212 protein-coding genes, 1 tRNA gene and 1 riboswitch (2 of these 214 cut by a window edge) are annotated in these 226,042 nt (G+C 68.4%); of the genes, 151 read left to right on the plus strand and 62 right to left on the minus strand.

Features of this window, described 5'->3' with window-relative positions; all coding sequences use genetic code 11:
- Positions 1–1,046: the 3' portion of an amidohydrolase gene (locus tag ACQPYH_RS16825; RefSeq protein ID WP_432892344.1), read on the plus strand. It extends 205 nt beyond the left edge of the window; 1,046 of the gene's 1,251 nt are visible here — the last part of the coding sequence; its start codon lies off the left edge, out of view; its stop codon occupies positions 1,044–1,046.
- A 34-nt stretch (positions 1,047–1,080) separates the two neighbouring features.
- Positions 1,081–1,452, plus strand: coding sequence for a VOC family protein (locus ACQPYH_RS16830; protein ID WP_432892346.1), 372 nt, complete (start codon positions 1,081–1,083; stop codon positions 1,450–1,452).
- A gap of 1 nt (position 1,453) precedes the next feature.
- Here the strand turns inward: ACQPYH_RS16830 and ACQPYH_RS16835 are convergent, their stop codons facing one another.
- Positions 1,454–2,155 (minus strand): SDR family oxidoreductase, encoded by a 702-nt coding sequence (locus ACQPYH_RS16835; protein WP_432892348.1) that lies wholly within the window; start codon positions 2,153–2,155, stop codon positions 1,454–1,456.
- Positions 2,156–2,255: 100 nt separating this feature from the next.
- Here ACQPYH_RS16835 and ACQPYH_RS16840 point away from each other — a divergent pair, with 100 nt between their 5' ends.
- Positions 2,256–3,125: a LysR family transcriptional regulator gene (locus ACQPYH_RS16840; RefSeq protein WP_432892350.1), complete on the plus strand. Its 870-nt coding sequence runs from the start codon at positions 2,256–2,258 to the stop codon at positions 3,123–3,125.
- Between the two features lie 31 nt (positions 3,126–3,156).
- Positions 3,157–4,305, plus strand: coding sequence for a serine hydrolase domain-containing protein (locus ACQPYH_RS16845; protein WP_432892352.1), 1,149 nt, complete (start codon positions 3,157–3,159; stop codon positions 4,303–4,305).
- On the opposite strand, the gene ACQPYH_RS16850 is transcribed toward ACQPYH_RS16845, so the two are convergent.
- From ACQPYH_RS16850 to ACQPYH_RS16860, 3 genes are all read right to left on the minus strand, one after another.
- Positions 4,302–4,874, minus strand: coding sequence for a dihydrofolate reductase family protein (locus tag ACQPYH_RS16850; protein ID WP_432892354.1), 573 nt, complete (start codon positions 4,872–4,874; stop codon positions 4,302–4,304). The genes ACQPYH_RS16845 and ACQPYH_RS16850 overlap by 4 nt on opposite strands.
- Before the next feature lie 81 nt (positions 4,875–4,955).
- Positions 4,956–6,788, minus strand: coding sequence for a DNA helicase RecQ (gene recQ / locus ACQPYH_RS16855; RefSeq protein WP_432892356.1), 1,833 nt, complete (start codon positions 6,786–6,788; stop codon positions 4,956–4,958).
- A 59-nt stretch (positions 6,789–6,847) separates the two neighbouring features.
- Positions 6,848–7,666 carry a helix-turn-helix domain-containing protein gene (locus ACQPYH_RS16860; RefSeq protein WP_432892358.1) on the minus strand — a complete coding sequence of 273 codons (819 nt, stop codon included), beginning with the start codon at positions 7,664–7,666 and terminating at the stop codon, positions 6,848–6,850.
- A 122-nt stretch (positions 7,667–7,788) separates the two neighbouring features.
- On the opposite strand from ACQPYH_RS16860, the gene ilvD reads away from it, so the two are divergent.
- A complete protein-coding gene (ilvD, locus tag ACQPYH_RS16865) occupies positions 7,789–9,639 on the plus strand; it encodes a dihydroxy-acid dehydratase (RefSeq protein WP_432892360.1) in 1,851 nt (616 codons plus the stop codon).
- Positions 9,640–9,662: 23 nt separating this feature from the next.
- Here ilvD and ACQPYH_RS16870 read toward each other — a convergent pair whose 3' ends face one another.
- From ACQPYH_RS16870 to ACQPYH_RS16880, 3 genes are read right to left on the minus strand one after another with little or no spacing between them, the layout of a single operon-like run.
- Positions 9,663–9,965 carry a type II toxin-antitoxin system PemK/MazF family toxin gene (locus ACQPYH_RS16870; RefSeq protein ID WP_130446637.1) on the minus strand — a complete coding sequence of 101 codons (303 nt, stop codon included), beginning with the start codon at positions 9,963–9,965 and terminating at the stop codon, positions 9,663–9,665.
- Complete coding sequence (locus ACQPYH_RS16875) at positions 9,965–10,201, minus strand: ribbon-helix-helix domain-containing protein (protein WP_130446636.1); 237 nt, start codon at positions 10,199–10,201, stop codon at positions 9,965–9,967. The genes ACQPYH_RS16870 and ACQPYH_RS16875 overlap by 1 nt, the downstream gene beginning before the upstream one ends.
- 24 nt (positions 10,202–10,225) lie before the next feature.
- Entirely contained in the window at positions 10,226–11,056 is an 831-nt protein-coding gene (locus ACQPYH_RS16880) for an SDR family NAD(P)-dependent oxidoreductase (protein WP_432892363.1), read from the minus strand.
- A gap of 95 nt (positions 11,057–11,151) precedes the next feature.
- Here ACQPYH_RS16880 and ACQPYH_RS16885 point away from each other — a divergent pair, with 95 nt between their 5' ends.
- Positions 11,152–11,523: a hypothetical protein gene (locus tag ACQPYH_RS16885; RefSeq protein WP_432892364.1), complete on the plus strand. Its 372-nt coding sequence runs from the start codon at positions 11,152–11,154 to the stop codon at positions 11,521–11,523.
- A gap of 1 nt (position 11,524) precedes the next feature.
- On the opposite strand, the gene ACQPYH_RS16890 is transcribed toward ACQPYH_RS16885, so the two are convergent.
- A complete protein-coding gene (locus ACQPYH_RS16890; RefSeq protein WP_432892366.1) occupies positions 11,525–12,196 on the minus strand; it encodes an LON peptidase substrate-binding domain-containing protein in 672 nt (223 codons plus the stop codon).
- A gap of 101 nt (positions 12,197–12,297) precedes the next feature.
- Here ACQPYH_RS16890 and hisD point away from each other — a divergent pair, with 101 nt between their 5' ends.
- The 5 genes from hisD (at position 12,298) to ACQPYH_RS16915 (ending at position 17,492) form a co-directional block, all read left to right on the plus strand.
- Entirely contained in the window at positions 12,298–13,656 is a 1,359-nt protein-coding gene (gene hisD / locus ACQPYH_RS16895; RefSeq protein WP_432892367.1) for a histidinol dehydrogenase, read from the plus strand.
- Complete coding sequence (locus ACQPYH_RS16900) at positions 13,656–14,774, plus strand: histidinol-phosphate transaminase (RefSeq protein ID WP_432892369.1); 1,119 nt, start codon at positions 13,656–13,658, stop codon at positions 14,772–14,774. Before hisD ends, ACQPYH_RS16900 begins: the two co-directional genes overlap by 1 nt.
- Entirely contained in the window at positions 14,771–15,370 is a 600-nt protein-coding gene (gene hisB, locus ACQPYH_RS16905; protein WP_432892371.1) for an imidazoleglycerol-phosphate dehydratase HisB, read from the plus strand. Before ACQPYH_RS16900 ends, hisB begins: the two co-directional genes overlap by 4 nt.
- Positions 15,367–16,008 carry an imidazole glycerol phosphate synthase subunit HisH gene (gene hisH / locus ACQPYH_RS16910; protein WP_432892373.1) on the plus strand — a complete coding sequence of 214 codons (642 nt, stop codon included), beginning with the start codon at positions 15,367–15,369 and terminating at the stop codon, positions 16,006–16,008. The genes hisB and hisH overlap by 4 nt, the downstream gene beginning before the upstream one ends.
- Positions 16,009–16,100: 92 nt before the next feature.
- Complete coding sequence (locus ACQPYH_RS16915; protein WP_432892374.1) at positions 16,101–17,492, plus strand: alkaline phosphatase PhoX; 1,392 nt, start codon at positions 16,101–16,103, stop codon at positions 17,490–17,492.
- Here the strand turns inward: ACQPYH_RS16915 and ACQPYH_RS16920 are convergent.
- Together ACQPYH_RS16920 and ACQPYH_RS16925 are read right to left on the minus strand one after the other, a co-directional pair.
- Positions 17,489–17,902, minus strand: a complete 414-nt coding sequence (locus ACQPYH_RS16920) for a ferritin-like domain-containing protein (protein WP_432892376.1) — start codon at positions 17,900–17,902, stop codon at positions 17,489–17,491. The two genes, ACQPYH_RS16915 and ACQPYH_RS16920, sit on opposite strands and share 4 nt — an antisense overlap.
- Positions 17,899–18,447, minus strand: coding sequence for a cell division protein FtsK (locus ACQPYH_RS16925; RefSeq protein WP_432892377.1), 549 nt, complete (start codon positions 18,445–18,447; stop codon positions 17,899–17,901). The genes ACQPYH_RS16920 and ACQPYH_RS16925 overlap by 4 nt, the downstream gene beginning before the upstream one ends.
- 152 nt (positions 18,448–18,599) lie before the next feature.
- Between ACQPYH_RS16925 and rimP the strand changes: the two genes are divergently transcribed.
- The 8 genes from rimP to ACQPYH_RS16965 all read left to right on the plus strand — a co-directional run bounded on the left by rimP (position 18,600) and on the right by ACQPYH_RS16965 (position 27,125).
- The gene (gene rimP / locus ACQPYH_RS16930; protein ID WP_432892379.1) at positions 18,600–19,121 is read left to right on the plus strand and encodes a ribosome maturation factor RimP; all 522 of its coding nucleotides are present in this window, start codon (positions 18,600–18,602) and stop codon (positions 19,119–19,121) included.
- Between the two features lies 1 nt (position 19,122).
- Positions 19,123–20,115, plus strand: a complete 993-nt coding sequence (gene nusA / locus ACQPYH_RS16935) for a transcription termination factor NusA (RefSeq protein ID WP_134098372.1) — start codon at positions 19,123–19,125, stop codon at positions 20,113–20,115.
- 129 nt (positions 20,116–20,244) lie between these two features.
- Complete coding sequence (locus tag ACQPYH_RS16940) at positions 20,245–20,454, plus strand: YlxR family protein (protein ID WP_432892382.1); 210 nt, start codon at positions 20,245–20,247, stop codon at positions 20,452–20,454.
- A 135-nt stretch (positions 20,455–20,589) separates the two neighbouring features.
- Positions 20,590–23,811 carry a translation initiation factor IF-2 gene (infB, locus tag ACQPYH_RS16945; protein WP_432892384.1) on the plus strand — a complete coding sequence of 1,074 codons (3,222 nt, stop codon included), beginning with the start codon at positions 20,590–20,592 and terminating at the stop codon, positions 23,809–23,811.
- A gap of 112 nt (positions 23,812–23,923) precedes the next feature.
- Positions 23,924–24,361, plus strand: coding sequence for a 30S ribosome-binding factor RbfA (gene rbfA / locus ACQPYH_RS16950; protein WP_432892386.1), 438 nt, complete (start codon positions 23,924–23,926; stop codon positions 24,359–24,361).
- A 68-nt stretch (positions 24,362–24,429) separates the two neighbouring features.
- Positions 24,430–25,260 carry a tRNA pseudouridine(55) synthase TruB gene (gene truB / locus ACQPYH_RS16955; RefSeq protein WP_432894418.1) on the plus strand — a complete coding sequence of 277 codons (831 nt, stop codon included), beginning with the start codon at positions 24,430–24,432 and terminating at the stop codon, positions 25,258–25,260.
- Between the two features lie 34 nt (positions 25,261–25,294).
- Complete coding sequence (locus tag ACQPYH_RS16960) at positions 25,295–26,137, plus strand: LLM class flavin-dependent oxidoreductase (RefSeq protein WP_432892388.1); 843 nt, start codon at positions 25,295–25,297, stop codon at positions 26,135–26,137.
- A 91-nt stretch (positions 26,138–26,228) separates the two neighbouring features.
- Entirely contained in the window at positions 26,229–27,125 is an 897-nt protein-coding gene (locus tag ACQPYH_RS16965; protein WP_432892389.1) for an NAD-dependent protein deacetylase, read from the plus strand.
- Positions 27,126–27,165: 40 nt separating this feature from the next.
- Here the strand turns inward: ACQPYH_RS16965 and ACQPYH_RS16970 are convergent, their stop codons facing one another.
- On the minus strand, positions 27,166–28,167 hold the full coding sequence (locus ACQPYH_RS16970) for an SGNH/GDSL hydrolase family protein (RefSeq protein WP_432892390.1): 1,002 nt from the start codon (positions 28,165–28,167) through the stop codon (positions 27,166–27,168).
- A gap of 117 nt (positions 28,168–28,284) precedes the next feature.
- Here ACQPYH_RS16970 and ACQPYH_RS16975 point away from each other — a divergent pair, with 117 nt between their 5' ends.
- The 5 genes from ACQPYH_RS16975 (at position 28,285) to ACQPYH_RS16995 (ending at position 34,856) form a co-directional block, all read left to right on the plus strand.
- Positions 28,285–29,247: a bifunctional riboflavin kinase/FAD synthetase gene (locus ACQPYH_RS16975; protein WP_432892392.1), complete on the plus strand. Its 963-nt coding sequence runs from the start codon at positions 28,285–28,287 to the stop codon at positions 29,245–29,247.
- 152 nt (positions 29,248–29,399) lie between these two features.
- Positions 29,400–29,636, plus strand: coding sequence for a 30S ribosomal protein S15 (rpsO, locus tag ACQPYH_RS16980; protein ID WP_233714800.1), 237 nt, complete (start codon positions 29,400–29,402; stop codon positions 29,634–29,636).
- Between the two features lie 273 nt (positions 29,637–29,909).
- A complete protein-coding gene (locus ACQPYH_RS16985) occupies positions 29,910–32,135 on the plus strand; it encodes a polyribonucleotide nucleotidyltransferase (protein ID WP_432892394.1) in 2,226 nt (741 codons plus the stop codon).
- A 113-nt stretch (positions 32,136–32,248) separates the two neighbouring features.
- Positions 32,249–33,445, plus strand: a complete 1,197-nt coding sequence (locus ACQPYH_RS16990; protein ID WP_432892396.1) for a M16 family metallopeptidase — start codon at positions 32,249–32,251, stop codon at positions 33,443–33,445.
- Between the two features lie 52 nt (positions 33,446–33,497).
- On the plus strand, positions 33,498–34,856 hold the full coding sequence (locus ACQPYH_RS16995) for an FAD-binding oxidoreductase (protein WP_432892397.1): 1,359 nt from the start codon (positions 33,498–33,500) through the stop codon (positions 34,854–34,856).
- Here ACQPYH_RS16995 and ACQPYH_RS17000 read toward each other — a convergent pair.
- Positions 34,795–35,976, minus strand: a complete 1,182-nt coding sequence (locus tag ACQPYH_RS17000) for a cytochrome P450 (protein WP_432892398.1) — start codon at positions 35,974–35,976, stop codon at positions 34,795–34,797. The two genes, ACQPYH_RS16995 and ACQPYH_RS17000, sit on opposite strands and share 62 nt — an antisense overlap.
- On the minus strand, positions 35,973–36,605 hold the full coding sequence (locus ACQPYH_RS17005; protein ID WP_432892400.1) for a hypothetical protein: 633 nt from the start codon (positions 36,603–36,605) through the stop codon (positions 35,973–35,975). The genes ACQPYH_RS17000 and ACQPYH_RS17005 overlap by 4 nt, the downstream gene beginning before the upstream one ends.
- Positions 36,606–36,682: 77 nt before the next feature.
- Here ACQPYH_RS17005 and ACQPYH_RS17010 point away from each other — a divergent pair, with 77 nt between their 5' ends.
- From ACQPYH_RS17010 to ACQPYH_RS17060, 11 genes are all read left to right on the plus strand, one after another.
- Positions 36,683–37,300 (plus strand): TetR/AcrR family transcriptional regulator, encoded by a 618-nt coding sequence (locus tag ACQPYH_RS17010; protein ID WP_432892401.1) that lies wholly within the window; start codon positions 36,683–36,685, stop codon positions 37,298–37,300.
- A 146-nt stretch (positions 37,301–37,446) separates the two neighbouring features.
- Positions 37,447–39,129 carry an ATP-binding cassette domain-containing protein gene (locus ACQPYH_RS17015; protein WP_432892402.1) on the plus strand — a complete coding sequence of 561 codons (1,683 nt, stop codon included), beginning with the start codon at positions 37,447–37,449 and terminating at the stop codon, positions 39,127–39,129.
- A gap of 297 nt (positions 39,130–39,426) precedes the next feature.
- Positions 39,427–41,037 (plus strand): peptide ABC transporter substrate-binding protein, encoded by a 1,611-nt coding sequence (locus tag ACQPYH_RS17020; protein ID WP_432892404.1) that lies wholly within the window; start codon positions 39,427–39,429, stop codon positions 41,035–41,037.
- Positions 41,034–41,960, plus strand: a complete 927-nt coding sequence (locus tag ACQPYH_RS17025) for an ABC transporter permease (protein WP_432892406.1) — start codon at positions 41,034–41,036, stop codon at positions 41,958–41,960. The genes ACQPYH_RS17020 and ACQPYH_RS17025 overlap by 4 nt, the downstream gene beginning before the upstream one ends.
- The gene (locus ACQPYH_RS17030; RefSeq protein WP_432892408.1) at positions 41,953–42,858 is read left to right on the plus strand and encodes an ABC transporter permease; all 906 of its coding nucleotides are present in this window, start codon (positions 41,953–41,955) and stop codon (positions 42,856–42,858) included. Before ACQPYH_RS17025 ends, ACQPYH_RS17030 begins: the two co-directional genes overlap by 8 nt.
- Positions 42,855–43,862 carry an ABC transporter ATP-binding protein gene (locus tag ACQPYH_RS17035; RefSeq protein WP_432892410.1) on the plus strand — a complete coding sequence of 336 codons (1,008 nt, stop codon included), beginning with the start codon at positions 42,855–42,857 and terminating at the stop codon, positions 43,860–43,862. The genes ACQPYH_RS17030 and ACQPYH_RS17035 overlap by 4 nt, the downstream gene beginning before the upstream one ends.
- Entirely contained in the window at positions 43,862–44,857 is a 996-nt protein-coding gene (locus ACQPYH_RS17040) for an ABC transporter ATP-binding protein (protein ID WP_432892412.1), read from the plus strand. Before ACQPYH_RS17035 ends, ACQPYH_RS17040 begins: the two co-directional genes overlap by 1 nt.
- Positions 44,858–44,923: 66 nt before the next feature.
- On the plus strand, positions 44,924–46,711 hold the full coding sequence (locus ACQPYH_RS17045) for a hypothetical protein (protein ID WP_432892414.1): 1,788 nt from the start codon (positions 44,924–44,926) through the stop codon (positions 46,709–46,711).
- Positions 46,712–46,759: 48 nt separating this feature from the next.
- Complete coding sequence (gene dapB, locus ACQPYH_RS17050; RefSeq protein WP_432892416.1) at positions 46,760–47,506, plus strand: 4-hydroxy-tetrahydrodipicolinate reductase; 747 nt, start codon at positions 46,760–46,762, stop codon at positions 47,504–47,506.
- On the plus strand, positions 47,507–47,950 hold the full coding sequence (locus ACQPYH_RS17055) for a hypothetical protein (protein WP_432892418.1): 444 nt from the start codon (positions 47,507–47,509) through the stop codon (positions 47,948–47,950).
- A gap of 122 nt (positions 47,951–48,072) precedes the next feature.
- Positions 48,073–50,583 (plus strand): ATP-binding protein, encoded by a 2,511-nt coding sequence (locus ACQPYH_RS17060; RefSeq protein WP_432892420.1) that lies wholly within the window; start codon positions 48,073–48,075, stop codon positions 50,581–50,583.
- 356 nt (positions 50,584–50,939) lie between these two features.
- Here the strand turns inward: ACQPYH_RS17060 and ACQPYH_RS17065 are convergent, their stop codons facing one another.
- The 3 genes from ACQPYH_RS17065 to ACQPYH_RS17075 form a co-directional block, all read right to left on the minus strand.
- Positions 50,940–52,661, minus strand: a complete 1,722-nt coding sequence (locus ACQPYH_RS17065; RefSeq protein WP_432892421.1) for an alpha/beta hydrolase — start codon at positions 52,659–52,661, stop codon at positions 50,940–50,942.
- A 105-nt stretch (positions 52,662–52,766) separates the two neighbouring features.
- A complete protein-coding gene (locus ACQPYH_RS17070) occupies positions 52,767–53,378 on the minus strand; it encodes an N-acetyltransferase family protein (RefSeq protein ID WP_432892423.1) in 612 nt (203 codons plus the stop codon).
- An 18-nt stretch (positions 53,379–53,396) separates the two neighbouring features.
- Complete coding sequence (locus ACQPYH_RS17075; protein ID WP_432892425.1) at positions 53,397–54,581, minus strand: DUF418 domain-containing protein; 1,185 nt, start codon at positions 54,579–54,581, stop codon at positions 53,397–53,399.
- Positions 54,582–54,745: 164 nt separating this feature from the next.
- Here ACQPYH_RS17075 and paaA point away from each other — a divergent pair, with 164 nt between their 5' ends.
- Genes paaA through ACQPYH_RS17105 form a run of 6 tightly spaced genes read left to right on the plus strand, consistent with a single transcriptional unit; the run spans position 54,746 to position 58,848 of the window.
- Positions 54,746–55,654, plus strand: a complete 909-nt coding sequence (gene paaA, locus ACQPYH_RS17080) for a 1,2-phenylacetyl-CoA epoxidase subunit PaaA (RefSeq protein WP_432892426.1) — start codon at positions 54,746–54,748, stop codon at positions 55,652–55,654.
- On the plus strand, positions 55,651–55,929 hold the full coding sequence (gene paaB / locus ACQPYH_RS17085; protein ID WP_130446600.1) for a 1,2-phenylacetyl-CoA epoxidase subunit PaaB: 279 nt from the start codon (positions 55,651–55,653) through the stop codon (positions 55,927–55,929). The genes paaA and paaB overlap by 4 nt, the downstream gene beginning before the upstream one ends.
- The gene (gene paaC, locus ACQPYH_RS17090; RefSeq protein ID WP_432892428.1) at positions 55,926–56,660 is read left to right on the plus strand and encodes a 1,2-phenylacetyl-CoA epoxidase subunit PaaC; all 735 of its coding nucleotides are present in this window, start codon (positions 55,926–55,928) and stop codon (positions 56,658–56,660) included. The genes paaB and paaC overlap by 4 nt, the downstream gene beginning before the upstream one ends.
- Complete coding sequence (paaD, locus tag ACQPYH_RS17095) at positions 56,654–57,121, plus strand: 1,2-phenylacetyl-CoA epoxidase subunit PaaD (RefSeq protein WP_432892430.1); 468 nt, start codon at positions 56,654–56,656, stop codon at positions 57,119–57,121. The genes paaC and paaD overlap by 7 nt, the downstream gene beginning before the upstream one ends.
- Positions 57,121–58,209, plus strand: a complete 1,089-nt coding sequence (paaE, locus tag ACQPYH_RS17100) for a 1,2-phenylacetyl-CoA epoxidase subunit PaaE (RefSeq protein ID WP_432892432.1) — start codon at positions 57,121–57,123, stop codon at positions 58,207–58,209. The genes paaD and paaE overlap by 1 nt, the downstream gene beginning before the upstream one ends.
- Before the next feature lie 27 nt (positions 58,210–58,236).
- Positions 58,237–58,848 carry a hypothetical protein gene (locus tag ACQPYH_RS17105; protein ID WP_432892433.1) on the plus strand — a complete coding sequence of 204 codons (612 nt, stop codon included), beginning with the start codon at positions 58,237–58,239 and terminating at the stop codon, positions 58,846–58,848.
- Positions 58,849–58,970: 122 nt separating this feature from the next.
- Here ACQPYH_RS17105 and argG read toward each other — a convergent pair whose 3' ends face one another.
- Both argG and ACQPYH_RS17115 read right to left on the minus strand, forming a co-directional pair.
- Entirely contained in the window at positions 58,971–60,404 is a 1,434-nt protein-coding gene (gene argG / locus ACQPYH_RS17110) for an argininosuccinate synthase (RefSeq protein WP_432892435.1), read from the minus strand.
- A 47-nt stretch (positions 60,405–60,451) separates the two neighbouring features.
- Entirely contained in the window at positions 60,452–60,949 is a 498-nt protein-coding gene (locus tag ACQPYH_RS17115; protein ID WP_432892437.1) for a hypothetical protein, read from the minus strand.
- A gap of 313 nt (positions 60,950–61,262) precedes the next feature.
- Between ACQPYH_RS17115 and ACQPYH_RS17120 the strand changes: the two genes are divergently transcribed.
- Complete coding sequence (locus ACQPYH_RS17120) at positions 61,263–62,057, plus strand: metal-dependent hydrolase (protein WP_432892439.1); 795 nt, start codon at positions 61,263–61,265, stop codon at positions 62,055–62,057.
- Here ACQPYH_RS17120 and ACQPYH_RS17125 read toward each other — a convergent pair.
- On the minus strand, positions 62,048–62,494 hold the full coding sequence (locus ACQPYH_RS17125) for a hypothetical protein (protein ID WP_432892441.1): 447 nt from the start codon (positions 62,492–62,494) through the stop codon (positions 62,048–62,050). The two genes, ACQPYH_RS17120 and ACQPYH_RS17125, sit on opposite strands and share 10 nt — an antisense overlap.
- Positions 62,495–62,775: 281 nt before the next feature.
- Between ACQPYH_RS17125 and dapA the strand changes: the two genes are divergently transcribed.
- The 3 genes from dapA to ACQPYH_RS17140 are packed head-to-tail and all read left to right on the plus strand — an operon-like array spanning position 62,776 to position 66,457.
- Positions 62,776–63,690 (plus strand): 4-hydroxy-tetrahydrodipicolinate synthase, encoded by a 915-nt coding sequence (gene dapA, locus ACQPYH_RS17130; RefSeq protein ID WP_432892443.1) that lies wholly within the window; start codon positions 62,776–62,778, stop codon positions 63,688–63,690.
- Positions 63,687–65,381 (plus strand): ribonuclease J, encoded by a 1,695-nt coding sequence (locus ACQPYH_RS17135; protein WP_432892445.1) that lies wholly within the window; start codon positions 63,687–63,689, stop codon positions 65,379–65,381. The genes dapA and ACQPYH_RS17135 overlap by 4 nt, the downstream gene beginning before the upstream one ends.
- A gap of 47 nt (positions 65,382–65,428) precedes the next feature.
- The gene (locus tag ACQPYH_RS17140) at positions 65,429–66,457 is read left to right on the plus strand and encodes a LacI family DNA-binding transcriptional regulator (protein ID WP_432892446.1); all 1,029 of its coding nucleotides are present in this window, start codon (positions 65,429–65,431) and stop codon (positions 66,455–66,457) included.
- Here ACQPYH_RS17140 and ACQPYH_RS17145 read toward each other — a convergent pair.
- Both ACQPYH_RS17145 and ACQPYH_RS17150 read right to left on the minus strand, forming a co-directional pair.
- Positions 66,434–67,498 (minus strand): fatty acid desaturase family protein, encoded by a 1,065-nt coding sequence (locus ACQPYH_RS17145; protein WP_432892447.1) that lies wholly within the window; start codon positions 67,496–67,498, stop codon positions 66,434–66,436. The genes ACQPYH_RS17140 and ACQPYH_RS17145 overlap by 24 nt on opposite strands.
- Before the next feature lie 75 nt (positions 67,499–67,573).
- Positions 67,574–68,653, minus strand: coding sequence for a fatty acid desaturase family protein (locus tag ACQPYH_RS17150; protein ID WP_432892448.1), 1,080 nt, complete (start codon positions 68,651–68,653; stop codon positions 67,574–67,576).
- Positions 68,654–68,859: 206 nt separating this feature from the next.
- Between ACQPYH_RS17150 and ACQPYH_RS17155 the strand changes: the two genes are divergently transcribed.
- Together ACQPYH_RS17155 and ACQPYH_RS17160 are read left to right on the plus strand one after the other, a co-directional pair.
- Positions 68,860–70,398: an alkaline phosphatase D family protein gene (locus ACQPYH_RS17155; RefSeq protein WP_432892450.1), complete on the plus strand. Its 1,539-nt coding sequence runs from the start codon at positions 68,860–68,862 to the stop codon at positions 70,396–70,398.
- 106 nt (positions 70,399–70,504) lie between these two features.
- Positions 70,505–72,565: a prolyl oligopeptidase family serine peptidase gene (locus ACQPYH_RS17160; RefSeq protein ID WP_432892451.1), complete on the plus strand. Its 2,061-nt coding sequence runs from the start codon at positions 70,505–70,507 to the stop codon at positions 72,563–72,565.
- A gap of 12 nt (positions 72,566–72,577) precedes the next feature.
- Here ACQPYH_RS17160 and ACQPYH_RS17165 read toward each other — a convergent pair whose 3' ends face one another.
- Positions 72,578–73,942, minus strand: coding sequence for an aminotransferase class V-fold PLP-dependent enzyme (locus ACQPYH_RS17165; RefSeq protein WP_432892453.1), 1,365 nt, complete (start codon positions 73,940–73,942; stop codon positions 72,578–72,580).
- A gap of 16 nt (positions 73,943–73,958) precedes the next feature.
- Positions 73,959–74,072: riboswitch (SAM riboswitch) on the minus strand.
- A gap of 97 nt (positions 74,073–74,169) precedes the next feature.
- Here ACQPYH_RS17165 and ACQPYH_RS17170 point away from each other — a divergent pair.
- The 11 genes from ACQPYH_RS17170 (at position 74,170) to ACQPYH_RS17220 (ending at position 85,351) form a co-directional block, all read left to right on the plus strand.
- Positions 74,170–74,538 carry a VOC family protein gene (locus tag ACQPYH_RS17170; protein ID WP_432892454.1) on the plus strand — a complete coding sequence of 123 codons (369 nt, stop codon included), beginning with the start codon at positions 74,170–74,172 and terminating at the stop codon, positions 74,536–74,538.
- A gap of 41 nt (positions 74,539–74,579) precedes the next feature.
- Positions 74,580–75,110: a DinB family protein gene (locus tag ACQPYH_RS17175; RefSeq protein WP_432892456.1), complete on the plus strand. Its 531-nt coding sequence runs from the start codon at positions 74,580–74,582 to the stop codon at positions 75,108–75,110.
- Between the two features lie 31 nt (positions 75,111–75,141).
- Complete coding sequence (locus tag ACQPYH_RS17180) at positions 75,142–75,927, plus strand: DUF4184 family protein (RefSeq protein ID WP_432892457.1); 786 nt, start codon at positions 75,142–75,144, stop codon at positions 75,925–75,927.
- A gap of 73 nt (positions 75,928–76,000) precedes the next feature.
- Positions 76,001–78,616 carry a DNA translocase FtsK 4TM domain-containing protein gene (locus ACQPYH_RS17185; protein ID WP_432892458.1) on the plus strand — a complete coding sequence of 872 codons (2,616 nt, stop codon included), beginning with the start codon at positions 76,001–76,003 and terminating at the stop codon, positions 78,614–78,616.
- Positions 78,617–78,620: 4 nt separating this feature from the next.
- Entirely contained in the window at positions 78,621–79,187 is a 567-nt protein-coding gene (locus ACQPYH_RS17190; RefSeq protein ID WP_130446583.1) for a hypothetical protein, read from the plus strand.
- A 109-nt stretch (positions 79,188–79,296) separates the two neighbouring features.
- On the plus strand, positions 79,297–80,061 hold the full coding sequence (locus ACQPYH_RS17195; protein WP_432892460.1) for a RodZ domain-containing protein: 765 nt from the start codon (positions 79,297–79,299) through the stop codon (positions 80,059–80,061).
- A gap of 173 nt (positions 80,062–80,234) precedes the next feature.
- A complete protein-coding gene (locus ACQPYH_RS17200; protein ID WP_432894420.1) occupies positions 80,235–82,178 on the plus strand; it encodes a radical SAM protein in 1,944 nt (647 codons plus the stop codon).
- Complete coding sequence (gene pgsA, locus ACQPYH_RS17205) at positions 82,175–82,798, plus strand: CDP-diacylglycerol--glycerol-3-phosphate 3-phosphatidyltransferase (RefSeq protein ID WP_432892462.1); 624 nt, start codon at positions 82,175–82,177, stop codon at positions 82,796–82,798. Before ACQPYH_RS17200 ends, pgsA begins: the two co-directional genes overlap by 4 nt.
- 53 nt (positions 82,799–82,851) lie before the next feature.
- Complete coding sequence (locus ACQPYH_RS17210; RefSeq protein WP_432892464.1) at positions 82,852–84,291, plus strand: DUF2332 domain-containing protein; 1,440 nt, start codon at positions 82,852–82,854, stop codon at positions 84,289–84,291.
- 162 nt (positions 84,292–84,453) lie between these two features.
- Positions 84,454–84,897, plus strand: a complete 444-nt coding sequence (locus ACQPYH_RS17215) for a CinA family protein (protein ID WP_432894422.1) — start codon at positions 84,454–84,456, stop codon at positions 84,895–84,897.
- 163 nt (positions 84,898–85,060) lie between these two features.
- Complete coding sequence (locus ACQPYH_RS17220; protein WP_432892466.1) at positions 85,061–85,351, plus strand: helix-turn-helix domain-containing protein; 291 nt, start codon at positions 85,061–85,063, stop codon at positions 85,349–85,351.
- 8 nt (positions 85,352–85,359) lie between these two features.
- On the opposite strand, the gene ACQPYH_RS17225 is transcribed toward ACQPYH_RS17220, so the two are convergent.
- The 3 genes from ACQPYH_RS17225 to ACQPYH_RS17235 form a co-directional block, all read right to left on the minus strand.
- Positions 85,360–85,845, minus strand: coding sequence for a DUF4262 domain-containing protein (locus ACQPYH_RS17225; protein WP_432892468.1), 486 nt, complete (start codon positions 85,843–85,845; stop codon positions 85,360–85,362).
- Between the two features lie 74 nt (positions 85,846–85,919).
- Positions 85,920–86,705 (minus strand): Fpg/Nei family DNA glycosylase, encoded by a 786-nt coding sequence (locus tag ACQPYH_RS17230; protein WP_432892469.1) that lies wholly within the window; start codon positions 86,703–86,705, stop codon positions 85,920–85,922.
- A gap of 18 nt (positions 86,706–86,723) precedes the next feature.
- Positions 86,724–91,382, minus strand: coding sequence for an ATP-dependent helicase (locus ACQPYH_RS17235; RefSeq protein WP_432892471.1), 4,659 nt, complete (start codon positions 91,380–91,382; stop codon positions 86,724–86,726).
- 108 nt (positions 91,383–91,490) lie between these two features.
- Here ACQPYH_RS17235 and ACQPYH_RS17240 point away from each other — a divergent pair, with 108 nt between their 5' ends.
- Both ACQPYH_RS17240 and ACQPYH_RS17245 read left to right on the plus strand, forming a co-directional pair.
- Positions 91,491–92,618, plus strand: coding sequence for an LppM family (lipo)protein (locus tag ACQPYH_RS17240; protein ID WP_432892473.1), 1,128 nt, complete (start codon positions 91,491–91,493; stop codon positions 92,616–92,618).
- Positions 92,615–92,809 (plus strand): DUF3046 domain-containing protein, encoded by a 195-nt coding sequence (locus ACQPYH_RS17245; protein WP_432892475.1) that lies wholly within the window; start codon positions 92,615–92,617, stop codon positions 92,807–92,809. The genes ACQPYH_RS17240 and ACQPYH_RS17245 overlap by 4 nt, the downstream gene beginning before the upstream one ends.
- Positions 92,810–92,829: 20 nt before the next feature.
- Here ACQPYH_RS17245 and ACQPYH_RS17250 read toward each other — a convergent pair whose 3' ends face one another.
- Positions 92,830–93,390 (minus strand): GrpB family protein, encoded by a 561-nt coding sequence (locus tag ACQPYH_RS17250; RefSeq protein WP_432892476.1) that lies wholly within the window; start codon positions 93,388–93,390, stop codon positions 92,830–92,832.
- 41 nt (positions 93,391–93,431) lie between these two features.
- Positions 93,432–94,223 carry a hypothetical protein gene (locus ACQPYH_RS17255; RefSeq protein WP_432892478.1) on the minus strand — a complete coding sequence of 264 codons (792 nt, stop codon included), beginning with the start codon at positions 94,221–94,223 and terminating at the stop codon, positions 93,432–93,434.
- A 250-nt stretch (positions 94,224–94,473) separates the two neighbouring features.
- On the opposite strand from ACQPYH_RS17255, the gene recA reads away from it, so the two are divergent.
- From recA to rny, 7 genes are all read left to right on the plus strand, one after another.
- Positions 94,474–95,547, plus strand: a complete 1,074-nt coding sequence (gene recA / locus ACQPYH_RS17260; RefSeq protein WP_130450880.1) for a recombinase RecA — start codon at positions 94,474–94,476, stop codon at positions 95,545–95,547.
- Between the two features lie 1,657 nt (positions 95,548–97,204).
- Positions 97,205–97,726 (plus strand): regulatory protein RecX, encoded by a 522-nt coding sequence (locus ACQPYH_RS17265; protein WP_432892480.1) that lies wholly within the window; start codon positions 97,205–97,207, stop codon positions 97,724–97,726.
- Entirely contained in the window at positions 97,723–98,508 is a 786-nt protein-coding gene (locus ACQPYH_RS17270) for a GNAT family N-acetyltransferase (protein ID WP_432892482.1), read from the plus strand. The genes ACQPYH_RS17265 and ACQPYH_RS17270 overlap by 4 nt, the downstream gene beginning before the upstream one ends.
- Positions 98,509–98,649: 141 nt before the next feature.
- Complete coding sequence (locus tag ACQPYH_RS17275) at positions 98,650–100,077, plus strand: alkaline phosphatase family protein (RefSeq protein WP_432892483.1); 1,428 nt, start codon at positions 98,650–98,652, stop codon at positions 100,075–100,077.
- 70 nt (positions 100,078–100,147) lie between these two features.
- On the plus strand, positions 100,148–100,540 hold the full coding sequence (locus ACQPYH_RS17280; protein WP_432892484.1) for an MmcQ/YjbR family DNA-binding protein: 393 nt from the start codon (positions 100,148–100,150) through the stop codon (positions 100,538–100,540).
- 151 nt (positions 100,541–100,691) lie between these two features.
- Positions 100,692–100,991: an antitoxin gene (locus tag ACQPYH_RS17285; protein ID WP_432892485.1), complete on the plus strand. Its 300-nt coding sequence runs from the start codon at positions 100,692–100,694 to the stop codon at positions 100,989–100,991.
- Positions 100,992–101,663: 672 nt separating this feature from the next.
- On the plus strand, positions 101,664–103,325 hold the full coding sequence (gene rny / locus ACQPYH_RS17290) for a ribonuclease Y (protein ID WP_432892486.1): 1,662 nt from the start codon (positions 101,664–101,666) through the stop codon (positions 103,323–103,325).
- On the opposite strand, the gene ACQPYH_RS17295 is transcribed toward rny, so the two are convergent.
- From ACQPYH_RS17295 to ACQPYH_RS17320, 6 genes are all read right to left on the minus strand, one after another.
- The gene (locus tag ACQPYH_RS17295) at positions 103,306–103,689 is read right to left on the minus strand and encodes a nuclear transport factor 2 family protein (protein WP_432892487.1); all 384 of its coding nucleotides are present in this window, start codon (positions 103,687–103,689) and stop codon (positions 103,306–103,308) included. The two genes, rny and ACQPYH_RS17295, sit on opposite strands and share 20 nt — an antisense overlap.
- A gap of 38 nt (positions 103,690–103,727) precedes the next feature.
- Positions 103,728–104,015: a DUF6458 family protein gene (locus tag ACQPYH_RS17300; RefSeq protein WP_432892488.1), complete on the minus strand. Its 288-nt coding sequence runs from the start codon at positions 104,013–104,015 to the stop codon at positions 103,728–103,730.
- Positions 104,016–104,087: 72 nt separating this feature from the next.
- The gene (locus tag ACQPYH_RS17305) at positions 104,088–105,251 is read right to left on the minus strand and encodes an acyl-CoA dehydrogenase family protein (protein ID WP_432892489.1); all 1,164 of its coding nucleotides are present in this window, start codon (positions 105,249–105,251) and stop codon (positions 104,088–104,090) included.
- Between the two features lie 54 nt (positions 105,252–105,305).
- Positions 105,306–105,791 carry an NUDIX domain-containing protein gene (locus tag ACQPYH_RS17310; RefSeq protein ID WP_432892490.1) on the minus strand — a complete coding sequence of 162 codons (486 nt, stop codon included), beginning with the start codon at positions 105,789–105,791 and terminating at the stop codon, positions 105,306–105,308.
- Entirely contained in the window at positions 105,788–106,363 is a 576-nt protein-coding gene (locus ACQPYH_RS17315; protein WP_432892491.1) for a DUF1707 SHOCT-like domain-containing protein, read from the minus strand. The genes ACQPYH_RS17310 and ACQPYH_RS17315 overlap by 4 nt, the downstream gene beginning before the upstream one ends.
- Before the next feature lie 19 nt (positions 106,364–106,382).
- On the minus strand, positions 106,383–107,069 hold the full coding sequence (locus ACQPYH_RS17320; protein WP_432892493.1) for a type 1 glutamine amidotransferase: 687 nt from the start codon (positions 107,067–107,069) through the stop codon (positions 106,383–106,385).
- Positions 107,070–107,149: 80 nt separating this feature from the next.
- Between ACQPYH_RS17320 and ACQPYH_RS17325 the strand changes: the two genes are divergently transcribed.
- Genes ACQPYH_RS17325 through ACQPYH_RS17350 form a run of 6 tightly spaced genes read left to right on the plus strand, consistent with a single transcriptional unit; the run spans position 107,150 to position 112,482 of the window.
- Positions 107,150–107,983, plus strand: coding sequence for an FHA domain-containing protein (locus ACQPYH_RS17325; protein ID WP_432892495.1), 834 nt, complete (start codon positions 107,150–107,152; stop codon positions 107,981–107,983).
- A 34-nt stretch (positions 107,984–108,017) separates the two neighbouring features.
- On the plus strand, positions 108,018–109,217 hold the full coding sequence (gene dxr / locus ACQPYH_RS17330) for a 1-deoxy-D-xylulose-5-phosphate reductoisomerase (RefSeq protein WP_432892497.1): 1,200 nt from the start codon (positions 108,018–108,020) through the stop codon (positions 109,215–109,217).
- A gap of 21 nt (positions 109,218–109,238) precedes the next feature.
- Positions 109,239–110,546, plus strand: a complete 1,308-nt coding sequence (locus ACQPYH_RS17335) for a M50 family metallopeptidase (RefSeq protein ID WP_432892499.1) — start codon at positions 109,239–109,241, stop codon at positions 110,544–110,546.
- Between the two features lie 26 nt (positions 110,547–110,572).
- Entirely contained in the window at positions 110,573–111,724 is a 1,152-nt protein-coding gene (gene ispG, locus ACQPYH_RS17340) for a flavodoxin-dependent (E)-4-hydroxy-3-methylbut-2-enyl-diphosphate synthase (protein WP_432892501.1), read from the plus strand.
- A gap of 40 nt (positions 111,725–111,764) precedes the next feature.
- Positions 111,765–111,941 (plus strand): hypothetical protein, encoded by a 177-nt coding sequence (locus tag ACQPYH_RS17345; protein WP_432892503.1) that lies wholly within the window; start codon positions 111,765–111,767, stop codon positions 111,939–111,941.
- The gene (locus ACQPYH_RS17350; protein ID WP_432892504.1) at positions 111,934–112,482 is read left to right on the plus strand and encodes a nucleosidase; all 549 of its coding nucleotides are present in this window, start codon (positions 111,934–111,936) and stop codon (positions 112,480–112,482) included. The genes ACQPYH_RS17345 and ACQPYH_RS17350 overlap by 8 nt, the downstream gene beginning before the upstream one ends.
- Here the strand turns inward: ACQPYH_RS17350 and ACQPYH_RS17355 are convergent.
- Positions 112,463–112,969, minus strand: coding sequence for an NUDIX domain-containing protein (locus ACQPYH_RS17355; RefSeq protein ID WP_432892506.1), 507 nt, complete (start codon positions 112,967–112,969; stop codon positions 112,463–112,465). The two genes, ACQPYH_RS17350 and ACQPYH_RS17355, sit on opposite strands and share 20 nt — an antisense overlap.
- Before the next feature lie 54 nt (positions 112,970–113,023).
- On the opposite strand from ACQPYH_RS17355, the gene ACQPYH_RS17360 reads away from it, so the two are divergent.
- From ACQPYH_RS17360 to ACQPYH_RS17420, 13 genes are all read left to right on the plus strand, one after another.
- Positions 113,024–113,806, plus strand: a complete 783-nt coding sequence (locus ACQPYH_RS17360) for a cyclase family protein (protein WP_432892508.1) — start codon at positions 113,024–113,026, stop codon at positions 113,804–113,806.
- The gene (locus tag ACQPYH_RS17365) at positions 113,806–115,419 is read left to right on the plus strand and encodes a thiamine pyrophosphate-binding protein (RefSeq protein WP_432892509.1); all 1,614 of its coding nucleotides are present in this window, start codon (positions 113,806–113,808) and stop codon (positions 115,417–115,419) included. The genes ACQPYH_RS17360 and ACQPYH_RS17365 overlap by 1 nt, the downstream gene beginning before the upstream one ends.
- A 71-nt stretch (positions 115,420–115,490) precedes the next feature.
- Positions 115,491–115,859, plus strand: a complete 369-nt coding sequence (locus ACQPYH_RS17370) for a MerR family transcriptional regulator (RefSeq protein ID WP_432892511.1) — start codon at positions 115,491–115,493, stop codon at positions 115,857–115,859.
- Positions 115,856–116,191, plus strand: a complete 336-nt coding sequence (trxA, locus tag ACQPYH_RS17375; RefSeq protein ID WP_432892513.1) for a thioredoxin — start codon at positions 115,856–115,858, stop codon at positions 116,189–116,191. The genes ACQPYH_RS17370 and trxA overlap by 4 nt, the downstream gene beginning before the upstream one ends.
- 83 nt (positions 116,192–116,274) lie before the next feature.
- Positions 116,275–116,439: a CopG family transcriptional regulator gene (locus ACQPYH_RS17380; protein ID WP_432892515.1), complete on the plus strand. Its 165-nt coding sequence runs from the start codon at positions 116,275–116,277 to the stop codon at positions 116,437–116,439.
- A complete protein-coding gene (locus ACQPYH_RS17385) occupies positions 116,436–117,080 on the plus strand; it encodes a VOC family protein (protein WP_432892517.1) in 645 nt (214 codons plus the stop codon). The genes ACQPYH_RS17380 and ACQPYH_RS17385 overlap by 4 nt, the downstream gene beginning before the upstream one ends.
- Positions 117,077–117,559, plus strand: coding sequence for a GNAT family N-acetyltransferase (locus tag ACQPYH_RS17390; RefSeq protein WP_432892518.1), 483 nt, complete (start codon positions 117,077–117,079; stop codon positions 117,557–117,559). Before ACQPYH_RS17385 ends, ACQPYH_RS17390 begins: the two co-directional genes overlap by 4 nt.
- Before the next feature lie 18 nt (positions 117,560–117,577).
- The gene (locus ACQPYH_RS17395; protein WP_432892520.1) at positions 117,578–118,834 is read left to right on the plus strand and encodes an MFS transporter; all 1,257 of its coding nucleotides are present in this window, start codon (positions 117,578–117,580) and stop codon (positions 118,832–118,834) included.
- Positions 118,835–118,882: 48 nt separating this feature from the next.
- Positions 118,883–119,707, plus strand: a complete 825-nt coding sequence (locus ACQPYH_RS17400) for a GNAT family N-acetyltransferase (protein WP_137254648.1) — start codon at positions 118,883–118,885, stop codon at positions 119,705–119,707.
- A 54-nt stretch (positions 119,708–119,761) separates the two neighbouring features.
- Positions 119,762–120,853: a M14 family zinc carboxypeptidase gene (locus ACQPYH_RS17405; RefSeq protein ID WP_432892522.1), complete on the plus strand. Its 1,092-nt coding sequence runs from the start codon at positions 119,762–119,764 to the stop codon at positions 120,851–120,853.
- A gap of 24 nt (positions 120,854–120,877) precedes the next feature.
- Entirely contained in the window at positions 120,878–121,240 is a 363-nt protein-coding gene (locus ACQPYH_RS17410) for a DoxX family protein (RefSeq protein ID WP_432892523.1), read from the plus strand.
- 88 nt (positions 121,241–121,328) lie between these two features.
- Positions 121,329–123,092: a proline--tRNA ligase gene (locus ACQPYH_RS17415; RefSeq protein ID WP_432892525.1), complete on the plus strand. Its 1,764-nt coding sequence runs from the start codon at positions 121,329–121,331 to the stop codon at positions 123,090–123,092.
- Between the two features lie 142 nt (positions 123,093–123,234).
- Positions 123,235–124,611: an FAD-binding oxidoreductase gene (locus ACQPYH_RS17420; protein ID WP_432892526.1), complete on the plus strand. Its 1,377-nt coding sequence runs from the start codon at positions 123,235–123,237 to the stop codon at positions 124,609–124,611.
- Here the strand turns inward: ACQPYH_RS17420 and ACQPYH_RS17425 are convergent.
- Positions 124,575–125,807, minus strand: a complete 1,233-nt coding sequence (locus tag ACQPYH_RS17425) for an RNA polymerase sigma factor (protein ID WP_432892528.1) — start codon at positions 125,805–125,807, stop codon at positions 124,575–124,577. The genes ACQPYH_RS17420 and ACQPYH_RS17425 overlap by 37 nt on opposite strands.
- A complete protein-coding gene (locus ACQPYH_RS17430; RefSeq protein WP_432892529.1) occupies positions 125,804–126,229 on the minus strand; it encodes a YciI family protein in 426 nt (141 codons plus the stop codon). Before ACQPYH_RS17430 ends, ACQPYH_RS17425 begins: the two co-directional genes overlap by 4 nt.
- Before the next feature lie 105 nt (positions 126,230–126,334).
- On the opposite strand from ACQPYH_RS17430, the gene ACQPYH_RS17435 reads away from it, so the two are divergent.
- From ACQPYH_RS17435 to ACQPYH_RS17445, 3 genes are all read left to right on the plus strand, one after another.
- Positions 126,335–127,114, plus strand: coding sequence for a sulfite exporter TauE/SafE family protein (locus tag ACQPYH_RS17435; protein WP_432892531.1), 780 nt, complete (start codon positions 126,335–126,337; stop codon positions 127,112–127,114).
- Positions 127,115–127,179: 65 nt separating this feature from the next.
- On the plus strand, positions 127,180–127,695 hold the full coding sequence (locus ACQPYH_RS17440) for a hypothetical protein (RefSeq protein ID WP_432892532.1): 516 nt from the start codon (positions 127,180–127,182) through the stop codon (positions 127,693–127,695).
- A 9-nt stretch (positions 127,696–127,704) separates the two neighbouring features.
- The gene (locus tag ACQPYH_RS17445) at positions 127,705–128,457 is read left to right on the plus strand and encodes a class I SAM-dependent methyltransferase (protein ID WP_432892533.1); all 753 of its coding nucleotides are present in this window, start codon (positions 127,705–127,707) and stop codon (positions 128,455–128,457) included.
- On the opposite strand, the gene ACQPYH_RS17450 is transcribed toward ACQPYH_RS17445, so the two are convergent.
- Complete coding sequence (locus ACQPYH_RS17450) at positions 128,441–129,586, minus strand: cytochrome P450 (protein WP_432892534.1); 1,146 nt, start codon at positions 129,584–129,586, stop codon at positions 128,441–128,443. The two genes, ACQPYH_RS17445 and ACQPYH_RS17450, sit on opposite strands and share 17 nt — an antisense overlap.
- Positions 129,587–129,707: 121 nt before the next feature.
- On the opposite strand from ACQPYH_RS17450, the gene priA reads away from it, so the two are divergent.
- Genes priA through ACQPYH_RS17475 form a run of 5 tightly spaced genes read left to right on the plus strand, consistent with a single transcriptional unit; the run spans position 129,708 to position 136,523 of the window.
- Positions 129,708–130,481, plus strand: a complete 774-nt coding sequence (priA, locus tag ACQPYH_RS17455; RefSeq protein WP_432892536.1) for a bifunctional 1-(5-phosphoribosyl)-5-((5-phosphoribosylamino)methylideneamino)imidazole-4-carboxamide isomerase/phosphoribosylanthranilate isomerase PriA — start codon at positions 129,708–129,710, stop codon at positions 130,479–130,481.
- Positions 130,478–132,781, plus strand: coding sequence for an HAD-IB family hydrolase (locus tag ACQPYH_RS17460; protein WP_432892538.1), 2,304 nt, complete (start codon positions 130,478–130,480; stop codon positions 132,779–132,781). The genes priA and ACQPYH_RS17460 overlap by 4 nt, the downstream gene beginning before the upstream one ends.
- Positions 132,778–133,977 (plus strand): zinc-dependent alcohol dehydrogenase, encoded by a 1,200-nt coding sequence (locus ACQPYH_RS17465; RefSeq protein WP_432892539.1) that lies wholly within the window; start codon positions 132,778–132,780, stop codon positions 133,975–133,977. The genes ACQPYH_RS17460 and ACQPYH_RS17465 overlap by 4 nt, the downstream gene beginning before the upstream one ends.
- A 60-nt stretch (positions 133,978–134,037) precedes the next feature.
- Positions 134,038–135,591 (plus strand): lactate racemase domain-containing protein, encoded by a 1,554-nt coding sequence (locus tag ACQPYH_RS17470; protein WP_432892540.1) that lies wholly within the window; start codon positions 134,038–134,040, stop codon positions 135,589–135,591.
- Entirely contained in the window at positions 135,591–136,523 is a 933-nt protein-coding gene (locus ACQPYH_RS17475) for a lysophospholipid acyltransferase family protein (RefSeq protein WP_432892542.1), read from the plus strand. The genes ACQPYH_RS17470 and ACQPYH_RS17475 overlap by 1 nt, the downstream gene beginning before the upstream one ends.
- Here ACQPYH_RS17475 and ACQPYH_RS17480 read toward each other — a convergent pair whose 3' ends face one another.
- Both ACQPYH_RS17480 and ACQPYH_RS17485 read right to left on the minus strand, forming a co-directional pair.
- A complete protein-coding gene (locus tag ACQPYH_RS17480; protein WP_432892544.1) occupies positions 136,524–137,726 on the minus strand; it encodes an SGNH/GDSL hydrolase family protein in 1,203 nt (400 codons plus the stop codon).
- 61 nt (positions 137,727–137,787) lie between these two features.
- On the minus strand, positions 137,788–138,390 hold the full coding sequence (locus ACQPYH_RS17485; RefSeq protein ID WP_432892546.1) for an ArsR/SmtB family transcription factor: 603 nt from the start codon (positions 138,388–138,390) through the stop codon (positions 137,788–137,790).
- A gap of 79 nt (positions 138,391–138,469) precedes the next feature.
- Here ACQPYH_RS17485 and ACQPYH_RS17490 point away from each other — a divergent pair, with 79 nt between their 5' ends.
- The 5 genes from ACQPYH_RS17490 (at position 138,470) to ACQPYH_RS17510 (ending at position 143,110) form a co-directional block, all read left to right on the plus strand.
- Positions 138,470–139,681, plus strand: coding sequence for an aminopeptidase (locus ACQPYH_RS17490; RefSeq protein WP_432892547.1), 1,212 nt, complete (start codon positions 138,470–138,472; stop codon positions 139,679–139,681).
- A gap of 15 nt (positions 139,682–139,696) precedes the next feature.
- A complete protein-coding gene (gene hisF / locus ACQPYH_RS17495) occupies positions 139,697–140,458 on the plus strand; it encodes an imidazole glycerol phosphate synthase subunit HisF (RefSeq protein ID WP_130450792.1) in 762 nt (253 codons plus the stop codon).
- Between the two features lie 2 nt (positions 140,459–140,460).
- On the plus strand, positions 140,461–140,916 hold the full coding sequence (locus ACQPYH_RS17500) for a MarR family winged helix-turn-helix transcriptional regulator (RefSeq protein WP_432894424.1): 456 nt from the start codon (positions 140,461–140,463) through the stop codon (positions 140,914–140,916).
- Between the two features lie 80 nt (positions 140,917–140,996).
- Complete coding sequence (locus tag ACQPYH_RS17505; protein WP_432892548.1) at positions 140,997–141,503, plus strand: MarR family winged helix-turn-helix transcriptional regulator; 507 nt, start codon at positions 140,997–140,999, stop codon at positions 141,501–141,503.
- The gene (locus tag ACQPYH_RS17510) at positions 141,503–143,110 is read left to right on the plus strand and encodes an MFS transporter (RefSeq protein WP_432892549.1); all 1,608 of its coding nucleotides are present in this window, start codon (positions 141,503–141,505) and stop codon (positions 143,108–143,110) included. The genes ACQPYH_RS17505 and ACQPYH_RS17510 overlap by 1 nt, the downstream gene beginning before the upstream one ends.
- A 7-nt stretch (positions 143,111–143,117) precedes the next feature.
- Here the strand turns inward: ACQPYH_RS17510 and ACQPYH_RS17515 are convergent, their stop codons facing one another.
- Positions 143,118–144,374: an MFS transporter gene (locus ACQPYH_RS17515; RefSeq protein ID WP_432892551.1), complete on the minus strand. Its 1,257-nt coding sequence runs from the start codon at positions 144,372–144,374 to the stop codon at positions 143,118–143,120.
- Positions 144,371–144,964: an ArsR/SmtB family transcription factor gene (locus tag ACQPYH_RS17520; RefSeq protein ID WP_432892552.1), complete on the minus strand. Its 594-nt coding sequence runs from the start codon at positions 144,962–144,964 to the stop codon at positions 144,371–144,373. Before ACQPYH_RS17520 ends, ACQPYH_RS17515 begins: the two co-directional genes overlap by 4 nt.
- 75 nt (positions 144,965–145,039) lie before the next feature.
- Here ACQPYH_RS17520 and ACQPYH_RS17525 point away from each other — a divergent pair, with 75 nt between their 5' ends.
- Positions 145,040–145,513 carry a sigma factor-like helix-turn-helix DNA-binding protein gene (locus ACQPYH_RS17525; RefSeq protein WP_432892553.1) on the plus strand — a complete coding sequence of 158 codons (474 nt, stop codon included), beginning with the start codon at positions 145,040–145,042 and terminating at the stop codon, positions 145,511–145,513.
- Positions 145,506–146,138, plus strand: coding sequence for a hypothetical protein (locus tag ACQPYH_RS17530; protein ID WP_432892555.1), 633 nt, complete (start codon positions 145,506–145,508; stop codon positions 146,136–146,138). The genes ACQPYH_RS17525 and ACQPYH_RS17530 overlap by 8 nt, the downstream gene beginning before the upstream one ends.
- Here the strand turns inward: ACQPYH_RS17530 and ACQPYH_RS17535 are convergent.
- The 5 genes from ACQPYH_RS17535 to dacB form a co-directional block, all read right to left on the minus strand.
- Entirely contained in the window at positions 146,101–147,021 is a 921-nt protein-coding gene (locus ACQPYH_RS17535) for a GNAT family N-acetyltransferase (protein ID WP_432892557.1), read from the minus strand. The two genes, ACQPYH_RS17530 and ACQPYH_RS17535, sit on opposite strands and share 38 nt — an antisense overlap.
- Complete coding sequence (locus ACQPYH_RS17540) at positions 147,018–147,971, minus strand: GNAT family N-acetyltransferase (protein ID WP_432892559.1); 954 nt, start codon at positions 147,969–147,971, stop codon at positions 147,018–147,020. Before ACQPYH_RS17540 ends, ACQPYH_RS17535 begins: the two co-directional genes overlap by 4 nt.
- 40 nt (positions 147,972–148,011) lie before the next feature.
- Positions 148,012–148,392, minus strand: coding sequence for a hypothetical protein (locus ACQPYH_RS17545; RefSeq protein WP_432892561.1), 381 nt, complete (start codon positions 148,390–148,392; stop codon positions 148,012–148,014).
- A 94-nt stretch (positions 148,393–148,486) separates the two neighbouring features.
- Positions 148,487–150,718, minus strand: a complete 2,232-nt coding sequence (locus tag ACQPYH_RS17550; protein ID WP_432892562.1) for an ATP-binding protein — start codon at positions 150,716–150,718, stop codon at positions 148,487–148,489.
- A 39-nt stretch (positions 150,719–150,757) separates the two neighbouring features.
- A complete protein-coding gene (dacB, locus tag ACQPYH_RS17555) occupies positions 150,758–152,326 on the minus strand; it encodes a D-alanyl-D-alanine carboxypeptidase/D-alanyl-D-alanine endopeptidase (RefSeq protein ID WP_432892563.1) in 1,569 nt (522 codons plus the stop codon).
- Between the two features lie 146 nt (positions 152,327–152,472).
- On the opposite strand from dacB, the gene ACQPYH_RS17560 reads away from it, so the two are divergent.
- The 4 genes from ACQPYH_RS17560 to ACQPYH_RS17575 are packed head-to-tail and all read left to right on the plus strand — an operon-like array spanning position 152,473 to position 157,290.
- Positions 152,473–153,771 (plus strand): family 43 glycosylhydrolase, encoded by a 1,299-nt coding sequence (locus ACQPYH_RS17560; RefSeq protein WP_432892565.1) that lies wholly within the window; start codon positions 152,473–152,475, stop codon positions 153,769–153,771.
- Between the two features lie 56 nt (positions 153,772–153,827).
- A complete protein-coding gene (locus ACQPYH_RS17565; protein WP_432892567.1) occupies positions 153,828–155,933 on the plus strand; it encodes an alkaline phosphatase family protein in 2,106 nt (701 codons plus the stop codon).
- Between the two features lie 14 nt (positions 155,934–155,947).
- Positions 155,948–156,712 (plus strand): MBL fold metallo-hydrolase, encoded by a 765-nt coding sequence (locus tag ACQPYH_RS17570; protein ID WP_432892569.1) that lies wholly within the window; start codon positions 155,948–155,950, stop codon positions 156,710–156,712.
- Positions 156,709–157,290 (plus strand): DedA family protein, encoded by a 582-nt coding sequence (locus tag ACQPYH_RS17575; protein ID WP_432892571.1) that lies wholly within the window; start codon positions 156,709–156,711, stop codon positions 157,288–157,290. Before ACQPYH_RS17570 ends, ACQPYH_RS17575 begins: the two co-directional genes overlap by 4 nt.
- Here ACQPYH_RS17575 and ACQPYH_RS17580 read toward each other — a convergent pair.
- Positions 157,276–157,917, minus strand: a complete 642-nt coding sequence (locus ACQPYH_RS17580) for a TIGR03085 family metal-binding protein (RefSeq protein WP_432892573.1) — start codon at positions 157,915–157,917, stop codon at positions 157,276–157,278. The two genes, ACQPYH_RS17575 and ACQPYH_RS17580, sit on opposite strands and share 15 nt — an antisense overlap.
- Before the next feature lie 93 nt (positions 157,918–158,010).
- On the opposite strand from ACQPYH_RS17580, the gene ACQPYH_RS17585 reads away from it, so the two are divergent.
- Both ACQPYH_RS17585 and ACQPYH_RS17590 read left to right on the plus strand, forming a co-directional pair.
- Positions 158,011–159,852, plus strand: coding sequence for an ABC transporter ATP-binding protein (locus ACQPYH_RS17585; protein WP_432892575.1), 1,842 nt, complete (start codon positions 158,011–158,013; stop codon positions 159,850–159,852).
- Positions 159,849–161,648: an ABC transporter ATP-binding protein gene (locus tag ACQPYH_RS17590; RefSeq protein WP_432892577.1), complete on the plus strand. Its 1,800-nt coding sequence runs from the start codon at positions 159,849–159,851 to the stop codon at positions 161,646–161,648. The genes ACQPYH_RS17585 and ACQPYH_RS17590 overlap by 4 nt, the downstream gene beginning before the upstream one ends.
- Positions 161,649–161,747: 99 nt before the next feature.
- Here ACQPYH_RS17590 and ACQPYH_RS17595 read toward each other — a convergent pair whose 3' ends face one another.
- Positions 161,748–162,062, minus strand: coding sequence for a Fe-S cluster assembly protein HesB (locus ACQPYH_RS17595; RefSeq protein ID WP_432892579.1), 315 nt, complete (start codon positions 162,060–162,062; stop codon positions 161,748–161,750).
- 123 nt (positions 162,063–162,185) lie between these two features.
- Positions 162,186–163,187, minus strand: coding sequence for a hypothetical protein (locus ACQPYH_RS17600; RefSeq protein ID WP_432892581.1), 1,002 nt, complete (start codon positions 163,185–163,187; stop codon positions 162,186–162,188).
- Between the two features lie 166 nt (positions 163,188–163,353).
- On the opposite strand from ACQPYH_RS17600, the gene ACQPYH_RS17605 reads away from it, so the two are divergent.
- Positions 163,354–164,220, plus strand: a complete 867-nt coding sequence (locus ACQPYH_RS17605) for a GNAT family N-acetyltransferase (protein WP_432892582.1) — start codon at positions 163,354–163,356, stop codon at positions 164,218–164,220.
- On the opposite strand, the gene ACQPYH_RS17610 is transcribed toward ACQPYH_RS17605, so the two are convergent.
- On the minus strand, positions 164,217–165,296 hold the full coding sequence (locus tag ACQPYH_RS17610; protein ID WP_432892583.1) for a dipeptidase: 1,080 nt from the start codon (positions 165,294–165,296) through the stop codon (positions 164,217–164,219). The two genes, ACQPYH_RS17605 and ACQPYH_RS17610, sit on opposite strands and share 4 nt — an antisense overlap.
- Positions 165,297–165,354: 58 nt before the next feature.
- On the opposite strand from ACQPYH_RS17610, the gene hisI reads away from it, so the two are divergent.
- From hisI to ACQPYH_RS17675, 13 genes are all read left to right on the plus strand, one after another.
- Positions 165,355–165,684 (plus strand): phosphoribosyl-AMP cyclohydrolase, encoded by a 330-nt coding sequence (gene hisI, locus ACQPYH_RS17615; protein ID WP_432892585.1) that lies wholly within the window; start codon positions 165,355–165,357, stop codon positions 165,682–165,684.
- Entirely contained in the window at positions 165,681–167,183 is a 1,503-nt protein-coding gene (locus tag ACQPYH_RS17620) for an anthranilate synthase component I (RefSeq protein ID WP_432892587.1), read from the plus strand. The genes hisI and ACQPYH_RS17620 overlap by 4 nt, the downstream gene beginning before the upstream one ends.
- Complete coding sequence (locus ACQPYH_RS17625) at positions 167,180–167,710, plus strand: Trp biosynthesis-associated membrane protein (protein WP_432892589.1); 531 nt, start codon at positions 167,180–167,182, stop codon at positions 167,708–167,710. The genes ACQPYH_RS17620 and ACQPYH_RS17625 overlap by 4 nt, the downstream gene beginning before the upstream one ends.
- Positions 167,711–167,766: 56 nt before the next feature.
- Entirely contained in the window at positions 167,767–168,024 is a 258-nt protein-coding gene (locus ACQPYH_RS17630) for an HGxxPAAW family protein (protein WP_432892591.1), read from the plus strand.
- Between the two features lie 13 nt (positions 168,025–168,037).
- The gene (gene trpC, locus ACQPYH_RS17635; RefSeq protein ID WP_130450747.1) at positions 168,038–168,844 is read left to right on the plus strand and encodes an indole-3-glycerol phosphate synthase TrpC; all 807 of its coding nucleotides are present in this window, start codon (positions 168,038–168,040) and stop codon (positions 168,842–168,844) included.
- A 75-nt stretch (positions 168,845–168,919) separates the two neighbouring features.
- Positions 168,920–170,131, plus strand: a complete 1,212-nt coding sequence (gene trpB, locus ACQPYH_RS17640) for a tryptophan synthase subunit beta (RefSeq protein ID WP_432892592.1) — start codon at positions 168,920–168,922, stop codon at positions 170,129–170,131.
- Positions 170,124–170,948 carry a tryptophan synthase subunit alpha gene (gene trpA / locus ACQPYH_RS17645; RefSeq protein ID WP_432892593.1) on the plus strand — a complete coding sequence of 275 codons (825 nt, stop codon included), beginning with the start codon at positions 170,124–170,126 and terminating at the stop codon, positions 170,946–170,948. Before trpB ends, trpA begins: the two co-directional genes overlap by 8 nt.
- Before the next feature lie 7 nt (positions 170,949–170,955).
- The gene (locus tag ACQPYH_RS17650; RefSeq protein ID WP_432892594.1) at positions 170,956–171,612 is read left to right on the plus strand and encodes an SCO family protein; all 657 of its coding nucleotides are present in this window, start codon (positions 170,956–170,958) and stop codon (positions 171,610–171,612) included.
- Positions 171,609–172,088 (plus strand): DoxX family protein, encoded by a 480-nt coding sequence (locus ACQPYH_RS17655; protein ID WP_432892595.1) that lies wholly within the window; start codon positions 171,609–171,611, stop codon positions 172,086–172,088. Before ACQPYH_RS17650 ends, ACQPYH_RS17655 begins: the two co-directional genes overlap by 4 nt.
- Positions 172,085–172,780, plus strand: a complete 696-nt coding sequence (locus ACQPYH_RS17660) for a DsbA family protein (RefSeq protein ID WP_432892597.1) — start codon at positions 172,085–172,087, stop codon at positions 172,778–172,780. Before ACQPYH_RS17655 ends, ACQPYH_RS17660 begins: the two co-directional genes overlap by 4 nt.
- Before the next feature lie 64 nt (positions 172,781–172,844).
- Positions 172,845–174,044 (plus strand): prolipoprotein diacylglyceryl transferase, encoded by a 1,200-nt coding sequence (lgt, locus tag ACQPYH_RS17665; protein ID WP_432892599.1) that lies wholly within the window; start codon positions 172,845–172,847, stop codon positions 174,042–174,044.
- Positions 174,037–174,762, plus strand: coding sequence for a VIT1/CCC1 transporter family protein (locus tag ACQPYH_RS17670; protein WP_432892601.1), 726 nt, complete (start codon positions 174,037–174,039; stop codon positions 174,760–174,762). Before lgt ends, ACQPYH_RS17670 begins: the two co-directional genes overlap by 8 nt.
- 77 nt (positions 174,763–174,839) lie before the next feature.
- Positions 174,840–175,670 (plus strand): hypothetical protein, encoded by an 831-nt coding sequence (locus tag ACQPYH_RS17675; protein ID WP_432892603.1) that lies wholly within the window; start codon positions 174,840–174,842, stop codon positions 175,668–175,670.
- On the opposite strand, the gene ACQPYH_RS17680 is transcribed toward ACQPYH_RS17675, so the two are convergent.
- On the minus strand, positions 175,671–176,699 hold the full coding sequence (locus ACQPYH_RS17680; protein WP_432892604.1) for a 1-aminocyclopropane-1-carboxylate deaminase: 1,029 nt from the start codon (positions 176,697–176,699) through the stop codon (positions 175,671–175,673).
- Between the two features lie 142 nt (positions 176,700–176,841).
- Positions 176,842–177,660 carry a phosphotransferase family protein gene (locus ACQPYH_RS17685; protein WP_432892605.1) on the minus strand — a complete coding sequence of 273 codons (819 nt, stop codon included), beginning with the start codon at positions 177,658–177,660 and terminating at the stop codon, positions 176,842–176,844.
- 251 nt (positions 177,661–177,911) lie between these two features.
- On the opposite strand from ACQPYH_RS17685, the gene gltB reads away from it, so the two are divergent.
- The 4 genes from gltB to pyk all read left to right on the plus strand — a co-directional run bounded on the left by gltB (position 177,912) and on the right by pyk (position 187,037).
- Positions 177,912–182,450: a glutamate synthase large subunit gene (gene gltB, locus ACQPYH_RS17690; RefSeq protein WP_432892606.1), complete on the plus strand. Its 4,539-nt coding sequence runs from the start codon at positions 177,912–177,914 to the stop codon at positions 182,448–182,450.
- The gene (locus ACQPYH_RS17695; protein ID WP_432892607.1) at positions 182,450–183,916 is read left to right on the plus strand and encodes a glutamate synthase subunit beta; all 1,467 of its coding nucleotides are present in this window, start codon (positions 182,450–182,452) and stop codon (positions 183,914–183,916) included. Before gltB ends, ACQPYH_RS17695 begins: the two co-directional genes overlap by 1 nt.
- A gap of 19 nt (positions 183,917–183,935) precedes the next feature.
- On the plus strand, positions 183,936–185,486 hold the full coding sequence (locus ACQPYH_RS17700; protein WP_432892609.1) for a metallophosphoesterase family protein: 1,551 nt from the start codon (positions 183,936–183,938) through the stop codon (positions 185,484–185,486).
- Between the two features lie 99 nt (positions 185,487–185,585).
- Entirely contained in the window at positions 185,586–187,037 is a 1,452-nt protein-coding gene (gene pyk / locus ACQPYH_RS17705) for a pyruvate kinase (protein ID WP_432892610.1), read from the plus strand.
- Between the two features lie 455 nt (positions 187,038–187,492).
- Here pyk and ACQPYH_RS17710 read toward each other — a convergent pair whose 3' ends face one another.
- Both ACQPYH_RS17710 and ACQPYH_RS17715 read right to left on the minus strand, forming a co-directional pair.
- Positions 187,493–188,242, minus strand: a complete 750-nt coding sequence (locus ACQPYH_RS17710) for a transcriptional regulator (protein WP_432892612.1) — start codon at positions 188,240–188,242, stop codon at positions 187,493–187,495.
- 36 nt (positions 188,243–188,278) lie between these two features.
- Positions 188,279–188,351 (minus strand) — tRNA-Leu (locus ACQPYH_RS17715).
- An 8-nt stretch (positions 188,352–188,359) separates the two neighbouring features.
- Here ACQPYH_RS17715 and ACQPYH_RS17720 point away from each other — a divergent pair.
- From ACQPYH_RS17720 to ACQPYH_RS17750, 7 genes are all read left to right on the plus strand, one after another.
- On the plus strand, positions 188,360–189,199 hold the full coding sequence (locus tag ACQPYH_RS17720) for a transcriptional regulator (protein ID WP_432892614.1): 840 nt from the start codon (positions 188,360–188,362) through the stop codon (positions 189,197–189,199).
- A gap of 66 nt (positions 189,200–189,265) precedes the next feature.
- Positions 189,266–189,799 (plus strand): response regulator, encoded by a 534-nt coding sequence (locus tag ACQPYH_RS17725; protein WP_233714803.1) that lies wholly within the window; start codon positions 189,266–189,268, stop codon positions 189,797–189,799.
- Positions 189,800–189,979: 180 nt separating this feature from the next.
- Entirely contained in the window at positions 189,980–191,221 is a 1,242-nt protein-coding gene (locus tag ACQPYH_RS17730) for a branched-chain amino acid ABC transporter substrate-binding protein (protein WP_432892616.1), read from the plus strand.
- Between the two features lie 84 nt (positions 191,222–191,305).
- Positions 191,306–192,622: a branched-chain amino acid ABC transporter permease gene (locus ACQPYH_RS17735; protein ID WP_432892617.1), complete on the plus strand. Its 1,317-nt coding sequence runs from the start codon at positions 191,306–191,308 to the stop codon at positions 192,620–192,622.
- A complete protein-coding gene (locus ACQPYH_RS17740) occupies positions 192,619–194,334 on the plus strand; it encodes a branched-chain amino acid ABC transporter permease (RefSeq protein ID WP_432892618.1) in 1,716 nt (571 codons plus the stop codon). The genes ACQPYH_RS17735 and ACQPYH_RS17740 overlap by 4 nt, the downstream gene beginning before the upstream one ends.
- Positions 194,331–195,254 (plus strand): ABC transporter ATP-binding protein, encoded by a 924-nt coding sequence (locus ACQPYH_RS17745; protein ID WP_432892620.1) that lies wholly within the window; start codon positions 194,331–194,333, stop codon positions 195,252–195,254. The genes ACQPYH_RS17740 and ACQPYH_RS17745 overlap by 4 nt, the downstream gene beginning before the upstream one ends.
- Positions 195,251–195,967 (plus strand): ABC transporter ATP-binding protein, encoded by a 717-nt coding sequence (locus tag ACQPYH_RS17750; RefSeq protein WP_432892621.1) that lies wholly within the window; start codon positions 195,251–195,253, stop codon positions 195,965–195,967. The genes ACQPYH_RS17745 and ACQPYH_RS17750 overlap by 4 nt, the downstream gene beginning before the upstream one ends.
- An 18-nt stretch (positions 195,968–195,985) precedes the next feature.
- Here ACQPYH_RS17750 and ACQPYH_RS17755 read toward each other — a convergent pair whose 3' ends face one another.
- A complete protein-coding gene (locus tag ACQPYH_RS17755) occupies positions 195,986–196,726 on the minus strand; it encodes a DUF554 domain-containing protein (protein ID WP_432892623.1) in 741 nt (246 codons plus the stop codon).
- A 126-nt stretch (positions 196,727–196,852) separates the two neighbouring features.
- On the opposite strand from ACQPYH_RS17755, the gene ACQPYH_RS17760 reads away from it, so the two are divergent.
- Positions 196,853–197,470, plus strand: coding sequence for an N-acetyltransferase family protein (locus tag ACQPYH_RS17760; RefSeq protein WP_432892624.1), 618 nt, complete (start codon positions 196,853–196,855; stop codon positions 197,468–197,470).
- Here ACQPYH_RS17760 and ACQPYH_RS17765 read toward each other — a convergent pair.
- Positions 197,433–197,852 (minus strand): hotdog fold thioesterase, encoded by a 420-nt coding sequence (locus tag ACQPYH_RS17765; RefSeq protein WP_242000987.1) that lies wholly within the window; start codon positions 197,850–197,852, stop codon positions 197,433–197,435. The genes ACQPYH_RS17760 and ACQPYH_RS17765 overlap by 38 nt on opposite strands.
- Before the next feature lie 74 nt (positions 197,853–197,926).
- Here ACQPYH_RS17765 and polA point away from each other — a divergent pair, with 74 nt between their 5' ends.
- A complete protein-coding gene (gene polA / locus ACQPYH_RS17770; protein WP_432892626.1) occupies positions 197,927–200,629 on the plus strand; it encodes a DNA polymerase I in 2,703 nt (900 codons plus the stop codon).
- Here polA and ACQPYH_RS17775 read toward each other — a convergent pair.
- Entirely contained in the window at positions 200,626–201,099 is a 474-nt protein-coding gene (locus ACQPYH_RS17775) for an NUDIX hydrolase (protein WP_432892627.1), read from the minus strand. The genes polA and ACQPYH_RS17775 overlap by 4 nt on opposite strands.
- A 246-nt stretch (positions 201,100–201,345) precedes the next feature.
- On the opposite strand from ACQPYH_RS17775, the gene ACQPYH_RS17780 reads away from it, so the two are divergent.
- Genes ACQPYH_RS17780 through ACQPYH_RS17790 form a run of 3 tightly spaced genes read left to right on the plus strand, consistent with a single transcriptional unit; the run spans position 201,346 to position 205,017 of the window.
- Positions 201,346–203,097, plus strand: coding sequence for an extracellular solute-binding protein (locus ACQPYH_RS17780; protein ID WP_432892629.1), 1,752 nt, complete (start codon positions 201,346–201,348; stop codon positions 203,095–203,097).
- The gene (locus tag ACQPYH_RS17785) at positions 203,094–204,029 is read left to right on the plus strand and encodes a carbohydrate ABC transporter permease (RefSeq protein ID WP_432892630.1); all 936 of its coding nucleotides are present in this window, start codon (positions 203,094–203,096) and stop codon (positions 204,027–204,029) included. Before ACQPYH_RS17780 ends, ACQPYH_RS17785 begins: the two co-directional genes overlap by 4 nt.
- 4 nt (positions 204,030–204,033) lie before the next feature.
- Positions 204,034–205,017, plus strand: coding sequence for an ABC transporter permease (locus ACQPYH_RS17790; RefSeq protein ID WP_432892632.1), 984 nt, complete (start codon positions 204,034–204,036; stop codon positions 205,015–205,017).
- A 1-nt stretch (position 205,018) separates the two neighbouring features.
- On the opposite strand, the gene ACQPYH_RS17795 is transcribed toward ACQPYH_RS17790, so the two are convergent.
- The gene (locus tag ACQPYH_RS17795) at positions 205,019–206,269 is read right to left on the minus strand and encodes a polysaccharide biosynthesis protein (RefSeq protein WP_432892633.1); all 1,251 of its coding nucleotides are present in this window, start codon (positions 206,267–206,269) and stop codon (positions 205,019–205,021) included.
- Between the two features lie 95 nt (positions 206,270–206,364).
- On the opposite strand from ACQPYH_RS17795, the gene ACQPYH_RS17800 reads away from it, so the two are divergent.
- Positions 206,365–209,046 (plus strand): alpha-(1->3)-arabinofuranosyltransferase domain-containing protein, encoded by a 2,682-nt coding sequence (locus tag ACQPYH_RS17800; protein WP_432892634.1) that lies wholly within the window; start codon positions 206,365–206,367, stop codon positions 209,044–209,046.
- Here the strand turns inward: ACQPYH_RS17800 and ACQPYH_RS17805 are convergent.
- Both ACQPYH_RS17805 and ACQPYH_RS17810 read right to left on the minus strand, forming a co-directional pair.
- Positions 208,944–209,990, minus strand: coding sequence for an acyltransferase family protein (locus ACQPYH_RS17805; RefSeq protein WP_432892635.1), 1,047 nt, complete (start codon positions 209,988–209,990; stop codon positions 208,944–208,946). The two genes, ACQPYH_RS17800 and ACQPYH_RS17805, sit on opposite strands and share 103 nt — an antisense overlap.
- Positions 209,987–210,787: a class I SAM-dependent methyltransferase gene (locus ACQPYH_RS17810; RefSeq protein ID WP_432892637.1), complete on the minus strand. Its 801-nt coding sequence runs from the start codon at positions 210,785–210,787 to the stop codon at positions 209,987–209,989. The genes ACQPYH_RS17805 and ACQPYH_RS17810 overlap by 4 nt, the downstream gene beginning before the upstream one ends.
- Positions 210,788–210,811: 24 nt before the next feature.
- On the opposite strand from ACQPYH_RS17810, the gene ACQPYH_RS17815 reads away from it, so the two are divergent.
- The 4 genes from ACQPYH_RS17815 to ACQPYH_RS17830 all read left to right on the plus strand — a co-directional run bounded on the left by ACQPYH_RS17815 (position 210,812) and on the right by ACQPYH_RS17830 (position 215,746).
- Entirely contained in the window at positions 210,812–211,711 is a 900-nt protein-coding gene (locus ACQPYH_RS17815; protein ID WP_432892639.1) for a phosphotransferase family protein, read from the plus strand.
- Positions 211,712–211,962: 251 nt separating this feature from the next.
- A complete protein-coding gene (gene rpsA, locus ACQPYH_RS17820; RefSeq protein ID WP_130450687.1) occupies positions 211,963–213,441 on the plus strand; it encodes a 30S ribosomal protein S1 in 1,479 nt (492 codons plus the stop codon).
- 819 nt (positions 213,442–214,260) lie between these two features.
- Positions 214,261–215,091, plus strand: coding sequence for a helix-turn-helix domain-containing protein (locus ACQPYH_RS17825; protein ID WP_432892640.1), 831 nt, complete (start codon positions 214,261–214,263; stop codon positions 215,089–215,091).
- A 67-nt stretch (positions 215,092–215,158) separates the two neighbouring features.
- Positions 215,159–215,746 carry a dihydrofolate reductase family protein gene (locus tag ACQPYH_RS17830; protein WP_432892641.1) on the plus strand — a complete coding sequence of 196 codons (588 nt, stop codon included), beginning with the start codon at positions 215,159–215,161 and terminating at the stop codon, positions 215,744–215,746.
- A gap of 324 nt (positions 215,747–216,070) precedes the next feature.
- Here the strand turns inward: ACQPYH_RS17830 and ACQPYH_RS17835 are convergent, their stop codons facing one another.
- Positions 216,071–216,664, minus strand: coding sequence for a hypothetical protein (locus ACQPYH_RS17835; protein WP_432892642.1), 594 nt, complete (start codon positions 216,662–216,664; stop codon positions 216,071–216,073).
- Between the two features lie 88 nt (positions 216,665–216,752).
- Between ACQPYH_RS17835 and coaE the strand changes: the two genes are divergently transcribed.
- From coaE to uvrB, 6 genes are all read left to right on the plus strand, one after another.
- On the plus strand, positions 216,753–217,361 hold the full coding sequence (coaE, locus tag ACQPYH_RS17840; protein ID WP_432892643.1) for a dephospho-CoA kinase: 609 nt from the start codon (positions 216,753–216,755) through the stop codon (positions 217,359–217,361).
- A 205-nt stretch (positions 217,362–217,566) separates the two neighbouring features.
- Complete coding sequence (locus ACQPYH_RS17845; protein WP_432892645.1) at positions 217,567–218,700, plus strand: PrsW family glutamic-type intramembrane protease; 1,134 nt, start codon at positions 217,567–217,569, stop codon at positions 218,698–218,700.
- Entirely contained in the window at positions 218,697–219,785 is a 1,089-nt protein-coding gene (locus ACQPYH_RS17850) for a hypothetical protein (protein ID WP_432892647.1), read from the plus strand. The genes ACQPYH_RS17845 and ACQPYH_RS17850 overlap by 4 nt, the downstream gene beginning before the upstream one ends.
- Entirely contained in the window at positions 219,782–220,666 is an 885-nt protein-coding gene (locus tag ACQPYH_RS17855) for a hypothetical protein (protein ID WP_432892648.1), read from the plus strand. The genes ACQPYH_RS17850 and ACQPYH_RS17855 overlap by 4 nt, the downstream gene beginning before the upstream one ends.
- 31 nt (positions 220,667–220,697) lie before the next feature.
- Positions 220,698–221,552 carry a hypothetical protein gene (locus ACQPYH_RS17860; RefSeq protein ID WP_432892650.1) on the plus strand — a complete coding sequence of 285 codons (855 nt, stop codon included), beginning with the start codon at positions 220,698–220,700 and terminating at the stop codon, positions 221,550–221,552.
- 113 nt (positions 221,553–221,665) lie between these two features.
- Positions 221,666–223,771: an excinuclease ABC subunit UvrB gene (gene uvrB / locus ACQPYH_RS17865; RefSeq protein ID WP_432892652.1), complete on the plus strand. Its 2,106-nt coding sequence runs from the start codon at positions 221,666–221,668 to the stop codon at positions 223,769–223,771.
- Between the two features lie 26 nt (positions 223,772–223,797).
- Here the strand turns inward: uvrB and ACQPYH_RS17870 are convergent, their stop codons facing one another.
- Entirely contained in the window at positions 223,798–224,685 is an 888-nt protein-coding gene (locus tag ACQPYH_RS17870) for a nitrilase-related carbon-nitrogen hydrolase (protein ID WP_432892654.1), read from the minus strand.
- 55 nt (positions 224,686–224,740) lie between these two features.
- Between ACQPYH_RS17870 and ACQPYH_RS17875 the strand changes: the two genes are divergently transcribed.
- The 3 genes from ACQPYH_RS17875 to ACQPYH_RS17885 form a co-directional block, all read left to right on the plus strand.
- On the plus strand, positions 224,741–225,109 hold the full coding sequence (locus tag ACQPYH_RS17875; RefSeq protein ID WP_432892655.1) for a VOC family protein: 369 nt from the start codon (positions 224,741–224,743) through the stop codon (positions 225,107–225,109).
- 21 nt (positions 225,110–225,130) lie between these two features.
- Positions 225,131–225,481, plus strand: a complete 351-nt coding sequence (locus tag ACQPYH_RS17880; protein WP_432892657.1) for an MmcQ/YjbR family DNA-binding protein — start codon at positions 225,131–225,133, stop codon at positions 225,479–225,481.
- A 251-nt stretch (positions 225,482–225,732) separates the two neighbouring features.
- Positions 225,733–226,042, plus strand: partial view of a TerC family protein gene (locus ACQPYH_RS17885; protein WP_432892659.1) — the beginning only. 719 nt of this gene lie beyond the right edge of the window; the window shows 310 of its 1,029 coding nt (coding positions 1–310); its start codon is at positions 225,733–225,735; the stop codon falls past the right edge of the window.

Here is a 226,042-nt window from a genome sequence, read left to right on the forward strand (position 1 = left end):
CCGACATGGACGCCTTGCCGGTCGCCGAAGAGACTGGTCTCCCGTACGCCAGCACGGTCGACGGCGTCATGCACGCCTGCGGCCATGACATGCACGTCACCTGCCTCCTCGGCGCTGCGGTCGAGCTTGCCGCCGACCGTGACGGGTGGCGCGGGACGCTGGTCGTCGTGTTCCAGCCTGCCGAGGAGCTCGGCGCCGGCGCACAGGACATGGTCGACGACGGCCTGTACGAGAAGGTGCCGAAGCCTGACATCGTTCTCGGCCAGCATGTGGCTCCGATCCCGGCGGGCACGCTGGGGTTGCGGCCCGGCCCGTCGTTCGCGTCCGCCGACACGCTGCGGGTCACGCTGTTCGGCGTCGGCGGTCACGGCTCCCGCCCGGAGGCGACGGTCGATCCGGTGCTGCTCGCCGCGACGACCACCGTCCGCCTGCACACCGTGGTCTCCCGCGAGGTGGCCGGCAACGACACCGCCGTACTGACGGTCGGTGCCATCAACGCCGGCACGAAGGCCAACATCATCCCGGACAAGGCCGAGTTGCTGGTGAATGTCCGCAGCTACTCCGAGCAGGTTCGTGGCCGGGTGCTCGGCGCGATCGAGCGCATCGTCGCCGCCGAAGCGCAGGCTGCCGGGGCCCCGCGACCGCCGACTGTCGAGCGGCTCGAGGCCGTGCCTGCGGTGATCAACGATGCTGCCGCCACCGAGCGGACGCAGCGGGTGCTGGAGTCTGTCGTCGGTGCCGGACGGGTGGTTGACCCGGGCCTGATCACGGGTAGCGAGGACGTCGGCATTCTCGCCGAGTCCGCCGACGCGCCGATCGTCTACTGGCTGCTCGGTGGGGCCGACCCGGCCGAGTTCGCCGGCGTCGAGTCGATGGAGCAGATTGTCCAGGTTGTGGCCGGCCTGCCGTCCAACCACTCGCCGCACTACCACCCGGTCCCCAGCCCGACGATCGAGATCGGCGTCAACGCACTCGTCACCGCAGCACGCCACTGGCTCGATTCTTCGGGTGATGTCGAAAAGGCGGGATCGGGTTCTACCTCCTGAGTGAAAGCACCTCTTCACGACAAGGAGAATGACCATGAGCCACATCAGCGAGATCCGGACCGTCGGCGTACCGGTGACCGACCAGGACCGGGCGGTCGCGTTCTACACCGAGACCCTGGGCTTCGAGGTCCTGATGGACGCCCCGCTCCCGCAGTTCGGCGGCCGCTGGATCGTCGTCGCGCCGGCAGGCTCAGCGGGGAGCATCGCGCTCGTACCGGCGTCGGACGGCAACCCGGCCGGCGTCGACACCGGGATCCGGATGGGCAGCCCGGATGCGAAGGCCGCCCACCAGCACTTCCTCGACGCCGGCGTGGACACCGACGAACTCCTCGAGTGGCCCGGCATCCCGCCGATGTTCAGCCTCCGCGACCAGGACGGAAACCGGCTCTACATCTCCGGGGTCTGACTCAGACGAGCACGTGGCCGCCGTCGACCGAGACGATCGAGCCGGTCGAGTACGGCTGATTCATCAGGTAGACGTACGCCGACGCGATGTCCTCGGGTTCGCCGACGCGTTGGACGGGCAGATGGCGCGCGGTCTCGTCGTAGTCGAGACCGCCGCGCCACAACGGCGTACGGACGACGCCTGGTTTGACGGCGTTGACGCGGATCGGCGCGAGCTCGAGTGCCAGCGCCCGTACGGCGGAATCGATGGCGCCGCAGATGCTTGCGGCGACCGACCAGCCCGGTCCCGGGCGATCGCCCGCGGCCCCGGTGGTGAGTACGACGGAGCCGCCCGGCCGGATCTTGGCTGCGGCAGCGCTGACCGCGCCCAACGCTGCGAAGTACCGCAACTCGAACGCCTGCCTGGCCTTGTCGAGATCCAGCGAGTCGATCTCGAGCAAGGTCAACGCTTCGCCGGCCGTGAACACCAAGTGGTCGAAGGGCTCGATCCCGTTGAAGAAAGCCTTCACGGCGGCGGAGTCGGTGAGGTCGACGGCTTCACCGGACGCGGAGTCCGGCAAGGATTCGAGCGCCCGCTTCACCGACTCAGGGTTGCTAGAGGCAACGATCACGGTCGCACCGTGGCCGGCGGCGAGTCGGGCGGTGGCGAGGCCGATACCCGACGTACCGCCGAGGACGACGACGCGCTGGTTCTGCAGGGACATGACAAGACCTTTCGTGGTGGGGGATTCCCTTCCACGATGCGGTGGTCGAGCGGCCGCCGTCCAAGACCTGTTCCGGCCGCTGTAATACCCTGAAGGTATTATGGATCTCGATCTCCGCAAGCTCCGGTACTTCGTGGCCGTCGCCGAAGAGCTGCATTTCGGCCGGGCGGCGGAGCGGCTGCACATCGCGCAGCCGGTGCTGTCCCGGCAGATCCGGGCGCTCGAGGACGAGCTCAGGGCTCAGCTGTTCGTGCGCACGAAGCGCGCCACCGAGCTGACCCCGGCCGGGCGGCAACTGCTCGACGATGCGCGCCCGCTGCTGTCTGCGGCGGATGCGACCCGTCGTCGGGTGGCCCAAGCGGCGCGGGGGTCGAAGACGTTCACGATCGGCTTCATGCCGGGCCTCACCGTGACCGAAGCGGTCCGGGCGTTCGGCGCGAGCCACCCCGACATCGAGGTCGAGTTGATCCGGACCACGTGGAACGACCAGGTCGACGTACTGCAGGACGGGCGGGTCGACGTGAGCATCGTCCGGCTGCCGATCGATCAGGCCGGGTTGACCGTACGCCCACTGTTCGAGGAGCCGCGGGTCGCGATGCTCCCGTCCGATCACCGCCTCGCCGGCAAGCCCGTCATCGACATCACCGATCTCGCCGACGAGCACCTGCTGCAGGACCCGGACGCCGTACCGGAATGGCGCGACATCGCACGTGAACTCCGCACCCGTACGGCGAAGCCGATCCCGGTGATGCGCAGCGTCGAGGAGAAACTCGAACACGTCGCCACCGGCCGCGGCATCTCGATCATCCCGCTGTCCGTGGCCACCTTCTACCAACGCTCCGACGTCGTCGCGGTCCCGGTCGATGACCTCGCGCTCAACGCAGTCTGCCTGGCCTGGGTCTCATCGCGCCGTTCCCGCCTCATCCACGACTTCGCCGCCATCGCGCCGAAGGTGGCGTGGACGCCTTAGCGCCGGGAAGATTCGGTGGCATCATCGAACGGTGAGGTGGAGCGCAACCGCCCTGCTGTTGATGGCGTTGGTCGGGTGCTCTGGTGGGGGAGACGTACCGACACCCGCGCCGGACACGTCTGCGCCCGCAAACATCTTTCCGGACCCGGGAACGCGGACCCTCGAGCCGGCGAAGGCCAAGACGCTGCAAGATGCTCTCGCGACGATCGTCGAGTTCCCCGACAGCCCATCCGGTTCACGAGGAGCCACCGCGGCCGTCGTCACGGATCAGTGGGCTTGGTCAGGTGCGGTCGGGACAGACATCCGCGGTACGCCGCTGCGCGCGGACACTGCCATGGCCGTCGCCAGCATCACCAAGACCTTCGTCGCGGCGGAGGTGATGCTGATCGCGCAGGAGGGCAAGCTCAACCTGGACCTGCCGCTCTCGCGGTACGTGAACAACAAGTTCACGGCCAACGATGCGACCGTGCGGCAGCACCTGTCGATGACGTCGGGCGTGCCGGACTTCCAGCCGGTCGACTTCGGCAGCCTGGACAAGGCGGTCGCCGCAGCGCCGAGCAAGCACTGGACGCTCGCAGAGTCGCTGGACTTCTACACGACGAAGATCGGCGCGCCGGACAGCCCGTTCAGTTACAGCAATCCCAGCTACGCGTTGCTGGGCATGCTGATCGAGGAGATCAGGGGCGAGCCGCTCGCCACCGTGCTGCGGCGCGACCTGGCAACTCCGGCCGGACTGCGGCACGCCGCGTTCCAGGACGGGGAGAAACCGCAACCGCCGGTGGCTGTCGACGACAACGATTCCTGTGGCCGGCCCGACGGGTACCTCCCGTGCCGCGCGTCCGCGAGCGCCAACGCAGCGTACGGCGGACTGGCTGCCGATGCCCCGACGGTCGCCCGCTGGGGCTACGAGCTGTACGGCGGCCGCGTACTCCCACCGGACCTGGTCGGTGTGATGACCAACGGCGACGGCGAGTATGGGCTCGGGACGATGCGGTTCACCCAGCAGTTCGGGATCGGTGACGCCTACGGTCACCGTGGAGACATGCCGGATCACACCAGCCTGCTGATCGTGATTCCCGCGAAGAGGCTCTCTATCGCCCTGATCCTCGCCGACGGCGGAAGGACCGTCGACCGCGCGATGCGTGAGCTGACGAAAGCTCTGCAGCCGCTGCTGAGTTAGCGGCGGACGCGGTAGCGGATGTGGGTTGCCTGCGGGGTGTCGATCACGCGCGCGATCTCGAGCTCGATGCGCTCGGGCAGTACGTCGAACAGCCGCATGCCGCCGCCGAAGAGCACCGGCACCTGGTCGATCTGCAGCTCGTCGAGTACTCCGGCTGCCAACGCCTTCTGGCCGGTGACCGCGCCGTGCACCAGGACATCCTTGTCACCGGCAACTTCCTTCGCCTGGGCGATCGCGGTCTCGACGTCGCGCACGAACGTGACCTTCTCGTACGGCGAGGTCGCGGCCGGGTCGCTGGTGACCACGAAGATCGGTACGCCGTGGTGGTCGCCGCCGTAGAAGTCGACCTGCTCGCCGGTCCGACGGCCGACCACGACCGCGCCGGTCTCCTGCAGCTCGTCCCAGATCACAGCGGCCTCGCCCGCGGGCCGGCCGACGTCGCCGTCCTCGTCCAGGTACCACTGGTGCAGCCGCATGAACTCGTCGCCGCCCGGGTTCCCCACGCCGTCATTCGGGCCGGCGATGTAGCCGTCGGCGGACATCGACATCAACAACACAGCTGAAGACATGAGCGTTCTCCTTAGCTCGACGGTGCGGCTGATCCGCACCCTCTCTGCCTTCGCGTCGAAGAGAACCGCCCGGATTCGACATCAGTCCGCGGCCAGTGTCTCCAGGACGCCGTCCCCGTACTTCGCCAGCTTGTTCTCTCCGACGCCGCTGATCCGGCCCAACTCGGCCAGCGACGACGGCAGGTCGGTCGCGATCTGCCGCAGCGTCGCATCGTGGAAGATCACGTACGCCGGAACGCCCTGCTCCTTCGCCACCGCGCCCCGCCAGGCGCGCAACCGCTCGAAGACCGGCGCCGCCTCCGGTGCCAGGTCGACTGCCGGCTTCTTCCCGCCGGACGACCTGGATGACGATCGGACCCGCTCCGGCTCGCGACGCATCATCACCTCACGCCGCCGACCGAGCACCTCGCCACTCTCCTCGGTGAGCACGAGCGTGCCGTAGTCACCCTCGACGGCCAGCAACCGCAGCGCCAGCAACTGCCGGACCACCCCGCGCCACTCGGTGTCCTTCAACTCGGTGCCGATCCCGAACACGGTCAGCTCCTGATGCCGGAACTGCTTGACCTTGTCGGTCTCCTTGCCGAGCAGGATGTCGACCAGTTGCCCGGCGCCGAACTTCTGCCCGCGCTCGTGCTGCAGCCGATACACCGTCGACAGCAGCTTCTGCGCCGCGATCGTCCCGTCCCAGGACTCGGGCGGCGTCAGACAGGTGTCGCAGTTCCCACAGGTCTCGCCGTGCTGTCCGAAGTACGCAAGCAACTGCGACCGCCGGCATTCCACGGTTTCGCACAACGCGAGCATCGCGTCGAGGTGCGAACCGAGCCGCCGTCGATGCGCGAGGTCGCCCTCGGACGTGTCGATCATCTTCCGCTGCTGCACGACATCCTGCAGGCCGTACGCGAGCCAGGCCGTCGACGGTAGTCCGTCCCGCCCGGCGCGACCGGTCTCCTGGTAGTAGCCCTCGACCGACTTCGGCAGATCGAGATGCGCGACGAACCGGACGTCCGGCTTGTCGATCCCCATCCCGAACGCGATCGTCGCAACGACGACCAGCCCGTCCTCACGAAGGAACCGCGACTGGTTCTCCGCGCGGGTCCGGCTGTCGAGGCCGGCGTGGTACGGCACGGCCTCGATCCCGTTCTGGGTCAGGAAAGTCGCGGTCTTCTCGACACTGTTGCGGGACAGGCAGTACACGATGCCCGCGTCGCCGGCGTGCTCGGTCCGCAGCAGGTCGAGCAGTTGCCGCTGCGGGCTGTCCTTCGGAACGATCCGGTACTGGATGTTCGGCCGGTCGAAGCTCGCGACGAAATGCCTGGCCTCGGACAGGTTGAGCCGGGTCGCGATCTCCTTGTGCGTGGCCTCGGTCGCCGTCGCGGTCAACGCGATCCGCGGGACGTCGGGCCAGCGCTCGTGCAACTCGGACAGCATCAGGTAGTCGGGCCGGAAGTCGTGTCCCCACTGCGAAACACAGTGCGCTTCGTCGATCGCGAACAACGCGATCTTGCCCTGGTCGAGCAGCCGCACCGTCGCGTCGACCCGCAAGCGCTCGGGCGCGAGATACAGCAGGTCGAGCTCGCCCGCGAGGAACGCCTGCTCGACCTCGCGCCGCTGGTCGAAGTCCTGCGTGGAGTTGAGGAATCCGGCGCGCACGCCGAGAGCGGTGAGCGCGTCGACCTGATCCTGCATCAATGCGATCAGCGGCGAGATCACCACCCCGACGCCGGACCGCACCAGCGCGGGGATCTGGTAGCACAGCGACTTCCCGCCACCGGTCGGCATCAGCACCAGCGCGTCGCCGCCCGCGACCACGGTGTCGATGATCTCGGCCTGCTGACCGCGAAAGGCGTCGTACCCAAAGACCCGGCGCAGGGTCTGCAGGGCTTCGGAATCAGGCAGTGCGGTTGTCTCGCTCACTTCGGCGAGTCTAATGAGATCGACCGACAGATGCCGACCCGATCGCCGCAGCCTGTGGATTACTTGGAAATCTCGTGCAGATTCGGGAGTTCCTCGGTCATCCACTGCCGCGGCGAGCACCCCGCGATCGCCTGGAACTCACGGGTCAGATGCGCCTGATCGGCGTACCCCGCTGCGGCGGACAGATCGGCGAGCCGCGTCCTCGGGTGTTGGCGGAGGTGTCCAGTGACGCGCTCGAACCGCAGTACGCGAGCGGCGACCTTCGGCGCCAGGCCGAGCTCCCGCGTGAAGCGGTCGGTGAGATGCCGCCGGCTCCAACCGACCTCGGTCGCGAGCTCCTGGATGCCGATCGCTCCGCGCGATGCGCAGAGTCGCTGCCAGGCCCAGCCGACCTCCGGCTGGGCCGTGCCGGCGTTGCGTTGGCCGAGTTGCTCGAGCAGCAAGCGCTCGATCAGGTCGAATCGTCTGTCCCAGCTCGGCTCTTCGCGCAGCTGCTCGGTCAGCTCACGCGCGGATCGGCCGAACACTTCGTCGAGACCGACCACGATCGACGCGAGCTGACCCGGCGGCAGCCCGAGCAGCTCGCGAGCCGCCGGGGGAGTGAGCGAGACCTGCAGGCCGGCCCGGCTGTCGGTCTGGCCGATGTGCACCGCGGTGGAGTGCAGCCCGCCGGCGAGCGCGTCGTACTTGTCGACCGGAAGACCCGGCCAGGCGACGCCGAGCGGCTCGTCCAGCGTGATGACGATCGTCATGAAGCGTGACGGCAGGCCGCGGTGCAGCTCGGGCGGATAGCCGTACGACGCGTAGCCGACGAGGTCGCCGACATAGGGCCGCAGGGCAGGGTGCACCGGCCTCGTGTGGTGCTCCATCCCTGCCATGAAGACAGGCTAGATCGAGCCTCGGACAGAATCAGCCCCTCCACAATCCGGGACCCGCGTACCGCCATCCGGACCGGCGTGGCAACATCAATAGCGTCGTTCTACTGCGAGGAGATGTCGTCGTGCCTGCTCTGAGGTCCCGTACCGTCACCCACGGCCGCAACATGGCGGGCGCCCGCGCGCTCATGCAGGCCTCCGGGGTAGCCCGCGAGGACTTCGGCAAGCCGATCATCGCGGTGGCGAACAGCTTCACCGAGTTCGTCCCCGGCCACACCCACCTCGCACCGGTCGGCCGGATCGTCTCCGAGGCCATCCACGCGGCCGGCGGCATCGCCCGCGAGTTCAACACGATCGCCGTCGACGACGGGATCGCGATGGGCCACGGCGGCATGCTCTACAGCCTGCCGTCCCGCGACCTGATCGCCGACTCGGTCGAGTACATGGTCGAGGCGCACTGCGCGGACGCGCTGGTCTGCATCTCGAACTGCGACAAGATCACGCCCGGCATGCTGAACGCCGCGCTCCGGCTGAACATCCCGACCGTGTTCGTCTCCGGCGGTCCGATGGAGGCCGGCCGGGCCACGCTGGTCGACGGCACGGTCCGCAAGCTCGACCTGATCGACGCGATGTCCGAGGCCGTCAACGAGAACGTCTCCGACGCCGACATCCTGCGGATCGAGGAGAACGCCTGCCCGACCTGCGGTTCGTGTTCGGGCATGTTCACCGCGAACTCGATGAACTGCCTGACCGAGGCGATCGGGCTGTCGCTGCCGGGCAACGGTTCCGTGCTCGCGACCCACACCGCCCGCCGCGCGTTGTACGAGAAGGCCGGCGAGACCGTCGTACAGATCACCAAGCGGTACTACGACAACGACGACGCGACCGTGCTGCCGCGGAACATCGCGACCAAGGAAGCCTTCGGGAACGCGATGGCGCTGGACATCGCGATGGGCGGATCGACCAACACGATCCTGCACCTGCTCGCGGCCGCGCAGGAGGCCGAGGTCGGCTTCGACCTCGACGACATCAACGCGGTCTCGCGCCGCGTCCCGTGCCTGGCCAAGGTCGCGCCGAACGTCGCCCCCGGCGGCACGTACTACATGGAGGACGTGCACCGCGCCGGTGGCATCCCGGCCATCCTCGGTGAGCTGCACCGCGCCGGCCTGCTGAACGAGAACATCCACACCGTGCACAGCGACTCGATCGACGACTGGCTGAAGACGTGGGACGTGCGCGGCGGTTCGCCGTCGCCGGAGGCGGTCGAGCTGTGGCACGCGGCGCCGGGGTGCGTGCGGTCGGCAACTGCCTTCTCGCAGTCGGTGCGGTGGGAGACCCTCGACACCGACGCGGCCGGCGGGTGCATCCGCGACCTCGAGCACGCGTACTCGAAGGACGGCGGCCTCGCCGTACTGAAGGGCAACCTGGCCGTCGACGGCTGTGTCGTGAAGACGGCCGGCGTGGACGAGTCGATCTGGACGTTCGAGGGTCCCGCGGTGGTGTGCGAGTCGCAGGAGCAGGCCGTCGAGAAGATCCTGGCCAAGCAGATCCAGCCGGGCGACGTGGTCGTGATCCGGTACGAGGGCCCGAAGGGCGGCCCGGGCATGCAGGAGATGCTGTACCCGACCTCGTACTTGAAGGGCCGCGGTCTCGGCAAGGTCTGCGCGCTGATCACCGACGGCCGCTTCTCCGGCGGTACCTCGGGGCTCTCGATCGGCCACGCCTCACCCGAGGCGGCAGCGGGCGGGACGATCGCGCTGGTCCACGACGGCGACCGGATCCGCATCGACATCCCGAACCGCTCCATCGAGCTGCTGGTCGACGAGGCGGAGCTGACCGCCCGCCGCGACGCGCTGAACGGCGTCTACGCGCCCAAGGCCCGCGAGCGCAAGGTCTCCGCGGCCCTTCGTGCGTACGCCGCGATGGCAACCAGCGCCGACCGCGGCGCCGTCCGGGACGTCTCCAAGCTGGGCTGACGCCCTGTACGACGAGGCTCTGGTCAGAGCTCCAGATCGAACGCCAGGTTGATCGCCTCGGCCAGGAGCGGCTCCTGGTCGGGGTGCAGGTGGCCGATCAGACGGCCGAGCTGCGCCTTGGGGATGGTCTGGATGTTGTCGCAGGAGATCGCGCTCGGGTGATCGAGGCCGTTGTCCGGGCCGACCAGTACTTCGGTGGACAGGCCGCGGATCGTGCTGGTGATCGGCGCGACGGTGACGTTGGTGAGCCGCGGGCGGATCAGCTCGCGGGTCAGCACCACGACCGGCCGCGGTTTGTCGAGCCGGGCGATGTGGAGGGCGCGCATCAGTCGAGATCGCTGAGGACGGTGCCGGAGGCCGCGGTGGCGAGGCCGTCCAGGTCGTCGTACCCACCGTGCTCGCTCAAGATGGCGAGGTCGCGGGCGGCCAGCTCGCGGCGGCGTTCACGCTCCATCGCCCGCGCGACCACGGACGCCCGGCTCGTCGCCTTGTCGGTCGCGACGAGCTCGTCCATGAAGTCGACCAGGTCGTCGGGCAGCCTGACCGTGATCTGTTTGCTCATACCACGACCATACCGCTCTGGGATTCATTTCGGTAGGGTGGTCTGCCGCTCCAGGGTCTCCCACAGTCGCTCGGCGGCCGCGGTGTCCTGGGCGGCGGCGGAGGGATCGGTACGACGTTCGCGGGAGTAGTACAGGCCGGTCTCGTCGGCGACGTCGGGCGAGGTGGCCAGCCAGACGAGGGTCTCGGCGCCCTGCTCCGGGGTACGGGCGAACGGCTTGGTCATCGCCATCATCAGCTTCATCAGCCGGCCGTTGTTCAGGTTGAACCCGGTCGCGACCAGGCCCGGCTCGAACGTGTAGGTGCGGATCATCGGGATCCGCTTCGCCAGCTCTGAGCTCAGCAGGATCAGCGCGAGCTTGGTCTCGCCGTACCGTCGCATCGAACCGCCGGTCAGCTTGGCGGACGAGGAGAAGTACCGCTCGCCGTTCAGGTCGTCGAAGTCGATCTGTTTCGCCCGCTCATGCTCGTCGGACGCGGTCCCGATCACTCGCGCCCAGGGGGAGAGGTGACCGACGAGCAGAGTGGTGATCAGGTACGGCGCGACGACGTTCAACGCCCACGTCAGCTCGACCCCGTCGGACGACACCTGGTGACTGCCGAAGATCGCGCCGGCGTTGTTCACGAGTACGTCGATCGCCGGCGCCCGCCCCCGGACGTCCCGCACCATGTCCCGAATCGACGCTTGCGACGTCAGATCCGCCTCGAACACATCCGCGCCACCCAGTTCCCCCGCAACCCGCTCCGCCTTCCCCCGATCCCGAGCCACCAACCCGACCCGAGCCCCCCGCTCCACCAACCCCCGAGCCCCCGCCAACCCGATCCCGTTGGTCCCACCCGTGATCAACACATACATCGCCCACTCCTCCCCATCCTGGTCGCAGCGTACGGACGAGCCCACCCCACCGCAGTCTTTTCGACGAGCCTCGAACCCACCGTAGGATCCTGGCTGTGCACATCGTGCCTGTCGCGCACTCCAGCTACCAGATCCAGTTCACCTCCGCCGCCGGCGAGGCGGTCGTCGGCTGGAAGGGCGCCGAACTGCCGACGCTCGGCGAGGCCGTCGACGTCGAGTTGGAGATCGACGACGCGCTGTACTGGAGCGAGATCGAGGTCGTCGACGCCGAGCCGGGGATGCACCGCACTCCAGACGCAGTCGTGTGCGGCCGGGTCGTCGCCGTGGACGACGACGGGGTTCTGACGCTCTCGATCGGCGGCGCCACCGTGCTCCTGGAGACCCGCGGGCAGGCGCCGGGCGGGCTCGTCGGCACGGTGATTCAGTTCGAGGCGGCGCGGATCTCTGCCTACCCGACCAACATCTGAATCAGTTGGGGGAGAGGGTGGACCAGGTGATGAGGTCGAAGGCGGGGAGGGAGGGGAGGGCGGTGATGGCGGCTAGTTCGTTGTCGATGAGGCCTACTAGTTGGGCCAGGCGGGTGGTGACGTCGGTGGCCTCGAGGAGTTTCTGGCGGTCGGGAGTCATGAGTTTCATGGCCGCGGACATCAGGTAGGAGAGGGTGCTGGGGTCGTCGGGGAGTTCGCCGATGTGGAGGCCTGGCCGGCTGATCTCGCTGACTGCTTCGGCGTACTTGCGGAAACGCTTGACCGCGACCATCGCCGTACCGAGCGGGTCGTCGCCGAGGTCGTCGTCCAGCCACTCGACGTCCGCGACCAGGTAGTCACCGGTGCCGTCGAGCTCCGCGACCTTGAAACGCCGGTTGCCGGTCAGCGTCACCTCGACCGGGCCGTCGTCGTCCGCGTCGAGCGTGATCTCGGAGATCGTCGCCGCACATCCGGTCCCGTACAGCGACCGGAACACCCGCTCACCCAGCTCGTACCCGTCCCGGACGGCGAGTGCCCCGCACACCAGCTCGCCGCCGTTCTCGACCAGGTCGCGAACCACCGCGCGGCCCTGGACGTCGGTCACCGGAATCGGGAGCACCAGCCCGGGAAAGATCACCGTGTCGACAGTGAGCAACGGCAGGCGGGAGTCCATACAACGGAGCCTAGGGCATCCACTTGGGCATGACGCGCGGTGACGGCCCGGCTTGTGGATACGGCGCGGAGCCCACGGGCCGTCACCACTAGACTGACGGCATGATTCGCCGCGTCGACCTGCGGGGCCGAGTGGCGGCCGGAGAGGTTACCGACCTCCAAGCCGAAGTGAATGCCCTCGTCCCCCGAGCCGTGTTCGACGTCGAGAAGGCTCTCGACGTCGTCCGACCCATCTGCCTGGACGTCCGCCATCGCGGCCTCGAGGCGATCAGGGAGTTCGGCGAGAAGTTCGACCATGTCCGCGTCGAGGACATCCGGGTCCCGGCCGAGGCGCTGAAGACCGCGCTCGAGGAGCTCGACCCGGTGGTGCGCAGCGCCTTCGAGGAGTCGATCCGCCGCGTTCGCGAGGTCAGCCAGGACGAGCTCACCGCCGACATCGCTTCCGAGCCCGCACCCGGCGGGCGGGTGACCCAGCGGTTCGTCCCGGTCCAGCGGGTGGGCCTCTACGTTCCGGGCGGTCGTGCGCCGCTCGCGTCGTCGGTCGTGATGAACGTCGTCCCGGCGCAGGTGGCCGGCGTACCGTCGCTGGCTGTTGCGTCGCCACCGCAGCGACCGGGGCGGTGGGGTGGGGAAGGTATCAGTCCAGCGTTCGGCGGCCTGCCGCACCCGACGGTGCTGGCGGTCTGCGCGCTACTCGGGATCGACGAGGTGTACGCGATGGGCGGCGCCCAGGCGATCGCCGGGTTCGCGTACGGGTTCGACGGTTGCCGCAAGGTCAACCTCATCACGGGTCCGGGCAACATCTACGTCGTCGCGGCCAAGCGCGCCCTGCTGGGTGAGGTCGGCATCGACTCCGAGGCCGGCCCGACCGAGATCGCGATCCTCGCCGACGACACGGCCGACCCGAAGCACGTCGCCGCCGACCTGATCAGCCAGGCCGAGCACGACCCGATGGCCGCCAGCGTCCTCGTCACGCCGAGCGAGTCTCTCGCCGCGGCCGTCGAAGCCGAGCTGCCGACACAGGTCGCGCAGACCAAGCACCACGAGCGCGTCACCGAGGCCCTGACCGGTCAGCAGTCGGCCGTCGTGCTGGTCGACGACCTTGACCAGGGCACCGCGGTCGTCGATGCGTACGCCGCCGAGCACCTCGAGATCCAGACCGTCGACGCGGAGGAGCGGGCCGGGCTGATCACCAACGCCGGCGCGATCTTCGTCGGCGGCTGGTCGCCGGTGTCACTCGGCGACTACTGCGCGGGGTCCAACCACGTCCTCCCGACGGCCGGTTGTGCCTGCCACTCGTCCGGTCTGTCCGTGCGCAGCTTCCTGAAGGCGGTCCACGTCGTCAACTACTCCCGCGACGCGCTGCACGAGGTCGCCGGCCACGTGCTCGCGCTCGCCCACGCCGAGGACCTCCCGGCCCACGGCGCCGCCGTTTCCGCCCGATTCCCCGGAGAGCACTGATGGGCCGTTTCGACGGGCTGCCGATCCGCGACGAGCTGAAGAGCTTCGAGCCGTACGGCGCCCCGCAGCTCGACGTACCCGTCCTGCTCAACGTCAACGAGAACCCGTACCCGGCGAGCGAGGAGACGGTCGCGGACATCGCGGCTGCCGTAGCGGTCGCGGCGCGCGGGATGAACCGCTACCCGGACCGCGAGTTCATGGACCTGCGCGCGGACCTCGCGGCGTACCTGGCCCGTGAGTCCGGCGCGCAGCTCGCCCCCGAGCAGATCTGGGCGGCGAACGGGTCCAACGAGGTCATGCTGCACATCCTGCAGGCCTTCGGCGGCCCCGGTCGTACGGCGCTGTCGTTCGCCCCGACGTACTCGATGTATCCGGAGTACGCGCGGGACACGAACACGGCCTGGGTGGCCGGCCGCCGGGCCGAGGACTTCACCCTCGACCCGAGCAAGGCGCTGGCCGCGATCTCCCGGCACCACCCGTCGGTCGTGCTGCTTGCCTCACCCAACAACCCGACCGGGACGGCGCTGCCGATCGAGGTGGTCGAGGCGATCGCGGCCCGGACCGCCGCGCTGGGCTCGGTGCTCGTGGTCGACGAGGCGTACGCCGAGTTCCGCCGCGCCGGGACGCCGAGCGCGGTGTCGCTGCTGCCGTCGTACCCGAATCTGGCCGTCGCGCGGACGATGTCGAAGGCGTTCGCGATGGCCGGCGGGCGGGTCGGATACCTTGCCGCGAGCAACCAGTTCGTCGACGCGCTCCGGATCGTCCGGCTGCCGTACCACCTGTCCGCGGTGACGCAGGCGGTCGCGCGGGCCGCGTTGCGGCACTCCGACGAGCTGCTCGGCCGGGTCGAGCAGCTCCGGGTCGAGCGCGACGAGACCGTCGACTGGCTGCGGGCGCAGGGCCTGCGCGCGGTCGACTCCGACGCGAACTTCGTGCTGTTCGGCACGTTCGCCGACCGGCACGCGGTCTGGCAGGCGTTGCTCGACGACGGCGTCCTGATCCGCGAGACCGGACCCGACGGCTGGCTGCGGGTCTCGATCGGCACCGGCGAGGAGATGGCCGCGTTCCGCGCTTCACTGGAGCGCATCCTCAAGACTGAAACGGGAAGGCTGACATGACCCGCACTGCGCGGATCGACCGCGAGACGAGCGAGTCCAAGGTTCTGGTCGAGCTCAACCTCGACGGCGAGGGCCGAGCCGAGATCTCAACAGGCGTTGGGTTCTACGACCACATGCTCAACGCGCTGGCCAAGCACGCGCTGCTCGACCTGCACGTGAACACTGTCGGCGATCTGGAGATCGACGCGCACCACACGGTCGAGGACACCGCGATCGGCATCGGCCAGGCTTTGAAGGAAGCGTTGGGCGACAAGCGCGGCATCCGGCGCTTCGGCGACGCGACCGTCCCGCTCGACGAAGCGCTCGTGCACTGCACCGTCGACCTGTCCGGCCGGCCGTACTGCGTGCACACCGGCGAGCCCGACGGTCAGGTCTACGCGATCATCGGCGGCGACTACGCCGGTTCGCTGACCCAGCACGTGTTCGAGACGCTCGCGTTCAACGCCGCGATCTGCATCCACATCCGGGTGCTGTCCGGTCGCGACCCGCACCACATCGTCGAGGCGCAGTTCAAGGCATTCGCTCGCGCGCTGCGGGCCGCCGCCGAGCTCGACCCGCGGCAGCCCGGCATCCCGTCGACAAAGGGTGCTCTGTGAGCAAGAAGGTCGTCCTGCTCGACTACGGCTCGGGGAACATCCGGTCGGGGGAGCGGGCGCTGCAACGCGTCGGCGCCGACGTGACGGTGACCTCGGACTTCGATCAGGCCTGCAACGCCGACGGCCTGCTGGTGCCCGGCGTCGGTGCCTTCGAGGCCTGCATGACCGGTCTGACAGCGGTCCGCGGTGATGTCGTGGTCGATCGCCGGCTGACCGGCGGTCGGCCCGTGCTCGGCATCTGCGTCGGCATGCAGATCCTGTTCGGCCGCGGTATCGAGCACGGCGTCGAGACCGACGGCTGCGACCAATGGCCCGGCACCGTCGAGCGCCTGCAGCCCGAGGAAGCCCAGCCGGTCCCGCACATGGGCTGGAACACGGTCGACGTGCCGTCCGGAAGCACGCTGTTCGACGGCATCGAGAAGGACCGTTTCTACTTCGTCCATTCGTACGGCGTCCGTCGCTGGCAGCTCGTCGACACCCGCGAATCGGTGTCCCCGCTGGTCACATGGACGACGTACGGCGGAGACCGCTTCGTCGCGGCAGTCGAGAACGGCCCGCTGAGCGCCACGCAGTTCCACCCGGAAAAGTCCGGCGACGCCGGCGCGACGCTCCTGGAGAACTGGGTCCGCTCGCTGTGAACGAGTGACACTCGTTCACTTGCCGTTCGGTTGTTGTTTACCGTACGTTCACTGGTCACCACTGCTTGTCATCGAGCTAGGAGGCCGCCCCCATGTCCAACTCCCTGTCCAGACGTCAGTTCGTCGGCCGAGCGGCAGCCGTCGGTGTCGCGGTCAGCGTGGCCGGCTCGGCCGACGCGCTCTACACCGCGCAGCCCGCGCTCGGCACGTCCGGCCCGAAGATCGGCTACGGCCCGCTGGTCGAGGACCCGGACGGCATGCTCGACCTGCCGCGCGGGTTCAGCTACCGGATCTTGTCCCGTGAAGGCACTGTGCGGTCCGACGGGCTGAAGACGCCGAGCCGGTTCGACGGCATGGGGGTCTTCCCCGACCGCGACGGCGGATCCCGCCTGGTCCGCAATCACGAGTGCAGTCCGACCTCGGCGATCAAGGTGGTCGCTCCGGCCGAGCGGACCTACGACCCGGCCGCCGCCGGCGGCACGAGCACCCTGGTGGTGGACCGGCACAACGCGACGACGAAGGAGCTCGTCAGCCTCGGCGGTACGGCGATCAACTGCTCCGGCGGACACACGCCCTGGCGCACCTGGCTGACCTGCGAGGAGACCGAACTCAAGGCCGGTGAGAGCGGCTACACCAAGGACCACGGTTTCATCTTCGAGGTCGATCCGTACGACGATCGCCGCAACGTCGGCCCGGTCGCCCTGACCGCGATGGGCCGGTTCCAGCACGAGGCGGTCGCGATCGATCCGCGCACCGGCATCGTCTACGAGACCGAGGACGCCTTCGTCGCGCCGCTCGGCGGCTTCTACCGCTTCCTGCCCGACCGGCCACGCGGCGGCTGGGGGACGCTCCGGGCCGGTGGTGAGCTGCAGGCGATGCACATCCCCGGTCTGCCGGACCTGTCCGTGGTCCAGGAGGCCGGCGCCGAGTTCCACGACGTGCAGTGGGTCAAGGTCCCGGATCCGCTGGCGACGACCGAGTCCGTCCGCGCGCAGGACTTCGCCAAGCCCATCACCGGCGGCTACAAGCTCGAGGGCTGTTGGTGGGGCGACCTGGACCGGTGCGTGTACTTCGTCTCGTCGTTCGCGCGGACCGAGCTCGGGCCGAAGGTGGACCACGACGGTCAGGTCTGGCGGCTCGACCCGCGCCAACGGACGCTCCGCCTCGAGGTGATCTTCACCCGGCCGAAGCCCGGCTCGGACGACCCGGAGTTCGATGCTCCGGACAACATCACGATGTCGCCGTACGGCGGTCTGATGATGTGCGAGGACGGTCTCGGCGAGCAGCACATCCTCGGCACCACCGAGGACGGCGAGGTGTTCAAATTCGCGCGCAACCGGGTCAACCTCGGCACGCCCGAGGAGCCGTCGTACGGCGAACTGTCCGGGGTCGGCTTCTCCGCCGACGGCCGGACGATGTTCTTCAACGTCTACAACCCCGGGATCACGTATGCGATCACCGGGCCCTGGCGTCGCCGCCGCTAGGACGTTGCGCCGGGGAAGGCGAGCGGGGCGCCGCCCCAGGTGAGTTGGCTGGTTGCGGTGCTGAGCAGGGCTTCGACGGCCCACGCGCGGACGGCGGGTTGTTCGGCGGCCTCGACGAGGTCGCCGTACACCGCGGCGATCCGGCGCTCGATGTACAGGATCAGCGCGGTGGCCGTGGCGGCGTTCGTGACCGCTTGCGGCAGGTCGTACGCCGGTTCGGCCGCGACCGGGGTCTCGCCGTCGGCGACGAGCAGCGCGCTCAGGTGATCGCGGTTGTCGCGGTGCCGCGCGAACGTGTCGGTCGCCTCCTGGAACCGGGCGCCGTTGAGCTTGCCGCCGGCCACGCCCACGCCGTACAGCGCCGCATGCTCACCGGCGAGAGCAGCCTGCAGGGCTTCGACCTGGTTCACGACTTGTCCTTCTTCGGGGTCAGCGTGGAGCTCAGCTGGGTCTGGGCGGCGGCGATCTCGGCGAGCAGGCGGGCCGGTGCGCCGGACAGCTTGGCTGCAGCGGCTGCGTTCGTGGCCGCGGCGATCGCCTCCTGCTTGGCGAGCGTCGTCAGCGCGGCCACGGAGGAGGTCGGCACGACAACGGCCTTCGCGGCCTTGGCCGCAACGCCCTCGGTCGCTTTCAGCTTCGCGAGGTGACTCGCGTGGTACTTCGCCCCGGCCGCGAGCTGGGCCCGGACCGCGGGGAACTTGCGGCTCACGTTTGCGCAGAGCTGGGACAATTGAGTCACCTGGGTCGCCGCCAGAGTGAGCGCCGCGACGACCGCCGGGTCCGCGGTCGGAGTCTCCTCGGCCGGGCTCTTCGAGGACGACGGCCCGCCGTTGACGGCACCCGGCGTACCGGCCCCGGCAGCAGCGTCGTCCTTGCAACCGGTCAGCGCGACCGCGCCGGGGACGAGGACGGCGGTCACGACGGCGGCGCGTCGGGTCAGGCGGCGTTCGAGCACGCCGGAACGATACCCGGTGACGCGCCGACACCTGCCTGGGACGAGCCGGTGACCCCGATCATCGGACCGGCCGGATATGGTGGGCTACTGCCCTTGGCGCGAACGCCTCGGGTGGAACGGGTGCACAACTGGAGAGAGAGGCAGGTCAACCTGTGAGCCGAAAGCCAGACCACACGGACACCACGAGCCTCGAGAACTTCCTGCGGCCGATCGTCGAGCAGTTCGGCTGCGACCTGGAGGAGGCGGACGTCACCCCGGCCGGCCGCCGCCGGTTGCTGCGCGTCCTCGTCGACCGCGACGGTGGGATCAGCCTCGACGACGTCGCGGACGTTACCCGGGCCATCTCCAAGGCGCTCGACGCCGACGACATCATGGGCGACGGCGCGTACACGCTGGAGGTCTCGAGCCCCGGCGTCGACCGTCCGCTGACCCTGCCCCGGCACTGGCGCCGCAATGTGAAGCGCCTGGTTGCCGTCACGCTGCACTCAGGCAGCAAGGTGACCGGCCGGATCAAGTCCGCCTCCGACGAGGCGGCCGAGCTGGATGTGAACGGCAAGGCGCGGACCGTCGCGTACGCCGACGTGGCCAAGGCCAAGATCCAGATCGAGTTCAACCGGGCTGCCGGCAACGACGAACCAGAAACACCTGCCGACGGCACGGTGGAGGAGAACTGACATGGACATCGACATGGCCGTACTGCGGTCGCTCGAACGCGAGAAGGACATCGCCCTCGAGGTCGTCGTCGAGGCGATCGAGGCGGCGCTGCTGGTCGCGTACCACCGGACCGAGGGAGCCCAGCAGCACGCCCGGGTCGAGCTGGACCGCAAGACCGGGCACGTGACCGTGTTCGCGCGGGAGCTGGCCGAGGACGGCACGCTGGCCCGTGAGTACGACGACACTCCGGCCGACTTCGGCCGGATCGCGGCGACCACGGCCAAGCAGATCATCCTGCAGCGGCTGCGCGACGCCGAGGACGAGGTCCGGTACGGCGAGTTCTCCGGCAAGGAGGGCGACATCGTCTCCGGTGTCGTCCAGCAGGGCCGCGACCCGCGCTCGGTGATGGTCGACCTCGGCAAGATCGAGGCCGTGCTGCCGGCGCCCGAGCAGGTTCCGGGGGAGAAGTACGAGCACGGCTCCCGCCTGCGGGTGTACGTCGTCGGTGTCCGCAAGGGCTTCAAGGGCCCGCAGATCACGGTCAGCCGGACCCACCCGAACCTGGTCAAGAAGCTGTTCGCGCTCGAGGTCCCGGAGATCGCCGACGGAACGGTCGAGATCACCGCGATCGCGCGTGAGGCAGGTCACCGGACCAAGATCGCCGTCCGGACGCTGAACCCGTCGGTGAACGGGAAGGGCGCCTGCATCGGGCCGATGGGTCAGCGCGTGCGCAACATCATGCACGAGCTGCACGGTGAGAAGATCGACATCATCGACCACAGCGACGACCCGGCGACGTTCGTCGGGAATGCGCTGTCCCCGGCGCAGGTTACGTCGGTCGAGGTGGTCGACGCGGCAGCGCGTGCCGCCCGCGTCGTCGTACCCGACTATCAGCTGTCGCTGGCGATCGGCAAAGAGGGGCAGAACGCCCGCCTCGCCGCCCGGCTGACGGGCTGGCGGATCGACATCCGGCCGGATACCGATGTGACGCCTGAGCCGGAGAAGGTAGACTGATCTCTCGGTCGGTCGACTGAGTCGCAACCACACCCTGAGGAATAAGTGACAGACGCGCGTCCTGGCAACGTTCGGGAGCGCACCTGCATCGGGTGCCGGAAGCGGTCCAGTCCGACTGATCTGCTGCGGATGACGGTGTCCGGAGGACTTGTCCTCCCGGATCCCGGGCGTCGGGCACCTGGTCGTGGAGCGCACCTGCACCCCACGGCGGAGTGCTTCGAGCTGGCTGTCCGGCGCAAGGCGTTCCCACGGGCCTTCCGGGTCCTGGGGCCGCTCGACGTCACCGGGCTGCACGACTACCTCGCGCAGCGTGATAATCAAGATGTACACACGGTCTGACCGGACCGTGTGACCGACATGAAGGCGGGTCATCGACTCATGACCACTCGATGAGTGTCGAACGATGAGTGCAATGCGATGAGCATGTACGTCAACTAACGGTCCGCGCCCCAGGCTCGGACCAGAGGGAGAGTAGTGGCAAAGGTCCGGGTCTACGAGCTCGCGAAAGAGCTCGGAGTTACCAGCAAGGTCGTTCTGACCAGGCTGAACGACATGGGAGAGTTCGTCCGATCGGCGTCCTCGACGATCGAGGCACCCGTCGTACGACGGTTGGCGGAAGAGTTCGAGAAGAACCCGCCGAAGAAGCGCGCGGCCAAGAAGGCCGCCGCAAGCACGTCTGCCGCGCCGCAGGCGACCGCACCGGTCGCACCTGCCGCTCCGGCACAGAGGCCGGCCCAGCCGGCTACCCCGAAGGCTCCGGCGGAGCGCCCCGCGCCCGTCGCCGAGTCGGCTCCTGCCCCCGTCGCCGAAGCTCCGGTGACCAGGGCCGAGTCTGCTCCGGTGGTCGAGTCCGCGCCGGCCGCGGCGTCGGCCCCGGCGAAGGCTGCTCCGGCTCCGGGCGCCAGGCCTGGTCCGCGTCCGGGCCCGAAGCCGGGCCCGCGCCAGACCGCTCCGGCTGAGGCCGCTCCGGTCGAAGCTGCTCCGGTCGAGTCCGCTCCGGCGGCGAAGGCCGAGACCCCGGCGTCCCCGGCGACCCCGTCGTTCGAGGCTCCGGCCGCAGCGGCATCGCAGTCGGCTCCGGAAGCTCCGGCTCCCGCCCCCCGTCGTACGGGTGGCGAGTCCGCGAGTCGTCCCGGCCCGCGTCCGGCGACGCCGGGCTCCCCGCGTCCGGGTGGCCAGGGCGGCGGTCCGCGTCCGGGTGGTCAGGGTTCTGCTCCGCGTCCGGGTGCGCCCCGTCCGGGCGGTGCCCCGCGTCCCGGTGCGCCTCGTCAGGGCGGCCAGGGCGGCGGTCCGCGTCCGGGTGCTCCGCGTCCGGGCAACAACCCGTTCAGCTCGACCCAGGGCATGCAGCGCGGTGGCGCGCGTCCGGGTCAGGGCGGCGGCGGTGGCGACAGGCAGGGTGCTCCGAGCCCGGCCGGTATGGCCCCGCGTCCGCCGCAGGGTCGTGGCGGTAACGACCGCGACCGCGGTGGCAACGACCGGCCGCGCCCGAGTGGTGTGCCCGGCGCTCCGCGCCCCAACCCGGCGATGATGCCGAAGTCCTCTGCCGGCACGTTCACCGGCCGCCCGAGCGGTCCTGGTGGTGGCGGCGGCGGTGGCGGTGGTGGCCGCGGCGGAGGCGGCGGCGGTCGTCCCGGCGGCGGTCCGGGTGCCGGTCCGCGCGGTGGTGGCGGCGGCGCCGGCGGCGGTTTCCGTCCCGGTGGCGGTCCGAGCGGCCCGCCCGGTGGCGGCGGTGGCCGTCCGGGTCCGGGCAACCGGGGTCGTGGCGGGACACAGGGCGCCTTCGGGCGTCCGGGCGGTCCGGCGCGTCGCGGCCGTAAGTCGAAGCGCGCGAAGCGCCAGGAATTCGACAACATGCAGGCCCCGGCGGTCGGCGGCGTCCGCGTCAAGCACGGTGACGGCGAGGTCGTCAGGCTTCCTGCCGGCGCGTCGCTGACGGACTTCGCCGAGAAGGTCGGAGTCGACCCGGCGTCGCTCGTCCAGGTGCTGTTCCACCTCGGCGAGATGGTGACCGCGACCCAGTCGGTCAACGAGGAGACGCTGGAACTGCTCGGCACCGAGCTGAACTACGACGTCCAGCTGGTCTCGCCCGAGGACGAGGACCGCGAGCTGCTGCAGTCGTTCGACATCGACTTCGGTTCCGACGAAGGCGACGAGGACGACCTGGCGCCGCGGCCGCCGGTGGTGACCGTCATGGGTCACGTCGACCACGGTAAGACCAAGCTGCTGGACGCGATCCGGATGGCGAACGTCGTTGCCAAGGAAGCCGGCGGTATCACCCAGCACATCGGCGCCTACCAGGTGACGACCGAGGTCGACGGCCAAGAGCGGGCCATCACCTTCGTCGACACCCCGGGTCACGAGGCGTTCACCGCCATGCGTGCCCGTGGTGCGCAGGCCACCGACATCGTCATCCTGGTGGTCGCGGCCGACGACGGCGTGATGCCGCAGACGATCGAGGCGCTGAACCACGCCAGGGCGGCGAACGTCCCGATCGTGGTCGCGGTGAACAAGATCGACGTCCCGAGTGCGGACCCGGCCAAGGTGCGCGGTCAGCTGACCGAGTACGGCCTGGTGCCCGAGGAGTACGGCGGCGACACGATGTTCGTCGACGTTTCGGCGAAGTCCCGGATCAACATCGACGGGCTGCTCGAAGGTGTCGTGCTGACCGCGGACGCGGCGCTCGACCTGCGGGCCAACCCGAAGATGCACGCCGAGGGCATCGCGATCGAGGCGAACCTCGACAAGGGCCGTGGTCCGGTGGCGACCGTGCTGGTTCAGCGCGGCACGCTCCGGGTCGGCGACTCGATGGTGGTCGGTCCGGCGTACGGCCGGGTCCGGGCCATGCTCGACGAGCACGGCAACAACGTCGAGGAGGCGACCCCGTCGCGTCCGGTCCTGGTGCTCGGTCTGACCGCGGTGCCGGGTGCGGGCGACAAGTTCCTGGTGGTCGACGACGACCGCAGGGCCCGGCAGATCGCCGAGAAGCGTGAAGCCCGTGCCCGTGCGGCCGCCAACGCCAAGCGTCGCGCCCGCCGTACCCTCGAGGACTTCATGGCCTCGATGGAGAAGGGCGAGGCCCAGGAGCTGCTGCTGATCCTCAAGGGCGACGTGTCCGGTTCGGTCGAGGCGCTGGAAGACGCGCTGGTCCGGATCGAGGTCGGCGACGAGGTGAACCTGCGGATCATCGACCGCGGTGTCGGTGCGATCAACGAGAACGACGTCAACCTGGCCATCGCGTCGAACGCCGTCATCATCGGCTTCAACGTGCGGCCGGCGGGCAAGGCCGGTGACCTGGCCGAGCGCGAGGGCGTGGATGTCCGGTACTACTCGGTCATCTACTCGGCGATCGACGACATCGAGGCCGCCCTGAAGGGCATGCTCAAGCCGATCTACGAGGAGGTCACTCTCGGCCAGGCGGAGATCCGCGAGATCTTCCGCTCCTCGAAGGTGGGCAACATCGCCGGTTGCTGGGTGACCAGCGGCCTGCTGAAGCGCAACGCGAAGGTCCGGTTGATCCGGGACGGCGCCGTGGTCGTCGACAACACCGAGTTGTCGTCGCTGAAGAGGTTCAAGGACGACGCGTCCGAGGTCCGCGAGGGCTTCGAGTGCGGTCTGACCATCAACAACTTCAACGACATCAAGATCGGTGACGTCGTCGAGGCGTTCGAGCTCCGCGAGAAGCCGCGCAGCTGATAGTTCGGTGACGGCCCGGGCCGGAAGGTCCGGGCCGTCGGAGTAACGTCCGGGGAGCCTGTAATACACAGCGTCTCCCCGGACGTACTCATGAATGAGGGAGTGAGCCCTGATGGGTGAAGCAAGGGCGAAGCAGCTGGCCGACCGGATCCAGGTGCTCGTCGCGGAGCTGCTCGAGCGCCGGGTCAAGGACCCGCGGCTGGGCTTCGTCACGGTGACGGATGCCCGGCTGACCGGTGACCTGCGCGAGGCCAGCGTCTTCTACACGGTGTACGGCGACGAGCAGGCGCGCGCGTCGACCGCCGCGGCGCTGGAGTCGGCCAAGGGCCTGATCCGCAGCGAGGTCGGCAAGGCGCTGGGGCTGCGGCACACACCGAGCGTGGCGTTCTTCCTGGACGCCGTCCCGGAGAACGCCGGGCAGATCGAAGAGCTGCTGGCCAAGGCCCGCGAGGCCGACGCCGAGGTGGCCAAGTCCGCCGCGGGCGCCAAGCCGGCCGGCGACGCGGATCCGTACAAGCACAAGGCCGACGACGAGGACGACGAGGACTGAGTACTGCGTTGACCGGTACTTTCACCCCGGCGTCCGACGGCATCGTGGTCGTCGACAAACCGGACGGGATGACCTCGCACACCGTCGTCGCCCGGATCCGCCGGCTGGCAGGCACCCGCAAGGTGGGCCACGCCGGCACGCTGGACCCGATGGCGACCGGCGTACTCGTCGTCGGCATCAACCGCGCGACCCGGCTGCTCGGCCATCTCCAGCTGGCGGACAAGTCGTACGACGCGACGATCCGCCTCGGCGCGACCACCACCACGGACGACGCCGAGGGCGAGATCGTGTCGACGTTCCCGGTCGACGGCGTGACCGCGGAGGCGATCTCGGTGGCGGTGGACGGCTTCCGCGGGGAGATCTCGCAGGTGCCGTCGAAGGTGTCCGCGATCAAGGTCGACGGCAAGCGCGCCTACGAACGCGTCCGGGCGGGCGAGGAGGTCGCACTCAAGGCTCGGGCTGTCACGGTCTCGCGGTACGACATCCTCGACGTCCGGGTCGGCGCCGACGCGATCGACGTGGACGTGTCGGTCGACTGCTCCAGCGGCACGTACATCCGGGCGCTTGCCCGCGACCTCGGCGCCGAGCTCGGCGTCGGCGGTCACCTGACGGCGCTGCGTCGTACCCGGGTGGGCTCGTTCGACCTGAAACAAGCCCACAGTCTGGAGTCGTTGGCCGAGTCCTTCGACTGGCTGCCGATCGCGGATGTTGCCGCCGGCACCTTTCCTCGGTATGACGCCGATGACGCCCAGGCCGCCGCGATCCGGACCGGACGTCCGCTGCCCGGTCTCAACCTCGAGCCGGGGCAGACCGCGATGTTCGACCCCAAAGGCACCTTCCTGGCGCTCTACGAACCCCACGGACCGATCGCGAAACCCACCGCCGTCTTCGTCAGCTGAGAATTGTCGGCGCGGTCCCGTAGCGTGCTGAAGCATGAAATACGGATTCGTGATGGCGTACGGCGACGCGCGCGATGCCGCTGAACTGGCGGTGATCGCCGAGGAGAACGGGTGGGACGGGTTCTTCGTGTGGGAGTCGATCTGGGGGATCGACGCCTGGGTGATGCTCGGTGCCGCTGCGATGACGACCCAGCGGATCCGGCTGGGCACGATGCTCACGCCGGTGCCGCGACGAAAACCGTGGGACCTGGCGGGACAGGTGTCGACCGTTGACAACCTGAGCGGTGGACGGGTGATCCTCTCCGCCGGGCTAGGCGTGACCGGGGACGAGCGCTTCTGGCTGTTCGAGGAGGATCCGGGTCGAAAGGTGCGCGCTGAGCTCCTGGACGACTCGTTGGAGATGCTCCAGCTCCTTTGGCGCGACGAGCCGTTCGACTACTCCGGCAAGCACTACCGGTCGAAGAAGGTCGACGAGCTGATGCCGCCCGCGCCGCCGCCCCCGGTGCAGCAGCCGCGGGTGCCCACGTGGGTGGTCGGTGGCTGGCCGCGGCCCAAGTCGATGCGCCGGGCCGCGCTGCAGGACGGCTGGCTACCGGCGTACGTCGGTGACGGTGAGCTGACACCGGAGCTCCTGACGCAAGGCATCGACTGGATCCGCAAGGAACGCGAGACCCACGGCCTCACGATGGACGGGTACGACGTGCCGGCCGAAGGCCACACCTCCGCCGACGATCCGGCCGCCGCGGACACGGTCCGTCCGTGGGCCGAGGCTGGTGCCACCTGGTGGATCGATGCCGACTGGTCCTCGATGGATCGCGACGTCGTCCGGCAGGCCGCCGAACGCCGCCTCAAAGCCGGACCACCCCGAGTCGACTGAGGTCATGTCTGGCAGTCCAGCGCCTACTGCGGGGCACTCGGCGCTACGGCGCTGGACTGCCAGACATGACCTGAGCACGTACGCTGGAGTGGTGCGTTCTCGTCCGACCTTGGCATGGGCCCCTGGGCCTGAAGTGCTGGCATTGGAGCCGGGGTCGACGGACATCGGCCCGCTCGCGCAGACCGTGGCCGCCGGCGGAGTCGTCGTACTGAGCGGTGCCGGCCTCTCCGCCGAGTCCGGCATCCCGGACTACCGCGGCGAGAGCGGCAGCCTGCGGACCCACACCCCGATGACGTACGGCGACTTCGTGGCCAGCGAATCCGGCCGCCGGCGGTACTGGGCGCGCAGCCACCTCGGCTGGCGCACGATCGCGCGCGCCGCCCCGAACGACGGCCACCACGCGGTCGCAGCGCTCCAGGCCCGCGGCTACCTCAACGGAGTCATCACCCAGAACGTCGACGGCCTCCACCAAGCGGCCGGCGCCCGCGATGTGATCGAGTTGCACGGCAACCTCGACCGCGTCATCTGCCTCGACTGCGGTACGACGTCCGCGCGCGAAGCCCTCGACCGCCGGCTGAAGGACGCGAACCAGGACTTCGAGGCCGAGGTCACCCGGATCAACCCCGACGGCGACGCGGAACTCCCGGCCGAGGCAGTCGGCACGTTCCAGCTGGTCGACTGCACCAAGTGCGGCGGCATCCTCAAACCCGACGTCGTCTTCTTCGGGGAGAACGTGCCCCGGCTCCGCGTCGAGCGCTGCTACCAGCTGATCGACGACGCGAACGCCGTACTCGTCCTGGGCTCGTCCCTCACGGTGATGTCCGGCTTCCGCTTCGTCCGGCACGCGGCCAAGTCGGGTACGCCGGTGCTGATCATCAACCAGGGGCTGACCCGCGGTGATCCGTACGCGACCCAGCGGGTCAATCTGCCGCTGGGCCAGGCCTTGACGGAACTGCTGGAAGAAACCACCGGGCCGAGCCATGCGTGAGGTGGCCCGGCCCGGAGTCCGCAATACGGATTGGAAAGGGTCAGCGTTGCGCGCTGGTCCGTACGCGGTTCAGGGAGGCCTCGAGGGCCTGGGGTGATGCAGCGGCTTGCTTCGCCAAGGTGCGCCCACGAGCGGCCCAGGCGGACTGCTCCGCTGCGGTCACCGTGGCCGGCGCACCGGTCAGCGTCTTGTAGGTGAGCGACGCCATCCCGGCCTCGCCCTCGTAGCGCGGGTGGTAGTTGAAGGCCCGGAGCAGATTGATGTCCTTGCCCTGGATCCACGCCTGACCGTCCGGCGCACAGGCGTCGTGCCCGGTGGACGGCCCGAACGTGTCGACGTACGTCGCTCCGCCCGCCGCGGCCGCATTCGACACAGCCGCGTTCAACGCCTGCTCGATCGAGTACAGGTAGCTGTAGTCGCCGTCCGCGAACGGCAGCACCGACGGGCAGGTGCCGTGCTCCGGCGCGATCTTCGGATAGCCGACCAGCAGGATCGTTGCCTTCGGCGACCGGGCTTTGATGCCCTGGACAACGACCGCGATCCGGGTCTGGGTCTGCGCGATCTTCGCCCGCAGCGTGTCCACCCCGTCAACGGTGAAGTGCGCCTTGCACGGCGCACCGGTCGGATCAGAGGCCCGCAGCCCGGGGCAGGTGTCGATGATGCTGCCGAACACGCCGAAGTCGTTCCCGCCGATCCCGACCGTCACCAGGTCCGTGTCCGGCGTCAGCGCATCGAACTGCGGCGCGGCCGTGCCGAGCACGGTGCTCTGCGGCTGCAGCATGTCGGTCGTATCGGCGCCGCCGCAGCTGACATCGGTCAGGCGCACGTGCAGCGCGGCCGCGAGCAGCTTCGGATAGTTGTTGTACGACCGCACGCAGCCGAGCGACAGCAGATCCGGCAGCGGCACGAACGGCGCCGAGGTGTACGAGTCGCCGAGCGCGACGTAGTGGGTGAAGCGCGGAGCGGCCGAGGCGTTGGCAACCGGAATGCTGCCGAGCAGAACGAGTGCCGCGCAGGCAGCAAGCAGACGACGGAACTTCACGAGACCTCCCCAGGCTCACCAGTGCGCCGCCACCTTAAGTTGAGTCACCGCATGATTACAAGGGGTGATCCGCGGGCCGGTGGGACGGGCCCGCGGCAAACATGGAATCCTGCTGCCATGCGTGTCTGGCACGGATTGGACCAGGTGAGCCCGGAATTCGGGCCGACGGTCGTCACGATCGGCAACTTCGACGGTGTGCACCGCGGTCACCAGGAGGTGCTCGCGCACGCCAAGGCGCGGGCGGCCGAGCTGGGCGGCCTGCCGGTCGTCGCGCTCACCTTCGACCCGCACCCGATGCGGGTACTGCGGCCCGACCACGCGCCGCTGATGCTCAGCGAGCCCGAGCAGCGCGCCGAGCTGCTCGGCCGGCACGGCGCCGACGCGGTGCTTATCCTCCCGTTCACCAAGGAGGTGTCGGGCTGGTCGCCGGAGGAGTTCATCGACCGGGTGCTGGTCACGGCGCTGCACGCGAAGGCAGTCGTGGTCGGCGAGAACTTCCGCTTCGGCCACAAGGCGGCCGGACACGTCGACACGCTCGTCCAGGCGGGTGCGCAGTACGGCTTCCAGGTCGAGGGATTGAGCCTGGCGGGGGAGCAGCAGCCCTGGTCGTCGACGTACGTGCGCCAGCAGCTCGCCGACGGTGACGTCGAGGCGGCCGCGGAGGCGCTCGGCCGGCCGTTCCGGGTCACTGGCGTGGTCATCGAGGGCGACAAGCGCGGCCGCGAGCTCGGCTACCCGACTGCCAACATCCCCGCCGACCCTGGCGCCGCGGTGCCGCAGGACGGCGTGTACGCCGGGTGGCTGACCGTCCTGACACCGGCTCCCGGCGCTCCGGCGTACCCGGACCCGCTGCCGGCGGCGATCAGCGTCGGCAGCAATCCGACCTTCGACGGCGTGGACCGCCGGGTAGAGTCGTACGTGCTGGACCGCGACGACCTCGAGCTGTACGGCGCCAAAGTGGCGATCGACTTCGTCGCCCGGCTGCGCGGTACGCAGATCCGGTTCGACACCATCGACGACCTGCTCGTGCAGATGAAGGCGGACGTCGACGGCGCCCGGGGCCTGCTCGCAGGGGATTAGGGTGACGCGTCCACGGACTGATACGCTGGCTGCTGCCGTCTGAACGGCCGCGGACAGAGAGTGCTCGGGTGAAGAATGCCCCGGTGCGCCGCGCAACGGAAATCGAGAGGAAACCTGTGTCATCTGTTGATGCCGCAACGAAGAAGAAGATCATGGGTGAGTACGCCCTGACCGAGGGTGACACCGGGTCCCCCGAGGTCCAGGTCGCGCTGCTGACGCACCGCATCGCACACCTCACCGAGCACCTGAAAGAGCACAAGCACGACCACCACAGCCGTCGTGGCCTGCTGCTGCTCGTCGGCCAGCGCCGCCGGCTGCTGAACTACCTGGCGAAGAAGGACATCAACCGCTACCGGTCCTTGATCGAGCGGCTCGGCCTTCGCCGATGACGTCGCGAGGAGCGGCCCCCGAAACCTGGGTGGCCGCTCCTGGCGTATCCGCGCCCTGATAAGACGGGGTCGCGGGCCTACAACTGAATACAGACGCAAGACGTACGAGGCGACGCGAAGCGCGTGGCGGGAGGACGACCGGTCCTCGGTAGTGGCCTTCGGAACACAGATTCCGCGGGCCTCGATCGAAGACCGGCACCCCGGTAGCTCGCGCCTCGCAGTCGTCACACTGTGAGAGAGGGGTATCCCGTGTCGGGATCCACAAGTGCGCCCATGGAGGGCGCCGAATTCGCTGAGGCCGTCATCGACAACGGCAGCTTCGGCACCCGCACCGTCCGCTTCGAGACGGGCCGTCTGGCCCAGCAGGCCGCGGGCTCCGCGGCTGCCTACCTCGACGGCGACACGATGGTGCTGTCGGCCACCACGGCCAGCAAGAAGCCCAAGGACCAGTTCGACTTCTTCCCGTTGACGGTGGACGTCGAGGAGCGGATGTACGCCGCGGGCCGGATCCCCGGCTCGTTCTTCCGCCGCGAGGGTCGCCCGTCCGAAGAGGCGATCCTGACCTGCCGGCTGATCGACCGCCCGCTGCGGCCGTCGTTCGTCTCCGGTCTGCGCAACGAGATCCAGGTCGTCATCACGGTCCTGGCGCTGAACCCGGACAAGCTGTACGACGTGCTCGCGATCAACGCGGCCTCGATGTCGACGCAGCTGGCCGGCCTGCCGTTCTCCGGCCCGATCGGCGGCGTCCGCGTCGCGCTGATCGAGGGCCAGTGGGTGGCGTTCCCGACCCACACCGAGCTCGAGGACGCGGTCTTCGACATGGTGGTGGCCGGTCGCGTGACCGACACCGGTGACGTCGCGATCATGATGGTCGAGGCCGAGTCCACCCCGGGCACCTTCGAGAAGGTCGCCAGCGGTGTGCAGGCGCCGACCGAGGAGGTCGTGGCCGAGGGCCTCGAGGCCTCCAAGGCGTTCATCAAGACCCTGGTCGAGGCGCAGGCCGACCTGGCCGCGCGGGCCGCGAAGCCGACCGGTGAGTTCCCGGTCTTCCCGGACTACGCCGACGACGCGTTCGCCGCGGTCGAGGCCGCCGCGAGCGAGGAGCTGGCCCAGGCGCTGACCATCGCCGGCAAGCACGAGCGCGAGGACGCCACCGACGCGGTCAAGGCCGCCACGGTGGACAAGCTGGCCGCCGACTTCGAGGGCCGCGAGAAGGAGCTGTCCGCAGCCTTCCGCTCGCTGACCAAGAAGCTGGTCCGGCAGCGCGTGCTGACCGAGAAGGTCCGCATGGACGGCCGCGGGCTGGCCGACATCCGGCCGCTCAAGGCGCAGGTGCGGGTGCTCCCGCGGGTGCACGGTTCGGCGCTGTTCGAGCGCGGCGAGACCCAGATCATGGGTGTCACCACGCTGAACATGCTCCGGATGGAGCAGCAGCTGGACACGCTCTCCCCGGAGACGCGCAAGCGCTACATGCACAACTACAACTTCCCGCCGTACTCGACCGGTGAGACCGGCCGGGTGGGTTCGCCGAAGCGCCGCGAGATCGGTCACGGCGCGCTGGCCGAGCGGGCCCTGGTGCCGGTGCTGCCGTCGCGCGAGGACTTCCCGTACGCGCTGCGTCAGGTGTCCGAGGCCCTCGGGTCGAACGGCTCCACCTCGATGGGTTCGGTCTGCGCCTCGACGCTGTCGCTGCTGTCGGCCGGTGTGCCGCTGAAGGCGCCGGTCGCCGGTATCGCGATGGGCCTCATCTCCGGTGAGGTCGACGGCGAGACGCAGTACGTCGCGCTGACCGACATCCTCGGCGCGGAGGACGCGTTCGGCGACATGGACTTCAAGGTCGCCGGCACGAAGGACTTCGTCACCGCCCTGCAGCTGGACACCAAGCTGGACGGTATCCCGGCCAGCGTGCTGGCCGGTGCGCTGACCCAGGCCAAGGGCGCCCGCCTGACGATCCTGGACGTGATGGCCAAGGCCATCGACGCGCCGGGTGAGATGAGCGAGTTCGCCCCGCGGGTCATCTCGGTGAAGGTCCCGGTCGACAAGATCGGCGAGGTCATCGGCCCGAAGGGCAAGATGATCAACCAGATCACCGAGGACACCGGCGCCGACATCTCGATCGAGGACGACGGCACCGTCTACATCGGCGCGACCGACGGCCCGAGCGCGGAGGCCGCGCGCGCTGCCATCAATGCGATCGCGAACCCGACCATGCCGGAGAAGGGTGAGCGCTACCTGGGCACGGTCGTGAAGACGACCAACTTCGGTGCGTTCATCAGCCTGCTGCCGGGCAAGGACGGCCTGCTGCACATCAGCAAGCTGCGTCCGCTGGCCGGTGGCAAGCGGGTCGAGGCCGTCGAGGACGTGCTCTCGGTCGGCCAGAAGCTCCAGGTCGAGATCGCCGAGATCGACGACCGCGGCAAGCTCTCGCTGATCCCGGTCATCGAGGGTGAAGAGGGCAAGAAGGACGACGAGAAGAAGGCCGAGTCCGCGGCCGAGTGACTCGTGCGATCACCAGCACACTGCTGAGCCCGGAGGCGGGCGGTCCGGTCAAACGGACCGTCCTGCCCTCCGGGCTTCGTGTGCTGTCCCAGTCCGTCCCAGGCTTCCGATCGGTGACGTTCGGACTCTGGGTCGGCGTCGGCTCCCGGGACGAACCGGAACCGCTGGCCGGCGCCACGCACTTCCTCGAGCACCTGCTGTTCAAGGGCACCGAGCGCCGCGACGCGCTCGAGATCTCCGCCGAGATCGACGCGGTCGGCGGTGAGATGAACGCCTTCACCGGCAAGGAGTACACGTGCTACTACGCGCGGGTGCTCGACTCCGACCTGCCGCTCGCGGTCGACGTCATCTGCGACATGATCACCTCCGCCACGCTGACCAGCGCGGACGTGGAGAGCGAGCGCGACGTCATCGACGAAGAGATCGCGATGCACGCCGACGAGACGTCGGACCACATCCACGACCTGTTCGCCGAGCAACTGTGGGGCAAGTCCCCGCTCGGCCGTTCGATCACCGGTACGCCGGAATCGCTCGCCGGACTGTCCCGCCAGCAGATCGTCGGCTGGTACCGGCGCCGCTACAAGCCGTCCAACATCGTGGTCTCGGTGGCCGGCAACGTCGACCACGCCGACGTCGTTCGCCTGGTACGTAAGGCGTTCGAGCGTCACTGGGTCACCGCCGAGGCCGAGCCCGTTGCCGTACGGCGCGCTCCCGGCAAGCGCGTCCCGACGTACGGCGGGGTGCAGGTGCACCACCGCGACGTCGAGCAGGCACATCTCGTGCTCGGCATGCCAGGCCTGGTCCGCAGCGACGAGCGCCGGTACATCGCCGGCGTACTGCACGGGATCGTCGGCGGCGGGATGTCGTCGCGACTGTTCCAGGAAGTGCGGGAGAAGCGCGGCCTGGCGTACTCCGTGTTCACGTTCGGCTCGGCGTACGCCGACTCCGGCATGGTCGGCGTGTACGCCGGATGCCTGCCGAAGAAGGCCCCCGAAGTACTCGACGTGATCCGCGGCGAGCTCCAATCGATTGCCAGCGGCAACATCACGCCGGACGAGCTGCTCCGCGGCAAGGGCCAGATGCGCGGCTCGGTCGTGATGGGCCTCGAGGACACCGGCGCCAAGATGACCCGCATCGCGAAGGCGGAGCTGGTCTACGGCGAGCTGCCCACGGTCGACGAGATCCTGCACCGGATCGACTCGGTCACCCTCGACGAGGTCACCGCCCTGGCCGCCGACCTCTACGCCGGCACCCCCGCCCTGACCGTCATGGGCCCGTTCGACGAGAACACCACCGCCTTCACCGTCTAAGGTCCTGTCTGGCAGACTGACAGATGGCCTGGGGGAGGCTTGGGGGCAGGTCATGGGCACGGTCGAGGACTTCCGGGGTGAGCTGATTCATCCGGGCGATCCGTCGTACGACGAGTACCGCACGGTCTGGAACGGGTCGATCGATCGTCGGCCCGGGGTGATCGCACGGTGTACGGGGGTCGCCGATATTCGGAGTGCGCTCGCGTATGCCCGTCGTACCGGCGGGCCGGTTGCGGTGCGGGGTGGCGGGCACAGTTTTCCGGGGCACTCGACGTGTGACGGCGGGATCGTGCTGGATCTGAGTCTGCTGAAGGGGATCCGGGTCGATCCGGTACGGCGTACCGCTCGCGCGCAAGCCGGCGTACTGCTGGGGGAGCTCGATCGGGAGACGCAGGAGTTCGGGCTGGCGACGCCGGCCGGGATCGTCACGCATACAGGGCTTGCGGGGCTGACGCTCGGCGGTGGGATCGGCTGGCTGATGCGCAAGTACGGGCTGACGGTCGACAACCTGCTCTCCGTCGACGTGGTCACGGCCGAGGGTGAGCTGCTGACGGCCAGCGCGGACACCAACGCCGAGCTGTTCTGGGGGATCCGTGGCGGTGGCGGGAACTTCGGCATCGTCACCGAGTTCGAGTTCCAGCTGCATCCGGTCGGCCCGACTGTGTACGCCGGAATCGTCGCCTGGCCGATGGACCAGTCTCCGCAGGTACTGCGTTTCTACCGCGACTGGATCGCCGATGTGCCGGACGAGCTGACCACCGCGGTCGTGCACCGGTGTCTGCCTTCCCTGCCGACGATTCCGTCCGAGCTGCACGCCCGGCCGGCAGTGGTCGTGGTCGTGAGCTACTCCGGATCCGTCGAGGACGGCGAGCGGGTTGTCGCACCGCTGAAGGCCCTCGCGCCACCGATGCTGGATCTCTGCACAGCGCGGCCCTTCCTGAGCCTGCAGTCGATGCTCGACCCGACCTTCCCGCACGGGCGTTGGTACTACACCCGTGCGTGCGACGTCGACGAGCTGACCGACGAGGTGATCGACATCGCGGTCGAGCGCGGGCTGGCGATCGATTCGCCGTTCTCGCTGTTCCCGATCTTCCACCTCGGCGGCGCGATCGCGCGGATGGACCCGGACAGCACGGCGTACGGCGGTCGCTCGCACGGGCACGCGTTCAACTTCGTTGGCGCGACCCTCGGTCCGGACGGATTCGACGCGCAACGCGAATGGGTCCGTGAATCCTCGCGTGCGCTCGAGCCGCACCAAGCGGGCGTCTACGTCAACTTCCTCACCGACGAGGGCACCGACCGGATCCGCTCGGCGTACGGCGCGACGACGTACGACCGGCTGCAGGCGCTCAAGCAGAAGTACGACCCTGGGAACCTGTTCCACCTGAACCAGAACATCCCGCCGAACTGAGCCGGACCAGCAGCGTTTGATAGCCACGCAACACCAGCCGGTCGCGGCGGGAGGCTGGTCCGGCGGACGTGATCGTCGGGAAGCGGTCGAGCAGGCGAGCGAAGGCCACCTTCGCTTCCAGGCGGGCCAGGCTGTTGCCCAGGCAGATGTGGGCGCCGGCGCCGAAGCTCAGTGGCTTGTTGTCGGCGCGCGCCGGATCGAAGCGATCAGGCTGCGGGAAACGTGCCGGATCGCGGTTCGCGGCGCCGAGCAGCAGGATGAGGTCGCTGCCCGCGGGCATCGCGATACCTCCGGCCGACAGCCCGTCCGTGCGGGCGACGCGGGTCGTGACCTGCACCGGGGAGTCGAAACGCAGTACCTCCTCGACGAAGGCCGCGGGTTCCGAGGCGAGTCCTGGTTGGTCGAGCAGGATCGCCAAGCCGTTGCCGAGCAGGTCCGTGGTCGTCTCGAAGCCGGCCACGAGGAGCAGGATCAGGTTCGCGAGCAGCTCCTCGTCGGACAATCGCCCGTCTCCCGCATCGCGCGCGGCGACCAGAGCGCCGACCAGTCCGTCGGCTGAAGGTTCTCGGATCAGCTCGGCAAAGTACTCGCCGAGCTCGTGCGCAGCCGCATCAGCGGAGGCATCCGACGCGTCGGTGAGTTCCAGCGCCGCCGTGAGATCGGACGCGAGCGGGCGGAAGCGATCCCGCTCGGACGCCGGTACGCCGAGGAGTTCGCAGATGACCGTGACCGGCAACTGAAAGGCGAACCGATCCATGAAGTCCACCGTCGTCGGGAGACTGTCGAGCAGATCGTCCACGGCGGTCTCGATCGCAGGTCGCAGAGCGGCGACGCGGCGGGGTGTGAAGACCTGTGAAATCAGCGATCGCATCCGCCCGTGATCGGGAGGATTGGCTCGAAGGATCGAGCGCTGCATCAGCTCGAGCGACGGCTCGCTTGACGGATCGGACGGGATCCCGAAGCCCGGATTCCGCAGTACTTCGTTAGCCGCTGCGTAGCCGACGATCACGAAGACGGTATCGGCGATCGGCAGCACCGGGCCGAGACGATGTGCCTCGGCATAGAGCGGGAACGGATCGGCCCGACCGGCCGGTGACAGCAGGGACTCGATGAGGTTCATGCCCGCCGCCCGAGGAGGATGTAGCCGACGGCGTACACGGTTGCGCCGGCGACCTCGAAGATCTGGATCAGGCCGAACCGCGGACCCGACGTGAAGATGAACAGACCGCCGATCGTGTAGGCGAGAGCGCCGATACCTAGCAGCACGCCGACCAGCCGCAGCCGCTGTCGCAGCGTCCAGCCCAGCCAGAGATAGCTCAGCGGGAAGACGAGCAACGCCGGGAAGACGATCAGCGCCGCGGGCGTATCGAGATCGACGGGTTCGTGCACCATGCTCGGCGCGTACTCCGCCCGCACCGGGTTGTGCGAGCCGTCGAAGATGATCAGCGCGAACCAGAGCAGCGTGCCGACCAAGGCGGCGTACCAGGCTCCGAGATCGCGACGGCGCCCAATTTGGTTGCCTAGCGCATTCATGCTGGCCAGGCAGACGATCTGCAGGGCTAGGCCTGCCGCCTGGATGTCGTGTGTCAGCCCGTACCGCTCGCCGACGTTCGCGATGCTCCAGCCGTCACGGGCCGGGTGCAGCAGCGTCCCGAGCCAGAACACCGGCCCGCCGATGAACGCGGTCAGTCGTGCGGTGGTGCGGAGTTGCCGGCGGAGGCCGGTCGGCGCGGGAAGGGTCTCGGTCATCGCTGCTCCGATTTCACTAGAGTGTTCCTCTAGCGAATCACTAGTGACTCGCTCTAGTCAACTGGTAACCTGTCGGCATGAGCGTGAGAGCGGAGAGGGCGCAGGCCAACCGGCAGCGGATGCGGACGGCAGCGCAGACCCTGTTCATCAGCCGGGGGTACTCCGCGACGTCGATGCAGGCGATCGCCGACGAGGCCGGGATGGCGGTGCAGACGCTGTACTTCACCTTCCGCACGAAGCGCGCGCTGCTCAGCGAGCTGCTCGACGTCGCGATCGCGGGTGACGACGAGCCGGTGCCGACACTGGAGCGGCCTCGGGTGCTGGCCGCCATCGACAACCCTGATCCGGTGGCGCAGTTGCACGAGTTGGCCGGGATCGCCCGGGAGATCTACGAGCGGGTCGCGCCGGTTCTCCAGGTTGTCGCGCATGCAGCGCCAGGCGACCCCGAGATCCACGAGCTGTGGATGACCAACAACGCCCAGCGAGCTGTCGTGATGGAGCGGTACATCACGGCCCTCGCCGCCAAGACGCCGTTGCGCGACGGGCTCGACACCGCGATGGCGACCGATATCGCGCTCGCTCTGCAGAGCCCGGAGATGTACCAGTTCTTCAACACGCGTAGGGGCTGGTCGCCGGACCGCTGGGAGCAGTGGACCGCGGATGCCCTGGTGACACAGCTCCTTCCGCCCCGATAGGGTCGTTCACGTCACCACGTGATCTGCCACTGGATCCCATCGGACGGGCGGGGCCCGATTCGGGGATGACACGCATTTGACGGCTGCGGTGAGCGGCGCCGAATACCCGGCGCGGCTCCGGCCTGTCTGCGTGAAAGAGGATCCTTGTGCTGGATGCGTTCCGTACTGCCCGCGATTCGTTGCTCGATGCCGTCCGGGTCGCGCCCGGCTGGCTGACGACGTACTCGATGTTGCAACTGGTCCTGGCGGTTCTGCCGGGTGCTCAGGTTGTGCTGATCCGCGCGCTGGTCGACGGCGGCGGGACTTGGGGACCGCTGCTGGGACTGACGTTTGTGGTCGGAGCGATGTATCCGCTCACGCAGGTGTCCAACATCGCCGGCCAGCGGATGATGTTGCGCTTGAGGCTCGACTATCGCGTTGAGCTCGCGCGGGTCGCGGCGCGGTTGAGTCCGAGCCGGCTGGCTGAGCCTGAGGTTGTGAGGGACCTGGAGGCCGGTCAGGCGGCGACGGATCCGATGAGTGACGTCGCGGGCAAGCCGGTGCAGGTGTTGAGCGCAGCGGTGACGTCGGTGCTGTTGTGCATCACGATCGCCTCGATCAATGTGCTGTCCGGGCTTCTCGTGCTCGCCGCGTTGGTGCCGACCGTGCTCGCGTTCACGCTGATCTCGCGGATGGAGGCGAAGGACTGGCCGCGCGTCGGCGAGTACGAGCGCGCGGCGGCGTACGCGACCGAACAGCTGATCCAGCAGCGCTCGGGCACGGAGCTCGCAGTACTCGGATCCGGGTGGAAGGTCGCCGACCTGATCGCCGATAGCCGGACGCACGCGACCCACGTGCTCGATCGGATGATCAGGACGGCGATGAACTTCGAGCTGGCCGCCGCGGTGGTCACCGTCATGCTCTTCGGCGGAGCGCTGGTCGCCCTCGTGGGCGGCGGTGCGAACGGGGGAGCGGCCGCCGCAGCAGTTGCCGGCACGATCACGGGTCTCAACGCGATCCGTCAGTGCGGGTATGCGTTCGGCAGCATCGTCACCGCGGCTCCACAAGCCATGATCTACAGGCGATTCGTCCACAGCGTGCCACCCGCCGAACGCCAGACCGTCGTACCGCGGGTCGAGTCGGTCGCCCTCGAGCACGTCAGCTTCAGGTACGGCGATGTGCCCGTGCTGCGCGATGTCTGCATCGAGGCGCGCCGCGGCGAACTCGTCGCGCTGGTCGGCGTGAACGGCGCAGGTAAGTCAACCGCGATCAACCTGCTCGTCGGCAGCCTGAGTCCGGACTGCGGTCAGGTGCTGATCGACGGCAAGGATGCGGCAGACCTGACCGAGGCGGAGCGACTCGGGTACTTCGGCCTGCTGGTACAGGAATTCGGGCGCTTCGAGTTCACGCTCCGCGATGCTGTGGCGCTCGGGTCCCCGGGCCCGGTGCGCGACCGATCCGTGCAGACTGCCCTGGCCGACACCTTCGCGGCCGGCCTGTCCCTCGAGACACAACTGGGCCAGCAATGGGGCGGCACCGGGATCTCTGGTGGCCAATGGCAACGACTCGCACTGTCCCGGATCCGCCTTCGCAACGCCGGCGTCTGGATCCTCGACGAACCCACGTCGGCGATCGACGCGGAAGCGGAGCGCGAGATCTTCGCGGAGCTTCGCCGTACCAAGGAAGAACGGATCACGATCGTGGTGTCGCACCGCGCGTGGACGCTTCGTGAGATGGATCGCATCTACGTCATCGACGGCGGCACGGTGGTGCAGCAAGGAACCTACACCGAACTGACGGCCCGGCAAACCGGCCGTTTCGCCCGGCTGTTCGCAGCCCAGCAGGAGTGAGCGACCACTGCGTGCAGGCGTTCGAATACTCGGTGCAGTCCTCGACTGCGCATTTGTGAGCACATGACCAAATTGCTGTGATCTGGTCTGTCATCTGATGACTCTGACGGACTGATCTGATTAAGTGAGGGCTCGCTCCGCAAGGAGTGGCTGGTCATCTGAGGTCTTGGCAAAGTAACGCCTACGTTACGCGCCGCCGCTTTGTGCCTGACAACGTTGACATGCGCAGTTTCGACCAGCCACCATGACGTGATCCGCCCGCTTAGCGGCCCTCCCGCCGAGGAAGTTGGTTTGACCGTGCGACGTCTGACTGGGGTAGTGGGGGCGGTGCTCGGCTTAACGCTGGTGCTCGCCTCATGTGGAGACGGAAAGAGCAGCAGCGGTGGCAGCGGCTCCGGCAGCAAGAGCGAAGTCATCGCGATCGCCGCCGATCCGCTGGAGTACATCAACCCGCTGAACGAGAACGGCAGCCCGGGGATCCAGATCGCGATGGCGATGTTCGCCCCGCTGGTGACCACGGACCCGAACACGGGCAAGCTGCAGAACGTGATGGCCGACTCGGTCACGCCCGACAAGACCAGCCAGACCTGGACGATCAAGCTGAAGCCCGGCAACACCTTCCAGAACGGCCAGGCGGTCACCGCCAAGGACTACGTCGACAGCTGGAACATGACCGCCGAGGGCTCGAACGCCTGGAAGAACAACGGTTTCTTCTCCAAGGTCGACGGGTACGACGCGCTGAACCCGCCGACGGCTGACGGCGCGACGCCGAAGCCGACCGCGGTGAAGACGCTGAGCGGCCTGAAGCAGGTCGACAACCTGACCTTCACGGTGAAGCTCAAGGTGCCGTTCTCGCAGTTCGGTCTGACCCTGCAGTACCTCGGTCTGGCCCCGCTGCCGGAGGAGGTCCGCAAGAACCCGGACGCCTACAAGCGCAAGCCGATCGGCAACGGCCCGTACAAGCTCGCCGCCGACTGGAACGCCGGTGACGACATCAAGCTGGCCAAGTGGGACGGCTACAAGGCTTCGGCCGCGCCCGAGGCCGACTCGATCACGTACCGCTTCATCCCGAACGCGGACACGGCGTACAACGAGTTCCTGGCCGGCAACGTCGACTTCACCGACGTGCCGTCGACCAAGGTGAAGAGCTTCAAGACCGATGCGCCCGACCAGTGGGTGACCAGCGTCAGCTCCGGCGCGAACTACCTGGTCTTCCCGGCCTGGGACGCGCGGTACAAGAACCCGAAGCTGCGGCACGCGTTCTCAGAGGCGATCGACCGCAAGGCCTTCGCCGATCTCGTCGGCCTGTCCGACCCGGCCAAGGGCCTGATCGCGCCGGACATCGACGGCTACCGCGACGACGCCTGCAAGTACTGCGACTTCGACGCCACCAAGGCGAAGGCGGATCTGCAGGCAGCAGGCGGCTTCTCCGGGGTCGTCAACATCAGCTACAGCACCACGTCCGCGACCGGGCAGATCTTCGCCGAGGCGATCGGCAACATGCTCCGGCAGAACCTCGGCCTGCAGGTGAAGTACACCGGCAAGCAGGGTTCGGAGATCACCGAGCTGGCCGACAGCCGCAAGCTGGACGGTCTGCGGTTCGGCGGCTGGGGTCACGACTACCCGTCGATCGAGGACTACCTGACGCCGATGTTCAAGTCCAACGGTGACGCGAACTTCGCCGGCTACAGCAACCCGGCGCTGGACGCCGTCCTGGCCAAGGGCGATGCCGAGCCGGACCAGGACAAGGCGATCAAGCTGTACCAGCAGGCCGAGGACATCGCGCTCGAGGACATGCCGCTGATCCCGCTGTACACCAAGTCGAACGCGTACCTGCACTCGGCCAAGATCGATCCGCGGGTGTCGAAGTACGTCGGCGTCTCGGCGCTCTGGGCCACGTTCAAGTGATTCGTTTCGTCCTTCGCCGCGTCGTCGCGGCGATCCCGATCGGACTGGTCGTCACGCTGGGGGTCTACGCGCTCGTCTTCGCGATGCCCGGAGACCCCCTGCGGGAACTGGCCGGCGACAAGCCGATCCCGGCGGCCGTGCTGGCGGCCAAACGGGCCCAGTTCCACCTCGACGACCCCTTCATCGTCCAGTACCTGCTGAGCATGAAGGACATCCTCACCGGGCACTTCGGTACGACGTTCGCCGGAGCCGACATCGCCGATCAACTCCGGCTGCGGATCCCGGTGACGCTCAAGCTGACACTGCTCGCGAACGCGTTCCAGTGGACGCTCGGGCTGTTCTTCGGCATCTACGCCGGGTTCAAACGCAACGGCTGGGTCGACCGGTCGTTGCTGTTGACAACATTGGTGCTGCTCGCGGTGCCCGGGCTGGTGGCGTACTTCGCCGCGCAGTACCTGTTCGGGGTCGAGCTGAAGTGGTTCCCGGTGTCGGGCGTGCTGGAAGGGTTCCCGAGGTCGTATCTGCTGCCTGCGTTGGTGATCGGCGTCCTCGGCTTCGCCGGGCTGGCCCGGCTGCTGCGGACGTCGATCGTGGAGACGGTCAACGCGGACTTCGTGAAGACCGCGCGGGCCAAGGGACTGGGGGAGCAGCGGGTGCTGTGGCGGCACATCCTGCCGAACGCGCTGCTTCCGGTGATCACGTTCATCGGGCTCGACCTGGCCGGCATGTTCGGCGGCGCGATCATCACCGAGAGCATCTTCAACCTGCCCGGGCTCGGCCAGTTCATGTTCCAGGCGATCAAGCTGAAGGAGGGCGGGGTGGTGGTGCTGCTGTCGACGCTCGCCTTCATCTCGTTCATCGTGATCAACCTGCTGGTCGACGTGCTGTACGGCGTCGTGGATCCGAGGGTGCGCAATGTCTGACGTCCAACAGATCACCGCGGCCGTCGGCGCCGAGACGCAGGAGCTCGGCGACGGCCGCACCCTGTCCAACCGCGAGCTGCTGCGGGCGCTGCTGCGCAAACCGCAGTTCGTACTGTGCAGCCTGCTGCTGCTGGCGTTCTTCACGATGACGGCGGTGCCGAGGCTGTTCACGTCCGCCGATCCGCGGTTCTGCGAGCTCGCGAAGAGCCGGCAGAGCCGCGGCCCGGGGCATCCGTTCGGCTTCGACATCCAGGGCTGCGACTACTTCGCCAACGTCATCTACGGCGCCCGGCCGTCGGTGCTGGTCAGCATCTGCGCGAGTTTCGGCGTGTTCATCCTGGCCGGCTCGCTCGGTCTGCTGGCCGGCTACTTCCCCGGCTTCGTCGACGCCCTGATCTCGCGGACGGCCGACGTGCTGTTCTCGATCCCCGGCATCGTGGTGCTGATCGTGATCCTGAACTCGGTGCAGAACCGGAGCATCTGGATCATCGTCGGCGTCATCTTCCTGATCGGCTGGCCGGGCGGTATGCGGCTGATGCGCGCCACGGTGTTCTCGGTCCGCAACCGCGAGTACGTGCTGGCGGCCCGGTCGATCGGTGTGCCGCCGATCCGGATCCTGCGCAAACACGTGTTCCCGAACGCGATGGCGCCGCTGCTGGCGATGACCACGCTCGGCATCGGCGGCATGGTAGGTCTGGAGGCCGCGTTGACCTTCCTCGGCGTCGGTCTGCAACCGCCGTCGATCTCGTGGGGTTCGCAGTTCGGCGTGGCCGCGTCGTACCGCGATACGCCGCACCTGTTCATCTGGCCGGCGTTGTTCATCTCCACGATGACGATCTCGTTCATGATCATCGGCGACTCGATCCGGGACGCCCTCGACCCGAAGTTGCTGCGATGACTGCACACACGATTGGCGAAGTACTGCTCAAGGTCGAGGACCTGACCGTCGAGTTCGACACACCACGCGGTCCGGTACGGGCCGTGGACGGCGTGTCGTGGCAGGTGCGCGCGGGTGAGACGCTGGCGATCCTGGGGGAGTCGGGGTCCGGCAAGAGCGTCTCGACGCAGGCGCTGACCGGGATCCTCGAGATGCCGCCCGGCCGGATCCTGAAAGGTACGGCGGAGTACCGCGGCGCCGACCTGATCCAGATGACGACCAAGGAACGGCGACGGATCGTCGGGGACCGGATCACGATGGTGTTCCAGGACTCGCTGTCCGCGCTGAACCCGGTCCAATCGGTCGGGACCCAGATCGCCGAGTGCTATCGCGTGCACCGCGGGATGTCCAAGCGGGACGCGCTCACAAAGGCTGCGGAGATGCTCGACCAGGTGCGGATCCCGGCGGCCGCCAAGCGGGTGAACGACTACCCGCACGAGTTCTCCGGCGGGATGCGGCAGCGCGTGATGCTGGCGATGGCGCTCGCGCTCGATCCCGACGTACTGATCGCCGACGAGCCGACCACCGCGCTCGACGTGACCGTACAGGCGCAGATCCTTGAGCTGATCGCGGAGCTGCAGGCCGAGCGGCAGATGGGCGTCGTACTGATCACCCACGACCTCGGCGTGGTCTCGGACGTCGCCGACAACGTCGTGGTGATGTACGCCGGCCACGTCGTCGAGCGCGCCGCCACCGCGGAGGCGCTGGAGTATCCCGTTCACCCTTATACCGAAGGGCTTCTGGGCTCGATGCCGTCGGCCGACCTCAAGGGCCAGGAGCTGCCGACGATTCCCGGTACGCCGCCGTCGCTGCTGGCGATCCCGTCGGGCTGCGCGTTCCGGCCCCGGTGCCCGATCGCGATCGACGACTGCGCCGCCGAGGTGCCGCCGTTGCTCACGGTCGGACCAGGACGGGACGCTGCCTGCATCCGCCGTACGACGCTCGCCGAGAAGGAGGCGGTGTAATGGCCGACGATTTGCTGGTGGCAACCAATCTCGTGAAGCACTACGACATCAGCCCGGCACTGAGCTTCAGCGCCAGGACCTTGGTCCGCGCGGTTGACGGCGTCGACCTGACGCTGCGCAAGGGCGAGTCGCTCGGCATCGTCGGCGAGTCCGGCTGCGGGAAGTCGACGCTGGTCCGGCTGCTCGCCGCCCTGGAGAAGCCGACCGCGGGGCAGATCGAGTACAACGGCGTGGACGTCAGCCGGCTCAAGGGCCGCGAGCTGCGGCGCTGGCGGCGCAACGTCCAGGTGGTGTTCCAGGACCCGTACTCGAGCCTGAACCCGCGGATGCGCGTCGGCGAGATCGTCGGTGAGCCGTTCGAGGTGCACCCGGACGTCGGCAAGGGTATCGACATCCGGGCCCGGGTCCGGGAGCTGCTCGAGCTGGTCGGTCTGCGGCCCGAGGACGAGACGAAGTTCCCGCACCAGTTCTCCGGCGGCCAGCGGCAGCGGATCGGGATCGCGCGGGCGATCGCGCTCAACCCCGACGTACTGCTGTGTGACGAGCCGGTGTCGGCGCTCGACCTGTCGGTCCAGGCGCAGGTGGTGAACCTGTTGATGCGGCTGCAGCGTGAGCTTGGTCTCAGCATCATCTTCGTCGCCCACGACCTGTCCGTGGTCCGGCACGTCTCCGACCGGGTCGCGGTGATGTACCTCGGCAAGGTCGCCGAGCTGGGCCAGCACCAGCAGGTGTACGACGTGCCCGCGCACCCGTACACGCAGGCGCTGCTGTCCGCGGAGCCCGGTCTGGCCCGGAAGGGTCGCGAGCGGATCGTGCTGGCCGGTGACCCGCCGTCGCCGGTGATGCCTCCGTCCGGATGCCGGTTCCACACCCGTTGTCTGCGGGCCGAGGCCAGGTGCAGCACCGACGTACCCGAGCTGCGGGAGATCGCGACCGGGCAGACGGTTTCGTGCCATTTCGCCGAGGATGCGCAGACCGCCTACTCCCCGGCCTGAGTAATAGCTGTTGAGTGATGGCCTAGGGTGGCGGCCGTGGGTGTTTCCTCGGCGAGCAGGCGAATCGTGCTGCTCGTAGGGGTGATCGTGGTCGCCGGCGGGCTGGCGGCGTGGTGGATCCTGACCGCGGCCCGGGCTGCCAACGAGGGCTTCGACATCACCGACGAGGGCTATTACCTGCTGTCTTATCGGTGGTGGGACAGCAATCCGCTGGCGCTCACCGGCGTGCAGTACCTGTACGGGCCGATCTTCGAGTGGTTCGGGTACAACATCGACCGGCTGCGGCTGTTCCGGCTGTTCACGGTGGTCGTCGTCCATCTGCTGTTCGGCTACAGCTTCATGCGCTGGTTGCGCGGGCGACGGCCGGGGATGCCGGCGACGAAGCTGTGGGAGCTGGCCGGGATGGCGATCATCCTGGCCGCGGGCGGGATGTGTTACGCCTGGCTGCCGCAGTCGCCCGGGTACAACGATGTCGTGCTGCTCGGTGCGCTGACCTTGGTGTCCTGCGTGCTGTGGATGGCGACGGCGGTCGATCGCGGCGATCCGGTCCCGTTCTGGGTGCCGGTCGTGGCCGGACTGGTGATCGGCGTGATGGTGCTGGCGAAGTGGACCTCGGTCGTGGTGATCGGGCTGATCGTGATCGCAGCGGTGGTCGTGCTGGCCGGTCAGAGCTGGCGAGCCGTTGCCCGAGGCATCCTTTTTGCCCTGGGCGGGGTCGCGGTAGTGGCACTCGTCGTCCAGCTGTTCGTGGTCCGGCTGAACGTCGCCGTGCCCGGCATCCTCACCGTCAACAAGTTCATCGCCGGTACGTCGTACTCGCCGACCGAGCTGCTGCAGTTCTACTGGTCGAGCGGCATCAGACTGCTCGGCCAGACCCTGCGCGACCACGGTCTGCTGCTGCTCGCGACCGCGCTCACCGTCATCGCCCGCTGGCGCCGGCTCCGCATCGCTGCCGCGGTCCTGGTGCTGCTCGCACTGATCCTGTCCGTACGACGGGTTGTCGTCGACGGCGCCGCCATCGGCGGATCGCAGCACACCGCGACGTACGCCGTGACGCTGCTGGCCGCCGTACTCGTCGCCGTCGTCGCTGCTGCCGGTGCCGTGATCGCGCACCGGGTCGGTGTGACGGAGTGCTCGCGGCTGAGCCGCGAGAACACGCGCACGTGGGTGATCCTCGCTCTGCTCGTGCTGCTCCCGCTGGTGCAGGCGTTCGGGACGAACACCGCGCTCTACACGATCGGGTTCAACGCGTTCGCCGCCTGGGCCGCGGTGATGATCGCGGTACTCACCGGGATCTGGGCCACGCCGATCGTGGCGCGGGTGACGCTCGGACTCGTCCTGGTGGGATCGCTGGTCGCGACCGCCTCGATCGCGTACACCGGATTGTTCCGGTATCCGTACCGTTCGGCCGGGCACTCCGAGCTGACCGCGGCGTCGACGCTGCCCGCGTTGAAGGGGCTGTACCTGACGCCGGCCGACGAAGCGGACTACCGCAAGCTGGCCGGCGACCTTCGCCCGTACACCGAGCCGAGCGGCCGGCCGATGCTGGCGTTCGACAAGATGGCCGGCCTGGTGCTGATCCTCGGCGGCAAGCCGCTCGGCGAGGCCTGGATCGCGCCGGCGGAGCGCGCCCGGACCGCGGCCGGCATCGAGGAGGTCTGCCGGAAGGGCCGTCCGGAGCGGGCGCCGCTGATCATCCTGAACCGGCAGATCTCGGATTCGGAGATCACCGCGCTGCAGTCCTGCGGGCTGGACTTCCATGCCGACTACCAACAGCTCGCTCCGGCCGCGCAGACGATCGGGCTGCAGGTCTGGGTGCCCAAGGCCGAGCGGGGCGCCCGGTCCCGGGGATGAGATCCTGTTGCCCTTGAATCCGGAGCGGCCGGGACAGGAAGGGTGCGCATGATCAAGGTCGGTGTGCTGGGGGCCAAAGGCAAGATGGGCGCTCAGACGTGCCTCGCGGTCGAGGAGGCCGCCGACTGTGAGCTGGTCGCGCGACTCGACCAGGGCGACGAGCTGGACCAGCTGACCGAGGCCGGTGCCGAGGTGGTCGTCGACTTCACCCGGCCCGAGGTCGTGATGGGCAACCTCGCCTGGTGCATCGAGCACGGCATCAACGCGGTCGTCGGCACCACCGGGTTCGACGAGGAGCGGCTGGCCACGCTGCGTTCGCAGCTCGCCGGCAGCCCGTCCACCGGCGTACTGATCGCGCCGAACTTCTCGATCGGCGCCGTGCTGATGATGCAGTTCGCCGCGAAGGCAGCGCCGTACTACGAGTCGGTCGAGATCGTCGAGCTGCATCACCCCGACAAGGTCGACGCCCCGTCCGGCACGGCCCGGCGGACGGCGGAGCTGATCGCGGACGCGCGTCGTGAGGCCGGGTCCAAGCCGATCCCGGACGCGACGACGACCGCCCTCGACGGCGCCCGCGGCGCGGATGTCGACGGCATCCGGGTGCACGGCGTCCGGCTCCGCGGACTGATCGCCCACCAGGAGGTCCTGCTCGGCGACGAGGGGGAGACCCTGACGATCCGCCACGACTCGATGGCCCGTACGTCGTTCATGGCCGGCGTCCTCCTCGGCGTACGCCGGATCGGCGGCACCCCCGGCCTGACCGTCGGCCTCGAACACTTCATGGACCTCGCCTAGATGAGCGCCAAGCGGACGGCGATCCTGCTCGCGGTCGTTTTCGTCGCGTACGCCGTACTGCTTGGCTGGCGGGGTGTGCTGCTGATCGGGACCGGTGAGCCGGTCGCGATCGTGCTGGGCATCGCCGTCCTCGTCATCCCGTTGCTCGGTGCGTACCTGGTGTGGCGGGAGCTGCAGTTCGGCCGGCAGACCGAAGTACTGGCGCGCGAGCTGGAGGCATCGGGCGGTTTGCCGGTCGACGATCTGCCGCGGCGGCCGTCCGGACGGATCGATCGGGCGGCCGCGGATGAGGCCTTCGGGAAGTACAAGGCCGAGGCGGAAGCGGCGCCCGGCGACTGGCGCGTGTGGTTCCGGTTGTCGACGGCGTACGACGCGGCGGGGGACCGGAAGCGGGCCCGCGCGACCATGCGGGCCGCGATTTCCCAGCACGGCAAGACGTCGTGAGTTACTCGGGAGTTCGCTGTGAAGGACCCGGGAACACTGACAACGCGGGGCTGAACGGGATACCTTCGTGAAGGTACGTGGCAGCCGCCACGTAAAGGTCGGAGACTGGGTGGGGCCGTCCTGTGCCATCAGAAGGGTCTCGCCGCGGCTCGGACGACGTGCAGGGGGCCGGGTTCGGCGGCCTGTTGCGTCGGCACCGGCGTGAAGCCGGGCTGTCGCAGGAGGCATTGGCCGAACGAGCCGGACTGAGCGTCGACGCGATCGCGGCGTTGGAGCGCGGCCGGCGGCGTGCGCCGCGGGCGCACACGCTGCGCCTGCTCGCTGACGCGCTGCGACTCGGCGATCCCGACCGCTCCCGACTCACCGCGGCCGCCCGTAAAGAGGCGGACACCACCCGTACGCCGATGCGGCAACCGCCGGCGCCGACGAGCGAACTGATCGGGCGCACGACCGAGCTGACCGCGACGAGTCGCCTGCTGGGGAAGCGAATCACGCGTTTGCTTACGTTGACCGGGCCGGGCGGGGTCGGCAAGACGAGACTCACGCTGGCAGTGGCGAACGAGGTCGCGGACAGTTTCCAGGACGGCATCTGCTGGGTGCCGCTCGCCGCACTGAACGACCCGGCCGGTGTCATGCCGGCGGTCGCCGCGTCCGTCGGCCTGCATCTGCTGGAGAGCACGCGACTGGTCGAGGAGATCGCCGAGCAGATCGGCCGCAGCGCCATGCTGCTGGTCTTCGACAACTGCTCGCACGTGGTCGCGACAGTCGGTCAGATCAGCGCTGCGCTGCTGGAGCACTGCCCGAACCTGTCGATCCTCGCGTCGAGCCGCGAGCTGCTGCGGCTCCCCGGCGAGAGCGTGTACGTCGTACCCGCGCTCTCGCTGCCGCACGACGAGGACCAGCTGGAGACATCGGATGCCGTCCGGCTCTTCGTCGAGCGGGCGACCGCGCGCGGCTACGACACGACCGGCCAGCTCGACCAGGTCGCCCGCGTCGTACGCCGACTCGAAGGCATGCCGCTGGCGATCGAGCTGGCCGCCGCGCGGACGAACGTGATGACGATCGAGGAGCTCGCTTCCGAACTCGAAACGTCGTTCGGCATCCTGGCCGGCGGCTCGCGGACCGCGTCACCACGCCAGCAGTCGATGTACGGCGCGATCGAGTGGAGCCATGCCCTGCTCACGCCGGCCGAGCGGGACGTGTTCGCCAAGCTGTCGGTCTTCGTCGGCGGGTGGACGCTGAACGCGGCCGCGACCGTCATGTCCGGGCAGGCGCATCCCGGACCGTTGGAGCGAGCCGAAGCGCTCGACCTCACCGGACGGCTGGCCGACAAGTCCTTGATCCGGGTGACCCGGCGACGCGGCGTCACGCGGTACTACATGCTCGCAGTGATCCGGGAGTTCGCGGCTGACCGGCTCGTGGCTGTGGGCCGGACGGACGAGGCAGCCGAGCGGCACGCCCAGTTCTACATCAGCCTGGCCGAAGAGGCCGAAGGCCACCTGCGAGGTCCGGCGCAGGAAGAATGGCTCGACCGGCTGGAGAACGAGCTGGACAACCTGCGGGCCGCGATGGCGTGGGCGCTGCGGACCAGCTCGCCCGCTGCCGCACTGCGCTTGGCCGCCGGCCTGTGGCTGTTCTGCTCGATGCACGGCCATTACGCCGAGGGCAGTCGGTGGCTGGAGCGAGCGCTGGCGCTCGGAGACTCGTTGCCGGCCGACTTGATGGCTGACCTGTCCCCGGCCTGTGCGAAGGCAAATCTCGGCGCTGGGACGTTGGCGTTCCTCCAGTGCGAGTACGACGCCGCGACCGACCGCCTGCAGACTGCCCTGCGCCAATACAAGGAGCTGGACGACGCCGCCGGTACTGCGCTCGTGCTGCAGCGCCTCGGTGGAGTTGCTCGCGAACGTGGGGACTACGGCGCCGCAGAGGATCTGCACTGCGAGAGCTACGACCTGTACGAGAGCCTCGGCGACCGCGCCGGGATGGCCTGGGCGCACAACCACCTCGGATTCGTGGCCTGGCTGCGCGGCGACCTGGACATCGGCGCCCGCCGGTGCCAACGCGCCCGCGACGCGTTCCGGGTCGTCGGCGACGGCGAAGGTCTCGCATGGTCGCTGATCAGTCTCGGCGCGATCGCGCAGTACGGCGGTGAGCTGGTCGAGGCGGAGGACTTGTTGCAGGAGAGCCTCGCGCTGTCGCAACGGCTCGGCTACCGCGAGGGCGTGGCCTGGTCGCTGAACCAGCTCGGCATCATCGAGCGGCGTCGCGGCTACACCGAGCGCGCCGTACACCTGCTGGACGAGAGCCTGGCCGAGCATCGCGATCTGGGCGATCGGTGGCGGTCGGCCAGTGTGCTCGAGGAACTGGCAGCGGTCGCGCAGCAGCGTGAGCGGAGCGAGTACGCCGCGTTCCTGCTCGGTGCCGCGGACGGAGTGCGGGAGGTCATCCGTGCGCCCGTGCCGGTGATCGAGAAGGCCGACTGCGAGGCGACGCGAGCCGCGGTCGAAGCGGCGCTGGAACGCGGGGCCTTCCGGACCGCCTGGTCGGCTGGTCGGGCCGTACCGCTGGCCGCTGTGGCCGACGGTTATCCGCCACCCGGCGGCGCTGCGGCCGGCTCACCGAGCCTGACCTGAACACGGACCTGAACATGCCTCGCGAGGCACCACGACCTGGGGGATCGACGGTACCCCGCGAGGGATCTAGAGGCGCGAGCGCACGATTCGTGACCCGGCCGGCTGTGCCTTCTGTCTGACCCCCCAGGCAGTCCCCCCACCTCACAGCCGGCCGAAGCCACGTCGGCGATGGTCCCGGCTCATCGAGCCCTCCCGGTCGACGTCCGGGTCCCTCCGCGCTGACTCAAGGTTGTCGTGATCACGCTGTGTCAGACAGGGACGGAACCCTGACATCGCCCTGACAAATATGTCCTGACAACGAAAGCAGCGGCCGGAATTCGCCGATGGTGATCGGAATCTGCCGGTGCGTAGGCAATTCAGTGCAGATATCCGGAAACAGCTTTTGTGAATCCGGCGATCCGTCGTAAAGGAGTTTCCTTGCTGTAGCCGTCACCGGCTCCGTCCAGTCCGGGCATCAGCTTGTCCGGCGCCGGGATGCCTTCACCGGCACAGCTGGAGTCCTTGGCCGGCGCCTTCCCGGTGGTGAGGAACGTGTTGACGATCCTGTCCGCGCAATGGTTCACGCCGCCGTAGATACCGTGATCGCCTTCATTGGTGATGGTCAGCAGTCGCGAACCTGCGTACCGGTTGTGGGCCGAGACGGCGAGGCCGTAGTTGGTGGCCGGGTCGTGGACCGACTGCACCATCAGCGTTGTGGGCAAGCCCTTGCCGGTTGGTGTCGGCATGGTGAGGTTCGGGCGGTTCCAGTAGAAGCACGGGTTCTCGGTCATCGTCCAGCCGATCAGCGGGAAGTGCGGACCGAGGCGGGCCGCCAGCTGTACGCCGGCCTCAGGACCCTGCGGCCACGCGGTGTCGTTGCAGGTGATGGCGTTGAAGGTCGCGTCCTCGGAGTCGACCATGCCGCCGGCGCCGAAGGTGCGGAGCCCGACCGGAGCTCGGTTCGCGCGCTGCACGAGCTGCTGCTGGCGACCCAGCGGCAGGCCGTCGACCTGACGCTGCGCGGCCTGCGGGCCACCTTTTGCCTGGGCCGCGGAAAGGTCGCGGATAAATGCCATATCGACCGCGAGAGAATAAAAGTCCAGCTTTGTATACATATCGTTGGACACCATCATGTCCAACGCGTTCTGGTCGTACGTCACCTGAACCGCCGCGTCCAGGAACTCCTCGACCGCGGGCCGCTCCTTCAGCGCTCGCCGCAACCGCTCGTACGTCCGGATGACTTCACCGGGTGACGAACCGAGGTGCAGTTGGTCGTCGTACTTCGCTGCCCACGGCGCGAAGTCCTCGCGGAACCGGCGCTCGAACGCCTGCGGCTGGCTGACGAACGTGTCGAACCAGGTCTTGGTGAAGTCCGTGTTGGAGTCCAGCACGAAGCGGCCGACGTGGTCGGGGAAGTAGGTCTGGTAGTACGCCCCGAGCCAGGTGCCGCCGGAGTACCCGACGTAGTCCATCTTGTCGAAGCCGAGCAGTTGCCGGATCAGGTCCATGTCCTGCACGGTCTGCGCGGTGGTGATGTAGGGCAGGAGCCCGCGGGACTGGCGGTCGCAGTACGGCTTGACCATGGCCGAGGCCTCGGAGATCAGGGCCTGGTTCGCGGGGTCGCGGTCGCGGGCGTCCATCGTGTAGCCGGGGCTGCCGTCGCAGCTGACATTGGTGCTGCCGCCTGTACCTCGCGGGTCGAAGCCGACGGCGAGGTGGTCCTTGGCCAGCGGCGCCTGGCTCGCGAGGTACGGCGCCATACCGAGGCCGGCGCCACCCGGTCCGCCCGGGTTGCCGAACACCACGCGGCTGGGCTGGCCCTTGGCCGGCGCGACCTTGCTGACCGCGATCTGGAGGTCGTTCCCGGAGTACTGGTTGGCCCAGTCGCGCGGAACGGTGATCTTCGCGCAGTACGTGCGGAACTCGGGGTCACCGCACAGGATCCAGTCGGGTCTCTGCTTGAGGTACTTGTTGGCCACCTGATGCGGCTTGTCGACGACGGTCGCCGTCTGCATCGAGGCGGTCGCCCCGGACCCCGGTATGACGAGAACGGCAGCAGCGGAAATGCCCAGGCCGACGGCCAGGGTCAGGTACTTCATGCAGAACTCCAGCGGATGGCGTTACGTGATCGGACCGTGACAACCTGTCATGTCCGCGTCACGCGGTCGAGCACCACCCCCGGCTCGTCGCCGATCGAGCGACTGCTATGCGGTTCCCGGATCGGTGTGCAGCCGGATCTGCTTGATCCGGACCGACTCGTCGCCGTACAGATCCAGCTCGCGATGCGCGCCGTCCGGAGCCCAGCCGGCTTCGGTGTAGAAGGCGCGGAGGACGTCGTCGGTGGAGTTGACCCAGACGGTCAACCGGCCGAAGCCGTCGGCGCGGATCGTGTCGACGACGGCGTTCAGCAGCCGGGAGCCGTGGCCGGCCCGGGTCGCGTCCGGCTGTACTGCGAGCTCGGCGATCACGGCGTCCCGCTGCGGGTCGGCGTCCGGGTCGTCCGACGGCGTGATGGCCGCGAAGCCGACCAGCGTACGGCCGGCCAGTGCGACCATCACCCGGTTCCGTGCCTCACCCGGCGCGAGCAGCGCGGCCCGCCACTGGGCTGCGAACTGCGCCGGGTTGAGGTCGGCAAGGACATCGGCCGGCAGGAGTCCGGCGTACGCCGACCGCCAGGCCGCGACCTGGATCTCGCCGATCTCGTTCGCCTCCGCCGGCAGCGCGAGCCGCACACTCGTCTCGGCCACCGGGGTCTCACCGGATTGCCCGGAGAGATCGGAGAGATTGGCGGGTTCCGGTACGCCGAAGTCGCTCATGTCTCTCATCCTCGCAAGTCAGTACACGAGCCGCCGCAGCAGGGTCTCGGCCGGCCCGCGGTACGAACGCTTGCTCATCGCGTAGGCGCCGACGACGGAGATGATCCAGACCCCGATCGCGACCAGCGCCGCGGTGTACGCCGTACTCCCGAACCGGAGGTTCAGCGTGAAGGGTGCGAGCAGAACCATCCACGACACCGACTGGAACAGGTAGCCCGACAGCGACCGCTGACCGAGTGCGGAGATCGCGCGGACCGGCAGCGACAGCTTGCTGATCCGGGCGACCAGCAGACCGAAGAGGGCGACGTACCCAGGTCCGCCGAACATCCCGCTGACGTGGGACAGGTAGCTGAGTGCGCCGACGGCCGACTCGTCGACGTGCAGCCAGCCGGCGCCGACGAATGCGAGCGGCAGACCGCCGAGGACGGTGATGCCGAGACCGATCGAGGCAACCGAGACCAGCAAGGACTTGTGGGCGGCCGGGTTCTCGAGGATCTGCTTGCGGGCGGCCCAAATCCCCAGCCAGACGATGACGATGAAGCCCAGCACGCTGGCGAAGTGCGCCGGGTACTCGTGCAGCCGGTCGACCAGGCTCGCGAAGTACGACGTTGCGGCCAGCGACGGGTTCGGCTCGTTGGTCAGCGCGTGCGCGGGACCGGAACTGTTGACGACGGCAAGCACTGCCCGGGCCCCGAAGACGACGACCTCGACCGCCATGAATGCCCAGATGCCGAGGACGATCCGGTGGAACCTGTCGCCGCGGTTCAGCAGGAACAGGGCGCAGATGATCCCGACCACTCCGTACGCGCCGAGGAAGTCACCGAAGTACAGCAGTGTCGCGTGCAGCAGGCCGAAGGCCACCAGCCAGCCGTTGCGCTTGAGCAGGATCCGCCGTACTGCGCTCGGCGTCGCGCCGGACGTCCGCTGCCGACGGGCGAGCTGGACCAGGCCGTAGCCGAACATCACCGCGAAGACCGGGTACGCACGGGCGTCGACGAAGGTGAGTTTGAGGAAGTTCAGGATGCGCTCGAAGCCGTGCGGCGCGCTCTCCACGCCGGGCTGGCCGGCGAACGCGAAGTTCGCGCTGTTGGCCAGGCCGATCAGCAGCAGCATCGCACCGCGGATCAGGTCAGGGGCGAGCGCACGTTCCTTGCCGGTGACCGGTCCGCGATGATCGACGGCCGGGGCGAGAGTTGTAGTCACGGGAGGATCTCCAAAACTGTTTAGGTCTTGAACTGTTACCTCGATCCTCCCGGTCGCCGGCCGCCGTACCCAGCGTCCTGAACCCACTCCCTGGGTGGGGCTAGAACCACCTTTGTGACACCTGTTGTTGATTTGGGCGAAAAGTGTCACATATGCTGCGGGGTATGGACTTCCAGGCGACCATCGACGCCGACGGCCGGATCGAGCCGCGGGATGCGATGCCGGACGGGTACCGCAAGACCCTGATCCGGCAGATCGCGCAGCACGCGCACTCCGAGATCATCGGCATGCAGCCCGAGGGCAACTGGATCAGTCGCGCGCCGTCGCTGCGCCGCAAGGCGATCCTGATGGCCAAAGTGCAGGACGAGGCCGGCCACGGTCTCTATCTGTACGCCGCTGCCGAGACGCTCGGCGTGGACCGGGCGGATCTGCTCGACATGCTGCACAGCGGGCGGCAGAAGTACTCCAGCATCTTCAACTACCCGACGCTGACCTGGGCAGACATCGGTGCAATCGGCTGGCTGGTCGACGGCGCCGCGATCGTGAACCAGGTTCCGCTCTGCCGCTGCTCGTACGGTCCGTACGCGCGGGCCATGGTGCGGGTGTGCAAGGAGGAGTCGTTCCACCAGCGGCAGGGGTTCGAGATCCTCTACACGCTGTGCAACGGGACTCCCGGGCAGAAGGCGATGGCCCAGGACGCGCTCAACCGCTGGTGGTGGCCGTCGCTGATGATGTTCGGTCCGCCGGACACCGCGTCCACACACTCCGAGCAGTCGATGGCGTGGGGGATCAAGCGGCACAGCAACGACGAGCTACGGCAGCGCTTCGTCGACATGACCGTTCCGCAGGCCGACGTACTCGGGCTGCGGGTTCCCGATGACGGACTGGCGCTCGAGGACGGGCACTACCGGTTCACCGAGCCTGACTACACCGAGCTGTACGACGTGGTGAAGGGCAACGGGCCGTGCAACCAGCAGCGGCTGTCGCATCGCGTGAAGGCGCATGAGGACGGCGCGTGGGTGCGCGAAGCCGCGGCTGCGTATGCCGCCAAGAAGGAGGCTCGCGCCGCATGATCGAGCCACTGTGGGAGGTCTTCGTCCGCTCGCGTCGCGGGTTGTCGCATACACATGTCGGCAGCTTGCACGCGCCGGACGCGACGATGGCCTTGCGGAACGCGCGCGACGTCTACACGCGCCGGCAGGAGGGCGTGTCGATCTGGGTGGTGCGCGCCGCCGACATCACCGCGTCGTCGCCGGACGAGAAGGACGAGTTCTTCGACCCGGCCGGCGACAAGGTGTACCGGCACCCGACCTTCTACGAGGTCCCGGAAGGTGTCGAGCACCTGTGAACGATCTGTTCGTCTACACACTCCGGCTCGGTGACGACGCGCTGATCTCCGCGCAGCGTACCGCCGAGTGGATCGCGGCCGCCCCGCAGCTCGAGGAAGACGTTGCCCTCGGCAACATCGGACTCGACCAGCTGGGGCAGGCGCGATCGCTGTTGCAGTACGCCGGGTCCCTCGACGGGCGGACCGAGGACGACCTGGCGTACCTCCGCGACGAGCGTGAGTTCCTGAACGTGCAGCTGTGCGAGCTGCCCAACGGCGACTTCGCGTTCGCGATGGCGCGGTTGCTGTACTTCGCGACGTACCAGCACTTGCTGTACGACGAGCTGCGGTCGAGCGCTGACGAGACGCTGGCCGGAGTGGCGGGGAAGGCGGTCAAGGAGGTCGCGTACCACGTCGACCATGCGACGCAGTGGGTGCTCCGCCTGGGTGATGGGACGGAGGAGAGCCACCGCCGCATGCAGGCCGGTCTGGACGCACTGTGGCCCTACACGGCCGAGCTGTTCGAGTCTGATTCGTTGGTGCAGGGCATTCCGGCCGCCGTGGACCCCTCAACGCTGCGGGCCGCCTGGACCAACCGAGTGCTGGGCGTTATCGACGAGTCCACCTGCGAGCGGCCGTCGTCGTCGTACCAGCACACGGGCGGTCGGCTCGGACGTCACACCGAGCACATGGGCTACCTGCTGGCCGAGCTCCAGCACGTCGCGCGATCCCACCCGGGTGCGACATGGTGACCGACGCAGCGATCCTCGAGGCCGTCGGCGAGGTCGCGGACCCCGAGGTCCCGGTCCTGACGATCGCCGACCTCGGCGTACTGCGCGGCGTCCGCCACGAAGGCGATGAGGTCGTCGTGACGATCACCCCGACGTACTCCGGCTGCCCCGCCATGGACCTGATCCGGCACGAGGTGGAGCTGACGCTGCGGTCGTTGAACGTGGACGGTCGAGTGGAGACCGTCCTGTCGCCGGCCTGGACCACCGACTGGATGAGCGAGTCAGGCAAGGCGAAACTCGTCGACTACGGCATCGCGCCGCCTTCTGCAGCTGGACCCGTGATGCTGCAGTTGAGCATTCGCTGTCCCTTGTGCGGATCACCCGACACAAGCGAGCTCAGCCACTTCGGCTCCACCTCCTGCAAGTCCCTGTGGCGCTGCAACACCTGCCGCGAACCCTTCGATCACTTCAAGGCGATCTGATGACGACGACCGTGGCCCCCCGCCGCCGCGCGACCTTCCACTCGCTGAAGGTCGCCGCGATCGACGCGATCACCGACGACTCGGTCGCGATCACGTTCGCCGTACCGCCCGAGCTGGCAGGGGAGTACGAGTTCACCGCCGGCCAGCACCTGACGATCCGCCGCCTCGGCGAGGAGGTCCGCCGGAGCTACTCGATCTGCTCGCCGGCCGACTCCGGCGTACTGCGGATCGGCGTCAAGCGGATCCCCGGCGGCGAGTTCTCGGCGTACGCCGCACAGGAACTGAAGGTCGGCGACGAACTCGAGGTGATGACACCCCTCGGCCGATTCGGCACGACCCTCGATCCCGCGCAGACGAAGCACTACGCGTTCGTCGCCGCGGGCAGTGGCATCACGCCGGTGCTCTCGCTCGTCGCAACGATCCTGGCCGTCGAGTCGACCAGTCGCGTCACGTTGCTTTACGGCAACCGCACCGCAGGCTCGGTCATGTTCGCCGACGAGCTCGCCGACCTCAAGGACCGGCATGCCGAACGCCTCCACCTCGTCCACGTGCTGTCCCGTGAGACGACCGAGGTCGAGCTGTTCAGCGGACGCATCGACGCTGACCGGCTGAAGCGCATGTTCGCGACGATCCTGCCGCTGGACTCCGTCGACGAGTGGTTCCTCTGCGGGCCGTACGCGATGGTCGTCGGCGCGCAGGAACTCTTGCTGGGCGAAGGTGTGCCGCGCGAACACGTCCACGCCGAGCTCTTCCACGTCGGCGACGAAGCCCCGAAGGCACCCATCGAGGAAGCGACCACGGACGAAGACGCCGCCCAGGTCACGATCATCCTCGACGGCCGCCGCTCGACGTTCCCGCTCGGCGAACACTCGAAGGCGGTGCTCGACGCGACCCTCGCCGTACGCACCGACGCACCCTTCGCCTGCAAGGGCGGTGTCTGCGGCACCTGCCGCGCGAAGCTCCTCGAAGGCTCCGTCACCATGGACACCAACTGGGCCCTGGAACCCGACGAGCTCCGCGCCGGCTACGTCCTCACCTGCCAGTCCCACCCGACGACCCCGACCGTCACCCTCGACTACGACGCCTGACCCCGCCACCTGGTTCACTCCGGTCGCATGACCGACCCCATCCCCGCGCCCCAGCCGATCAGCACGCAGGAACGCCAGTTCATCGCGTCGGTCGAGGACTCGCTCCGTCCCGCGTTCCTCGACGCGATAGTCCACGACCTGGGGCCGTCCGGCCGGCCCGCGGCGGAGCTCTCCAGCCAGTTGGCGGCCGCCGCGCCGGGGGAGCGTCTGCAGAGGGTCGTCGAGGCGACCATGAATTCCAGCCGTCACTTCGACCGCGTGCCGGCGGACGATCGGACGGCGACCGCGGGACGGGCAGCATTGGCCATCGCCACCCAGGTTGACGCTCGATTGACCGTCGAAGCCGGCGACGGCCGGCTCGGTCGATTGGCCGGCCGGGCAGCTGGCCGCGTCCTGCGCGGCGAGTACGAGACCGTGGCACATGAGGCGGGGAACGAGGCACGCCTGGCCATGAGCGGCGCGATCACACGGGCGCACTTCCAGGAGCTGGCCGACGTCCAGCGCCATGCCGGCGCCGGCGTCGTCTCGCCGACCAGTCGGCCAACTGCTGAGTCCGCCAACGAGTCCACCACCGCCGCCGCCCAACCGCCGGCCACGCGGGCCGCCCGCTCCCAAGCCCAAGGAGCTGCACGCGACTGACCACGGCCGCCGAGTCGTGAATTATGGTCGCCCAGCGCGACCGCAATCCACGACTCGACGAGCGGGGGCCGAACCGTTCGCCACGACTCGGCGATCGGGGATTCTTCGCCGCGACCAGGTGGTCAGTCGGTGCCGGACTCCATCGCGGCGCGGTCGAGGAGCTCGTCCTCTTCCGTCGCTTCGCCGCGGGAGGCGATGGCTTCGGCGCCGCCCGTCGGGAGCTCGCCGATGAGGTCGGTGGAGGAGGCGAGCGCGGGGTTGGAGCTGCCGAACATGCCGAGGCCGGCGTACTGCTCCAGCTTCGAGCGGGAGTCGGCGATGTCCAGGTTCCGCATCGTGAGCTGACCGATCCGGTCGACCGGGCCGAACGCCGAGTCCTCGATCCGCTCCATCGACAGCTTGTCCGGGTGGTAGCTGAGCGCCGGACCGGTGGTGTCGAGGATCGAATAGTCCTCACCCCGCCGCAGCCGCAACGTCACCGACCCGGTGACCGCCGTACCGACCCAGCGCTGCAGCGACTCCCGGATCATCAGCGATTGTGGGTCCAGCCAACGACCTTCGTACATCAGCCGGCCGAGCTTGCGGCCCTCGGTGTGGTAGCTGGCGAGGGTGTCCTCGTTGTGGATCGCGTTCACCAGCCGCTCGTACGCCGCGTGCAGCAGCGCCATCCCCGGCGCCTCGTAGATGCCCCGGCTCTTCGCCTCGATGACGCGGTTCTCGATCTGGTCGGACATGCCCAGCCCGTGCCGGCCGCCGATCGCGTTCGCCTCGAGCACCAGGTCGACTGCGGAGCCGAACTCCTTGCCGTTGATCGTCACCGGCCGGCCCTGCTCGAAGCCGATCGTCACATCCTCGGTCTCGATCACGACCGACGGGTCCCAGTGCTTCACACCCATGATCGGGTCGACGGTCTCGAGCCCGGTGTCGAGGTGCTCGAGCGTCTTCGCCTCGTGCGTCGCGCCCCAGATGTTCGCGTCGGTCGAGTACGCCTTCTCGGTGCTGTCGCGGTACGGCAGGTCGTGGGTGACCAGCCACTCGGACATCTCTTTCCGCCCGCCGAGCTCGTGCACGAACTGCGCGTCCAGCCAAGGCTTGTAGATCCGCAGCTGCGGATTCGCGAGCAGGCCGTACCGGTAGAAGCGCTCGATGTCGTTGCCCTTGAACGTCGACCCGTCGCCCCAGATCTGCACGTCGTCGTCGAGCATCGCCCGGACCAGCAGCGTGCCGGTCACGGCCCGCCCGATCGGGGTGGTGTTGAAGTACGTCCGCCCGGCCGACCGGATATGGAACGCGCCGCAGGCCAGCGCCGCGAGCCCTTCCTCGACCATCGCCGTCCGGCAGTCCACCAGCCGGGTGATCTCCGCGCCGTACGCCGTGGCGCGCCCCGGGACCGACTCGATGTCAGGCTCGTCGGCCTGCCCGAGATCGGCGGTGTACGTGCACGGGATCGCACCCTTGTCCCGCATCCACGCAACCGCAACCGACGTGTCGAGACCCCCAGAAAAGGCAATCCCGACCCGCTCACCAACCGGCAAAGAAGTAAGCACCTTGGACACAGGAAAAGTATGCACCCTCCTGCATGATTATGCAAAACCACTGGCTGCTAGCCGAGGAACCGACGCCGAGGGGACGAGCGGGACGCAGCCGGCGGATGGTGCTGGACCTGCGGGCCCGGGCAGTTGCCGGCGTTTTGCGACGCCGAGCGGCGCAGGCGCAGTCGCATCGCGGAGGCCGACGGGAGAAGCTGCGGTCGTACGGCGGAAGGCGAGCGGAGGAGGTTCGTCGTACGGCGGAAGTTGAGCGCGGCAGGTAGGCACGTGCAGCGGAGGGGTGCGTCGTACGACGAAGCTCGAGCGGAGGAGGTGGTCGTACGGCGGAGGTCGAGCGGGGGGACTGCGGTCGTACGGCGGAAGGCCCGTCGCACGACGGGAGATGCGGAGGAGCTGCGTCGCATGTGGCAGGTGCACGGCGCGAGCTTCCGGCGTACCTGCACGCGTCTGGCGTGCTTCCGTCGCACGGCGGCGGTCGAGCGGAGGAGTGCGGTCGGTCGTACGGCGGAGGTGGAGGAGAGGTGTGTCGTACGGCGGATGCTGAGCGGCACACGGGGAGGTACTGCGGAGGCTGTACGGCGCGAGCTTCCGTCGTACCTGCGTGCTTCCGTCGTACGGCGGAGGTCGAGGGGGTGCGTCGTACGGCGGACGTCGGGCTGCGCAGGTGGGGGCCGTGCGGTCGAGGTAGGGCGGGAGGCGCGGAGGACGGGCGTCGTACGGCGTGGGCCCTCCGGGGCGGGCTTGGGGGTTGGTCTGCGGGGGGTTTTCGGCCTGTTGTTGGGGGTGGGGTGTGCGTGGCTGGTGGGGATGGTGGGGTGGGTGGGGGAGGATGGGGGTCGGTTGAGGGGAGTGAGGCTCCGGATGATGGGGCGGTCGCATGCGTTGTCGGGGTGGTGTGCCGGGTTGGCGGTGGCGCCGCTGGTTGGGTTGACGTCGGTGGCGCAGGTGGTGCCGTTCGCGGCGGCGACCGCGGGGTATGCGTTGTTGCCGGACCTCGATCACCCGGGCGCGAGCGCCTCGCGGTTGCTTGGTCCGGTGACTCGGTTGGTCTCGGGAGCGGTGCGGGCGTTCTCCGGCGTGCTCTACAACCTGACCAAAGGCCCGCGCGACGAGGAGAGCACCGGCAAGCACCGCCACGCGACTCACACGCTCGCCGCGGCAGTACTACTAGGCTTCCTCGCCGCCAACCTCGGTGACCGCGGCAAGTGGGCGGTGCTCGCCGTCGCGGTGACCGGCCTCGTGCTGGCCGCGGACGCGCTGGGGGACTGGATCATCCTCGCGGTCCTCGCCGCGGCCGGCTGGTCGGTTGTGGGCACTGCCCTCCCTGGCACGGCGGCAGCTGATGCAATACAAACCGGCCTGACACAGATCGGCAGCTGGATCGGCGTCGCGGTAGCTGTCGGCATGTTCGTCCACTGCCTGGGCGACAGCCTGACCCGCTCCGGCTGCCCGTGGCTCTGGCCGCTGCCGATCCGCGGCGAGACCTGGTACGAACTCCGCCTCCCGCGCCCACTCCGCTTCCGTACGGGCAGCTGGGTCGAGCACGGCGTCATCGTCCCGATCCTGCTGATCGCCGGCGTACTCCTTCTCCCCGGAGCCTTCCAAGCGGTCAAGCAAGTCTTCGACGCAACCCAGATCTGGATCGCCGGTCAGTCCTGAAGCCGACCGCCCAGGTACGACGGCACGCCGCGCGACTCGAGCGCGGCCGCGAACCGGCGCTGGTTCCGCACGCCCGGCCACGCCTCCAGCAAGAACAGCGGCAACGCGAGCGCAAGGCCGATCAGCACGACCCAGAAACTCTCCACCACGAACGCCAACGCGACCGACACCAGAAACACCGCCTCGCACACCGCGAAGCGCGTGAAGGTGGACGTCGTGAACCGCCGCCACGAATCCGCCTCGATCTCGGCCCCCGAGCGAGCCACCGACCCATCGAGCGGGGGAGTGCGAAAGCCGACCAGTTCGCAGACCGAATAGGCGCCAACGGCTACGGCAAGCACCACAAGCGGCGCCCAGCTCGCTGGAAAGTCGCCGATCCCGTCGGTCGCGAGAACGAACCACAACACAAGGGTGATCACCGGCATTGCGGATGCCATTGTGGAGCAGACCATAATGAGGCTCTGCCGGGCGGCGGGGATAGGTGTCGACACGCCGGTGAGAATAATGCATCGGAAGTCACAATAGTTGGACGGAATGCTGTCATTCGATCACGCAGAGTATTTGCAGAAGTTTTTCCGGACTTTTTTCGAAGAAGCTGTAACGACTACTGGGTCGGGCCCGATAGGACGAGTGAGCCTGGTGGCTGCCCGGACCCCCGAGCGGACAGCCACCAGGCCTACCCATTTCTCCAGGGCTTGGGAGCGGTAATCTGAGGGCCATGTCCTCGCCAGAATCCACGCCCTCGTCGACGCTGCCGTTCGGCCGTCTGACGACCGCGATGATCACGCCGTTCCGGCCCGACGGGTCCCTCGATCTCGACGCTGCCCAGAAGGTCGCGAAGTACCTGGTGGACGGCGGAAACGACGCCCTGGTGCTGAACGGGACCACCGGCGAGGCGCCGACCACCTCCGACCAGGAGAAGGTCCAGCTGATCGAGGCCGTCCGCGAGGCCCTCGACGGCAGCGCCAAGATCGTCGCCGGTGTCGGCACCAACGACACCGCGCACACGATCGAGTGCGCCAAGCAGGCCGAGGCCGCCGGCGCCGACGGTCTGCTCGTCGTCACGCCGTACTACAACAAGCCTCCGCAGGACGGGCTGCGCGCGCACTTCACCGCGGTCGCCGACGCCACCGGCCTGCCGAACATGCTGTACGACATCCCCGCCCGGGCTGGGGTGGAGATCAAGAGCGAGACGCTCATCGCGCTCGCCGAGCACCCGCGGATCGTCGCGGTGAAGGACGCCAAGGGCGACATCGCCGGGACCACCAAGGTGCTCGCGAACACCGATCTGTTCTACTACTGCGGTGCCGACGAGCTGAATCTCGCCTCGCTGGCGATCGGCGCGGTAGGTATCGCGAGCGTGGTCGCCCACGTCGCGAGCCGCGAGTACCGGCAGCTGATCGACGCCGTGGTGGCCGGCGACCTCGCCACCGCACAGGAAATTGATCGACGGCTGGTGCCCGCCGTCGAGACGATCATGACCAAGACCCAGGGCGCCATCATGGTGAAGGCCGCACTCAAGCTGGCCGGCGTCATCGAGCACGCGACACTCAGGTTGCCGCTGGTTGAGGCGACCGCCGAGCAAGTGGACTGGCTCACCACCGACCTCAAGACGGCAGGACTGATTGCATGAGCCATCCCCATCCAGATCTCGACGCGCCCGGACCCCTGACTCCGGGCGCTTTGCGGGTGATCCCGCTAGGCGGCCTCGGCGAGGTCGGGCGGAACATGACGGTGTTCGAGTTCGACGGCAAGTTGCTGATCGTCGACTGCGGCGTACTGTTCCCGGACGAGAACCAGCCCGGCGTGGACCTGATCCTGCCGGACTTCGAACCGATCCGGGACCGGTTGAACGACGTCGTCGCGGTCGTTCTGACGCACGGCCACGAGGACCACATCGGCGGGTTGCCCTACCTGCTGCGTGAGCGGGGCGACATCCCGGTGGTGGGATCGCAGCTCACGCTCGCGCTGCTCGAGGGCAAGCTGAAGGAGCACCGGCACCGCAACGTGCCGCAGCAGATCGTGGCCGAGGGGGAGACCCTGCAGATCGGCCCGTTCATCTGTGAGTTCGTCGCGGTCAACCACTCGATCCCGGACGCGCTCGCGGTCGCGATCAAGACGCCGGCCGGCGTCGTCCTGCACACCGGCGACTTCAAGATGGACCAGTTGCCGCTGGACAACCGGATCACCGACCTGCGTGCGTTCGCGCGGCTCGGCGAGGAGGGCGTCGACCTGTTCATGGTCGACTCCACGAACTCCGAGGTGCCCGGCTTCACCACCCACGAGCGCGATATCGCGCCGGTGCTGGACCGGGTCTTCACCAACGCCCGGAACCAGCGGATCATCGTCGCCTGCTTCGCCTCGCACGTGCACCGCGTGCAGCAGGTGATGGATGCGGCCGTGAAGCACAACCGCAAGGTCGCGTACGTCGGACGCTCGATGGTCCGCAACATGGGCGTCGCCCGCGATCTCGGCTTCCTGACCGTGCCCGGCGACACGCTCATCGACATGCGCGAGCTGGACGACTATCCGCCGGAGCGGGTCGTGCTGGTGTCGACCGGTTCGCAGGGCGAGCCGATGTCGGCGCTGTCCCGGATCGCGGCGAACGACCACAACGTCGTACACCTGCAGCCCGGCGACACCGTCGTACTGGCGTCGTCGCTGATCCCGGGCAACGAGAACTCGGTGTACCGGGTGATCAACGGCCTGATCCGGCACGGTGCGAACGTGATCCACAAGGGCAACGCGCTCGTGCACGTGTCCGGTCACGCCAGCGCCGGCGAGCTCCTGTACTGCTACAACATCGTCAAGCCGCGCAACGTGATGCCGGTGCACGGCGAGGTCCGGCACCTGCACGCGAACGCCGACCTGGCGGTGCAGACCGGCGTACCGCGGGAGAACGTGGTCGTCGTCGAGGACGGCGTGGTGGTCGACCTGATCGACCGCAAGGCCGTGGTGGCGGGCAAGGTGGACTGCGGGTACGTGTTCGTGGACGGCTCGACCGTCGGCGACATCACCGAGACCTCGCTCAAGGACCGCCGCATCCTCGGTGACGAGGGCTTCATCTCGGTCATCGCGGTGATGGACTCGGTCACCGGCAAGCTGACCGCCGGTCCGGAGATCCAGGCCCGCGGGTTCGCCGAGGACGACACGGTCTTCGACGACCTCAAGCCGAAGATCGAGGCCGAGATCGAGAAGGCCATCGGCAGCGGCGTCGACGACATGTACCAGTTGCAGCAGGTGATCCGCCGGGTGGTCGGCAAATGGGTCAGCGACACCCACCGCCGCCGCCCGATGATTATTCCGGTCGTGGTGGAGAGCTGATCACCCGGTGTAATCTCAGCGCGAGCTAAGGAAAGGGTGGGCCGGCGATGAGCGTCAGCGGGGTGAACGGGACGGGGCAACGCCGGCCCACGATGAAGGAGGTCGCCGCCCGGGCGGGGGTCGCACTGAAGACCGTCTCCCGGGTGGTGAACGAAGAGCCGAACGTCAGCCCTGAGCTGACTGCGAAGGTCCAGGCCGCGATCAAGGACCTGAACTACACGCCGAACGAGTCGGCCCGGATGCTGCGCCGCGGCAAGACCGGGACGATCGCGGTCGTCATTCGCGACATCGGCGACCCGTTCTTCGCCTCGCTCGGCCGCGCGGTCGAGCTGTGGGCGCGTTCGTCCGGCTCGGTCGTGATGATCGGGCTGACCGACGAGGACCCGGAGCGAGAGAAGGACGTCTGCCTCGAGTTCGTCGCCCGCCGGCCGGACGCGCTGATCATGGCGCCGATCGGCGAGACCCAGGAGTACCTCGCGCCGCATGTCGACGCCGGGATGGCGGTCGTCACGATCGACCGTCCCGCGCACGGCATCGAGGCGGACGCCGTACTCGCGGACAACGCCGGCGGGATCGACCAGGCGATCGATCACCTGGTCCGCCAGGGGCACCGCCGGATCGCGTACCTCGGCGACGACGAGCGGATCTTCACCGCGCGGGAGCGTGTAGTCGCCTACCGGTCGGCGATGGCCCGGCACCGCATCGATGTGGACGAGGACCTGGTCCACCTGTCCGAGCCGACGACCGAGGGCATCGGCATCACACTCTCCGCAGTGCTGGATCGGGCCGAGCCGGCGACGGCGTTGCTGTCGGCAAACAACATGACGACGGCCGAGGTACTGCGTGGTTTGGCCGGCCGTCGCGATCGGGTGGCGCTGGTGTCCTTCGACGACCTGGCGCTGGGGGATCTGCTCAGCCCGGGTCTGACCGCTGTCGCGCAGTCGGCCGACGTGATGGCGCGGACCGCGATCCAGCTGATGACCGAGCGCCTCCCGGAGCCCCACCGGCCCGGACGCACGGTCCGGGTCCCGGTGAAGCTGACGATCCGGGGATCAGGCGAGATTCCGCCCGCTTGATCGGAGCTGCGCCGCCAACGGGCAGTCGAACGGGTCGCGGGCTCGCAGGCCGACGTTGTTCAGGTAGTCGACGACGATCCCGTACGACCTGAACAACCCGACTTCGGCATACGTGATGCCTTGGAGTTCGCAGTACTCGCGGACGATCGGCTGGACCCGCCGGAGCGTCGGCCTGGGAATGCTCGGGAACAGGTGGTGCTCGATCTGGTAGTTGAGCCCGCCCATCGCGAAGTCGGTGAGGATGCCGCCGCGGATGTTGCGCGACATCAGCACCTGCCGGCGGAGGAAGTCGATCTTCGACCCGGCCGGGACGATCGGCATGCCCTTGTGGTTCGGGGCGAACGCGGCGCCGAGGCAGACCCCGAACACCGCGAGCTGCAACGCGAGGAACGCGGTGGCCTTTGCTGGGGGCAGTAGGAGGTAGAGCGCAGCGACGTACGCCGCGATGCGTGCAGTGACCACTGCGGCGTCGATGCGGTCGGCCCGGGTCGCGTCGCGGCGCAGCAGGTGCTTGAGGCTGGACGCGTGCAGGCCGACGCCCTCGAGGGTGAGGAGCGGGAAGAAGAGCCAGCCTTGCCGTGCGGCGAACCAGCGGCCGAGCGGACCCCGGTCAGCAACCGCCTGCGGCGTGAACGCCAGCACCTTGAGCTGTACGTCGGGATCGCGGTCCGCCTGGTTCGGCGCGGCGTGATGCTTGTTGTGCTTGCTGCGCCACCAGCTCGCACTCATGCCGAGGACGCAGCCGGCCAGGATGCGCGCGGTCCAGTCGTTGCGCGCGTTCGAGTGGAAGATCTGCCGATGCGCACTGTCGTGGCTGAGGAAGGCGACCTGCACCAGGACGAGCGCCAACGCGCCCGCGAGCCAGAGCTGGTGCCAGGTGTTGCCGAGCAGGATCATGCCCGCGATCACCCCGAGCAGGGCGCCGCCGACGATGCCGATCCGGGTGAAGTAATAGCCCTGACGGCGCCGGAACAGGCCGAGTTCGCGCACGGTCCGGAGGAGATCCGTGTACATGCTCACGTACTGCTGTTGCGCGCTCACGATGGCCAGGGTGAGGTCGGGGCATGACGCCGGGCAAGCGGCCAGGTGGCTCGGCGAGGTCGGCTTGGCAAAGTGCTACCCCCGATACGTGGCGACGAGTGGGCACTGGAACGGATCGCGAGCCCGTAGGCCGACGTTGTTCAGGTAGTCGACGACGATCCGGTACGACGCGAACAGGCTGACCTCGGTGTACTTCACCCCGTGCAGTTCGCAGTACTCGCGGACGATCGGCTGGACCCGCCGGAGCGTCGGGCGCGGCATGCTCGGGAAGAGGTGGTGCTCGATCTGGTAGTTGAGCCCGCCCATCGCGAAGTCGGTGAAGACCCCGCCGCGGATGTTCCGCGACATCAGCACCTGGCGGCGGAGGAAGTCCAGCCGCATCGACGCCGGGACGAGCGGCATGCCCTTGTGGTTCGGCGCGAACGACCCGCCGAGGCAGACGCCGAACACGGCCAGCTGCAACCCGAGGAACGCGCCGGCCTTGCCGAGCGGCAGGAAGTAGAACAGCACGGTCAGGTAGAGCGCCACTCGGCTGACCACGATCGCGGCCTCGATCCGCTCCATCTTGGTGGCCGAGCGCCGGAACAGGTGCTGCATGCTGGCGACGTACAGGCTCAGGCCCTCGAGGGTCAGCAGCGGGAAGAACAGCCAGCCCTGGCGACGAGTCAGCCAGGCCCGGAAGCCGGTCCGCCGGGCGGCGTGCTCCGGGGTGAAGGCGATGACGCCGATGTCGATGTCGGGGTCGCGCTTCAACTGGTTCGGTCCGGAATGGTGCTTGTTGTGCTTGGCCCGCCACCAGCTCGCGCTGATGCCGATCACTCCGCCGGCGAGCAGCCGCGCTGTCCAGTCGTTCCACTTGTGCGAGTCGAAGATCTGCCGGTGCGCGCTGTCGTGGCTCAGGAACGCGACCTGGGTCAGCACGAGCGCCAGCGCACCAGCCATCAGCAGCTGGAACCACGAGTTGCCGAGCAGTCCGACGCCGACCCACACACCCACGAAGGCGGCGAGCACCAGACCGATGCGGGTGAGGTAGTACCTCCGCCGCCGCTTGAGCAGACCTAGCTCTCGAACGGTCCGCAGCAGGTCGGTGTAGAGATGCGTGTACTTGTGTTGCGCCCGTAAGGGGTCATGGTCTTCGGCAAGCAGCTGTGACATGAGAAACCCCGGTTCCGGTTGTGCATCGGTCGATGCGCTACCAGGTCCAGGGGCAGCGAAACGAAGAAGGTCATAGGTCGTGTTGAGGGACCAACGGAACCACGTCGGGTAGCCGCGCACAAGCCGACGTCCGAGGCCCGGGTGATTTGACGCCCAGTTCGCCCGGCTTTCACCTGACCGTCATCAGCGGGGCGCACCTTCGGGTCATGAATCTGAGTCGCCGCCAGCTCCTGGCCGCATCCACGGTTGCCGGAGCCTCCCTCGCCGTACCCGGGATCGCCGCAACCTCTGCTTTTGGGGCCCCGAACCTGGTCCGCCGCGACCGGCCCACTCTGCCTTCGGGCATCGCGAGCGCCGACGTGACGCCGTCGTCGGCCGTCGTCTGGTCGAAGACCGACCGCCCGGGCCGGCTCGTCGTACAGCTGACGAGCAGCGGCCGGTTCGACCGGGCGATCCACCTGCGCGGCCCGAAGACCTCAGCCGACGACGACTTCACCGCCCGGCTGCCGCTGCGCGGTCTGCGGCGCGGTCAGCGCTACGACTACCGCCTGGGCTTCGAGGACGCGAACGGCCGGATCGGCCAGACGCTCGACGGCTCGTTCACCACCCCGGGCCGCAACCGGCCGGTTTCGTTCGTGTTCACCGGCGACACCGCCGGCCAGGGGTACGGCATCAACCCGGAGCTCGGCGGGATGATCGCGTACAAGGCGATGCACGAGACACACCCGGACTTCTTCCTGCACTCCGGCGACAACATCTACGCCGACGGCCCGCTGGCGGCCGAGCTGAAGGTTGCCGACGGCACCGTTTGGAAGAACATCGTGACCGAAGAGGTCTCGAAGGTCGCCGAGACGCTGGCCGAGTACCGCGGCCGGTACAAGTACAACCTGATGGACGCCAACGTCCGCTCGCTGTACGCCGACGTACCGCTGGTCGCGCAGTGGGACGACCACGAGACGCTGAACAACTGGTATCCGGGCGAGATCCTCACCGACGACCGGTACACCGAGAAGCGCGTCAACGTGCTCGCCGCGCGGGCGAAGAAGGCGTTCCTCGAGTACCTGCCGATGGAGCACGTGTCCGGGCGTGACCGGATCTACCGCAAGGTGAGCTACGGGCCGCTGCTCGACGTGTTCTGCCTGGACATGCGCACGTACCGCGGCGCGAACCCGGTGCCGTCGACCGTCGGACCGGTCGCGATGCTCGGCGCCGAGCAGGCCGCCTGGCTGGTGCGCGAGGTCGCGGCGTCGCGGGCGACGTGGAAGGTCATCGCCAGCGACATGCCGCTCGGCCTGCTGGTGCCGGACGGCGACCTGATCGAGGCGGTCGCGAACGGTCTGCCCGGCGCTCCCGGCGGCCGCGAGCACGAGATCGCCTGGGTGCTGAGCCAGTTCAAGAAGCGCAAGGTGCGGAACGCGATCTGGCTGACCGCCGACGTGCACTACGCCGCGGCGCACCACTACGACCCGTCCCGCGCCGCGTTCACCGACTTCGATCCGTTCTGGGAGATCGTCGCCGGTCCGATCAACGCGGGCGCCTTCGGCCCGAACGCGCTCGACCCGACCTTCGGCCCGGAGGCGGTTTTCGTCAAGGCGGCCGACTTCCCGAGCCAGTCGCCGGCCAGCGGGAACCAGTTCTTCGGCCACACCAGCATCGACCCGCGGACCGGAGTCTTCTCGGTCTCGCTCCGCAACCTGTTCGGCGACGTGTTGTGGAACAAGGACATCACCCCGGCCCACGACTGAGTCCATTCAGTGGGGCCCGTCGTACTCACCCGGCTCCGGTGCCTGCGCGGGATGCCGCCCACCGGAGCGGGTGAGTACGGCGCTCGCGTCGGGTTAGGTTTGGCCCATGACCGCTTATCCCGAGAGCCGCCGCGACGATGTGGTCGAGACACTGCACGGGCGGGACATCGCCGACCCGTACCGGTGGCTGGAAGATCCTGACTCGCCTGACACCCAGGACTGGGTCCGCAGGCAGAACGAGCTCACCCAGGCCGAGCTCTCCGGTTATCCGGAGCGCGCCTGGTTCCAGACCACGATGTCTGCGATCCTCGCGCGTCCGCGTGCCGGCGTCCCGGCCAAGAAAGCAGGCTGGTATTTCGTCGGCCGCAACGACGGCACGCAGGCCCAGGACGTCATCTACGTCGCCGAGTCGCTCGACGAACTGCTGTCCGGCGGCCGGGTGCTGATCGACCCGAACACCCTGTCCGAGGACGGCACCGACTCGCTCGGGACGTTCACGGTCAGCCCGGACGGCAAGTACTTCGCGTACGGCATCAACGAGAGCGGCAGCGACTGGACGACGTTCCGGCTGCTCGACATCGCCACCGGTAAGCAGGTCGACGACGTGGTGTCGGAGGCCAAGTTCTGCGAGGCAGTCTGGTTGCCGGACAGCTCGGCGTACCTCTATCTGCACTACCCGACCAGTGGGCGCAGTGAGGGGACCGAGACCAAGGCACAGACCGGTGGGCGGCTGACGCTGCACAAGGTCGGCACACCGCAGTCCGAGGACGAGCTGGTGCTGAGCTTCCCCGGTGACGACCAGATCTTCATCTCACCGGAGGTCTCCGAGGACGACCGGTATCTCGTCGTCCACATCACCGAGGGAACCGACCCCGCGACCCGCCTCTGGGTCTACCCGATCACGTCGGACGGGCTGGGCGAGCCGGCGAAGGTGGTGGACACATTTGCCGACGAGATCGCCTTCGTACGCATGTCCGACGACCAGCTCGTCTTGCGGACCGATCGCGACGCCTCTCGCGGCCGCGTGGTGCTCTCCACGCTGGACGGTGAGTTCACCGACCTCATCCCCGAAGGTGAGGCGACGCTGCAAGCAGTCCGCGGTACGGCGGACGGCCTGGCCACGCTGACGCTCGTCGACGCGCAACCAGTGCTCACGCTGTACGCATTGGACGGCTCGGGCCAGCGGGTGGTCGACGTACCTGGCGGTGGAGTGGTCGATCTGCATGCCGGACCGGAGTACGACGAGCTGTTCATCGGCCTGTCGACGACAACCAACCCCACGCTGTCGTACGTCGTCTCGACCGGCTCGGGCGCCGTACGCGCGTTGCCGGAGCTGGTCCGCGGCTCGGGTGGCTTCACGCCGCCGCAGGTCACTGTGACGCGTCGGATTGCTGCTGGTCGCGACGTGCCATACTTCCTGATCACCCGGTCGGACCTCGACTTCTCCACGCCGCGCCCGACCCTGATGTGGGGGTACGGCGGGTTCCGCATCCCGATCCAGGCCGACTACCGACCTGGCTGGCCGGCATGGTTGGCGGCCGGGGGAGTCCTGGTCATCACCAACCTGCGCGGCGGCGGTGAGTACGGGACCGACTGGCACGACGCGGGCCGGTTGAAGAACAAGCAGAACGTGTTCGACGACTTCATCGCGGTCGCGGAGCACCTGCGCGACACCGGCGTCACCACTCCGGCGCAGCTGGCCGTCCACGGTCGCAGCAACGGCGGACTGCTCGTAGGAGCGGTCATGACGCAGCGGCCGGACCTGTTCGCGGTCGCACTCCCTGGTGTCGGGGTGCTGGACATGCTGCGCTTCCACAAGTTCACGGTGGGCGCGGCGTGGGCGTCCGACTTCGGTCTGCCCGACGACCCGGAGCAGTTCGAGGACCTGTTGGCTTACTCGCCATTGCATCGCGTCAGCGACGGCACGGCGTACCCGGCGACTCTGGTGGTCACAGGTGACCACGACGACCGGGTGGTTCCGTTGCACAGCCACAAGTTCATGGCAGCGCTGCAGCATGCCCAGGCCGGTCCGCAGCCCGTCTTGACTCGGGTGGAGGTCAACACCGGCCATGGCTTCGGCAAACCTGCTGCGATGGTCGCAGCTGAGTGGGCGGACCTACTGGCGTTCGCTGCTCACCATGTAGGTCTCGAACCTCCTGAGCAGTAGGAGGGGGCTGGACTACCAGATGCGCGAGGCCTGGAGGTCGCGGGGATCGTTGGACGGCTGACAGCCGTGCGCGGTCTCCGCGTACTCCGCCCGCGGACCACTGGTGGCCAGCGTGCGTACTGCGTTGACGAGCCGGTCCACGTGCTCGCGCGTCGTCCCGAGGCCGAGGCTGGCGCGGACCGCCGTACCGTGCTCGGGTGAGTCGGCGAGGAGATGGCCGACGAGCGGGTGGGCGCAGAACTTGCCGTCACGTACGCCGACGCCGTACTCCGCGCTGAGCGCTGCGGAAACGAGCGTCGAGGTCAGACCGGCGATCGTGAAGCAGACGGTGCCGACACGGTCCGCGTCGTCACCGAAGATCGAGTACGTCGTGACGTTGTCGATCTGGGCGAGCCCGGTCCGCAGACGGGCCAGCAGGCTGCGCTCGTGCTGCTCGATCGCGTCGCGGTGCTTGCTGATCGCAGCACAGGCACTCGCCAGCGCGATCGCGCCGATGACGTTGGGGGAGCCGCCCTCGTGCCGCGCCGGGCCGGTCGTCCACACCACGGTGTCCTCAGTGACGGCATGCGTCGCGCCGCCGCCGTACAGGTAGGGGTCTGCGGCGTCGAGCCAGTCGGAGCGACCGATCAGCGCGCCGGCACCGTACGGCGCGTAGAGCTTGTGACCGGACAGTGCGACCCAGTCGACATCCAGGGTGGAGATGTCGACCGGACGGTGCGGCGCCAGCTGTGCGGCGTCGAGGCAGACCCGCGCGCCGTGGGCCTTGGCCACCTTGGCGATCTCTGCGATCGGGAAGATCTCACCGGTGACGTTCGAGGCGCCGGTGAGCACGACGAGCCGTGGGCCTTCAGGCGCCTGGCGGAGTGCGTCGGCGACGCTCGTTACGGCATCCGTCTGGCTGGTCGGCGCCTTGAGGCGAACAGTCCGCTCGGCCGGCCAGGGGAGAAGAGCGGCGTGGTGCTCGGACTCGAACACGATCACAGTCGCGTCCGACGGCACCGCACGGGACAGCAGGTTGAGCGCGTCGGTGGTCTGCCGGGTGAAGATCACCTGGTCGTCCTCGCGTGCTCCAACGAAGGCATGCACCTCTTCGCGGGCCCGCTCGTACCACTGGGTCGTGATGCGCGAGGCGTAACCGTTGCCGCGGTGCACCGATGCGTACGACGGCAGCGCCGCCTCCACGCTGGCCCGCACCGACTCCAGACACGGCGCGCTCGCGCCGTGGTCGAAGTTCGCGTAGTCGGTGACCCGGCCGTCGGCCAGCGGGACCAGGAGGTCCGATCCGACCGTGGCGGGGATGCTGCCGGTGCTTCGGTGCGCCACCGTGAGGCGGGGCGTCGTCGTACTGGCAGGCTCGAGGATGGACAAGATCGACATGCTGCTGCTCCCGGGAAGTCCGCACTTGCCGAGCGGGGTATCCGCACGGCCTGGTCTTCACCCGGGGCACCCCACCGCGGAGGAGGGTTGCCGGCCAGCTAGCCGGGGCTTGTCGCTGACACTCATGACCTGCCGAGTACGGTAACGAACCGGCCACGGCAACCGCCAGTGCCTATCTCACATTTCGGGATCGCTGAACGCATCCTGAGACGGCGCAGACTGTGGGCATGATCGGACGACTGCATCACCTCGCGATCGACTGCCCGGATCCGCTCGAACTGGCGCGGTTCTACTCGGCGTTGCTCGGCAAGCCCATCACCTACCAGAGCGATGACTGGGTGGTTGTCGCCGACAACGACCACACGTCGGGCCTGGGCTTCCAGCGCGCGGTCGACCATCGGCGCCCGCAGTGGCCGGACCCGGAGCGGCCGCAGCAGATGCATCTCGACGTCATGGTCGACGACGTTGAAGCAGCCGGACCGCAGGTGCTGGCGCTCGGGGCCCGGCGGCTCGCCGGGACGGTGTACGAGGATCCGGCCGGTCATCCGTTCTGCCTGATCCCGCGACCCGGCTGGGCTCCGCCGGTGAACGACTAATCGATTCGCTGTCGGCGCTGCCGGCGTGTTGGACTGGCGCCATGACGTTGGATGCCGCGGTGTGGAGAGCACCTGCCGTCGAGCGACCGGATGGTTCGCTGACTGCGCCCGAACGCGAGTTGCTGCAGGGTTATCTGGACTTCTACCGGACCACGCTGCTGTTCAAGTGCGCCGGGCTGACCGCCGAGCAGCTGGCCGAGCGGCCGTCACCGCCGTCCAACCTGTCGCTGCTCGGTCTGATCCGGCACCTCACGAAGGTCGAGCGGATCTGGTTCCGCATCCACTTCGCGGACGCACCGGCCGAGCCACTGTTCGCGCCCGAGCTCGGGAAGGACGCGGACTTCGAGCTGGTCGATCCGGCCGACGCACAGGCGGCGTACGAGGGTCTGATCGCGGAGTGGAAGCTCTCCGACGAGGCCGCGGCCGATCACTCGCTCGACGACCGCTTCACGTTCAGCGGGGCCGAGTCGACGCTGCGGATGATCTACATCCACCTGATCGGCGAGTACGGCCGGCACTGCGGTCACGCCGACCTCTTGCGAGAGCAACTCGACGGCACTACGGGCGCGTAACGACGACCTGAGGACCTTCTAGGCTGCCGGGGTGCCGTTCACCCTCGCCCACCCCGCGGCCATCCTCCCGCTGGTCCGACGGCCGTTCGTGACTTCGGCCCTGGTCGCCGGCGCGGTGGCTCCGGATCTGCTGTACGTCGACCCGATCTACCGGTTCGCCACGCAGTACATCAGCGGCAACTTCACGCTGACCCTCACCCACGAGTTGACGTCGGCGCTCTGGCTCGACCCGCTCCTGGCCCTCCTGATGCTCGGGATCTACAACCTGGTCCTCAGGCGTCCTCTGACCGCACTAGCTCCTGCGGCCCTCGCTGCGCGTCTGCCGGCCGCCCCCGCCTTAAGGGTTCCGACGCTGTTCTGGAGCGTCGTATCCGCGATTCTCGGCGCAGTGACGCATGTCGTGTGGGATTCCTTCACCCACGGCGACGGCTACTTCGTCCGCCACTTCCCGGGCTTCTTCCGCGCCGCGGTGACCCCGGCCTGGGACGTCAACCGCATCCTTCAGTACGTCAGCACGCTCGGCGGCTGCCTCATCCTGGCGATCTGGCTCTACCGCTGGTACCGCCGTACGCCGCCCTCGGTCACTCCCCGTGATCTTGTGGCGCCATGGCTTCGGTACGCAGTGGTCGTCTTCGGCCTACTGCTGGCCGCCACCGGCGCCATCGTCGAAATCGGTCGCGCTGACGGCGACCTGAGCGGCGAGACGGCCGTTCGCCTCGCGCTTTCCGGTCTCGTGTCGGGTGGACTCGCCGCGCTCGCGTCGTACGTCGTCGTCTGGCATCTGCTCCGCCTGCGGAGGCCCGTGGTCACGCTGTGACGCTACGGATGGGGCAGCGTAATCGGCGTGTGACACGTGGGACTCAAGGGGTTATCGGGGTAGCCTGAGCAATATGGCGACCCGCACGTCTTCCCCGGCGCGGGCGCAGAAGTCGGCAGCCAAACGGCCGAGCACGGCTCGTTCGGCTGCTGGTGGACGCTCCCGTCCGTCCGGTGCCCAGAAGCGTGGGCAGAGCACGAAGCGCGGTGGATCATCCGCTGCGCGGACCAGCACGCCCAAAAACAGCGGACCGGGCCCGTTCGCGGCCGCCATGCTCGCGTTGTGCCGCGGGGTGGTGAAGATCTGGATCGGTATCGCCCATCTGCTCGGCAGCATGGTGCGCGGGATCGGTCATAGCGCCCGCGACCTGGAGCCGGAGCATCGCCGCGACGGCGCCGGCCTGTTCCTGATCGGCCTGGCGGTCGTCGTCGCTGCCGCGATCTGGTGGGACCTCCCGGGCGCGGTCGGCAACGGCGTACGCACAGTGGTTGGTGGCAGCATCGGCATGCTCGGTTGGGCCCTGCCGTTGCTGCTGCTGCTCATCGCCGTCCGCACGCTGCGTCACCCGGACCACAACGGCCCCGCGGGTCGTCAGGTGATCGGGTGGACCGCGGTCTGCCTCGGCGTACTCGGCCTGATCCACATCGCCAACGGTCTGCCCCGGCCCAGCAACCCGGCCGACGGCCCGTTGAGTGCTGCGGGCGGTGCGATCGGATACTTCATCTCGTCGTTCCTGTCCGACCTCCTGACGCAGTACGTCGCTGCCCCGCTGCTCGTTCTGCTCTCGATCTTCGGCGCACTGGTCATCACCGGTACGCCGGTGTACGCGATCCCGCTGCGGTTCCGCGCGGCTTTCGACGTACTGATGGGCCGTACTGCGCTGCCGGAGGACGCTCCGTCCGTGGTGGCTGCGCCGACCGACGACACCGTCCGGCTGACGCGCAAGCAGCGGCGTGCGAAGGCGGCAGAGCTCGACGAGGACGGTGAGCCGACGGTCAAGCCGTACGACTCGCCGGTGCTCGAGGGCCGCGAGATCGCCAAGCGCGGGCGCAAGGCGAAGGTCGAGCCGGTGGAGGAAGACGCGTACGACGTCGACAGCGCCGATGCCGCTGCGGCCTCTGAGCCTGCCTTCGAACCTCCTGGCAAGCCCTCCGCGCCGCCGCCTGAGCCGCCGCCGCACACGCCGCTGCCGCAGCGCGTCGAGCAGTTGAGGCTGTCTGGTGACATCACGTACACGCTGCCCGACGGGCAGATGCTCAAGCCCGGCTCGGTGCACAAGGCCCGGACCAAGGCGTCCGACCAGGTCGTCGACCGGCTGACCGAGGTGTTCGAGCAGTTCGGAATCGACGCCCAGGTCACCGGCTACACGCGCGGCCCGACAGTCACGCGGTACGAGGTCGAGCTCGGCTCGGCGGTGAAGGTCGAGAAGGTCACCGCGCTGTCGAAGAACATCGCCTACGCGGTGGCGTCGGCCGACGTACGGATCCTGTCGCCGATCCCGGGCAAGTCCGCGATCGGCATCGAGATCCCGAACACCGACAAGGAGACCGTCAGCCTCGGCGACGTGGTCCGCAGCGCGACGGCCCGCAACGACCATCACCCGATGGTGGCCGGCCTGGGCAAGGACGTCGAGGGCGGCTTCGTCGTCGCGAACATGGCGAAGATGCCGCACCTGCTGGTCGCGGGTGCGACCGGCTCGGGTAAGTCGTCGTTCGTCAACTCGCTGATCACCTCGATCCTGATGCGGGCCACGCCCGACGAGGTGCGGATGATCCTCGTCGACCCGAAGCGGGTCGAGCTGAACAACTACGAGGGCATCCCGCACCTGATCACCCCGATCATCACCAACGCCAAGAAGGCGGCCGAGGCGCTGCAGTGGGTCGTCCGCGAGATGGACATGCGGTACGACGACCTCGCGGCGTTCGGGTTCCGGCACGTCGACGACTTCAACAAGGCGGTCCGCGGCGGCAAGGTGAAGCCCCCGCCGGGGTCCGAGCGCGTGCTCACGCCGTACCCGTACCTGCTGGTGATCGTCGATGAGCTGGCCGACCTGATGATGGTCGCCCCGCGCGACGTCGAGGACTCGATCGTCCGGATCACCCAGCTGGCGCGTGCGGCCGGCATCCACCTGGTGCTCGCCACCCAGCGGCCGTCGGTGGACGTCGTCACCGGCCTGATCAAGGCCAACGTGCCGTCGCGGCTGGCGTTCGCGACGTCCTCGCTGGCCGACAGCCGGGTCATCCTCGACCAGCCCGGCGCGGAGAAGCTGGTCGGTCAGGGCGACGGCCTGTTCCTGCCGATGGGCGCGAGCAAGCCGATGCGTATCCAGGGCTCGTGGGTCGACGAGGCCGAGATCCGCGGCGTGGTCGCGCACTGCAAGACGCAGCTCCAGCCGACGTACCGCGAGGACGTCACGGTCGTGGCCGGTCCGAGCAAGGATCTCGACGACGAGATCGGCGACGATCTCGACCTGGTGGTGCAGGCCGCCGAGCTGATCGTTTCCACCCAGTTCGGCTCCACGTCGATGTTGCAGCGTAAGCTCCGCGTCGGTTTCGCCAAGGCCGGCCGGCTGATGGACATCCTGGAGAGCCGCGGCGTCGTCGGTCCCAGTGAAGGTTCGAAGGCCAGGGACGTCCTGGTCAAGCCTGACGACCTAGAGGACTTCATCACCACCCTCCGAGGAGAGTGACATCGTGACCGCCGCGAGCGCGCTGCCCAGGCAGGAACGTTTCGACGTCGACCCGGAGCCCGTGCCGTTCACCGTGCGGGGCTCCCAGAAGGTGCACGGCGGGCTCGCCGTCGGCGCCGCGCTGGTCGCGATCGGGTTCGCCGCGTCCGCGTCCACGAGTCCGACCGGCATCCTGCGCTGGCTCGCCGCGGCAGCCTTCGCCGGTCTCGCCCTGGTGTGTGCCCGCGCTCTGACGGTGGGGGAGATGCTGGTCGCCGACGACGTCGGCATCCGGCTGCGGATCGGCAACGAATGGATCGGCACCCGGTGGGAAGACATCGAAGAGGTGACGGTGCTGCAGCGCCGGCATCCGCTCGACGACGGGCGGATCGCCGTACACCTGCAGGATCCCGGGCCGATCCTCGGCGCGATGCCGAGCTCGACCCGCAAGACAACTGATGCCAACCGACGACTGACGGGATCCTCACTCGCGATACCGTTCGGGTTGACGGCACGGCCGTCGAACGGGGCGGTGGTGCAGGCGTTGCACATGCTCGCGGATGCCAGATGCCCGGTCAGGGAACAACTCTGACTCGCGCGTGACCCCGTCGTACCAAGGCCGTTGACTTGATGTCGGCGGTCCGACCAGTGACGTCGCCAGTCCGCACGGGCGATCGGACGAACGAGAGGATGGTGAGGACGTGAGCATCGGCAGCGATCTCACGGCGGCCCGCGAGCGGGCCGACATGACGATCGAGCAGCTGAGCGCTGCGACCCGGATCAGAACCGGGCTGCTGATCGCCATGGAGGCCGACGATTTCTCCCGCTGCGGCGGGAACTTCTACGCCCGTGGACACATCCGCTCCATTGCCCGTGTCGTGAAGGCGGACCCTGCTCCGTTGATCGCCAGCTTCGATGCCGAACACGCCGTCGAGGAGGAGAAGTCCCGCCGCGAGGAACGCGCCGCGGCCAAGGGACCGACGCTCCGCCCCGCCCGCCCGCGCTGGGCGATCGTGGTCGGCGCGATCCTCGTCATCCTGATGGGCTGGGGGATGGTCCGGCTGTTCACGCTGCCCAGCGACATCGAGGCGAACGCGTCGAAGACCGCCGTCACCACAGCAACGGTCACGACGCCGACCCCGAAGGCAACGCCTCAGCCGACAGTCAAGCCGACGAAGAACCCGACGACCGCCAAGCCGCCCGCGCTGAAGACCGCGCTGACACTGACGGCCAAGGGCGACGGCACCTACCTCACGGTCCGCGACAAGAAGAACCGCCGACTCTTCCAAGGCCGCCTGACCCCCGGCATCGCCCAATCCGTCACCAGCTCCGGCGACATCCGCGTAACAGTCACCAGCCCCAAGAACCTGGTAGTCGTCCTCAACGGCAAACGCCTGAACACCAACCTCACCAAGTTCACCGCCCACCCCAACGGCACCCTCACCAAAACCGCCACAGGCTCCTAGCTCCCGGCCCGCCCTTCCGCGCACGGCTGCCCCGGCCCGGTCACTCGGCTCGACGCCGCTCCGCCGGCCTCCGCCCTCAGACCCGCGCGGCCGCCCGGACCTCTCGCCGCGCAGCGGTGAGCTGTGAGATGCGTTGGCGAGTTAGGCCGGGGACGACGCGGCGCGTCATACTCATGGTGATGAATACGCCACCCACCACCGTCGCCCTGGTCACGCTGGGCTGTGCCCGCAACGATGTCGACTCCGAGGAACTGGCCGGCCGGCTCGAGGCCGGTGGCTTCCGATTGGTCGACGACGCCGCTGAGGCGGACACGGTGGTGGTAAACACCTGCGGATTCGTCGAGGCCGCGAAGAAGGACTCCGTCGACACGCTCCTGGCCGCCGCCGACTACAAGGATTCCGGCCGTACGCAGGCCGTCGTCGCGGTCGGCTGCCTCGCCGAACGGTACGGCGACCAGCTCGCCGACGCACTGCCGGAGACCGACGCGGTTCTGAGCTTCGACGACTACACCGACATCTCCGAGCGCCTCCGCTCGATCCTCGCCGGCAACAAGCATCAGCCGCACGTACCGCGCGACCGCCGCAAGCTCCTCCCGCTGGCCCCCGCCGACCGCCACTCGGCCCCCGCCCCAGCCGTCCCCGGCCACGGCGACCAGCCCACCGCCGGCGAGGCTCCGACCGCGGAAGGCACCGGCCACGGCGACCAGCCCACCGCCGGCGAGGCTCCGACCGCGGAAGGCACCGGCCACGGCGACCAGCCCACCGCCGGCGAGGCTCCGACCGCAGGAAGCACCGGGCACGGCGACCAGCCCACCGCAGGCGAGGCTCCGACCGCGGGAGGCGCCGGCCGCGCGGCCCGCCTCGGTGACCACATCCCCGAGCAGCTGAGGCCGACGAACGGCACCGTGAACGCCGATTCCGACCAGCCCACCAGCGGGCTCAAGGGACGCTTCGTCACCGGCGCACCGGAAGAGCTGAAGATCGACGCCCCCGACCTCGCGACCGCCCCGGCCAGCGGTCCGCGTGTGATGCGCCGACGCCTCGACGGCGGCCCGATGGCGCCGCTGAAGCTGGCCTCCGGTTGCGACCGTCGCTGCGCGTTCTGCGCAATCCCGATGTTCCGGGGCGCATTCATGTCCCGCCGCCCCGCCGAGGTACTGCGTGAGGCCGAATGGCTCGCGGAGAACGGCGTACGCGAACTCTTCCTGGTCTCCGAGAACTCCACCTCGTACGGCAAGGACCTCGGCGACCTCCGCCTGCTCGAGACCCTCGTCGGCGAGATCGCCCAGGTCCCCGGCATCATCCGCGTCCGCGTCTCGTACCTCCAGCCCGCCGAGATGCGCCCGACGCTGATCAGCGCGATGACCTCCACTCCGGGCGTCGTTCCGTACTTCGACCTGTCGTTCCAGCACGCCTCCGGCCCCCTGCTGCGCCGCATGCGCCGCTTCGGCGACTCCGAGCGCTTCCTCGAACTGATCGCCCAGGTCCGCGCCACCGCCCCGACCGCCGGCATCCGCAGCAACGTCATCGTCGGCTTCCCGGGCGAGACCGAGGAAGACGTCGACATCCTCTGCGACTTCCTGTCCCGCGCCGGCCTCGACGCGATCGGCGTCTTCGGGTACTCCGACGAGGACGGCACCGAAGCCGAAACCTACGACGGCAAACTCGACGAAGACACCATCGCCACCCGCCTCGACCGAGTCACCCGCCTTGCCGAAGACCTAACCTCCGCCCGAGCCGAATCCCGCATCGGCGAACTCCTCGAAGTCCTCATAGAATCCACCGGTTCCCTCGACGCTGAGTCGGACGAGAACGACTTGGATGAGGCCGAGCTGGACGACGCCGAGTTGGACGACGCCGAGCTCGACGAGGACGACGAGGACCTGGACGAGGCCTGGACGAACGAGGCGGCCGGGCGGACTGGTGAGGGGCGGGCTGCGCATCAGGGGCCTGAGGTGGATGGATCGACGACGGTGACCGGGCTCCCGGACGGGGTGCGGGTCGGCGATCTGGTGTCTGCGAAGGTGGTGGCGAGCGACGGTGTCGACCTGATCGCCGAGTTCGCCGCGCTCGTGAGCACCCCGGACGCCCGTCTGGCAGCTAACCTGACCGCGTGACCAACCCGCCGACGAACCCGGCACCGCGCGCAGCGGGCGGGCACCTCCACGCGCCCAGCGCCTGGAACGTGCCCAACGCGCTCACGGTTCTACGGCTGGTCCTCGTACCGCTGTTCGTCTGGCTCCTGCTCCGCGAAGGCGGTCACACCGACAGCAACCGCCTGCTCGCCACCGCCGCGTTCGTCGTCGCGATCGTCACCGACCGCTTCGACGGCGACATCGCCCGCCGCTGGAACCTCGTCACCAATTTCGGCAAGATCGCCGACCCCATCGCCGACAAAGCCCTCACCGGAGCAGCCTTCCTAGGCCTCTCGTACCTCGGCGAACTCCCATGGTGGGTCACCATCGTCGTGATGGTCCGCGAGTGGGGCGTCACCGCCCTGCGCTTCTGGGTGATCCGCCACGGCGTCATGCCCGCCAGCCGAGGCGGCAAGCTGAAAACCGTCCTCCAGGCGATCGCCCTAGGCCTGTACCTCCTCCCGTGGCAGGACCTGAAAATCCTCCACTGGACCGCCGTCACCATCATGGCCGCCGCCGTAGTCGTCACCATCATCACCGGCCTCGACTACGTAGGCCGAGCCCTGCGCCTCCGCGCCGCCGCCAAACGTCCCCTCCCATAACCCCGACCCGTACGTCGGGTTGCGTGGACGGCCCGGTGGCTAGACTCGCGTGGGTGCCGAGGTCGACTGCTGGAACCGCGAGAGCCACTGGCAAGCACAGCAAGCTCGCGCAGACCTACCGCCGTTTCGCAGAGGTCGACGCCCCCAAAATCTCGCCTCTATACGAGCGCCTCGCCCGCGCCCTGAGCGAGTCCCCTGAAGCCCTCCACGCAATCGAATCAGCACCCGCCCGCAAACGAAACCCGCCCCTAATCCTCGCCGCCCTCCACCACCTAGCCCTCACCTACCAAGCCCCAACCCTCACCACCACCTACAAAGCCGCTGCCTCGACCGCAACGACCGCATCGACCGCGGCCGCCGCCTCGACAACAACCGCCGCTCCGACGGCAGCCGGCGCTCCGACGGTAGCCGCCGCTCCGACCACAGCCGGCGCTTCGACAGCAGCCGCCGCCTCGACAACAACCGCCGCTTCGGCGGCCGCCGCGGGCTCGGCAACAGCCGCCGCCCCGGCAACAGCCGCGGGCTCGACAACAACCGCCGGCTCGACAACCGCCGCGGTCTCCCATGTGTCCACGAATGTCGATGTGGCCGCGGGCTCCGATGCAGCCGCGGACTTCAATGTGGCCGCGGGCTCCAACGTGGCGGCGAGCGTTGATCTGCCCGCGCTCACGGATCTGGCTGTGGATGCTGCGATTCGGACGCTGGTGGAGATGACGGACGCTGTGGTGGCGGTTGTCGCGCAGCGGAAGGTGCGGGCGAACGTGCTTGGCAACCACGCGGTGTTGTATCCGGCGATTGCCGAGGTGGCGCGGAGGGCCGGCGCAGGCGCCGTCGGGCTGATCGACGTGGGTTGCTCGGCTGGGTTCAACCTGAACGTCGATCGCGCCCGCATCAACTACGGCAACGGGCAGACGCTGGGCGACCCGTCGTCTCCCGTCCAGGTGTCGGCGTCGGTCGTGGGGGACCGGCCCATCCCGAGGCACGCGATGCCCGAGGTCGTTGCGCGGATCGGCATCGACCTCGAGCCGATTGATACCCGGGACGCGGACGAGGCCCAGTGGCTGCGTGCCTGCGTGCCACCCGACCAACCGGACCGGATCGCAAGACTCGAAGGTGAGCTGGAGCTGGCTGCATCGGCGCCTCCGTTCTTGATGCAAGGTGACAAGGTCGACCTCCTGCCCGACGCGCTCGCTCGAGTACCAGCAGACGCTCTGCCCGTGGTCACCACGACCTGGGCACTCTCGGACCTCCCGCTCGAGAGCCGCCTGCGCTTCCTGCAGTGTCTCGACGCAGCGGCGACCAACCGGCCGATCGCATGGGTATCGGTCGAAGGGGTTGGAGTCGCGCCAGCGTTCCCGACCTTCGGCGACCGTCCTGCATCCGGCCACAGCATCATCGGCCTGGCCGTCTTCAATCACTCGACCTTGAACGCCAAAGCGGTAGGCCGCTGCTGGTTGCGTGGTCAGATGCTGGCGTGGCTGGCGGATTCGTAGTCCAACGCCACATCCCCGGCAGCCACCGCCAGCGGACGCGGATCCAGCGCAGTCGGGTAGTTCTTGTTCAACAATGCGATGTGTACAGATCGGGAGCGCGGGAGGTTTCGGGTGGCCGAGGACGAGCTTGAGGCGGCGGTCGGGCAGTTGGTGGGCCTATTGATGGAGCGTCGCGTGACGCTTGCCACCGCTGAGTCGTTGACAGGTGGGATGGTCGGGGCGGTTCTGACGGATGTGCCGGGGGTGTCGGCTGTGTATCGGGGTGGCGTGGTCGTCTACGCGACTGATCTGAAGGCCAAGCTCGCTGGCGTGCCCGAGGACCTGCTGGCTGCTGTAGGCCCGGTCCACCCGGACACGGCTGCCGCATTGGCCACCGGCGTACGGGAGCGTCTGGAGGCGGACTACGGGCTCGCCACGACCGGTGTGGCCGGTCCGGACCCGCAGGCGGGCATCGAGGCCGGCACGGTGTACGTCGCCGCGGCCGGTCCCGGGTCCGTGCAGGTGCGCAAGCTGCAGTTGTCCGGTGACCGAGCGGCAGTACGCCGGGGGAGCGTGCAGGCCGTCCTCGAACTCGGAGCCGCCGTTGTGGCGGAAGAACTCGACTGAGCGGGGTGTTGGGACCAGCATGGTGACAGGTAAGGCAGACTGGCGCGGCGCACCGAAGGTGGACATTGCGAGGGGTAGTGACCCAGCAACAGGTACCGTTGGTTCCTACGGTCGAGCTACCGTGCGAGTAGACACGGCCGGACAGGCGGAAGGGAGAAACCTCATGGTGCTGGTTCGTGGCCTGCTGGGCGACGTGCTGCGGCGTAAGCGGCTGCGCCAGGGGCGCACTCTCCGCGAGGTGTCCGCTGACGCTCGCGTCAGCCTGGGATACCTCTCCGAGGTCGAGCGCGGCCAGAAGGAAGCCTCCAGCGAGCTGCTGGCAGCTATCTGTACGGCGCTCGACGTGCCGTTGTCGACGGTCTTCGCCGAGGTGAGCGAGGATCTGGCTCGCGAAGAGGCCCTGGTGCTGGCGCACCCGACCATCGAGACCGAGGTCGTGGCCTCCGCGGCCTGAGCCCCTCGTCATCGCCCGCTCCCGTCCGGAGTCGGGCTGCTGTCGGACGGCTGGATCAATGCCACGCGCGTGGGCCAGACCAGTTGCAGCGCGGGCAGCGGGGGATCGCCCGGCTGCCTGAACATCTGGTTCGCCGTGTACAGGTGATGGACCGAGTCGGGAAACCGGAGAAGCTGGGCCGTCTCCGGAGGCGGGAAGAAGCCGGACAGGTCGTCGCCCTCGTCGAACACCGCGCCGCCCATCACCGCCCATGCGAGCGGTTTCAGCCCGAGATAGGCCCAGCACGGCTCGGGATCGAAGACGATGATCTCCGGATGCAGGTACAGGCTGAGGCCCAGCGTGTACCCGAAGGCTGGATTGCGGGCGCCGTCGCCCTCGACGTACTGCATCGTCCAGCCAAAGGTCCGGATGTTGTCCTCGATCTGTCGCGAGATCTGCTCGTCGCTCACACCGCCGCACCGGTCGCACATCGCCTTCTCCTCTCGATCGAACATTTGTTCGATGTGTCAGAGAAGATATCCACGTTCTTGTCCGCCGCCGGCGTTGTCCACAGGCCAGTTCCGGCCGGTCAGCTCTCGGGTTGGCAGGCCGGGCACCAGTACGTGACCCGTTCGCGGGTCGGTTCGCCGAGTTGCGCGGTCAGGATCGTCGTACCGCAGCGGTGGCAGGGTTTGCCGGCGCGTTCGAACACCCACGAGCGTTGCCCGGGCCGGTCGACGCCAGTGCTGACTTGGGTGCCGTTGCGGACGTTCGCCTTCAGCAGCTTTCGGCTGAGGTCGACGGCGGCGGGGACGTCGACGGCCGAAATGGGGCGCCACGGGTGCAGGCCGAGGAGGAAGCAGACCTCGGTGCGATAGAAGTTCCCGATTCCGGCGAGATTCCGCTGGTCGAGGAGCGCCTCGCTGACCGTCCGTCCGGGATCGGACTCGACATTCGCGATCGCGAGTGCGCGGTTGAATGACGGTGACAGCAGATCAGGTCCGAGATGCCCGACCACGCTGTCCTCATCGTCGGTCGCGACGAGGTCGAGGACCGGAAGCCGATAACCGACAGCCGTCCACGGCGCCGTTTCGAGGACCACGCGGATCTGATGATCGGGCCCGCCGTGCCACCGCTCATCCGGCCGGTACAGATGCCAACTGCCGTCCATCCGGAAGTGACTGTGCAGCGTCAATCCACCCGAGAGACGCATCAGGATGTGCTTGCCGCGCGCAACGACCTCGAGCATCGTCCGCCCGCTCAGGTCAGTCGTTGCGAGCGACGGCACACGGAAGTCCGTACGCACGAGCTCCTGTCCTGCGAGCGCCTGGTTCAGCCGCTTGCAGGCTCGCCAGACGGTGTCTCCTTCGGGCATGACCGATCGCTCCCGATATCAAGCCCGCAGACGGAGACCGCGTGGCGTCGCATGGAAGCCGGCCTTGGCCAGTGCATCGCCGAACGCCGTGTGCCGCACCTGCTCACCATCAGCTGTCTCGACACTCAGCTTGCCGAGCTGACCGTCCCGGATCGACAACGCCAGCGCATCGACGGCCGGCTGGAGCAGGTCAGCATCCTCGGTGAAGCTCAGCACAGTCCGACCGCCGCGCTCGACGTACACGATCAGTTGCCCGTCGACCATCACGACCAGCGCACCAGCCTTCCGGCCAGGCCGATGACCGCCAGCGCTCTCTCGCTCGGGCCATGGCAGGGCAGCGCCGTAAGGATTTGCGGGGTCGGAAGCCGCGAGTACGACGGCTCGCGCGTTCAACTCCTCGTCCTTGCGGCCACGGCCACCACTACCGCCCGGCCGGGCACCACCCGGCCCGAATCGTCCGGCAGGACCAAACGGACCGTCCGACCCGGGTGGAGCTGCGGCAGGAAGCTCCGCGAGCGCGCGCAACCGGTCGACCGCTCCGGGCAAGGCGAACTGCGCGGCCCCGAGCCCGGCAACGAAGTACCCGCGCCGGCATCGCCCGGACTCCTCGAACGCGCTCAGCACCTTGTAAACGGCGGCGAACCCACCAGGCGTCCGCTCGGTGATCACCGACCCACGCGTGACGATCCCATAGCGATCCAGCAGCGTCTCTGCTGCTGCATGCGCCCGCCGGGTTGCATCCGAACTGCGCTCCGGAAGCAACGACCATCGCCCACCTGCCGTCGGTGGACCGCTCCGCGCGGGCATCGACGGCCGCCCGGGACGCATCGGACGACCGGGCCGCGCGCGTGGCGTCGTACGACGTGTTCGATGACTGCCTCGCCCACCGCCGACGAGCGACCGGACCGGTGTGAGGGTGTCGTTGGTCAGATATCCGGCCCAGACGAGATCCCAGAGAATGCTGACTAACGTCTCGTCGTCCACCACACCGGACGCGGATCCAACCGCATCGCTCAGCTGCCGGAAGAAGAACGCGCCGCCGCCCGACAACGCGTCGAGCACGGCCTGGTGCGTCTCACCCAGCTCGAGATCAGGATCAGGATCGGGCAACGTCAGGTCGCAGTTGTCCGCGAGATGAAGCGACACCCAACCGTCTGTCCCGGGCAACGAACCCGATCCTGCCCACACCACTTCACCGGTCGCCGTCAGCTCATCCAGCATCGACGGCTGATACCCAGGCACTCGTGAAGGCAGCACGATCGACTCCAACGCGGACGCCGGCACCGCGCATCCCGCTAGTTGCTCGACTGCTCCGAGCAGTACGTCGTACCCGCGGCCTCGACTGCTCGTGATCCCTTGCCACGCAGGCAGGAACCGGGCCAGCGCGGACGGATCAACCGGCTCGACCTCCTTGCGCAATGCAGCAAGAGATCGCCGCCGCAGCAGCCGGAGGACCTCGTTGTCACACCACTCGAGCGCAATCCCGCCCGGCAGGAACTCGCCTTCAACGACTCGTCCAGCCGCACCCAGCCGCCGCAACGCTTCGCTGACAACGGCAACCCCGATCCCGAGATGCGTCGCCAGATCGATCGCTCGGAACGGCCCATGCGTTCGGGCATAGCGAGACACCAGATCGCCGAGCGGATCGGCGACCGGCTCTGCGTGCGCCTCAGCGACCCCGGGCGGCAATGGCACGCCGAGCGCATCCCGCAATCGCGCGACGTCCTCGACAACTGCCCACCGGTGCTCACCTGCGATCCGCACTCGCACCACCCGGCGAGCGGCCGCCAATGAGGTCAGCCAAGACTCGGCATCCGAGCCATCCACACATCGCTGCGTTGCCTCTGGCAACGACAATGGGCCGATCATCCGCAGTACGTCGAACAGACCCTCGGCGTCACGCGCTCGACGATCCTCGGCCAGTCGCTGCAGCTCGGCCTCGGTGCGTAGCACGACCTCCGCATCGAGCAGTTCGCGCAGTTCGGTCCGCCCAAGCAGCTCCGCCAGCAGGCTCTGATCGAGCGACAGCGCGGCAGCACGCTTCTCGGCGAGCGGACTGTCACCCTCGTACATGAAGGCGCCTACATAGCCGAAGAGCAAGGACTTCGCGAACGGCGATGCTTCCGACGTCTCGACCTCGACGACCGAGATCCTCCGTTCACTGATCCCGGTCAGCAGGTCCTTCAGCGCCGGCAGGTCGTAGACGTCCTGCAGCACTTCGCGCAACGTCTCGAGCACGATCGGGAACGACCCGAACTTGCTTGCCACACTCAACAGTTGCGACGCCCGCTGCCGCTGCTGCCACAGCGGCGATCGCCGACCGGGATTACGCCGCGGCAGCAACAATGCCCGCGCGGCACACTCCCGGAACCGTGCCGCGAACAACGCCGACCCGCCGACCTCGGTGGTCACCAGATCCTCGATGTCCTGCGGATCGAACAGCACGAGATCCGCACCCGGCGGCGCCTCGTCCGTCTCGGGCAGCCGCAGCACGATCCCGTCGTCGCCCGAGACCGACTGCGCGTCCATCCCGTACCGATCGCGGAGCCGGGCCGCGATCGCGAGCGCCCACGGGCCGTGCACCTGACCGCCGTACGGCGAATGCACGCAGACACGCCAGTCGCCCAGCTCGTCGCGGAATCGCTCGACAACAATCGTCACGTCGTCCGGCACGCGGCTCGTCGCATCCCGCTGCTCGGCGAGGTACGACACGAGGTTGTTCGCGGCGTACTCGTCCAGGCCCGCGGTCCGCGCACGCTCGATCGCCTTGCTGGCAGGCAATGACGCCATCTTGCGCACGAACGCCCCAGTCGCCGCACCAAGCTCGGCGGGCCGACCGACCGCATCGCCCTTCCAGAACGGCAATCTGCCCGGCTGACCCGGCGCAGGGGAGACGAGAACCCGGTCGTGGGTGATGTCCTCGATCCGCCAGCTCGAGGCACCGAGCGTGAAGACGTCGCCGACGCGCGACTCGTACACCATCTCCTCGTCGAGCTCGCCGACACGATGGTTCGTCGACTCACCGACCAGGAACACGCCGAACAGACCACGGTCCGGGATCGTCCCGCCGCTCGTCACCGCAAGCCGTTGCGCACCCGGTCGACCGGAGATTTCGCCACTGACCCGGTCGAACACGATCCGCGGTCGCAGCTCCGCGAACTCGTCCGACGGGTACCGACCCGAGAGCATGTCGAGCACCCCGTCGTACGCCGAGCGAGGCAACGTGGCGAACGGTGCACAGCGGCGTACCAGAGCGAACAGTTCGTCGACGTCCACTGAATCGAGGGCGACGATTGAGACGATCTGCTGAGCCAGCACGTCGAGCGGGTTGGCCGGGATATGCAGGCTCTCGATCATCCCGTCGCGCATCCGCTGCACGACGACGGCCGTGTCGATCAGATCGCCACGGAACTTCGGGAACAGCACGCCGCGCGACACCGCTCCAACCTGGTGGCCCGCACGTCCCACGCGCTGCAATCCACTCGCGACGGACGGCGGCGCCTCGACCTGGATGACCAAGTCGACTGCACCCATGTCGATGCCGAGCTCGAGGCTGCTCGTCGCCACCACGCACGGCAGCCGACCCGACTTCAGGTCTTCCTCGATCAGCGCTCTCTGCTCCTTGCTTACCGAGCCGTGGTGCGCTCGCGCGATCAACGGAGGGGCCGCGAGCGATCCGCCAGACTGGGCCATCACCTGGGCTGGTGAGCCCAACTCAGGCAACTCCAGCTCGGCACGCTCCGCCGCGATCTCGTTGAGCCGCGCGGTCAGTCGCTCAGCCAGCCGCCGCGAATTGGAGAAGACGATCGTCGACTTGTGCTGCGAGATCAGATCGAAGACGTGCTCCTCGACGTGCGGCCAGATCGACGCGTGCTGCTGTGGACCGGCAGCCGATCCAGAGGTCTCCACCTCCGTCGCGGCCAGCTCAGCCATGTCCTCGACAGGAACGACAACGCTCAGATCCCACTGCTTGGTGAACTTGGGCTGCACCACAGTCACCGGCCGCTCGCCACCGAGGAACCGAGCGACCTCCTCCACCGGTCGCACAGTCGCGGACAGACCGATCCGCTGCGCAGGCTTCGGCAATAACGTGTCGAGGCGCTCGAGTGTGAGCGCCAAGTGAGCGCCCCGCTTGGTGCCGGCGACCGCGTGAACCTCGTCGACGATGACTGTCTCAACCCCGCGCAATGACTCCCGACCCTGCGAGGTCAGCAACAAGAACAGTGATTCGGGCGTGGTGATCAGTACGTCGGAAGGCCGTGTGGCGAACCGCCGTCGCTCGTTGGCCGGGGTGTCGCCCGAACGCACTGCGACCTCGACGTCGATCGGCGCCTCACCGAGCCGGCGCGCGGTCTCCCGGATACCGATCAGCGGCGCGCGGAGGTTGCGCTCGACATCGACCGCGAGCGCCTTCAGCGGCGATACATACAGCACTCGGCAGCGCAGCTTCGGATCGTCCGGTGGCGGCGTCGTGGCCAAGCGGTCGAGCGCCCAGAGGAAGGCTGCCAGCGTCTTGCCTGAACCCGTCGGGGCGACCACCAGCGCGTCCCGGCCCGCGGTGATGGCGTCCCACGCCTCGAGCTGGGCCGGGGTGGCCGCCTCGAAGACGTCGCCGAACCACGCCCGGGTCGCGGGCGAGAACCGGCTCAACGCGCTGGTCTTCTTCACGCTGACCATCTTGCCGGGTCCCGCCGACAGTTTTCACGAACGGTTCGTGGCAGAGGGTGAGGAGACGCTTTCCGTCCGGTGCAGAGGTTGTCCCCATCGTCTGGAATGATCGGCGACATGATCAACCGCGTACGCGCAGCGCTCGTCGTCGTGGCCTGCCTGGTCGCTCTGACCGGGTGCGTCAAGCTCGACGCCGATCTGAAGGTCGGGTCGAACGAGACGGTCTCGGGCTCCATGAAGATCGGGGTCGACAAGCAGCTGCTGCAGTCCAGTGGCCAGTCGCTCGACAAGGTCCGCCAGCAGATCGAGAGCGGCATCAAGCAGACGACCACCGAAGGGGTCACCTGCAACTCGTTCGAGGACGACAAGTACGTCGGGTCGAACTGCATCTTCGAGAGCGTGCCGTTCGACAAGATGGGCAGCTCGAGCGGCAACGGAGTCACCTTCCGCAAGGACGGCGACAAGGTCATGGTGACGGTCAAGGCCGGCAGCCTGGGCAGCGTCCCGTCCGGCAGCCAGCCCGAGGTGAACTTCAAGATCACCATGCCGGGCAAGATCCTCGAGCACGACGACGGTGCGAAGATCAGCGGCCGCACGGCGACGTACGACAGCCTCGACAAGGTCGGCAAGATCTCGTTGACGTCGGAGGCGGGCGGCGGATTCCCGACGTGGGCCCTGATTCTGATCATCGTGCTGGTGCTGCTGGCGATCGCCGCGGTGGTGTTCTTCGTACTGCGCAGTCGCAGGCGCAAGGGACAGCAGGGTTACGGGCAGCCGTACCCGGGGCAGTACCCCGGCCAGCCGGGTCAATACGGCGGACCGGGGCAGTACGCAGGTCAGCCTGGGTACGGGCAGCAGCCTGGTCCTGGCGGGCAGTACCCGGGGCAGCCGGGTCCGCAAGGGCAGCCTGGTCAACCTGGTCAATATGGCCAGCCGGGGCAGTATCCGGGCCAGCCGCAGCAGGGCCAGCCGCCGTACGGCGGTCAGCCTGGTCAGCCTGGCCAGCCGCAGTACCCTGGGCAGCCTCAGCCGGGGCAGTGGGGTCCGCAGCCGGGGCAGCAGCAGCCGCCCCAGCAGGGGCCGCCGCCGCAGCAAGGTCCTGGTGGCTGGGGACAGCAGCCCGGCCAGGGGCAGCCTGGTCAGCACGGTCAGCCGCCGCCGCAGCAGGGCGGTCCTTCGGGACCCCCGCCGGGGCAGCAGGGCGGTTGGGGACCGCCGCCGAAGAACGATGACGGGCAGGAATGAGACTGACGGAGTTCTGGGCTCGGATGGATCACCATCTCGGTCCGGCGTATGCACGGACCTGGGCGGAGACCCAGGTGGTACAGGAACTCGACGGCCGTACGGTCGTCGAGGCCCTGGCCGAGGGCGAGGCCGCGAAGGTGGTCTGGCGTGCCGTGTGGGCGCACCTGAACCTGCCGGCCAGCGAACGCTGATGCCCTAGGCAACTATCGCACTAGACCGACCATCCGGTGCGCGCCGCCCACTCCTCGGCCGGCAGATAGATGAGGTCGCAGACCGGGTCCTTGAGGTCGGAGTAGTCGCCGATCTCGAGCCGGAGCGCGGCAGCGTGCTGCTTGAAGACGGCGTACGCGCGTGCCGTCTCCGGATGACTGCGCAAGTAGTCGCGGAACAGCAGTGCGTACCGCTGATTGGCGCGACCAGCCACCCGGATGTGCAGATTGACCCGGCGTCGGTACATCGGCTCGACCAGCATGCGCTTCACCCACTGCACGCCATCGGTCGGCAGACCCGGCACCGGATGGTCGCGTCGCGGCGGGCGTAGCTCCCAGTCTGCCGCGACCAAGCGCTCTGCCACGTCGTCCAGCTCCGGCTCCGTGCCGACTGTGACCTGGATGTCCAGGATGTCCTTGGCCGGCAGGCGGGGTACCGAGGTGGAGCCGATGTGGTCGATCCGCTGGGCCAGTTCGCCGAGCAGTCCGCCGATCGCGTGCGCGGTCTTCTCGTACTGCGAGGGCCAGCTGTCGTCCGGTCGTGCGATGACGATCCCAGTCATGCGGAGATCATCCCAGTACTCCGGCGGCCGGTCCCAGTCCTTCAGACAGGTTTGATCCGGAATGCGCTGCTGGTGAGCAGATCTGCCGCTTCGTACGCCGCTTTACGGATGGCCTTGCGCTCGTCGAAGTACCCGCCGACCACGCCGATGCCCGGTAGCTTGCCGACGAACCGGGCGCCGAGGCTGCCGCGCGGACGTTCCTCGAACACCTCACCGAGTCCGCCGAACAGTTTGCTGATCCGCCAGAGCAGACGGATGCCGTGGCCTAGTCCGGCCTCTTCGGACTCGTGGCTGAGACCGAGTTGCTTCGCCACGTCCTGTCCGGCGGCGGTCGGTTCGTCGTACTTGAGTACTTCGTCCGGAGTGATCGGACGGTCGGTCAGAACGCGCGCGATGACCGCAGTACGGTCCGCGTGCGCCTCCACGCCGTACTCGCGGCAGATCGCACCGATCACCATCGCTTGCACGGCCGCGCCGAGGGTGTCCTTGATCGGGAGTCGGTCGGCGGCCGCACCGCTGATCCGGGGGAGGGCCGCGACGACGGCCGCGAATCCACCCAGCCGCTCCACCCACCAGTCGCAGCGCTTGGCGAGCGGCAGCTTCGGCCACTCTGCGTGCCCGGGCACCTTCATCATCAGCAACCGGTCGATCGCGAGGATCAGGGCCTTCTCGGCCAGGTTGGGCTTCTCCTGGGCGGAGTACTCAGCCAGGATGCTGCGGACGCCGAACGGGTCCGGGGTGCGGAGCGCGTCGAGTACGGTGTCGATCCCGAACTCGACCCTGCTGAGTGCCAGGATCACGGCGGAATCGGGCACGTCGGGACGGTCGCTCACGCCCGCAAGGGTAGGGATCCGGCGGGTCAGATCGGTTGCCGGGGCAGCTTCGGCGTGTCAGTTGTGATTCGAACACGTGTTCGGGATACTTTGGTGCGCGGAAGGTGTGGCGGACGGCCGAGTTGTCCACAGATTCGGAAGTGGCGACGAAAACTGTCCGACGTGATGGATACCTTCTCTGGCGACACGAGAAGTCCTCCGGGCGGCTGGGAAGCGGCCCCGATTATGAGATGGGTCAGGTGGCATTCACATGGCGGGTGCAGCGAGTGCGGAGCGCGCGGTGGCCGATCGCGAGAAGGCGCTTGCGACCGCGCTGACGCAGATCGAGCGGCAGTGTGGCAAGGGTTCGGTCATGCGGTTGGGGGAGCAGAACAGGCCGCCGATCGAGGTCATCCCGACCGGGTCGATCGCGCTCGACATCGCGCTCGGGATCGGTGGTCTGCCGCGCGGTCGCGTGGTGGAGATCTACGGTCCGGAGTCCTCCGGTAAGACGACAGTCGCCCTGCACGCGGTCGCGAACGCGCAGCGGGCCGGCGGGATCGCGGCGTTCATCGACGCCGAGCACGCGCTCGACCCGGAGTACGCGCGGAAGCTGGGTGTCGACACCGACGCACTGCTGGTCTCGCAGCCCGACTCCGGTGAGCAGGCGCTGGAGATCGCCGACATGCTGGTCCGCTCCGGCGCGATCGACATCGTCGTGATCGACTCGGTGGCCGCGCTGGTGCCGCGGGCCGAGATCGAGGGCGAGATGGGCGACAGCCACGTCGGTCTGCAGGCCCGGCTGATGAGCCAGGCGCTGCGGAAGATGACCGGTGCGGTCAGCGGGACGAACACGACCGCGATCTTCATCAACCAGCTGCGCGAGAAGATCGGCGTGATGTTCGGCTCCCCGGAGACCACGACCGGTGGTAAGGCGCTGAAGTTCTATGCGTCGGTGCGGCTGGACGTGCGCCGGATCGAGTCGCTGAAGGACGGTACCGACGTGGTCGGCAACCGGACCCGGGTCAAGGTCGTGAAGAACAAGGTGGCCCCGCCGTTCAAGCAGGCCGAGTTCGACATCATCTACGGCCAGGGCATCAGCCGCGAGGGCAGCCTGCTCGACCTCGGCGTGGATCAGGGCTTCGTCCGCAAGGCCGGCGCCTGGTTCACCTACGAGAGCGACCAGCTCGGCCAGGGCCGGGAGAACGCGCGGAACTTCCTGCGCGACAACCCTGATCTGGCCAACGAGCTGGAGAAGAAGATCAAGGAGAAGATGGGCATCGGCCCGACCCTTGACCAGCCGGCCGCCGAGGCCGCCACGGCCGAGGTCGATGTCGACTTCTGACCGGCCCACCGCGGGCGGCAGCGTCCCCCGGCAGCCCAGCGCCGCCGACGACGCTGCCCCCGCGGCGCTGTCTCTACCCCACGACGAACGCCTGGCGCTTGCCCGCAAACTGCTGGCGGCTGGCACGGACGCCTCGACAGCTTCCAGCAGCCCGAGCCAACGCTCTGGGTCCGGCACTGATCGTGCTCCCGCCGGCGACCGCAGTACTGATCGTGCTGGTGATGCCGAGCGAGGTCGTGGTGACGAGCTCGCTGCAGCTCGTAGTTCTGGTCCGGGCTCGGGGCGTGCTCGTACGTCGAGTGCGCGTCGGAGCGGGGCCGATGTGGACGACTTCGTGGGCGAGGACGAGTCGGAGTGGGACAGCTCCCGTCGGCGTACGGGCTCCATCAGGCGAACTGCCGGCACGGTCGACCCGTGGGATGAACAGCAGGACGAAGAGAAGAACGCTCGGCCGGCGAAACGTCGGGGTGCGTCGAGTCGGGCATCGGGTGCGAGTTCTGCTGATCCTTGGGGTGAGCAGGATGAGCGCTCTGCTCGTACGTTCGAGACGCGGGCGGCCGATCGGGTGGCTGAGGCGCGCGCCTTCGCGGACGATGCACCTGCACGGGGCGCGGACCTAGGTGCACCACCAGAACAGTTCGATCCGTGGGCGGACGCGGATTCACCAGCTGCGGTTGAACCGTCCGCCAACGCCTCACCGAGCCCCGCAGTTCCGGCAAGGCGCACATCTCCCGCAGAGCGCGCGCCTGCCGCAGACCAGCGCACGCCACGCGACAACTCCTCGACATCGGAGAGCGCGGCTCCTGCGCGAGTGCTGCCCGCGGATGACAGCCCGTCGATAGGCGAGCCTCATTTGGTGAACCCCGAGGGTCCGGCCGATGACGCAGTTCGTGCGGTCGGACACCGGGCAGTCGACACGTCGGCCGCAGCGGATCGTCCGGGGCCTGCAGATCGTCAGCTGGGCGTGGGCGTGGATGCGTCGGCCGGGGAGTCGTTCACCTCAGCTGGGTCGCCGCGTGCGGATGGGCCGGTGCGTGGTGATAGCGCGGTGCGTGGGGATGGCGCAGCGGGTGCGGACGGCGCAGTGCGTGCGGCTGACTCGGCGCCTGGGGATGGTGCGGTGCGTGCGGACGAGCGTTGGTCGGTGGACGGGTCTGCTGCGGCGGATGGTGCCGGGGCTGCGGGTCGTCCTGCGGGTGTGCGTGATGGTGGGTCGGGCGGTGAGTTGTTCGGCTCTGGTGGGTCGCCGCGCGGGGGTGGCCCGGTGGCTGGGGATGGCGCGGTGCGTGGGGATGGCGCGGTGCGTGGGGATGGCGCGGTGCGTGCGGGTGGCTCGGGGGCTGGGGATCGTGCGGTTCGTGCGGGGGAGAGCCGGCCAGGAGGTGGGTCGTTCGCGGCCGGGCGCTCGGCGTCTGGGGATGGCTCTGGGGGTGGCGGTGACAGTGTGCTGGGTGGGGAGTCGGTTGCGTCCGATCGGTCGGTGGCTGCTGGGCGGGCCGGTGAGAGTGGGGCGGCTGGGGGCGGTTCGGGTGGTTCGGGGGAGAGTGGGCGGTCTGGGGGGCGGGGGAGTCGGGGGCGGCGGGCGGTTGGTGGGGGGTTTGGGCGGGGGCGGAAGAGGCGGGGGAGTGAGGAGCCGGAGCGGCTGGGGGATGCTGCGATGGAGCAGGATGCGGATCCGGCTTCGGTGGCTCGGACGATTTTGCTGGACAAGTTGACGGGGCAGCCGCGGACTCGGGCTGAGTTGGCTGATGTTTTGGCTGAGCGGGAGATTCCGGACGATGTGGCCGATGAGGTGCTGGATCGGTTTACGGAGGTCGGGCTGATCGACGATGCCGCGTTCGCGAATGCGTGGGTGGAGTCGCGGCATCGTGGGCGTGGGTTGGGGAAGCGTGCGCTGGCGCAGGAGCTTCGGCGGCGGGGCGTGGATGATGAGCTCGCCCGGGATGCGCTCGAGGAGTTGGAGCCGGAGCAGGAAGAAGAGACAGCGCGGCAGCTGGTACGGCGGAAGTTGCGGTCGATGCGTTCGCTGGAGCGGCAGGTGGCGATGCGGCGGTTGCTCGGGATGCTTGCGCGGAAGGGGTATCCGGGCGGGATGGCGATGAGCATCGTGAAGGAGGAGCTGGATGCTTCGCACGACGAGTTCCCGCTCATCGATTCGTCGGGCTTAGGACCTGAATGACGAACGAGCTGCCAGTGGTGCGTGAAGCCACTGCGGCGGATCGCGCCGGGATCCAGCGGATGTTGCGCGAGTTGCACGGCGAGGGCGCGGACAACACCACCTTGCCTGAAGTGCGTCAGCAGGCGAGGACCTTCGTCGCAAGCGCGTCCGCGAGCTCAGCCGCGAGCCCAGCCGCGAGCCCGACTGTGGGCGTGACCGCGAGCGCGAGCGCAGGCCCGAGCGCGGGTGCGAGCCTGGGCACAGGTCCGAATGCGAGTGCGAGCCTGGGCACAGGTCCGAATGCGAGTGCGAGCGCCGGCCCGAGTGCGAGTGCCGGCCTGAGTGCGAGCGCCGGCCCGGGTGCGAGTGCCGGCCCGGGTGCGAGTGCCGGCCCGGGTGCGAGCGCCGGCCCGGGTGCGAGCGCAGGCCCGAGCGCGGGTGCGAGCCTGGGCACAGGTCCGAATGCGAGTGCGAGCGCCGGCCCGAGTGCGGGTGCGAGCCTGAGTGCCGGCCTGAGTGCGAGTGCCGGGGACGGGATTGTCGGGGTGCTTGTGGTGACGTTTGTTGACTACGGGCGCGAGCCGTACGGCGTTGTGGAGGAGCTCGTGGTGGATCCAGCGAGCCGTTGTGCCGGGACGGGTGCGGCGCTGCTTGGCCAGTGCAAGTCCTGGTTGGGAGCGTTGGGGGCCGAGGTGGTCTTTGTCTCGGCTATCGACGAGGAGGCAGCTGAGTTCTACCTGCGCGCCGGATTCACGCGATGTACCGGTCCCTGGCTCTGGGCGGCGGCAGGGCTGCCGGCTTAGGTCAGCCTGAGCTGTTTACCTTTGCTAAAGGTCGTGCTCGGGAACTGGCCCGGCAGTGTTGGGCAGTGAGCCGGGTGGAGGTCACTTTGTGGGCGGAAGGTTCTTGACGGAATCACCGCCTACTTCGAGAGGTTCCGCCCAATGTCTGACTTCACCCGTCGCCGGTTTCTCGGCGGCGCTGCAGCGACCGCGAGCCTTGGTGCCGCGGCCGCTTTGATGCCCGCGAGTGTCCAGAAGGCCCTCGCCTCCCCGCCGCCGCGTCCGGCGCGGCTCGGCGACATCAAGCACGTTGTGATGCTCATGCAGGAGAACCGGAGCTTCGACCACTACTTCGGCACGCTGTCGGGAGTGGCCGGGTTCGACGACCCGCACGCGATCAAGCTGTCCACCGGGCGCAATGTCTTCTACCAGCCCGACACCGAGAACCCGGACGGCTACATGCTGCCGTTCCACCTCGACACGCACTCGACCAACTCGCAGGCGATCCCGTCGACGAGCCACGCGTACTCGGTCCAGCACCAGGCCTGGAACGGCGGCAAGATGGACGCCTGGCTGCCCGCGCACCGGGCCGCCGACAAGGCCAACGGGCCGTACGTGATGGGGTACTACACGCGCGACGACATCCCGTTCCAGTACGCGCTCGCCGACGCGTTCACGATCTGCGACCAGTACCACTGCTCGGTCCAGGGTCCGACCTGGCCGAACCGCCTGTACTGGCAGACCGGCATGGTCGACCCGGGCGGCACGCTCGGCGGGCCGATCACGTCCAACTCGTTGCCGAACGGCGCGTACCGCTGGACGACGTACGCCGAACGCCTCGAGGCCGCCGGTGTCAGCTGGAACGTGTACCAGGACCAGGTGGGTCTGAGCAGCTACAACATGCTCCCGCACTTCAAGCAGTTCCAGGACGCCACGCCCGGTACGCCGCTGTACGACAAGGGCATGAAGGTGTCGCCGCTCGGCCAGTTCGAGTACGACGCTCTGCACGACAAGCTCCCGACCGTGTCCTGGCTGATGACGGCCGGTGGCGTCTCGGAGCACCCGAAGGAGATGCCGGCCGCCGGGGCCGACTTCGTCGCGTCGAAGATCGCTGCGATCGCCGCGAACCCGGACGTCTGGAAGAAGACGGTCTTCATCCTGAACTACGACGAGAACGACGGCCTGTTCGATCACGTCGTACCGCCGACCGCACCGGCGGGTACGCCGGACGAGTACGCGCTCGACCTGCCGATCGGCGGCGGGTTCCGGGTGCCGTGCATCGTGGTCTCGCCGTGGACCGCGGGTGGTTGGGTCAGCAGCCAGAAGTTCGACCACACGTCGGTGCTGCAGTTCCTCGAGAAGCTCACCGGCGTACAGGAGCCGAACATCACCCAGTGGCGTCGCAAGACGTTCGGTGACCTCACCTCGGTGTTCCGCCACGACCACATCAGCAAGCCGCCGGCGCTGCCCGAGACGGGTGCCCGGCTGAACCTGGCGACGTACGAGGCGGCGCAGTTGCCGGCTCCGACGTTCCCGACCTCGACGCAGGTCGTCCCGCATCAGGAGCGCGGCGGTCGCCACCGCCTCTGAGGTACGCCGACAGCCGGGCAATCACGTCGATTGCCCGGCTGTGGCATGCCGCGGGAGTAGCGTCGGCGACATGGTGAGCCTGGAAGACGTGCAGCGGCTGGTCGGCCAGTTGCCGGAGACCGTGGAGACAACGAAGCACGGCCATAGGACCTGGGCGGTCGGCGGCAAGGGGTACGCGTGGGAGCGGCCGTTCAGCAAGGCGGACCTCAAGCGGTACGGCGACGAGACGCCGCCCGACGGGCCGATCCTGGCGATCAAGGTCGAGGATCTCGCCGAGAAGGAGGCCGTGCTGGCCGCCCGCGCAGGGGACGGGTTTTTCACGATTCCGCATTTCGACGGGTACGCCGCGGTGCTCGTGGAGCTCGACAAGGTGCCGGAACAGGTGCTCCGTGAGGCACTGCTCGACGGGTGGTTGGTGTACGCCCCGGCGAAGGTCGCGAAGGCACACCTGGACGGGCAGTGACGGAGAGTGAAGCGGTTTCGGGTCCGGTGAGCGGCGAGGGGCGTTGACGGGTGGGGTGCGACGGTGTGTTATCCGAGGTAGGACTGGTATTTGGACCGGTCCGTAGGCTGGGATTTTCCGTCGATCCGCCCCAGACACCGCGGAGGGTGCAATGAACGATTTCCAGGAACAGGCGAAGAACTGGCTCCGGAATGTCGTCAAACAGAACCCGGACAAGATCAAAGCCGGCGTCGACAAGGCCGGCGACCTGATCGACAAGCAGACCGGCGGGAAGTACGCGGAGAAGGTCGACTCGGTCCAGCAGAAGGTCGGCACGTTCGTCGACAACCAGACCAACGAGGAGCCGGCCCAGGCGGAGCAGACACCCGCGGACACGACGTCGGAGTCCACCACCGCGGGTACGGCGGAGAGCGCACAGCCGGACAGGCCTGCGGCAGGCCCCGCCAACTAGGCCCCGCCAACTGAGCCCCGCCAACTAACCAGGTCCACATCTGCAGCCCCGCGGCCGGTTCAGCGCGGCGGGTGCTGGAGATCTCAGGGCTTACACGTATGCCCGTTGTGGAGTAGTCCAGTGCCCGGAGTGGTCTCATCCCGCGGGTGACGGGGGAGTGTCCGTCTTGACCGCGTGATGGGCCGCGCTTAGCCTCGGGATCAAGAAGGGATGAATCCACCGCAACGGTGGCGGATATAACGATCGGCGAGTCGGGTGAAACAGCCGACTGACCGGCAAAAAGACGCAACCACGCTCGACTGAGCTGAAGGAAGGACGACGGCGCCATGCGCTGTCGATAGACGGCACCGAACGCAAAACCCGGACGGTCACCACACCGCAAGGGCGCGAGCGGTGTCACCGCGATCTCCGCGTTGTCGGCGGCGACTCACGGTGAGCAAGCGAGGCAATCAACGCCGGAAAGCCGCACCAAGCGGCATCCACGGCGTTGTTGCGAGCACAGCTATACCGTCGCAACGGTAGACACCGGTACCGCCTAGCCAAGGTGGCACCGGCACTGCCGTACCCCGAGAGCAGCCGGACCCCGGTGGCGCCTTCAGCCGTACCGGTGGTGAGTCCCTTCGACAGACGGCCACAGTCCCGCGTGGGACTCGACGGAGAGGCGAGACGCCGATGACCGCGATGTCCGTTGGCCTGGCCCTGATCGGATTGCTGATCGCAGGATTACTGGCCTGGATCGGCCTGACCCTCTCCCGCCGGAAAGCCGCCGACAACTCGACCGCCCAACTCGAGGCTGCGCAGCTGACCGCCGGCGCGAAGTCCGCGGCAGAGCTGGTACGACGGCAGGCCGAGGAAGAGGCCGCCGTACTGCGGACGCGCGCCGAGGCGGCCGAGCAGCGCAGCGAGGAGATCCGCCGCGGCGCCGAGGACCGTGCGTCCGAGGTGCGACGTGATGCCGAGCAACGGGCGTCCGACGTACGGCGAGAAGCCGAGGCGGAGGCGCAGTCGATCCGGGACGACCTGCGGGAGCAGCGTCTCGAGATGGAGCGCCGCGATCACCGGCTGACCGAGCGCGAGGAGCGGGCCGACGAGCAGCATCGCGCGATGGAGGAACGCCAGACCGAGCTGACCGCGCAGCTCGGCGAGCTGGACAAGCGCAAGAGCGAGATCAAGGATCTCGAGGACGAACGCCGCCGGATCCTCGAAGGCGTCGCGAACCTGACCACCGAACAGGCGAAGGCCGAGCTGGTCGCGTCGATCGAGGACGAGGCCAAGCGGCACGCGCACACGATCGTCCGCGACATCGAGCGGCAGGCCCAGGACGAGGGCGAGATCAAGGCCCGCAAGATCATCACCGGCGCCGTGCAGCGGCTGGCGTCCGAGCAGACCAGCGAGTCGGTCGTCTCCGTCGTACACCTGCCGAGTGACGACATGAAGGGCCGGATCATCGGGCGCGAGGGCCGCAACATCCGGTCGTTCGAGCAGACCACCGGCGTGAACCTGATCATCGACGACACCCCCGAAGCGGTGCTGCTGTCCTGCTTCGACCCGGTACGGCGGGAGACCGCGCGGCTGACACTGGATTCGCTGGTGCTCGACGGCCGGATCCATCCGAGCCGCATCGAGGAGATCTACGAGCGCAGCAAGGGCGAGGTTGCCGAGCTGTGCGAGCGGGCCGCCGAGGATGCGATGGCCGACGTCGGGATCACGGACCTCCACCCGGAGCTCATTCGCACGATGGGGCTGCTGCGCTACCGCACGTCGTACGGGCAGAACGTGCTCAAGCACCTGATCGAGTCGGCGCACATCGCTGGGATGATGGCGGCCGAGCTCGGGTTGGATCCCAAGCTGTGCAAGCGCGGCGCGTTCCTGCACGACATCGGCAAGGCGCTCACACACGAGTCCGAGGGCAGTCACGCGATCGTCGGCGCCGAGTTGGCCCGCAAGTACGGCGAGAACGACGACGTCGTGCATTGCATCGAGGCGCACCACAACGAGGTCGAGGTCCGGACCGTCGAGGCGGTGCTGACGCAGGCCGCGGATGCGGTGAGCGGCGGCCGTCCGGGCGCGCGGCGGGAGTCGTTGGAGGCATACGTCCAGCGGCTCGAGCGGCTCGAGGAGATCGCGATGCACCACGAGGGCGTCGAGAAGGTGTTCGCGATGCAGGCCGGCCGCGAGATCCGGGTGATGGTTCTACCGGACGCGGTCGACGACATCGCGGCGCAGGTGATGGCCCGCGACATCGCGAAGCAGGTCGAGGAGGAGCTGACGTATCCGGGCCAGATCCGGGTGACCGTCGTACGCGAGTCCAGGGCTACTGAGGTGGCGAAGTAGCGTACTTCGCCCGCCACGCCGGCGGGTCGAACGGAGCCCCGTAGATCCGGGTCTCGCGAGCGATCCGGCCGTCGCGGAACTCGACGACGTTCGCCACGTAGTACACGTCGCCGCCGTAGTCCGACCGGCCGAGAACGACGAAGTTGTCGCCGGAGCCGGTGATCCGGAGGATCTCGATCGACGGCGGGTTCGGGTACTCCTGCTGCATCGCGCGCATCGGGTCCCGCCCGACGATGCGTTCGCCGGACTGCGGCATCTCCAGGACGTAGTCCTCCGTGCGCATCTCGTGCTCCGCCTCCGGCGAGAGCGCGAGCTCGCTGTCGGGCGTCCACAGGCGTTCGAGCAGTTCACGGTTGTGGTCCATGAACTCATGGTGCACCCGGCTCGCGCCGACGAGGGCGGCTACCTGCTCGGCCGGCGGAGGTGGGTCGGCGTGACGTCGATCGGCTCGTCGGCGACGCGTTCCGGCGGGGCCGTGCGGTACTGGGCCTCGACCTCCGGGTCGATGACGGGCCTGTCGGTGCGTCTGCGCTGGTTGGCGAGGCGGTACGACAGCCAGATCCCGGCCGCGCCGCCGAGCATGATGATGATCCCCAGGGCGGTCAGGTTGAACGTGTCGGACGTGTCCCGTACGGCGAACGCGAGGACAGCGCCGATCACGACGAGTGCGATCCCGGCCCCGATCCGCATACCTGCTCCTTCCATGAACACGGAGTAGCTGAGCTCACTCCTTGTGCCCAGGGCGACGCAGTTGTATGCGCCTCAGCGGAAGGCGGACTCGCCGGTCAGCGCCTGGCCGATGACGAGCTGGTGGACCTCGGACGTGCCTTCGTAGGTCAGGACCGACTCGAGATTGTTGGCGTGCCGCATGATCGGGTACTCGCCGCTGATGCCGTTCGCGGCGAGGATCGTGCGGCATTCGCGGGCGATCGCGATCGCCTCGCGGACGTTGTTGAGCTTGCCGACCGACACCTGCTCGGGGCGGAGCGTGCCCTTCTCCTTCAGCCGCCCGAGGTGTACGGCGAGCAGGACGCCCTTGTTCAGCTCGACCGCCATGTCGGCGAGCTTCGCCTGGGTCAGCTGGTACGCCGTGAGCGGCTTGTCGAACACGATCCGCTCACCGGCGTACGCGATCGTGGTCTCGAGGCAGTCGCGGGCCGCGCCCATCGCGCCGAAGATGATGCCGAACCGCGCCTCGTTCAGGCAGCCGAGCGGGCCGGACAAACCGCGTGCCTCGGGCAACAAAGCAGAGCCGGGCAGCCGCACATCCGACAGCACCAGCTCCGAGGTGACGGACGCGCGCAACGACATCTTCTGCTTGATCTCCGGCGCCGTGAAGCCGGGCGTCGACGTCGGTACGACGAAGCCGCGGACGCCGTCGTCGGTGCGTGCCCAGACCACCGCGACGTCGGCGACGGAGCCGTTGGTGATCCACATCTTCGAGCCGTTCAGCACCCAGTCGTCGCCGTCGCGGCGGGCGTTGGTGCGCATGCCGGCCGGGTTCGATCCGAAGTCGGGCTCGGTCAGGCCGAAGCACCCGATCGCCTCACCCGCGGACATCCGGGGTAGCCATTCGTTCTTCTGCTCGTCGCTGCCGTACTTCCAGATCGCGTACATCGCGAGCGATCCCTGCACAGACACGAGCGACCGCATCCCCGAGTCCGCCGCTTCAATCTCCAAGCACGCAAGCCCGTACGCAACCGGGCCCAGCCCGGCGCATCCGTACCCCGTCAGATGCATCCCCAGAAACCCGAGCGCCCCCAGCTCCTTCGCCAACTCCCGCGCCGGAATAGAAGCCGTCTCGAACCACTCCGGCAACGCCGGCCGCAACCGCTCATCCGCAAACCGCCGAGCAGCCGCCCGAACATCAACCTCTTCCCCGGTCAGCAAAGAGTCGACATCCACAAGATCCAATGAAGCACCCATGTGCTCACGCTAGCTGGTAGATGCGGCGACGCGGTGGTGTGGAAAGCCACACGCCTATTTCAGGATCAGCGTTCCGTCGAAGGAGTCCAGGTCGGCAAGGGTCTCCTCGTACACCGGTCGGAGCGGAGGCAGGTCGTCCCGTGCGAAGAATCGGGCATCGCGAGTCTCGTCGGTCTCGGCGAGTAGCGAGCCGCTCCAGCGGTCCACGCGGAAGACCACCGAGAACATCTGGTGGTCGCCGCCGAAGGCGTTGGTGAACCAGTACTGCGGACCCGTGTAGAGGGCGATCGGAGTCGCTGCTTCCACGGTCAGACCGGTCTCCTCGTGCACCTCGCGAACCAGTGCGTCCCAGATCGACTCGCCCAGTTCGAGCCCTCCGGCCGGCATCACCCAGGTGTTGTCGTCGGAGCGGCGGACGAGGAGTACGTCGCCGGTGTCGTTGCGGATGACCGCCCGCGGACCTGGGGTGATGAGCCGCTGCGCACCGACGTACGTGCGGAGGTTACCGACGTAGGTCTCCTCGAAAGGGACTGATGTCATTTCGTGTACCAGGGCCACCACCAGTGGCGTCTGCGGGGGTGGCGGACGACGACGCTGGCGTGGTGGGCCTTGCCGGTGACGTGCAGGCGGACGCCGCCGGGGCGAGGTGCTACCGCCTTGTTCTTGGCGCTGCTGTGGTTCGACTCGACCTGGTCGATGTCGACGCTCCAGCCCTCGGGGATCACCATCACCACGGAGCTGTGGATGGCCTGCGCGTCGACGTGGATGTCGGCCCAGTGCACCACCGCGTCGGTGAAGTCGAGCTTGACCGACGAGTGTTCGGCGATCGCGACCATGCGCTCGGGCACGACCCACGCGCCTTCGCGCTTCTGTGCGCTGTGCCGTGCGCGGAGGGTGAGCTCCTGCGAACTGCCGTGGGCGACCGGCATCAGGTCGGCGGTCGCGTTGCGCAGTTCGAGGTGGGTCTTGGCCGTGTAGATCTGGGTCAGCCGCTCGTCCAGTTCCTCGAAGTCCAGCCGCCCGTCGGTATGCGCTTCCTGGACCACGGCGGCGGCACGTTCGCGGTCGTTGTCGGATGCCCGGTGACCGGGCGGCGGCTGCTCCAGACTCATGCGACCAAAGGTAGCGCCGCTACAGGTTCGACAGGAATCGGCCGACCACAGTCGACCAGGTCTTGTCGAGCTCCTCGGCGTACTGCTCGGCGTCCGCGACCAGCGTGTCCGGATCGAACCCCATCGACCGCAGCCGTTCCGGATTCCATCGGCGCACCCGGTCGGCTGCCACCTCAGGGTGGAACTGCACCCCCCAAGTGCGGTCGCCGACGCGCAGCATCTGGTTCGGGCAGCGCTCACTCGACATCAGCAGTACGGCGTCCTCGGGCAGCCGCGTGATCTGGTCCTGGTGGCTCTCGATCGCCCACACCGTCGACGGAAGGCCCTCCAGCAGTGCGTCGTCAGCGGGCAGCACTGTCAGCGCAGTCACACCCTTCTCCGGCAGACCGTACTTCCCCCGGACCTCGCCGCCGAACGTGTGCGCCACCAGTTGACCACCCAGGCAGATTCCCAGCACCGGCACCCGACCATGCGCGGTGCGCAGCAGGTCGCGCTCTACGGACAGCCAGGGCGCTCGGTCGTCCTCGTCGGGCAGGAGCCCGCCGCCGAGCATGATCAGCGCCGCATGGTCTCCGATGCTGCTGGGCACCGGCTCACCGTCCCAGGCCCGGACGATGACCGGCGTGATCCCGCGGTCGTCCAGCCAGCCGAGCAGGTTCCCGGGGCCGCTCTCGCGGTCGTTCTCGATGATGAGCACCGTGGTCACCGGGCCACGGTACGCGGCACACCGGACACCGCCGTACCGGAGTCGTGATTCCTGGATACTGATGCACTGTGGGGGTGCAGATGGAGCCGATCAGTGGATTCGTGCGCGCCGTGGTGGGGGACGTTGCCTTCATCTTCGGCAAGGGCCTGGTGAACGCGTACCTGCTGGCCCGCCGCAACGGGGTGTCGAGGCCACAGCTCGACCTCCTGGTGCGCTCACACGGCCAGTACGTGCCGCTCGCCATCCCGACCGGCACCGTGCCCGCCGTCGACCGACTGGTCGGGCTGGACGAGAGCCGGCCCGCGCCTCTGCTGACAGTCGAGTTCACTCCGGGCGACACCGGCGCCGAGGCCCACCTCACCGCCAACAACCCGGTCCTCATCACGATCACCGACGTCACTCACCAGGAGTACGACGCAGTAGTACTGACGACCTCGCTCGGCGCAGCGGCGTACGCACAACTGCCGCCGGGGTACTACCACGTGTCCGCTGTGGTCATCGACGAGTACGCCGAGCTGCTGCAGGGGTACGGCGCTCAGCACAACCTGCACGTGGACAAGGGCGACGACCTGATCGTCTCCCTGTCGATCCGCACCGCCGGGGTCGGCGAGATCGCGACGGCACTGGAGACCGGTCCGCAGCCAGTGATCGTGGGGGAGGACGGCGACGTCGTACCGCTGCTCGACCTGGTCCGCATCGGACGCGCGCCGGACTGCGACGTGATCATCGACCGCCAGGAGATCAGCCGCCACCACGCGGAGCTCCTCCGGATCGATGCGACCAGCTACGAACTGCGGGATCTCGGGTCCACCAACGGCACGTCGGTGAACGGCGTACGGATCGAGACCGCGATGGTGGGCGACGGCGACGAGATCCGCCTCGGCGCCCTGCCCTTCCGCTTGTACCTCGGCTGACCGCATCCCGGCCTGGACCTGGAAGAATGGCACCGTGAACTCACGCAGTGTCGTCATCCTCGGCTCGACCGGCTCGATCGGTACTACCGCGCTCGAGCTGATCGGCCGGAACCGGGACCGCTTCCGCGTCCTCGCGCTGTCCGCCGGCGGCGACAACGTCGGGTTGCTGGCGGAGCAGTCGCTCGAGTTCGACGTCGAGGTCGTCGCGGTGGCGAAGGCCACGGTCGCGCAGGACCTGCAGCTGGCGTTCTACGCCGAGGCGCAGCGGAAGGGATACGCGCAGGGCGAGTTCCGGATCCCGAAGATCATCACCGGGCCGGATGCCTCCAGCGAGCTCGCCGCGATGCCGTGTGACGTGGTTCTCAACGGAATCAACGGATCAGTCGGCCTGCACGCGACGCTGGCCGCCCTGGACGCCGGGAACACGCTGGCGCTGGCCAACAAGGAGTCGCTGGTGATCGGCGGCCCGATCGTCACGCGGCTGGCCAAGCCAGGGCAGATCGTCGCGGTCGACTCCGAACACAGCGCGATCGCCCAGTGCCTGCGAGGCGGTACGCCGAACGAGGTCCGCAAGCTCCTGCTGACGGCGAGCGGCGGTCCGTTCCTCGGCCGTCCCCGCAGCGAGCTCGCGAACGTCACGGTCGAGCAAGCCCTTACCCACCCGAACTTCGCGATGGGCCCGGTCGTCACGATCAACTCCGCCACACTGGTCAACAAAGGCCTGGAGCTGATCGAGGCGCATCTGCTCTTCGGCATCCCGATGGACCGGATCGACGTCGTGATCCACCGGCAGCAGGTGATCCACTCGATGGTCGAGTTCTTCGACGGCGCCACGATCGCGCAGGTCGGCGTACCGACGATGACCGTGCCGATCGGGCTCGCGCTCGGCTGGCCTGACCGGATAGCGGACGCCTCGCCGCCGTGGAACTTCGCCGAGGCGAGCACCTGGACGTTCCAGCCGGTCGATGACGCAGAGTTCCCGTCGGTCGGCCTGGCCCGCGAGGCGGGCGCTCGGGGCGGTACGGCGCCCGCCGTGTTCAACGCTGCGAACGAGGTCTGCGTGGAGGCGTTCCGGGCCGGACGGCTGCCGTTCACCGGGATCGTCGACACAATCGCCCGGGTGGTGACCGAACACGACGTACCCTCGTATGTGGAACTGTCCGTCGACGACGTGCTCGCCGCGGACGCGTGGGCCCGGAACCGGGCTCGTGAGATCACTGACGGCAACCGATAGCAGCCAGGAGAACCAGAAGGCATGACCGTGCTTCTCACCACCGTCGGCATCGTGCTGTTCGTGCTGGGGGTCCTGATCTCCGTGGCGCTGCACGAGATGGGCCACATGCTCCCGGCGAAGGCGTTCGGGATGAAGGTCACGCAGTTCTTCGTCGGCTTCGGCCGTACCGTCTGGTCGACCAAACGCGGCGAGACGGAGTACGGCATCAAGGCGATCCCGGCCGGCGGGTTCGTCCGGATCATCGGCATGCTGCCGCCGGGCAAGGGGCAGGACCCGACGAAGGTCCGCAAGGCCAACACCGGCCCGATCCAGTCGATGGTCGAGAACGCGCGGTCGGCGGAGTACGAGACGATCTCACCCGAGGACGACGGGCGGCTCTTCTACCAGAAGGTGTGGTGGAAGAAGCTGATCGTGATGGCGTCCGGGCCGCTCGTCAACGTCGTCATCGCGTTCGTGCTGTTCGGCGGCCTCTACATGCTCTACGGGACGCCGGTCGCGCAGACCACGGTCTCCACCGTCACCGACTGCGTGATCCCGGCCAACCAGGCATCGGCCGACCGGCAGTGCACCGACACCGACAAGGTGTCGCCGGCCAAGGTCGCCGGGTTCCAGGTCGGCGACAAGATCGTCTCCTTCAACGGCACGCAGATCAGCAGCTGGGACCAGCTCACGCCGCTGATCCGTGCGAACACCGACAAGCCGGCCACGATCGTTGTCGAGCGCAACGGTGCCCAGAAGACGCTGCAGACCAACACGATCGTGAACCAGGTGCAGGAGAGCGCGACCTCCGACAAGCTCGTGTCGGTCGGGTTCCTCGGCATCTCGCCGACCGAGAAGGTGGAGCAGCAGAGCTTCGGCTTCGTCGTCGACCAGATGGGCAAGCTGACCGTCAGCACCGTGCAGGCGCTCGGCAAGTTCCCGGAGAAGCTGGTCGGGGTCGCCAAGTCGATCGTCGGCGGCCAGCGCGACCAGGACAGCCCGATGAGCGTTGTCGGCGCGAGCCGGGTCGCGGGTGAGGTCGCCTCCAGCGATCTGGGCGTCGGACAGAAGATCGCCACCGGAATCCTGCTGCTCGCCTCGCTGAACCTGTTCCTTGCCCTGTTCAACTTCATCCCGCTGCTGCCGCTGGACGGCGGTCACATGATCGGCGCGATCTGGGAAGGTATCCGGCGCGGCTTCGCCAAGCTGTTCCGCCGGCCCGACCCCGGGTACGTCGACGTGGCCAAGCTGCTCCCGATCGCGTACGTCGCGGCCAGCGCGATCGTGGTGATGGGCGTGCTGCTCGTCATCGCCGACATCGTGAACCCCATCAAGCTCTTCAACGGCTGACCTCACCCACCACTGGTTAAGGACTCATGAGCATCAACCTGGGCATGCCCGCGCTGCCGCCTCCGACCCTCGCGCCGCGCCGCAAGACCCGTCAGATCAAGGTCGGCAAGGTGCTGGTCGGCGGCGACGCGCCGGTGTCGGTGCAGTCGATGACGACCACGCCGACCAACGACGTCAACAAGACGCTGCAGCAGATCGCCGAGTTGACCGCGGCGGGCTGCGACATCGTCCGGGTCGCCTGCCCGCGGCAGGAGGACGCCGACGCGCTGGCGGAGATCGCGCAGCACTCGCAGATCCCGGTGATCGCCGACATCCACTTCCAGCCGGGCTACGTGTTCGCCGCGATCGAGGCCGGCTGCGCCGCGGTCCGGGTGAACCCGGGCAACATCCGCAAGTTCGACGACCAGGTCAAGCAGATCGCCCAGGCTGCGAAGGACCACGGTACGTCGCTGCGCATCGGCGTGAACGCCGGTTCGCTGGACAAGCGGCTGCTGGAGAAGTACGGCAAGGCGACGCCGGAGGCGCTGGTCGAGTCGGCTGTCTGGGAGGCGTCGCTGTTCGAGGAGCACGACTTCCACGACTTCAAGATCTCGGTCAAGCACAACGACCCGGTCGTGATGGTGCAGGCGTACGAGATGCTCTCCGAGCGGGGCGACTGGCCGCTGCACCTCGGCGTGACCGAGGCCGGGCCGGCGTTCCAGGGCACGATCAAGTCGTCGGTCGCGTTCGGCGCACTGCTGTCGAAGGGCATCGGTGACACGATCCGGGTGTCGCTGTCCGCGCCGCCGGTCGAGGAGGTCAAGGTCGGCCTGCAGATCCTGCAGTCGCTGAACCTGCGCGAGCGCAAGCTCGAGATCGTCTCCTGCCCGTCCTGCGGCCGCGCCCAGGTGGACGTCTACACCCTCGCCGAGCAGGTCACCGCCGGCCTCGAGGGCATGGAGGTCCCGCTCCGCGTCGCGGTCATGGGCTGCGTCGTGAACGGCCCCGGCGAGGCTCGCGAAGCCGACCTCGGCGTCGCCTCCGGCAACGGCAAGGGCCAGATCTTCGTCAAGGGCGAGGTCATCAAGACCGTCCCGGAGTCCGCCATCGTAGAAACCCTCATCGAAGAAGCCATGCGCATCGCCGAAACCATGGAATCCACCGGAGAAGCCGGCGAACCCACCGTCAGCGTCAGCTGAGCGCAACAATCTCGTCGACACATCTCCGGAGCTGATTGTGATGCGTTCAGGCACGGACAGCTGGGAAGGCGCGGACGAGCAGGAACGACGCCGTCGGGCGGACGAGCTCATGGCGGTGCTTGCCTCAGTCCCGATGGACTTCAGCGGGTCCGCCGATGCCTGGAGGTACGGCGGAGGCCGCGACCTCAGCCGCCTCGCGGAGAAGGCACGTGACTGAGTACCTGGTGGTCAGTGCGGTCGTCGGTGAGGCTCGGTACGTGCCTGCTGGGATCCCGGTGGTGATCACTGGGGTCGGGAAGACGGCTGCAGCGGTTGCGGTTGGTCGGGCTTTGGCTGGGCGGGATACCTCCGAGCTGGTGGTGCTCAATGTGGGTACTACGGGAGCGCTGCGCGACGGGTTGGCTGGGCTGTACTTGCCGAGTGTTGTGATCAACCACGACCTCAACGGGGATGCGATTCGGGCTATTGGGTTGGATCCGCAGGATGAGCTGCGCATCGACGGTGGGGACGGGACGGTGCTCGCGTCGGGGGATGTGTTTGTGACGGATCCTCTGGTGCGGGAGCGGCTGGCGGAGCGGGCTCAGCTGGTGGATATGGAGGCGTACGGCGTCGTGTACGCGTGCCGCGAGTACGGCGTACCGGTTCGGGTTGTGAAGCATGTGTCGGACTCGGCGGATGAGGCAGCGCTTGACTGGCCGGCTCTGGTGGATGCGAGCGCGAAGGTGCTGGGGGAGTGGGTCAGCGAGTACGTGCGCTGAGCCACTCCAGTACTGCGATCTCGCGCACCAGCCAGCGCATCACGCCGACGCCGCTCTCCATCACCCGGCGGTTCGCCGCCAGGGCAGCGTCGAGAGTCACCCACTGCGGCGTGAGTTCCAGCTCGGCCTCGTAGCCCTCCAACTGTTGCTCGCCGACCGGAGTCCCGCCCGAGCATTCGAAGTAGTACGACGTCATGCCGAACACGTCGTACTCCGCGTCGCTCGCCGGCACCTCCTCGCGGGTTGTTGCCAGCTCGGCTCCGACGGCAACCGCGTCGTACGCGCATTCCTCGCGGAACTCGCGGCGTAGCGCGACCTCGAAGGACTCACCAGGTTCGACGCCGCCGCCGGGGAACTTGTAGTCGCCATGGCGGGACGCGAGCAGCAGCAACTCCGGCCCGCGAAACAGCACCCCGCGGACCGCGGTGCGTTCGACCACACGTCCGCCGGGAGCGAGTTCCGGTGAGCGAAAGGTCGCGAGCAGCATGCGGTCTATGCTGACTTGGCCTTGGGTCAAGTACGCCACTCGCTGGAGGTCCGCATGGCCGGTTCGTCGCTCCTGTCGGCACTAACGACTGCACTCGCGGACGGGTCGATCGAGGTGGTGGATCTGACTTCGCCGCTGTCCGCGTCGACGCCGGTGATCCAGCTGCCGCCGGAGTTCGGCCAGACGGCGCAGTTCGCGCTCGAGGAGATCAGCAGGTACGACGATCGCGGCCCGGCCTGGTACTGGAACAACTTCACCAGCGGCGAGCACACCGGCACGCACTTCGATGCGCCGAACCACTGGGTCACCGGCAAGGACCTCGCCGACATCGCGTCGGTCCCGGCGAACCGGCTGATCGCCCCGGCCGTCGTGCTCGACTTCACCGCCGAGGTCGAGAAGAACCCCGACTTCCTCGTCGAGGTCGACCACCTCAAAGCCTGGGAGGCGGACAACGTCCCGCTTCCGAAGGGCGGCTGGCTGTTCGTCCGCACGGGCTGGGACGCGCGATCGCATTCGCAGGAAGCGTTCATCAACGCCGACGAGAACGGACCGCATACGCCGGGCCTGTCGCCCGAGTGCGCGCGCTGGGTCGCCCAGGAGTCGCCCGTACTCGGCATGGGCGTCGAGACCGTCGGCACCGACGCCGGGAAGGCGCACTCGTTCGACCCGCCGTTCCCGTGCCACTCGTACCTGATGGGCAGTGACAAGTACGGGCTGACGCAGCTCCAGAACCTCGCGCAGCTCCCGCCGACCGGCGCCGTCATCATCGCCGGACCGTTGCCGATCGTCGGCGGCTCCGGCGCTCCCGCACGGGTGCTCGCGCTGGTCGAACGCTGATGAACGTCGCGGACGCCGTCGGCCGTGCGTTGGTGGCCGCGGGCGTCCGCCAGGTGTTCGGCGTGGTCGGTTCAGGCAACTTCCATCTGACGAATGGGATGGTCGCCGCCGGCGCGCGGTTCGTCGCCGCACGGCACGAGGGCGGGGCGGCCACGATGGCCGACGCGTACTCGCGGATGAGCGGGACGGTCGCCGCGCTCACGGTCCATCAGGGCTGCGGTCTGACCAACGCGATGACCGGGATCGCCGAAGCGGCGAAGAGTCGTACGCCGATGGTCGTGGTCGCGGCGGAGGTCCTCGAGCCGCGGTCGAACTTCTACGTCGACCAAGAGGCCCTGGCTCGCGCGGCAGGCGCGGTCCCGGTGCGGATCACCTCCGCGGAGACCGCGGTGGCGGAGGCGCAAGGCGCGGTGGCGACCGCCGTACAAGAGCGCAGGACGGTGCTGCTGAACTTGCCGCTTCCCGTGCAGGCGTTGGAGGTCCCGTCACCCTCGACCGCCCAGCAGTTGCCGTCGCGGGAGGCGGTGGTGCCGGGCGCCGCCGAGGTCGCCGCGTTGACCGACCTGCTTCGGTGCGCCGAGCGACCCGTCTTCGTCGCAGGCCGCGGAGCTCGCGGACATCGTCAGATCCTCGAAGCGTTGGCGGAACGATCCGGAGCACTCCTCGCGACCTCAGCCGTCGCGCACGGCCTGTTCCACGGCAACCCCTGGTCGCTCGGGATCTCGGGCGGCTTCGCCTCACCGCGTACTGCGGAACTGATCCGCGCCGCCGACATGATCGTCGGTTGGGGCTGCGCATTGAACATGTGGACGATGCGCCACGGTCAGCTGATCGGACCCGACGCGACCGTGGTGCAGGTCGACGACGACGCGTCGGCGCTCGGCGCGCATCGCGACATCCACCTCGGAGTCACCGGCGACGTCGGACTCGCCGCCGAGCTCGCCCTCGACACATTCGGCGAGCAGCGGGCCGGCTATCGCACGGCGGAGCTCGGCAGCGTGCGCTGGCGGGACGTCGCGTACGACGACACGAGTACTGCGGAGCAGATCGACCCGCGGACGTTGAGCATCGCGCTCGACGACGTGCTGCCAGCCGAACGCGTGGTCGCCGTCGACTCCGGCAACTTCATGGGCTACCCGAGCGCCTACCTGGACGTGCCCGACGAGAACGGCCTTTGCTTCACGCAGGCGTTCCAGTCGATCGGGCTAGGCCTCGCCACCGCGATCGGTGCCGCGCTTGCACAGCCGGACCGGCTGCCGGTCGCCGCGCTAGGCGACGGCGGCGCGCTGATGAGTGCAGCAGAACTGGACACGGTCCGACGGCTGGGTCTGCCGATGCTGGTTGTCGTCTACAACGACGACGCGTACGGCGCCGAGGTGCACCACTTCGGTCCCGACGGGCATCCGTTGGAGACGGTGACGTTCCCGCCGACCGATATCGCCGCGATCGCGCGGGGCTACGGCTTCGAGGCCGCGACCGTACGCACGGTCGACGACCTCAACGCGGTCACGCAATGGCTCGAGGGCCCACGCGAGGCGCCGATGCTCGTGGACGCGAAGGTCGTCGCGGACCAGCCGTCCTGGTGGCTTGAGGAGGCATTCCGGGGTCACTGAGGCGGCCCGGTTTATCCTGGCTTGACCTTGACCCTGGGGGCAAGGTTTAGCGTCGGGGTGAAGGAGGCGGGATGCGGATCAGCGATCTGGCGGCCGAGGCCGGTGTGACGGTCAAGGCCGTGCGGTACTACGAGGCGCAGGGGCTGCTCAAACCGCGGCGCGAGGCGAACGGGTACCGGGCCTACGAAGCGGACGACGTGGTCGTGGTGCGTGAGGTGAAGGCGCTGCTCAGTCTCGGGCTGACCGCGGAGCAGACGTATCCGTTCATCGAATGCCTGCGGGCCGGCAACGAGCGCGCGGACGTCTGCCCGGCGTCGCTCACGGCGTACCGGACCCGGATCGCGGACGTGGACCGGCGGATCGCGGAACTCACCGATCTGCGGGCCCGGCTGACCGACCTCCTGATCGATGCCGAGAGCTGGAGGATGAAACAACTATGAGTGAATTGCGTACCGTCGACGAGGCCGCCTTCGACGAGGTCGTATTGCGGTCCGAAAAGCCTGTCCTCGTGGACTTCTGGGCCGAGTGGTGCCCACCCTGCCACCAGATCGCGCCGGTCCTCGCACAGATCGCCGCCGACCGCGCCGATCAAATGACCGTGGTGAAACTGAACTCCGACGAGAACCCGTCCATCTCCGCCCGCTACCGCGTGATGGCGCTCCCCACCCTGATCCTGTTCCACCACGGCGAAATGATCTGGTCCGTAGTAGGCGCCCGCCCGAAGGCCCGCCTCCAGAAGGAACTCGACGACGCCCTCCTGACCGCCGTCTAACCGCCGAACTTGTAGAGCTCAACCAGCACGCCGTGAGGTGTGCTGGTTGACGGTTAGCTGTCTAGGATGCTAGCAATATAGCCATGGCGGATGATGGTGGCAAGAAGGTGCAGTTCAACGTGTATCTGCCGCCGGGGTTGGTGCGGCGGGTGAAGCACAAGGCGATTGACGAGGGGGCGAGTTTGTCGTCACTGGTCGAGCTGGCGTTGGCGGAGTACCTGGACAAGCATGGGGAGGCGCGGGGATGAGCAACACAGTGATCAGACCGCTGCGGTTCACGGCGGACGTGGAGGCGATGCGCGCGTTCCTCGAGGCGCTGGGGCTGCGGTCGCGGATCGAGTCCGAGCGTGGCGGCTGGGTCGACATGCTGACCGGCCGGGGCATGGTCGCGCTCCACGACGCGGCGAGCAGTAGTACGGGCGGGCAGCCGGGGCAGACCACGCTCTCCTTCGAGGCGGAGAAGATCGACGAGCTGAGGGACCGGCTGGAGCAGGTTGGGTTCGTCGATGCGACTGTCTTCGACGAGGCGTATGGGCGCGTCCTGTCGGTGACCGGACCGGATGGGGTCGTCATCTGGGTCGATGAGCGCTCCGAGGACATGTACGGGTACAAGCTGCACGACGCGCGTCCGGACGAGCGCTGGTCGGTCACGCCGTACCTGACGGGTGCCGAGGAGCCGGCCTGGCGCCGTTTCTTCGAAGGCGTCGGCATGGAGGCCCCCGTGCGGTTCGGCCCCACGGATGGCGGCTTCGCCGTCCGCCTGGACCTGACCACCACGGAGGACCTGGACGAGGTTCGAGGGCGGCTCGACAAGTACGACGTGACGCCGACAGCGACCGGGCTCGAGATCGTGGACCCGGACGGCCAGCTGGTCGTGGTGCACGGATGATCGCCGTACGGCGGGCTGAGCCCAGCGACGTCGACGCGATCCGGCAGATCGGTCTGACGACGTGGCCGGTCGCGTATGCCGGGCTGGTGCCGGAAGCGTTCATCACCCACGGACTGGCCGAGTGGTGGTCCGTCGAGGCCGTCGAACGCGGTATCAGCAGAGGTATCACCCTCGTGGCGGCTGACGGCAACGCGCTCCTCGGCATGGTCGGACTGGGGCGCGAAGAAGACTTCTGGGTGATGTGGAAGCTCTACGTGCTGCCCGACCAGCAGGGCAAGGGCGTCGGCAAGGCACTCCTCGACGCCGCGATCGCAGCCCTCCCGGACAGTACGCCGGAACTCCTGCTCGACGTGCTGGTTGCGAACGAACAGGCGATCGGCTTCTATCGCTCCCAAGGATTCACCGAGGCGAAGCGGACCCCGAACCGCGATCTGGGCGTTGACTTGATGTGGATGGCCATTGACCTCGACCGCACCTGAGCTTGCAGGATTCCGCTCATGACGACAGTGATGCCTGATCGGCTGCGCGACGACCCGGACTTCCGGCGGTACTGGCTGGCCCGCGCGCTGTCGATCACCGGGTCGATGGTGACAGCGATCGCGCTGCCGGTGCTCGTCTACCGGCTGAGCGGTTCGACCGTCCTGACCGCTTTGGTGACAGCGCTGGAGTCCGCGCCGTACCTGCTGACCGGACTGTTCGCGGGTGCGCTCGCGGACCGCTGGAACCGGCGGCGCGTGATGATCACCGCGGACTGCGTCAACGCTGTACTCGTCGGCTCGGTGCCGGTTGCGCACTTGCTTGGCGTGCTGACGATCGCGCACGTACTAGTGGTCGCCTTCACCGTCCAGTCCGTCTACACGTTCTTCGACGGCGCGAACTTCGGAGCGCTGCCGGTGCTGGTCGGCCGGGCCCGAGTAGCGCAGGCAAACTCCGCGGTCTGGACGGCGTCGAGCCTGATCGAGCTCTTCGTCCCGCCGCTGACCGGACTGACGCTTGCCGTACTCGATCCGGCCAGTCTGCTCACCCTGGACGCGCTCAGCTTCGCAGCGTCCGCGTTCGCCGTCCGCGGGATCGTGCGGGCGATGTCCGAGTCCCGTGCGGGTCAGCCACCGCTGCGGCCGCGGGTAGTACTGACCGACATCGCCGACGGCCTGCGATACCTGATCCACCACGCCGGCGTACGGACCATGACGATCGTCGGCAGCATCCAGTCGTTCGCCGGCGGTGGATTCATGGCGCTGATCGTGGTCTGGTGCGACCGCGTCCTCCACATCGGTACGTCGGGACTCCGGTTCGGACTGGTGTGGGGGACGTGGGGGATCGGCGGACTGATCGCCGCACTCAGTCTGCCCCGGTTGCTGAAGCGGATGCCGCCCGCAGCGATCACGCTGTACGCACTACCGGTCTCTGCGCTCCTGGGCGTGCTCACGCCGCTGTCACCCGACTGGGTCGCCGCTGCGTTCGCAACGCTCGTCTGGGGTTCGGCGTACGTGCTGGTGATCGTCAACGCGATCTCGTACCGCCAGCAGGTGACTCCGGAGAAGCTGCTCGGCCGGGTCAACACGGCCGGGCGGATGCTGTCCTGGGGCGTCGGGTGGACGCTGGGCTCAGTAGTTGGCGGAGTGCTCGGCAACGCGTTCGGACCGCGCACCGGAATGGTGCTGATGGGGCTGTGCGGGTGCGTCGGCGTTGTCTTCGCCTGGACCTCGCCCTTGCGCCGGATCGCGGCCGCACAGGACGTCGAGCTTTCCTGACCGGCCCCGTTGCATACGTGTACGGCGTTCATCCGCTAGGTTCTGCGCGTGGGCGTACGGGTTCTCGGTCCTCGTGACCTCGCGGCGGCGCGCGCGGTCATCGCTCGCGATCCGGTCGTGAATGTTTTCGTCGACAGCCTGGTCCAGGCGTCCGGACTCGACCCGCGGCGCGGTGCCGAGGTCTGGGGGTACGTCGACAAGGGCGCGCTGGAGGCCCTGTGCCACGCCGGCGGAAACATGGTGCCGGTGGGCGCGGACGACGCGGCGCTGCGCGCGTTCGCGGCGTACGCGATGCGGCGCGGACGGAACTGCTTCCAGATCCTCGGACAGGCCCGCGCGGTCGACCAGCTGTGGAGCATCCTCGAGCCGCACTGGGGTCCGGCCCGCGAGGTGCGGGACGACCAGCCGTTCATGGTGATCGAAGGGTCGCCGCTGATCGCACCGGATCCGCTGGTCCGCGCGGTGGAGCCGGTCGAGCTCCCGGTGCTGTATCCGGCCTGCGTGGCGATGTACACCGAGGAGGTCGGCGTACCGCCGCAGACCGGCCCGGACGGGACGTTCTACCGGTCCCGGGTGGCCGAGCTGATCCGGGCCGGGCGCGCGTTCGCGCGGATCGAGGACGGCCGGGTCGTGTTCAAGGCCGAGGTCGGATCAGTCGGCTCGGGCGTGTGCCAGATCCAGGGCGTGTGGGTTGATCCGGAGTACCGCGGTCGGGGCCTGGCTGCGCCGGGTATGGCGGCGGTGGTGGAGCTGGCCCGGCAGATCGCACCCGTCGTCACGCTGTACGTCAACGCCTTCAACCTGCCGGCGCGCGCGGCGTACGAGCGGGTCGGCTTCCGCACGATCGAGACGTTCGCGACGATTCTGTTCTGATACTGCTTACTCTCCGTGATCCGGAGGTGGCGGTTGTCAGGTTGGCTGGTCGGCATGCGAAGGCTCGCGGCTCTCCTGTGCACCTTTGCCCTCATGCTGCTGTCCTCGACGGCCTACTCGTCGCCGGCTCTGACGTACTACGGCGGGTACCACACCGTCGTCGGCCACGAGCAGCACAATGCGGCCGTCGCCGCGGCGCATCCGGACCTGGTGAAGCTCTACGACATCGGCGACTCGTGGACGAAAGCGCAAGGACGGGGCGGGCACGACATCCAGGCCCTGTGCATCACGAAGCTCGCGCCCGGCGACTGCGCCCTGAACAGCACCGGGAAGAAGCCCAAGTTCGTCCTGCATGCGCAGATCCACGCGCGCGAGCTGGCGACCGGCGAGATCGCGTACAAGTGGATCGACCTGCTCGTCTCGTCGTACGGCGTCGACCCTGAACTCACCGCATTGGTCGACACCCGCGAGCTGTGGGTCGTGCCGATCGCGAACCCGGACGGCGTGGATGTCGTCGCGTCGAATCCGGCCCAGCCGCTGCTGCAGCGCAAGAACGTCGACGACAGCGCGGGCGACTGCGTGACGGGGTACCCCGGGGTCGACCTGAACCGGAACTCGTCGTTCCACTGGGACGCGGACCAGGGCGGTCCCTGTGTGGAGACGTACCCGGGTTCGAAGGCGGCGTCCGAGCCGGAGACGGTTGCGATCCAGGGCCTGTTGAAGAAGATCTTTCCCGATACCAAAGGCGCTGTGGACGACCCGGCCGCCGCGAGCACGTCCGGCGTCTTCCTGACGCTGCACAGCTACGGCAACGACATCCTGGCGCCGTGGGGATACACCGACACGGCCGCGCCGGACCGGGACAAGTTGGTGGCTCTAGGCAACAAAATGGGTGCGGTGACGGGCTATCCGGTCTTCACCGGGGACGGCGGGATCGGGTACCTGACGCCGGGTTCGACCAGCGACTGGTTGTACGGGACGCGCGGCGTACCGTCGTACACGTTCGAGATCGGGCCGAAGTGGGGAGCGTGCGCCGGGTTCCTGCCGGCGTACTCGTGTGTCGCCTCGACGTTCTGGCCGTTGCTGAAACCAGCGTTGGTTTACGCCGCGACGGCTGCGGCGGCGCCGTACGGGAAGCTGCCTTGATTACCGTCGGGTAAGCTCCGGCGCATGTCGCGGAGCAAGACCACCACCGGCCTGGCCGTGCTGTTCGGCGTGCTCGGATCGCTGCATTTCCTGAAACCGGAACCGTTCGAGCAGATCGTGCCGCGAGCGCTGCCGCGCAAGAAGGAACTCGTTTACGCCTCAGGCGTGGCCGAGCTGGCCTGCGCGGCCGGGCTGCTGCACCCGCGCACGCGGCGGTTGGCGGGATTGATGAGCGCGGGCCTGCTGGTCGCGGTGTTCCCGGCGAATGTGCAGATGGCTGTCGACCTGCAGAAGAAGGGGTCGCGGGCGGCCCGGACGATTGCGTATGCACGGCTACCGTTACAGGTCCCGTTGATCAGATGGGCACTCAAGGCAGCCCGCGAGTGACCTGTGGATAACGTGGTGGGAGCATGTCCGGCGGACGGATATTCTCTGTGACGTCCTGATTCCTTCTTTTGCACGCTTGGAGACTCCCGTGATTTTGCGTATGTCGTCGCTGTTCCTCCGCACACTTCGCGAGGACCCGGCGGACGCGGAGGTCCCGAGCCACAAGCTGCTCGTCCGCGCCGGGTACATCCGTCGCGCCGCACCCGGCATCTACACCTGGCTGCCGCTGGGCCTGCGGGTGCTGCGTAATGTCGAGCGGATCGTCCGCGAGGAGATGGACGCGATCGGCGCGCAGGAGCTGGTCTTCCCGGCGCTGCTGCCCCGCGAGCCCTACGAGGCGACCGGCCGCTGGACGGAGTACGGGCCGAACATCTTCCGGCTGAAGGACCGCAAGGGCGCCGACATGCTGCTCGGTCCCACGCACGAGGAGATGTTCACGCTGGTCGTGAAGGATCTGTACTCGTCGTACAAGGATCTTCCGCTGTCGATCTACCAGATCCAGAACAAGTACCGCGACGAGGCACGGCCGCGGGCCGGCGTGCTGCGCGGGCGCGAGTTCGTGATGAAGGACTCGTACTCGTTCGATGTCGACGACGACGGCCTCGCCGCGTCGTACGAGAAGCATCGCGAGGCGTACATCAAGATCTTCGACCGGCTCGGCTTCGACTACGTGATCGTGCAGGCGATGTCCGGCGCGATGGGCGGCTCGCGGTCCGAGGAGTTCCTCGCGATCGCGGAGAACGGCGAGGACACCTTCGTCCGCTCCGCGGGTGGGTACGCCGCCAACGTCGAGGCGGTCGTGGTGCCGCAGGCCGCGGCGATCGACGCGTCCGACGTGCCGGCCGCGGAGGTCGTGGACACGCCGGAGACGCCGACGATCGACACGCTCGTGGACGCGCTGAACGCGAAGCACGCGCGCGCCGACGGCCGCGAGTGGGCGGCTGCGGACACGTTGAAGAACGTGCTCGTCATGCTGGTGCACCCGGACGGGTCGCGTGAGCCGCTGGCGATCGGCGTGCCGGGCGACCGGGCGATCGACGAGAAGCGGCTCGGCGCGCAGATGGAGCCGGCCGAGGTCGCGGCCTTCGAGGAGGCGGACTTCGAGAAGTACCCGTCGCTCGCGAAGGGCTACATCGGTCCCGGCGTGCTGGGCAAGGAGAACGCGTCCGGCATCCGTTACCTGCTCGACCCGCGGGTTGCCGAGGGCTCGGCGTGGGTGACCGGTGCGGACAAGTCCGGCTTCCATGTCATCAACCTGGTGCACGGTCGCGACTTCACCGCGGACGGCACGATCCAGGCCGCCGAGGTGCGCGACGGCGACCAGGCGCCGGACGGTTCGGGTGCGCTGGAGGCGGCGCGCGGTATCGAGATGGGCCACATCTTCCAGCTCGGCCGCAAGTACGCCGACGCGCTCGACCTGAAGGTCCTCGACCAGAACGGCAAGCTCGTCACGGTCACCATGGGCTCGTACGGCGTCGGTGTCACCCGCGCGGTGGCCGCGATCGCCGAGGGCAACCACGACGAGCTCGGCCTGGTCTGGCCGCGCGAGATCGCGCCGGCCGACGTCCACCTCGTTGCCACCGGCAAGGATTCCGCGGTCTTCGAGAAGGCGGCCGAGCTCGCCGCGGAGCTGGAGTCCCGCGGCCTGTCGGTCATCTACGACGACCGGGAGAAGGTCTCGCCGGGCGTGAAGTTCAAGGATGCCGAGCTGATCGGCGTGCCGACCATCGCCGTCGTCGGCAAGGGCCTCGCCGACGGCACGATCGAGGTCAAGGACCGCCGCTCCGGCGACCGCGCCGACGTACCGGTCGCCGACGTCGTCGACCACCTGGTCGCAGCCGTCCGCGGCTGAACCCCAGCCCTGACCGGCCCCACTCCGCAGGGAGTTGGGCCGGTTTGCATTTTTCTTTGGCCGAGCATGTCGAGGAATGTCAGTCGGCTCCGATCCCGGGGTGAGACGCCAGAGGGGGCGTCTCGGATCTAGGGAGTTGGCGATGACGGAATCTGTAGTGGTTGGCAGGGGGATCGACGAGCTTCGCGGCGCGGTGCTGGGTGAGGTCCTCGTAGACGGGGACGCGGGGTACGCCGATGCCCGGCGGGTGGTCATGGCCGAGGGCCGGCCGAGCGTGGTGGTGCGGTGTACGGGCGCCGCTGATGTCGTTGCTGCGTTGAGGTACGCCGAGGCGCAGGACCTGCCCGTCGCCGTACGCTGCGGTGGCCACAATGCAGCCGGATTCGGTACGAACGACGGTGGCGTGGTGATCGACGTACGGCCGATGGACGAGGTCAAGGTGCTGCCGGACGATGTCGTTCGCGTCGGCGTCGGGGCGACCTGGGGCGACGTGGCCGCGCGACTCGGGAAGCTTGGGCTGGCGATCTCGTCGGGAGACACGGCGAGCGTCGGCGTTGGCGGGCTGATGGCCGGCGGTGGCATCGGCTGGATGGTCCGCAAGCACGGTCTGGCGATCGACAACGTGGTGTCAGCCGAGGTCGTCACCGCGGACGGTTCGGTACGCCGGGTCGACGCCGCGAACGAGCCGGAGTTGTTCTGGGGACTGCGCGGCGCGGCGGGCAGTCTTGGCGTGGTCACGTCGTACGACGTCACCGCCGTACGGCAGCCGACCGTGCACTTCGGCACCCTGCTGTATCCGTGGACGCAAGCCGAGCAGGTGCTCAACGGCTGGGCGGAGTACGCCGCGCAGGCGCCCGCAGAGGTGACGTCCTCGCTGCAACTCGCGCCGACGATGATGGCCGATCGTCAGGTCCCCGTCGCCGTGATGGTGTGCGTTGCGGGAGACTCCGCGCTCCTCGAACCGCTGCGCAACCTCGGCACGCTGCTCACCGACAAGGTCGCCGAGGTGCCGTACGCCGAGGTGTTCTCGGACATGTCGATGCCCGCGGATTGGCGGCCGCGGATCCGCAACGGCTTCTTCGACGAATGGTCACCCGAGTTGACGGACCGTCTGCTCGAGGCTCGTCAGCAGATTCCGGCGATGGCGATGGAGATCCGGTCCCTCGGCGGCGCGTTCGGCGAGATGCCCGCGGATGCGACCGCGTTCGCCCACCGCGACGCGCGGTTCATGGTCAACTCGGTGGTGATGGGAACGCCCGACGAACAAGCCACGCGAGACTTCGACGCGTTCTGGCAGACCCTCCGGCCGAACGGCGCGTACGTGAACTTCCTGTCCGACCCGACCGACGCCGACCTCGACAGCTGCTACCCGGAATCACATCGCGCCAGACTGGCCGCACTCAAGCAGGCGGTCGATCCGGGACACGTCTTCCGCAGCGCGCTGAGTGTTCCGCCGCGGCCCGAGTGGACCGGCGGCCGCCGTCACTTGATGAGGTGGGCAATGCGGTCGCGGAGATAGTTCTGCTCGGCAGTGTTGCGGGTGCGCTCCAGCGCGGCCACGTAGTTCGATCGGGCCTCGTCCGGACGGCCGGCGAGCTCGTGCAGGTGGGCGAGGACCGACAGGCGACGATGGTGCTCGCCGACGTACTTGTCGTCAGCCAGCCCTTCGACGATCGCGATGCCGGCCTCCGGGCCCTCGGTCATCGCGATCGCGACGGCCGCGCCGAGCGTCACCATCGGGCTCGGGTCGACCTTCTCGAGGATGCGATAGAGACCGACGATCTGTTCCCAGTCAGTGGTCTCGACCGAGTCGGCCTCGCTGTGCACGGCCGCGATCGCTGCTTCCAGCTGGTACGGGCCGACGGCGCCGGTGCTCAGCGTCTCCTCGACGATGCGCGTGCCTTGGGCAATCTCGTCGGCGTACCAGCGGGATCGGTCCTGCCGGTCGGCCGGGATCAGGTTGCCGCCAGGTCCGGTCCGCGCGTCGCGGCGGGCGTGGGTGAGGATCATCAACGCGAGCAGGCCGGCCACCTCGCCGGCTTCGCGCGTGGCCTGACACAGCAGGCGGGTGATCCGGAGCGCTTCCTCGGCGAGATCCACGCGCTGCAACGAATCGCCGGCGCTCGCGGTGTGGCCTTCGTTGAAGATCAGGTAGAGGACCTGCAGGACGGCGGCCAGTCGGTCGTCGTACTCCTCGGCCGTCGGGAGCTCGAACCGGGCGTCCTTGATCAACCGCTTCGCCCGGCTGATGCGCTGCGCGACAGTGCTCTCACTGACCAGCAGAGCGGCGGCCACCTCGGCGGTGGTGAGACCGCCGACCGAGCGCAATGTCAGCGCGATCTGCGACGCCGGAGTCAGCGCGGGGTGACAACACAGCACCAGGAGCCGGACCGTGTCGTCGGCGTCCTCGTGGTACTCGTCCGGGTCGTGCTGGTCGGCCGGCGCTCGGAGGAAATCGTTCAGCTCGCGTTGCCGCCGCGCGTTGTCGCGTCGCCAGCCGTCCATCATCCGGCGGGACGCGACACTGATCAGCCAGCCGATCGGCTGCTCCGGTACGCCGTTCGCGCCCCACTGCACGAACGCGTCGACGAGCGCCTCCTGGACCGCGTCCTCGCACTGGTCGAACGCGTCGTACCGCCGAACGAGAACCGCCAGTGCCCGCGGCGCCGCCGCCCGAATCGCTGCTTCGAGCTCGGGCGCCGCGGGGCCGGTCACGATCCGCCGGCCCCCTCGAGCGATCCGCCCTGCTCGAGAAAGGCGAGCTGCGCCAGGAATTCCTCGTGGTCCTGGTTGATCTCGCGGAGCTCGACGCGACGGAACTGCGCCAGCGGGATGAACGCCGCGATCTCCAGCGCGCGTTCCACCGACGCGCAGTTCAGCACCATCGCGCCGGCCAGGAACTCCTTCGTCTCCAGCAGCGGACGGTCCGAGATCACCGGCGTACCGGCGACGAGCTGGACGTCCTTCTCCTCACCCGGGTCGTTGAGCCGGAGAACCGAGACCAGCTCTCCGCTCGTCAGCAGCTCCCGCGCCGTGGCGGCGAGTCCGGCCGGGCCGCCGGACATCTCGAACAGCTGCTGCTCGGTGAACTGCTTGAGCGCCTCGACGTTGTTGTGGATCAGCAGTAGGAACTTCACCCCGCCATTCTCCCGGATCGGGTGTCATACCTCTCACTGGCCGGTGTAAGGGTTGAGCGGTACAACGCCCTTACCTGATCATCGGGTCCGTGAGGATCTGCCGCTGTGCCTGATATTTCGTTGTGGACGTTGTTGTTCCTGGTGATCGCCGCCTTCGCGGCCGGCTGGATCGACGCCGTGGTCGGCGGCGGCGGACTGCTGCAGCTGCCCGCGATGCTGCTCGGTCTGCCGAACGCTTCGCCGGCGCAGATCCTGTCGACGAACAAGATCTCGTCGCTGTGCGGTACGACGACCAGTGCGGTCACGTTCGGCGTGAAGGTCCGGCCGGATAAGAAGACCGTCCTTCCGCTCGCGATCCTCGCCGGGCTCGGCGCGGCGACCGGTGCGTTGGTGGCGACGAAGATCCCGATGTCGTGGTTCAAGCCGATCGTGCTCGTGCTGCTGGTCGTGGTCGCGATCTACACCGCGATGAAGCCGTCGCTCGGCGCACGGACCGCGCTGCGCTTCGACGGCCGCGACCATTACCTCGCGGCGAGCGGGGTCGGCGTACTCATCGGGTTCTACGACGGCGCCGTCGGACCGGGGACGGGCTCGTTCCTGATCTTCGCCCTGGTCGGTCTCCTCGGCTACAACTTCCTGCAGGCCAGCGCCAAGGCGAAGATCGCGAACGTCGCCACCAACCTCGGCGCGATCCTCGTCTTCGCTCTCCACGGCGCACCGCTGTGGGGTCTCGGCCTGATCATGGGCGCGGCCAACATGGTCGGAGGCCTCCTCGGCGCCCGCACCGCGGTGGCCCGCGGCAGCCGCTTCGTCCGCGTGATCTTCCTCGTCGTCGTGTCCGCGCTGATCCTGCGCCTCGCGTACGACGTCTTCTTCGGCGGCTGATGTCAAAAGCTGCAAGCGCGGTCCGCCCGCGGACGCTGGACCCAGCCGCGGCCTAGTGTCGCGCCATGGACACCGACGTGTTGTTCGAGGGGAAGCTGGATCTGACGTTCGGGCAGATCTATCTGATGAGTGGGGACACGGACTGGCCGGACTTCGACGACTCGCGGCGCGGTCAGGCGAACGGGATCTGCGGCGCCGCGGAGCCGGGGCGGCTGCTGCTGTTCACCGGTTTGCACACGGGGTACGTCGAGCTGCGGATCGAGCGCTTGGAGCAACCGCCCGCGCTGGACGATGACTGGGAGGACATCGTCGAGGTGCCGTTCGAGCCGGAGGCGCCGGCGATCCGGGTGCACGGCCTCGACGGATCGGAGTACACGGACTTCTCGCTGCCGGTGGGCAGCTACCGGGCTCGCTACAGCGCCACCGGGATGGACGAGGGGAAGGCCGTCGACGTCGTCCCGGAGGACGAGCCGGTCGTGGATCGGTACCTGCTGCAGTTCTGGCCGGCGGAGGCCGCGCCGGATGCGGTGATCAAGCAGATGAGCGCTGTTGCCACGCGCTGGCATGAGGAGTGGCGGTAGGGTCGTCGGATGGTGGACTACGACGGTCGGATGGGTCGTGTGTACGTCGCGGGCCGGGGGATGCCGGCGGCTGAAGTTCGTCGGTGGACGGCGGCGTTTGCGACGTACTTGCCGGAGCGGCGGCCGTTGGATGTGCTCGATCTCGGCAGTGGAACCGGTCGGCTGAGCCCGGGGCTGGCCGAGGAGTTCCAGGGCCGGGTGTACGGCGTGGAGCCGTCGGACCGGATGCGCGAAGCGGCCGAGCAGCATCCGCGTGTGAGCTATCTGAAGGGCAGCGCCGAGGACATTCCGTTGCCTGAGGCATCGGTTGACGCGGTGCTGATGTTTCTGTCGTTCCATCATTTCCCCGACCAGTTGCAGGCCCTGCGCGAAGTTCACCGGGTCCTGCGGCCCGGGGGAGTGGCGTTGCTCCGCAGCCAGTTCTCGGATGTGATGCCGGAGCTGTTCTGGTACGAGTACTTCCCGTCCGCGCGCGAGGTCGATGCGGCGATGTACCTCTCGGTCGCGCAGACGAAAGCGCTCGCGGTGGAGGCAGGTTTGGTGCCGGGCGAGGACGTCGTACGGATCACTGCCGAGGAGCCGCGGACTTTCGGTGAGACTTACCAGCGGCTCAGCCATCGGGCGTTGTCGACGTTCGAGTACTTGCCGGAGGACGAGATCGAGCCGGGGTTCGAGCGGTTCGCGGCGGACGCGGAGCGCGATCCGGACCGGGCGATGCCGGTGTACGACGCGACGACGCTGGTCCTCACGCGTCCCAGCTGACGCGCAGCGCGGACGGCTTGCGGAAGACGAGACCTCTCGGCGCGGGTGAGTCCGCGGCGAGGCGGAGGCCGGGGAGCTGAAGGGCGGCTTCCAATGCGGTGAGCGTTTCAAGGCGGGTCAGGTGCATGCCGAGGCAGATGTGCGGTCCGCTAGCGAAGGCGAGGTGGCGGCGCGCGTTGGGTCGGCGTACGTCGAACGTGTCGGGCGACTCGAACATCTCGGGATCGCGACCGGCGCCCGCAAGGGACACAGTGACCATGTCGCCGTGGCGGATCTGTGCGCCGGCGAGCTCGATGTCGCGGGTGGCGTAGCGGTCGACCACGGCGGCGGCCGGCTCGAGGCGGAGTGACTCCTCCATGACGTTCGGGAGGAGCGTCGGGTCGGCGAGGACGAGGTCGAGCTGGTCGCGGTTGGTCAGCAGGTGCCAGAGGGCGTTGGTGATCATGCCCTCGGTCGTCTCGATACCGCCGAACATCAGAACGGCGGCGTTCGCGACGACCTCGTCGACGCCCAGCCCGGCGTGCGCGGCCGCGGCGATCAGCGAGTCCGACGAGTCGATGCCTGCGGCAACATGTTTGTGCAACTCGGCGAAGGCGGCGGCGCCCTCGGTGGTCACCGGGTGGCCGGCGGAGACCCCGGACACGGACGCGGAGATCGCCGTGTACCAGTCGAGCACCGTGGCAGCCGACGCAGGCGGCAACCCGAGCGACAACGCGACGACTGCTACAGACAGCGGGCCCGCGAGCGCGGGCCGCAGGTCCGCGGAAAGGCGGGTGGCGCCGGCCGAGTGCGAGGTCGCCGGGTTGAGGGCGGCCATCAGCCCGTCCACGGTCTGCTGGACGGGCTGGGTGAAGCGGCGGCGGGTTTCGGCGAGGCCGAAGGGGGACTCGAAGGGGTCGCGGTGTGCCTTGTGCACCTGGCCGTCCAGGGAAAGCATCGACGGCCCGACGACCTGGGCCGTCGAGAACCTCGGATCGTCGACGGTGAACGTCTCCGGATCGCGCAGGACGTTCAGCACCAGCGCGCGCGAGGTGACCATCCAGGTGTTCAGCGGCTCGATCCAGCCGATCGGGCGGATGGCAGCAAGCGTCGGATGCGGGTCGGTTTCGAGTTGCTCGACAGTCACCACCAGACCAGCGTAATGATAGGACCACTAATACAGCTGGTATTGCTGAGACAGATCGGATATGAACGACTCAGCGGGCGTCCGGGTTACGGATCCTTCAGGAAGGCCCTCTAGGGTGTGGGCCATGTCGGTGTCAGATTCGTCCCCCACCCCACCGCCCCGGTCAGGGCATTTGGTGCTGCTGCCTGCCGTCGATGTGGCGGACGGGCAGGCCGTTCGGCTCGTGCAGGGCGAGGCCGGGAGCGAGACGTCGTACGGCGATCCGCTGGCTGCTGCGATGGCCTGGCAGGACGCGGGCGCGGAGTGGATCCACCTGGTCGATCTGGACGCGGCGTTCGGCCGTGGCAGCAACCGGGAACTGCTCGCGGAGGTGACCGGCAAGCTGGATGTCCAGGTCGAGCTGTCCGGCGGCATCCGCGACGACGACTCCCTGGAAGCCGCGCTCGCCACCGGTGCCCGTCGGGTAAACATCGGCACCGCCGCGCTCGAGGACCCGGAGTGGTGCGACCGGATCATCGGGCAGTACGGCGACCGGATCGCCATCGGGCTCGACGTCCGCGGCCGCACGCTGGCCGCCCGCGGCTGGACCAAGGAAGGCGGCGACCTGTACGAGGTGCTCGAGCGGCTGGAAGCAGCCGGCTGCGAGCGCTACGTGGTCACCGACGTCACCAAGGACGGCATGCTCCAAGGCCCGAACCTGGAGCTGTACCGCGACCTGTGTGCGCGCACCGACAAGCCGATCATCGCGTCCGGCGGCGTCTCGAGCCTCGACGATCTGAGGACTCTGAGCACGCTGGTCCCGGACGGCGTCGAAGGTGTGATCGTCGGCAAGGCCCTGTACGCCGGCGCGTTCACCCTGACCGAGGCACTCGAGCTCACGCGTGGAGGCGACAAGTGAGTCTGGCCGACAAGCTCAAGGACAAGAAGGTCCTTGTCACCGGCGTCACCGGATTCGTCGGTGAAGCGCTGCTGCACCGGATCATCGGCGAGCTGCCCGGCACGACCGTGGCCGCGATCATCCGGCCGAAGGGCTCGCAGTCCGGCGCGGACCGGATGGCGCAACTGCTCCGCAAGGACATCTTCAAGCCGTTCTACGGCGAGGGCACGGAGTACGCCGACGCCGAGGCACTGTCCGCGGCCCGGATCCACGTGATCGACGGCGACCTGTCCGACGTACCGGCGCTGCCGACGGATCTCGACATCGTCGTGCACTGCGCCGGCGACGTCAGCTTCGACCCGCCGATCCACGAGGCGTTCACGACCAACGTGCTCGGTACCAAGAGCCTGCTCGAGCGGATCGACGAGAGCCGGCAGGGGACGGACCGCCGGATCCACTACGTGCACATCTCCACCGCCTACACCGCGGGCCGCCGTCGTGGCGCGATCCCGGAGGCGTCGGTCGAGCATTTCGTCGACTGGCGGGCCGAGGCCGAGGCCGGGATGGCGATGAAGGCCCGGATCGAGGAGCAGTCCCGGTCCGCGCCGATGCTGGCCAGGTTCCGCAAGGAGGCCGAGAAGCTGCACCGCCGCGCCGGTCACCTGACGGCCGCGGCCGACACCGAGCGGCGCCGGATCGAGTGGGTCGCGAAGAAGCTGGTCGAGACCGGCACCGAGCGGGCCCGCAGCCTCGGCTGGACCGACTGCTACACGTTCACCAAGGCGCTCGGCGAGCGCGTGGTCGAGGAATTCGCCGGCAAGCTGCCGACGTCGATCGTCCGGCCGGCCATCATCGAGTCCGCGCTGCAGTCCCCGCACCCGGGCTGGATCGAAGGCTTCAAGATGGCCGAGCCGCTGATCCTGGCCTACGGCCGCGGCGAGCTGCCGGAGTTCCCGGCCAGCCCTGACTCCGTCGTCGAGATCATCCCGGTCGACCACGTGGTCGGCGCGATCTGCGCGGTGATGGCGACCGAGCCCGAGCTGAGCAAGCCGGAGTACTACCACGTCAGCTCCGGAGCCCGGAACCCGCTCACGTTCGAGCAGTTGTACGCCGGTGTCCGCGCGTACTTCTCCAAGCACCCGTTCGACCTGGGTGAGCGCGGCGCGGTCCGGCTGCCGGTCTGGAAGTTCCCCGGCGGCGACTCGGTTGAGAGCATGCTCCGGTACGGCGAGAAGGCGCACAAGATCGCCGACAAGATCATCACGACCGTGCCGCGGAGCGAACGCGTCCGCAAGTACGCGCGAGAGCTGGACGTGCAGAAGCGCCGGCTCGACTTCCTCCGCCGCTACATGGACCTGTACTCCGAGTACGCGCAGGCCGAGCTGCAGTTCATCGACGACAACGTGCTCGCGCTGCACAACGCGCTCGAGGGTGACGACCGGGAGAAGTTCTGGTGCGACACCTCGATCGTGGACTGGCAGTACTACCTGCAGGAGCTGCACTGCCCGAGCGTCACCGAGTCGATGCGCCGGCTCGACGTCGTACGGAAGAAGCGGAACAAGGCGCTGCTCGAGTCCGCCGGCGTACTGAAGAAGGTCGAGCCGTCCTCGGAGTCCAAGGTGATCGCGGCGTTCGACATGGACGGCACGCTGCTGTCCTCGAACGTGATCGAGACCTACCTGTGGATGCGGCTGCCCGAGCTGGACGGCCCCCAGCGGGTCGGCGAGATCGGTGCGATGCTCCGCAAGCTGCCGAAGCTGATCGCGGCCGAGCGCAAGGACCGCGGCACCTTCCTCCGGACGATCTACCGCCGGTACGCCGGTGCCGATCTGGAGGAGCTGAACCAGATCGTCGACGAGATCCTCGCCGAGCACGTGCTCGAGCGGTTGAGCGGCGCCGCCGTACGACGGATCCGTGAGCACCGGGCCGCCGGGCACAAGACGATCCTGATCACCGGCGCGGTCCGCCCGCTGACTCGCCCGCTGGAGCCGCTGTTCGACGAGATCGTCGCCGCGGAACTTGCGGTCGACGATCGCGGTCGGTGCACCGGCTTCCTGTCCGGTCCGCCATTGGTCGGTGAGTCCCGGGCCGCGTGGATCAAGCACCACGCGCGGCAGACCAACATCGACCTGTCCAAGTCGTACGCCTACGCCGACAGCCACTCGGATCTGCCGATGCTGGAGACCGTCGGCAATCCGGTCGCGGTCTCGCCGGACGTGTCGCTGTTCCGGGCTGCCCGGGCCGCGCGCTGGCAGATCGTCGACTGGAAGACCCCGTCCACCTCGTCCCGTCTGGAGCTCCCTGGGGTGAACAGTCGATGATGCTCGCTCTCGAGATGTACCGGTCGCCGGCCAAGTTCCTGGCGGCCAAGGCTGTCGGCGGCCGCATCCCCGGCATCCTCACCGGACCGGCCGCGCCGCTGCGACTCGTCACCATCAACGAGCCGAAGGCCGAGCGGCCGGGCTGGGCCCGGATCCGGCCGATCCTGTCCGGTATCTGCGGCTCGGACCTCGGCATGGTGACCGGCTCGACCAAGCTGTACTTCTCCGCTGTGGTGTCGATGCCGTTCGTGCCCGGTCACGAGATCGTCGGCGAGCTGCTCGACGACTGCGAGGACCTGCCGAAGGGCACCCGGGTCGTGATGGACTCCGTGCTCACCTGCGCAGCGCGCGGCGTCGAGCCGTGCGAGAACTGCGTGACCGGCAACACCAACCGGTGCGACCGGATCACGGTCGGCCACGTGAAGCCAGGTCTGCAGACTGGGTTCTGCCAGGACACCGGCGGCGGCTGGGGGAACATGCTGGTCGCCCACCGCAGCCAGCTGTACGCCGTACCTGAGGCACTGACCAACGAGCGCGCAGTGCTGGTCGAGCCGCTCGCCGGCGCCGTGCACGCGGCGCTGCGGGCGAAGGTGCAGCCGGGCCAGTCGGTGTTGGTCAGTGGCGCAGGTGCGGTCGGGCTGTTCGCGACGCTCGCGCTGCGCGAGCTGACGCAGGCCGGCCGGATCACCGTGGTCGCCAAGCACCCCAAGCAGCGTGAACTCGCGCGGGCGTTCGGCGCCAGCGATGTGGTCGCGCCCGACGAGGTGTTCCGCGGCGTACGGCGGTCGACCGGTGCGTTCCGGCTCAAGCCGGACTTCGGCGCGGGCGAGTTCCTGCTCGGCGGCGTGGACGTCGCGGTCGACGCGGTCGGCAGCAAGGACTCGATCGACACCGTCCTGCGGGTCACCAAGGCAGGTGGCCGGGTGGTGCTGTCCGGGATGCCGGCCAGCGGCGCCGACCTCTCGCCGGTGTGGTTCCGCGAGCTGGAGGTCACCGGCACCTACGCGTCCGCGCGGGAGGAGCCGAACGGTCGCCCGGCGTTCGAGACCGCGCTGGAGCTGGCCGGACGAGCCCCGCTGGACGGGATCGTCGGTGCGCGGTACCCGCTGTACCGCTGGCGTGAGGCGCTCGACCACGCGCACTCCGCCGGCCGACTGGGAACAGTCAAGGTTGCTTTCGATGTGAGGGCCTCATGAGGGCGCTGAACGTACGACGAGAGAGGTTCTGACATGTCTCGGCCAGGTTTTGTGCTTGAGGTGGACGACCGGACCCCGCCGCTGCTCGTGCACAACGGTGAGGGCTTCCTGCTGGAGCGGTTCCCGCTCGGCACCCGGGTGGTGTACCCGCCGGAGGCGCTGCCGCCGGTGCGGGACGTCGACGAAGCGATCCAGAACGCGCTGCTCAACCCGATCGAGTCCGAGCCGCTGCCCGAGCTGCTGCGTGCCGGGATGCGGCTGACGATCGCGTTCGACGACATCTCGATCCCACTGCCGCCGATGAAGAAGCCGGACATCCGGCAGCGCATCATCGAGGCCGTGCTCGAGCTCGCCGCGCAGGCCGGTGTCGACGACGTCGAGCTGATCTCCGCGAACGCGCTGCACCGCCGGCTCACCCCGAACGAGCTGCGCGACATCGTCGGCGAGCGAGTGTTCCGGTCGTTCTTCCCGGACGGCAAGCTCTACAACTTCGACGCCGAGGACAGCGCGAACCTGACCCACCTGGGTCAGACCAGGCACGGCGAGGATGTCGAGATCTCCAAGCGGGCCGCCGAGTCGGACCTGCTCGTCTACGTGAACGTGAACCTGGTGGCGATGGACGGCGGCCACAAGTCGACGTCGATCGGGCTGGCGTCGTACAAGTCGCTGAAGCACCACCACAACAGCCACACGATGATCCACTCGCGGTCGTTCATGGACCACAAGCGGTCGAAGATGCACGAGTCGGCCTGGCGGATGGGCGAGATCCTCACCCAGCACGTGAAGGTGTTCCAGATCGAGACCACGCTGAACAACGACATCTTCGGCGGGTCGCTGGAGTTCCTGCAGAAGCGCGAGTGGGAGTGGTCGATCAAGGACCAGGCCTCGATGCTCGGCACCAAGCGCGCGCTCGCCGCGGCGCCGGCCAAGCTGCGGCACAAGATCTTCACCGACGTCCGCTCGAACTACGGGCTGACCGGGGTGCACGCCGGCAAGATCGAGCCGGTGCACGACAAGACTCTGGAGAACGTCCACCGCCAGCACCTGGTCGAGGTCCAGGGCCAGTCCGACGTCGCGATCATGGGCGTGCCGTTCATCGGCCCGTACAACGTGAACTCGGTGATGAACCCGATCCTGGCGGCCTGCATGGGCCTGGGGTACTACTTCAACTCGTACCGGGGCAACCCGATCGTCCGCAAGGACGGCGCGGTGATCCTGTACCACCCGGTCGACTACGAGTTCAGCCAGCTGCACCACCCGTCGTACGTCGACTTCTTCGAGGAAGTGCTTGCCGAGAGCACCGATCCGGCCACGATCGAGGCGAAGTTCGAGAAGCAGTACGCCGAGGACCCGTGGTACATCCACCTGTACCGGACGTCGAACGCCTACCACGGCGTGCACCCGTTCTACATGTGGTACTGGATCTCGCACGCGCTCGACCACTGCGGCGACATCGTCTGGGTCGGCGCGAACCGCAAGACCGTCGAGCGGATGGGCTTCCGGTCCGCGTCGACGCTGCAGGACGCGCTCGAGATGGTCAGCCACTCGGTCGGCCGGTCGCCGTCGATCACCTACCTGCACAACCCGCCGCACCTGCTCGCGGACGTGCGCTGATGGGTACCAGCCTGGTGAAGTTCAGCCGCGACACCGCGCGTGACGTGAAGCAGGTCGCGCGCGGCTGGCGGTGGGGCCGGCGGCCGCAGGTCCCGCGGTCGGCCGAGCCGTACGTGATCCCGAAGGAGTCCACGGTCTTCCCGACCAAGTGGGCCCGGACGCCGGCCGCGATCGCGGTCCGCGACCTGATCCAGAAGGGCCCGCTGAACGCGGTCCTGAACTTCGAGGTCAGCCCGCAGGTCAGCGGACTCGACTCGCTGTTGAAGCTCGACGGCCCGGCGATCATCGTCGCGAACCACTCGTCGCACCTGGACACCCCGTTGCTGCTGCTGTCGCTGCCGGACGCGATGCGCCGCAAGACGGCGTTCGCGGCGGCGGCCGACTACTTCTTCGACACCTGGTGGCGGGCGGCCGGGTCGGCGATCGTGTTCAACACGTTCCCGATCGAGCGCCGCGGCGGCAACCTGAGCTCGACCCCGGGCGACCTGCTCGCCGACGGCTGGAACGTGGTCGTGTTCCCGGAGGGGACGCGCTCGCCGGACGGCTGGATCCAGCGGTTCCGGATGGGCGCGGCGTACCTCGCCGTCGAGCACGACGTGCCGGTGATCCCGGTCGGTATCAAGGGCTCGTTCGCCGCGATGCCGCGCGGCCGCGGCTGGCCGGTCCCGGGCCGCCCGGCGGTGCACGTCCGGTACGGCGACCCGCTGTACCCCGCTGAAGGTGAGAGCCCCCGCGACTTCGCGCCCCGGATCGCCGCCGCGGTCTCGGCACTCCTCGATGAGGAGTCCACCACCTGGTACGAGGCCCGCCGCCGCGCCGCCATCGGTGCGTCCCCGTCGCAGACCGGTCCCGCGGCCGCACGCTGGCGCCGGGTCTGGGAGACGACCCGGCCGATGAAGGCGACCGACGGCCGCCGCCGCGCCTGGAAGTAGTTACCGCCGGTTGCGTCCGGAGAGAGCTTCGGACGCAACCACGGCCATCGCCGCGTACCCGGCGTCGTTCGGGTGCAGGTGGTCGCCGGAGTCCAGGGCCGGATCGATCCGCTGTTCGTCGGCCGGATCCCCGACGGCCCGGGCGAAGTCGGCGACCGCGTCGTACTGACCTGAGGTCCGGATCCACTGATTGGCCTGCGTCCGGATCGCCTCGGCCCGGGCGAAGTCGTCCGGGTTCATGTAGTCGGCTTTGAACGGGGTGATGGTGCCTCCGATGATGCGTACTCCGCGGGCGCGCGCGGCGGCGATCATGCTGCGGTAGCCGGCGATGAGCTGGTCCGCCGTGACCCTGGGCGTGACACCGCAGCCGAAGTTGAACTCGCTGTCCCAGATGTCGTTCTCGCCTTCCTCGACGATCACCGTGCGAACTCCGGGCTGCCCGAGTGCGTCGCGCCGGAACCTCGTCACGCCGACCTCTCCGAAGCACGGCAACTCGTGCAGCAAGAGGTTTCCGCTGATGCCGACGTTGGCTACGCCAAGCTTCGTCTTGCCGAGTCGCTGCGCGAGGTCATCGGAGTACCGGTGGTCGGCGCCGATCGTGGAGTTGTGGCCGTTGGTGATCGAGTCGCCGTAGGTGACGACCGTGCCTGCCGCGCCGGTTACGTCCACGCCGGTGAGGTAGTAGAAGGCATGGCTGGTCGCGGTGCCGGGGGAGTTGTCGTGCAGATGGTTGCCGGCAATCGCGGATGTCGTGGTGAGCCCGTCTTCGTGGAAGGTCGCTGGTCCGGTCGCGCCGTCGACGTACAGCGAGACCACGAGTTGCTCGCCGGCCACGGTCGAGATCTGCACGGCGTCGGACGTCGTTGTCCGGCCGGGGGCGATCGTCGTACGGCGATTACCGTGGAAGGTGACGTCGGTCCGGTCCACCGTGATGCCGGTGACCTGGAGTGGCTTGGTGCCGTACAGGTTGGACAGACGGATCCGTAGGCTTCGGCCGCCTGTGCTGAGCCGGATGGTCTGCCGGATCGTCTGGTGGTCGAAGCCGGCCTGGCTCCAGTTGCCGTCCGCTGCCGTCGGGCTCTGCATCGCGCTCGCCCAGGCAGCCGACCAGGCCGCGTTGGGCGGCTGAGCCTGCGCCGACGTGGTGAACAAGGTTGCGGCCGCGGCGATCGCGCCGACGGCTAGGTACTTCGTGGTGCGCATGTCGATCCTCTCAATCGGAGAATCGATAGTTGCAGTGCCACTAGTGTCAATGCAACTAGATTTAGTCAGTGACGGCGTACCAGCCGACGAGGAGATGGACGGGGACGCCGTCGGGGTCGTTGTCCTCGAGGTCGTCGAACTCGGTCTGCAGAGCGAGTAGGCGGCGGCGGAATTCGGCCGCTCGGGCGGGGCTCACATTGGCGACCATGCCGCGGCCGACCAGCAGGCCGAGGGGTGTCTCGGACTCGGCGCCGATGGGGACGCGGCCGGCGGTCAGGTTGGTGACCAGTTCGGTGCGGAACTCGCTGAAGAGGGCCGACAGGGTATCGGCGAACTCGGCGGACGCCGCCTCGTTCGTGACCAGGTCGCGGCTGATGGTGAAGTCGAGCTGGGCGGTCCGGTAGCGCTGTTCCTGGATGCCCGAGACCAGTCGCGTCTCGGCAACCCGGATCAGCTCGGCTGCCTCGAGTTGTTTGAGGTGGCGGTAGAGCTTCGTCTGCGGTTCGCCGAGGGCGGCCGCCAACTCCTTGGCCGACATCACCGGCGGCGCCGAGCGGTCGCCGCTCATCAGGAGGCGGAGGATCGCGACGCGGGTCGGGTCCGACAGTGCTCGCATCGTCTCGACGTCGGTGATCGTTCGGACCGACTGCGGTTCCTGCATCATGGCTCCTCAGGATTTACGTCTTGCGCAATGTTCGCACATCTGACAATGTTCACGCCAACGTGAATAGGTGGGAGCCGAGATGAACAACGAACAGCTGGAGCGTTTCGCCGATCTGGTCGTCCGCGTTGGTGTGAACGTGCAACCGGGGCAGGGCGTCGTGGTGAATGCCGATATCGCCCAGGCCGAGATCGCCAGGGCAGTCGTCGAGCGCGCGTACGTCGCCGGTGCGAAATGGGTGGAGGTGCTCTGGTCCGACGGGCTGGTACGCCGGTCGGATCTCGTCCACTCCGACCTCGAGACGTTGTCGGCGGACCGGCCCTGGTCGCTCGAGCGCATCCGCGGCTGGGTGGAGGAGGGCATCGCAACGATTGCCTTGACCGGTACGCCGGACTCGGGCCTGTACGCCGGGATCGACCCAGCTCGCGTTGCCGCCGTACGGAGGCAGGAGATGGCCGCTCGGCAGCAGGCGGTCATGAGCGGACAGTGGCGCTGGACCGTCATCGCCGCGCCGAACGCGGGCTGGGCCACCCAGGTGTACGGCGAACCCGACGTCGACCGGCTCTCGGACGCGGTCGCCCGGGCGATGCGGCTCGACGAGGCCGACCCGGTGGCAGCATGGCGCGAGCGTTCCGCCGTACTGGCTGAGCGGTGTGCGGCCCTCGACAAGCTGCAGATCACGGAGCTCCACTACGCCGGTGAAGGGACCGACCTGACCGTCGGCCTGCTACCCGACTGTCGCTGGACGGGTGGGTCCGTGACGGATCCGGCGGGCATCTCGTACCTGCCGAACATCCCGACCGAAGAGGTCTTCACCAGCCCCGACCGCCGGCGCGCTGACGGCGTCGCGCGGGTGACCAAGCCGGTCGTCATCGCAGGCCAACTCGTGGAGGGGCTGCAGCTCACCTTCAAGGCGGGCCGGATCACTGAGGTGGACGCGACGACCGGCGCCGACCTGGTCCGGGCTCAGCTCGACGTGGACCCCGGCGCCCGCAGCCTGGGCGAGGTCGCCCTGGTCGACAAGGACTCGAAGGTTGCGCAGGCGGGCATCGTCTTCCACAACACGCTGTTCGACGAGAACGCCGGCAGTCACATCGCCTGGGGACAGAGCTTCCCGTTCGCCGTTGCCGACGGCATGCAGTTGACGCCCGACGAGCGAGCCGAGCTGGGGCTGAACAACGCGACCGTCCACACCGACGTCGTGGTCGGCGGCGACGGGCTGACGATCACCGCCGCGACACCCGACGGTCCGGTCGTCCTCCTGCGTGACGACGTCTGGGTCCTGGGCGGCTGACGGTACCCTTTCCGCGTGAGCCTTGCCGTACGAGTTATTCCCTGCCTGGACGTCGACGCCGGCCGCGTCGTGAAGGGCGTGAACTTCGCCGACCTGCGGGATGCCGGCGACCCGGTCGAGATGGCGCAGGTGTACGACGCGGAGGGCGCCGATGAGCTCACGTTCCTCGACATCACCGCGTCGTCGGGTTCGCGCGAGACGACGTACGACGTGGTCGGGCGGACCGCCGAGCAGGTATTCATCCCGCTCACGGTGGGCGGCGGCGTCCGCGAGGTAGCCGACGTCGACCGGCTGCTCCGCGCGGGTGCGGACAAGGTCGGCATCAACACCGGCGCGATCGCCCGGCCCGACGTGATCCGCGAGATCGCACACCGGTTCGGCAACCAGGTCCTGGTGCTGTCCCTCGACGTACGGCGGTCCGCGGAGCAGCCGAGCGGGTTCGAGGTGACGACCCACGGCGGACGGAAATCGGCCGGGCTGGACGCGATCGAGTGGGCGCAACGCGGCTGCGAGCTGGGCGCGGGGGAGATCCTGCTGAACTCGATGGACGCCGACGGGACCAAGCAAGGGTTCGACCTGGAGCTGATCAAGGCGGTGCGTGCGGTGGTCGACGTACCGCTGATCGCCAGCGGGGGAGCGGGGGCGCCGGAGCACTTCCCGCCCGCGGTGCAGGCCGGCGCGGACGCCGTACTCGCCGCGAGCGTCTTCCACTTCGGCGACTTCCGGATCGCCGACGTGAAGAAGGCCCTCCGCGACGCCGGGATCGTGGTTCGGTGAGCATGCAAGTGGAGCGCTCGGAGGAGATGGTCGCGGCGATCGAGCAGGAGCTGTCCGCGCTGTTCCGCCGTTCGCGCTCCGCGTCGCTCCGACTGGCCCGGCGCGTTCACTCCGAGATGGATGCCGCCGGGTACGCGCTGATCTCCCAGATCGAGATGGGGACCGGCAACGGCGCCGGCGTACGCGCCTCCGATGTCGCCCAGGTCCTCGGCCTCGACAAGTCGACCGTCAGCCGCGGCATCACCCAGCTCGAGAACCTCGGCCTGATCGAACGCGTCGGTGACCCGGACGACGGCCGCGCCCGCCTGCTCCGCCTCACCACCACCGGCGCCGAGCGCTACGAGGCGATGCGCACCCAGCGCCAGACCGAGTTCCGCGCCATCCTCGACCGCTGGAACCCCACAGACCTCGCCGACCTGGGCCGCCTCCTGGCCCGCCTGAACACCGACCTCGGCTGAGGTTTCACCCCGTGTAACCAGTTCTCCACAGCCTGGGCATATGGTTGTGGAAACCAACTATCTGAGTATATAGTTGGGTTATGCAACTAGCTCAGCAACCCCTCGTCCCGGGGGTAGAGCGGGACGCGCCGGCGCAGGAGGTCCTCGAAGGGGTCAGTTCGCTGATCCGCGCCGTGCGCTGTATCGAACACCGGCACCTGATGCCCGACAGCGGGCTGCGACGGTCCGACGCGAGCGTGCTCAAGATCCTGCACAAGGGCGGCGAGCAGCGCGGCGGAGAGATCGCGGCCAAGCTCGGCGTCGACGCGTCGGTCGTGAGCCGGCAGGTAGCAGCGCTGGAGGCCGACGGACTGGTGAGCCGTCGACCCGACCCGGCCGATGCCCGGGTCGGGCTGGTCAGCCTGGCGCCCGCCGGAAAGGCCCAGCTGGAGGCCCTCTACTCGTCCTACACCCAGCACCTTCGTGCGGCCCTGGCGGACCTCGACGACGACGCGCTGCTCACCGCTGCGGAGACCATGCAGCGGATCGCGCACGCCATCACCGAGGTCAACCAGGTCGTGAGGCGCACACAATCGACTGGAGACTGATGACTGTCACCGAGACCCGGCAATCGCAGACGCCCGCTGCGCCGGAACTCACCCACCGCGAGATCCTCGAGATCCTGATCGGCCTGCTCGCCGCGCTGTTCACGGCGATGCTGAGCTCGACGATCGTCAGCAATGCCCTGCCGACGATCATCGCCGACCTCGAAGGCACCCAGACGCAGTACACCTGGGTGCTGACCGCGAGCCTGCTGGCCACGACCGTGTCTACCCCGATCTGGGGCAAGCTCGCCGATCTGGTCAGCAAGAAACTGCTGGTGCAGCTGGCGATCTCGGTGTTCGTGGTCGGCTCCGCGTTGGCCGGCCTGTCCCACACCGTGCCGTTCCTGATCGGCGCCCGCGTCCTGCAGGGCCTCGCGATGGGCGGTCTGATGGCGCTGGCCCAGGCCATCATCGGCGCCGCGATCCCACCCCGGTCGCGGGGCCGCTACTCCGGCTACATGGGTGCGGTGATGGCGGTCGCGACCGTCAGTGGCCCGCTCATCGGCGGCGTCATCGTCGACACCTCGTGGCTCGGCTGGCGCTGGTGTTTCTACGTCTGCGTCCCGCTGGCCGTGATCAGCCTGGTTATGCTGCAGAAGTTCCTGCACCTGCCGACGGTCAAGCGTAAGGTCCGGATCGACTACCTCGGCGCGGTCCTGATCAGCGTCGCCGCGAGCCTCCCGCTGCTGTGGGTCAGCTTCGCCGGCACCGACTTCGGCTGGGTCTCCTGGCAGTCGGCCCTGTTCGTCGGCGGCACGCTGCTGTTCGGCATCCTCGCCGTCGTGGTCGAGAGCAAGACCCCGGAGCCGCTGGTCCCGCTGAAGGTCGTCAAGCAGCGCACCACGGCGCTGGCGATCGTGGCCAGTGTCGCGGTCGGCGTCGCGATGTTCGGCAGCGCGCTGTTCCTCGGTCAATACTTCCAGATCGCCCGCGGCTACAGCCCGACCGAGGCCGGCCTGCTGACGATCCCGATGATGCTCGGCTCGTTCCTCGGGTCGATCGGTTCCGGTCAGATGATCACCCGCTACGGCAAGTGGAAGCGGTACCTGGTCAGCGGCGCGATCCTGCTCGTCATCGGCCTCATCCTGCTCGGCACGATCGACCACACCACGCCGTACTGGTACACCGGTCTCGGCATGCTGCTGATGGGACTCGGCATGGGTATGACCATGCAGAACCTGGTCCTCGCCGTACAGAACACGGTCGACGTCCGCGAGATCGGCGCGTCGAGTGCCACGGTCTCGTTCTTCCGCAGCCTCGGCGGTGCGGTCGGCGTGGCGGTGCTGGGCGCCGTACTCGCGGCCCGCGTCAAGGACCTGATCATCGCCGGAGTGCTCGCCGGACCGGGTGGTGCGGAGGCGGCGCGGAAGTTCCAGGAGGGCGGATCGGGCAGCACGAGCCTGCTCGACGTCGGTCACCTGCCGCCGCAGTTGGCTGAGCTCGTGCGGCAGTCGTACGGCGATGCCACCGGCCGGATCTTCCTGATCGCGGCCGCGTGTGCGCTGGTCAGCCTGGTCGCGGTGTTCTTCATCAAGGAGGTCCCGCTCCGGAAGACCGTGGCCAAGGTCGACGACATCGAGGACCTCGCCGATCGCGCAGTACACGACTAGAACACGACTAAAGCTCGGGAGGCTCCAGGCCGGTCAGTTCGCGGGTGCGGATGATCGGTGAGCCGATCAGCCACAGCACGGAAAGCAGGCCGCCGGCTGCGGAGACGAGGAGGGTTTCGCGGACACCGATCCAGGTGCCGAGGAACCCTCCGACGACCGCGCCGAGCGGCCTGATGCCGTAGTTGATGCTGCTGAACGCGCCCGCGACCCGGCTCCGCATGTGGTCGTGGGTCACGGCCGCCTGCAACGAGTTCAGCGGTACGTCGAAACACATCACCGCGAACGCCCCGACGAATTCGGCCGCACCGAGCGCCACCGCCTTTACCCAGGTCGGACCGTCCGCGAGCGCGGCGATCGCGATCGAGGCGGGGAAGATGAGCGCACCGGCCGCAATCACCGGACCGGCTCCGAAGCGACGGCTGAGCGGCGACGCGGTGACGGCGCCGAGCAGGCCGCCGGACGCGCCGATGCCGAACGCCAGGCCGATCGTCCCCGCGGACAGCTCGAGGATGCGGCTGGCGAACAACACCAGCAGTGCCGTACTCATCAGGTTGAAGAAGTTGACCGTGGTCGCGCAGGCCAGGCTGCGGCTGAGATACGGGTGCTTCAGCACGTAGCGCATGCCGGCCCGAGCTCGCCGGAGGAGTGGCTCGGTCGACTCCTCGGATACGCCCGCAGTGATCTTCAACCGGCTGATCTGGATGGCCGAGAAGACGAAGGACAGCGCGTCGACGATGATCGCGACCGGGGCAGTGAGCGCCTGGATGAGCGCGCCGCCCACCGCCGGTCCGGCCATGAACGAGATCGAGCGGGATGCGGAGAGTTTGCTGTTCGCCTCCAGGAACTGGTCGCGCTCGACCAGTCGCACGAAGAACGACGCGTACGCCGTGCCGAAGAAGACCTGTGCCGTGCCGGCCAGGATCGCGATCGCGTACAAGTGGCCCAGGGCAAGGAGATCGAGCCAGTAGGCGATCGGCAGCGAGAGCAGCACGACGGTGCGGACCAGGTCCGCCGCGATCATCAGCGGGCGTTTGTCGCGGCGGTGGTCGACCCAGGTGCCGATGAACAGCGACGCGATGTTCGGCAGCCAGACCGCCGCGGTCAGGAACCCGACCTGGCTGGGGGAGGCGTCGAGCAGCGTGACGGCGATCAACGGCAAGGCGAGCTCGGTGACCCGGTCGCCGAACGCCGAGATCGTTTGCGCGGACCAGAACGTGCGGAACCGGCGGTCGCGCCAGAGGCTGGTGGCGGAGACCGTGCTCATTGCGAGTCCGTTGCTTCGGGCAAGGAAATGCGGAGGTAGCGGACCGGATGTGCGTCGTCGGGCGTCTGGTCGGCGTCGCGACGCTGGACGTACGGCGCGAACAGTTGCTCGATCGCGGACTCGATCGCCTCTGCCTCTGCGGGGGTGATGACCAGCAGCGTGTTCGCCGAGCCGGCCAGCCGGCTCCATTCGGGGGCCAGGTTCGGTTCGGTCTCCGCGATCCAGTGCTGAGCTGCCTCGAGCGCCTGGTTCATGATCTCGGTCCGCAGCAGGCGGCCGGCCTCGACGCCCTCCGCGGTGTCCGGCATCTCGTACCGGAAGCCGTGAGCGACCGCGTTCCACCAGCGCTGCCGCCGGTCCGAGCCGCTCGGCGGCGGGCCGTCGACGACCAGGCCGAAGGTGGCGAGGTGCCGCAGGTGCCAGCTGGTGACGGACGGGGAGGCGCCGACGTGCTCGGACAGCTGGGTGGCTGTGGCCGGGCCGTTCCTCTGCAGGTAGCTGAGCGCAGCGAGCCGGACCGGATGCGCCAACGCACGCATCGCCTGCGGGTCGGTGATCTCGAAATCGCCGTACGGATTTCTGAGAGACATGTTTCGAGAGTAATCTCTCAGATCTCTCGGAGGCAACCTCTGTCGCCGGTCCGGGTACGGCGGGACACTGAAGGCGTGGACGACCGAAGGGCGGATATCGCCGCTCTGTACCGGCAGACCTGGCCGCGGCTGATCGGCGTACTGGTGTCGATCGGAGGGTCGCGCGTGGACGCCGAGCTGGTGGCGCAGGACGCGTACGCGAGGCTGCTCGGGCGCTGGGATGCGATCTGCCGGTTCGAGGATCCGGAGGCGTGGGTGCGGGGGGTCGCCGTGCGGACGATGGTCGGCCGGTTGCGTCGTCGTGAGGTGGTGCCGCGGTTGGTGGCCCGGCTCACCGGTCCTCCGGCTTCGGTGCGTGAGCCCGCTGGTGACGTGGCGGCCGCGCTGGCTGGGATCACGCCGGAGCAGCGGGCGGTCGTCGTACTGCATGACGTGATGGAGCTGGCGGTCGATCAGATCGCTCAGGATCTGGAGCTGCCGGTCGGCGCGGTCGAGGCGCGATTGGCGCGGGCGCGGCGGGCACTCGGGCGGGTCCTCGCGGATGCGTGACCAGCTGGTCGAGTACGTCGACGAGCGGACGCCGGACGAGGCGCCGCCGTTCGAGGAGCTCGAGCGGGCCGCCCGCGACCTGCGGCGGCGACGGTACGTCGTGTCGGCCGCGGTGGTGGCGGTCGTGATCGTGGCCGGGATCGCCGGCGTACTCGGTTATCCGAGAGCCGGGACCGAGCCGACGATCGGGCTGGAGGCGCCGAAGTACGCGGTCGACGGGCCGGCGCCGCAGCGGTACAAGCTCGGTACGACGGTGATCCTGCTCCGGGGCGAGATCGCGGTGACGTCGGCGCGGCTGGATCCGGATCATCTCTCGATCCTGACCGTGGGAGTCGAACCGGACGAGGTCGCGATCGAGCCGTGCCAGCCGAACACGGTGGTGCGGATCCTGTCCCAGGACGGCGGGTCGGTTCGGATCGCGGCGTACCGGTACGGGGTCGGGCCGGATCAGAACGAAGGCCACCAGTGCAACAATCCCGGCCCCGCGCCGACCACGCTGAAGCTCGATCTGAAGAGTCCGCTCGGGAACCGGACGGTGTACGCCGGTACGACCGGTGAACGCGTTGTGCTGAAGGGACGCGGCTGCCTCAGGCCGGCTGGATCGTTCTCTGCCAGATGTCGCTGATCAGATCCGGGCGCATGCCGACGCCGGTGTAGAGCGCGACCGCGGGGGTGGGGTTGCTGGAGTCGACGTGGAGGATCGTGCCGTCGCGGCCGGCTGCTGCGTCGGTGGCGAAGGCGGTGCGGAGCAGGAACGTGGCGAGACCGCGTCCGCGGGCGGCCGGTACGACGGCGAGGCGTCCGACGTACCCGCAGTTGTCGGTGCTGACGAAGTTGTCGTTGCGCTCGGTCACGCCGACCGGTTGCCCGTCCAGCTCGACGATCGTCACCTGCGACCATTCGAACGTCGACCGACTCTCCCGCGACTCAACCCAGTCCTCGAACGGCCGTGGCAACGCACCAGGCTGTTCCTTGAACGCCTCGATCAACACGCTGTGCGCCGCCCGCTTGCTCGCCTCATCAGGCGCTCCCCGCCGTACAACCACCCCCTCCGGCACCACAGGAGCCACCACCCCGCCCTCAAACCCAATCCGCATCCGCTGCACCGAAGTACCCACCACAAACCCACGCGCCCGCAGCACATCCGGCAGCAGCTCGTCCTGCCGGATCACTCCCACCCGCACCACAGCCTGACTACCGGCGCGGTGTTCGGCTTGGGTCAGGAGCCAGTGGAGGACGGCCGGGGAGTTGCTCAGGATGTCCACGCTTACGTGGGTGTCGGTTGTGACTGCGGTTGCGGAGCCAGCGAAGCCCCCGTCGGAGGTGAGGACTACCCAGCCGTCGGTTTGGAGGTTGATGCCTGGGTCGCGGAGGTAGTTGGCGACGTCTTCGGGGCTGTGTTTGGGGAAACCCAGGAGAGCGGAGGTGTACGCCGCGGACTGCTCGGCGATGAGGGGTGCGTCTTCCAGGACCATCGGGCGGAAGGTGTGGCCGGGAGGGAGGCTCATGCGGCGGTGACCTCGCGGCGCAGGACCTCCATGACGAGGGTGGGCTGCATGCCGACCGACAGGTAGACGCCGAGGGCGGGTGTCGGGTTGTTGGTGTCGACGTGGAGGATCGTGCCGGCTCGGCCCGCTGCCGCGTCGAGCGCGAACTGGTCCCGCAGCAGGAACTTCGCCAAGCCCTTCCCGCGCGCCTTCTCCAGCACGCCCAACCGGCCGATGTACCCGCAGTCCTCGTCCCCGACGAACTGGCTCGTGCACGACCGGATCGCCACGACCTCACCATCCAGTTCGAGCAACGTCAGCTGCGACCAGTCGAACGCCGAGAAGTTCTCCTGCGCCGCGTGCCACTCCTCGAACGACCGCGGCGTGAACCCGAACTGCCCCTCGAAGCTCGCATTCAGTACGGCGTGCCCCGCGCGCTGACTCGATTCATCCGGCGCACCCCGCCGGACCGTCACCCCGGCCGGAACCTCCGGTACGGCGACCGGCCCGGCGTGATCGATCCGCATCCGGTGGAACGTCGTACCGGGCTCGAAACCGTACCCGGCGAAGCGATCCCGGCGCGCGGCGTCCACCTGGTAGTTGCCTCCGTCCAGCTGGACGGACGAATGCCCGTACGCCGCAGCGAACTCCGCCGACCGCCTGAGAATGCACTCGAGCAGGTAGGTCTCAACGGCCAGGTCTGCAGTCACCACATCCAGGTCGAGCTGGCGGTGGTCGCCCTTGCCGAAGACCGAGCCGTAGCCGACCAAGCGGTCCCCATCGAACACCAACCACCCATCGGTCTCTGCAGTGAACCCGGGCTCGGTGAGCTCGTCCTCCGCGTCCTCCAGCGTGTAGTCGGCGAAGCCGACCACCGACGTGTTGTAGTCCGACACCAGCTCGAGGAGCGCCTGGGCGTCCTCCTTCGACGGCGGTCGGACGGTGTACGAGGCTGGCAGTACGGCGGTCATGCACTCATGGTGGTGAACGACCGCCGTACTGTCCAAGGCATTAGCACTCGGAGAGGCCGCCGGTCTCGTTGTTCATGTAGCCGGCGTACGCGTACCCGATCTCCTGGCCCGGGATGCCGGTGAAGACCCCGTAGTACTCCTCGCCGCCGGCGCCGTACAGCCAGCAGGCCAGCCGCAGTCGCTGGGACTGTTCGCAGGGGTACATGAGGTCGTCCGTCGCGAGGTCCGGCCGGGACCGGACGTAGAACTCGATCCTGCAGTTCGCGAAGACATCGTCGTCGGCCGTGGCAGCGGTGGCAGCCGTGCCGGCAGTCTCAGCGGTGCTCACCGGAGCCGCGGTGGCGGGTGCGATCCAGGCGCACGCGGCCAGCGCGAGCCCTCCGATCATGGTCGCTGCGCCGCGGGTCCGGAGACGGGTCATCGAAGACATAGAAGGTTCCTCCCGAGTTTCTGTGGTGTTCCCGCACCATCCTGCTCGGGGCGCCATCGGGTCCGACAGCGCACGAACCGTTCATCTATGACCGGTCGTCGAGCCGCTCCTCCAGCTGCTCGGCCTCGTCGTCGCGTCCGTGCTGCCGGTACAGGTCGCGAGCCTCCCACCACACCGCACGCGCCTGGTCGCGGCTGCCCATCGCGGCGTAGGTGTGGCCGAGCCGGTCGAGTGTGTCGGCGATCTCGAAGGTGTTGTCGAGATCGCGATAGATGCTCAGGGCATCGAGGTAGTACTGGACGGCATCCTGGTGGCGGCCGGTGTGGTGGTCGATGAGCCCGAGGCTGTCCAGGGTTTGCGCCTCGCCGTTCACGTCCTGGTGATGCCGGAACAGGGCGAGGGCCTGCCGGCAATGCTCGCGAGCTGCATCGTCAAGGCCGAGTCGCGCGCCGAACCACCCCACGGCGTTGAGCGCATCGGCTTGTTTGATCGGGTCATCGAGTCCGCGGTAGAGCTCCAGTGCGCGTTCGGCGTGCTCCAGCGCCTTTCGGTCGTCGGGCCAGACGGACGCGAGCGTGTAGTGCGCCTGGGCCTGCAGTGCACGATCGTTCTGCTCCTCGCTCAGGGCGAGGGCCCGACCGAGGGCTTCGATCGCCTCCGGATGATGTCCGAGCATGACGTGCGCACGGCCGAGGAGCCGATGGGTGATGATCTGGGCGTCGGGGTCGGAGAGCCGGTCGGCGGAGTCTACTGCGAGCTGCCACACGGCCAGCTGATGGTCGCGGTGACCTCGCCGGTAGTGGAAGTCGTTCAGCGCCCAGGCCAAGTGCCACGCTGTGCTGTAGAGCGCGTGTGCTGCAGCTGTGTGCTGGGCGGCGAGCAGATTGCGGTGCTCGGCGTCGAACCAGTCCATCGCAGCCGGGATGTCGGACGGTGCTTCCGGTTGGCAGCCGGGGACGGGTGGGTCGAGTTCGATGGGCGGGCGGTGCGTATCCAGGTGGCGTGCACCGGCGTAGGCGGTGTGGGTGTAGTAGTCGAGCACCCGCCGCAGCGCAGCTGACCCGACCTCGTCGGCGAGGTGATGGGCGGTGGTCGCGTAACGGCGGACCAGATCGTGCATGCGATAGCGGCCGGCGGCGTCCCGGCCGATGAGCGATGCCTGCTCCAGCCTGCGCAGCACCGTCCGGGTCCGGCTTCGTCCGCGGCCGGTGAGGCTGCCGGCGGCCGCCAGTCCGATGTCGGGTCCGGGAGCCATCGCGAGCAGCCCGAACACCTCGGCCTCTTCGTCGGTCAGTGCGTGGTGGGAGAGGGAGAGCGCCGCTGGCAGGCTCGCGGCGGGGTCCGCGTCGTCGAGTACGTCGAGTGTGCCGCCGCGCAACTCGTCGGCGACATCGGCCAGGGACAGATGAGGGTCGAGATGCGCGCGGCCCGCGATGATGCTCAGAGCCAACGGAATCCCGCCGCACAGGCTGACGAGTTCGTCCTCCGCCGTGGACTCGGTCTGCAGGCGTTCGGTCCCGAGCCGAGCGACGAGCAGTGCGTGAGCCCCGGTGTCGTCGAGGGGGTCGACGGCCAGGTGGTGGGCGCCTTGTCCGGTGAGCAGACCCGAGAGCTGGTTGCGGCTCGTGACCAGCACGGTGCCGTCGCCCGGGAGCAGCGGAGTGACCTGGGCGGTGTCGGCGGCGTTGTCGAGCACCACCAGCATCCGCTTGTCGGCTACCAAACTGCGGAACAGTGCTGCCTGCGCGTGCGGGGCGAGTGGGACGCGGTCGGGCTCGACGCCGAGCGCGTCGAGGAACCCGCGTAAGGCGACTGCGGGGTCCATCGGATCGCTGTCCGGGCTGAAGCCGCGCAGATCGACGAAAAGCTGCCCGTTCGGGAAGCGGTCGGCGTTGCGATGGGCCCACTCCAACGCCAGCCAGGACTTCCCGACCCCACCGGTGCCGACCAACGCACAGATACCCACACCGCCGGTGCTGGACGCCGCGTTCGGTTGCAGCGCGGCGTCCAGCTGGTCCAGCTCTTCGTGCCGGCCCACGAATGGCGTGGGTGGGGCCGGCAGTTGGCGGGGGACCGGTACCGCCGTTGGTTCGGCCACACCCGCCGCCGCGGCCAGCAGTTGGTCCAGCTCAGCCGGCCGCAGGTCGAGCGCGACGGCCAAACGACGTACTGACGCCAACTGCGGGTTGCGGCGGGTGCCGGTCTCCATGCCGCGGATCGTGCTGACCGAGACACCGGAACGATCGGACAGAGCTTCCTGAGTCAGACCGGCCCGCAACCGGAGCTGTCGGACGGCAGCCGCGAAATGTTCTCCCACACTGTGGTTCTACCAGCACGATCGGTCACGGACGGTCACTCAGCAGGCCTTGTCCCACTCCAGGTCACATGTCGTCTGAGCGGACTTGAACGTCTTGACGGCGGCCGGGGGAGTGCCCTGGTCGGACCACGACGCGAGTGTGACGCCGACGGCATCCTCGATCGAGCGCGGGCTGCTGAGATAGTTGTTGCTGATCATCGAGAACACCAGCTTGCGGCCGTCCGCGTTGGACACGTAGCCGGACAGCGCCGTGACGCCGGTGAGCGATCCGGTCTTGCCGTGCAGGTTGTTCGCGGCCGGGGTGTTCTGCATCCGGCTGCGGAGCGTGCCGCCGACGAACCGTTCCGGGTTGCCCGCGATCGGCAGGGCGTCGTACCACTGCTGGAACCACGGCTCCTTGCGCGCGGCGATCAGGATGTCGGTGACCGCGTCACCGGTCACGTTCACCTTGCGGGACAGGCCGGAGCCGTCGGACAGCCGGATCCGGCTGGTGTCGACGCCGACGCTCTGCGCGTAGTTCGTCACCACGTCCAGCCCGGCCGGCCAGCTGCCGTCGGCCTCGACGACCGCGCCCATCGCCTTGACCAGCGTCTCGGCATGCATGTTGTTCGAGAGCTTGAGGAACGGCGTGAGCAGCTCGCCGACGGTCATCGACTCGTCCCGGGCCAGCCGCGAAGCGCCGGTCGGAGTGGTCGCGTTCTTGATGTGGCCGCTGACCGAGATGCCCTGCGCGGTCAGCGCCCGGCGGAACACGTCGGCGGCGTACAACTCGGGCTCCCAGACGGTCGTCCACTCCTGGTCGACCGAGGCGCCGAGCGGGATCGAGCCGCTCACTCGGACGACGTTGGTGCCGTGGTCGCGCTCGACGTTGATGGTGTTGGAGGTGCCGGCTGCGCCGGTGGTCGCGGTGTTGACCAGCTTGATCGCGCCGGTCGCCGGGACCAGGGTCAGCTTGGCCGGTGCACCGGCGGCAGCGCCCGGGCGGCTCTCGACGATCGCCGTACCGGAGTCGTAGTCGGTGTTCGGGGCGAGGGTCAGCGCGGAGATCTGGGCGTTGTAGTAGAACGGCTCGTCGTCCCAGGCCCAGCTGTCGCCGAGCCGGACGTGATCGAAGTACGAGTCGTCCGCGATCAGGTCGCCGTCGACCCGCCGTACGCCGGCCGCCTTCAGCTGTTTGGCCAGGCCGGCGTAGTCGGACTCCAGCGCGGTCGGGTCGCCGTACCCCTTCAGGTAGAGGTCACCGCGCAGCTTCCCACCGCGGACGGGTGCGGTGGCGAGTACGTCGGTGTGGAAGCGGTACGACGGGCCGAGCACGTGCATCGCGGCCGTCGAGGTGAACAGCTTGGTGTTCGAGGCGGGCAGCATCCGCTGGTCGCCGTTGCGGTTGTACAGCGTCTCCCCGGTGGTCGCGTCGCGGACCACGAGCTCGACCTGCGACCCGTCGTACCGGCTGTCGTTCAGCAGACTGTCGAGCCGCTGCTGCAAAGCCGTCTCTTGTACTGCGGTCGGCGCGCCGCTCGACTGCGTGGCGACACCGCCGACAACTGCTGCGACCGCGGCCAGCCCCGCGACCAACCCGCGCCCCGACACTCTCGGTAAATGACTCACGAGACACTCCCTCAAACCAGGCGGAAAACAACTAGCCGGAGTCTCTACCCCGGATGACTCCAGGTCCAGAGATGAGGTCTCGCGTTTCAGGTGAATCGATGGAAAAGTTCGTCGGACAGGTAACCGCCCCCACCTGAGGAGTCCCGATGCGACGACTTCTGGCTATTGCTCTGGCTGTGCTCAGCCTCTCCGCGTTCCTGTCACCGCCGGTGCACGCCGCGACCACCTCGGCCGTCTTTCCGAGCGAGATCGTCGGCGAGGACTTCCCCGATCCGGACGTGTTCCAGCAGAACGGCACCTGGTACGCGTACTCGACCAACAACGGCCGCGGCACTGTCCCGGTCGCGACCGCCCCGAGCGCCAACGGACCGTGGACCATCCGCGGCGACGCGATGCCCGGCGGCCCGTCCGCTGCCTGGGCCCAACCGGGCCGCACCTGGGCCCCGGACGTCTACCCCAACCCGGACGGCACCTACACCCTGACCTACACCGCCTGGCACAAGGCATCCGGCCACCAGTGCATCGGCGTCGCCACCGCCACCTCACCGCTCGGCCCCTTCCAGCCGGTCGGTACGACGCCGCTCATCTGCCGGCTCGACCAGGGCGGCGCGATCGACCCCAACACGTTTGTGGCCAACGACGGCACCCGCTACCTGGTCTGGAAGAACGACGGCAACGCGATCGGCCAGCCGTCGACGCTCTGGCTCACCCGTACGGCGGACAACGGCCGGGCCCTGGTCGGCGGCAACACCGCGATGCTCACGTCGAGCGGCGTCATCGAGGCGCCGGACCTCGTCCAGCGCGGCAGTCAGTACGTGCTGTTCTTCTCCGGCGGCGGGTATAACGACTGCAACTACCTCACGTCGTACGCGACCTCGACGAGCCTCAGTGGGCCGTGGACAACGGCGTACCGGCCGTTGATGACGACGGCGACGTTCGACAATGCGGTCTGCGGGCCGGGCGGCGCGGACGTCGTCGACAACAAGATCTTCCTGCACGGCTGGGTCGGCAACCAGCGGCATCTGTACGTCGCCGACATCGGGTGGGCGAACGATTACCCGGTGGTCCGTGGGAGCCGGGTCCGGTACGAGGCTGAGCGCGGCACGCTCAACCACTGCAGCGTCCGCGCCAACGCCGCCGGCGCCTCGGACGGCAAGGTGGTCGCGTACATCGACTACGCCGACTCCTGGGTCGAGAACACGGTCTTCGCGCCGGTCGCGGGCAGCTACACCCTGCACGTCGGGTACGCCAACGGATCGGCGTCCACCGCGAGCCACGGCCTCGTTGTCAACGGCAACAACGCGGGCTCGGTCAGCTATCCGGTCACCGGCTGGGACAACTGGCACGAGAGCTCGGTATCGGTCACGCTCAACGCAGGCTGGAACACGATCCGGCTGACGAAGGGCGATCTGTACACGGAGGTGGACTACCTCGAAGTGCAGTAACCACCCCGTAGTCTCGTAGTGCACAAGCGAGACGAACGGGGAGTACGAAGCAAGCGATGGCGAAACCACCAGAACGGGTGTACGACGACCGACGGCGGCGACCGGTGTGGCTGGATCTCCGCCGTACCGGCCGCGGCCTGCAGGCGATGTTGTACGGCGGTCTCGCGTCGCTGATCTCGCTGATCATCACGTTCTGGACGCTGCCGCAGATCAGCAGCGACGGCCGGCTCCCGATCTTCCGGCTGGTCGTCCTGCTGGCGGTGTTCTCGGTGCTGATGCGCTGGATCCTGGCCGGTGTCGCGGTCCTGATCGGCTCGCTCGGCGTACTGATCGGCGGGCTGTTGTCACAGTTCGGAGTCGTCTATCTCGCGATCACCGTCGACCCCGGGGTGAACCTGCACGGCGGGGTCGAGGCGCCGGTGCTGGTGGCGATCTGGATGTCCTCGATCAGCGCCTTCGTCGGCTGGGTCGCGTACGCCGGCAGTGACGACGCGTACGTCGCCGAGGTGATGCGGGTCGTGCACCGCCGGGCCCGGCGGATCCAGCCCGCGCCGAAGACCGGCCTGCTGATCATCCAGATCGACGGGCTGTCGGCGCCGCTGCTCAACTGGATGGTCCTGGCCGGCAACCTGCCGAACCTCGGCGGCTGGATCCGGGACGGCAACCACTCGATGCTCGCGTGGCACACCGGCGTACCGGCGACCACGCCGGCGAGCCAGGCCGGGATCCTGCACGGCGGTTCGAAGCACATCCCGGCCTTCCGGTGGTACGAGAAGGAGACCGGCCGGGTGATGGTCACCAACCGTGGCCGGGACGCGGCGGAGCTCGAGGAGCGGATGTCGACCGGGCGCGGCCTGCTCGCGGACGGCGGCGTCAGCATCAGCAACAACTGGTCCGGCGACGCGGACAAGTGCGAGCTGGTGTTCAGCCGGGCCGCCCTGCCGAACAGCCGCAGCCGCGGGTACGTCCGGTTCTTCTCCAGTCCGCAGGGCGCTGCTCGCGGGCTGATCCTGTGCGTCGCGGAGATGATCAAGGAGCTGCACCAGGCCCGCCGGCAACGAGTCCGGCATCTGGTCCCGCGGGTGAAGCGCGGCGGCGGGTACATCTTCCTGCGCGCGATCACCAATGTCCTGCTGCGCGACCTGAACGTCTCGCTGATCACCGACGAGCTGGTCAAAGGCACGCCGGTCATCTACTGCGACTTCGTCGACTACGACGAGGTCGCGCACCACGCCGGTCCGACCCGGGCCGAGTCGCTGCAGACCCTCGAAGGCCTGGACCGGGTGCTCGGTGCGCTCCAGCGGATCATCGACATCCTGCCGCACTCGTACGAGATCGTCGTCCTGTCCGACCACGGTCAGAGCCAGGGCTCGACGTTCCTCCAGCGGTACGGCCGGACGCTGACCGAGGTGGTCGACGATCTGGTCGACACCACGAAGGAGCCGGTCTCGGCGGTCGGCAAGGCCGAGGGCTGGGGGCCGGTGAACGCGTTCCTCACCGAGCTGGCGATGCGCCGCAGCGTGGCCGGCTCGGTGACCCGGAAGGCGCTGCACGTGAAGAGCGGCGAGGTCGAGCTCGGTCCGAAGGACTGCGAGCCGCCGGTCGCCGCCGACGAGCAGATGGTCGTCACCGCCTCCGGGAACCTGGCGCTGCTCTACCTCGCCACCACGCCCGGCCGGGTCCCGCTCGAAGAGATCGAGCTGCTGCATCCGAAGCTGATCCCGGGCCTCGCGACGCATCCCGGCATCGGCTTCGTCGTGGTCGACTCGCTCGCCGAAGGACCGGTCGCGATCGGTCGGGCCGGGGTCCGCGTACTGCGGTCCGGTCGGGTCGAGGGGGAGGACCCGCTCGCGCCGTTCGGCGAGCTGGCGGCCGCCTCGATGCTCCGGCAGGCAGAGATGGCCCACAACGGGGACCTTGTCGTGGTCAGCAGGCTGGACGACTACACGCACGAGGTGGCGGCGTTCGAGGAGCTGGTCGGATGCCACGGCGGGATCGGCGGCTGGCAGACCGACGCGGTCCTGGTGCACCCGTCGCGCTGGGAGCTGAACAAGGCTCCCGTAGGCTCCGATGCGGTCCATGAGGTGCTCGTCGGCTGGCTGGAGCAGTTGGGGCACCGCAAGGACCTGGAGGAACCGGTCGAGTCGAAGGTTGAGGCCTGAAGCGTGCGAATCACATGCGACTGACCTGGTGGGGGCACGCCACCACCACCATCGAGGCGAAGGGCACGCGGCTCCTGACCGATCCGGTGCTGACGTCGCGGATCGCGCACCTGCGCCGGCGGCGCGGTCCGAACCCGTCACCCGAGGCGGGGCACTGCGATGCGGTCCTGATCTCGCATATGCACGCCGACCACCTGCACCTCACCTCGCTGCCGATGGTCGCGCCCGACGCCGCGCTGGTGGTGCCGCGCGGCGCGGCGAAGCTGATCCACGCTGACAGCGGACCGGCGTACTCCGAGCGCTGCATCGAAGTTGCCCCGGGCAATCAAATCAAGATCGGGTCGCTCGAGATCACCGCTGTCACGGCTCATCACGACGGGCGGCGGCTGCCGTGGTCGTCGTACTCTGCGCAGGCCGTGGGGTACCGGATCGACAGCTCGCCGAGTGTCTGGTTCGCGGGCGACACGGATCTGTACGACGGGTTGGCCGCGGAGACTGGTCAGGTGGACCTCGCGCTGGTGCCCGTTGGCGGATGGGGGCCGTCGCTCGGGCCGGGGCATCTCGATCCGGTGCGGGCGGCCGAGGCGGTGCGGCGGGTCGGCGCTTCGCGTGCGGTCCCGGTACATTTCGGGACGTTCTGGCCGATCGGCTTCGATTGGGTCAAGCCGGAGTTGTTCCTGCCACCGGGGGACAGGTTCCGGGCCGCGATGGCCGAGGTGGACCCCGCGGTGAAGGTGGAGCTCCTGGTGCCGGGTGAATCGCTCGAGGTGTCTGCATGAGCGGGGACACCAAGTTCGATGTCTGGTACTTGTTCGCGTTGGCCGGAGCCGTGCTGATCGGGGCGGTGCTGCCCGTGCTGCCAACGGGCGCTGCCGTGTCGGCGGGCGCGGTACTGGCGTCACACAGCAACCCGATCGGACTGGCCGGGGTGCTGATCGCCGGCGCGGCCGGGGCGTACATCGGCGACCTGATCGTGTACGCCGGGTGCCGCTTCGGCGGCGAGCGATTGGCCAAGCGGGTCGGGTGGTTGCGGGACAACGCGTCGCTCGACGCGCTCCGGGACAGGTTGTCCGAGCACGAGATCGGCGTGCTGCTGACGTCGCGGCTGATCCCCGGAGGACGCGTCCCCGTACTGCTGGCGGCCGGCCTGGCCGGGTACCCGTGGGAGCGGTTCGCGCTGGTCGATCTGGCCGCGTCGTCGCTATGGGCCGCGGTCTACATGGCTATTGGACTGCTCGGGTTCGCGCTGTTCGACGAGCCGTGGCAGGGCGTGCTGGCGGCGATCGTGCTGGTCATCCTCACCACCGTCGTCAGCAGCCTCATCCAGCGCCACCGGCGTAAATCACACCCCAAATGACGCGTTGCGGAGTCGGTCGACCGGCTCCGCGTCACCGTCCAGCTGTACGTCGGCCACCTGCTGACGCCCGGAACAGAACAGCACCAGCTCGCCCGGCGCACCGGTCACAGTGACCGATCCCAGCTCGTTGGGGCGCTTCGCGACGACCGACGTACCGTCCGGCTGCGCCAGCACCACACCGCTCGGTGCCTTCCGCATCATCGACCGCGCACCCAGCCGGAGGCCCTTCCAGAGCCCCTCCTGCTGCTCGGCCGGTAGCGTGCGGACCTCGTAGGACTGTTGGGCCCGGCGGACGTCCTCGTGGTGGATGAAGTACTCGCTCGTATTGAGCTGGTGACCGAGTTTCGGCAGCGCGAAGATCGAGACCGCCGGCGGACCGTGCCGGAACTTGTCGACGATCTCGGTGAAGCTGTAGCGCTCCTTCGCGCGCTTCATCCGCCGCGCGGTGGTCTCCGCGAGCGCCGGGATCACCAGCCCCGGCCCGACCATCGGATCAGCTTCCCGGACGTACAGATGGACCGCGAGGTCATAGGTGTCCCAGCCCTCACACAGCGTGGGCTGATCGGGCCCCAACTGGTCGAGAAGGTCACTGAGCGCTAGTCGTTCTACCCGGCTGTAGTCGGTCACATTCTCGATCGTAGTTGTCGGACGGGAATGGCAGAATGTCAATCGTTGTCATGCCTGTGTCCCACGTATGCACCTGACTGCCTGGAGTGTGTCTTGCCTGTCCCGAAAGTCCCCGACAAGGGCAGCGTCACCCGGCGGGGATTCGGGGTGCTGCGGGTCGCGATCTGGGAGGAGCCGGGCATCTTCACGCTGTCCGTGCTCGCCAGCATGCTGTACGGCGGGATGACCGTGGCCGGCGGCTGGGCCCTCGGCTGGTCGACCGATCACGTGATCCGGCCCGCGTTCGAGCAGGGCGAGACCACCACCGGCGCGATCCTGACGCTGATCTCGTTGTTCCTCGGGATCGCGATCCTGAACGCGATCGGCGTCGTCGGGCGGCGCCTCGGGGCCGGGGTGATGCAGTTCCGGCTGCAGGCGACGTACCGCAACCGCGTCACCCGGCAGTACCTGAAGCTTCCGCTCGAGTGGCACCACCAGCACTCGACCGGCATGTTGCTGTCGAACGCGAACGCCGACGTGGAGTCGACCTGGTTCGTGATCGCGCCGCTGCCGATGGCGATCGGCGTGATCGCGATGCTGGTGTTCGCGACGATCGCGATGTTCGCGGCCGACGTCTGGCTGGCCGTGGTCGGCTGCTGCGTCTTCCCGCTGGTCTTCATCGCGAACGTGATCTTCCAGCGCTACCTGCAGCCGCTCGCGACCCGGGCGCAGCAGCTCCGCGCCGACGTCTCCGAGGTCGCGCACGAGTCGTTCGACGGCGCGCTCGTGGTGAAGACGCTGGGTCGCGAGGCAGCCGAGACCGAGCGCTTCCGCGGCCCGACGAACGAGCTCCGCGACGCGAACATCGCGGTGAACAAGGCCCGCGGCATGTTCGACCCGGTCATCGACGGTCTGCCCCGGCTCGGCGTGCTCGCCGTACTGCTGGTCGGCGTCGGGCGGGTGCGGTCCGGCGGTGCGGATGCCGGTGACGTGATCCAGGTGGCGTTCCTGTTCACGCTGATCGGGTTCCCGATCCGGGCGCTCGGCTGGGTTCTCGGTGAGCTCCCGCGGTCGGTCGTCGGCTGGGACCGCGTGCAGCGCGTGCTGACCGCCAAGGGCGGCATGGAGTACGGGGAGGCGCGGCTCACGTCGACGAAGGCGGCCCGGCTGCAGGTGGCCGGCATACGGTTCGGGTACCTGCCGGAGCGCGACGTACTGGCCGGGATGGATTTCACGATCGAGCCCGGGCGGACGGTCGCGGTCGTCGGGCCGACAGGAGCCGGCAAGTCCACGTTGACCACGCTGCTGACGCGGCTGGTCGACCCGGAGCAGGGCGCCGTCAAGGTCGACGGGGTCGATCTGCGGGAGCTGGCACGCGACGAACTGGCCGGCTCGGTCGCGCTGGTGGCGCAGACCGCGTTCCTGTTCGACGACACAATCCGCGGCAACATCACGCTCGGAGGCGAGTACAGCGACGACGACGTCTGGGACGCGCTGCGGATCGCGCAGGGCGACGGGTTCGTGAAGGCCCTGCCCGACGGACTCGACACCAAGGTCGGCGAGCGCGGTACGACGCTGTCCGGCGGGCAGCGGCAGCGGATCGCGCTGGCGCGTGCCCTGGTACGGCGGCCTCGGCTGCTGATCCTGGACGACGCGACGAGCGCGGTCGACCCGCAGGTCGAGGCACGCATCCTGGCCGGGCTGCGAAGCGCCGTACACGACGACGCCGGGGCGGCGACGACCGTGCTGGTGATCGCTTACCGGAAGGCGACGATCTCGCTCGCCGACGAGGTGCTGTTCATGGACGACGGCCGGATCCAGGCGCACGGCACCCACACCGAGCTACAGGCGACGACACCGGCGTACCGGGACCTGGTCGACGCCTACGAGAAGGACGCCGAGCGCCGCCTGGAAGAGGCGGAGCTCGATCTTGATGCTGAAGGAGCAACAGCGTGAGCACGGCGGAAGCCTCGTCCCGGCTCGACCATGGCGACAACGCGGGTGGACTTCAGACCCTGAAGGACGGTCTGAAGGTCTCGCCCGAGCTGGCGCGTGGGTGGTGGGTGACCGGGATTCTCGCGTTGACGATGACGGCCGGGCGGATCGTCGTACCGATCGCGGTGCAGCAGACCATCGACAAGGGACTGTCCGGCGCGGGCGGTCCGGACATGTCGTACGTCGCCTGGATGTGCCTGATCTGCGCGCTGGGCGTGATCCTGACCGCCGGAGCGTCGTACCTGACGACCGTGCGGCTCGCGGTCAACTCGGAGTCCGGGCTGGCGACGATGCGGATCAAGGCGTTCCGGCACGTGCACGACCTACCGGTGCTGACGCAGAGCACCGAGCGGCGCGGCGCGCTGGTCAGCCGGGTCACGTCCGATGTGGACACGGTGTCGCAGTTCCTGCAGTTCGGCGGGTTCATCTTCATCGTGAGCCTCGGGCAGATGGCGCTGGCGACCGTGGTGATGTTCTTCTACTCGTGGCAGCTCGCGCTGGTCGTGCTGCTGTGCTTCATCCCGCTGTTCGCCAGCTTGAAGTACCTGCAGCGCGCGATGTCGGCGGCGTACGGCGTGGTGCGGGCGAAGGTCGGCGAGATGCTGTCGGCCATCTCGGAGCCGGTCGTCGGCGCGCAGGTGGTCCGCTCGTACGCGATCGAGAAGCGGACGCAGGACCGCATCGACGCGTCGATCGAGGACTATCGCAAGACCGCGACCAAGGCGCAGGCGATCACCGGTCTGACCTTCTCGATCGGCGGTCTGGCGGCCGGTCTCGCGAACGCGGGCGTGCTGACCGTCGGCGTGCTGCTCGGTGTCGACAACCAGGCGACGCTGGGCGAGCTGCTCGCGTTCATGTTCCTGGTGTCGCTGTTCTCGGACCCGGTGCAGATCGCGACGCAGGTGCTGACCGACGCGCAGAGCGCGTTCGCCGGTTGGCGGCGGGTGCTCGGCGTGATCGCGACGCCGGCCGACGTCGTGGATCCCGGCGAGGACGGCGTGAAGCAGGCGCGCGGGCCGATCACGGTCGAGTTCGCCGACGTCGATTTCGCTTATCCAGAAGGCGATCTGGTCCTGCGCGAGGTCGGCGTACGGATCGCGCCGCATCGGCGGGTCGCGGTCGTGGGCGAGACCGGCTCCGGGAAGACGACGTTCGCGAAGCTGTTGACCCGGTTGATGGACCCGACATCAGGCGCGGTCAAGCTGGACGGGGTGGACGCTCGCGAGATTTCCTTCGAGTCGCTGCGGGAGCGGGTCGTGATGGTGCCGCAGGACGGGTACCTGTTCGACGCGTCCCTCGCGGAGAACGTGCGGTTCGGGCGGCCCGAGGTGACCGACGCGGAGTTGGTGACGGCGTTCGATTCGCTCGGGCTGACGGACTGGCTGGAGTCGCTGCCGGACGGCCTGCAATCGCCGGTCGGCCAGCGCGGTGAATCGCTGTCGGCGGGGGAGCGGCAGCTGGTCGCGCTGGTCCGCGCGAACATCGCCGATCCGGATCTGCTCGTGCTCGACGAGGCGACATCCGCGGTCGACCCGGGCACCGAGGTGCGGGTCAACGCGGCGCTCGAGCGACTGATGGCCGGGCGTACGTCGGTGACGATCGCACACCGGCTGTCGACGGCCGAGGCTGCTGATGAGGTCCTGGTGTTCGACGACGGCGAGATCGTCGAACGCGGACCGCACACCGAGCTGGTCGGCGCAGGCGGCGTGTACACCCAGCTGCACGACAGCTGGATCGCCCAGCGGAGCGCGGTCTAGGGGCCAGACGTGCGCGCGCCGGCCGGGATTCGGGTCCCGACCGGCGCAGAGCACAGCTGATCAGGCGCGGTCGGCGCCTGATCAGCTCGTCGCTCGTCCTCAGGGGGTCGGAGCGGCCCCGTTGCTCGGGCCCGGCTGCGGCACCAGCAGGAACTCGACACCGCCCTTGTCGTCCACCGCCGCGTCCAGGATCTTGTCGTCGAGCGCGTTCGCGGCGTTGTGCTCGAGGAACACCCGTGCACCCGCCTCCTCGACCACCTGGTCACCGGGCTGCGGAGCCTCGGTAGTGGTCACCGCGAGCGCCGGATCCGCCGGGTTCTCCTGCGAGATCCGCACCCCGGCACCGTCCGGCGCGCCCTCGACTCCAGTGATGCTCTTGATCACCAGCGTCGCGTTCTCAGTCAGGGTCAGCACAGCCACTCCATCCGTCGGTTAACACTTGAGCCCGTCCCGTGCCCCTTAGCCCGAACCACAAACAATCCTTGAGCACCCACCAACCACCGAACCACCGCGCGAATGGTTGACCCGTGCTCAAAGTCAGGCGACCAGCTGCACCGGAGCGATTCGCCACGTGGGCGGTGGGGCAGTGCGCGTGGCGCCTCGCGCGAACGCTCCACGGAGCCGCGCAACCAGATCGGCCGGCGTACCGACCACGTCCTCCCAACCGAAGTGCACCAGCTCGACTCCCCGGTCGCTGAGACGCTGGTCGCGCCGGTGCGCCCTCCGGATCCGGTGCCGACGCTCCGCGGGGGTGTCCGCCTCGTACTTCGCCAATCCGTCGGCCTCCGCAACGGTCCGGAACTCCGGCCACCAGAAGTCGACCCGCTCGAGCATCCAGCCGAAACCGTCGAAGAACTGCGCCTGGAGCACCGGTTCGGGCAGTCCCGCCGCGGCGAAGGCGGCACGTGAGATCGATTCCAGCACGGACTCGGACCTGGCATCGCCGAAGTCGATCGCGCTACGAGCTCGCGAGATCCCCGGCCAGCGCTCCTGTTGACCCGCAACGGCCTGCAGTTCCGTCATCGTCGTACCGAGTTGTAGCGCGTGGTCGACGGTGACGATGGCTTCGCGTAGGGGTAGTTCCCGGGCGAGGTCGACGACCGTTCTGGCGATGGTGGTGACGGGCAGCCGGCGGTGTTGTGACACGTGATCGGTTGGCAGTCCGGCACGTCGTACGACGATGTTCCGGCGATGGTGATTGCGGGCGGCGGTGGGTGGGCGCGTCAGCCAGGCAGCGTCGGTCGGCGGCGCGGACGAGCGAGCGTTGTCGGTCCACGTACGAAGCTCAGCAAGCCGTGCCGCGCTGAAATGGCTCACGACCGAACCTGGGTACGCTGCGTGGGCACACGCGATCACCGCGACGTGTTCATCGAGACGTCCATCCATGTAGTGGCCGTGGTGATGCCACAAGTGCTTCCGCCGTACCAGGCGGCGCAGGTCCGCGTCACCCAATCCAAGTCCGCGGAGTATCTCGCGCCGGAGCGGAGTACGCGCAGCGAACTGGAGCCGCTCCCGCACAGCACCTTCGAGTCGGTCCATCGCCCCATCCTCCCCGCCCCGCCCCCGCCTGCACCGTCCTTTCACTCACGCTGTGGAAAACGGTTCTTTGAGCACGCACCAACCAAAATCGGCTGGTGCGTTTGGTTGGTGCGTGCTCAAAGAACCCGCGTGCTGAGTGTCGGAGGGATGGTGTGGGATTGGGGGTATGGCGATTGCATTGAGTACTGCGGGGGTTGGGGAGTTGGGCGAGGTTGTGGGAGTGCTGCGGGGGTGGCAGCGGGAGGGGGTGCCGGTGCAGTTGCATCCGGGGGATTTGGGGTGGTTCTGGCGGTTCGGGGCGGAGGCTACGGCGGCTGCGACCAGGGTTTGGCGGCGGGGTGGGGAGATCGTCGCGGTGGGGATGCTTGATGAGCCGGACTGGTTGCGGATGGCGATTGCGCCGGAGTTGCAGCGGGACGACGAGTTGGCGCAGCGGATCGTCGAGGACGTGACTGTGCCGACTGCCGGTGTGCTGATCGAGGGCCAGGTGGCGGTCGAGACGCCGATGGGGGCGCTCGTTCAGGACCTGCTCTTCAAGGACGGCTGGGACGCGGACAAGCCGTGGGTCCCGCTGATGCGCAGCTTGAGCGGCCCGGTGCCGGATCCGGGTATGCGGGTCGATGTGGTCGGGTCGGAGGATGCGCACGAGCGGACCGGCGTACAGCGGGCTTCGTTCGACGGGTCGACGTTCACCAATGACCGCTGGTTCGCGATGGCCGACGGCCTGCCGTACGCCGATGCGCGGTGCCTGATCGCGCGGAACAAGCTCGGCGAGTCCGTGGCAGCCGCGACCGTGTGGTCAGCCGGTGAAGGACGTCCGGGCTACATCGAGCCGATGGGCGTGCATCGGCTGCACCGCGGGCGCGGCTATGGCACCGCGATCGTGCTTGCGTGCGCTCGTGCGTTGCAGGAAATGGGTGCGTCGAGCATCTACACCTGTACGCCGGCGTCCAACGACGGCGCGGTCGCGACGTACCAGGCCGCCGGTCTCGAGCCGCAGGCCGAGATCAGGGCGCAGAACCGCAACGCTTAAGCCGTGGCCACGTCGTCCGCGGCCCGGAGCACGCGCAGGATGTTGCCACCGGCAAGCTTCCCGAGGTCCTCGTCGCTCCAGCCGCGGTCGGCCAGCGCGCCGAACAGCACCGGGTAGGACGACACGTCGGGCAGCTCGATCGGGAACTCCGGGCAGCCGTCGTAGTCGCCGCCGACGCCCATGTGGTCGATCCCGGCCACCTCGCGGACGTGTTCGACATGCTTGACCACGTCCGCGAGTGTGATGTCCGGTCGCGGTACGTCGTACAGCTCCTCGACCTGCTTGCGGTGTTCCTTGCCCTCGAGTCCGCGCTCCTTGGCCAGCGCACGCATGCCGTCGAGCCAGTCGACGTAGGCCTGGGAGACGAAGTACGGGACGAAGGTGACCATGCAGACGCCGTCGTTGGCGGCCAGCGTCTCGAGCACGTCGTCAGGCGCGTTGCGCGGTACGTCGCAGACAGCGCGGGACGACGAGTGGCTGAAGATCGCCGGCGCGCTGGTGACCCGGAGCGCGTGCCGCATCGTGTCGGCGGAGACGTGCGAGAGGTCGACCAGCATGCCGATCCGGTTCATCTCGCGGACGACCTGCTCGCCGAAGTCGTTCAGCCCGCCGAGCACCGGCTCGTCAGTGGCCGAGTCGGCCCAGGACACGTTGTTGTTGTGCGTGAGCGTCATGTACCGCACACCGAGCTCGCGCATCACCCGCAGTACGCCGAGGGACTCGCCGATCGAGTGACCGCCCTCCATCCCCATCAGTGAGGCGATCCGGCCGGCCGCGATGGCAGCCTCCACCTCGTCGGCGGTGTCTGCCAGTCGCAGATCGCCGGGGAACCGCTCGACGAAGCGGTGGACGAAGTCGAGCTGCTCGAACGTCCGCCGTACCGCGTGCTCGTCCTGCGGCACCCACAGGGACCAGAACTGACCGCCCACGTGCCCGGCCCGCAGCCGCGGGATGTCCGTCTGCAGCTGTGGCACCGGCCCGCTCAGGTCGTGTGCGTCCAGGTCGTACTCGCACAGCTCGTAGAACGCGATGGGCAGATCGTTGTGGCCGTCGATCACCGGGTACGCACTCGTCATGCCGCCATCTTGTCAGCCCGTGGTAAAAGCTGTCGGCCGGATCGGAGACAATGGATCGGTGACGATCGACGAGTTGACCTTCGACGCGGCCGGGTTGATACCCGCGGTGGTGCAGCAGTACGACACGCGCGAGGTCCTGATGGTGGGCTGGATGAACGCCGAGGCGGTGCGCCGTACCGCGGAGACCAAGCGGGGCACGTTCTGGTCCCGTAGCCGCCAGGAGTACTGGGTCAAGGGCGAGACCAGCGGCAACCGTCAGCACGTGAAGCAGATCCTCGTCGACTGCGACGCCGACACCCTGCTCGTCCTCGTCGACCAGGAAGGCCCCGCCTGCCACACCGGCACCCGCAGCTGCTTCGAGAACGGCGAGATCGAGGTGGCGGTGTGACGGTTCCGGAGCTGGAGACCTTCCGCGAGTACGCGAAGGACCGCCGGGTCATCCCGGTGACGCGGCGGCTGCTCGCCGACGCCGAGACGCCGATCGGTGTCTACGGCAAGCTCGCGGCCGAGCGCGAGGGCACGTTCCTGCTGGAGTCGGCGGAGAACGGCGGGGTCTGGTCGCGCTACTCGTTCATCGGCGTGCGCTCGGCCGCGACACTGACCGAGCGCGACGGCGAGGCCGTCTGGACGGGCAACCCACCCGTCGGCCTCCCGCAGACCGGTGACCCGCTGAAGGCGCTCCGTGAGACGCTCGAGATCCTGCACACGCCGCGGTTGCCCGACCTGCCCCCACTGACCGGGGGCATGGTCGGCTTCCTCGGGTACGACGCCGTGCGCCGCCTGGAGCGGTTGCCCGACACAACGACCGACGACCTCGGCCTGCCCGAGCTGACGTTCCTGTTCGCCACCGATCTGGCCGCCCTCGACCACGAGACCGGCGAGATCTGGCTGATCGCGAACGCGGTCAACTGGGACGACTCCGACGAGCGCGTCGACGAGGCGTACGCCGATGCCGTCCGGCGGCTCGACGCGATGGAGCGCGACCTCGCGCAGCCCACCCCGTCGTACGTCGTCCGCGCCGACCCGCAGGCGCAGCCCGACCCGCACCGGCAGCGCTCCAGCGCGGAGTACCGGGAGGCGGTCGAGCACGCCAAGGAGGAGATCCGGGCCGGCGAGGCGTTCCAGATCGTCGTCTCGCAGCGGTTGGAGCTGCAGACCACCGCGAGCGCCCTGGACATCTACCGGGTGCTGCGACGGTCGAACCCGAGCCCGTACATGTACCTGGTCCGCCTCGACGGCTTCGACATCGTCGGCTCGAGCCCGGAAGCCCTGGTCAAGGTCACCGAGAACAAGGTGATCCTGCACCCGATCGCCGGCACTCGCCGCCGCGGCGCGACGCCCGAGGAGGACCACGCGCTGGAGGAGGAGCTGCGCGCCGACGCCAAGGAGCGCGCCGAGCACCTGATGCTGGTCGACCTCGGCCGCAACGACGTCGGCAAGGTATGCGCGCCCGGCACGGTCGAGGTGGTCGACTTCATGGATGTGCGGCGCTACAGCCACGTCATGCATCTCGAGTCGACGGTCACCGGGCAGCTCAAGGCCGGCATGACCGCGTTCGACGCGCTCACCGCGGCGTTCCCGGCCGGAACGTTGTCCGGGGCACCGAAACCGCGGGCGATGGAGATCATCGACAAGCTCGAGGTCACCCGGCGCGGCGTGTACGGCGGCGTGGTCGGCTACCTGGACTTCGCCGGCGACGCGGACACCGCGATCGCGATCCGGACCGCGGTGCTGCGCGGCGGGACGGCGTACGTGCAGGCAGGCGCCGGGATCGTCGCGGACTCCGACCCGGCCTCGGAGGACGCCGAGTGCCGGACCAAGGCGGCCGCGGTACTGAACGCGATCGCGGTCGCGGGAACCTTCAGCGACGTATGCAGTGACGTATGAAGGCTCAACGGATAGTCGACCTGCTCGCCCTGGCGGCGCTGGTGTTGCTCGGCCTGTCCGGGTACCTGACGTGGGTCTCGGCCAACCCTGGCAACGGGCGTGTCGACGTGGTGTTCAACGGCTACACGATCACCAAGGCGCCGGTCACGCTGGCCCTGGCGTCGGTGGTGGCGGTCGTGGTCACGAAGCTGGCCGGCACGCTGCTGCGCAGGGTTCTGGGCGGTCTGGTGGCGCTGCTCGGAGCGGTCGCCATGATCGTCGCCCTGACCGTGCGTCCCGGCGGCGCCGAGCTGAGCAGACTGCGGCCCGAGCTGAGCGACGTACTCGCCGACCAGGTCACGCAGACCCTCGGCGTGGCGCCGTGGTTCGCACTGGCGGGCGGGATCGCCCTGTTCGCGGCGGGTCTGATCACCGCGCTGACGGCACACAAGTGGCACCGACCCACCGCACGATACGAGCGTGATCCGGCTGCCTCACCGGCCGATCAGTGGAAGGCGATCGACGCCGGGGAGGACCCGACTCTCTGATCGCGGCGGGCTACCGCCACAATAGGACAGGACGACGAGGAGGAGTGGCGCCAACTATGGACAATACGGTGGCGGATCAAGGAGCTAGTCGGATCGAGGAGGAGGCTCCCCACGATCTGCACGGCAACAGCCCCGCGGCGTGGACCGCGGTGGTGATCGTGCTGGTCGCGTTCACGCTCGGCGCCATCGCGATGGTGCTCGGGCCGAACTGGGTGCTGTTCTGGATCTCCGTCGCGATCGCGGTGCTCGGTGCGCTGGCCGGCAAGGTGCTGCAGTTGCTGGGCTTCGGGGTCCCGACTGACGGCGACCACTGAGGGGCGGACGGACATGACTGTGCTTGACGACATTCTCGCTGGGGTCCGCGAGGACCTTGCGGAGCGCCAGGCGCGGGTCAGCCTGGACGATCTGAAGCAGGAGGCCCAGCGCAAGCCCGACGCCAAGGACCCGATGCCGGTGTTCCGCGGTGACGGGATCGCGGTGATCGCCGAGGTGAAGCGGTCCAGCCCGTCCAAGGGCGAGCTGGCCGAGATCACCGACCCGGCCGCGCTGGCCGGGGAGTACGAACTGGGCGGCGCCGCGGCGATTTCGGTCCTCACCGAAGAGCGCCGGTTCAACGGCAGCCTCGACGACCTGCGCGCGGTTCGCGGCCGGGTCGATGTGCCCGTGCTGCGCAAGGACTTCATCGTCTCGTCGTACCAGCTCTGGGAGGCCCGGGCAGCCGGCGCCGACATGGTGCTGCTGATCGCGGCCGCGCTGGAGCAGGAGGCGCTGGTCTCGCTGATCGAGCGTGCGCACTCGATCGGCCTGTGCCCGCTGGTCGAGGTGCACGACGAGGAGGAGACCCGGCGTGCGGTGGACGCCGGCGCTCAGCTCATCGGCGTGAACAACCGCAACCTGAAGACCCTCGAGGTCGACCGGGACACGTTCGCGCGGGTCGCGCCGACGATCCCGACCGAGCTGGTCCGGGTGGCCGAGTCCGGGGTCCGCGGGCCGCATGATGTAATCGAGTTCGCGCGCGCCGGGGCCGATGTCGTCCTCGTCGGTGAAACCCTGGTGACCGGCCGCGATCCTCGTGCCTCGGTCGCCGACCTCGTCGCCGCCGGATCGCACCCCGCCATCCAGCAGCGGCACTAGACCCTCCCGGCCGGTCCAAACGGTACGGGACAGCAACTCTCCCGTGCCGTCTGGCCGGGTTGGAAGGTTTGTCGGATGAGTACTGTGCTGCCCGACCAGTTCGGGCACTTCGGCCGTTTCGGCGGCAGGTTCATGCCGGAGGCGCTGATCGCGCCGCTCGACGAGCTCACCCAGGCCTGGCGCGAAGCCATGGCCGACCCGGAGTTCACCAGTGAGTTCGAGCGGATGCTGCGCGACTACATCGGCGCCCCGAGCCTGCTGTACGACGCGACCCGGCTGTCCGACGCGGCCGGCGCGCGGATCCTGCTCAAGCGCGAGGACCTGAACCACACCGGCGCGCACAAGATCCGCAACGCGATCGGCCAGGCGCTGCTGACCAAGCGGATGGGTAAGCCGCGGGTGATCGCCGAGACCGGCGCCGGCCAGCACGGCGTCGCGACGGCGACCGCGTGCGCGTACCTCGGCCTGGAGTGCGTCGTCTACATGGGCGAGGTCGACACCGAGCGCCAGGCACTGAACGTGGCCCGGATGCGGCTGCTCGGCGCCGAGGTGATCTCGGTCAAGACCGGCAGCCGGACGCTGAAGGACGCGATCAACGAGGCGCTGCGCGACTGGGTCGCCAGCGTGGACAAGACGCATTACATCCTCGGTACGGCGGCGGGCTCGCACCCGTTCCCGGCGATGGTGCGCGACTTCGTCCGCGGCATCGGCGACGAGGCGCGGGAGCAGTCGCTCGAGCTGCTCGGCAAGCTGCCGGACGCCGCGGTCGCGTCGGTCGGCGGCGGGTCGAACGCGATCGGCCTGTTCACCGCGTTCATCCCGGACGAGTCCGTGAAGCTGTACGGCATCGAGCCGGGCGGCGAGGGGTTCGAGACCGGTCGGCACGCTGCGACGATCACAGCCGGGCAGGTCGGCGTACTGCATGGTGCGCGGTCGTTCCTGCTGCAGGACGAGGACGGGCAGACGATCGAGTCGCATTCGATCTCCGCGGGTCTGGACTACCCGGGCGTCGGTCCGGAGCACGCGTGGCTGGCCGAGACCGGGCGCGCGTCGTACCGGCCGATCACCGACGCCGAGGCGATGGACGCGTTTCAGCTGCTGTCCCGGACCGAGGGCATCATTCCGGCCATCGAGTCCGCGCACGCGGTCGCCGGTGCGCTGGATATCGCGCGCGAGTTGGGGCCAGAGGCAACTATTCTGGTGAACCTCTCCGGGCGCGGGGACAAGGACATGGACACGGCCGCCACCTGGTTCGGCCTCGGCGACAAGGAGGCCGGCCGTGAGTGAGCTCGTTGCCCTGGGCAAGGCCGGCACGGCGATCCGGACCGCGAACGACGCAGGCCGCGCGGCCGTGGTCGGGTACCTGCCGGCCGGCTTCCCGACGTACGACGGTGCCCTCGACGGCCTGAAGGCACTGGTCGACGGCGGCGCCGACGTGATCGAGCTCGGCCTGCCGTACAGCGACCCGGTGATGGACGGCGTGACGATCCAGCGCGCCACCGAGGTCGCGCTCGCGGGCGGCGTGCGGACCCGCGACGTACTCAGCACGGTCGAGAAGCTCGCGGCGTACTCCGACGTGCCGGTGCTCGTGATGACGTATTGGAACCCGATCGAGCGGTACGGCGTGGACCGCTTCGCCGCCGACTTCGCCGGTGTCGGGGGAGCGGGCCTGATCACGCCGGACCTGATCCCGGACGAGGGCGCGGAGTGGATCGCGGCTGCGGACAAGCATGAGCTGGACAAGGTGTTCCTGGTCTCGCCGTCGTCGACGGACGCGCGGATCGCGATGACCACGGCCGCCTGCCGCGGGTTCGTCTACGCGACCGCTGTGATGGGTGTCACCGGTGCCCGGGACAAGCCGTCGGAGCTCGCGGCGCCGCTGGTGGCGCGGGTCAAGGCGGCGACCGAGCTGCCGGTCGGCGTCGGGCTGGGGATCTCGAACGGCGACCAGGCCGCGGGAGTGGCTGCTTTCGCGGACGCGGTGATTGTCGGAGCGGCGCTCGTCAGAGCTCTGGGAGACGGCGGCGCGACCGGCGTCCGGGCACTGACCGAGGACCTGGCCGAAGGCGTACGCCGGGAACCCCGCGCGCCCGCCGAACGTTAGTACCGCCGTGAGTCGAACCAGGAACGCGGCACTCCTTTTGGCCGCGGTGGCTCTGCTCGCCCTCGCGGGCTGCAGTGGCAAGCAGGAGAAGGCCGACAATCCGGGCGGGGCGATCATCCGCAGCAGCCAGGACCCGAACGGGTTGCGCGGCGCCACCCTGGACCAGCCGTACTCGATGCCCGCGACCACGCTGACCGACACCGGCGGGAACCCGTTCAACCTGGTCACGTCGACGAAGAAGCCGGTCACGCTGGTCTTCTTCGGCTACACGAACTGCCCGGACGTGTGCCCGACGGTGATGGCCGATGTCGCGTCCGCGCTGACCAAGCTCGATCAGCCGGTGCGCGACCAGATCCAGATGCTGTTCATCACGACCGACCCGTCGCGCGACACCGGTCCGGTGATCCGCAAGTACCTGGACCGGTTCGACCCGTCGTTCACCGGTCTGACCGGGTCGCTGACGTCGATCAAGGACGTGGCGAAGGCGGTCGGCGTACCGGTGGAAGGGATGCAGAAGCTTCCTTCCGGAGGGTACGAGGTCGGTCACGGAGCGCAGGTGATCGGCTTCGGCAAGAACGACAAGGCGAACGTGCTCTGGCTGTCCAACGCCGCCATCGGTGACCTGGCGCACGACTTCGGCAAGCTGGTGGCGGACAACCAGTGAAGGTTTGGTTTCCCTGGGTCTCGCTGGTCGCCAGGCTTGTCCTGGGCAGCGTGATGCTGGTCGCCGGTGCGCTGAAGGTCACCGATCCGGAGACGGCTGCCCAGGCGGTCCGCGCGTACGAGTTGCTGCCGTCGTCGCTGGTCCAGCCGGTCGGCTGGGGACTGCCTTTCCTGGAGATCGCGATCGGATTGCTGTTGATCGTCGGCTTCGGTGTCCGCACCTCGGCCGTCGCCGCGGGTGTTTTCATGATCGTGTTCATCGCCGCGGTGTCGTCGGCCTGGGCGCGCGGTCTGTCGATCGACTGCGGCTGCTTCGGCGGCGGCGGTCAGGTCGCCGCGGGCCAGACGAAGTACCTGCAGGAGATCCTCCGGGACGTCGGCCTGCTGGCGCTGGCCGTCTGGCTGTGGTTGTACCCGGTCAGTAAGTTCGCTGTCGTCGCTGAATCACAAGGACCGCAAGGAGTCACCGCGTCGTGAGCAACACCAATCCGCTGCTGCAGGAGAACAAGCGCCGGATCTCGCCCGGGATCGTCGTGGTGATCGTCCTGGTCCTGGCGCTCGCCGGCGGGGTCGGCGTCCAGTACTACCGCGGTCACTCCAAGGTCGAGGTCAGCTCGAACGGGCGGCCCGAGCCCACGGTCATCACCGGCCCGGGCACGTCCGGCAAGGGCATCACGGTCGGCAAGGCCGGCGCGAAGGTCAACATCGACCTGTACCTCGACTTCCGCTGCCCGCACTGCGCGGAGTTCGAGGAGGCGAGCGGTTCGACCGTCGACAAGCTCGTCCAGGACGGTACGGCGACGCTGACCTACTGGCCGTTGCAGTTCGTCAACCCGGATGCCTCGCCGCGACTGGCCAACGCGTTCGCCGCGGCTGCCGCGAACGGGAAGGCGCTGAGCTTCGCCGACGAGATGTACGGCGACTTCTCGAAGTCGTGGACCACGGACCAGCTGATCGAGCTCGGCCAGCAGCTCGGAGTCGGTGACGAGACGTTCCAGAAGGCGTTGCAGGACAACACGTACGCGGGCTGGCTGGAGTCGGTGGGCAAGGCGGCCGACGAGCGCGGTGTGACCGGGACGCCGACGGTTTACGTCAACGGCAAGCAGTTGCCGGCGGACCAGCTCAGCTCCGAGGGGCTGCAGAACGCCGTCGACGCGGTTGCAAGCTGAGGCCCCATCGTGACCGTGCGTTCCTGGCAGTGGTCTGGTGGGTCGAGTAGCGTTCCCCCTTGCCATGTCTAGTCTGATTCCCGCCGTGATGGTTCCGGCGTTCATCCCCAGCCCGAGCCAGGGTGTCTGGCACGTCTTCGGCCTTCCGATCCGCGCGTACGCGTTGTGCATCCTGGCCGGCATCTTCGTCGGTTACTGGCTCGGTCGCCGCCGCTGGGTGGCCCGCGGCGGGTCCGCGCCGGTGCTCGCGGACATCATGTTCTGGGCCATCCCGTTCGGGTTGGTCGGTGCGCGGATCTACCACGTGATCACCGACGCCGAGCTGTACTTCGGCGAGGGCCGGCACCCGATCGACGCGCTGAAGATCTGGCACGGCGGGCTCGGCATCTGGGGCGCGGTCGGGTTCGGCGCGCTCGGCGCGTGGATCGCCTGCCGGCGGGCGAAGGTCCCGTTCCTGGCGGTCGCGGACGCGATGGCGCCCGGGATCGCGCTGGCGCAGGTGTTCGGCCGCTTCGGCAACTACTTCAACCAGGAACTCTTCGGCCGCCCGACCACGAAGCCGTGGGGCCTGGAGATCTCGCCCGAACACCGCCCGGCCGGGTACGCCGACTTCGCCACCTTCCACCCGACGTTCCTGTACGAGGCGATCTGGAACCTGGGCGTCGTCGCCCTGGTCATCCTCGTCGACCGCCGCTACAAACTGGGCCACGGCCGCGCCTTCTTCCTGTACGTCGCCGGCTACACCGCCGGCCGCGCCTGGATCGAAAACATGCGCATCGACACCGTGAACCACTTCCTCGGCCTCCGCCTGAACGTCTGGACCGCCCTCATCCTGTTCGTCCTCGCCGTAGCCGCTTTCATCGTGAGCGCCCGCAAACACCCCGGCCAAGAAGACCTATCCACCGGCCCCGCCGCAGGAAAGCCCGCCGCTGAAGCGGCTGTCAAGCCAGCCGCTGGAGCTGTCACCGAGCCGAGCGAAGCGAAGGCGGACGCCGACGCGACCGCAGACGAGGCGCACGACGCCTCCGCCGGCTCTCGCGAGCCGTCCGCCGGCTCTGCCGGCCCCGGCAGGGATGATGCGACAACCGGCGCCGGAGGCGCCGCGGAAGCGCACGCCGCCGCGGCGACCACCAGCTCCGCGGGGACCGGCGCGGGCGAGCCCGCCGCCTCGGCGGAGCCGGCCGGAGGGCCGGCTGCCGAGGCGGAACCGCAGCCGAAGGTTGACGTGAAGAACGGCGCCGATTCAGATGGGTCTCGTGACTGAGACGCCCCAGGCTTCGAGTGAGCACCACGGGGACCACACGCACCGTGATGTGAACGGCGGCTGGCTCCGGCCGGCCGTGTTCGGCGCGATGGACGGCATGGTGTCGAACTTCGCGCTGATCGCCGGTATGGACGGCGGCACCAGCTCCGGCTCGAAGTTCATCGTCCTGGCGGGCCTCGCCGGCCTGGCAGCGGGCGCGTTCTCGATGGCGGCGGGGGAGTACACCTCCGTCGCCTCCCAGCGCGAGCTCGCCCACGCCGAGATCGAGATCGAGCGCAAGGAGATCCACAAGCACCCCCTCGACGAGGAGATCGAGCTCGCCGAGACGTACCGCGCGAAGGGCCTCGACCCGGATCTCGCCAGCAAGGTCGCCAAGCAGTTCCACGCGAACCCGGACCAGGCTCTCGAGGAACACGTCCGCGAAGAGCTCGGCATCGACCCCGACGACCTCCCGAACCCGCTGATCGCGGCCGCCTCGTCGTTCATCTGCTTCGCGGTCGGCGCCTTCATCCCGCTGGCGCCGTACCTGTTCGGCTCAGGCACCGTCGTACCGTCCCTGATCCTCTCCCTGACGGCCCTGTTCGTCTGCGGCGCCGTCGTCTCCCGCGTCACCACCCGTTCCTGGTGGTACTCCGGCCTCCGCCAGCTCCTCCTCGGCGCCGCCGCAGCCGCCCTCACCTACTTCGTCGGCACCCTCGTCGGCCCCGGAATCGGCTGACCGAGTAGCGCCGGCGCTACCTGCAGGGTCGCTCGAGCGTCATGGTTCGCGTACGGCGGTCCGCCTAGCTTGAGCCCATGACGTCGACTACCTGGCTTCGGCCGTGGCGGGTGTTTGCCTGTGTTGCGGCCGGTGCGGCGGCGCTTGTCGTTGCCTTTGTGCTGGCTCCGGCCCCGTTGGCGAGCACCCGGGCGACCACCGACCTCACCAGCGAAGGCCCGCTCATCGCGACCTTCCGCAGCGCATTCGTCGTGTACTGGCGTGCCGGCAACGCCGGCTTCGACTCCGACCTGCAGCGGGTCGTCGACTACTGGTTCCGCTACCACGTGGCCAAGGCAGTGCTCGGCGCGGCGTTGCTGGCGGTCTTCATCCTCCTCGGCGTACTGAGCTGGCAGGCGTTCCTCCGGGTCGGCGGCCTTCGGGCAGCTGCTCTGGCGGTCAGCGGGGTCCTGTCGACAGCTTTGGCGGTCGTCTCGCTGGCGACCGTCATGGCCAACATCCATGGAATGGCGGCCCCGTTCGGCTCGCTGCTGCTGATGCTGTTCGGCGCCCCGAGCCCCTCGGCAGGCCCACTGCCCGACACGCTGGCCCAGATCAGGCAGCAGTTGGCCGAGGGGCAGAACTCGCCCGCTCTCGCGGTGATCACCGACGACTACGTCAAGTTCCACGCGGTGATGGCCGTCGAGGGCACGATCGTGGTCATCGTCCTGGTCGTTCTCTCGGTGCTGCTGTGGCGCGGGTTCAGGCGGACGGATCGGGCCGAGCGACGGTCCAGGCGACTGCAAGCGGCGTACGGCGTCTTCGTCCCGCTGTTGGCGCTGGCACTGGCCGTCATCGTGCTGGCGAACGCGACTACCGCGGCCCATCCGCTACCCGGCCTGGAAGGCTTCTTCGCCGGCGGTTGGTAGCTAGTCGGTGATCGGCCTGCTCTGGGTGAACAGCCCGCTGTACGCGTTGAGCGCGGGCTGCCCGCCGAGGTGCGCGTACAGGACGGTCGAGTCCTGCGATATATCGCCGTTCCGGATCAGATCGATCAGCCCTGCCATCGACTTCCCCTCGTAGACCGGGTCGATGATCATCCCCTCGAGCTGCCCGGTCAGCCGGATCGCGTCGAGCGTCGACTGCACCGGGATCCCGTACTCGTCCCCGGCCCAGCCCTCCAGCACGCTGATCTCGTCGTCCCGCAGTTCGCGCTCCAACCCGATCAGCGAAGCCGTCGCCCGGGCGATCCGCTCGACCTGATCGTGGGTCTCCTGCAGCTTCGCGCTCGCGTCGATCCCGATCACCCGCCGCGGCCGGTCCTGCCCGGCGAACCCGGCGATCATCCCCGCATGCGTCGACCCGGTCACCGAGCAGACCACGATCGTGTCGAAGAAGACCCCGAGTTCGCGTTCCTGCTGCTCCACCTCGTAGGCCCACTGCGCGAACCCGAGCCCGCCGAGCCGGTGGTCCGAGGCGCCGGCCGGGATCGCGTACGGCGTACCTCCGCGTGCCTGCACGTCCTCGAGCGCCTGCTTCCAGCTGTCCTTGAACCCGATCCCGAACCCGGCCGGATCGAGCCGCACCTCGGCCCCCATGATCCGGCTGAGCAGAATGTTGCCGACCCGGTCGTTGAGGGCGTCCGGCCAGTCCACCCAGTTCTCCTGGACCAGCACCGCCTTCAAACCCACCTTCGCGGCGACCGCGGCGACCTGCCGGGTGTGGTTGGACTGGTACCCACCGATCGACACCAACGTGTCGGCCCCTTGCGCGAGCGCGTCCGGGATCAGGTACTCGAGCTTCCGCGTCTTGTTCCCGCCGTACGCGAGCCCCGAGTTGCAGTCCTCCCGCTTGGCCCACACCTTCGTCCCACCCAGGTACGCCGACAACCGCTCGAGCGGATGCACCGGGCTAGGCCCGAACAACAACGGGTACCGCGGAAAATCGCTCAGTGCCATGGTGTACCTCCACTAGGGTCGGCGGAATGTTCCCCGGTGAGATCGACATCCCACCCGCGACCTACCTCGAACAACTAGCCACCATCTTCACCCGCTTCGCGACTCAAGCCACCACCACCCGTTTCTCGACGTACCGGGCCTTTCACGACGCCTGGCTGACGGCCTCGTCCACAATTGGCGACAACCTGACCAACCGCTCGACGTGATTCCCAGGCTTCGGCTGGGCGAGGGCCCAGGCGGCGCGTGACACCCCCGTGTACGCCGCTACCAGCACAGCCCCAGGCCGTACGTCGCCACCGTGCGCCGCGACCAATTCGTCCAGCGGCGTGTCCACTGCGAGCGCCAGATACCCGAGATCGAACCCAGCCGGCCCCACCCCGAACTGCTCCCAGTCGATCGCGATCACGTCATCGCCGTCCCGTCCGAGCAGGTTCACCGGATGTGCGTCCCCGTGCGTAGGCACCCGCGGGAGCCCATCGAGCACGGCCAGAGCCGCCTCCCGCCGCCCCCACAGCTCCTCGATCGCCGGCGAACTCAAGCCCGCTCGCTTCAGCGCCTCCCACCCACCCCGCCGCTCAACAGCCCGCAAACGATCCCGCAGTACGTCCCGAGCACCCCAGCCGGGCTCACCCACCGAACACCCCGCGAACCGCCCCAGAGCCGCAGCCAGGCCCTCCCCAGTCCACGAGGCGGCAGGCGTATAGGCCATCCGCAGCGTGATCCCAGCGGCGTCTCGATCCACCCCCAAGCAGGCCGGCGCGCGAAGGCCCGGCGTACCGGCAACCACAGCGGACGAGGCGACCAGCGCCTGCCGCTCCCAGTAGGCGTGATGGCGTGGATCCTCGACGCCGGGCAGCAGGCGTTTGACCACCTGGCCGTCGGGAGTCAGCCAGACGCCGCCGGTGGCCTGGCCGGTGCCGGAGGTGAGCGGTTGCCAGTCGGGGGAGGGCTGCCAAGACATAGGGAACGGCCTATCAGGATCCGGCGGTCTCAACAGGTGAATTTCAGGGGTGCGTGGGTGGTTGTGGGGGCGGTGGGCTGGGAAGATGGGGGGCTAGTAGTGAGCGCTTGCTTACTGTGGGTCATCAAGGCGTTGCGCGGTGGACGGGAAGTCCAGCTGGTGGGCGTCATGAGGTAGTCTCGGGACACCCGGCTTGGGCCAGTGTTGTCCCGCGGCCAGTTGTTTGACCGTAGGACGACGGGAGCCCCTGAATGTATGGTCGCCCCCCATTCCCGAGCGAGGGACTCTACGACGGGCAGCACGAGCACGACGCTTGTGGTGTTGCCTTCGTCGCGACCCTGACCGGTGAACCGAGCCACGACATCGTGGCCAAGGCCTTGACCGCCCTGCGCAATCTCGAGCATCGCGGCGCGTCCGGCGCCGAACCGGACTCCGGCGATGGCGCCGGCATCCTGCTGCAGGTCCCGGACGCCTTCTACCGCAAGGTGTGCGAGTTCGAGCTGCCGGCGCCGCACAGCTACGCGACCGGTATCGCGTTCCTGCCCGCCGATCCCGACGACGCCGCCAAGGCGATCAACCGGATCGAGGAGCTGGCCGCCGAGGAGCAGCTGAGTGTCGTCGGCTGGCGGGACATCCCGACCACGCCCGACCTGCTCGGCGCGACCGCGCGTTCGGTGATGCCGACGTTCAAGCAGCTGTTCGTCAGCGCGAAGGCCGGCCGGGTGCTCGGCCTGGCGCTGGAGCGGATGGCGTTCCGGCTGCGCAAGCGCGCCGAGAAGGAGACGGAGACCTACTTCCCGTCGCTGTCCGGCCGGACCATCACCTACAAGGGGATGCTCACCACCGACCAGCTGGACAAGTTCTTCCCCGAGCTGACCGACCCCGATCTCGCCTCGGCGATCGGCATCGTGCACAGCAGGTTCTCCACGAACACGTTCCCGTCCTGGCCGCTGGCCCACCCGTACCGGTACATCGCCCACAACGGTGAGATCAACACCGTCCAGGGCAACCGCAACTGGATGCGTGCCCGCGAGGCCCTCCTCGCCAGCGACCTGATCCCGGGTGACCTCGAGCAGCTCTACCCGATCTGTACGCCGGGCGCCTCGGACTCCGCGTCCTTCGACGAGGTGCTCGAGCTCCTGCATCTCGGCGGCCGCTCGTTGCCGCACGCGATGCTGATGATGATCCCGGAGGCGTGGGAGAACGCCGCCACGATGGATGCGAAGCGGCGCGCGTTCTACGAGTTCCACTCGACGCTGATGGAGCCGTGGGACGGCCCGGCCTCGGTGGTCTTCTCCGACGGCACGAAGGTCGGCGCGGTCCTCGACCGCAACGGCCTACGCCCCTCGCGCTACTGGGTGACCGAGGACGGCCTCGTCGTACTTGCGTCCGAGGCCGGGGTTCTGGACATCGACCCCGCGACCGTGACCGAGAAGGGCCGGCTCGAGCCGGGCCGGATCTTCCTGGTCGACGTCGACGCTCACCGGATCATCACCGACGCCGAGGTGAAGAACGCCCTCGCGACCGAGCACCCGTACGACGAATGGCTGCACGGCGGCCTGATCCGCTTCGAGGACCTGCACGAGCGCGAGCACGTCGTACACAGCCACGCGTCGGTGACCCGTCGCCAGCAGGTCTTCGGGTACACCGAGGAAGAGCTGCGCGTCATCCTCACCCCGATGGCGAAGGCCGGCGCCGAGCCGATCGGTTCGATGGGCACCGACACGCCGATCGCCGTGCTGAGCGACCGGCCGCGGCTGCTGTTCGACTACTTCGCGCAGCTGTTCGCCCAGGTCACGAACCCGCCGCTGGACGCGATCCGCGAGGAGCTCGTCACCTCGCTGTCGTCGTCCCTCGGCCCGGAGTCGAACCTGCTCAACCCGAGCCCGGCGTCCTGCCGGCAGGTGGTGATCCCGTTCCCGGTGATCACCAACGACGAGCTGGCCAAGATCCGCCACATCAACCTCGACGGCGACATGCCTGGCCTGGCCACCACGGTCCTGCGCGGTGTGTACGACGTGGAGAGCGGCGGCGACGCACTGAAGGCACGGCTCGACGAGGTCTGCGCCGAGGCGAGCGCCGCGATCAACGACGGCGCCCGCATCCTGGTGCTGTCCGACCGGCACTCGAACGCCGACAGCGCGCCGATCCCGTCGCTGCTGCTGACCGCCGCGGTTCATCACCACCTGGTGAGGGAGAAGACCCGCACGCAGGTAGGTCTCGTGGTCGAGGCCGGTGACGTCCGCGAGGTCCACCACGTCGCGCTCCTGATGGGGTACGGCGCGGCCGCGATCAACCCGTACCTGGCGCTGGAGTCCGTCGAGGACCTCTGCCGGCGCGGCACGTACCTGCCGGGTATCGAGCCCGAGCAGGCCGTCCGCAACGTGGTGAAGTCGCTCGGCAAGGGCGTGCTCAAGGTCATGTCGAAGATGGGTGTCTCGACCGTCGCGTCGTACACGGGCGCCCAGATCTTCGAGGCGAACGGTCTCGCGCCGGACCTGGTCGACCGGTACTTCACCGGTACGTCGTCCAAGCTCGGCGGCGTCGGGCTCGACGTGATCGCCGAGGAGGTACGCCGTCGGCACCTGCGCGCGTACCCCGCGGACGGGATCCTGCCCGCGCACCGCAAGCTGGAGATCGGCGGCGAGTACCAGTGGCGCCGCGAGGGCGAGCCGCACCTGTTCGACCCGGACACGGTCTTCCGTCTGCAGCACAGCACCCGGACCGGCCGCTACGACATCTTCAAGCAGTACACGTCGCGGGTGAACGAGCAGTCCGAGCGGCTGATGACGCTGCGCGGGCTCTTCGCCTTCAAGAATCCACAGAGCGGCAGCGATCGTGAGTCGATCTCGATCGACGAGGTCGAGCCGGTCAGCGAGATCGTCAAGCGGTTCTCCACCGGCGCGATGAGCTACGGCTCGATCAGCATGGAGGCGCACCAGACGCTGGCGATCGCGATGAACCAGCTCGGCGGCAAGTCGAACACCGGTGAGGGCGGCGAGGACGCCGAGCGGTTGTACGACCCGACCCGGCGGAGCTCGATCAAGCAGGTCGCCTCGGGACGCTTCGGCGTCACCGCGGAGTACCTGACGAACTCCGACGACATCCAGATCAAGATGGCGCAGGGCGCGAAGCCCGGCGAGGGCGGGCAGTTGCCCGGCCCGAAGGTGTACCCGTGGGTGGCCAGCACGCGGCACTCGACGCCGGGTGTCGGCCTGATCTCGCCGCCGCCGCACCACGACATCTACTCGATCGAGGATCTGGCGCAGCTGATCCACGACCTGAAGAACGCGAACCCGGCGGCACGGATCCACGTGAAGCTGGTGTCGGAGGTCGGCGTCGGCACGATCGCCGCGGGTGTCTCCAAGGCCCACGCGGACGTCGTACTGATCTCCGGCCACGACGGTGGTACCGGCGCGGCTCCGCTGACGTCGCTCAAGCACGCCGGTGGTCCGTGGGAGCTGGGTCTCGCCGAGACGCAGCAAACCCTGCTGCTGAACGGTTTGCGCGACCGCATCGTCGTACAGACCGACGGCCAGCTGAAGACCGGTCGCGACGTGATCATCGCGGCGCTGCTCGGCGCGGAGGAGTTCGGTTTCGCGACCGCGCCGCTGGTGGTGTCGGGCTGCATCATGATGCGGGTCTGCCACCTCGACACCTGCCCGGTCGGCGTCGCGACGCAGAACCCGGTACTGCGGGAGCGGTTCTCCGGCAAGCCCGAATTCGTCGTGAACTTCTTCGAGTTCATCGCCGAGGAAGTCCGGGAATACCTTGCAGAGTTGGGATTCCGGACCCTGGACGAGGCGATCGGGCACGCCGAGGTGCTGGACATCCAGCGCGCGGTCGACCACTGGAAGGCGGACGGCCTCGACCTGACGCCGATCCTGCACGTGCCGTCGCTGCCGGAAGGCGCGTCGCGGCACCAGGTCGTCGAGCAGAACCACGGCCTCGACAAGGCGCTCGACAACGAGCTGATCCGGATCTGCCGACCGGCGCTGGAGAACGGCGAACCGGTCCGGGCACAGCTCGCGATCCGCAACGTCAACCGCACCGTCGGCACGATGCTCGGCCACGAGATCACCAAGCGGTACCGCGCGGCCGGCCTGGCCGACGGGACGATCGACCTGACCTTCACCGGGTCGGCCGGCAACTCGTTCGCCGCCTTCGTGCCGAGCGGAGTCACCCTGCGACTCGAGGGTGACGCCAACGACTACGTCGGCAAGGGCCTGTCCGGCGGTCGCGTGGTCATCCGCCCGGACCGCCACGCGCGGTTCGACGCGGCCGGCCAGATCATCGCCGGCAACGTGATCGCGTACGGCGCGACCTCGGGTGAACTGTTCATCAGCGGTGGCGTCGGGCAACGCTTCTGCGTTCGGAACTCCGGCGCGACCGCGATCGTCGAGTCGGTCGGCGACCACGCCTGCGAGTACATGACCGGCGGGCGCGTCGTCGTACTGGGAGCTGTCGGGAGGAACTTCGCGGCCGGCATGTCGGGCGGCGTGGCCCACGTGATCGACCTGGACCACACCCTGGTGAACCCGGAGCTGGTGGACCTCCACCCGGTCACCACGGACGAGTCCGAACTGCTGCACGACCTGGTCCGCAGGCACTTCGAGGAGACCGGATCGGAACGGGCGGCCAAGCTGCTCGCCGACTGGCCCGCCGCGGCCGCCAGGTTCACCACGGTGATGCCCCGCGACTACGCCCGGGTGCTGGCGGCCAAGGCGGCCGCCGAGCGCGACGGGCTGGACGAGGACGCCACCACGCGAGCGATGATGGAGGCCATCTGATGGCTGATCCCAAGGGATTCCTGACCACCCCGCGCGAGGTCGCCGACCGGCGGCCGGTGGAGGAACGCAAGCAGGACTGGAAAGAGGTCTACCCCGGTGGACCGGGCAAGGCGCTGCTGCCGATCATCACCAAGCAGGCCGGCCGTTGTATGGACTGTGGTATCCCGTTCTGCCACAACGGCTGCCCGCTGGGCAACCTGATCCCGGAGTGGAACGACCTGGTCTGGCGGGACGACTGGTCTTCGGCGATCGAGCGGTTGCATGCCACGAACAACTTCCCGGAATTCACCGGCCGGCTCTGCCCGGCGCCGTGCGAGACCTCCTGCGTGCTCGGCATCAACCAGGACCCGGTGACGATCAAGAACGTCGAGGTCGCGATCATCGACAAGGCCTGGGAGACCGGCGACGTCCGGCCCCAGCCGCCGGAGTGGCTGACCGGCAAGACGATCGCGGTCGTCGGCTCCGGTCCGTCGGGCCTGGCCGCCGCGCAGCAGCTGACCCGCGCGGGGCACACGGTCGCGGTGTACGAGCGCGCCGACACCCCGGGCGGTCTGCTGCGGTACGGCATTCCCGAATTCAAGATGGAGAAGCTGCAGGTCGACCGCCGGATCCAGCAGATGAAGGAGGAGGGCACGGTCTTCCGCTCCGGCGTGAACGTCGGCGTGGACGTGACCGGCACCCAACTCAAGCAGCGGTACGACGCTGTCGTCATCGCGACCGGATCCACCGCGGCCCGCGACCTGCCGGTGCCGGGTCGTGAGCACGGCGGCATCCACCAGGCGATGGAGTACCTGCCGCAGGCCAACCGGGTCGCGCTCGGACAGACCGTCGACGACCAGATTGTTGCCACCGGCAAGGACGTGGTGATCATCGGCGGCGGCGACACCGGCGCCGACTGCCTCGGTACTGCACACCGCCAGGGCGCCCGCACGGTGACCCAGCTGGAGATCATGCCGCGACCGGGTGACGACCGTCCGGGGCACCAGCCGTGGCCGACGTACCCGATGATCTACCGGGTCGCCTCCGCGCACGAGGAGGGCGGCGACCGGGTGTACGCCGTCTCGACGGTGAACTTCGAGGCCGATGCCGAGGGCAACGTCTCGGGACTGAAGCTGGTCGAGGTCGAGTTCTCCGAGGGCCGGTTCAACCCGGTCGAGGGGACCGAGCGGACCATCCCGGCGCAGCTCGTACTGCTGGCGATGGGCTTCCTCGGCCCGGAGCGCGAGGGTTTCCTCGAGCAGCTCGGCGTCGAGCTCGACGAGCGCGGCAACGTCAAGCGGGACAACGACTACCAGACCTCGGTCGAGGGCGTCTTCGCCTGCGGTGACGCCGGGCGCGGTCAGTCCCTGATCGTCTGGGCGATCGCCGAGGGCCGTTCCTGCGCTAACGGCGTGGACACCCTCCTCACCGGTTCGTCGACCCTCCCGACCCCGATCCCGCCGACAGCACGCCCGCTCGCCGTGTGAGCTTCGCTAGGTTGTAGGTGTGGTCAGGCGGTTGGTGACAAGAGCGCGGCTCAGGGCGATAGCGCCATGGGCCGCGCTCAGCCTGCTCTTTGCGGTGACGACGGTCGTGGTCGGTCTGCTCGGATTCGTGAACGACTCCGAGCGGGTCACGATCGGCGCGCATGCGGCGACGGTGTCGCCCACCTTCGACGGGTACGCGACGCTCGACCTCGGCGCCGTACTCCCGCGGTTGCGGATCCCGGCCGACACTCCGGGCAAGATCGGCGTCAACATCGACGTACAGGAGACCGACGCCGACAACCTCACCGAGCTGCTCACCCGCGACACGCTGATCGCGTCCCAGCCCGACGGTGAAATCGGGCAGATCAAGCAGGTCATCCAGGAGATGGCCGTCGACAACGCGGTCGCGGGAGCCGGTACCGGCCTGCTCGTGGTCGTCGTGGTCGCGACGCTCTGGACGGCCCTCGGCGTACGGCGCCGGCGCGAACTGTGGCACCTGGTCCACCGGCACGAACGCCGGTTCGAGCACCGCGCCATCGTCGTACTGGTCGCGATGCTGATCACGATCGCCTCGATCTACGGGCCGGGGCGGATGCGGCCGGCCGAAGTACCGCCGACGCAGTGGCAGCCGTTGTTCAAGCTGCTGCCGGAGATGTCGTTCGACAACCGGCTGAAGAAGGTCGAGGTCGCCTCCGGGTTCTCGACCACCGGCGGCGTCGGGGTGATCCGGACGCTGGTCGAGACGTACCGGAAGTCGACCGAGCTGTACGGCCGGCTCAAGAACCGGGTCGCCGACGTCGCGCCGGAGATCCACCAGCCGAGCAAGGACCAGAAGGTCGCCCTGCTGGTGTCGGACCGGCACGACAACATCGGGATCGACGGGTTCGCATCCGAGGTGGCGAAGGCCGGCGGCGCCAAGCTGCTGATCGACGCCGGTGACGACACGTCGTCGGGGCAGAGCTGGGAAGCGTTCAGCATCAACTCGCTGCGGCAGCACTTCAAGGACTTCAAGGTGGTCGCGGTGGCGGGCAACCACGACGCCGGCGGCCACGTCGAGGAATTCATGCGCAAGGCCGGGTTCACCGTGCTCGACAGCAAGCCGGTCGAGGTCGAGGGGATCCGGTTCCTCGGCGACAGCGACCCGACCAAGACCGGGCTCGGTAGCGCCGACACGCCGGGGGACGAGACGATCGAGCACCAGTCTCAGCGGCTCGCGGACGTCGCCTGCGACCAGCCGGAGGACAAGCGGATCTCGACGATGGTCGTCCACGACCCGTCCTCGTTCGCCGCCACTGCCGAGCGCGGGTGCGCGTCACTGCTGCTGTCCGGTCATTTGCACCGGCAGGTCGGTCCGACGACCACGGCGTTCGGCGAGCACGAGGTCACGACGTACACCAACGGGACGACCGGGGGAGCGGCGTACGCCTTCGCGCTCGGCTACACGCTGCGGAAACCGGGTGAGGTCACCCTCATCACGTACCACGACGGGCTGCCGGTCGGCCTGCAGACGGTCACCGCCCAACCCAGCGGAGATGTGACGGTCGGGGCCTACAACCCCTTGGGTTCTTGACGATTCAGGCGGTGCGGACGATCGCCATCAGGTGTTAACCGTCCAGTAAGGGGGGTGGACCAGCGGGCCAAGTGGTTTGCAGGAGTAGGGTTTTGTGACGTGCGTCGCGCAAAGATCGTTTGTACGCTCGGCCCGGCTACGGCCGCCCCGGAGCGCATCCTGGAACTCGTCCAAGCAGGTATGGACGTCGCAAGGCTCAACCTGAGTCACGGCGCCCATGCCGAGCATGAGCGCATCTACCAGCGGATCCGCACCGCAGCGGCGGAGACCGGCAGCAACGTCGGCATCCTGGTCGACCTGCAGGGCCCGAAGATCCGGCTGGCCGAGTTCGCCGAGGGCAAGGCAACGCTGACCTACGGCGAGCGCTTCACGATCACCACCCGGGAGGTGCCGGGCGATCAGACCATCTGCGGGACGACGTACGACGGCCTGCCGGGCGACGTGAAGCCCGGCGACCAGCTGCTGATCGACGACGGCCGGATCGCGCTGGTGGCCGAGGAGGTGACCGAGACCGACGTGGTCTGCCGGGTCACCGTCGGCGGGCCGGTGTCGAACCACAAGGGCATCAACCTGCCCGGCGTCGCGGTGAGCGTGCCGGCGATGTCCGAGAAGGACATCGAGGACCTCCGCTGGGCGCTGCACCTGCCGGCCGACATGATCGCGCTGTCGTTCGTCCGGGACGGGGCCGACATCCAGCTGGTGCACAAGATCATGGACGAGGAGGGGCTGCGGCTCCCGGTCATCGCCAAGATCGAGAAGCCGCAGGCCGTCGCCAACCTGGACGAGATCATCGAGGCCTTCGACGGGTTCATGGTGGCCCGCGGCGACCTCGGCGTGGAGCTCCCGCTCGAGGAGGTCCCGCTGGTCCAGAAGCTGATCATCGACCAGGCCCGGCTGAACGCGAAGCCGGTCATCGTCGCCACCCAGATGCTCGAGTCGATGATCTCCGCGCCGCGACCGACGCGCGCGGAGGCGTCCGACGTCGCGAACGCCGTACTCGACGGCGCGGACGCGGTCATGCTGTCCGGCGAGACCAGCGTCGGCCGGTTCCCGATCGAGACCGTCAAGACGATGGCGCGGATCGTGGAGTCCACCGAGGAGCACGGCCTCAGCCGCGTCCAGGCGATCGAGTGGGAGCCGAAGACCAAGGGCGGCGTGATCGCCCGGGCGGCTGCGGATGTCGCGGAGCGGCTGGATGCGAAGTACCTGATCGCCTTCACGCAGTCGGGTGACACCGCGCTGCGGCTGGCGCGCTACCGCACCGAAGTACCGCTGCTCGCCTTCACTCCCGTCCCGTCGGTCAGCTCCTGGCTGAGCGTGGTGTGGGGCATCGAGACGTACATCGTCCCGACTGTGGAACACACCGACGAAATGGTCCGCCAGGTAGACCAGCGCCTCCTCGAACTCGGCAAACTCCAAAAGGGCGACCTGGTAGTAATCGTCGCCGGCTCCCCACCCAGCATCCCCGGCTCCACCAACGCCCTCCGAGTCCACCGCATGGGCGACGCCATCGAAGGAATAGCCCCGGCGTACCGCAGCCAAAACCCGTAGGTCTCCGAACAAGCACAAAAGCAAAGAACACCTAGAGAAGTGCTCGAGGCGGACGGTCACCTGACCGCCCGCCTCGACCCATGCAGAACAACAAACAAACAGAGCTCTGGGAGATGTGGCCGCCCCGGGCGGCCGGCTGACGGCCTGCTGGCGCTCATGCAGGGAAAGAGCAAGGGCGAAGAGCAGAGATTTGAGTAGTGGTCGGTTTGAGCGGATGGCTGATGGCTTGCTGGGCTCATGCAGAGCAAGGGCGAGAGATCTGAGATCTGGCGGCTTGGTTCGGCTCGTGCGGGGAAGGAGAAAGGGCGAGGAACAGAGATTTGAGACGTGGCTGGCTTGGGTGGGCCGGCCGGCGGCTTGGTGGGGCATGTGCAGGGAAAGAGCAAGGCGAGGGACTGGGCTTGAAGACTGGTCGAGTTCGGCCAATGGGCGACCGCCGGTTGACGTGGCTCTGGCTACGACTTGGGGCCTATGAAGGTGTCTAGTTGGGTGACTGCTTCTTGGCGGGCTACGGATAGGGCGTTGGGGCGGGGCATGCGCCAGGGGATGGCTAGTAGGTCTAGGGACTGCTGGCAGAGGTGCATGATGTCGAGGGATTCGTTGGAGAACATGTAGCGGGGGTACTCGTAGCGTTTGACCTCTCCGCGGACTGTGCGGGTGGCCCAGTTCGCGACTCGGCAGCCGTCGGAGTTGAAGAGGCCGCGGAGGAAGAGTTCGGGGTGGTTGGCAACTATCTCCTGTTGCCAGCTGGCCAGTTCGATCTTGCGGCGATGCTTGGGGCCGGGGCCGTGTTGCGGGAACAGGCAGGGCCAGTGCTTCCAGTACGAGAGCACGGCGGTGTAGCCGACGGCCCGGACCCGATGGACTGGGCGGGTGGGGTGGACGTCTGCTGTCGCGGAGGCTGCTTCGTCGATGAGCCTCGGGTACGCGTTGTCGCAAGCGATGCGTAAGGCGTACACGTCTCGGCGGTGCTTCGAGAGACAGCCGTCGCCGAGATAGAGCCCGAGCAGATGCGCGTACGGCGCAGCCGGGAGGTTCCCGTTCGTGCAGCGCGGGCAAGCGCTCGGGTACGGCGTACGTGCCCGTCGTTCCCGCCAGTCACGGAGCGTAGCTCGACTCACGCCAAGGCGCTTGCTGATCGAGTTGAGACTCTCGCCAGCGCCGATTGCCGCGAGTGCGATCGACCGCGTCTCCCCGTTGTACATAGGAGAAGGATCGCGGCGACCGCCGACAGATTTCTGTGCCCTGGGTGGGATTTGAACCCACACTGTGCGGGTTTTGAATCCGCTCCCTCTGCCGTTGGGGTACCAGGGCATTCCGACTTGGAGATCCTACCCACGAGGCTGGTCGACCACCAAAATGTCGGTGGGTGTCGACAGACTAGTGGCGTGGGTCACTTCAGGTCGCAGGAGACTGTGGACTCCGCGTTGCGGATGTCTGATGAGGGCGTCAAGGATCGGGTGAACGCTGAGATCCATGGCGTTGCAATCAAGACGATTCGGCGGTGGCGGCGGTTGTACCAGCGGCGTGGGCTGCAGAGGGGAACTGCGTTTCAGGGGACGCCGTGTCCGCGGTGTGATGGGGCCGAGTTGGATGAGGCGGCGTACGCGTTGTTGCTGGGGTGGTATCTCGGTGACGGGTCCATCGCGAAGGCTCGCCGCGGGGTGTTCACCCTGCAGATCGTGAACGACGAGAAGTATCCGGAGCTGAACCGGGAGATCCTCGAGACCATCAAGCGGGTGAAGCCGACCGCGAGTCCATGTCCGCGGCGCGGTGTCGGTGCGATCCGGACGGAGGCGCGGTGGAAGCATTGGCCGTGTCTGTTTCCGCAGCATGGGCCGGGGCGGAAGCATGAGCGGAAGATCGAGCTCGTGGATTGGCAGGTTGAGATTGTTGCCAAGTACCCCGAACAGCTCCTGCGGGGTTTGTTTCACTCGGATGGGTGCCGGTTCGTCAACTGGGCCAGTAAGCCGGCGACGGGGAAGCGGTACTACTACGTGCGGTACATGTTCTCCAACGAGTCCGAGGACATCCGGAAGATTCTCACCGATGCGCTGGATCTGTTGGGGATCGCCTGGCGGCAGCCGAGGGGTAACGCGATCGCGGTCAGCAGGAAGGACGCGGTTGTGGTGTTGGACGGGTTCGTGGGGGCTAAGGGGTGAGGTCGCTAAGGTGTGGGCGTGACTGCTAAGCGTGTGGTGATCGCTGAGGACGAGGCTCTGATTCGGATGGATCTGGCTGAGATGCTCGCGGAAGAGGGGTATGACGTCGTCGGGCAGGCGGGGGACGGGGAAGAGGCGATCCGGCTGGCGGAGGAGCAGCGGCCGGATCTGGTGATTCTCGATGTGAAGATGCCCAAGCTGGACGGGTTGAGCGCGGCGGAGAAGATCGCGGGGGAGCGGATCGCGCCGGTGCTGATGCTGACCGCGTTCTCGCAGCGGGAGCTGGTCGAGCGGGCGCGGGACGCCGGCGCGATGGCGTACCTGGTGAAACCGTTCTCCAAGGCCGACCTGCTGCCCGCCATCGAGATCGCCGCGTCCCGGTACGTCGAGCTCGCCGAGCTGGAGCGGGAGGTCGCGGACCTGGCCGAGCGGCTGGAGACGCGCAAGCTGGTCGACCGGGCCAAGTCGATCCTGCAGACCAAGTTCGGGCTGTCCGAGCCGGACTCGTTCCGGTGGATCCAGAAAACCGCAATGGATAAAAGAGTTTCGATGCGGCAGGTCGCGCAGTTGGTCGTTGACGAGGCTGGCAGTAGCGACTGAATCACTCTGCGCTCACCGCACTGAGCGCTGGTACAGCAATCAATCGAACCCATGCTGCTTACCGCTGTAACGACCTCACAACACACGCTCTGTCACATCGCCTGGAGAGCCACCCGAGGTCTAACCTGCGGATGCTCGCGGCAAACGCGGGAGTCCGGGGTTTTGCCGGACTATCCAGACATGGGAGGAACAGTGCACCAGCGTTCCGTAGTAAGGGTCGGCGCGTCGCTGATCGTTGCGTCGTTGGCCCTGACTGCCTGCGGCTCACGCAGTGGCAACGACTCCGGGGGGAGCTCCGGGGGCTCGACGAAGACTGCCAAGATCGGCGTCATCGCGCCGCTGTCCGGAGACTTGTCGGCCCTGGGTCTGGGTATCCAGCACTCCGTCGAGCTGGCCGTGAAGCAGGCCAACGACTCCAACGCGATCCCGGGCTGGAAGCTCGAGGTCGTGCCGAAGGACGACGAGGCGAAGCCGGACCCGGGTAAGAACGCGGCCACCGCGCTCGCCGGTGACGCGGACGTGATCGGCGTGGTCGGCACGCTGAACACCAGCGTCAGCCAGCAGGTCCAGCCGGTCCTCGCGCCGAAGAACATCGTCCAGGTCTCGCCGGCCAACACCGGCCCGGGCCTGACCCAGGGCGCCAACTGGCAGACCGACCCGAAGCGGCCGTACCCGACGTACTTCCGCACCTGCACCACGGACGCCGTTCAGGGTCCGTTCGCGGCGCGGTACCTGTACGAGACGGCCAAGATCACCAAGGTCGCCACGATCCACGACAAGAAGGCGTACGGCCAGGGTCTGGTCGGCACCTTCACCGAGGAGTTCAAGAAGCTCGGCGGTCAGGTCGTTGCGGCCCAGACCATCAACCCGGACGACTCGAACTACCAGGCCGTGATCTCGGCGATCAAGCCGTCTGCCCCGCAGGCGGTCTACTACGGTGGTGAGTACCCGCAGGCCGGTCCGCTCTCGCAGCAGATGAAGGCCGCCGGTCTGAACGTCCCGCTGATGGGCGGCGACGGCATCTACGACCCGAAGTACATCACCCTGGCCGGTAAGACCAGCGACAACGACCTGGCCACCTCGGTCGGCGCGCCGGTGGACACGCTGGAGTCGGCGAAGAAGTTCGTCTCCGACTACAACGCGGCGGGCTTCAAGGAGCCGTACGCGGCGTACGGCGGCTACTCCTTCGACGCGGCCAACGCGATCATCGCGGCGCTGAAGACCTCGCTGAAGGACGCCAAGGACGTCGAGTCCGCGCGTCAGGCGACGGTCGATGCCATGAGCAAGGTCTCGTTCGACGGCGTGACCGGCAAGGTCTCGTTCGACCAGTACGGCGACACCACGTCCAAGGTGCTCACCGTCTACAAGGTTGCCAGCGGCAAGTGGGCCACCGTCGAGACCAAGGCGTTCGAGGACAAGTAAGGGAAGTCGACCTCATGTCTCGGGGGTGGGAGCGATCCTCCCACCCCCGTGGCGTGTCATAACTGAGGCAGATGGGAGGTCGACGTGGACCAGTTCTTCCAGCAGCTCGTCAACGGGCTGACCTTGGGCTCGCTGTATGCCCTGATCGCGGTGGGTTACACCGTCGTCTACGGCATCGTGCAGCTCATCAACTTCGCCCACGGCGAGGTCTTCATGATCGGCGCGTTCGGTGCGCTGACCACTTACTTGTTGTTCTTCAACGGTCACACCAGCGTGTGGATCCTGCCGGTCATGATCATCGGAGCGATGATCGCGTCGGTCGGCACCGCGGTGCTGATGGAACGTGTCGCGTACCGTCCCCTGCGGAACGCGCCACGCCTGGCGCCGCTGATCACCGCGATCGGTATCTCGGTGTTCCTGCAGGAGTTCATCCGCCTGTTCTACGAGCGTCCGGGCTGGACCGTGGTGGTGTTCGCCGGTCTGGCGATCGCCATCGGGTACGTCGTCGGCGCGCGGCTGGCCAAGGTGAACCTCAACCACCCCGTGTCCAAGTGGAACGACCGGGCCCCGCTGCTCGGCGCCTCGGTCGGCGCGGTCGCGGTGTGGGCGGTCGTACGGCTGATCGACCCTGACATCTCGGCGCTGTACGTCGTGGCGGCCGTCGTCGGCGGCGCTGTCGTCGGTACGGCGGTCGGCGTACTGGCCGGTCTGGCCGCGAAGAAGGGCGCGCGGGTCCAGATCACCATGCAGGCCGTGGCTGCCACGGCCGTCGCGTCCGCGCTGTCCGCGGAGATCGGCTGGATCATCTTCAAGGAGCTGATCAACAAGGTCGAGTGGCCGAGCGCGAAGCAGCGCATCCCGTTCCCGCAGCTCGATGTGGTGACGGGTACGGCGTTGCAGGTCGGCGGCGTGACCATCCAGCGGTCCGCGATCTTCACGGTCGCGGCGCTCGTGGTCTGCGCCGTAGTGCTGTGGTTCTTCATCAACCGGACCCGGCTCGGCCGGGGTATGCAGGCCGTGTCGCAGGATCCGGACACCGCCCGGCTGATGGGTATCAACGTCGACCGGATCATCGTGGTCGCGTTCGCCCTCGGTGCGGTGCTCGCGGCGATCGCGGGCGTCTCGCAGGGTCTGCAGAACAACAACATCGACTTCCGGATGGGCTTCCTGGCCGGTCTGAAGGCGTTCACCGCGGCCGTGCTCGGCGGTATCGGCAACGTGTACGGCGCCGTCGTCGGCGGGCTCGTGCTCGGTGTGGTCGAGGCGATGGCCACGCAGTACATCCCGGGTCAGTTCGGCGGGAGTACCTGGAAGGACGTGTGGGCCTTCGTCATCCTGATTCTGGTTCTGGTCTTCAGGCCGCAGGGCCTGCTCGGCGCGAGGGTGGTGGACCGCGCATGACGGATGTGAGAACTCCGGTGCCGGAGGCAACGGAAGCGCCGGCCGGCAAGCCGGGCAACCCGATCGCGTGGCCGATGGGCATCGCCGGCGTGGTGCTGCTGATCGTCGGATCATTCCTGTCCTGGAGCTACGACAGCCAGATCCTGAACGACCTGTCGATCAACTTCTACCCTGGCGGCCTGCAGATCCTCGCGATCATCGGCGCGGTGCTCTCGCTGGTGCTGCTGCTGGCCGAGAAGGGCCCGCTGACCAAGCTGGGCGCGTGGCTGGATGCCACGCTCGGCATCCGGACCCTCGGTACCGGTCTGGCGCTCTACATGGTGCTGGTCCTGGTTGCCATCGGCACCGAGTCCGACGGCCTGATCAACGTGAACCCCGGCGCGTACATCTCGCTCGTGGGTGCCCTGTTGCTCGCGGTCTCGGGCTGGCTGCTGCCGTTGCGGCAGTTGCGGGACATGAGTGAGGCGCGCCTGCCGGGCTGGGCGGAGATCCTGACGATCGCGGTGCTGATGGCCGCGGTGCTGTTCGCCGCGGCGTACGCGCTGGGTCTGCAGGACGCCTGGTCGTTCATCCTCTGTCTGGTGTTCATCGCCGTGGTGGCGACGGCGTTGTTCCGGACCGGTGTGATGACGTTCGTCAGTCACGTCGGGCAGCGGCACCGCAATGTGCTGACGCTGGCCGCGTTCGTGGTGGCGTTCCTGTTCCCGTTCACGCAGAACGGGTCGGACGCGAACATGTCGATCGCGAACCAGGTGCTGATCTTCGGCGCGACCGCGATGGGCCTGAACATCGTGGTCGGTCTGGCCGGCCTGCTCGACCTCGGGTACATCGCGTTCCTCGGGGCCGGCTCCTACACGGCCGCGGTGCTGTCGAACTCGGCGTTCGCCACCGTCGGCTGGAAGCCGCCGTTCCTGGTCGTGATGCTGGTCGGCGCGGCTGTGTCCGCGACGCTGGGTCTGATCATCGGTACGCCGACGCTGCGGGTCTCAGGTGACTACCTGGCCATCGTGACGCTCGGCTTCGGTGAGATCTTCCGGTTCTCGATGGGCAACCTGGACGGCAACAACGGCCCGAACCTGACCAACGGACCGAACGGTATCCCGGGCATCCCGGACCTGCAGATCGGCGGGTTCAACTTCGGTGACGAGCACACGGTCGCCGGCATCGAGCTGGGTCGCTTCTCGAACTACTACTTCCTCCTGCTGATCCTGATCGGCTTCGTCATCCTGGTCTTCGCCCGGCTGAACAACAGCCGGATCGGCCGCGGCTGGGTGGCGATCCGGGAGGACGAGAAGGCCGCCGAGGCGATGGGCGTGAACGTGTTCGGGCTGAAGCTGCTCGCGTTCGCGGTCGGCGCCTTCCTGGCCGGTCTGGCCGGCACCATCAAGGCCCACCAGGACGCCGCCGTCAGCCCGGACCAGTACCAGTTCATCGAGTCGGCGTTCCTGCTCGCCGCGATCGTGCTCGGCGGTATGGGCACCATCGCCGGTGTGTTGCTGGGAGCAACGATCCTGAAACTGCTGCCGGAGAAGCTGCGGTTCTTCTCGGAGTACCGGCTGCTGATGTTCGGTCTGCTGCTGGTGCTGATGATGCGGTTCCGGCCGGAGGGGCTGGTCGCGAGCAGACGAAGGCAGCTCGAGTTCCACGAGGAGGACGAAGAGCTGGCCGTCGAGATAGAAGAGGAACGTCTGGCCGTCGGGGAGGCGAAATGACGGTGACCGAGACCCAGGCCGCGGTTGAGCGGCCGATCGGCGAGCCGGTCCTGGAAGCCTCCGGTGTGACCATGCGGTTTGGTGGTCTGCTGGCGGTGAACGACGTCAACCTGACCGTTCGCGAGGGTGAGATCGTCGGTCTGATCGGCCCGAACGGCGCCGGCAAGACGACGTTCTTCAACTGCCTCACCGGCCTCTACAAGCCGACCAGCGGTCAGGTCCGGTTCGCCGGCGTGCCGCGGAAGGCGCCGAAGGCGGTCCGGCCCAAGAAGGGCGAGACCGTCGAGGCAGTGCCGGTCCAGACGCTGGCGGCGCTGTCGCCGTTGCCGCCGAAGCCACGGGCCGTGGTGCGCGCGGGGATGGCCCGGACGTTCCAGAACATCCGGCTGTTCGCGAACATGACCGCGCTGGAGAACGTGATGGTCGGGCGGTACTGCCGGACCAGCGCGGGCGCGCTCACCTCGGTCCTGCGCGGGCCGAAGTTCCGTCGCGAGGAGGAGGCGACCCGGGCCCGGGCGCAGGAGCTGCTCGACTTCGTCGGCCTCGGCCGGTCGACCGAGCACCTGGCCCGGAACATGCCGTACGGCGACCAGCGCCGGTTGGAGATCGCGCGGGCGCTGGCCACCGACCCGAAGCTCATCCTGCTGGACGAGCCGACGGCCGGTATGAACCCGCAGGAGACCCGGCAGGCGATGGACCTGATCTTCAAGATCCGGGACTCGGGGCTGTCGGTCGTGGTGATCGAGCACGACATGCGGTTCATCTTCAACCTGTGCGACCGGGTGCTGTGTCTGGTCCAGGGGCAGGCCCTGATCGAGGGCACCCCGGACGAGGTGCAGTCGGACCCGCGGGTGATCGAGGCCTACATCGGCACCGGCGAGGACGACGAGGACGAGGTCACCGGGGAGGAGACGTCATGAGCGCGATGCTCGAGGTCAAGGACCTGGAAGTTGCCTACGGCAAGATCCTTGCGGTGAAGAAGATCAGCTTCAGCGTGGAGCAGGGGCAGGTGGTGTCGCTGATCGGCACCAACGGCGCCGGCAAGACCACCACGCTGAAGACGATCTCCGGTCTGCTCCGGCCGACCGGCGGCGAGATCTGGTTCCAGGGTGAGCGGATCGACCACGTGGCGGCGCACGACATCGTCACCCGGGGTCTGGCCCACTCGCCCGAGGGCCGGCGGATCTTCCCGCGGCTGTCAGTCGAGGAGAACCTGATGCTCGGCGCGTTCTCGCGCCGGGACCCGACCGGGGTGCGGACCGACCTGGAGTCGGCGTACGAGCTGTTCCCGATCCTGGGGGAGCGGCGCAAGCAGCCGGCCGGCACGTTCTCCGGCGGTGAGCAGCAGATGCTGGCGATGGGCCGGGCGATGATGAGCCGGCCGAAGCTGCTGATGCTGGACGAGCCGTCGATGGGTCTGTCGCCGATCATGATGAAGCGGATCATGTCCACGGTGACCGAGCTGCAGCGGCAGGGTACGACGATCCTGCTGGTCGAGCAGAACGCGCAGGCCGCGTTGAAGCGGGCCGACCACGGGTACGTGCTCGAGGTCGGGAAGATCGTGCTGTCGGGTTCCGGCAGCGATCTGCTGGTGAACGACTCGGTCCGCAAGGCCTATCTGGGCGAGGACTGAGAGTTCGCCGCTGCTGGTTCAGTTGCGGATGACAACGAGCAACTGAACCAGCAGCGGCGCGACGATCAAGGCAGGTAGCAGGTCTGCGACCGCTACCTGCTTCAGTTTCAGGAGTCTGAGCGCTACGCCGATCAGCATCACGCCGCCGGTAGCGCCGAGTGCGGTGACATGCGCGTCAGGCAGTACGTCGCCCAACAGCGCCCCGACAGCCGTCATCGAACCTTGGACGACGAGTACGACGAGAGCCGACGCCGCGACGCCCCAGCCGAAGGACGCGGCGAAGGCGATCGAGGTGAAGCCGTCGAGAACCGCCTTCAGATACAGCTGATCCGCGCCGCGTCCCAGCCCGTCGGACAGCGAACCGAGGAACGTCAGCGGCCCGACGCAGAACACCATCGACGCGGACACGAAGCCTTCGACGAACTTCCCTTCGCCCTCGCCGCGGTCGAAGCGACGCTGCATCCAGGCGCCGAAGCCTTCCAGCCGTTCCTCGATGTGCAGCAGCGAGCCGATGATCCCGCCGATCAGCATCGCGCCCAGCACGATCAGCACCGGGGCGCTGTCGCCGACCGCGTCGCTGAGCGCCTTGTCGCCGACGGTGAGTGCCGAGGAGATCGCGATCAGCAGCGTGACCAGGCCGATCGCGTCGGTGACCAGGTCCCTGGTGCGGTGACTCAGCCGGTGTCCGACGAGTACGCCGAGTACCGATCCGACGAGCACCGTCGCGACGTTCACGACGGTCCCGATTCCGATGAACAAACTGGTTCCTCCGACAGCTCTGGTCAGCTTTGCATGTGACCCCCGAGGGCCTACTGTTGCGCGAGGACGAGCGTATCGGCCCGTCCGTTCACCTCGGGGGTGGACCGGACCCAGGAGGTCGCTGTGGTGGCAGCCATCGAGGTGAGGGACGCACGCGTGGGTGACGCCGGCGCCCTGGTCGCGTTGTGGCGTGAGCTGACCACCGCCGGGCTGCCGTCCAGGTTGCCCGCGCCGCCGTCGACGGCCGCCGCCGAGGTTGCCGTCAGCAAGCATCTGGACGATCCGCTCGGCCGCCTGGTCGTGGTCGAACTGGACGGCGACATCCACGGCATGGCCTACCTGCGTCGTACGGCGGTCAGCCCGCTGCACGACGACACCACCGTCACCGTCGAGTACTTGCATGTCAGCGACTCAGCCCGCCGGCACGGTCTCGGCAAGGCCCTGATCGCGGAAGCGGTCACCTGGGCCGAGCACGAGAGCTGTGCCCACCTGGCCGTCGTCGCCCCCGCGATCGCCCGCGAGGCGAACCGGTTCCTGGCCCGCCTCGGTCTCGGCCAGGCCGGCGTACTGCGGTTCGCGAACACGCACACGGTCCGGCGCCGGCTCGCCGCCGAGCACGCGCCGAACCTGCTGGCCCTGCTCTCGTCCCGCCGCTCCGCCTTCGCCCGCCGCGCCCAGCTCGGCGGTGCGGTTGGTGGCGCGGTGGTCAGCTCCCCGGCGGAGCCTGAATCAGCTGGCAAGTGATCCGCGCGGTGCAGACCCGCTTGTCCCGCTCGTCGGTGACGATCACCTCGTACGACGTCGTCGTACGGCCGAGGTAGATCGGGGTCGCGACGCCCTTGACCACTCCCTCGCGGACCGCGCGGTGATGGGTCGCGTTGATGTCGACACCGACCGCGACCTTCCCGTACGTCGCCGCGTGCAGCGCGGAACCGATCGAGCCGAGGCTCTCGGCCAGCACGCAGGACGCGCCGCCGTGGAGCAGACCGTACGGCTGCGTGTTGCCCTTGACGGGCATTGTTGCGACCACCAGCTCGGGGGACGCTTCGCTGACAACGATTCCCATCAGCTGGAGGAGCGTGCCCTCCATGCCCATACCCGGGCCGAGGTTCGTTTCATCTGTCACGGAAGCAGTGTGTCAGAACTGTCCGTGGAACCCATTAGAGTCTGTGTGTGGCTCCAGATACCGACACTTCGACGATGACCAAGGACCCCGCGACCCCGGCCACCGGGCGACCGCGGATCCTGCTGCTGGACGGGCACTCGCTGGCGTACCGGGCGTTCTACGCGCTCCCGGTGGAGAACTTCTCCACGACCACCGGGCAGCACACCAACGCGGTGTACGGGTTCACCTCGATGCTGATCAACATGCTCCGCGACGAGCAGCCGACGCATATCTGCGTGGCGTTCGACGTCTCCCGCAAGACCTTCCGCGCAGAGCAGTACGCGGAGTACAAGGCGGGTCGCTCGAAGTCCCCGGACGAGTTCAAGGGGCAAGTCTCGCTGGTCAAGGAGGTGCTGGAGGCGCTCCGGATCCCGACCACCGAGATCGACGGCTGGGAGGCCGACGACATCATCGCCACGCTCGCGACGCAGGCGTCCGAGCAGGGCTTCGAGGTGCTGATCAGCAGCGGTGACCGGGACTCGTTCCAGCTGGTCAGCGAGGACGTCACCGTGCTGTACCCGAAGCGCGGCGTGTCCGAGATCGCCCGGATGGACCCGGCCGCGATCGAGGAGAAGTACGGCGTCACCCCGCGGCTGTATCCGGATCTCGCCGCGCTGGTCGGGGAGCAGAGCGACAACCTGCCGGGTGTGCCCGGTGTCGGGCCGAAGACCGCGGCCAAGTGGCTGAACCAGTTCGGTTCGCTGAACGACGTGGTCGACCGGGTCAACGAGATCAAGGGCAAGGCCGGCGAGTCGCTGCGCGAGCACCTCGCCGACGTGATCCGGAACCGGCAGATCAACGAGCTGGTCCGCGACCTGACCCTGGACGTCACGGTCGACGACCTGGCCCGGACGCCGTGGGACCGCGACAAGGTGCACACGCTCTTCGACAGCCTGGAGTTCCGGGTGTTGCGCGAGCGGCTCGTCGCCGAGCACGAAGAGGTCGACGCGACGGTTGACCACGGGTTCGAGCTGGAGGGTGCGCAGCTGAAGCCGGGCGAGGTGGCTGCCTGGCTCAAGGAACACGTGATGACGGGCGAGCGGGTCGGCGTCGCGGTGCAGGGCAGCTGGGGCGGCGGCACCGGCCAGATCACCGGGCTGGCGCTGGCGAACACCTCCGGCGCGGCAGCCTGGTTCGACCCGACGATGATGACGCCCGACGACGAGTCCGCCTGGCAGGCCTGGCTGGCCGACGACAAGCAGCCAAAGGCACTGCACGACGTGAACGGTCCGCTCCTCGGCTTCCTGGAGCGTGGCTGGACGCTTGGCGGCCTGAGCTCGGACACCCAGCTGAGTGCGTACCTGGTCCGTCCGGACCAGCGTGCGTACGATCTCGCCGACCTGACCGTGCGGTACCTCAAGCGCGAGCTGCGCAACGAGGAGGCCGACAACGGCCAGCTCAGCTTCGACGACGTCGAAGGCGGCCCGGCCGCGGACCACACGATGCTGCGCGCCCGCGCGATCGCCGACCTCGCCGACACGCTCGACGCCGAGCTCGAGAAGCAGGCCGGTACGCCGCTGCTCGCCGACGTCGAGCTGCCGTTGATCCAGGTCATCGCCGCCATGGAGCGCGACGGCATCGCGGTCGACCGGGCGTACCTGGAGCAGCTCGAGGAGCGGTTCGCGACCGGCGTGCGGGAGGCCGCGGCCTCGGCGTACGAGGTGATCGGCAAGGAGATCAACCTCGGGTCGCCGAAGCAGCTGCAGGTCGTGCTGTTCGACGAGCTGCAGATGCCGAAGACCAAGCGGACCAAGACCGGGTACACGACCGACGCCGACTCGCTGCAGGCGCTGTTCGAGAAGACCGAGCACCCGTTCCTGGCGTATCTGCTGGCCCACCGGGACGCGACCCGGCTGCGGCAGACGGTCGAGGGCCTGCTGAAGACGATCAGCCCGCGCGACGGCCGGATCCACACGACGTTCAACCAGACCATCGCGGCGACCGGGCGGCTCAGCTCCACCGACCCGAACCTGCAGAACATCCCGATCCGGACCGAGGAGGGCCGCCGGATCCGTGAGGCCTTCATCGTCGGCGAGGGCAACGAGTCGCTGATGTCGGCGGACTACAGCCAGATCGAGATGCGGATCATGGCCCACGTGTCGAACGACCAGGGTCTGATCGACGCGTTCAACTCCGGGATGGACTTCCACTCGGTGACCGCGTCCAGGGTGTTCTCGGTCGAGCCGTCCGCGGTGACGCAGGAGCAGCGCGCCAAGATCAAGGCGATGAACTACGGCCTCGCGTACGGCCTGTCGGCGTACGGGCTGAGTCAGCAGCTGAAGATCGGCGTGGACGAGGCCAAGGGCCTGATGGACGAGTACTTCGAGGGCTTCGGCGGCGTGCGGGACTACCTGCGGTCGATCGTGATCGACGCCGGCAAGACGGGATACACCGAGACGATCCTGGGCCGCCGGCGGTACCTGCCGGACCTGACCAGCGACAACCGCCAGCGCCGCGAGATGGCCGAGCGGATGGCGCTGAACGCCCCGATCCAGGGCTCGGCCGCCGACGTCATCAAGATGGCGATGCTCAAGGTCGACGCGTCCCTGCGCGACTCCGGCCTGAAGTCGCGGATGCTCCTCCAGGTCCACGACGAACTGGTCTTCGAGATCGCCCCCGGCGAACGCGAGGCCCTAGAGGAACTGGTCCGCCACGACATGGGCCACGCCGTCGACATGACCGTCCCGCTGGACGTCTCAGTAGGCGTCGGCCGCACCTGGCACGAAGCCGCCCACTAGGGGGTTACATACACCGGCGCCGGGTCGGGGGAGAGGGCGTTCTTGATGGACGCCCGCTCCCGGTCCGTCAGGTCGGGCAGGTCGCTCAGCGGCCACCAGCGGACGTCGAGTGACTCGTCGTCGTTGACGCGCGGCTCACCGCGCAGCGGGCGGCAGCGGAAGCACAGGTCGAGGAACTGGACCTGGTCGCCGTTCGGGCAGCTGGCCGGCGGCAGTGACTCCAGGCTGACCAGGCGCTCGATCTCGGCCTCGACGGCGGTCTCCTCCTGGATCTCGCGGATCAGGCCGACGGCCGGCTGCTCGCCGGGCTCGAGGATGCCCGATACCAGGCTCCACCGGCCGTTGTCGGCACGCCGTACCAGCAGGACCTGCTCGTGCCGGTCCAGGACCACTCCGGTGACGCCGGTCAGCCAGAGCAGGTCGTGCCCGATCTTCGTGCGGAGGTCGAGGATGAACTTCGGCGTCGGCATGCCCAGCACCCTATAGAACCGGGCGGTGCGGGTTTCTTTCTGCAAGAAAGTTTGATCGGGCAACGCAAGCGGTAAGCGTTTGCCGCGCAAGATACCGACAGTGATGGGCCGATCTCGGTCAGTGCCTGTTGAGGTCTTCCGCGCAAGCGCTATCTATGTCATTCTCCGGGGCAAAGATCCGAGATCCTATCGGATATTGCTCTCGGATATTTCGTCTTTTGTTCCGACCAGCCGCCAGGAGGAACCATGCCGAACGATGACGCGCGCCCTGGAGTCAGCCGTCGATCATTGATCGCGGGGGCACTCGGCCTGACCGCGGCGACTGCCGGCGGCGGCCTGCTCAGTGGGTGTAGTGGCAAGAGCAACGCCGGTGCCGCGGCCGCGGGCGCCGGCGAGGCCGCCCCGAGCGTGACCCTCGGCCCGAAGCTGGCCACAGTGCAGTACCCGGAGGGGTACGTCGGGCCGGTCGCCCGCACGCTGAAACCGCTCACCACCGAGAAGGTGACGTTCAAGATCGTCGTCAAGCAGGACGTGACGATCGGCGACTGGAAGACCAACGCCTTCACGAAGTGGCTCGAGCAGAAGACCGGTGTGCACATCGAGTGGAGCCAGATCGGCGGCACCGACGACGACGTGATGACCAAGGTCAACGCGATGATCGCGGCCGGCGACATCCCGGACGCGTTCCTCGGCATCGGGTTCACCCGCTCCCAGCTCTTCCTGTACGGCGCACAAGGGCTCTTCACCGACGTCGGCCAGCACCTCGACGCCTATGCGCTGAACCTGCAAGGGGCGATGAAGGACTACCCGGAGACGCGCAAGCTGATCCAGGCGCCGGACAAGAAGATCTACTCGTTCCCGGGGATCAACGACTGCTTCCACTGCCGGGCCATCGACGGACGCGGCTGGCTGAACGTCGACTGGATCAAGCAGGTCGGTCTGGCGATGCCGAAGACCACCGACGAGTTCCGCGAAGTACTGCGTGCTTTCAAGAAGGCCGACCTGGCCGGCAACGGCAAGACCATCCCGTTCGCGGGCTACAACGAGGCTCCGCTCGACCCGTTCTTCATGAACGCGTTCCTGTACGACCCGGGCGAGCCGTGGCTGGTGGTGAAGGACGGCAAGGTCGACGTCGCGTTCGACAAGGACGAGTGGCGCGAGGGCCTGAAGTACGTGAACGGCCTCTACAAGGAAGGTCTGATCAGCCGGGACGCCTTCACCGCCGACGGGGACCAGCTGAAGCGCTACGGCAACGCGCCGGGCAAGCCGCTGATCGGCGGCGCCCGGTCGAACTACTGGGGCAACTTCCTCGACATCGACCAGAAGGACCCGGACGCCCGCTGGCGCCAGTACGAGGCCTGCCCGCCGCTGAAGGGACCGAACGGCGTCCAGTACGCCGCCTGGGACTACCTGACGGTCGGCGTCGAGGTGGCGCACCTGGTGATCACCAAGAAGTGCGCCAAGCCGGACCTGCTGGTGCAGTGGGCCGACGCGCAGTACGAGCTGGAGGCGATCCTGCGCGGGTACGGCGGCCCGAAGTTCGCGTGGGCGAAGAAGGGCGAACTCGGGATCAACGGCAAGCAGGCCGTGTACGGGTTCGACGCGACCTGGAACTCGCAGAAGAACCTCAACTGGGGTCAGGACAACCCGATGTACCGCTCGCAGGACTTCCGGCTGGGCGAGCGGGTGCTGCCGGGCGACCTGACCTTCGAGAAGCCGCTCTACGAGCAGACCAAGGAGCGCTTCTTCCCGCTGAAGCAGCCGCAGGAGATGCAGTTCCCGCCGGTCACGCTGGATCAGGACCAGGCCGCGCAGGAGGCGGAGCTGAAGACCAACCTCAAGGGTGAGGTGAACCAGTCGTTCGCGAAGTTCCTCACCGGGCAGCTCGACCCGAACGACGACGGCGCCTGGAACGACTACAAGGACCGGGTCAGCAAGATCGGCGTGAAACCGTATCTCGAGCTGCAGCAGGCCGCCTACGAGACTTATAACGGATGAGCGCCGGGACTCTGCCGCCGGACGAGCAGCGGCTGGCGGTGGGCGCGTCGATCCAGGACACCCGCGGCGACAAGATCGCGATGGCCTGCATCTACACCGCGCTCGGTCTGTTCTGCCTGGCGATCCTCTACCCGCTCGTCTATGTACTCAGCGCCTCGGTCAGCAACACCAGGAAGGTGTCGGCCGGCGAGGTCTGGCTGTGGCCGGTCGGCTTCACGCTGGATGCCTACCGGGCGATCTTCGACTACAAGGCGATCGTCAGCAGCTTCGGCAACTCGGTGTACTACGCAGTCGCGGGCGCCCTGGTGGCGACGGTCCTGACGCTGCTGGCGGCGTACCCGCTGTCGCGTAAGGGGCTGCCGGGCAAGGGCATCATCATGGGCGCGTTCGTGTTCACGATGATGTTCAACGGCGGCCTGATCCCGACGTACCTCGTGGTGGACCAGCTGGGGCTGCTGAACACGCGGTGGGCGATCATCCTGCCGACCGCGATGGCGGTCTGGAACGTGATCATCACCCGGACCTATTTCATGGTGACGATCCCGGAGGAGCTGGTCGAGGCCGGGAAGGTGGACGGTTGCAGCGACTTCAGCTTCTTCTGGCGGGTCGTGCTGCCGCTGAGCAAGCCGATCATCGCGGTGAACCTGTTGTTCTACGCGGTCGGGCAGTGGAACTCGTTCTTCAACGCGCTGATCTACCTGACCAACGAGCACCTGTTCCCACTGCAGGTGGTACTGCGGCAGATCCTGATCCAGTCGAAGGTCGACCCGTCGCAGATGCAGGACACCAGCAAGCTGTTGCAGATGCAGGAGTTGCAGCAGCAGCTGAAGTACTCGCTGATCGTGATCGGCATGATCCCGCCGTTGCTGGTCTATCCGTTCGTGCAGAAGCACTTCGTCAAGGGGGCCATGGTCGGCTCCCTGAAGGGATGACGGCATGACGACCTCGACTGAAGCCCGTTCGGGCGTCCGTTCCGCGACTCACAAGCGGACCAGGACGGCGAAGAACGCGGTCGGCCTCGGGCTGCGGATGCGCCGCAACTGGCAGCTGTACGCGATGCTCCTGCTGCCGATGCTCTGGCTGGCGATCTTCGCCTACTGGCCGATGTACGGCGTGATCATCGCGTTCAAGGACTACAACGTGGTGCAGGGGATCTGGGGCAGCCCGTGGGCCGGCATGAAGTACTTCGACCGGTTCGTGGAGTCGTACCAGTTCTGGCGGCTGATCAAGAACACCGTGTACCTGCACGTCTACGAGCTGGTGGCGACGTTCCCGTTGCCGATCATCCTCGCGCTCTGCCTGAACACGATCCGGAAGAAGTGGTTCAGCCGGGCGTCGCAGCTGATCACCTACGCGCCGCATTTCATCTCCACCGTCGTCGTGGTGGGTCTGCTCGTGGTGCTGACCAGCCCGAACACCGGCGTGACCAACAAGCTCCTGGGTCTGTTCGGCATCGGGCCGCAGAACCTGATGGGGGACTCCGGGATGTTCCGGCATCTCTACGTCTGGTCGGGCGCGTGGCAGACGATGGGGTTCGCGGCGATCATCTACCTGGCCGCGTTGACCAGCGTGCCGCCGGAACTGCACGAGGCAGCGATCGTGGACGGGGCCTCACGGTTGCGGCGGATGTGGCACATCGATCTGCCCGCGATCGTGCCGGTGGCGGTGATCCTGCTGATCCTGGACATCGGCAGAATCCTGTCCGTCGGGTTCGAGAAGGTGCTGCTGATGCAGAACAGCCTGAACCTCGACGTGGCCGAGGTGATCGACACCTACGTCTACAAGATCGGTCTGGCGTCGTCCGTGCCGCAGTTCAGCTATGCGACCGCGATCGGGCTCTTCAGATCGGTGATCGGTTTGGTGCTACTGGTGCTGGCGAACACCTTCGCCCGTAGGTTCGCCAAGTCGAGCCTCTGGTGAGCTAGTCGGCGGCCTGGCGGTGCAGTCCGGTCGCCAGGACGGCCGAGAGCAGGAGCGCGCAGGTGCTGGTCATCGCGACCAGCACCTTCACGCCGTTCAGGCCGGTGGCGGTGTGGGTGCCGAGCACGATCCCGGCGGCCACCGCGAGGACGACGAGGCCGATCCAGATCACCAGCGCGGCGCGTTTCTCCTGCTGCGCGATCGCGGCGTACACGACGAGCTGCAGTACGGCGTACGCGGAGCCGGCGACGGCGAACATCCAGGTGTACGGGCCGAGCGGCGCGTACTTCTCCTTGCCGCCGATGACCTCGACGACGATGCCGGGCAGGATCAGCGTGCCGACGACGGCGCAGACGCCCAGGCCCGCGACGGCCAAGATCGAGCGCCGCAGCCGGACGGTGTCGCCGGGAGAGTTGGCCAGCGACGGGAACACGAGCACGATGACGAACTGCGGCAGGAACAGGCAGGCCTTCGCGATGATCAGCCCGGCCGCGTAGTAGCCGCTGTCCTTCTCGTCGAGCAGGGCGCGGGCGAAGAGCACGTCCGCGTTGGCCAGCGCGAAGAACGCGAGCAGGGTGTGCGTGCCGTGCACCGACTCCCGCAGTACGTCCTTGACCTGCTGAGTGGTCGATCCGCCCGATCCGCGCAGGAAGAACTGACCCAGCAAGGCCGGTACGGCGGCACCTAGCGCGAGACCGGCCATGGCCCAGTCGAGCGACGGGTGGATAAGCAGTGCGCCGCCGCCGAGCACCAAGCGGCCGACCCCGGTGGAGAAGTAGACGCCGGCCAGCTCGGTCCAGCGCTGGCTGCCCTGCAGTACGCCGAGCTGCGAGCCCATGAGCGTCAGACCGCCCAGCGTCGGAGCGAGCAGCAGGACAGCGACGACCGAATCGATGTGGAGCAGCCACATGAACAGCGGGGTCAGTACCAGGCAGAGCGCCGTGAGACCGAGAGCTGATCGGCGTCCAGCTCGCAGCATCGCGTCAGCCAGCTCGGCTGCGCCGTGGCCGGTATGTGTGGCGAGCTGGCGAGCGCCGGCCGCCTGTAGACCCAGCGAGGCGACATTGCCGATCAGCAGCAGACCCAGGAGGGCGGTGATCGCTCCGAACTGCTCGGGCATCAGCCGGCGGGAGCTGATCAGCGTGAACCCGTAGGCGGCCACGTTCATGATCGCCATCGCGACGGCGACCACCGTGGCGCTGCGCAGGAAGGCACTGCGGGGCGCCTGCGGTTGGGTGGTGCCCGACGTCATACTGCGCTGCCTCAAATCAGTGGGGTGATATTGCCGACCTCACGGTACGGCAACGATGCCGTTCGGAGGCCGTCGGATCCGTTAATGTCCCGCCGGTGGGGAGGCTGAAAGCAGGCGGTTCGGAGCAGGTGGTCTGGCGAGCGCGGCTCGTGCTGGGCTGCCTGGCTCTGGTGGCCCTGTGCTTCCAGCAGGTTCCGGGCAAGATCCTGGCGGACAGCAGGATCGAGTTGACCGCCGCGCCCGGCCGGTTCCTGTCGCGGGCTCTGCACTTGTGGGACCCGCACACTGCCTTCGGCCAGGTGCAGAGCGACGCCTTCGGCTACCTCATGCCGATCGGGCCGTTCCACTGGCTGCTGGACGCTCTGTCAGTTCCGGACTGGATCACCCAACGCCTGTGGTGGTCGCTGGTCCTCTGCGTCGCCTTCCTCGGTATCTGGAAGCTCTGCAACGTCCTGGAGTACGGCGTCCCGTGGACCCGCTTCGCCGTCGCACTGCTCTACGCCCTCGTCCCACGGGTGTTCGGTGAGTTCCCCATTGAGGTGTGGCCGATGGCCATGGCTCCGTGGATCCTGCTGCCACTCGTGTCGCCCCGTGCCCGCTCCGGCTGGTGGCGCGCCAGTTGGTCGGCCCTGGCGTTCGCGCTGATCGGTGGCGCAGACCCGGTCGCCGGCGCTGCGACGCTCGTCGTACCGGCGATCTGGCTGGTCAGCCAACGGAAGCTCAAGCTCTTGGCGGGCTGGCTCGGCTTTGTGGTGGCTGCGTCCATCTGGTGGCTGGTGCCGCTCGCGCTGCTACTCCAGTACGGCGCTGCGCCGCCGGGGCCGCGCTGGTTGCCGGTGATCGGCGCGCTCATCGGACTGCCGCTCGCACTCGCCGCAGCGCACTACCTGCGCCGCCTGGCCAATCTGTCCGTGGCGCGAGGCGTCAACCGCCGCGTCGTACCGGCTGTGGTCGCATGTCTGGCTGTGGCTGCTGCCGCGCCCGTGGTCCTGCTACGACCGGACGGGGCATCAGCCGCAATCCCAGCGCACTGGAACGCTGCCGCGGCTTGGCTGGACGACCAGTCCGCTCCGGGCAGCGTCCTGCTCCTGTCCAGCACGACCGAACCGCTCACCGCATTGGTCAAGCGACCGATGGCCGCACTGACGGACGACGTGAAGCGCCGTGTCGACTCCGGCGTCGGTGACCAGACACTGCGGCAGGAGCTCGAGCACGACGGTGTCCGGTACGTCGTGGTGCGCAATGACCTGGAGGACACCCTCGCGATCCACGAGAGCCTGGCCGACGCCGGCATCGGACGTGTCGCGTACTTCGGTCCCGGCGGACAGCAGGCCCGCATCGCCTACCCGAGCGTGGAGATCTACGACGTCGGCGCGACCACCCCGGGACGGCTGATCCCGCGGTCCCGGCTCGTGGCGGTCGACGGCACGGCTGACGACGTACCGACTGTTGTGACTGCGCTCGGTGGGAGCGGGGGCGCGGTACTGCGGTCAGACGCCGCGGGCAAGCTTGACGGGCTGCCGTTGATCGAGACCGATGTCAGCAAGCCGGTCGATCAGCAGCCGAGTGCGGTGGTGCTGCGGACTCAGCAGATCGGGCGCTCCGGCTGTCTGCACGTCGGGGCGCGGGCGTTGTGCAGCCAGGAGCAGGCTTCGGCAGCGGCCGAGAGTGGCCTGAGCCGGAACGTGCAGCTGCCGCAGGCTGCGTCGTACGAGGTGCGGGGTACGGCGTTGCCTAAGGATGGTGACGCACTCGAGCGGCTGCTGCCGGTGGCCGGGGCGATCACAGCCACTGCGTCCTCGCGGGAGGTTACGGCGCCGGAGGGCAGGCCGGGTGCGGCTGTCGATCGGGATCCCGGGACGAGTTGGCTGGCGGATCCGGATGACCCGAAGCCGAGCCTCACGCTGAAGTTGCCGGCGGCAAGGGATGTGCGGGGGCTGCGCTTCCAGTCCGATGCCTACCTGGACGGATCGCGGCCGGCCGAGGTCATGCTGCACTTCGACGGCGCCGTACCGGTCCGGGCCACGGTCGACTCGGACGGGTACGTCCGGTTCGCGGCGCGGCACGTGCAGACGATCAAGATCGACTTCACTGCGACGAAGCCGTTGCAGGACGCGCGTCGGAGCCCGGTCGGGGTGACAGAGATCGCCGTGCTCGGCGCGGACGAGCTGCGCAAGGCAGTCGATCCGGACCGCCGAGTCCCGACGTACTGCGGGAACGGTCCGGCGGTGCGCATCGACGGCGTGCAGGCTCGGACACAGGTGACCGCGACCATGCGGGACCTGCTGCAGCGGCGGCCTGTGTCGTTCAGCCTGTGCGGGGCGACGTCGGTGGCGCTGCGGTCCGGGAGCCATCGGGTGGAGGTGCTCGCCGGTGGTGGGCTCGTGCCGATCGAGACCACGCTGGTCAAGGCTGGATTCGGCGACGTGTCTGTGACGCCGGTGCAGGGGGTGGACGTGTGGCGTCCGAACCCGGCGGAGCTGACCGTCGAGGTGCCGGATGCGGACCAGCAGTCTGTGCTGGCAGTCGCGCAGAACTACAACGAGGGCTGGGAGGCGTACGACAGCACCGGCCAGAAGTTGACGCCGATCCGGATCGGCGGCTGGCAGCAGGGATGGGTCCTGCCGGCCGGACCCGAGCAGGTCGTCACGGCCAGCTTCATGCCGGCCCGGAGCTACCGGGCCGGGCTGCTGCTCGGACTGGTCACGCTGCTGGCAGTCCTGGCCGTCGCAGTGTTCTTCCCGAAACGCAGGACCGGCCGCTCGATCAGGCGGTAACTCGCGGCCGCCAGCACGACAGCGCCGACCAGCGTCACCAGCAGCTGTACTACGAACGGTCCGCGCATCACGCCCAGTACGACGTACCCGTACACCACCACGCCGTACGAGAGTCGCGCACCGATCTGCGCCGGGCGACCGCCCAGCACACGGACTGTCTTCGCCGAGGGCGTCAGGATCGGGAACAGCACGCATGCGACGACAGCGGTATAGAGCAGGCTCTTGAGCAGTGCCTGAGCCGGTGTGGGAGCGGAGTGGTCGTACGGTCCGGCGAGCGGGGTCGCGGAGATCAAGAGGAGCGCTGCGGCGATTCCCCACAGCGTCCCGGGGACTCTGGTCAGCGCGTCGAGCGCAGACGGTCCGAGTCGACCTGTGGCGCGGGAGACCTGCCACAACGCCAGACCCATGCCGACGGCGAACCAGCCGAGGTACCCGGGCAGCCAGAGGCTCGCCTCTGCGTGATCGGTCGCCGTGACCGCAGCCATCCACACCGGGCCGAGCACGGTCAGGGCTACCAGTACGAGGAGCCGCCAGCGGACACTGCGTCGAGTCGGGCGCTCGTAGCCGGTCAGCAGCCTGCCTAGGCCGGGGAGGAGCAGGTAGAAGGGGAGCGGTGTTAGGACGGCCCACCGGAGGTATGTGGTCGCTGGGTGTGGGACGAAGGCGATCGACAGTACGACGGTGAGGAGCAGCGCCGGGAGGATCCGCAGCGCCCGGGCACGCAGATAGGGCAGGGTGAGCGGCGGCTCGGTGGCCGAGAACCATGCGACGACGTGCGGCCGATAGAGCAGGAAGCCTGAGATCGCGCAGAAGATCGCCCAGCCGACGTCCAGCCGGGACACGACACCGGCGAGCGGCGCATCCGTGTGCAGGCCGACCAGTGCGGTCACCACTGCGAGCGCTGCGATTGCCCGCAGCCCGTCCACTGCTGGGAATCGGGTCATGCGCTCAGCGCCTTGTGTGCGGTCCAGATGGCCGTTCCGGGGACCAATGGGCCGCGCTCCGGACCCCAACCGCCCCAGACCAGCTCATGCCCGGCCGGCCACTCCGGCTCGAGGAGGTCGTCGACGACGAAGCCCGCACCGGTCAGTTCGCGGATCCAGTCGCCGGTGGTGCGATGGTGCTCGGCATACACCGGCGTACCGGACTCGTCGACCTCGACGTACGGCGTCCGGTCGAAGTACGAGTGGGTGATGCGCAGTCCGGCCGGCGACGGGTCGTCGGGCATGGTCCAGCGGAACGGGTGGGTCACCGAGAACACGAGCAGACCACCTGGCTTCAGGACGCGCTCCAGCTCGCGGAACGCCGTACCGACGTCGGCGACGAACGGCAGTGCGCCGAAGGCTGAGCAGGCAGTGTCGAACGTGCTGTCGGCGTACGGCAGCGCTACGGCGTCCGCGGCGACGGTGCGGACCGACGTACCGGTCCGGGCGTCGAGGTCCTTGGCGATCCGGAGCTGCTCGAGAGAGATGTCGAAGGCAACGACGTCGGCGCCCTGGCCGACCAGCCACCGCGAGCACTGGGCCGCGCCGCAACCGACCTCGAGGATCCGCTTGCCCCGGACCGGTCCCAGCAGCTGAGCTGCCTCCTCGTCGACACCCTCCGGGGACCAGATGAACCGGTCGTCGCCGAGGAAGTTGCCGTGCTCCTCCAGGTACTCGTCGGCTGCCGAGTCCCAGTAGGTACGACTGGCCCGCGAGGTCTCCACCTCGGTCAGTTCCACCCGTACCGGCCTGTTCACCTCGCACACTCTAGTGTCGAAACCATGAGCGACTTCGCCGCGAGTGCTGTTCCGTTGCCAGGCGGTTATCAGGGCCAGACCTATGCGGTCAGCGCGGGCGGCGAGGACGCCGTACTCAAGCTGTATGTGAAGGACCCCGGGCGGGCAGTTGTGGACGCTGCGCTGCTCCAGTTGGTGCGTGGGCTGCTCCCGGTGCCGCGAGTGCTCGACGTGAAGCGCGAGGGCACGCCCGACGACCCGCCGTACCTGCTGACCGAGCGGTTGCCTGGCGTGAACCTCGAGATCTACCTGGCGACCGCCGGGGAGGACGAGCGGCGGCAGGTCGGAGAGCAGTTGGGGGAGCTGCTGGCGCGGCTGAGCGGGATGCCGTTCCGCTCGTTCGGGCTGTTCCGTGACGGGGACCTCGGGATCGAGCCGCTTCGCGGGGACCTGGAGCAGTACGTCGACAGCCTGGATCTGGGGATGACGCCGGCGCAGCGGGAGGGCCTGGAGAGCGTGTTCACGTACGCCGAGGACCTGCTGGCCGAGGGCGTCGAGCGGTTCTGCCTGGTGCACAGCGACTTCAACCCGAAGAACCTGCTGGTCGACCCGAAGACAGTCCGAATCACCGGTCTCATTGATTGGGAGTTCGCGCACAGCGGGTCGCCGTACGCCGATCTGGGCAACCTGCTCCGCTTCAGCACGGACCAGGTGCTGGCCGGAGCCGTCCTCGACGTACTGCGCGGGAGCGGGCTGCTGCGGGCGAGCGGGCTGGGGGAGCGGCTCGTCGACCTCGGCCGGGCGGCGGATCTGTGGGCGCTGCTGGACCTCGCCACGCGGGCGGCGGACCACGGGATCGCCGCCGCGGCGCACCGGCTGGTCTTCCGAATGGCGGACACCGGAGACCTCTCCGCAGGCCGTCCGGACCTGGACGTCGTACTCTGAGGTCAATGGCACGTCGAGAGACCCCGGCGGGCGCTCGGTAGGGACCGGGTGCCCCAGGTTGTGCTGCCTCCGTGAAGACCGGTATTCTGTCAGATGCGCTATGGGCCCGCGCGACCTCGGACCGAGCAGGCTCGTGACTCGCAGCAGTCGGTGGTGAATCTGTCGTCTTCAGGCAATCCCGCGGTTTGGTGCGATCCAAAGGTTCATGACGCAACCGCACGACACCACCAGTCCACGGAGCAACCCACCACATGACGGCCAGCATCGAGGCACCTCTCGACCCCGCAGTACGCACCACCCCGCAGGTAGCGGTCAATGACATCGGGTCGGAGGAAGACTTCCTCGCGGCGATCGATCAGACCATCAAGTACTTCAACGACGGCGACATCGTCGAGGGCACCATCGTCAAGGTCGACCGGGACGAGGTCCTGCTCGACATCGGTTACAAGACCGAAGGCGTGATCCCCTCCCGCGAGCTGTCGATCAAGCACGACGTCGACCCGAACGAGGTCGTCAACGTCGGCGATCACGTCGAGGCCCTGGTTCTCCAGAAGGAGGACAAGGAAGGCCGTCTGATCCTCTCGAAGAAGCGCGCCCAGTACGAGAAGGCCTGGGGCACGATCGAGAAGATCAAGGAAGAGGACGGCGTCGTCACCGGCACCGTCATCGAGGTCGTCAAGGGTGGACTCATCCTGGACATCGGCCTCCGTGGCTTCCTGCCGGCCTCGCTCGTCGAGATGCGTCGTGTCCGCGACCTCCAGCCGTACGTCGGCCAGGAGATCGAGGCCAAGATCATCGAGCTGGACAAGAACCGCAACAACGTGGTCCTGTCCCGCCGGGCGTGGCTGGAGCAGACGCAGTCCGAGGTGCGGATGAACTTCCTCACCCAGCTGCAGAAGGGCCAGATCCGCAAGGGTGTCGTCTCCTCGATCGTCAACTTCGGTGCGTTCGTGGACCTCGGCGGCGTCGACGGTCTGGTGCACGTCTCGGAGCTGTCCTGGAAGCACATCGACCACCCGACCGAGGTGGTCGAGGTCGGCCAGGAGGTCACCGTCGAGGTGCTGGACGTCGACATGGACCGCGAGCGCGTCTCGCTGTCGCTGAAGGCGACCCAGGAAGACCCGTGGCAGCAGTTCGCCCGGACCCACCAGATGGGCCAGATCGTGCCCGGCAAGGTCACCAAGCTGGTTCCGTTCGGTGCGTTCGTCCGCGTGGAGGAGGGCATCGAGGGTCTGGTGCACATCTCCGAGCTGGCCGAGCGGCACGTCGAGATCCCGGAGCAGGTCGTCCAGGTCAACGACGACACGATGGTCAAGATCATCGACATCGATCTCGAGCGTCGCCGCATCTCGTTGTCGCTGAAGCAGGCCAACGAGGGGCTAGACCCGGTCTCGGACGACTTCGACCCGACGCTCTACGGCATGACGGCGACGTACGACGACCAGGGCAACTACATCTACCCGGAGGGCTTCGACCCGGAGACGGGCGAGTGGCTCGAGGGCTTCGACGCTCAGCGCGAGGAGTGGGAGCGGCAGTACGCCGAGGCCCACACGCGCTGGGAGGCCCACAAGAAGCAGATCGAGGACGCCAAGACGGCGGACGTCGAGGCCGGCGAGGCATCGACGTACTCCTCGGCCGCTGCCCCGAAGGACGACGCTCCCGTAGAGGGCGCGCTCGCTTCCGACGAGGCGCTACAGGCCCTCCGCGAGAAGCTCACCGGCCAGGGCTGATCCCCGACCGGAAGCTCCTCCGGCTGTCCCACGAGAACCCCCGCACCTCCAGGTGCGGGGGTTCTCGCATTCCCGAAGACCAAAGAAAAGAACAAAGGAAGGAACAGGCATGGAGTGGTGACTGGCTTCGGTGAGCGGCCGGAGGTTCGCCTGCGGGCCGTCTTCTCGGAACATAACTGACACTGAGCGCAAACTTCTTTCCGGAAAGCGGTAGGACCACCGCTAGCCCTCCATCCTTCTGAGAAGCCCCCTATTCAGAAGTCCTGGGTCAGTCCGCGTCGTCGAAGCGCGGTGGGACCGTGGGAAGAGCTTGAAGACCAGAGAAGACGAGCTGCTTCGATGTCCGGTCCGGGTTTGGCTTGCGCCGCCAAGTCGTGCTTGCGCTCGGAGCCTGCCCAGACACCAACCGGATCCGGTGTCGGGTTCGCCGAGTCGTGGGTTCTGGCGATATTTTGCAGCCGCTATCCACGACTCGGCGTACCGGCCCGGCGCCATTCTCCACGACTCGGCGAACCAGCCGACCGGGTGGCCGCCGGCGTCAGCCACTCCGCCAAATCCGTTTCCCAGTTTGACGGTTCTTCGCAGTGCAGAGCGCCCTCGCGGCTGCGGGCACAGGTGACCGCGGCGACCGCAAGGCCGAGGCCGACAGCGGGTTCTCTGCCTGCACCACGCTTCGGCAAACAGGGCGTGATCGCCTGCAACGATCCGGCCGACCAGGAAATCCAGCAGTTGGTGGCCAAGCGTGAACATCCCGCGGCCGTTCCGCGGGCGACGCTAGCGCGGCCGGTTGGGGTCGGGGATGCTTTGGGGGTGGAGTATGTGTCCAGGGTGGCGCGGGGGCCGCTGGATGGGTTGGTTGATGACCTTTACTACCTGGAGGGTGTGCCGCCGTACGCTCGGTTGACGTTGCCGCCGATGCCGGGGGCGCTGTTGATCGTCAACCTCGGGGCGCCGTTCCGCATTCGTGGCGGTACCGATGTCGAGATGGGCGAGTACGCCGACGGTTGCGTGGTCAGCATGCCTACGCGCGCGTTCGAGTTCGGCTACCCGCGCTGGACCCGGTCTGTCGGGGTGCACCTCAAGCCGTGGGGGTTGGCGCCGTTCCTGCGGATGCCCGCAGCCGAGCTGTGTGACCGGCCGGTGACGTTAGAGCAGGTTTGGGGCCGACCCGCCGTTGCTGAGCTGCGCGACCGGCTGGCCATGGCGGACGGACCGCACGAGATGCTGACGCTGCTCGAGGAGGAGTTGATGCGACGGCTGAGCGAGACCGCTGGCCTGGGGCTGGTCCGCCATACGAGCAGCCTCCTCGCGGCGACCGGCGGAGCGGCGGCGGTCGGCGACTTGAGCGTGGCAGCCGGTGTCAGCAGCACTCATCTGGCACAGCGGTTCAAGGAGCTCATCGGCGTCACGCCGAAGCGGCTGGCCCGCACGTACCGCTTCACCGCCACCGTGTTCGCGATCGACCCCGCCGGACCGATCGACTGGGGCGACCTCGCCGCCCGCGCAGGCTACTTCGATCAGGCCCACTTCGGCCACGAGTTCCGCGCGTTCACCGGGCTCACGCCGACCCGGTACGTCGAAGTCCGGCGACGGTTCCTGCGCGAACATCCCGGCCACGCGATCGACGGCTGGCCGCTGCCGGCCGATTGATTTCTTACAAGAGCCGCAGCTCACCACACGCTAATTTGTGGACACGCCACAGCAGAGGAGGGCCCCGATGGGCAAGGTGGTCATGTACGCCTCGGTATCGGTAGACGGCTTTATAGCGGACGAGAACGACCAGCCCGGACCGCTGTTCGACTGGTTGCTCAGCGGTGATGTCCCGTTGGACGAGAGCGGCGTGGTGAAGGTGTCGCAGACGTCCTTCGACTACGTCCGGCCGTACTGGGACCAGATCGGGGTGACGATCGCCGGCCGCCACGTCTTCGACATAACGGACGGCTGGGACGGAAAGCCTCCAAGCGGGATCGACCACGTCGTCGTCGTGACCCACCGGCCGGCGCCCGAGGGCTGGGACGCCGACGCGCCGTTCCACTTCGTCGACGGTATCGAGGCAGCCATGGCCAAGGCGCAGGAGCTCGCGGGTGACCGCATCGTCGAGGTCGCCGCCGGCGACGTCGGTGGCCAGATGCTCGCGGCGGGCCTGGTCGACGAGGTGCGCATGGACGTCACACCCGCCGTACTCAGCTCCGGCAAGCGCTACTTCGGCTCGGTCCACGCCCAGCACCTGCTCGAGGATCCCGACGTGCTGCAGGGCAACCGAGTACTCCACCTGCGCTACCAGGTACGCCGCCAACCGACCTGAGCGGGGCGGCCGCCCGGTCGGCTGGTTCGCCGAGTCGTGGAGAAAGGCCCCGGGCCGGTACGCCGAGTCGTGGACAGCGGCTGCAAAATATCGCCAGAACCCACGACTCGACGAACCCGACGCCGGATCTGGTTGGTGTCTGGGCAGGCTGGGCGCCGGCCGGCGTAGGCCGGCGCTTTGTGGAAAGAAGTTTGCGCTCAGTGTCAGTTATGTTCCGAGAAGACGGCCCGCAGGCGAACCTCCGGCCGGTCACCGAAGCCAGTCACCACCCATGTCTGTTCTTTTCCTTCTTTTACTAGTTCTTTTGTTTCTGCTCTGGGCTTTTCAGTCGTAGGGGCGGCGGATGCGGGGTTTGCCTAGGTCGGTGCCCCATTGGCCGCGGCCTTCGCCTTTGAGGCGCATTTTCAGTTCCATCACGTGGGCTCGGGCGCCGCTCGCGGAGAAGAAGCCGATGCGGTACGGCTCGTTCGGGGCGCCGGCTTCCCACGCCGGGACCTGCTGCTCGCCGTAGCGGACCAGGCGGACCGGCGGGTCCTCGCCGGCCTGGATGCGGGCTGCGTCCTGGGCGCAGGCCGGCACCTTCCGGGTCCCGCCGCTGCGTGGCGTCCAGACCACGTCGCGCGCGGCCGGACCGTGCTGCGGGTTGAAGAAGCAAGGCGTACGGCGTTCGGGCAGCGGATCGCCCGCGACCCGGGCACGGACACACGCGAGCGAGTAGCGTCCCCCGGTCAGGGTGTCGACGATCGCACTGATCGCCTCGAACGAGCTGAGCCGGTCCACCAGCCGCTCGGCGGTCTCGTACGCGTCCAGAGCGGTCTGGTAGTCGTGCCGAGCCTCCGCGTCGAGCGCATTGCCCTCCAGTAGCTCACCGAGCCGGGTCAGCTCCTCCCCGAACTGAACGACGTCCTCCTCGGCCATCCTCCGGACGTGTTTCAGTTCCTGCCCGTCCGACCGCCGTCGCCACCACCCCATAAGCCATGGTAGGGCGTGTCGATAGGGTGCGGGGGTGCTGAGAGTGGGACTGACTGGCGGGATCGGGGCCGGGAAGAGTGCGGTGTCGTCGCGGCTGGCTGAGCGGGGCGCGGTGGTGATCGACTCCGACGTACTGGCTCGGGAGGTGGTCGCACGGGGGACCGACGGGCTGGACGAGGTGGTCGCGGCGTTCGGTTCCGGCGTACTGACTGCTGACGGTGACCTGGACCGGCCGGCGCTCGGCAAGATCGTGTTCGGCGACGAGACCGCCCGACGGAAGCTCGAGGCGATCGTCCACCCGCGGGTCCGGGCGCGCGCCGCCGAGATCGAGCACCAGGCGTCGGAGGACGCGATCGTGGTGCACGACATCCCGCTCCTGGTGGAGACCGGTCAGGCCGGCAGGTTTGACGTCGTACTCGTGGTCGACGTACCGGTCGAGGTGCAGGTGGAGCGGCTGACGTCGCAGCGCGGGATGACTGACGCGGAAGCGAATCAGCGGATCGCCAGCCAGGCGACCCGGGAGGACCGCCTCGCGGCCGCGGATGTGGTGGTGGACAACGCCGGGAGCCTGGCAGATCTTGACCGCCGGCTCGACCAGGTGTGGGAACAACTCACAGGCCACGGTCCGGACACGAAAAGGTGACCCTCGCGCGGTAAATGATGAATCCGGGACCGGCTGTACGAGAATCTGTCCCGGTCCGGCCCGGGGTGACTCCTGCAGGCCGGCCACCGACGGCGCGCCCTGCGCCGGCCCGGACGTCCGATGTAGGGAGGATGGCGTGGTGTGTCCGCGCTGCAGCTCTGACGTCCCCGAGGTCTCGCATTTCTGTCACCACTGTGGCAATGACATGCGTACCGGGGATGCCGAGCGCAAGAAGGCGTACGCCGCCAAACCCGATGAGCCGGTGGCGTCGTTCAAACTGGTCTCGACGATCATGCCCCAGGGGTCCGGCCAGCAGCCGTACACCTACAAGGTCGCGCTCGGCATCGCCCTGCTGCTGACCGTGGTGACGGCCGCTCTCGGCGCGCTGCCGGTGGCGATCATGATCGCGGCCTTCGCCATCCCGATCGTCTACATCATCTACTTGTACGACGTGAACCTCTGGGAGGACGAGCCGATCCCCGTGGTCGCCGCGGCCTTCGTGCTGACCGGCGTACTCGCGGCCGTCTTCACCTGGCTGTGGAAGGACAAGCTGGCGCTCTCGCTGGACACCATCGGCGGCAACAGCGCCGGTCCGTCCGGGCGGGACCTGCTGATCCTGCTCCTGCTGGTGCCGGTGGTGTCGGAGCTCATCCGGCAGATCGGCCCGCTCTACCTGGCCTCGCGGCCGCGGTACGACGACCTGATGGACGGCTTCACCTTCGGCGTGGTGGCCGGTGTCGGCTACGCCTGCTTCGAGACGCTGGTGCTGCACTGGGGCTGGATCAGCGGCGGCTTCGCCGGTCCGGGCAGCAGTGCCGGCACGTGGATCTCGATCGTGGTGCTGCACGGCTTCATCAAGCCGCTGGTGTACGGCTCGGCGACCGGTCTGGCCGGTGCGGAGTTCTCCGGCCTCGGCGAGGGGTACGACGGGTTCACGCCTCGCTGGGTGGCCGGTCTGCTCCAGGCGATGGCGGTGAACGCGCTCTTCCAGGGCGGCGTCTACCTGCTCGGCTTCGTCGGCGGACACGGCTCGACGATCGGCTCGATCCTCGGTGTGGTCTGGGGCCTGCTGCTGCTCGGCGCGCTGATCATCCGGGTGCGGACCGTGCTCCACAAGGGCCTGCTCGAGGCTGCACTCGAGTCGGCCGCGCGGGGCGGTTCCAACCACGCGTCGGGCGACCTGGCGTTCTGCTCGCGCTGTGAGATGCCGCTGCTCCCGCAGTCCGACTTCTGCTCCGCCTGTGGCACCTCGGTGCGATCCGTGCCGAAGTCCGCCCGCGGGGTATCCGCACCGACCGCCGCACCGACCGCCGCGACGACTGGGGAGACGCAGGCATGAGCAACCAGCAGCCGCCGTACGGCGGTGGCCAGGGCGGACAGCAGCCGTACGGCGGCCAGCCGGGCCAGCCGGGCCAGCCGGGCCAGCCCGGTCAGCAGGGTCAGCCTGGCCAGCCGGGTCAGCAGCCTGGGTATGGCCAGCAGCCCGGGTACGGGCAGCCGCCGCAGGGGCAGCCTGGCTACGGGCAGCAGCCGCCCCAGGCGCAGCCCGGCTATGGTCGGCCGCAGCAGGCGCCGTACCCACCGCAGGGCCAGCCGCCCCAGCAGGGCCAGCCCCCGCAGCACGGTCAGCCGCCGCAGCAGGGCTACCCGGGTCAGCAGCAGTACCCGCAGCAACAGGGCTACCCCGGTCAGCAGCAGTACCAGCAGGGGTTCTCGGGCCAGCAACAGCAGCAGTACGGCGGCGGCCAGCAGCCGTGGAACAGCCAGCAGCCGCGACGCAAGGGCGGTGGCGGCAAGACACTGCTGATCGCGGGCGGCGCGTTCGCCGTGGTCGCAGTGATCGGTGTCGTACTGGCGCTCGTCTTCAACGGCGACGACAAGAAGGCCGACCCGAGCCCCATCCCGACGACGCAGCCGACGAACCAGCCGACGACCGGTCAGAGCACCGAGCCGACGGGCGTCGACGAGGGTATCGAGGTCTCGCAGGGCGTCTACGTCAAGCCGCAGCCGGGCTACGTCCGCAAGAGCCTGAACGGGTTCGACGGTGTGTACCTGCTGAAGCAGGGTGAGGCGTACTTCATGGTCGACGCGTGGAAGGCCGCAACCGACGAGACCACCGACACCGTGCTGCCGAAGCTGCTGAACGCCGAGACCAAGGACCTGTCCTCGGTGAAGACCGGCCAGCCGAAGGTGACCAAGCCGGGGCCGGACGACAAGACTCCGGTCAAGGTCGTCACCACGCAGAACTTCAGCGCGATCTCCAGCAGCCAGAACGGCAGCCTGCCGGTGGTCGGCTTCGTCGGCGTGATCGAGCGCAACGACGGCGTCATCACGATCGTCCGGGTGTACGGGCGCAAGGACAAGGTAGCGACGATCCAGACGGACTCGGACGCGATGTTGTTGTCGGTGGTCAAGAGTCAGTGAGCGGAAAACGCGACAAGGGTTCCAGCAGCAACCCCTGGGTCCCCAAGCCCGGGCCGGAGGCTGACGACGCCGAGCAGGAGGAGCAGCTCCCGCCGTCGCCGTGGGACCTCGAGGTGCCACCACCACCGTCGCCCTGGGGCGACGGTGGTGCACCTGGTCCCGGACCAGGTCCGGCCACGCAGACGTCGTCGGCCTGGGGTGAGAACGTCGGGCCGCCGTCGCTGCGGCGTCCGGTGCCGGAGAAGAAGCGCGGTTTCCGGTTCCCTCCGCTGCTGATCCCGGTCGGCGCCGGCCTGATCGTGGTCGCGTTGGTGGCCGTCGCGCTGGTGCTGCTGTCCGGCGGCGGCGACGACAAGGCCGACCCGACGCCCAGTACGCCGGTCGGTACGCCGACAGCGCCGAAGTCGTCGTACCAGCCGCCGCCGAACGCGATCCAGGTCGGATTCGGGGTCTCGATCGTCCCGGTGCAGGGGTGGTCGCTGTTCACCAAGGAGACGCAGGGCAAGCAGGTCGCGACGTACCCGCCGAACGACAACATCAACGCGCGGGCGTTCCTGTGGGTGCGGCAGAAGCAGAACGTCACCGCGCAGGCGTACCTGCTGGGGATCGTCGAGGGCGAGACCGGGGAAGAGGTCGCGCAGCTCGGGAACGTACGGAACCTGCCGTGCCCGAAGGACGTCTTGGTGGAGTGCGTCGCGATCGACTACACCTCCACGGCCAAGGAGAACGGCCAGGACGTGCGGGTCCAGGGCTCGGTCGAGGTGTACCGGCGCAAGGACAACGTGGTCACCGCACTGGACTTCCGGACCCGGGTCGACTTCGCCCAGAAGGCTCTGGCGGACGCCGCGATCATGAAGAAGTCCGTGATCGACAGCCTGTGACGAACCACCGGAACTACCGCGAGGAAACGCTATGAGTCAGCAGTACGGTCCGCCCCCGGGCCCGCCGCCCGCACCTGCTCCCGCTCCTGGTGGTTGGGGTACTGCGCCGCAGGGCGGGCCGGGTACGGCGCCTGGCGGCTGGGGGCCGGCAGGGGCCGGCGGTGCTGGTGGTGGGCGTCCTGGCGGCTGGGGACCGGGGCCGCAGCGGCCGCCGCATCAGCGGCCGAAGTCGAACAAGACGGCGTGGATCATCATGGCCGGTGCGATCGTCGCGGTGCTGCTGGTCGCGACCGGTGTGGTGCTGCTCGTGAACGGCGGAGGTAAGGACAAGCCGGTGAGTCAGCAGACGCCGGACCCGGTCGGCACGCTGTTCACGCCGTCGCCGACTCCGACGCCGAACGACTCCAAGGGACCGAACGACGTCGGTGTCGAGGTCGGCTGGGGGATCTGGTTCACCCCGGCCAAGGGCTGGCTGAAGTCCCCGGACAAGACCTACGCCGGGCAGAACTGGATCCTGCAGCAGTTCAACGCCCGCGGCCTGATCGACGGGTACTACTGGGTCCGGCAGACGGAGCTGTACGACGCCAAGAGCTTCGCCGAGCACCTCGTCGACATCGAGTCGGCCAGCTACCAGGGCGTGAAGATCGGCAAGACCGTGGCCTGCAGCATCCCGAACCCGAACATCACCGCCTGCTACGCGGTGCAGTACAACGGCACCTACGTGACCAAGACCGGCGCGAAGATCGCGATGAAGGGCTTCGTCACCGCCTACCAGGACAAGTTCAAACGAGTCACCGCCACCGACGCAGCCCTCGAGGCCCGCGTCTACGCCCGCCGGGTCAACGAGCTCATCTACATGAACAACAGCGTCGTCAAAAGCTTCTGACCTGGGGTTTTAGAAACTGTCGGTGGGGGCCGACGCCCCCCGACCACCCGCCGAGCGGAGCGAGGCGGGTGTGTTTTTAGAAACTGTCGGAGCGGGGCCGTACGGTGGAGGGCATGAGACAGGTCTCGGATCTCCAGCGTATGGTCGCCCCGCTGAAGGTGGTGTCGGATTTCGATCCGGCGGGTGACCAGCCGGCCGCGATCGCGGACCTGGAGCGGCGGATCAACGCCGGCGAGCAGGACGTCGTGCTGCTGGGCGCGACCGGTACCGGTAAGACCGCGACGATCGCCTGGCTGGCCGAGAAGATCCAGCGCCCGATGCTGATCCTCCAGCCGAACAAGACGCTCGCCGCCCAGTTCGCGAACGAGTTGCGCCAGTTCTTCCCTGCCAACGCCGTCGAGTACTTCGTGTCGTACTACGACTACTACCAGCCCGAGGCGTACGTACCGCAGACGGACACCTACATCGAGAAGGACTCCTCGATCAACGAGGAGGTCGAGCGCCTCCGCCACTCCGCGACCTGGTCACTGCTGACCCGCCGCGACGTGGTCGTGGTCGCGACGGTGTCCTGCATCTACGGCCTGGGCTCCGCCGACGAGTACCTGAACCGCATGATCCACGTGAAGGTCGGCGCCGAGATGGACCGCGACGGCCTACTCCGCAAGCTCGTCGGCGTGCAGTACGCGCGCAACGACCTGGCCGGCACCCGCGGCACGTTCCGGGTCCGCGGCGACACGCTCGAGGTCTTCCCGGTCTACCAGGAGCTCGCCGTCCGGGTGGAGTTCTTCGGCGACGAGATCGAGCGCGTGATGACGCTGCACCCGCTGACCGGCGAGGTCATCAGCGAGGAGGACGAGGTCTACATCGGCGCCGCCACGCACTACGTGACCGCGCCGGAGCGGATGGAGCGCGCGATCACCTCGATCGAGGCCGAGCTCGAGGAGCGACTCGGCGAGCTCGAGCGCAACGGGCAGCTGCTGGAAGCACAGCGGCTCAGGATGCGTACGACGTACGACATCGAGATGATGCGCCAGATCGGCACCTGCTCGGGGATCGAGAACTACTCGCGGCACACCGACGGCCGTGAGGCCGGCACTGCGCCGCACTGCCTGCTCGACTACTTCCCCGAGGACTTCCTGCTGGTCATCGACGAGTCGCACGTGACCGTCCCGCAGATCGGCGGGATGTACGAGGGCGACATGTCCCGCAAGCGGACCCTGGTCGAGCACGGCTTCCGGCTGCCGTCCGCGATGGACAACCGGCCGCTGCGCTGGGAGGAGTTCCTCGAGCGGATCGGCCAGACCGTCTACCTGTCCGCGACCCCGGGGCAGTATGAGCAGGACAAGTCCGACGGGTTCGTCGAGCAGATCATCCGGCCGACCGGTCTGGTCGACCCCGAGGTGATCGTGAAGCCGACCAAGGGCCAGATCGACGACCTGATCCACGAGATCCGGCTCCGCGTCGAGCGGAACGAGCGCGTCTTGGTCACCACGCTGACCAAGAAGATGTCCGAGGACCTCACCGACTACCTGCTCGAGATGGGCATCCGGACGAGGTACCTGCACAGCGAGGTCGACACCCTCCGTCGGGTCGAGCTGCTCCGCGAGCTGCGCATGGGTGAGTACGACGTACTCGTCGGCATCAACCTGCTGCGCGAGGGCCTCGACCTGCCGGAGGTGTCGCTGGTCGCGATCCTCGACGCGGACAAGGAAGGCTTCCTACGGTCCGGCCGCTCGCTGATCCAGACCATCGGCCGTGCCGCACGAAACGTGTCCGGCCAGGTGTTCATGTACGCCGACAAGATCACCCCGTCGATGGAGCTGGCGATCGACGAGACCAACCGTCGTCGCGCCAAGCAGAACGCCTACAACGAGGCGAACGGCGTCGACCCGCAGCCGCTGCGGAAGAAGATCGCCGACATCACCGACATGCTGGCCCGCGAGGATGCTGACACCGCCGAGCTGCTGGGCTCCGGCCGCACGCAGTCCCGCGGCAAGGCGCCGGTCCCCGGTGGCGGCAAGGCAAAGGCCGGGGAGAAGGCGAAGGAACTGGCCGGCGGGCTCCCGTCGTCCGATCTGGCCGACCTGATCCAGCAGCTCACCGACCAGATGCACAACGCCGCCGCCGAGCTCCAGTTCGAGGTCGCCGCCCGCTACCGCGACGAGATCTCCGAGCTCAAGAAGGAGCTCCGCCAGATGACCAACGCCGGCGCCAAGTAGCCCCGGACCGTCGTACGCCGGCTCTCTCAGCTCCGGCGTACGACGGTGTGGCGCGGCGTCTCGTCCACGGTCAGGGTGAAGATGTCCGGCCGCGCATAATGGCCGACCGAGTCGAAGTCGAAGTACCCGCGATCCAGCTCGGCCAGGTCGAGCTCCGCGAGCAGGACGCCTTCCTCGGCGCGGAGAGGGCCGGCGAGGATCTCGCCCAGCGGCGAGATGATCGCGCTGCCGCCGTTGATGAGCACGGTGTCGCCGTCGGTCAGGTACTGGTTGGCGCTGACGACGAAGCACCGGCCTTCAAGGGCGATGTGTCGCATCGTCGCCTGCCACTGGTCGCGGTCGTCGACCGTGGGCGCGCACCAGATCTGCACACCCTTGGCGTACATGGACTGCCGGAAGAGCGGCATGTAGTTCTCCCAGCAGATCGCCGCCCCGAGGACGCCGACATCTGTCCGAACGGCAGGCATCGTCGACCCGTCGCCCTGCCCCCACAGATACCGCTCCGCCGCGGTCGGCATCAGCTTCCGGTGATGCGCGACCAACCCGTCACGCGGGTCGACGAACACCGCCGTGCAGTAGAGCGTCCCGCCGTCGCGCTCGATCACACCACCGACCAGGTGCACCTCAAGCTCCGCCGCCAGCTCAGCAAGCCGGGCGATCTCAGGTCCGTCGAGTTGTACGGCGGCCTCGCGGTACCGCCGGAACAGCTCCCGCCCCTCCGGCGATCGCGACCCAACGGTGATCCCGAAGTCGAACCCCTTCGGGTACCCGCCGAGGAAGGCCTCCGGCAACACGATCAACCGAGCACCGGCAGCGGCCGCCTCCCGGATGTACCGCTCTGCCTTGACGAGCGTCGCGGGTGTGTCGAAGAGCGCCGACCCCGCCTGGACCGCGGCGACCACAACAGAAGCCATGCCGAGCAGCGTACGACGGCGGTACTGTGCGGTGCGGACGCCTAGGGGAGGAAACATGCTGGACCACGTGTCACTGCAGTGTGACGATCTCGGGGCTGCTCGGGAGTTCTACGAGACGGTGCTGAGCCCACTCGGGATCACGGTGAGCATGGACTTCGGGGATGTGCTCGGGATGTCGGGCCCTGACGGCGTACCGAAGTTCTGGCTCGGGAAGCAGACCACGGGTGGGACCCAGCGGGAGATCCACCTCGCGTTCACCGCGGCGAACCGGGCGGTCGTGGACACGGTGCATCGAGCCGCGAAGAAGCTGGGCGCTGAGGTGCTGCACGAGCCGAAGGAATGGCCGGAGTACCACCCCGGGTACTACGCGGTGTTCATGCGCGACCCCGACGGCAACAACGTCGAGGTCGTCTCTCACAGCTGACGGAGGCCTGCGGTGGCACGGATGAGCGGGGACGAGCTCCTCGAGTACTGCCTGGGGAAGCCCGGCGCGTGGCAGGACGAGCCGTGGGACGGCGACGTGGTCGCGAAGGTCGGCGACAAGATCTTCGCGTTCCTGGGCGGCGGCAGTGGGGTCGGCCTGAAATGCGGCGCCAACCGTGAGGAGGCCGACGAGCTGGTCGACACCTACCCGGACGACGTCAGCAAGATGGCGTACATCGGCCGCTCCGGCTGGAACACGGTGCAGCTCGGGGGAGCGGTGCCCGACGACGAGATCCGCGAGCTGATCGACACGTCGTACGAGACGATCGTCGCGAAGCTGCCGAAGAGCAAGCGTCCGGCCGTCGGCAACTGATCACTCGCTGCAACTATTCCCTGAACCGGCTGTGATCATTTCGACGGGCCGACACGGTCCCGAGGATTTGGAGACTGGGACGTTCACCCGTCACAATGATGGTGGAGAAGGGGAGTATTCCTTCGCGGCGGCATCGTCATCACGGTCAAGGGCTTGTGCCCCACGCCCGGTGCCCCCGGCTGGACTCACTGACTGAGTGCAGCGGAAGAGACCTTCGGAGTCGATATTTCATCTGAGCTCCGGAGGATTCTGTGCACGTAGCTGACTACGTTTGGTACATCACCGTCGGCGTGCTGCTCGCGCTGCTGGCGTTCGACGTCTTCGTCATCGGCCGCCGCCCGCACGAGCCGAGCACCCGCGAGTCGGCGACCGCGATCGCGTTCTATGTCGGCCTCGCGGTGGTCTTCGGCCTCGGCGTCTGGTTCTTCTCCGGCGGGCAGTACGCCGGGGAGTTCTTCGCCGGCTGGCTCACCGAGTACAGCCTGAGCGTCGACAACCTGTTCATCTTCCTGATCATCATGAGTAGATTCGCGGTGCCCAGGAAGTACCAGCAGACCGCGC

This window comes from Kribbella sp. CA-245084, assembly GCF_050942355.1.
Taxonomy (GTDB): Bacteria; Actinomycetota; Actinomycetes; order Propionibacteriales; family Kribbellaceae; genus Kribbella.

Excerpts from the sequence above, each read along its gene's own strand:
- ACQPYH_RS16830 (WP_432892346.1), top strand. The coding sequence starts at position 1,081 with ATGAGCCACATCAGCGAGATCCGGACCGTCGGCGTACCGGTGACCGAC.
- ACQPYH_RS16835 (WP_432892348.1), bottom strand. The coding sequence starts at position 2,155 with ATGTCCCTGCAGAACCAGCGCGTCGTCGTCCTCGGCGGTACGTCGGGT.
- ACQPYH_RS16840 (WP_432892350.1), top strand. The coding sequence starts at position 2,256 with ATGGATCTCGATCTCCGCAAGCTCCGGTACTTCGTGGCCGTCGCCGAA.
- ACQPYH_RS16850 (WP_432892354.1), bottom strand. The coding sequence starts at position 4,874 with ATGTCTTCAGCTGTGTTGTTGATGTCGATGTCCGCCGACGGCTACATC.
- ACQPYH_RS16860 (WP_432892358.1), bottom strand. The coding sequence starts at position 7,666 with ATGGCAGGGATGGAGCACCACACGAGGCCGGTGCACCCTGCCCTGCGG.
- ACQPYH_RS16870 (WP_130446637.1), bottom strand. The coding sequence starts at position 9,965 with ATGCGCGCCCTCCACATCGCCCGGCTCGACAAACCGCGGCCGGTCGTG.
- ACQPYH_RS16875 (WP_130446636.1), bottom strand. The coding sequence starts at position 10,201 with ATGAGCAAACAGATCACGGTCAGGCTGCCCGACGACCTGGTCGACTTC.
- ACQPYH_RS16880 (WP_432892363.1), bottom strand. The coding sequence starts at position 11,056 with ATGTATGTGTTGATCACGGGTGGGACCAACGGGATCGGGTTGGCGGGG.
- ACQPYH_RS16890 (WP_432892366.1), bottom strand. The coding sequence starts at position 12,196 with ATGGACTCCCGCCTGCCGTTGCTCACTGTCGACACGGTGATCTTTCCC.
- hisD (WP_432892367.1), top strand. The coding sequence starts at position 12,298 with ATGATTCGCCGCGTCGACCTGCGGGGCCGAGTGGCGGCCGGAGAGGTT.
- ACQPYH_RS16900 (WP_432892369.1), top strand. The coding sequence starts at position 13,656 with ATGGGCCGTTTCGACGGGCTGCCGATCCGCGACGAGCTGAAGAGCTTC.
- hisB (WP_432892371.1), top strand. The coding sequence starts at position 14,771 with ATGACCCGCACTGCGCGGATCGACCGCGAGACGAGCGAGTCCAAGGTT.
- ACQPYH_RS16915 (WP_432892374.1), top strand. The coding sequence starts at position 16,101 with ATGTCCAACTCCCTGTCCAGACGTCAGTTCGTCGGCCGAGCGGCAGCC.
- nusA (WP_134098372.1), top strand. The coding sequence starts at position 19,123 with ATGGACATCGACATGGCCGTACTGCGGTCGCTCGAACGCGAGAAGGAC.
- ACQPYH_RS16940 (WP_432892382.1), top strand. The coding sequence starts at position 20,245 with ATGACGGTGTCCGGAGGACTTGTCCTCCCGGATCCCGGGCGTCGGGCA.
- rbfA (WP_432892386.1), top strand. The coding sequence starts at position 23,924 with ATGGGTGAAGCAAGGGCGAAGCAGCTGGCCGACCGGATCCAGGTGCTC.
- truB (WP_432894418.1), top strand. The coding sequence starts at position 24,430 with ATGACCTCGCACACCGTCGTCGCCCGGATCCGCCGGCTGGCAGGCACC.
- ACQPYH_RS16960 (WP_432892388.1), top strand. The coding sequence starts at position 25,295 with ATGAAATACGGATTCGTGATGGCGTACGGCGACGCGCGCGATGCCGCT.
- ACQPYH_RS16975 (WP_432892392.1), top strand. The coding sequence starts at position 28,285 with ATGCGTGTCTGGCACGGATTGGACCAGGTGAGCCCGGAATTCGGGCCG.
- rpsO (WP_233714800.1), top strand. The coding sequence starts at position 29,400 with ATGGGTGAGTACGCCCTGACCGAGGGTGACACCGGGTCCCCCGAGGTC.
- ACQPYH_RS16985 (WP_432892394.1), top strand. The coding sequence starts at position 29,910 with ATGGAGGGCGCCGAATTCGCTGAGGCCGTCATCGACAACGGCAGCTTC.
- ACQPYH_RS16995 (WP_432892397.1), top strand. The coding sequence starts at position 33,498 with ATGGGCACGGTCGAGGACTTCCGGGGTGAGCTGATTCATCCGGGCGAT.
- ACQPYH_RS17000 (WP_432892398.1), bottom strand. The coding sequence starts at position 35,976 with ATGAACCTCATCGAGTCCCTGCTGTCACCGGCCGGTCGGGCCGATCCG.
- ACQPYH_RS17005 (WP_432892400.1), bottom strand. The coding sequence starts at position 36,605 with ATGACCGAGACCCTTCCCGCGCCGACCGGCCTCCGCCGGCAACTCCGC.
- ACQPYH_RS17010 (WP_432892401.1), top strand. The coding sequence starts at position 36,683 with ATGAGCGTGAGAGCGGAGAGGGCGCAGGCCAACCGGCAGCGGATGCGG.
- ACQPYH_RS17030 (WP_432892408.1), top strand. The coding sequence starts at position 41,953 with ATGTCTGACGTCCAACAGATCACCGCGGCCGTCGGCGCCGAGACGCAG.
- ACQPYH_RS17035 (WP_432892410.1), top strand. The coding sequence starts at position 42,855 with ATGACTGCACACACGATTGGCGAAGTACTGCTCAAGGTCGAGGACCTG.
- ACQPYH_RS17040 (WP_432892412.1), top strand. The coding sequence starts at position 43,862 with ATGGCCGACGATTTGCTGGTGGCAACCAATCTCGTGAAGCACTACGAC.
- dapB (WP_432892416.1), top strand. The coding sequence starts at position 46,760 with ATGATCAAGGTCGGTGTGCTGGGGGCCAAAGGCAAGATGGGCGCTCAG.
- ACQPYH_RS17055 (WP_432892418.1), top strand. The coding sequence starts at position 47,507 with ATGAGCGCCAAGCGGACGGCGATCCTGCTCGCGGTCGTTTTCGTCGCG.
- ACQPYH_RS17065 (WP_432892421.1), bottom strand. The coding sequence starts at position 52,661 with ATGAAGTACCTGACCCTGGCCGTCGGCCTGGGCATTTCCGCTGCTGCC.
- ACQPYH_RS17070 (WP_432892423.1), bottom strand. The coding sequence starts at position 53,378 with ATGAGCGACTTCGGCGTACCGGAACCCGCCAATCTCTCCGATCTCTCC.
- paaA (WP_432892426.1), top strand. The coding sequence starts at position 54,746 with ATGGACTTCCAGGCGACCATCGACGCCGACGGCCGGATCGAGCCGCGG.
- paaB (WP_130446600.1), top strand. The coding sequence starts at position 55,651 with ATGATCGAGCCACTGTGGGAGGTCTTCGTCCGCTCGCGTCGCGGGTTG.
- paaD (WP_432892430.1), top strand. The coding sequence starts at position 56,654 with ATGGTGACCGACGCAGCGATCCTCGAGGCCGTCGGCGAGGTCGCGGAC.
- paaE (WP_432892432.1), top strand. The coding sequence starts at position 57,121 with ATGACGACGACCGTGGCCCCCCGCCGCCGCGCGACCTTCCACTCGCTG.
- ACQPYH_RS17105 (WP_432892433.1), top strand. The coding sequence starts at position 58,237 with ATGACCGACCCCATCCCCGCGCCCCAGCCGATCAGCACGCAGGAACGC.
- ACQPYH_RS17120 (WP_432892439.1), top strand. The coding sequence starts at position 61,263 with ATGGGGCGGTCGCATGCGTTGTCGGGGTGGTGTGCCGGGTTGGCGGTG.
- ACQPYH_RS17125 (WP_432892441.1), bottom strand. The coding sequence starts at position 62,494 with ATGGCATCCGCAATGCCGGTGATCACCCTTGTGTTGTGGTTCGTTCTC.
- dapA (WP_432892443.1), top strand. The coding sequence starts at position 62,776 with ATGTCCTCGCCAGAATCCACGCCCTCGTCGACGCTGCCGTTCGGCCGT.
- ACQPYH_RS17135 (WP_432892445.1), top strand. The coding sequence starts at position 63,687 with ATGAGCCATCCCCATCCAGATCTCGACGCGCCCGGACCCCTGACTCCG.
- ACQPYH_RS17140 (WP_432892446.1), top strand. The coding sequence starts at position 65,429 with ATGAGCGTCAGCGGGGTGAACGGGACGGGGCAACGCCGGCCCACGATG.
- ACQPYH_RS17150 (WP_432892448.1), bottom strand. The coding sequence starts at position 68,653 with ATGTCACAGCTGCTTGCCGAAGACCATGACCCCTTACGGGCGCAACAC.
- ACQPYH_RS17155 (WP_432892450.1), top strand. The coding sequence starts at position 68,860 with ATGAATCTGAGTCGCCGCCAGCTCCTGGCCGCATCCACGGTTGCCGGA.
- ACQPYH_RS17160 (WP_432892451.1), top strand. The coding sequence starts at position 70,505 with ATGACCGCTTATCCCGAGAGCCGCCGCGACGATGTGGTCGAGACACTG.
- ACQPYH_RS17165 (WP_432892453.1), bottom strand. The coding sequence starts at position 73,942 with ATGTCGATCTTGTCCATCCTCGAGCCTGCCAGTACGACGACGCCCCGC.
- ACQPYH_RS17170 (WP_432892454.1), top strand. The coding sequence starts at position 74,170 with ATGATCGGACGACTGCATCACCTCGCGATCGACTGCCCGGATCCGCTC.
- ACQPYH_RS17175 (WP_432892456.1), top strand. The coding sequence starts at position 74,580 with ATGACGTTGGATGCCGCGGTGTGGAGAGCACCTGCCGTCGAGCGACCG.
- ACQPYH_RS17185 (WP_432892458.1), top strand. The coding sequence starts at position 76,001 with ATGGCGACCCGCACGTCTTCCCCGGCGCGGGCGCAGAAGTCGGCAGCC.
- ACQPYH_RS17200 (WP_432894420.1), top strand. The coding sequence starts at position 80,235 with ATGGTGATGAATACGCCACCCACCACCGTCGCCCTGGTCACGCTGGGC.
- ACQPYH_RS17215 (WP_432894422.1), top strand. The coding sequence starts at position 84,454 with ATGGAGCGTCGCGTGACGCTTGCCACCGCTGAGTCGTTGACAGGTGGG.
- ACQPYH_RS17220 (WP_432892466.1), top strand. The coding sequence starts at position 85,061 with ATGGTGCTGGTTCGTGGCCTGCTGGGCGACGTGCTGCGGCGTAAGCGG.
- ACQPYH_RS17225 (WP_432892468.1), bottom strand. The coding sequence starts at position 85,845 with ATGTTCGATCGAGAGGAGAAGGCGATGTGCGACCGGTGCGGCGGTGTG.
- ACQPYH_RS17230 (WP_432892469.1), bottom strand. The coding sequence starts at position 86,705 with ATGCCCGAAGGAGACACCGTCTGGCGAGCCTGCAAGCGGCTGAACCAG.
- ACQPYH_RS17235 (WP_432892471.1), bottom strand. The coding sequence starts at position 91,382 with ATGGTCAGCGTGAAGAAGACCAGCGCGTTGAGCCGGTTCTCGCCCGCG.
- ACQPYH_RS17240 (WP_432892473.1), top strand. The coding sequence starts at position 91,491 with ATGATCAACCGCGTACGCGCAGCGCTCGTCGTCGTGGCCTGCCTGGTC.
- ACQPYH_RS17245 (WP_432892475.1), top strand. The coding sequence starts at position 92,615 with ATGAGACTGACGGAGTTCTGGGCTCGGATGGATCACCATCTCGGTCCG.
- ACQPYH_RS17250 (WP_432892476.1), bottom strand. The coding sequence starts at position 93,390 with ATGACTGGGATCGTCATCGCACGACCGGACGACAGCTGGCCCTCGCAG.
- recA (WP_130450880.1), top strand. The coding sequence starts at position 94,474 with ATGGCGGGTGCAGCGAGTGCGGAGCGCGCGGTGGCCGATCGCGAGAAG.
- ACQPYH_RS17265 (WP_432892480.1), top strand. The coding sequence starts at position 97,205 with ATGGAGCAGGATGCGGATCCGGCTTCGGTGGCTCGGACGATTTTGCTG.
- ACQPYH_RS17270 (WP_432892482.1), top strand. The coding sequence starts at position 97,723 with ATGACGAACGAGCTGCCAGTGGTGCGTGAAGCCACTGCGGCGGATCGC.
- ACQPYH_RS17275 (WP_432892483.1), top strand. The coding sequence starts at position 98,650 with ATGTCTGACTTCACCCGTCGCCGGTTTCTCGGCGGCGCTGCAGCGACC.
- ACQPYH_RS17280 (WP_432892484.1), top strand. The coding sequence starts at position 100,148 with ATGGTGAGCCTGGAAGACGTGCAGCGGCTGGTCGGCCAGTTGCCGGAG.
- ACQPYH_RS17285 (WP_432892485.1), top strand. The coding sequence starts at position 100,692 with ATGAACGATTTCCAGGAACAGGCGAAGAACTGGCTCCGGAATGTCGTC.
- rny (WP_432892486.1), top strand. The coding sequence starts at position 101,664 with ATGACCGCGATGTCCGTTGGCCTGGCCCTGATCGGATTGCTGATCGCA.
- ACQPYH_RS17295 (WP_432892487.1), bottom strand. The coding sequence starts at position 103,689 with ATGGACCACAACCGTGAACTGCTCGAACGCCTGTGGACGCCCGACAGC.
- ACQPYH_RS17300 (WP_432892488.1), bottom strand. The coding sequence starts at position 104,015 with ATGCGGATCGGGGCCGGGATCGCACTCGTCGTGATCGGCGCTGTCCTC.
- ACQPYH_RS17305 (WP_432892489.1), bottom strand. The coding sequence starts at position 105,251 with ATGGGTGCTTCATTGGATCTTGTGGATGTCGACTCTTTGCTGACCGGG.
- ACQPYH_RS17310 (WP_432892490.1), bottom strand. The coding sequence starts at position 105,791 with ATGACATCAGTCCCTTTCGAGGAGACCTACGTCGGTAACCTCCGCACG.
- ACQPYH_RS17315 (WP_432892491.1), bottom strand. The coding sequence starts at position 106,363 with ATGAGTCTGGAGCAGCCGCCGCCCGGTCACCGGGCATCCGACAACGAC.
- ACQPYH_RS17325 (WP_432892495.1), top strand. The coding sequence starts at position 107,150 with ATGGAGCCGATCAGTGGATTCGTGCGCGCCGTGGTGGGGGACGTTGCC.
- ACQPYH_RS17335 (WP_432892499.1), top strand. The coding sequence starts at position 109,239 with ATGACCGTGCTTCTCACCACCGTCGGCATCGTGCTGTTCGTGCTGGGG.
- ispG (WP_432892501.1), top strand. The coding sequence starts at position 110,573 with ATGAGCATCAACCTGGGCATGCCCGCGCTGCCGCCTCCGACCCTCGCG.
- ACQPYH_RS17345 (WP_432892503.1), top strand. The coding sequence starts at position 111,765 with ATGCGTTCAGGCACGGACAGCTGGGAAGGCGCGGACGAGCAGGAACGA.
- ACQPYH_RS17355 (WP_432892506.1), bottom strand. The coding sequence starts at position 112,969 with ATGCTGCTCGCGACCTTTCGCTCACCGGAACTCGCTCCCGGCGGACGT.
- ACQPYH_RS17360 (WP_432892508.1), top strand. The coding sequence starts at position 113,024 with ATGGCCGGTTCGTCGCTCCTGTCGGCACTAACGACTGCACTCGCGGAC.
- ACQPYH_RS17365 (WP_432892509.1), top strand. The coding sequence starts at position 113,806 with ATGAACGTCGCGGACGCCGTCGGCCGTGCGTTGGTGGCCGCGGGCGTC.
- ACQPYH_RS17370 (WP_432892511.1), top strand. The coding sequence starts at position 115,491 with ATGCGGATCAGCGATCTGGCGGCCGAGGCCGGTGTGACGGTCAAGGCC.
- trxA (WP_432892513.1), top strand. The coding sequence starts at position 115,856 with ATGAGTGAATTGCGTACCGTCGACGAGGCCGCCTTCGACGAGGTCGTA.
- ACQPYH_RS17380 (WP_432892515.1), top strand. The coding sequence starts at position 116,275 with ATGGCGGATGATGGTGGCAAGAAGGTGCAGTTCAACGTGTATCTGCCG.
- ACQPYH_RS17385 (WP_432892517.1), top strand. The coding sequence starts at position 116,436 with ATGAGCAACACAGTGATCAGACCGCTGCGGTTCACGGCGGACGTGGAG.
- ACQPYH_RS17390 (WP_432892518.1), top strand. The coding sequence starts at position 117,077 with ATGATCGCCGTACGGCGGGCTGAGCCCAGCGACGTCGACGCGATCCGG.
- ACQPYH_RS17395 (WP_432892520.1), top strand. The coding sequence starts at position 117,578 with ATGACGACAGTGATGCCTGATCGGCTGCGCGACGACCCGGACTTCCGG.
- ACQPYH_RS17405 (WP_432892522.1), top strand. The coding sequence starts at position 119,762 with ATGCGAAGGCTCGCGGCTCTCCTGTGCACCTTTGCCCTCATGCTGCTG.
- ACQPYH_RS17410 (WP_432892523.1), top strand. The coding sequence starts at position 120,878 with ATGTCGCGGAGCAAGACCACCACCGGCCTGGCCGTGCTGTTCGGCGTG.
- ACQPYH_RS17420 (WP_432892526.1), top strand. The coding sequence starts at position 123,235 with ATGACGGAATCTGTAGTGGTTGGCAGGGGGATCGACGAGCTTCGCGGC.
- ACQPYH_RS17440 (WP_432892532.1), top strand. The coding sequence starts at position 127,180 with ATGGACACCGACGTGTTGTTCGAGGGGAAGCTGGATCTGACGTTCGGG.
- ACQPYH_RS17445 (WP_432892533.1), top strand. The coding sequence starts at position 127,705 with ATGGTGGACTACGACGGTCGGATGGGTCGTGTGTACGTCGCGGGCCGG.
- priA (WP_432892536.1), top strand. The coding sequence starts at position 129,708 with ATGTCGGTGTCAGATTCGTCCCCCACCCCACCGCCCCGGTCAGGGCAT.
- ACQPYH_RS17465 (WP_432892539.1), top strand. The coding sequence starts at position 132,778 with ATGATGCTCGCTCTCGAGATGTACCGGTCGCCGGCCAAGTTCCTGGCG.
- ACQPYH_RS17475 (WP_432892542.1), top strand. The coding sequence starts at position 135,591 with ATGGGTACCAGCCTGGTGAAGTTCAGCCGCGACACCGCGCGTGACGTG.
- ACQPYH_RS17480 (WP_432892544.1), bottom strand. The coding sequence starts at position 137,726 with ATGCGCACCACGAAGTACCTAGCCGTCGGCGCGATCGCCGCGGCCGCA.
- ACQPYH_RS17485 (WP_432892546.1), bottom strand. The coding sequence starts at position 138,390 with ATGATGCAGGAACCGCAGTCGGTCCGAACGATCACCGACGTCGAGACG.
- ACQPYH_RS17490 (WP_432892547.1), top strand. The coding sequence starts at position 138,470 with ATGAACAACGAACAGCTGGAGCGTTTCGCCGATCTGGTCGTCCGCGTT.
- ACQPYH_RS17500 (WP_432894424.1), top strand. The coding sequence starts at position 140,461 with ATGCAAGTGGAGCGCTCGGAGGAGATGGTCGCGGCGATCGAGCAGGAG.
- ACQPYH_RS17505 (WP_432892548.1), top strand. The coding sequence starts at position 140,997 with ATGCAACTAGCTCAGCAACCCCTCGTCCCGGGGGTAGAGCGGGACGCG.
- ACQPYH_RS17510 (WP_432892549.1), top strand. The coding sequence starts at position 141,503 with ATGACTGTCACCGAGACCCGGCAATCGCAGACGCCCGCTGCGCCGGAA.
- ACQPYH_RS17515 (WP_432892551.1), bottom strand. The coding sequence starts at position 144,374 with ATGAGCACGGTCTCCGCCACCAGCCTCTGGCGCGACCGCCGGTTCCGC.
- ACQPYH_RS17520 (WP_432892552.1), bottom strand. The coding sequence starts at position 144,964 with ATGTCTCTCAGAAATCCGTACGGCGATTTCGAGATCACCGACCCGCAG.
- ACQPYH_RS17530 (WP_432892555.1), top strand. The coding sequence starts at position 145,506 with ATGCGTGACCAGCTGGTCGAGTACGTCGACGAGCGGACGCCGGACGAG.
- ACQPYH_RS17535 (WP_432892557.1), bottom strand. The coding sequence starts at position 147,021 with ATGAGCCTCCCTCCCGGCCACACCTTCCGCCCGATGGTCCTGGAAGAC.
- ACQPYH_RS17540 (WP_432892559.1), bottom strand. The coding sequence starts at position 147,971 with ATGACCGCCGTACTGCCAGCCTCGTACACCGTCCGACCGCCGTCGAAG.
- ACQPYH_RS17545 (WP_432892561.1), bottom strand. The coding sequence starts at position 148,392 with ATGACCCGTCTCCGGACCCGCGGCGCAGCGACCATGATCGGAGGGCTC.
- ACQPYH_RS17560 (WP_432892565.1), top strand. The coding sequence starts at position 152,473 with ATGCGACGACTTCTGGCTATTGCTCTGGCTGTGCTCAGCCTCTCCGCG.
- ACQPYH_RS17565 (WP_432892567.1), top strand. The coding sequence starts at position 153,828 with ATGGCGAAACCACCAGAACGGGTGTACGACGACCGACGGCGGCGACCG.
- ACQPYH_RS17570 (WP_432892569.1), top strand. The coding sequence starts at position 155,948 with ATGCGACTGACCTGGTGGGGGCACGCCACCACCACCATCGAGGCGAAG.
- ACQPYH_RS17575 (WP_432892571.1), top strand. The coding sequence starts at position 156,709 with ATGAGCGGGGACACCAAGTTCGATGTCTGGTACTTGTTCGCGTTGGCC.
- ACQPYH_RS17600 (WP_432892581.1), bottom strand. The coding sequence starts at position 163,187 with ATGGACCGACTCGAAGGTGCTGTGCGGGAGCGGCTCCAGTTCGCTGCG.
- ACQPYH_RS17605 (WP_432892582.1), top strand. The coding sequence starts at position 163,354 with ATGGCGATTGCATTGAGTACTGCGGGGGTTGGGGAGTTGGGCGAGGTT.
- ACQPYH_RS17610 (WP_432892583.1), bottom strand. The coding sequence starts at position 165,296 with ATGACGAGTGCGTACCCGGTGATCGACGGCCACAACGATCTGCCCATC.
- ACQPYH_RS17625 (WP_432892589.1), top strand. The coding sequence starts at position 167,180 with ATGAAGGCTCAACGGATAGTCGACCTGCTCGCCCTGGCGGCGCTGGTG.
- ACQPYH_RS17630 (WP_432892591.1), top strand. The coding sequence starts at position 167,767 with ATGGACAATACGGTGGCGGATCAAGGAGCTAGTCGGATCGAGGAGGAG.
- trpC (WP_130450747.1), top strand. The coding sequence starts at position 168,038 with ATGACTGTGCTTGACGACATTCTCGCTGGGGTCCGCGAGGACCTTGCG.
- trpB (WP_432892592.1), top strand. The coding sequence starts at position 168,920 with ATGAGTACTGTGCTGCCCGACCAGTTCGGGCACTTCGGCCGTTTCGGC.
- lgt (WP_432892599.1), top strand. The coding sequence starts at position 172,845 with ATGTCTAGTCTGATTCCCGCCGTGATGGTTCCGGCGTTCATCCCCAGC.
- ACQPYH_RS17675 (WP_432892603.1), top strand. The coding sequence starts at position 174,840 with ATGACGTCGACTACCTGGCTTCGGCCGTGGCGGGTGTTTGCCTGTGTT.
- ACQPYH_RS17680 (WP_432892604.1), bottom strand. The coding sequence starts at position 176,699 with ATGGCACTGAGCGATTTTCCGCGGTACCCGTTGTTGTTCGGGCCTAGC.
- ACQPYH_RS17685 (WP_432892605.1), bottom strand. The coding sequence starts at position 177,660 with ATGTCTTGGCAGCCCTCCCCCGACTGGCAACCGCTCACCTCCGGCACC.
- gltB (WP_432892606.1), top strand. The coding sequence starts at position 177,912 with ATGTATGGTCGCCCCCCATTCCCGAGCGAGGGACTCTACGACGGGCAG.
- ACQPYH_RS17695 (WP_432892607.1), top strand. The coding sequence starts at position 182,450 with ATGGCTGATCCCAAGGGATTCCTGACCACCCCGCGCGAGGTCGCCGAC.
- ACQPYH_RS17710 (WP_432892612.1), bottom strand. The coding sequence starts at position 188,242 with ATGTACAACGGGGAGACGCGGTCGATCGCACTCGCGGCAATCGGCGCT.
- ACQPYH_RS17725 (WP_233714803.1), top strand. The coding sequence starts at position 189,266 with ATGGATCTGGCTGAGATGCTCGCGGAAGAGGGGTATGACGTCGTCGGG.
- ACQPYH_RS17730 (WP_432892616.1), top strand. The coding sequence starts at position 189,980 with ATGGGAGGAACAGTGCACCAGCGTTCCGTAGTAAGGGTCGGCGCGTCG.
- ACQPYH_RS17740 (WP_432892618.1), top strand. The coding sequence starts at position 192,619 with ATGACGGATGTGAGAACTCCGGTGCCGGAGGCAACGGAAGCGCCGGCC.
- ACQPYH_RS17745 (WP_432892620.1), top strand. The coding sequence starts at position 194,331 with ATGACGGTGACCGAGACCCAGGCCGCGGTTGAGCGGCCGATCGGCGAG.
- ACQPYH_RS17750 (WP_432892621.1), top strand. The coding sequence starts at position 195,251 with ATGAGCGCGATGCTCGAGGTCAAGGACCTGGAAGTTGCCTACGGCAAG.
- polA (WP_432892626.1), top strand. The coding sequence starts at position 197,927 with ATGACCAAGGACCCCGCGACCCCGGCCACCGGGCGACCGCGGATCCTG.
- ACQPYH_RS17775 (WP_432892627.1), bottom strand. The coding sequence starts at position 201,099 with ATGCCGACGCCGAAGTTCATCCTCGACCTCCGCACGAAGATCGGGCAC.
- ACQPYH_RS17780 (WP_432892629.1), top strand. The coding sequence starts at position 201,346 with ATGCCGAACGATGACGCGCGCCCTGGAGTCAGCCGTCGATCATTGATC.
- ACQPYH_RS17785 (WP_432892630.1), top strand. The coding sequence starts at position 203,094 with ATGAGCGCCGGGACTCTGCCGCCGGACGAGCAGCGGCTGGCGGTGGGC.
- ACQPYH_RS17790 (WP_432892632.1), top strand. The coding sequence starts at position 204,034 with ATGACGACCTCGACTGAAGCCCGTTCGGGCGTCCGTTCCGCGACTCAC.
- ACQPYH_RS17795 (WP_432892633.1), bottom strand. The coding sequence starts at position 206,269 with ATGACGTCGGGCACCACCCAACCGCAGGCGCCCCGCAGTGCCTTCCTG.
- ACQPYH_RS17805 (WP_432892635.1), bottom strand. The coding sequence starts at position 209,990 with ATGACCCGATTCCCAGCAGTGGACGGGCTGCGGGCAATCGCAGCGCTC.
- ACQPYH_RS17815 (WP_432892639.1), top strand. The coding sequence starts at position 210,812 with ATGAGCGACTTCGCCGCGAGTGCTGTTCCGTTGCCAGGCGGTTATCAG.
- rpsA (WP_130450687.1), top strand. The coding sequence starts at position 211,963 with ATGACGGCCAGCATCGAGGCACCTCTCGACCCCGCAGTACGCACCACC.
- ACQPYH_RS17830 (WP_432892641.1), top strand. The coding sequence starts at position 215,159 with ATGGGCAAGGTGGTCATGTACGCCTCGGTATCGGTAGACGGCTTTATA.
- ACQPYH_RS17835 (WP_432892642.1), bottom strand. The coding sequence starts at position 216,664 with ATGGCCGAGGAGGACGTCGTTCAGTTCGGGGAGGAGCTGACCCGGCTC.
- ACQPYH_RS17845 (WP_432892645.1), top strand. The coding sequence starts at position 217,567 with ATGCGTACCGGGGATGCCGAGCGCAAGAAGGCGTACGCCGCCAAACCC.
- ACQPYH_RS17850 (WP_432892647.1), top strand. The coding sequence starts at position 218,697 with ATGAGCAACCAGCAGCCGCCGTACGGCGGTGGCCAGGGCGGACAGCAG.
- ACQPYH_RS17860 (WP_432892650.1), top strand. The coding sequence starts at position 220,698 with ATGAGTCAGCAGTACGGTCCGCCCCCGGGCCCGCCGCCCGCACCTGCT.
- uvrB (WP_432892652.1), top strand. The coding sequence starts at position 221,666 with ATGAGACAGGTCTCGGATCTCCAGCGTATGGTCGCCCCGCTGAAGGTG.
- ACQPYH_RS17870 (WP_432892654.1), bottom strand. The coding sequence starts at position 224,685 with ATGGCTTCTGTTGTGGTCGCCGCGGTCCAGGCGGGGTCGGCGCTCTTC.
- ACQPYH_RS17875 (WP_432892655.1), top strand. The coding sequence starts at position 224,741 with ATGCTGGACCACGTGTCACTGCAGTGTGACGATCTCGGGGCTGCTCGG.
- ACQPYH_RS17880 (WP_432892657.1), top strand. The coding sequence starts at position 225,131 with ATGAGCGGGGACGAGCTCCTCGAGTACTGCCTGGGGAAGCCCGGCGCG.